We start from the raw sequence: 230,686 nt of genomic DNA on the forward strand, positions 1-230,686 counted from the left end.
TGCCACCCTGCTCCCAGGCCGGCATCAGGTGCATCAGTGCCAGCAGCACACCGGCCATCACCACCACCGCCACGCACAGCTTGCCCAGGAACAGCGGCCAGCCAGGCTGCGGCTGAAACAGTCGCTGCCGGCGCAGTTGCCAGAACAGCAGCAGCGCATTGAGCGTCGCCCCGACGCTGATGGCCAGGGCCAGCCCGGCGTGCTGCAGCGGTACGATGAAAGCCAGGTTGAGCAGTTGCGTGACCACCAGAGTGAACACGGCGATCTTCACCGGGGTTCGGATGTTCTGCTGGGCATAGAAACCGGGCGCGAGCACCTTGATGAGGATGATGCCCAACAGCCCTACCGAATAGGCAATCAGCGCGTGCTGGGTCATCAGCGCATCATGGGCATCGAACTTGCCGTACTGGAACAGCGCGACGGTCAGCGGCTCGGCGATCAGACCCAACGCCAGGGTGCAGGGCAGCACCAGTACGAAACACAGGCGCAGCCCCCAGTCGAGAATCCGCGAATACTCATGGCGGTCACGGTCGGCGTAGGTCTTCGACAGGATCGGCAGCAGGATGGTACCCAGCGCCACGCCCAGCACGCCGGACGGCAGCTCCATCAGGCGGTCGGCGTAGTACATCCACGACACCGAGCCGGCCACCAGGAACGACGCGAAGATGGTGTTGATGATCAGCGAGATCTGGCTCACCGACACCCCGAGAATCGCCGGCAGCATCTGCTTCATCACCCGCCACACACCGGTGTCGCGCAGGTTGAGGCGCGGCAGCACCAGCATGCCGATCTTCTTCAGGTGCGGCAGCTGGTAAAGCAGCTGCGCCAGGCCACCGGCGAGCACCGCCCAGCCCAGCGCCATGATCGGCGGATCGAAGTACGGAATCAGGAACAGCGAGAACAGGATCATGCTGACGTTGAGCAGCGTCGGCACGAAGGCCGGCACACTGAAGCGGTTCCAAGTGTTGAGAATGGCACCGGCCAGCGATGACAGCGAGATCAGCAATATATAAGGAAAGGTCACCCGCAGCAGATCGGAGGTGAGGGCGAATTTCTCCGGCGTATCGGCGAACCCCGGCGCGGTGACCCAGATGATCCAGGGCGCGAACAGCACACCCAGCAGGGTCACCAGGGCCAGCACCAGAGTCAGCAGGCCGCAGACATAGGCCACGAAGGTGCGGGTCGCCTCCTCCCCCTGCTGGTTCTTGTACTCGGCCAGGATAGGCACGAACGCCTGGGAGAACGCCCCTTCGGCGAAGATCCGTCGCAACAGGTTGGGCAGCTTGAAAGCAATGAAGAAGGCATCGGTGGCCATGCCCGCGCCAAAGGCCCGGGCGATGATGGTGTCGCGCACGAAACCCAGCACCCGGGATAGCAGGGTGATGGAGCTGACGGCAGCCAGAGACTTGAGCAGGTTCATGCGAAAGGGTACGCCTCGACTGGTGGACGCGCATTGCGCGCCATTTCATGCCATACTCCGCGCCCTTTCGAGCCCGAAGCCAAAAGCCGCGAGTTTACAGCGCCAGCGCCGGAAATGAATCACCGGCCACGCGCCAAGACCACTCGGCGTAAACTTGCATCCGCCCTTGACATTCGTCTGGCGCATCGGCATGATTCGCGGCCTTGTTTGTTAGCTATTTCATAAAGAAGTCTTTCGAGGAGCTTGACGGTGGCCAACTCACCTTCCGCCAAAAAACGTGCAAAACAGGCTGAGAAGCGTCGCAGCCACAACGCCAGCCTGCGTTCCATGGTTCGTACCTACATCAAGAATGTGGTCAAAGCCATCGACGCAAAAGACGCAGAAAAAGCGCAAGCCGCTTACACCCTGGCTGTGCCTGTCATCGACCGTATGGCCGACAAAGGCATCATCCACAAGAACAAGGCTGCTCGCCACAAGAGCCGCCTGAATGGCCACATCAAGGCACTGAAAGAAGCTGCCTGATTGACCTGTTCTTGAAAAACCGGCCCCTGGGCCGGTTTTTTATTGCCTGTATTTTTCTGCAGGAGAAGCTTCAGCCACGAAGGCTGCAGCACACCCACAACGCTCAGACCTTGCCACCCCGCAAGCCCAGGCAGCGAAAGCAGCGCTCAAGGCGCGGCAGGCGAACTCGGCCAGGGCAGGATAGGAATGGCAGTCACCGCATTCTGCGGACTGCCCTCGATCAGCCGGTCGCTGTAGACGAGATAAACCAGCGTATTGCGCTTCTTGTCCAGGAAACGCACCACCTGCATGGTCTTGAACACCAGCGAGGTGCGCTCCTTGAACACCTCCTCACCTTCCTTCAGCTCACCCACGAAGCGGATCGGCCCCACCTGGCGACAGGCGATAGAAGCCTCGGCACGATCCTCCGCCAGCCCCAAGCCACCCTTCACCCCGCCGGTCTTGGCCCGTGACAGGTAGCAGGTCACTCCCGCCACCTTGGGATCATCGAAAGCCTCGACCACGATCCGATCGTTAGGGCCGAGGAACTTGAACACCGTAGAGACCTGCCCGACTTCTTCAGCCGCCGCCAGCACCGGCCAGGCCAGCAACAGCGCCAATCCCGCCTTGAGCATGCGCATCGACACCCTCACACCAGAATCAGGTTGTCGCGATGCACCAGCTCGGGCTCGGCCATGTAGCCCAGCACACGCACGATGGCCTCGGAGGACTGACCAATGATCTTCTGCGCCTCGATCGCACTGTAGTTGCTCAAGCCCCGCGCGACCTCACGACCATCCGGCCCCACACAGACCACCATCTCGCCGCGACGAAAGCTGCCCTGGATCATTTTCACGCCCACTGGCAGCAGGCTCTTGTGATCTGCCACCAAGGCATTCACCGCCCCCGCATCCAGCACCAGCGTGCCACGCGTCTGCAGGTGCCCCGCCAGCCACTGCTTACGCGCGGCGAGCATTTCGCGCTCGGGCGACAGCAGCGTACCCAGCTGCTCGCCCGCCTTGAGGCGCGACAGAACCTGCTCGATACGACCACCGACGATCACCGTGTGCGCACCGGAACGCGCCGCCAGGCGCGCAGCACGCAGCTTGGTCTGCATGCCGCCACGCCCCAGCGCCCCCCCGGTACCACCCGCCACGGCGTCCAGCGCCGGATCATCGGCGCGCGCCTCGAAGATCAGTTGCGCATCAGGGTTATTACGCGGGTCGGCATCGAACATGCCATCGCGGTCGGTAAGGATAACCAGCAGGTCCGCCTCAACGAGGTTGGCCACCAGCGCCGCGAGCGTGTCGTTGTCACCAAAACGAATTTCATCGGTGACCACGGTGTCGTTCTCGTTGATCACCGGCACCACGCCCAACTCCACCAAGGTACGCAAGGTGCTGCGGGCATTCAGGTAACGCTTGCGGTCGGACAAGTCGTCATGAGTCAGCAGAATCTGCGCCGTGTGCCGGTCGTGCTCGGCAAAGCTGGACTCCCAGGCCTGCACCAGACCCATCTGGCCAATGGCAGCCGCCGCCTGCAGCTCGTGCATCGCGCTCGGTCGGGTCACCCAGCCCAGACGGCTCATGCCGGCTGCCACCGCCCCGGAGGACACCAGCACCAACTCGACGCCTGCTTCATGCAACGCCACCATCTGCTCGACCCACACACTCATCGCCGAGCGGTCCAGGCCCTTGCCATCAGCGGTCAGCAAGGCACTGCCGATTTTCACGACCCAGCGCCGGGCACCCGTCACTTTGCTGCGCATCATCTTTCCAACCTTAGCCAGAGAGCTTTTTTCAATTCGAATTCAGGACACAAAACGCAAAAACGCCGCTCGAAAGCGGCGTTAGTTTACTGCAAGCCATCACTCACGGACGTAAATGATTTCCGGACCATCTTCGTCGTCCAGGTCATCGCCCCAGTCGTCATCATCACTGATGTCATCGACGCTCTTCACGCCGCTGCGGCGCAGGGCACGCTTGTCATCCAGGGCCTGCAGCTGGGCACGCGCCTCATCCTCGATACGCTGATCCAGTTCAGCCAGCTCCTGGGCATACTCAGGGTCATGCGCCAGACGATCGGCACGATCTTCCAGGTAGCGCATGATGTCACGCGACAGGCGCTCGGTGCCTTCACGGGCAATGGCCGAAATCACGTACACCGGACCGGTCCAACCCAGGCGCTCGACGATTTCGCGCTTGCGCTCCTCTTGCTCATCTTCCAGCAACTGGTCGCACTTGTTCAGCACCAGCCAGCGATCACGCTCAGCCAACGCCGGACTGAAGCGGATCAGCTCATTGATGATCACCTCGGCCGAGTCGGCCGGGTCGGACTCATCCATCGGCGCCATGTCGACCAAGTGCAGCAGCAGGCGAGTACGCGCCAGGTGCTTGAGGAAGCGAATGCCCAGGCCGGCACCGTCGGAAGCACCCTCGATCAGCCCCGGAATGTCGGCGATCACGAAGCTCTTCCAGCGGTCGACACTGACCACGCCCAGGTTCGGCACCAGCGTGGTGAACGGATAATCCGCCACCTTCGGCTTGGCCGCAGACACCGAGCGAATGAAGGTACTCTTGCCGGCATTCGGCAGGCCCAGCAGGCCGATGTCAGCCAGCACTTTCAGCTCCAGCTTCAGGTCACGCTGGTCGCCCGGCTTGCCCGGCGTGGTCTGGCGCGGCGCACGGTTGGTACTGGACTTGAAACGGGTGTTGCCCAGGCCGTGCCAGCCGCCCTGAGCAACCATCAGGCGCTGGCCGTCCTTGGTCAGGTCACCGATGACTTCCTGGGTGCCGGCATCGATCACCGTGGTGCCGACCGGCACGCGCAGGAACAGATCATCACCCTTGCGCCCGGTGCAGTCGGTGCTGCCGCCATTGGCGCCACGCTGGGCTTCGAAATGCCGCGTATAGCGGTAGTCGACCAGGGTGTTGAGGTTTTCGTCGGCGACCATGAACACCGAACCACCATCACCACCATCACCGCCGTTGGGACCACCGTTCTCGATGAACTTCTCGCGACGGAAGCTCATGCATCCGTTGCCACCATCACCGGCCTTGACCCGAATCGATACTTCATCAACAAATTTCATAACGCCTGCTCCCGTCACGAGGACGAGCCGAACCACATGAATTCATAAGCCCCTTGCAAAAATGAGCGTTGCGATACCGATCAACAACCGAAGGCACAGGCCCGCATCACAATCGCTCGCACAAACAGCTTTGCAAGAGACTCACCACCACCGAAACGAAAAAGCCCCGTCGCAGGACAGGGCTTTTCATGCAACTGCGTGATTACGCTGCCGAGGCTTCAGCCTTCGGAACGATGCTCACGTAACGACGACCGAAGGCGCCTTTGACTTCGAACTTCACGACACCTTCCACTTTCGCGAACAGGGTGTGGTCCTTGCCAATGCCAACGCCGTAGCCAGGGTGGAACTCGGTGCCACGCTGACGAACGATGATGTTGCCTGGAACGATGGCCTGGCCGCCGTAGATTTTCACGCCAAGGCGTTTACTTTCTGAGTCGCGACCGTTGCGGGTACTACCGCCGGCTTTTTTGTGTGCCATGAGTCAATTCTCCAAATGAGGATTAGGCTGGATTACGCCTGAATACCGGTGATTTTGATCTCGGTGTACCACTGACGGTGGCCCTGGCGCTTCATGTGGTGCTTACGACGACGGAACTTGATGATGCGAACCTTGTCGTGACGACCTTGCGAAACCACTTCGGCTACGACGGTAGCGCCAGCAACGACTGGAGCACCGATGGTGACGTCGTCACCGTTGCCGACCAGCAGAACGCGGTCAAAGGTAACGGATTCGCCAGTGGCGACTTCCAGTTTTTCGACTTTCAGGTATTCACCTGGGGCGACTTTGTATTGCTTGCCACCGGTAACGATTACTGCGTAAGACATGTTGTATCTCCGAAATTCCTGCTCACCCAGCTCTTTATAGGAATAGTGGCGGCTGGCATGGCTGCATCGGGCAGGAGACCCGATTGCAATTGCGTAAGGCAGGTGATGCCCAAGAAAGTAAGGGTGCGCGATTGTACGCAAGGCCGGGAAGCCTTGCAAGTGCCGGGCGGACACGCCTTGACACACCCTGACCCGCGACCTAGCATGCGGCGCAACCTATCTGGAGCACCTGTCGCTGATGCAACCCCAAGCCTTCTACCGCGCGGTGGCGGACGACTTTAGTGCCGTTGACCTGATCATCAAGAAGCAACTGACGTCGCGCGTACCGCTGGTCTCGAAGATCGGCGACTATATCACCTCGGCGGGCGGTAAGCGTCTGCGCCCCCTGCTCGTCCTGCTCAGCGGCAAGGCTCTCGGTCACCAGGGCGACGATCTGCGCCTGCTGGCGGCCACCATCGAATTCCTGCACACCGCGACCCTGCTCCACGACGACGTGGTCGACATGTCGGGCATGCGCCGCGGCCGCTCCACCGCCAACGCCCTGTGGGGCAATGCGCCCAGCGTGCTGGTCGGCGACTTCCTCTATTCACGCTCGTTCGAGATGATGGTCGAGCTGGGCTCCATGTCGGTCATGCAGATCCTTTCCAAGGCCACGCGGGTCATCGCCGAAGGCGAAGTCCTGCAGCTGTCCAAGGTGCGTGACGCCAGCACCACCGAAGAGACCTACATGGAAGTGATCCGCGGCAAGACCGCCATGCTCTTCGAGGCCTCGACCCATAGCGCCGCCGCCCTGTGCGGTGCCAGCGCCGAGCAGAGCGAAGCCCTGCGCACCTTCGGTGACCATCTGGGTGTGGCCTTCCAACTGGTGGACGACCTGCTCGACTACCATGGCGACGCCGAGACCCTGGGCAAGAACGTCGGCGATGACCTGGCCGAGGGCAAGCCCACCCTGCCGCTGATCTACACCATGCGTGAGGGCACCGCAGAACAGGCTGCACTGGTTCGCCAGGCGATCCAGAAAGGCGGCCTGGAAGACCTCGAAAGCATCCGCCAGGCCGTGGAAAGCTCCGGCGCGCTGGACTACACCGCGCGCCTGGCACGCGAATTCGCCGCCAAGGCGATCGCCTGCCTGGAAGTGCTGCCGGCCAGCGAATACCGTGACGCCCTGGTGGAGCTGAGCGAGTTCGCCGTCGCCCGCACCCACTGATCCACGGCGGCCGCCCAAGCCCGTCCCAGGACGGGCTTTTTTGTGCGCGCGATTCGACCATCGAGCAGAAAATGCGAATTAATCTCAATAGCGGCTTGCTATTATCTCGATAGGAATTATTCTCATCTCACTGACACAGGAGATGGAACATGACTTATCTGATCGATGCCTGGCTGGACCGTCCTCACCCCTACCTGCGGATTCTGCATCGCGAAACCGGCGAAGTGTGTGCGGTGCTTGGGCAGGACGCCCTGGATGAACTGCGCGAACAGGGCGACCTGGACGTCAGCAGCCTCAACTCGAGCGAGCCCGGGGTATTGAAGGAACTGGTGCGCAATCTGTTTCTGTTCTGCTACGCGCGGGCCTTGCGCCCGACAGCAGAACTGGCAACGGCATGAGGGAAGAAGCAGTCACCGCCGGGCGAGCCACCAGGACTCGTCCGGCAGGACAGCGGCAGGTTTACAGAACGGCCAGCAGCTCGACGTCGAACACCAGTACGCTGTGCGGCGGGATGCTGCCCACGCCCTGGGCGCCATAGGCCAGTTCGCTCGGCACATACAGGCGCCATTTGCTGCCGGTATTCATCAGTTGCAGGGCTTCGGTCCAGCCAGCGATCACGCCGCCGACCGGAAATTCGGCAGGCTCGCCACGATCATAGGAGCTGTCGAACACCGTGCCGTCGATCAGGCTGCCGTGGTAGTGCGTGCGCACCTGGTCTTCACGGGTCGGCTTGGCACCGTCACCGGCGGTCAGCACTTCGAACTGCAGGCCCGATGCCAGGGTGGTCACGCCTTCGCGCTTGGCGTTGTCGGCCAGGAAAGCCACACCAGCGGCAGCAGCCTTCTCGGCCTTGGCGGCAGCTTCGACCTGCATCACCTGGCGGATGGCCTTGAAGGCCGCCGACAGCTCTTCCTGGCCGACACGGCTAGGCTGGCCGTTGAACGCGTCGGTCAGACCAGCGACGATCGCCTGCAGGTCAACACCGGGCGGCGGGTTGTCGCGCAGTTGGTCACCCAACTGGCGGCCGATGCCGTAGCTGACGCGGGTTTCGTCGGTGGACAGATTGACTTCGGACATTAACACTGCTCCGCTGCATGGAGCGCCCGCCCGGCGCACAGGCCGCAACGAACACCCCGAGGTAAAAGGTCAGGCAGCCTAGCACACTTGCGCTACACGCCCCTATCGCAAAGCAGCCACGGCACCCACCTGCCCTGCCCAGCACTCAGTGCTTGGTCAGCTTGTCCAGGTAACCCATGACGAACGCCGAGATGACGAAGGTCATGTGGATGATCACGTACCACTTCAGGTAGTCGGGCTGGATGTTGCTGGCATCCATGAACACCCGCAGCAGGTGGATGGAGGAAATCGCCACGATGGACGCCGCCACTTTCATTTTCAGCGACGAAGAGTCCATGGTGCCCAGCCAGTTGAGCTTTTCCTTGTCCTCGTCGATGTCCAGCTGCGAAACGAAGTTCTCGTAGCCGGAGATCATCACCATCACCAACAGGCCACCCACCAGCGCCATGTCGATCAGTGACAGCAGCACCAGGATCAGGTCGGCCTCGGCCAGACTGAACACGTTGGGCAGCACATGGAAGATTTCCTGGAAGAATTTCAGGCCCAGCGCCAGCAGGCCGAGCGACAGACCGAAGTAGATGGGCGCCAGCAGCCAGCGCGACGCATACATGGCATTTTCTAAGAAGCGTTCCATTGAAACTCACAGGGGTAATGATGGAGCGCGCGAGTATATCAGCGAGATGTTACCCCCCTGAAGACGCGACAGAATGTCGCCGAGATCAACCCTGGTGCTGGCAGGGCCCGGATGAGGATCAATACTGTTCGGTTAGTGTTATGTGGCTCGGTGGGAGCGGCTTCAGCCGCGAAAGCGCCAGAAAATTCACTGCATCTGTTTTGAACAGCGGCCGCTTCGCGGCTGACGCCGCTTCTACTCGGTCTAACTGCCCAGTATTGGGAGAGGAATGACAAAACTGTCACGCGCCGCTCAGCCTGCGGTAAGGACACGCGATCCATGATAGAGGCCGTCTTCACCCCTCCTTTGGTCAAGACCCTCTCTGGCGCCCTGCGGGGCGCCTTTTTCTGCCTGCCTCAGAACGGAGAAGACTGCTGGCAGTGCGCAACGCCACCGCCGAGACGGCGCAGTTCGCTTTGCAGGTGCAGGCTCCAGATCGGCACGTCATCCGTGCAACGGTAGCCGTTCAGCGCCAGGCTCTCGGCAATCGCCTGAAGCACTGACTCGGCCGCGCTGGCGCCCTGGAAGGGCCCTTGGGCCTTGATGGCTGAAGGCTGTTCACCCGACATCCCCGCAGCGAACAGCAGGGTCCACATGCCACCATCGCCCAGTGGCCGGATCACGCATTCGATGCGCGTCACCAGGCCCAGGCACTGGCGGGTCAGACAGAGACGTCGCGGCATGGCGAGCTCCTCCTCTTCGACGGTATGGTCACCGACGCAAAGCTGCGACGGCACCCCCACTCTCTGGCGACTGCTTGACCCAAGAGCATAGAAGAAAAACCCTACAAAATGCGAGGAATGGATGAGCGGATGCCGGAGAACGTGAAGTCGGTCCGGCATCCTCAGCACATCAGACCTTGAGTTCCGCAGGCAGTTGCACAGGCTCCTTTTCCAGTTCTTCGCGAATTTCCTCGTCGCTGAGCATTTCGGCGATGTCGCGCAGGCGCTGCACCACCCGCGCATTCACGCTGCCTTCAGGGAACTGGCCGTGCTCGTCCGGATCCCCGGCCGGCTCACCGACCAGCAGGCTCAGCGCCTCATCGGCCTGGCTGACCGCGTAGATGTGGAACTGCCCGGCCTTGACCGCCTGCAGGACCTTTTCGTCGAGCATCAGGGTCGCCACGTTGGAACGCGGGATGATCGCGCCCTGCTCGCCGGTCAGGCCACGGGCCTCGCACAGACGGAAGAAGCCCTCGATCTTCTCGTTGACGCCCCCGACCGCTTGTACTTCGCCGAACTGGTTGATCGAGCCGGTGATGGCGAAACACTGCTTCAGTGGCGTGCGAGAGAGCGCCGAGATCAGCGTACAGACTTCACCCAGCGAGGCGCTGTCGCCGTCGACGTAGCCGTAGGACTGCTCCAGGGCGATGCTCGCCGAGATCGCCAGGGGGAACTCCTGGGCATAGCGGCTGCCCAGGTAACCGGTGAGGATCATTACCCCCTTGGAGTGGATCGGCTGGCCGAGGTTGACCTCGCGCTCGATGTCGACGATGCCGCTGCCGCCCGGGTAGACCGTCGCCGAGATCCGCGCTGGCACACCGAACGCCGAGTCGCCGACTTCCAGCACGGTCAGGCCGTTGCACTTGCCCACTGCCGCGCCATCGGTATCGATGAGGATGATGCCGGCCAGCATGTCGTCGAGGATTCTTGCCGAAACACGCCCGGTGCGGGTGGCCTTGGCCTTGAGGGCGCGGTCGATGTGCCCGGCATCGGTGAACTCGTCACCGGCCAGCTGGCGGATGAAGTCCGCTTCGCTGACCAGCTGGAACAGATCGCCGATCTTCGCCGACAGCCGTCCCTGGTGCTCGGCGAGGCGTGCACTGTAGGTGGCCAGGCGTGCCACGGCATCGGCGGTCAGCGCCGCCATGCCCTCCTCCGAGGTACGGGTCTTGAGCAGCTGGGCGAACTGCTCCAGGGTTTCGTCGGCCATGGGGATTTCTTCGTCGAAGTCCACCAGCACGCGGAACATCTCCTGGAAGTCGGCGTCCAGGTCCTGCAGCGTGTAGTACAGCGAACGCGAGCCGATGATCACCACCTTGACGTTCCACGGGATCACCTGGGGGGTCAGGCTTACGGTCGCCAGGCGGCCCATCTCGCCCAGCGGCGACTCCATCTTCAGCTTGTGCGATTGCAGGGTGCGCTTGAGCGCGTCCCACACGAAAGGCTCGCTGAGCATCTTCTCGGCTTCGAGAATCAGGAAGCCGCCGTTGGCGCGGTGCAGCGCACCAGGGCGCAACTGACGGTAATTGGTGTACAGCGCGCCCTGATCGGTGCTGTATTCGATACGCCCGAACAGGTTGTCGTAGGTCGGGTGCGGTTCGAAGACCACCGGTGCACCGCTGTCATGCATATGCCCGACCACCAGGCTGGGGCTGTACTGCTCTTCGAGCAGCTTGCGCGCCTGAGCGTCGCTCTTGGCATCGTCGACCAGCTGTTCGACCAGGGTCTTGAGCAGGTTGACCTGCACGGCCTGCAGGTAGGCGCACACCGCGGCGGTTTCCGCGTATTTCTCCGACAGCGGCGCGAGCAGCGGCTGCAGGGCCAGGGTGATGGTCTCGTCGTTGAGCTGGCGCAGCTGATTGTTCGACTCACGCTTCCACTGCGGCAGGCTCGACAGCTCTTCGTTCAGACGCTCTTCCAGCGCAGCGATGTCGTCGTGGAAACGCTCGCGCTCGGATTCCGGCAACTGGGCGAATTCCGCTTCATCCAGCGCCTTGCCATCGGCCATGGGCGTAAAGGCGATGTTGGAGCTGTCGCGGTACAGGGCCACGTCCTTTTCCAGCGCCAGACGCTCGATCACGTCCAGGGCGCGGTCGTAGCGCTGGTTGAAGGCGCGGTCGATGGCGCTCTTCTTCTGCTGGTAGGTCGGGTGCTCGAAGACGGCCGGAAAGGTCGCCAGCAGGTTGTCGATCAGGCCGTTGATATCGGCCATGAAGGCCTGCGCGGTGCCAGGCGCCAGTTCCAGGGCGCGGGGTTCGCGGGGCTCGTCGAAGTTGTTCACATAGACCCAGTCCGAGGGGGTCTGCATGCGCTTGGCCTCGGCCTTGAGGTAGCGCTTGACGAACGAGAAGCGCCCGGTGCCGGGCTCGCCCATCACGTAGACGTTGTAACCGGGACGCGGCATCGCCACACCGAACTGCAACGCCTCCACGGCACGCTCCTGGCCGAGTACCCCGCGGAAGGGGTCGAGGTCGTTGGTGGTCGCGAAAGCGAACTGCTCGGCAGAGAATGGTCGGGTCAGCGCTTGTGGCGCCAGACGCAGGCTGGCGGCAACGGAATCGGGCATCAGTGTTCCTTACATCAGGCGGGCAGATAGCGGCATTCTGGCGCTCGCCGGACACCACTTGCAAGGCGGTTGCGCAGCCGTGCAGGTACACCGACGCGCTGTGGCGAGGGGCTTGGGGCAAACTGTAAGGTTACAAAACGCAATAAATCACGGAACCTGCCCGGACGGCCTAGACTCCAACCTGCGCACATTGGCCAGCATGGCCTTTTGCAGTAATGCATTGACGCATGACACCTGGCCCCAAGGGTCGATCACAAAGAGAATAAAGCTATGAAACGGATTCTTCTCGGAACGCTCTTCGCCGCAGCATCTTTCAACGCCATGGCCCAGGCCCCAGGCGGCCCGGATTGCGGCTGGGGCAACATGCTGTTCGAAGGCCAGCGCGGCACCCCTGCGCACTTCCTCGCCTCCACCACCAACGGCACCTCCGGTAACGCCACCTTCGGCATGACCAGTGGTACCAACGGCTGCTCCACTGCCGGCGCGCTGACCTACGGCGGCAAGTCGTGGATCGCCATGAACGGCATGATGGATGAGCTGAGCAAGGACATGGCCATGGGCCAGGGCGAAGCACTGACCACCTATGCCGTGGTATTGGGCGTCGCACCGCAAGACCGCGCGCACTTCGCCGCCGTCACCCACGACAACTTCGGGAAGATCTTCGACAAGGCTGATGTCACTGCCGAGGATGTCCATACCAACACCCTCAATGTGCTGAAAAACGACCCAACCCTGGCCAAGTACGCTACCCAGGCCTGAGTCAGTCCCCGCCTCCGCACAGGAGGCGGGTTCCCATCCCGCGAAAGTTGCCTCCCGAATGCTCAAACGTCTCGCCTGCCTGACGCTGTTCGTCTGTGCGCCACTGTGCGCAGCCCCCTCTGTGGACGCCCGGCGTGTGCAGCAACTGGCCGACGACCCGTTCTGGATTTCCCTGGGGCACTATGAAAAGACCCGTCTCGGCGGCTGGCGCAGCTATGTCGACGACCCGAAATTCTTCCTGGCCGCCGATGGCGCCCAGGACCCGCGCGCAGAACTGAGTGCGACCCTGGCGGCCATCCAGGCTCCGGTGCGCGACGCCGAAACCCATGCGCAGTGCGTCTATCCGGCGCGCACCCGCTGGCTACGCCAGCAACTGCAACTTACCGACCTGCCCAAGGTGTCGTGCAAGACCTTCGACGAGTGGTTCAAGGACGTGGCGCCCAACAGTGCCGTGCTGGTGTTCCCGGCCGCCTACCTGAACAGCCCGTCATCGATGTTCGGCCACACCCTGCTGCGCATCGACCCGGCCGGCGCCGAGGCCGACAACACCACCCTGCTCAGCTATGCGATCAACTTCGGCGCCTACATCGAGGGCTCCGACAACAGCATCCTGTACGCCTGGAAAGGCCTGGCGGGCGGCTACCCAGGGCTGTTCGCCATGGTGCCCTACCAGGAAAAGCTCGCCGAATACCGCAGCCTGGAAAACCGCGACCTGTGGGAATACCAGCTGAACCTGAGCCCCGAAGAAACCCAGCGCATGGTTGAGCATGTCTGGGAACTCAAGCAGGTGCGCTTCCGCTACTTCTTCTTCGACGAGAACTGCTCCTACCGCCTGCTGGAACTGCTGGAAATCGCCCGGCCCGGCCTGAAACTGACCGAACAGTTCGGCCTGACTGCCATCCCCACCGATACGGTCAAGGCGGTCAAGGCTGCCGGGCTGGTGAAACGCATCGATTACCGCCCCTCGCGGGAGCGCGAACTGCTCGGCCGTGCCGAGCCGCTCGACCATGCAGAACAACACTGGGTGCTGGCCGTCAGCGCCGACCCGACGCAACTGCAGAGTGCCGAATACCTGCGCCTGCCGGCCGAGCGTCGTGCGCTGATCCAGGACGCCGCCTACCGCCTGGAGCGCTACCGGGCCAACGGCCAGGAGCGCGACAGGCAAGCCGCGCAGCGCAGCTTCGAGCTGCTGCGGGCGATCAACCGCAATCCGCCACCGGCACTGGACATCGAGCGTCCCGGCCTGCCCGAGGAAGGCCACCAGTCGCGCACCTGGCAGCTCGGCCTGGGCAGCCGCGATGACCGTGCGTTCGCCGAGTACGGCCTGCGCATGGCCTATCACGACCTCAATGACAACGCCTACGGCTTCCCGCTGGGCGCCCAGATCGAGATCCTGCAACTGAAGCTGCGCCAGTACGAAGGCAACGACTGGCACCTGCAGCGCCTGGATCTGGCGACCATCCGCTCGCTGACACCGCGCAACGAGCTGCTCAAGCCCTGGTCCTGGCAGGTCTCCGGCGGCCTGGAACGCGTGCCAGGCAAACATGGCGACCAGACCCTGGTCAGCCACGTCAATGGCGGTGGCGGCGGCACCTGGCAGCTGGCCGATGGCCTGCTGGGCTTTGCCCTGGGCACCGCGCGCGTCGAACACAACAATGATTTCAGCGAGTTCGTCGCCCCGGCCGCCGGCTTCAATACCGGCGTACTGTGGCGCAACCCGCTGGGCAACCTGAGCCTGGAGGCCAAGGGCGATTACTTCACCAATGGCGAAGTGCGCCGCAGCATCAGCCTGAACCAGCAATGGGAACTGACGCGCAACCTGGGCCTGCGCCTGAGCGCACAACGCGACTTCAGTCATCTGGGCGAAACCCAGAACGAGGTCATGCTGCAAGTCCGCTGGTATCACTACTGAACAAATTTCCGACAAGCCGTTCACTGGGTCCGGACAGGGTATTGACTAGACTCTGTTCAGACACCAAGGAAATCGATCATGAACATGCGTATCGCGTTGTTGGGCTTGATCGTGGCGCTTGCAGGATGCCAGTCCACCCATGACCAGTTGCTGGCCGAGGGCTACCCTCCGCCGTTCGCCGATGGCTTCCAGGATGGCTGCGGCAGCGGTCGGCAGGCAGCAGGATCGATCGGTGGCATCTACCGCAAGGATGTACCGCGGTTCATGAAGGACCGGCTCTATGCCCAGGGTTGGAACGACGGATTCCGCCAGTGCCAGGCCATGCAGGACAGCCGGGACCGTGAGAACAACGGCTGGATGAACGACCGCGACCGGCAATGGGAGCAACAGAAGACCCGCGACAAGGCCAGGGCCTTCCGCCCGGACTGAAGCACCGGACGGTGAGCGCCCTACACGCGGCGGTCGGGCGCTGGCGGCGGTCGGGCAAACTTATCGGGCACGCTCATGCCCAATACTGCCTACCGGGAGGACCATCATGAGCCGCGCTTTCGTCAACGAAGACAACAACGCCCAGCAGACCAGCCAGCCCGTGGAGCGGCGGGTCAGCGAACAACCCAATTACGTCACTGCACACGGCCTGGTGCTGCTGCAGGGCCAGGTTCGCGAGCTGCAGGCCCGGCACCGTGAGCAATCGGGGCTGGGCGACAAGGCCGACAAGCAAAGCCTGGTGGATATCGAACGCGATCTGCGCTACTACACCCAGCGCCTGCAGAGTGCCCAGGTCGTGACGCCCGCGCTGTCCACCGACAAAGTGCAGATCGGCAGCTGGGTCACCTATGCCGATGAAGACGACGTCCATCATCGGGTGCAACTGGTCGGCGAAGACCAGGCCGATGCCGCCCATGGCCTGATCAACTGGGGCTCGCCGCTGGGACGCGCGTTGCTGGGCGCCCGCCCGGGCGACGAAGTGTTGTGGAAGCGACCGGCGGGCGAGCGGCTGATCGAGGTGCTGGACATCGAGGCTGACCCTGGCACCTGATCGACCCGCGCTTTCAGCCAGGCAAGAAAATGGGGCCATGAAGGCCCCATTGGTGTGCAGCGAAACGGCTTACTGGGCCAGTTTCTTGTGCCGTACACGGTGCGGCTGGGTCGCCGCATCGCCCAGGCGCTTCTTGCGGTCGGCTTCGTACTCGGTGTAGTTGCCTTCGAAGAACACGATGTTGGAATCGTCTTCATAAGCCAGGATGTGCGTCGCCACGCGGTCAAGGAACCAGCGATCGTGGGAAATCACGATGGCGGCGCCCGGGAAGTCCAGCAGGGCCTCCTCCAGCGAACGCAGGGTTTCCACGTCTAGGTCGTTGGACGGTTCGTCGAGCAGCAGGACGTTGCCGCCCTCCTTGAGGGTCAGCGCCAGGTGCAGACGACCCCGCTCACCACCCGACAGGTCCTTGACGAACTTCTGCTGGTCACCGCCCTTGAAGTTGAAGCGGCCGACGTAGGTACGCGACGGAATCTCGTAGGTCCCGATGCGAATCTGGTCGGAACCGTCGGAGATCTGCTGGAACACGGTCTTGCTGCCATCCAGGTCATCACGGGCCTGGTCGACGCAGGCCAGTTGCACGGTATCGCCGATCTCGATGGTGCCCGAATCCGGCTGCTCCTTGCCCATGATCATGCGGAACAGGGTCGACTTACCGGCACCGTTACCGCCGATGACACCGACGATGGCGCCCTTCGGCATGGCGAACGACAGGTTGTCGATCAGCACGCGGTCGCCGTAGCCCTTGGTGACGTTCTTGAACTCGATGACCTTGTCACCCAGGCGCGGACCGGCCGGAATGTAGATCTCGTTGGTCTCGCTGCGCTTCTGGAATTCCTGCGACTGCATTTCCTCGAAGCGCGCCAGACGGGCCTTGGACTTCGACTGGCGGGCCTTGGCGCCTTTGCGCACCCACTCCAGCTCTTCCTTCATGGCCTTCTCGTGAGCGCTCTGCTGCTTGGATTCCTGCTCCAGACGCGCCGACTTGGCCTCCAGCCAGCCCGAGTAGTTGCCTTCGTACGGAATACCGGCGCCGCGGTCGAGTTCGAGGATCCAGCCGGCAACGTTGTCGAGGAAGTACCGGTCGTGGGTGATGGCAACCACGGTGCCCGGGAAGTCGTGGAGGAAACGCTCCAGCCAGGCCACCGAGTCGGCGTCCAGGTGGTTGGTCGGTTCGTCGAGCAGCAACATGTCCGGGGCGGACAGCAGCAGGCGGCACAGCGCTACGCGGCGCTTCTCGCCGCCGGACAGGTGCTCGACCTTGGCATCCCATGCCGGCAGACGCAACGCATCGGCGGCGACTTCCAGCTGGCGCTCCAGGTTATGCCCATCGGCCGCCTGCAGAATGGCTTCCAGCTTGGCCTGCTCGGCAGCCAGCTTGTCGAAGTCGGCATCCGGCTCGGCATAGGCGGCGTAGACCTCGTCAAGACGTGCCTGGGCATCCTTGATGACGCTGACCGCTTCCTCGACCACTTCACGCACGGTCTTGTTCGGGTCCAGCTGCGGCTCCTGTGGCAGGTAACCGACATTCAGTTCGGGCATCGGGCGGGCTTCACCGTCGAACTCCTTGTCGACACCGGCCATGATCTTCAGCAGGGTGGACTTGCCCGAGCCGTTCAGGCCGAGGACGCCGATCTTGGCGCCAGGGAAGAACGACAGGGAAATGTTCTTCAGGATTTCCCGCTTCGGCGGCACTACTTTGCTCAGCCGATGCATGGTGTAGACGTATTGAGCCAAAACGTGGACCTCGCTCGAAAACGTAGTGAAAAGCCCCGCCTGGCAGGCAGGGCCGTAAAGACTGCATGGGTCAGATTGAGAGCAGCGGACGGGCGCGGGCCGCGCGATCACGGTCGGGGGCACCGGGCTGGCTGCATTGAAAACGACACACGAGCACAGGCCAGCTGCGCTCCGGGTGGGCAAGCTTAACCCAACTCGAAGAAGGCTGGCAGGGGGGCGGCGCACCACCCGGCCAACCGGCAAGGCCGAATGCCAGGCGCTGCCCGCCACAATCCCGTCACCGCGATTGTCGGATGAGCCCTGTGTTTTCACCTATAAGGGAAGTAATGAGTGTGCCAGACTTGCCGGAACCTGCTGTGCAGCCTTGAATAAAACAGAAATCTGGCGAGCACAGGCAGAACCCTGGACCGCCATGATGGTCGGTAGCAGAACAGGCTCAATAATTGCTGGCTCTTCGCCACAACTCAGGGCATGCTAACCGCCCCCTGGGCGGCGGGCATACAGTTCGCACCGCATTCGTTGCTTCAGTCCAGTAGTCAGGAACATCGACTTGCCCACTCCGACCCCCACCTCATCGCTGCGTATTTCCAAGGGCTCTGCCCATGCGCCATGGCGAGGTTCGCTCAAGGGGGCGCTGGCCGGGCTGGTGCTGCTGATGCTGACGCTGCTGATCTGGCAGTCCTTCGAGCAATTCCAGCAGACCCAGGAGCGCCAGCGCCAGCGCAGCCTGGACTACAGCACCCAATTGAGCGACCGGCTGAGCCTGAACCTGGCGCTGACCGCGCAGGTCAGCGTCAATCTGCTCGAAGAAGCAACCAGCATGGGCCAGTCGCTGGCCGAGCCCGCGACCCTCGACAGCCTGCGTCAGGCCCTGCCGGCCCTGCACAGCGTCGTCTGGCTCAGCCCGAGCGGCCAGGTCATCAAGGACAGCGCCCCGAGCACCGACGATGCGGCGCTGCTGAAAACCCTGCCCGAGAAAGCCCAGAGCAAACCTTTCTACTACACCAACTCTGAAGACGGCACACGCCTCTACCTGCTGGTGCGCCAGGCCGGCGGCTTTACCGGCGATTACTGGGTGCTGCGCCTGCACCCGGACGCCCTGAAGGCGCTGAGCCAGCAGCCCGAGCATGACTTCCTGTTCCTGTGGCGCCTGGAAAACCGCGAGCAGCCGCAGGTCATCGCGCGCGACGCACATCGTAACGGCGGCACGCCGGAAACCGTGATGCTACAGCCGATCGGCAACACCGACTGGCAACTGCGCGGGCTGTTCGATGCCGAGCGCGAGCGCAAGGCACTGCTGGTGCCGCTGATCGTCAAATGCGTGTTCGCCCTGATGTTCGCCATCCTGCCGCTGACCGCGCTGATCAGCCTGCGTCGGCGACAGATCCAGCTGGTGGAAAGCCGGCGTCGCTACCAGGACATTTTCGAAGGGGCCGGGGTTGCGATCTGCGTGCTGGACATGTCGACCCTGCCGACCATGCTCGCCAGCCTGCGCATCGACAGTGTCGAAGAGTTCGACAGGCTGGCACGCACCCAGCCCGGCCGCCTCAAGCTGCTGCTGCAGCAGGTGCGGATCACCGAAGTCAATCAGGTGGCACGCGACCTGCTGGGCATCGAAGGCAATGAACAAGCCTGGCAACAGTTGATCGAGGGCTGCTCACGCAGCCAGAACGGCACCGGTTCGCGCATCATCCAGGCAGTCCTGAGCGGCCAGCCGCGCCTGGAGCTGGAAATCCGCCTGACCCGCGATGGCGGGGAAGATCAGCACCTGTGGCTGGTCGTCCGCCTGCCCGAAGAAGACAACGACTACGATGCGGTGATCCTCAGCATCGGCGACATCACCAGCCGCAAGCAGATCGAGCTGTCGCTGCTGGACCGTGAGAGCTTCTGGTCGGACGTGGTGCGTACCGTCCCCGACCACCTGTACGTACAGGACGTGCCCAGCCAGCGCATGATCTACAGCAACCACCATCTGGGGCGGACCCTGGGCTACAGCAAGGCCGAGCTGCATGCCATGGGCGAGTTCTTCTGGGAGCTGCTGCTGCATCCGGACGATGCCCACAGTTATCGCGACATGCGCCTGCGCCAGCGGCATCACGGGCATACCGAACTGCTGCAATGCGTGCTGCGCTTTCGTGACCGCGAGCAGAACTGGCGGCACTTCGACATCCGCGAACAGGCCATGGCCTGGGACAGGAACGAGCAGCCCACGCGGATCATCGGTGTAGCCAAGGACATCACCGAGCAGATGAGCGCCAGCCAGTCGCTGCGCGACAGCGAAAAACGCTACCGGATGCTCGCCGAAAGCATCAGCGACGTGATCTTCTCCACCGACGCCCGCCTGGGGCTCAACTACGTCAGTCCCTCGGTGGAGACGGTGCTGGGCTACAGCAGCGAATGGGTCCTGCGCCACGGCTGGAGCGCGGCCCTGGCCAACCCGCAGCAACTGGCCGGCATCTACAGCCTGATCTCGCAGATTCGCAAGGCGCTGAAAAAACCCGAAGAACTCGAGCGCTTGCGCAATGAAGTGGCGACCCGGCAATTCGTCTTCGACTGCCTGCGCGCCGACGGCCGCAAGATTCCCATCGAACTGCGCCTGGCGCTGGTCTGGGACCAGCAGGGCAGTTTCGAGGGTGTTCTCGGCGTGGCCCGCGATGTCAGCCAGCAGCGGCGCGCGGAAAAGGACCTGCGCATGGCCGCGACGGTGTTCGAGCACTCGACCTCGGCGATCCTGATCACCGACCCGGCCGGCTATATCGTGCAGGTCAACGACGCCTTCACCCGGGTGAGCGGCTATGCGGTCGGTCAGGTCCTCGACCAGTTGCCGACCCTGATGACCGTCGAACACGAGGAAGCGCACCTGCAACTGGTGCTCAAGCAGCTCAACCAGCGCGGCAACTGGGAAGGCGAAGTGCAGTTGCGGCGGCGCAACGGCGAGGAATACCCCGCCTGGGTCGGCATCACCGCCGTCTTCGACGAAGAAGGCGACCTGGCCAGCTACGTGTGCTTCTTCAGCGACATCAGCGAGCGCAAGGCCAGTGAACAACGCATCCACCGCCTGGCCTATTACGATGCGCTGACCCACCTGCCCAACCGCACCCTGTTCCAAGACCGCCTGCACTCGGCGCTGCTGCAGGCCGAGCGCCAGGGTGCCTGGGTGGTGCTGATGTTCCTCGACCTGGACCGTTTCAAGCCGATCAACGACTCCCTCGGGCATGCCGCCGGTGACCGGATGCTCAAGGAAATGGCCAACCGCCTGCAGGCCTGCGTGACCGACGACGACACCGTAGCGCGCATGGGCGGCGACGAATTCACCCTGCTGCTGCATCCCGGTGCGACCCGTGAGCTGGCGCTGAACCGCGCCATCCATGTCGCCGAACAGATCCTCAACAGCCTGGTGCGACCGTTCGTGCTCGAAGGCCGGGAGTTCTTCGTCACCGCCAGTATCGGCATCGCGCTGAGCCCGCAGGATGGCCGTGAACTCAGCCAGCTGATGAAGAACGCCGACACCGCGATGTACCACGCCAAGGAGCGCGGCAAGAACAACTTCCAGTTCTACCAGGCCGACATGAACGCCAGCGCACTGGAACGCCTGGAACTGGAAAGCGACCTGCGCCATGCCCTGGAGCAGCACGAGTTCCAGATCTACTACCAGCCGCAGTTCAGCGGCGACGGCAAGCGCCTGACCGGCGCCGAGGCGCTGCTGCGCTGGCGCCACCCGCGGCGCGGCCTGGTCCCGCCCAGCGAATTCATCCCGGTGCTGGAAGAGCTTGGCCTGGTGGTGGAAGTCGGCGACTGGGTGATGGCCGAGGCCTGCCGCCAGCTCAGGGCCTGGCACCAGGCCCGGGTACGCGTGCCCAAGGTGTCGGTGAACATCTCGGCACGGCAGTTCTCCGACGGCCAGCTGGGCGAGCGCATCGCGGCCGCCCTGCAGGACACCGGCGTGCCGCCAGCGTGCCTGGAGCTGGAACTGACCGAAAGCATCCTGATGCGCGAAGTGGGCGAAGCCATGCAGACCCTCGCCGGGCTGAAGAATCTCGGCCTGAGCATCGCCGTCGACGACTTCGGCACCGGCTATTCGTCGCTGAACTACCTCAAGCAGTTCCCCATCGACGTACTGAAGATCGACCGCACCTTCGTCGACGGCCTGCCGTCGGGCGAACAGGACGCGCAGATCGCCCGGGCGATCATCGCCATGGCCCACAGCCTGAACCTGGCGGTGATCGCCGAGGGGGTGGAAACCCACGAACAGCTGGAATTCCTGCGTGAGCACGGCTGCGACGAAGTGCAGGGCTACCTGTTCGGCCGCCCGATGACGGCCAGCCAGTTCGAAGCGCAGTTCAGCAACGACGCGCTGTTCATGCTCGATTGAGCCTGGCGGCCCCGCTCACCCAGCCTACGCAACACATGCAGCCGCCTCACCCGTCGGATGAGGGCCTTTCATATGCCACAGTTCGCCCGATGGGGTAGAATGCCCCCCTTTTCGCTCCAAGCCCTCGAGGACTGCCATGTTCAGCCGTGATTTGACTATCGCCAAGTTCGACCCCGATCTGTTCGCCGCCATGGAGCAGGAAGCCGTGCGCCAGGAAGAGCACATCGAGCTGATCGCTTCGGAAAACTACACCAGCCCGGCCGTCATGGAAGCTCAGGGCTCGGCCCTGACCAACAAGTACGCCGAAGGCTATCCGGGCAAGCGCTACTACGGTGGCTGCGAATACGTCGACGTGGTTGAGCAACTGGCCATCGACCGCGCCAAGGAACTGTTCGGTGCCGACTACGCCAACGTCCAGCCGCACGCCGGCTCCCAGGCCAACGCCGCCGTCTACCTGGCCCTGCTGCAGGCCGGTGACACCATTCTGGGCATGAGCCTGGCTCACGGCGGTCACCTGACCCACGGCGCCGCCGTCAGCTCCTCGGGCAAGCTGTACAACGCCATCCAGTACGGTATCGACGCCAATGGCCTGATCGACTACGACGAAGTCGAGCGCCTGGCCGTCGAGCACAAGCCGAAGATGATCGTCGCCGGTTTCTCGGCCTACTCGCAGGTGCTGGACTTCCCGCGCTTCCGCGCCATCGCCGACAAGGTCGGTGCCTACCTGTTCGTCGACATGGCCCACGTGGCCGGTCTGGTCGCCGCTGGCGTCTACCCGAACCCGGTGCCGTTCGCCGACGTGGTCACCACCACCACCCACAAGACCCTGCGCGGTCCACGTGGCGGCCTGATCCTGGCACGCGCCAACGCCGACATCGAGAAAAAGCTCAACTCCGCCGTGTTCCCAGGCGCCCAGGGCGGCCCTCTGGAGCACGTCATCGCCGCCAAGGCCGTGTGCTTCAAGGAAGCGCTGCAGCCTGAGTTCAAGGCCTACCAGCAGCAGGTGGTGAAGAACGCCCAGGCCATGGCCCAGGTGTTCATCGAGCGCGGTTTCGACGTGGTTTCCGGCGGTACCCAGAACCACCTGTTCCTGCTGTCGCTGATCAAGCAGGACATTTCCGGTAAAGATGCTGACGCCGCCCTGGGCCGCGCCTACATCACCGTGAACAAGAACTCGGTACCCAACGACCCACGCTCGCCGTTCGTCACCTCCGGCCTGCGCTTCGGCACCCCGGCCGTTACCACTCGCGGCTTCAAGGAAGCCGAGTGCAAGGAACTGGCTGGCTGGATCTGCGACATCCTCGCCGACCTGAACAACGAAGCGGTGATCGACGCCGTTCGTGAGAAGGTCAAGGCCATCTGTGCCCGCCTGCCGGTGTACGGCGCCTGATAGCACCGTTACCCGCAGCATGAGAACGCCCGGCCACAGTGCCGGGCGTTTTCGTTTGTGCGGTTTGCCCAAGGCCTGCCCTACAGCCACAGAGGCCATACTGCATATGCGATGAAGAATCGCCCTACATAACGCCCCGGTCAGCTCCGGCAGGATGCCCTTCCCTACGCATCCCGAGGCTGATCATGATCCGCATCTCCCGCCTTACCGACCTGCACGCCTGTCCCCTTCCCCTGCACGGCATCACGCCGCTGGTCAGTGGGGCAGCCGATGTTCAGGTCAACGGCCTGCCCGTGGCCCGAGTCGGTGACCGCAGCGGCTGCGGCGCGGTGCTGGTCAGCGGGTTCCCGCATATCCTGGTCAACGGCCGCCCCATGGCGCACCTGGGCAGCCTGAGCAGCCACGGCGGCGCCGTACTGGCTGGCAGCGGCGACACTTTTGGTGGCAGCCAGAACGGTACACAGCGGCCTCCCCTGGTGGTGGACTTCGCACGCCTGGGCGTTATGGATGAACAGGGCCGGCTGGACGACCAACGCCTGCAGGCCTTGCTGGCCGATCCCCAGCTGGAACAGCACGCGCGCCAGGCCGGCGCGCTGATCGACCCCGACAAGGCACCCACCACCCCGCAAAGCTATGCCTGCTCATTTCAGGCCATCGATAGCGAGACGCGCCGGCCTCTGGCCCACCGGCCCTTCATCGCGATGGTGGGCAATGAGGAAATCACCGGGCTTACCGACGCCGCCGGGCTCGCACACGTACAGGCGCCATCACCCGACTCATCGATATCGCTCCATGTGATGTTCAGGGCGCCAGCCCGCTTGCTGGACGAACTCGCACGGCCCGACCGACGTTTCAAGATCACGGCACAGGCTCAGGAAGTGCGTGAAGGGCAAGCACGGGTACCCGTGACGGTTACCGTCAATGACCGTGCGGCGGCGCGAGAAGCGCTGATCGGAATGATCCGGGAGTCGGGTCGCGACTTCATCGAGCGATCGGCATGGCAGGCGTTGGCCCCCAAGGCCCCGCTAGAGCCTGATTGGGACTACAGCATGATTGCCCTGCACCATGCGGGTAGGAGTTACTCATGCAGTGCAAGTTCGGAGCAGGTTCTGAACACTCAGAAGACTCATCACGCCAAAGGGTTCGATGACATTAGTTACCACTACGCCGTTGATTGTTTCGGCACCATTTATGAAGGCAGGGACCTGCGCTTCAAGGGTGCCAGCGTGCTCGGCCATAACACGGGCATCATTGGGATTGTTCTGCTCAATAACTTGACGTTTCCCGAGGAAGGCGGTGACTGGGTCGCCTTTGCAAGATCAAAGCTGAACGCCCTGGGTATCGATACGACGCAGCAGATTCCCTCCCAGCAGGTCGACGCCACGATAAACCTCATCGAAGCACTTAAAAGCCTGTTCGTAATCACCCATTTTGGAGGTCACCGGGAATATCCGGACCAAGGTACCGCAGGAAAAATCTGCCCAGGCAATGTGGGCATGGAACTCGTACGGGCCATTCGCTCAATCACACAACTTCAACAACCTGCCGGAACATGAAAAAAACACTTTGCATCATTGCGCTGGCCGCGGTCGCTCATCTCTATGTGGGCTATTACATATCGCAGGATATGGAGGATCCACGCCTCATGATTTTCATCAAGAAATACCCCACATTAAAAATGAGGTTTGAAAATATCTACACGAGTGACCGATACAGAAGACCTCGGAGCGAGTTGAGCGATACCGAATGGCAGGCCCTCAAGGACTACTGCAAATATCGACTGGGTATAAACACACCGCCTTTCACTCAAGAGGAGGTCGGCGCCTGTAGCGTACGTTAGGTTTCGCAAGGACGCTCGGCAAGCGAAGCCCAAGGCTTCTCTTGCGTTGCGAAACCTGAACTACGCGCTAATTCGTAGCCAACGCCGCAAACCCCGCGCGAATCTTCTCTTCCGGCAGCTCATCGGCAATGAACACGATCACGCTTTCACGCTGTTCGTCTTCGGCCCATTCGCTGTCCCAGTCGAAGCCGTAGAGCTTGAGCACGCCCTGGAATACCAGGCGTCGTGCTTCGCCCGCAATGTTCAGCACGCCCTTGTAGCGCAGCAGCTGCTTGCCGTGGTCTTCCAGCAACTCGTTCATGAAGTCGCTGAGGCGGTCGATGTCCAGCGGCTGCTCGGTGCGCAGCACCAGGCTGGAGATCCGGTCGCCATTGCTGCCGGTAGGCGCCACCGGGCGCAGGGTCAGGCTGCCGCCGAGGTCGGCGTTGAGGTTGAAGCCACGCACGTCCAGCAGCTCGGCCAGATCGATACGACCGTGGTCCACGGTACGGATCGGCGCGCGGCGGTTGATGCGCCCCAGGCGCGTGCTGAGCGCCTCGAAGTGGGCCTCGTCGACCAGGTCACGCTTACTCACCAGCAGGCGGTCGGCGAAACCGATCTGCGCCTGGGCGATGGTCTGGGTCAGGTGCACGTCGGCATGCGCGGCGTCGACCAGGGTGATGATGCCGTCGAGGATATAACGCTCGCGCAATTCTTCGTCGATAAAGAAGGTCTGCGCCACCGGTGCCGGGTCGGCCAGGCCAGTGCATTCGATTACCAGGCGGTCGAAGGCGATCTCGCCGCTGTCCAGGCGTTCGAGCAGCAGGAACAGGGCCTTGGTCAGGTCGGTGTGGATGCTGCAGCACACGCAGCCGTTGGACAGGGTCATGACCTGCACCGGCTCGTCGCCGAGCAACTGGCTGTCGATGCCCGCATCACTGAATTCGTTCTCGATCACCGCGATTTTCAGGCCGTGCTCGGCCTTGAGGATGTGGCGCAGCAGCGTGGTCTTGCCGGCACCGAGAAAGCCGGTCAGCACGGTGACGGGAATGGGTTGCAACTCGCTCATGAAGGCTCCTTGGCAGGATGCGTGAAGCAGAAAACAAAAACGCGCCACAGGCTCTCACCTGTGGCGCGCGGGGTCCAGCATGGATCAGGGGGTCAACAGCACTTCGGCCCACCCTTGCCACCGTAACGGGCTTCCTGGCGCTCGCGGAAGAACGCCTCGTAGCTCATCACCGGCTGGTCCGGGTGCTTGTTCTGCATATGCTCGACGTAGGTGTCGTAGTCCGGCATGCCCACCATCAGGCGGGCAGCCTGGCCCAGGTATTTGCCGAGCCGGCCAAGGTCATTGAACATCTGCAGTTACTCCCATCACACGACTCACACCTGCGACCCGGACGGCATGGCCTGGTACGGCGCCTCCTTGTCGGAACGCTCGGCCTTGCTCCAGGCCTTGCTGCCGACCTTCAGCGAGTAGAACAGAATGCTGCCGACCACGAACAGGAACAGCACACTCAGGCCCGCGTTGGTGTAGGCATTGAGGATGACGTGCTGCATCTGGTCCATGTTCTTGGCCGGCGCCAGGATCTGCCCCGCGTCGGCGGCGGCGGAGTATTTCTTGGCCAGGGCCAGGAAGCCGACCGCCGGGTTGGCGTCGAACAGCTTGATCAGGCTGGCGGTCACGGTGCAGATCAGCAGCCAGGCGGCCGGGAACGCGGTGACCCACACGTAGCGCTGGCGCTTCATCTTCACCAGCACCACGCTGGCCAGCATCAGTGCGATACCGGCGAGCATCTGGTTGGAGATGCCGAACAGCGGCCACAGCGTGTTGATACCACCCAGCGGGTCGATCACGCCCTGGTACAGCAGGTAGCCCCACAGTGCCACGCAGCCGCCGGTGCCGATCACGTTGGCACCCCACGACTCGGTGCGCTTGAGGGCCGGAATGAAGCTGCCCAGCAGGTCCTGCAGCATGAAGCGACCGGCACGGGTACCGGCGTCCACTGCCGTGAGGATGAACAGCGCCTCGAAGAGAATCGCGAAGTGGTACCAGAAGGCCATGGTGTTTTCACCCGGCAGGACCTGGTGAAGGATCTGCGCGATACCCACGGCCAGGGTCGGCGCACCACCGGCACGGGCCAGGATGGTGTGCTCGCCGATGTCGGCCGCCGTAGCGGTCAACTGCTCGGGGGTAATGGCGAAGCCCCATTCGGAGACCTTGGCGGCGACCGTCATCACGTCGCTGCCGACGATGGCCGCCGGGCTGTTCATGGCGAAGTACACGCCCGGCTCGATCACCGAAGCGGCGACCATGGCCATGATGGCCACGAAGGACTCCATCAGCATGCCGCCGTAGCCGATGTAACGGGCGTTGACCTCGTTATCCAACAGCTTGGGCGTGGTGCCCGACGAGATCAGCGCATGGAAGCCCGACACCGCGCCGCAGGCGATGGTGATGAACAGGAACGGGAACAGGGCGCCTTTCCACACCGGGCCGGTGCCGTCGGTGAACTGGGTCAGGGCCGGCATTTTCAGCTCTGGCGCGAGAATCAGGATACCGATGGCCAGACCGAGAATGGTGCCGATCTTCAGGAAGGTCGACAGGTAGTCGCGCGGTGCCAGCAGCAGCCACACCGGCAGCATGGCGGCGACGAAACCATAGCCGACCAGCATCCAGGTGATCTGCACGCCGGTGAAGGTGAAGCGCGGGCCCCATACCGGGTCGGCCGCGACCGCGCCACCCAGCCAGATGGAGCCCAGCAGCAGCACCACGCCGATCAGCGAGATTTCACCGATACGACCCGGGCGTATGTAGCGCATGTATACGCCCATGAAGATCGCCGTCGGGATGGTGGCGATCACCGTGAACATGCCCCACGGGCTCTCGGCCAGGGCCTTGACCACGATCAGCGCCAGCACCGCGAGGATGATGATCATGATCAGGAAGCAGCCGAACAGCGCGATGGTGCCGGGGATACGGCCCATTTCTTCGCGGACCATGTCACCGAGCGAACGGCCGTTACGGCGCGTGGAGAGGAACAGGATCATGAAGTCCTGCACGGCGCCAGCCAGGACCACGCCGGCAATCAGCCAGAGCGTACCGGGCAGGTAGCCCATCTGCGCCGCAAGTACCGGGCCTACCAGCGGGCCTGCACCGGCGATGGCCGCGAAGTGGTGGCCGAACAGGATGTGTTTGTTGGTCGGAACGTAGTCCAGGCCATCGTTGTTGACCACCGCCGGCGTCGCGCGGCTCGGGTCGAGTTGCATGACGTGGTTGGCGATGAACAGACTGTAGTAACGGAAGGCAACCAGATAGATGGCGACCGCAGCCACCACGATCCACAAGGCATTGATCGCTTCGCCGCGGCGCAGCGCGACGACCCCCAGGGCACAGGCCCCAATGAACGCAAGCAGCACCCAGGGCACATGGCGCAACAAGCTATTATTATTTTTCATTTTTTTATTCCAGCAGTAATGACCAGAAGATCTGGGTGACACGCCCGAGCGGCCAGAGACGCTGCGCGACGATGCTACCCGACGATGCGAGTGTAGCTGTGCCACAGCGAAAGGCCACCCCCCACGATGGTCTATCGGGAATTAATCCGGCAGGAACGAAAACCTTGACCCAGAGCGGCTGCTGGCACAGCGGCGGACGACGAATGCCAGGTGGCGATGCACGCGGAACTGTTCGTCAGAGCGGTTCGGGTTTATCTTCACTAACATTCGCTCCCGCAAGCCGACTGAGCGGTATTGGCTTTCGCTGGAGCTGGCCACCAGCCCGTAGGCCGGCAGCCCTGCCATCAGCAACCCCAGGAGTGCGCGTGATGACCGATTCCCCCGCCGATCGCCGGCGCTTCAAGCGCATCGCCTTCGATGCCCGGACCGAACTGCAACAGGGCCATGCGACCTGGGAGGTCCAGCTGCTCGACCTGTCCCTCAAGGGCCTGCTCATCGAGCGCCCCGAGCCCTGGGAAGGTGACCCGACGCAACCGTTCGTGGTCGACATCCACCTGAGCACCGACGCCTGCGTGAGGATGGATGTGCGCCAGACCCACGACAACCAGCACCACCTGGGCTTCGAATGCCTGCACATCGGCCTGGAGTCGATCAGTCACCTCAAGCGCCTGGTCGAACTGAACCTGGCCGACTCCAAGGAGCTGGACCGCGAACTGGCGGCGCTGATCGATATCTGAGGACGCTGGTTACTCGAACAGCGCATCCAGCGCCTGCTCCAGGCGCGTGACCGCGATCACCTGCAAACCGGCAAAGCCTTCCTTGGGGGCGTTGCCCTTGGGCACGATGGCACGCTTGAAGCCGTGCTTGGCCGCCTCCTTGAGACGCTCCTGACCACTGGGCACCGGGCGCACTTCGCCGGACAGGCCGACTTCGCCGAACACCAGCAGGTCATGGGACAGCGGGCGGTTGCGCAGGCTGGAAATCACCGCCGCCATCAGCGCCAGGTCCGAGGCGGTCTCCAGCACCTTGACCCCGCCCACCACGTTGAGGAACACATCCTGGTCATGGGTCGGGATACCGCCGTGACGATGCAGCACGGCCAGCAGCATGGCCAGGCGGTTCTGATCCAACCCCAGGGTGACGCGCCGAGGGTTGGCCATGTGGCTGTCGTCGACCAGCGCCTGCACCTCGACCAGCATCGGCCGCGTGCCCTCCCAGGTGGCCATCACCACGCTGCCGGACACTTCTTCCTGGGCACGGCTGAGAAAGATCGCCGAAGGATTGGAGACTTCCTTCAGGCCCCGGTCGGTCATGCCGAACACGCCCAGCTCGTTGACCGCGCCAAAGCGGTTCTTCACCGCGCGCAGCAGGCGCAGGCGCCCATCGGCCTCACCCTCGAAATACAGCACGGTGTCGACCATGTGCTCCAGCACCCGCGGGCCGGCCAGCGCGCCTTCCTTGGTGACATGGCCGACCAGGAAGATCGCCGTGCCGCTCTGCTTGGCATAACGCACCAGCAACGCCGTGCTCTCGCGCACCTGGGCGACGCCGCCAGGGGCCGACTGCAACTGCTCGGTGAAGATGGTCTGGATCGAGTCGATGACCATGACCTTGGGTTGCTCGACCCGCGCCGTGGCGATGATCGATTCGATGCAGGTCTCGGTCATCACCCGCAGCTTGTCCTGGGGCAGGCCCAGGCGCCGGGCGCGCATGGCCACCTGCTGCTGCGACTCCTCACCGGTGACGTACAGCACCGACATGCTCTCGGCCAAGTGGCAGAGGGTCTGCAGCAGGATGGTCGACTTGCCGATGCCCGGGTCGCCGCCGATGAGGATCACCGAGCCGTCGACCATGCCGCCGCCCAACACCCGGTCCAGCTCGGTGGAGCGGGTGGTGAAGCGTGGAATCTCCTCGACGCTGACTTCGGCCAGGGTCTTGATCTGCGCCTGCGCACCGGCCCAGCCGGTGCGCCCGCTGGGCGCCGCCGCCGCGCCGCTCTCCACGACAGTCTCGACCAGGGTATTCCAGGCGCCGCATTCGCCACACTGCCCTGCCCATTTGGGAAAGGTCGCACCGCACTCGGTGCAACCATACAAGCGCTTGGCCTTGGCCATGGGAACCCCGCTCGCAAAAGGCGCCATGATAACCCAGCTTGTCCACCACACGGCCAGGCGGGGCGGCCACTCGAGTCCGAGATCGGATAAAACTTGTAGGGGGCGATCCGGTCGATGTTTGAGGGCAGGCTGCCTCGCGCTCCATTAGACTGGAGCGGAACCCTTCATCTGTAACAAGGAATGACCCATGAGCATCATCAACGAATTCAAAGCCTTCGCCGTCAAGGGCAATGTGGTCGACATGGCCGTGGGGATCATCATCGGCGCCGCGTTCGGCAAGATCGTGTCGTCGTTCGTCGGTGATGTGGTGATGCCGCCACTGGGCCTGCTGATCGGTGGCGTGGACTTCACCGACCTGGGCATCACCCTGCGCGCCGCCCAGGGCGATGCACCGGCCGTGGTGTTGGCCTACGGCAAATTCATCCAGACCGTAGTGGACTTCCTGATCGTCGCATTCGCCATTTTCATGGGCGTGAAGGTCATCAACCGTCTGCGTCAGGAACAGGCCAAGGCCCCAGCGGTGAACAAGCAGGAAGTCCTGCTCACCGAAATCCGCGACCTGCTCAAGGAGCAGAACAAGCCTGCCGAACCGGTGGTCGTCGACCCCAACAAGCCGCTGTAAGGCTGGCCCGGGTTACCAGTAGGTTTCCACCGCCACCTGCCCGGGCCGTCGGCTCAGGCTCAGTTGCAACCCGCGCTGCTTGAGCAGGGCGCGGGTCTCGTCGACCATCTCCGGGTTGCCGCAGAGCATCACCCGCGAGTGCTCGGGACTCAGCGCCACACCGGCAGCCGCCTCCAGGCCACCATTGGCGATCAGCGCAGTGATGCGCTCACCCAGCGCCCCGGCATGCGCCTCACGGGTCACCACCGGAATGTAGTGGAATTTGTGCGCATACTCGGCCAGGTACTCGCGTTGGGTCAGCTCGGCAATCAGTGGCTGGTAGGCCAGCTCCCGGGCCTCGCGCACGCTGTACACGAGGATGATCCGCTCGAATTTCTCCCAGGCTTCGAAGTCCTGCAGAATCGACAGGAATGGCGCAACCCCCGTGCCGGTGGACAGCAGCCAGAGGTCACGGCCGTCGACGAAGCGGTCCAGCGTGAGGTAGCCGAACGACTGCTTTTCCACCAGCAATTCGTCGCCCTCGCGCAGGCGGCTCAGCTCGCTGGTGAATTCGCCGCCCGGCACCACGATGGAGAAGAATTCGAGAAATTCGTCATAGGGCGAAGACACCATCGAATAGGCACGCCACACGGTGCTGCCGTCGGCCTTGGTCACGCCCAGGCGCGCGAACTGCCCGGCACGGAAACGGAAACCGGCATCGCGACTGGCCCGCAGGGTGAACAGGTTGCTGGTCAAGGGGCTCACACGCTGCAGTGTCTGCCGGGTGAACTTGTCTTCGCTGACGGTCATGGTGTGCTCGCGACTCCTGAAGATAATTGCAGGCGCCCAGTTTCCCGCAAATACGGGTCGAGAAACACCACCTGTTTGTAGGGGCAGGCACCGGCGCCCTACCTTAGACCGTTTCGCTCTTGATGGGGGGGCGGACAGGCATGACCGAAACGAGCACTTCAGCGCAGGCCAGGCAGAGCGGCGCCTCAACCATTAACACCCTTTTGAATACATAGAACGCCAGCATTCCACCCGTCTGGATTGGATCCGCTCTGCTCATGTCGGCGCCGCTTTTTCCCTAGAATCAACTTACCCCACCCGGGGTTTCGCCAGTACGAATCTGGAGGCGACCATGCAGCCAACCGAGTCCCTAGCAACCCGGCAGCCACCAGCCCAGACCTTGACGCAGAGAGAGATTGAAATCCTCAAGTGGTCCGCCAAGGGCAAGACAGCCGCCGACATCGCAATCATCCTGCGTCTGAAGGAGCGAACCATTCATTTTCATATTGCCAGTGCCATTCAAAAAATGGGGGTCTGCAACAAGACCGCCGCAGCCGTGCAAGCTGCATTGAGCGGGATGTTCTGATCCGTTGTCCCTCGCACCACGATGGCAGGTGCCAAAGGCAAAAAGCACGTAGAATCACGCCCTTCAAGCCTGACCGGGTGTACCGGCCTCGCGTGATACTCGTCGTCTGCCCAGAGTTCCTGCCATGCCCCTGCTCACCAGCCCTTTCGCCGAACTGGACCTGATTCGCCAGCCGGAACAGCCCAATGAACCACTGCAGGCCTTCGATGCTGCGGATGAATACCTGCTCGCCCATCTGGCCGAACACGGCCTGAGCCTGACCACCCGGGTGCTGGTGCTCAACGACAGCTTCGGCGGCCTGGCGGCCAGCCTGGCGCCGCATGCGACAGTGACGAGCAGCACGGACTCGTACCTCGCCGCCCAGGCGCTGGGCATCAACCTGCAGCGTAATGGCCTGGCCGCCGATGCCGTGACCCTGGTACCGGCCAGCGAAACCCCGCAAGGCCCGTTCGACTGGGTGCTGATCCGCATTCCCAAGACCCTGGCGTTACTCGAAGAGCAGTTGATCCGCCTGCAGGGCCAGCTCGCGCCGGATGCGAAAGTGGTGGCGGCGGCGATGGTCAAGCACCTGCCGCGCTCGGCCGGTGAGCTGCTCGAAGATTACGTCGGTCCGGTGCAAGCCTCGCTGGCGGTGAAAAAGGCCCGCCTGCTGTTCGCCGCCCCCGAGCCGAAGGAGTTCCAGCCCTCCCCCTTCCCGACCCGCTACCGCATCGAGCAGCCGGCGCTGGAACTGATCAACCATGCCAACGTGTTCTGCCGCGACGGCCTGGACATCGGCACGCGTGCCATGCTGCCCTTCCTGCCACGCGATCTGGGCAAGGCGCGGGTCGCCGACCTGGGCTGCGGCAACGGGGTGCTGGCCATTGCCAGTGCGCTGGACAACCCGGAGGCGCAGTACACCCTGGTGGACGAGTCGTACATGGCGGTGCAGTCGGCGGCCGAGAACTGGCAGGCCACCTTCGGCGAACGCCCGGTCACCCTGCGCGCCGCCGATGGCCTCGCCACCCAGGCCCCCGATTCGCTGGATGTAGTGCTGTGCAACCCGCCGTTCCACCAGCAGCAGGTGGTCGGCGATTTCCTGGCCTGGCGCATGTTCCTCCAGGCCCGCAGCGCATTGGTACCGGGCGGCGCACTGTACATCGTCGGCAACCGCCACCTGGGCTACCACACCAAGCTGGCACGGCTGTTCCGCGATGTGCAACAGGTAGCAGCCACGCCCAAGTTTGTCATCCTCAAGGCGCGCAAGTAGGCGCCGGGCGCACGGGCCGGGCGCAAGCGCGCATTACCGCGAACAGCTTCCCGGCTGAAGCCGGTCCCACCGGTAATCCCTGACACCGTGAGTCGAAGCGGCTCCCCAGTCGCGCCAACGCGTCTCCCAGGCAAAAAAAACCCTCCATCACAGCCCGATCAGGAGGGTACGAAAGCCGTGTCCACGAAACACGGAGGGATATCAGGTGTCAGTCCGCTCAGTGGGTGGTCAGCCCGGCGGCGCTCATGAACAGGCGCATCAGACTGGCGACGATGAACAGCGCCAGCACGCTGCCGGCCCAGATGCCGGCCAGCCAGGCCAGACGCTGCCATAACGGCTTGCTGCGCGCCGGATCGTCCTCATGCAGGGAAGGCTTGTCGGGCATGGCCAGGCTCCTCTAGTGATAACCGTCTTCGGCAGTCACCTTGCCGCGGAACACGTAGTAGCTCCAGAAGGTGTAACCGAGAATCAGCGGGATGATGAACAGCGTGCCCACCAGCATGAAGCCCTGGCTTTGCGGCGGTGCGGCGGCTTCCCAGAGGGTCACCGAAGGCGGCACGATGTGTGGCCACAGGCTGATGCCCAGGCCGCTGTAGCCGAGGAAGATCAACAGCAGGGTGAGCAGGAACGGCGTGTAGTGCGCGTTGCGCGCCACCGCCTTGAACAGGCCGAACAGGGTCAGCAGCACCAGGATCGGTACCGGCAGGAACCAGAACAGGTTCGGCAGGGTGAACCAGCGCTCGGCGATCTGCTGATGCGCCAGCGGTGTCCACAGACTGACGATGCCGATCATCACCAGCAGCGCCAGGGCCAAGGGACGTGCCAGATCGTGCATGGCTTTCTGCAGCGCACCTTCGGTCTTCATGATCAGCCAGGTGCAGCCCAGCAGCGCGTAGGCGACGATCAGCGCCAGGCCACAGAACAGCGGAAACGGTGCCAGCCAGTCCAGCGAGCCCCCCGCATATTGCCGGTCGACCACCGGCAGTCCTTCGATGAAGGCGCCCAGCGCCACGCCCTGGAAGAAGGTCGCAGCCAGCGAGCCGCAGATGAAGGCCTTGTCCCACAGATGGCGCTTGTGCTCGGTGGCCTTGAAGCGGAACTCGAAGGCCACGCCGCGGAAGATCAGCCCCACCAGCATCAGCATCAACGGCAGGTACAGCGCCGACAACACCACCGAGTAGGCCAGCGGGAAGGCGCCGAACAGCCCGGCGCCGCCGAGCACCAGCCAGGTCTCGTTGCCGTCCCACACCGGGGCCACGGTGTTCATCATCACGTCGCGGTCACGGCTGTCCTTCATGAAGGGAAAGAGAATGCCGATGCCCAGGTCGAAGCCGTCCATCACCACGTACATCATGATGCCGAAGATGATGATGATGGCCCACAGCAGTGCCAGATCGAAGCCCATGACTCAGTTCCCCCTGCTCAGGTTGTCCAGTGCGTCGCCCGGTTCCGCGCCTTCGGTGGCGGCGGACAGCGGACGGGCCGGTGTACGGGTCTTGCCGGGGCCACCGCTCGGCACGTGCTCCACATGCGGCTGCGGTCCCTTGCGCACCAGGCGCAGCATGTAGCCCAGACCGGCACCGAACAGCAGGAAGTAGACGACCACGAACATCACCAGGGTGAAGCTCATCTGCGCGACGCTGTGGTTCGACACGCCCTCGGCGGTGCGCATCAGGCCGTAGACCACCCAGGGCTGGCGACCGATCTCGGTGGTGAACCAGCCTGCGAGGATCGCGACCAGCCCCGAAGGCCCCATCCACAGCGCCAGATGCAGGAACGGCCGGGTCTGGTAGAGCGTGCCGCGCTTGCGCAGCCACAGGCTCCACAGGCCGGTGAGGATCATCAGCATGCCCAGGCCGACCATGACCCGGAACGACCAGAACACCACGGTGGAGTTAGGCCGGTCTTCAGGCTTGAACTCCTTGAGCGCCGGCACCTGCTTGTCGAGGCTGTGGGTCAGGATCAGGCTGCCCAGGTAAGGGATCTCCACCGCGAAGCGGGTTTTCTCCTGCTGCATGTCCGGCCAGCCGAAGAGGATCAGTGGCGTGGGTTCGTCACCGACGTTCTCCCAGTGCCCTTCGATGGCGGCGATCTTCGCCGGTTGGTGCTTGAGGGTATTCAGGCCATGGAAGTCACCGACCACCGCCTGGATGGGAGCGACCAGCAGGGCCATCCACATCGCCATCGAAAGCATCTTGCGCACCGCCGGGTTGTCACGACCGCGCAGCAGGTGCCAGGCCGCCGACGCGCCGACGAAGAACGCCGTGGCGACGAACGCGGCAATCGCCATGTGCGCCAGCCGGTACGGGAACGACGGGTTGAACACCACGGCGAACCAGTCCACCGGAATGACCCGGCCATCGACGATCTCGAAGCCCTGGGGCGTCTGCATCCAGCTGTTGGACGAAAGGATCCAAAAGGTCGAGATCAGGGTGCCGATCGCCACCATCACCGTCGCGAAGAAATGCAGGCCACGGCCCACGCGGTTCCAGCCGAACAGCATGACACCGAGGAAGCCGGCTTCCAGGAAGAACGCGGTGAGCACCTCGTAGGTGAGCAGCGGGCCGGTGACGGCGCCTGCGAAATCGGAAAAGCGGCTCCAGTTGGTGCCGAACTGATAGGCCATGACCAGGCCCGAGACCACGCCCATGCCGAAGTTGACCGCGAAGATCTTCAGCCAGTAGTGGTACAGGTCACGGTAGACATCGTTGCGCGTCTTCAGCCACAACCCTTCGAGCACCGCCAGGTAACTGGCCAGGCCGATGGTGATGGCGGGAAACAAAATGTGGAACGAGATCGTGAACGCGAACTGGATCCGCGCGAGGTCGAGCGACTCCAAACCGAACATAGGACTACCCCTTTCAGATGCTGCGGCGCAGGTCACCGGCAGCGATACCCCACGGCAGGGCGGTTTTCGCGTGCCGGGCGGCTTCTGTTGAGAGTCTCGGCACTAAACGTCTGACGGTCGAGGCACAGGCAGAGTTCGAGTGCCATGATGCAGGTCAACCGACGGCTAAAGATTAGCTCCTGCCGCGCTGGAAAGCGGCGTGGCGCGTTGTCGCGTGACCGCTTGCCTCACCCTGCCGGGCAGCAGCGGCGTTTTGGCGACGAACGGCGGTTTTTCTAACGCCGTCGCGGAGACTTTTTGTAAAGCTCGCGTTCCAACTCTTCACGCCATGATGGCTACATGATATTGAACAACCACCGCTGCCCAACTTGAAGCTTCAAGGGACGAGCATGCCTCTGATCAATAGCCTTTCCGATCTGTTCGTCCAATCCGTCGAAATGGCCGGCAGCGCCACGTTGGTCTGCGACGCCGAGAATCAGGTGCTGCTGTTCAACGCGGCAGCGGAGAAACTCTGGGGCAAGAGTCACCATGAGGTCATCGGCCAGGATGCCCGTCTGCTCCTGCCCTTGCCGGTTCAGGCCTACTACCAGCGCCTGCAGGGCGGTGACGGGGAGCTGACGCTCATCGACATTCCCCACGGCGATGGCAGCCGACATTGGGGGGCTTTGACGGTGTCGCGGCTGGCTGAGGAAGAACAGGTGTACTTCGTGACGTCCGTCAAGGACATCACCCAGCAGCATGAAGAGCATGAACGGCTGCGCCTGCTCTCACTGGTGAGTGACCATTCCGATAACGCCATCGTGATCACCGACCACCAGTGGCGCATCACCTACGTCAACGCCGGCTTCGAGCGACTGTTCGGCTACCGCTTCGACCAGGCCTGCGGTCATCATCCGTCCGAATTGCTGGCGCCGCATCTGGACCGGCACTCGGTCGGCGAAGCCCGGCGCAAGCTCGCCGAGGGCCAGTCGATCAAGACCGACGAAGTGGTCTATGCCCAGAATGGCGACCGACTCTGGTGCAGCATGGTCATCAACCCTATTTTCTCGGTCCAGGGTGACCTGCTGCATTCGGTCACCATCCTCACCGACATCACCAACACCAAGATGCACGAGGTGTTGCAGCACAGCATGCTCAACGCCATGGTCCGCGAAGAGCCGCTGGAAAACCTGATGCAGCTGGCCTGCGAGGAAATCGAGCGCATCGCCCCGGAAGTGACCACCTCCATGCTGCTGGTGGACGACGACGGCCTGCTGCATCCGCTGGCTACCACCCGTCTGCGCCACAGTTATTTCCAGTTGGCCGAGGGGCTGCAGATCGGTGAGGGCGTCGGCACCTGCGGCACCGCCGCCTTTCGCCGCCAGCCGGTGATTACCCGGGACATTGCCAGCGACCCACTGTGGGAGGCCTTCCGCGACGTCGAGCTGCCCGATGGGATCAAGAGCTGCTGGTCCACGCCGGTGCTGGACGCCGAACAACGGGTCATCGCCACCCTGGCCTTCTACTTCAAGGAAGTGCGCGGTCCGTCGGCCTTCCACCAGCGCCTGGTGGACGTGGTCGTGCCGCTGTGCGCACTGGCCATCGAGCGTGAAAAGGCCCGCGCCCACATCAGCCAGCTGGCGTTCTACGACAGCCTGACCGAACTGCCCAACCGTAGCCTGCTGATGGCCAACTCCGAGCAGGCGGTGCAGGCCGCCTTGCGCAACAAGAGCCGCCTGGCGGTGCTGTTCATCGATGTCGACCGGTTCAAGCAGGTCAACGACTCCTATGGTCATCCGGCCGGTGATGAGCTGCTGCAGATCATCGCCGGGCGCCTGCTGGAAAACCGCAGCCAGAAGGATGTGGTCGGGCGCCTGTCGGGTGACGAGTTCGTCGTGGTGCTGCCCGACTGCGATGCCCAACGCGCCACCGAACTGGTCGAGCAACTCAAGCTGACCATCAGCCAGCCCTGTCAGGTCGGCACCAACCGGGTCACGCCGTCGGTCAGCATCGGCGTCAGCCTGCTTCCCGAAGACGGTCACGACATGGGGACCCTGATCCACCGCGCCGACATGGCCATGTACCAAGCCAAGCATGCCGGGCGTGGCCGCTTCAGTTTCTTCTGCCATGAGCTGAACCAGCAGGCGCAACAGCGCCAGGCCATGGAAACCGCCCTGCAGCAGGCGCTACAGGACAATGCCCTGGAACTGCACTACCAGCCGCAGATCAGCATGGCCGACGGGCACCTTTATGGTGCCGAGGCGCTGGCGCGCTGGAACCATCCAGACTGGGGCCAGGTGTCACCGGCGCGCTTCATTCCACTGGCCGAGGAGTGCGGCCTGATTGTCGAACTGGGCCTGTGGGCGATCCGCGAAGCCTGCCGCCAACTGGCCGAGTGGCGTCGCGCCGGGGCCGAACTGTCGGCCATCTCGGTGAACCTGTCGCCGACCAACTTCCACGACCTGGAACTGCCGGCCATCCTCACCGACCTGCTGCAGCATTACCGGCTCAGCCCCGGCGACCTGACCCTGGAACTCACCGAAAACATCCTGATGGACACCAACCCCAGCACCCTGAAGGTGCTCAACGATGTCCACGCCCTGGGCATCCGCCTGGCCATGGACGACTTCGGCACCGGGTATTCCAGCCTGAGCTACCTGCGCCAGCTGCCGATCCAGGAACTCAAGCTCGACCGCAGCTTCGTCATGGACCTCGAAAACGACGCCACCGCACGCACCCTCAGCGACGCGGTGATTCATATCGGCAACAGCCTCAACCTGACCGTGGTGGCCGAAGGCATCGAGACGGTCGGCCAGCACGAGATCCTGCGCCGCCAGGGTTATCACGTCGCCCAGGGCTACCTGTTCTCCCGGCCGCTGAGCGCCAAGCACATGCAGCGCTGGCTGCTGGACCGCGAAGGCTGAGCCGCAATACTGGTCAGTTAGACCGGGTAGGAGCGGCTTGAGCCGCGAAGCGACCGCATGTTCACGGCAGATACACGGAATTTCCTGACGCTTTCGCGGCTAAAGCCGCTCCCACCGGGGCACATGCCGCTTAAGCGCACAGTATTGGGCTCAGGCGCGCTGGGCCAGGGACGGGCCATAGCGCCGCCTCCCCTACCGAGCCTGAATCTGGCCTGGCACCGCTATTGCTTATCAAGCGCTCTCACAGGTTCGCCATCGATCATCCGTGTGCAGCACGTTTTGCAGTCGGCTGGTATGATGCGCGGCTTTTTCCAGGCCACAACCGCACCGGGGCAATGCCGCCGGGTGCAGCTGTGCCGCTGGAGTCGAATCATTCACGGCGCAGGCCAGTTCCATCGGAGCCCGAAATGCTGGAAAGGCTGTTTCAACTCAAGGCACACAACACCAACGTGCGCACCGAGCTTCTCGCGGGCGTCACCACCTTCCTGGCCATGGCCTACATCCTCTTCGTCAACCCGAGCATCCTCGGCGAGACCGGCATGGACAAAGGTGCGCTGTTCGTCGCGACCTGCCTGGCAGCGGCCATCGGCTCGGCAGTGATGGGCCTGATCGCCAACTACCCGATCGCCCTGGCGCCGGGCATGGGCCTGAACGCCTTCTTCACCTACACCGTGGTCCTGCACATGGGCCACACCTGGCAAGTGGCGCTGGGCGCGGTGTTCCTCTCGGCGGTGATGTTCTTCGTGCTGTCGATCTTCCGTATCCGCGAGTGGATCATCAACAGCATCCCGCTGGCCCTGCGCTCGGCCATCGCCGCCGGCATCGGCCTGTTCCTGGCACTGATCGCCCTGCAGAACGCCAAGATCGTCGCCGCCAACCCGGCCACCATGCTCGGCCTCGGTGACCTGAAGCAACCAGCGCCGGTACTGGCGACCCTGGGCTTCTTCCTGATCGTCGCCCTGGACCGCCTGAAAGTGCGTGCCGCCGTGCTGATCGGCATCCTGGCGGTGACCCTGGTGTCCATCGTCATGGGCTTCTCGACCTTCCAGGGCGTGGTATCGGCACCGCCGTCGCTGGCCCCGACCTTCCTGCAACTGGACATCAAGGGCGCTCTGGACGTGGGCCTGGTGAGCATCATCTTCGCCTTCCTGTTCGTCGACATTTTCGACAACTCCGGCACCCTGATCGGCGTCGCCAAGCGCGCCGGGCTGATGGGCAAGGACGGCCACATGCCGAAGATGGGCCGCGCGCTGATCGCCGACAGCACCGCCGCCATGGCCGGTTCGCTGCTGGGCACCTCGACCACCACCAGCTACATCGAATCGGCAGCCGGCGTGAGTGCCGGCGGCCGCACTGGCCTGACCGCCATCGTGGTCAGCGTGCTGTTCCTGCTGGCGCTGTTCTTCTCACCGCTGGCCAGCAGCGTACCGGCCTACGCCACGGCGCCAGCGCTGCTGTTCGTCGCGGTGCTGATGACCTCGGGCCTGGCCGAGATCGACTGGGAAGACATCACCGTCTCCGCGCCGGTGGTGGTCACCGCCCTGGCCATGCCATTCACCTACTCCATCGCCAACGGCATCGCCTTTGGCTTCGTCTCCTGGACGGCGATCAAACTGCTCTCGGGGCGCGGGCGCGAGCTGAACGCCGCCCTGGTGGTCCTGTCGGTGCTGTTCGTCATCAAGCTGGGCTGGTTCAACGCATGAGTGTTCCCTTCGACCCGGCGGGCTACGATCAGCAGCTCGCCGAGAAAACCACCCGCCTGCAGACCCTGCTGGCGCCCTTCGACGCACCGGCACCGCAGGTCTTCGACTCACCCCGCGAGCACTACCGGCTGCGCGCCGAGTTCCGCCTGTGGTTCGAGGGCCAGCAGCGCCATTACGCGATGTTCGCCCCCGGTGACAAGCACACGCCGATCCTGCTCGACGGCCTGCCCATCGCCAGCCGCCGTATCAATGAGCTGATGCCGCGCCTGCGCGACGGCTGGCAGGCCAGCCAGGCACTGAGCTACAAGCTGTTCCAGGTGGATTTCCTCACCACCCTGGCCGGCGACGCGATGATCACCCTGTGCTACCACCGGCCGCTGGACGACGCCTGGCAGGCTGCCGCCGAGCAACTGGCCGCCGAGCTGCAGGTCAGCCTGATCGGCCGCTCGCGTGGTCAGCGCCTGGTGATCGGCCGCGACTACGTGACCGAAGAGCTGCTGGTCGGCGGGCGCACCTGGCGCTATCGCCAGCCGGAAGGCGCCTTCACCCAGCCCAACGGCACGGTGAACCAGAAGATGCTGGGCTGGGCCCTCGAAGCCATGGGCCAGCGCGATGATGACCTGCTGGAGCTGTATTGCGGCAACGGCAACTTCACCCTGCCCCTGGCCACTCGCGCCCGTCAGGTGCTGGCCACCGAGATCAGCAAGACCTCGGTGAACGCAGCGCTGGCCAACCTGGCCGACAACGCGGTGAACAATGTCACCTTGGTGCGCCTGTCCGCCGAAGAGCTGACCCAGGCCCTCAATGAAGTGCGTCCGTTCCGCCGTCTGCAGGGCGTGGACCTGAAGAGCTACGACTTCGGTACCGTATTCGTCGACCCGCCGCGCGCCGGCATGGACCCGGACACCTGCGAGCTGACCCGACGCTTCGAGCGCATCCTGTACATCTCTTGCAACCCGGAGACCCTGGCGGCCAACATCGCCCAGTTGCACGACACCCACCGCATCGAGCGCTGCGCGCTGTTCGACCAGTTCCCCTACACCCATCACATGGAATCCGGGGTCCTGCTGGTGCGTCGCTGAACCGGGGCCAGCCGGGAATGCCCATTCCCGGCGGATGCCCCGGCATGGATTAATAGGCAGCTACCTATCATCTGCGGTATAACGGCCATCTGCCTTTATCCTGCGTTTGTGGGTACCTGCCTTGAGTCTTGAATCCTCCTCACCCTCCACCGCCGAAGGGATCTTTCGTCAACCCGGTTTCCTGCCCTTCCTCAGTGCCCGCCTGCTGGCGATGTTCGCCATGCAGATCCAGGCCGTGGTGGTGGCCTGGCAGGTCTACGACCTGACCCGCGATCCGATGGCCCTGGCCTACGCCGGCCTGGCGCAGTTCATCCCCATGCTGTTGTTGCTGATGCCGGCGGGCGACCTGATCGACCGCTTCGACCGCAAGCTGATCCTGATGCTCAGTTGGGCGGCGCAAGCGCTGTGTGGCGTCATCCTGCTGCTGTTTTCCTTCTTCGATCTGCACGACGTGCGCCTGGTGTACGCCGCCCTGGTGTTCTACGGCGCGGCGCGGGCCTTCACCGGCCCGACCATGCAAAGCCTGTTGCCACAGGTCGTGCCGCGCGATCGACTGGCCTCGGCAATCGCGACCAACAGCGTGATCATGCGCTGCTCCACCGTGGCCGGCCCGCTGGTCGGTGGCGGCCTGTATGCCTTCGGCGGCGCCGAGCTGACCTACGCTACCTGCGTAACGGCGTTCATCGCTGGCATCCTGCTGCTGCCCCTGGTGCCCACCCCCTATGCCGAAGCCCGGGTCAAGCTCGACGGCAGCGCCTGGCAGCGCTTCACCGCCGGCATTGCGTTCATCCGTTCACGGCCGATCATCCTCGGCACCATTTCGCTGGACCTGTTCGCCGTGCTGCTGGGCGGCGTGGTGGCCCTGCTGCCGATCTATGCCCATGAAGTGCTGATGCTCGGCCCGCAGGGCCTGGGTGCACTGCGCAGCGCCATGAGCCTGGGCGAGCTGGTCACCGGCATCTACCTGAGCATGCGTCCGCTGGACCGTCATGTGGGCCTGACCATGTTCAGCGCCGTCGCCCTGTTCGGCCTGGCCAACCTGGTGTTCGCCTTGTCCACGCTGTTCTGGGTGTCCTTCGCCGCCCTGCTGGTGGCGGGTGCAGCCGACATGGTCAGCGTCTACATCCGCACCACGCTCGTGCAGTTCTCCACCCCGGACACCATGCGTGGCCGGGTCAGTGCGGTGAACATGCTGTTCATCGGCTCTTCCAACGAGCTGGGCGAGTTCCGGGCCGGCACCAGTGCCTCGCTGATCGGCGCCATCCCGGCGGCGATCACCGGCAGCCTGTGCACGCTCGGGGTGGTTGGCCTGTGGATGACCGGCTTCAAGAGCCTGCGCAAGGTCGACCGCTTCGCCGATGCCGCTCCGGCGGGAACTCCCACGGCAGCCAAGTGACCGATGGAGTGGCACGCCGCCAATACAGCGGCGAAACTCATTCGGGAATGTGTCGAGGAAAAGTCCGATGCTGTGGAGAAAGGGACGACGTAGCGACAACGTAGTGGATGCACGCGGTGACGGGGGCGGCCGGCGTTTCGGCGGCAAGGGCCTGACCCTGGGCGGGGTGGCGCTGATCGTGGTGTTCGGCCTGCTGACCGGCCAGGACCCGCTGCAGATCCTCGGCCAGATCACCGGGCAACTGCAACAGCCCGCCGCGCCCACGGCGCAACGCCCGGCCGGTAACGATCAGCAGGTGGATTTCGTGCGCGCCGTGCTTGGCGACACCGAAGACAGCTGGCAGGCGGCATTCAACCAGGCCGGGCGACAATACCAGGACCCGCAACTGGTGCTGTTCAACGGCCAGGTCAACTCGGCCTGCGGTTTCGCCACCGCTGCCACCGGCCCCTTCTACTGCCCTGCCGACCGCAGGATCTACCTCGACCTGGACTTCTTCCGCGAGATGTCGCAGCGCTTCTCGGCGGCGGGCGACTTCGCCCAGGCCTACGTGATCGCCCATGAAGTCGGCCACCATGTGCAGACCCTGCTGGGCATTTCAGCCAAGGTCCAGGCCGCGCGGCAACGCGGCCAGCGCATGGAAGGCGCCGACGGCCTGCTGGTGCGCCAGGAACTGCAGGCCGACTGCCTGGCCGGGGTCTGGGCGCACAATGCACAAAAGCGTTTGAACTGGCTTGAGCCGGGTGATATTGAAGAAGCCTTGAACGCGGCCAACGCCATTGGCGATGATCGCTTGCAACGTCAGAGCCGCGGCCATGTGGTGCCCGACTCCTTCACCCATGGGACGTCCGCGCAGCGGGTCCGCTGGTTCAAGACCGGCTTCGCCCAGGGCAATATCAACCAATGCGATACCTTCGCCGCCAAGAGCCTGTGAATTCATGATCAAACCGTTGTTGGCCCTGATGTTGAGCAGCACCTTCCTGAGCCTGAGCGCACAGGCCGAGACGCCGCCCGCGAAGTCCCTGGCACCCGACCGGCTGGCCATCAACGGCGGCCAGGCAACCCTGGCGCTGAGCCAGGACTGGGTCCGTCCCAAGCCTCAGATCCAGCGAGCCGTGATCATGGTCCATGGTCGCCAGCGCAATGCGCCCACCTACCTGCGCACCATCGAGCGCGCGGCGAACATCTCCAAGGAGCGCAACCGCACGCTGCTGATCGCCCCGCAGTTCCTCGACGACAAGGACGTGGCGGCGCACCACCTGGGCGACAACATCCTGCGCTGGCATGAAGATGACTGGATGGCCGGCAACCGCTCGCTGGAGGGCAAGGGGGTCAGTTCCTTCACGGTGCTGGACCACATCATCCGCCGTCTGAGCGATCCGAAGCTGTTCCCCAACCTCAAGGAAATCGTGGTCGCCGGTCACTCCGGTGGCGCGCAGATGGTGCAGCGCTATGCCGTGCTCGGCGGTCGCGAGGAAGCGCGCCTGAAGCAGGAAAACATCCGCCTGCGCTACGTAGTGGCCACCCCATCGACCTACGCCTGGTTCGACGCACAACGCCCGGTTGCCTCACCCGAGAAGAACTGCCCCGGCTTCAACGACTGGAAATACGGCCTGAACAAACTGCCACCCTACGCCGAGAAGTTCGACAAGGCCGGGCTGGAGAAGGCCTACGTGCAGCGTGATGTGACCTATCTGCTGGCGCTGCAGGACAACGACCCCAACCACCCGGCGCTGGACAAGAGCTGCGCCGCCGAGGCCCAGGGCGCAGACCGCCTGAGCCGTGGGCAGAACTACTTCGACTACCTGACCAAACGCCACCCTGAGGGCCTGAACCAGCGCGTGGTACAGGTGCCCAAGGTCGCTCATAACGGCGATGCGCTGTTCAGCTCGCCCGAAGGCCAGGCGGTACTCTTCAAGCCGTTGTAAAACGCATCGCGGCTCAAGCCGCTCCTACCCCAGGAGCGGCTTCAGCCGCGAATGACTCACCACTGCAACAGCGCGCGCAACGCAAAACAGTCGGGCAGGTGCCAGTCGCTGTAGTCCGGCCACGGGTTGTCCGGCAGGTTGACCAGCACCGTGCGAGCGCCGGCGGCGCGACCGCAGCTCAGGTCGTGCAGGTGGTCGCCGATCATCACCATGCGCTGTGGCGCGACGTCCCAGGCATTGGCCAGTTTCAGCAGGCCCGCCGGGTCGGGCTTGGGGGTCGCTTCGTCGCGGCCCAGCACGTCTTGCACGGCAAAGCAGTCGGCCACCCCGATGGCGGCCAGGGTGATGTGCGCCAGCTCACGGGCGTTGCGGGTCAGGATGCCCAGGCGATAACCCCGTCCGGCCAGCTCACGAACCAGTTCCACGGCCCCGGCGGCCGGTCGCGAGCCGAGCGCCAGCTCGCGCTCGTGTTCGAGCAGCCAGGCGTGCTTGGCTGCGGCCTCGGCGGCCGGCAGGCTGGCCAGGTGGCCGAGGATGTCGGCCTGCGGCGGAATCTCCAGGGCGCGCTTGATGGCCGGGAAATCATGCACCGGCACGGTCAGCGTGCCGTCCATGTCGAACACCCAGTGACGGATCTCGTGCAGGTTCATGCCCAGTCCTTGCGATGGCGGATCAGACCTTCCTGGCTCACCGAGGCCACCAGCTGCCCGGCGCGGTTATACACGCTGCCGCGCGAGAAGCCGCGCGAGTTGCCGGCCCAGGGGCTGTCCATGGCGTACAGCAGCCAGTCGTCGGCGCGCAGGTCATTGTGGAACCACAGCGAGTGGTCGAGGCTGGCGACCTGCATGTCACGCTGCCAGACGGTCTTGCCATGTGGCAGCAGCGAGGTGGTCAGCAGGTTGAAGTCCGAGGCGTAGGCCAGCAGGTACTTGTGCAGCGCAGGAATGTCCTTGAGCGTGCCGTCGGCGCGGAACCACACATACTTGACCGGCTCGCCGGGCTTGGGATCGTAGGGGTCCTCGGCGGTGACCGGACGGAACTCGATGGGCTTGGGGCACAGGAACTTGTCGCGCAGCGGCTCGGGAATCAGATGCGCACGGCGGGTCAGCAACTCCAGCTCGCAGGGCAGGTTGTCCGGCCCGACCACCTGGGGCATCGAGGCCTGGTGCTCGAAGCCTGCTTCGTCGTACTGGAACGAGGCGCTGCAGGTGAAGATCGGCTTGCCCTTCTGGATCGCCGTGACCCGTCGGGTGCTGAAGCTGCCGCCGTCACGCACCCGGTCGACGTGATAGACCACCGGCAACTGGGCATCGCCGGGGCGCAAAAAGTAGCCGTGCAGCGAATGCACATGGCGGGCATCCTCGACGGTCTGGCTGGCCGCCGACAGCGACTGGCCCAGCACCTGGCCGCCGAACAGCTGGCGGAAACCCAGGTCCTGGCTGCGGCCGCGAAACAGGTTTTCTTCAATGGCTTCCAACGTCAGCAGATCGACCAGGTCTTCCAGCACTCGGCTCATTCACGACTCCTTGCAGCAAAGGGTTTCGCCCGCTCGGTGCGGCGCGCTACGCATGGGACGCACACAGGCAGACAACTGGCACGAATGATACAAAATCCTTCAGCCTTGCAGGGTCGACAACCATTGCTCGCGGTTGATGCGATACAGCACGTGTGGTTTGAGCGGGTGCCCGTCGGCCACGGCAGGATGCTCGAAATCCCCGGCCGGGTCGGGTTGCATGCCGATGGCCTGCATGACTTTCTGGGAGGGCTGGTTGCTGCGCGCGGTGAAGGAGACGATCTCGTCCAGCCCCAGGCGCTCGAAACCGCAACCCAGCGCCGTCCACGCCGCTTCGCTGGCAAAGCCCAGGCCCCAGTGCTCGCGGGCCAGACGCCAGCCAATCTCCACCGCCGGCGTGAACGGCGCGTCGAACTCCACCACCAGCAGGCCGGTGAAGCCGATGAAGGCACCGGTGTCCTTGCGTTCCAGGGCCCACAGGCCAAAGCCCAGCTCGGCGAAATGGCCGCGCAGGCGACCGATCATCGCCGCGCTCTGCAGACGGGTCATGGGCTCGGGAAAGTAACGCATCACCTGCGGATCGGCGCACATGGCGGCGAACGCGGGCAAATCGTCATCGCGCCACTGGCGCATCAGCAGCCGTGCGCTATCGAGGGTCAGTATCGGCTCCATCCGTCATCTCTCCGGGCCATCTCAAAGGATCGCGCCAGTGTAGCCTGCGATGAATACTGTGCGATGGCAGGCTGAACTGGCACTATCGCGCTTGGACCTCCAAGCTTGCCGAAAATGTCCCTGCCACTGATCTTTCACGACGATTACAGCCCGCCCTTCCCCGCCGACCACCGTTTCCCGATGGACAAGTTCCGCCTGCTGCGCGATCACCTGGTCGACAGCGGCGTGGTGCGTGACGAGCAGCTGCTACGCCCGGCGCTGTGCCCGCCGGATATCCTGGCCCTGGCCCACGACCCGGCGTACATCGCCCGCTTCATGAGTGGCGAGCTGTCGCGCGAAGACCAGCGGCGCCTCGGCCTGCCGTGGAGCGAGCCACTGGCGCGGCGCACCGTGCGTGCCGTCGGCGGCTCGCTGTTGACCGCCGAGCAGGCTCTGCGCCATGGCCTGGCCTGCCATCTGGCCGGTGGCACCCATCACGCCCACTACGACTACCCGGCCGGCTTCTGCATCTTCAACGACCTGGCGATCATCAGCCGCTACCTGCTGGCCAGCGGCCGGGTCGGCCGGGTGTTGATCTTCGACTGCGACGTGCACCAGGGCGACGGCACCGCACGTCTGCTGGCCGACACCGAAGAGGCCATTACCGTCTCGCTGCACTGCGAGAGGAACTTCCCGGCGCGCAAGGCGCAAAGCGATTGGGACATCCCGCTGCCGATGGGCATGGGCGACGCCGACTACCTGCAGGTGGTGGACGAAACGCTCAATTACCTGCTGCCCTTCTACAAGCCGGACCTGGTCTTGTACGACGCCGGGGTGGACGTCCATCAGGACGATGCCCTGGGCTACCTGAAGCTGACCGACCAGGGCCTGGCAGCCCGCGACTGCGCCGTGCTGCATCACTGTCTGGGTCGCGACATTCCGGTCATGGGCGTGATCGGGGGCGGCTACAGCAAGGACCGCCTGGCCCTGGCCAGGCGCCATGGCATCCTGCACCACAGCGCCCGCCAGGTGTGGCTGGAGCGCGGCCTGGGCCCGGCCTGACGGCTCAGGACTTGCTCAGATAGCTTTCGACGATCGCCGAGAAGTCCCGCTTGCCTTCGCCACGCTGGCTCATGGCCTGGAACAGCTGCTGCGCCAGCGCCCCGAGGATCACCGGCTGGTGCGCCTGGCGGGCTGCCTCGGTGGCCAGCCCCAGGTCCTTGAGCATCAGGTCGGCGGCGAAACCACCGGTATAGCCCCGCGCAGCCGGCGCTGTCTCGACGATGCCAGGCCAGGGGTTGTAGCTCTGCGAACTCCAGCAACAGCCGGTAGAACTGTTGATGACACCGGCCAGCACCTGGGTATCGATACCGAGGGCGTTGCCCAGCGCCATGGCCTCGGACACGCCGATCATCGAGATCGCCAGCAGCAGGTTGTTGCACAGTTTGGCGACCTGCCCGGTGCCGACCTCACCGCAGTGCACGATATTGCGGCCCATCTGCGCCAGCACCGGCCTGACCTGCTGAAAATGCGCCGCCGAGCCACCGACCATGAAGGTCAGCGTGCCAGCGCTGGCCCCTGCGGTGCCGCCGGACACCGGCGCATCGCCCACCACCACGCCCTGGGCGGCGGCACATGCGGCGATGTCGCGGATGCTCTGGGGGTCGATGGTGCTGCAGTCCAGGGCCGGGGTGCCGGCGGCGATACCGGCCAGCACCCCGTTGGTGTCGAGGAACACGCTGCGCACATGGGCAGCCGCCGGCAGCATGGTGATCACCAGTTCACTGCCCTGGGCGGCATGGGCCGGAGAGTCGCTGGCTTGCCCGCCCAGCGCCGCCAGCTCGGCCACCGCGTCGCGGTCCAGATCGTACAGATGCAGGTAATGCCCGGCCTTGAGCAGGTTGCGGGCCATGGGCGCACCCATGTTGCCCAGGCCGATGAATGCAATCTTCATTGTCGTTCTCCTTGGCAGGCGGCAGCAGGAGGTCTGGCACTGCGCCCTCATGCATTGATTGAAGCTCAGGTAGCGGCATTTCTCGCCTGCCGATGCCGTCGGCATGAACGACATTTTCCGCACAAGCTGTGGATAACTCTGTGCACAGCTTGGTGAAAGCCTGTGACCACGCCCCTGCAGGGCGCTGCGCAGCATTTGCGCAGGCCCACGCGGACTATTGCGCGCTTTCGCGGGAAAAACTCACCCACAGCACGCCGTGAATTGATCCAAGCCATTGATTCTCAACGATTTAGCTGTGAAGGCACGGTTCTTGAGTTGTACGCCGCGCACCGCACGCATCAGGCGGCCGTTACGGTCCGCCAGCGTCGGCTTCATTTTTCAGGAGTTAAGCATGGCGACACCCGCATACATGTCGGTCACCGGCACCAAACAAGGCCTGATCACTCAGGGCGCCTTCACTGCCGCCTCGGTGGGCAACATCTATCAGGAAGGTCACGAGGACGAGGTGATGGTCCAGGCCTTCGCCCACAAGGTGCTGATTCCCCGCGACACGCAATCCGGCCAGCCCAGCGGCCAGCGCATCCACGAACCGGCCTGCGTCACCAAAGTGTTCGACAAGGCCTCGCCGCTGCTGCTGGCGGCACTGACCAGCGGTGAAGTACTCACCGAGGTGGTCATCAAGTGGTACCGCACCTCTGCCGAGGGCAAGCAGGAGCACTACTACACCACCCGCCTGGAGGACGCGATCATCGTCGACATCCGCGATTACATGCACAACTGCCAGGACCCGAAGAACGCGCAGTTCACTCACCTGCAGGACGTGTACATGAGCTACCGCAAGATCACCTGGACCCACGAGGCCAGCGGCACCTCGGGCAGCGACGACTGGCGCGTACCGGTCGCCGGCTGATCCATTCCCCGGCCACGCCGGCTCGCCTGGGTCAATCCTGGAGCGTCGCCAGGCGCTCCTCTCTGCGCGCAGGCAGCATCCCGGCCGGATACAGCGCCGGCTCGCCGAGGTCCCAGAACAGCCCGGCGGCGGCGCGCAACCCCTGCTCTACGATGCTCTCCAGCAGGTGCTCATCCGGCGCGTGCTGCTTGCAGGAAGGGTACGAGTGCGGCAGCCACACGGTGGGCAGGCCCAGCACGTCGGCGAAGCAGTGGTTGGGGATGGTGCCGCCCAGGTTGGGCAGGATGCTGACCGGCTGGCCCAGGCTGGCGCCCACCGAGCGGCTGACGAAGCCGACCCAGGGATGCGAGGGGTCGAGCCGCGTCGCCGCGTAACCGCCTTCGACCTGCACCTGCACGTCCTGCAGACCCAGGCGGTCGAAATGAGCACGCAGGTGGCCGGCCAGATTCTGCCAGTCGGTGCCTGGCACGAAACGCAGCTGGCAGACCATCTCGGCGCGGCCCGGAATCGCGCCGATGACCTTCACCGTGCTACCCGCCGACAGCCCCACCACTTCCAGGGTATTGCAGCCGAACAGTTTTTCACCGGTGCTCAAGCCGGGCTCGCCCCAGTTCGGGTCGAGCTGCGGGTCGAAACTTTCGCCGCCCACCGGCAACTCACGCACCAGCTTCGCCACGGCTTCGCTCATCGGTGCCGGCTTGAGGAAGTCCAGCAATAGTTGCCCATTGGCCGACACCAGGCTGGACAGCGCATGGCTGAGCACGATGGCCGGGTTGGTGATGATGCCACCCCAGTTGCCCGAATGCCGGCTGCCGTTACCGGTGTCCAGCACCAAACGGAACTGGCAGACACCGCGCGAACCGAGGAACAGCGTGGGCAGGTCATGACGCACCCGCGGGCCGTCCGAGGCCAGGAACAGATCGGCAGCCAGCGCTTGGGCATGCTCGCGGCACGCCTCTTCCAGGCCAGGAGAGCCGACCTCTTCGCTCATCTCGAAGAGCATCTTCAGGTTGAAACCGAGCTTGCCGGCACGCGCCTGCAGCACCGCCTCCAACGCCGCCAGGTTGATGCTGTGCTGGCCTTTGTTATCGGCGGTGCCGCGACCATAGATACGCCCGTCCTTGACGCTGACCTGCCAGGGAGCAGTGCCGTCCTGCCACAGATCGTCCTGGCCGCTGGTGACATCCCCATGGCCATAGCTCAGCAGGGTCGGCAGGGACGCCCCCTCGATGCGCTCGGCCAGCAGCAGCGGCGGCTTGCCGGCCAGAGGGTTGTCGAGCAGCCGGCAGGTGAATCCCAAAGCCTGCAGCACCGGCTGCAGTTCATCGCGCAGATAATCGTGCAGCGCGGCGGCGCATTCAGGGTTCTGGCTTTCGGTGCGCTGTGCCACGCGACGCCCGAGGATGTCCAGGAACGCACCACTGCGGTAGTGCTGGGCGGCCAGTTCGATGGCGTGCTCACGGGTGTGGGCCGAAGAGGTCATAACAGGTTCCTTGCAAGGGGGCGCCGTCGGGTAAGGCACTCGACCAATGATGCGAGGCAGGTTAACGTGGCGCCCTGGCTTGCAACAATTATCAAGTTTTCAATACATCCTTGCCTTATACGCAAACCAGGTTTGCACATTCCTGAAGCAGCACGGGAGCCGGTTCATGCACGATTTGCCTCTGCGTTATTTCCACAGCGTGGCGCGTACCGGTTCGCTGTCGGCGGCGGCCGAAGAACTTCACGTCGCGGTCTCGGCAGTGAGCCGGCAGATCGCCAACCTGGAAGACAGCCTCGGCTTGCAGCTGTTCGAACGCAAACCGCGCGGCATGCAGCTCACCGAGCCCGGCGAATTGCTGCTGGCCTACGCCAACCGCAACCAGTTGGAAGTGAAGAACGTCATCGCCGAAATGCGCGGCCTCAATACCCTGCAGCAGCAGAAGATCACCCTGGCCTGCCCGGAAGGCATGGCCTGGGAGTTCCTGCCCAGGGTCTGCGCGCAGTTTCGCGGCTTTCATCCAGGCGCCAGCTTCGACCTACAGGTGGTGGATGCGGCCCGGGCTTCGCATCTGGTCAAGGAGGGCATGGTGGACATCGCCCTGACCTTCAGCCTGACCCCGACCCTGGGCGTGGAAATCTCGCTGAGCTGCAACTCGCCGGTTACTGCGCTGATGCCCGCCAGCCACCCGCTGGCGCGCCAGCCGTCGCTGACGGTACGGCAACTGAGCGCCTACCCGCTGGCCCTGCCCCATGCCGGCTCGACCATCCGTTACCTGTTCGATATCGCCTGCAACCTGCACGGCCTGACCATTCTTCCGGCCTACGCCAGCCATTCGCTGGGCGCCATCTACCATGCGGTGCGCCACTCCAGCGACGTGATCGCCCTGTGCGGCGCGGCCACGGTCAGCGGCACCGCACACCGCGACGACCTGGTACTGGTACCGATGAGCGACCCGCAACTGCGGCAACGCAGCCTGCAGGTGCAGATCATGGCCGGGCGCAAGCTGCCGGTGCTGGTGCGCTACTTCCTGAGCTACCTCGAAGAACAGCTGCTGACGGTGAGCAAACCGGGCAACTGACCCCTGAGCCGCTTCCCGCCGCCTCGCCCGGAAAACGGCTTCGACCGCGAACGGCGCTCAGCTCGTCCTTACCAGAAGTTCACCGTGTAGGTCAGCGCCAGGCGGTTTTCCTCGTAGCGGCTGGACTCGCGGGTACTCACCCCGATGTTCATCCAGTTGGCCCCGAAGCCCTTCAGCGCACCGCTCTGCACGACATAGCTGAGAATCGAGGTGCGCTCGGTCTCGTGGCTCTGCCGGCCCAGGTTGATGTCGTTGCCTTCCATCCAGCGCGCCATCCATTTCAAGCCAGGCACGCCCAGCGCCGCAAAGTCGTAGTCGTAGCGCACCTGCCAGGAACGCTCGCCCGGCTTGACGAAGCCCAGTGCCGACCAGTTGATCAGGTACGGCGCTGGCGCGTAGTCGTTGAAGGTCGGGAAGGTGTCCAGCCCGAGCATGCGCTGGTAGCCCGCGCCAAAGGTGTGGCCGCCCTTGTTGAGGCTGAACATCACCCCATAGGTACGGTTGTCGACCCGACCGGACAGCGCCTTGCCCTCTTCCTCGGTGTTGTAGTAACGCACGTCTGTCTTGAGTGTGAAGCCGCCACCCAGTGGCATCTTGTGCGCCAGGCCGAGGTAGTGCTGGCGGTAGATGTCTTCCAGTTGCGCGTAGAAGTAGCTGCCCGATAGCTGCGGCGTGAAGGCGTAGGTGGCGCCCGCGAAGTTCAGGCCATCGCTGGATTGCGCCGGGGTGTCGCCCCACAGGTACAGCTCTTCACTGTTGGACGACTCGCGGCCGGTGATACCCCAGAGGCGCCCGGCGGTCAGGGTCAGGTCCTTGACCTCGCGCGACTCCAGCACCGCGCCCTGGTAGCGGGTGATCAACTGCCGGGTGGGGTCATAGGAAACCACCGGCAGGTTCGGTTGTTGGTCACCGATGCGCAGCTCGGTCTTGGAGTAACGCAGCTTGGCCGCCACGTTGGCGCGCCCGTAGTCCCGCACCGGACTGCCGTCGGTTTCAACCGGCAGCACGCCATCAGGCGAGCGTCCCTTGCCGCCATCGAGCCGGTAGGCGAAATCGGTACCCAGGTCGAGGCCGAACTGGATCGGGGTGTCGGTGTAGCCCGACTTGAACTGCAGGTCGAAGCCCTGCGACCAACTGCCGGTGCGCGATTTGGGCGCGTCGGCCTGCTTGAAGTCGCGATCCACATAGAAGTTGCGCAGCCCCAGGGTCAGGTGGCTGTCATCGAAGAATTGCGCCTGGGCGGTGCCGGACGCGCAAAAGCCCACGGTGGCCGCCACGGCACATTTGAATCGCGAATCGAACATATCCCACTCCAGAATCTCAAGTGATTACAGGCCATCGAAGAACCAGGCACGCAGCGGCGCACGGCCGGCCCGGTATGGGCGGCGAGGCACTGCGGTATTGCGGGTGGAACGTTGGATCAGCGCTGGCGAAGCTGTCGCTGAATGGCCAGGAGGGTGATCAGGCTGAGCAGGCCGGTAGCCAGCAGATAGAAACTTGGTGCCAGCTTGTTGCCGCTGGTGCCGATCAGCCAGGCCACGAAGAACGGCGTGAAGCTGCCGAAGACCGTGGTGCCGATGTTGTAGCTCAAGGCCATGCCCGTGGCGCGGACCTGGGTGGGGAAGAGTTCGGACATCAGCGCTGGCAGGCCGCCGAAATACACGGCCTTGAGCACGCTCATCCAGAACAGCACGGCCAGCAAGGCACCGAGGGTCGGGTGCGCAGCGAGCCAGGAGAACGCCGGATAGATGCTGGCGATGAAGATCAGCGCCGCCCAGAACATGATGCGGGTGCGGCCGAACACATCGGACAGGTGACCGATGAAGGGCGTGAGCAGGGTCAGCACCAGGCCACTGAGCAGCGTGCCGGCAAAACCGATGGAGGCGGTCAGGCCGAGCTGTTTCACCGCGTAAGTGGGCATGTAGATGATCACGTAGCTCACCGAGGTCGACAGCACCAGGGCACCGATGGCCAGCAGCATGCGGTACTTGTGATCGCGCAACAGCGCACCGGCCGGCGCGTGTTCGGGCTCGCTCTTCTGGAACTCGCTGGCTTCGTCGATATGGCGGCGGATATACAGGCCGATCGGGCCGATCAGCAGGCCAAACAGAAAGGGAATGCGCCAGCCCCAGGACTCCAGCTGCTCGACCGTCAGGTAACTGCTGAGCAGCAGGCCGAAGCCCGACGCCAGCAGGCCACTGATGCCCTGGCTGGCGAACATGAAGCTGGAGATCAGCCCCTTGCGCTCAGGGGCGTGCTCCACCAGCAGGGCCGTGGCGCTGCCGAACTCGCCACCGGCGGAAAAACCCTGGATCAGGCGGGCGGCGAAGATGCCGATCGGCGCCAGCAGACCAATGCTGGCGTAGGTGGGCATGATCGCGATCAGGAAAGTGCCCAGCATCATCAGCCAGATGGATACCAGCATGGCCGCCTTGCGTCCTACGCGGTCGGCGTAGGAACCAAGGACGATGGCGCCCAGCGGACGGATCAGATAGGAAACGGCGAAGGTACCGAGCGCCAGCAGCAGCGATACGGTTTCGTCACTGGTAGGAAAGAACAGCTTGGAGATGGTCATGGCGAAAAAGCCATAGACGATCAGGTCGAACCACTCCAGGGCATTGCCAATGGATGAGGCGATGACCAGCTTGTACAGCTTGCTCCTGGGCATACGTCCGGCCACAGGCGATGTCGTCATCTGCGCAGTTGTCATTCAAGGTTCTCCGGCTTCTTGTAAGGGCAGGGTCTTCAGCCCCGCCTCGGGCTGGCGGTGTGTCAACCTTGAAGCGATGGTAGGGAGGTCCTACCTTTCCCACAATTATGCATTTCAGAAGCAAACCTTGCCGTGGCAGCAAAGCCGGAGCGCAACATTTTGCATCGTTGAGCGGATTTGGTGCCTGGCCGTGCAGGCGGAAAAACGGCCAAGCTGCGGGCTAGAGCGCCAGCATCAATCCCGACAGGCGCTTGACCTTGCGCTGTACCGCCTGCTCGAACACACCCGGGCGGGGTTCGATAAGGCTGAACCAGCGCCGCGCCCGGGTGATGCCGGTGTAGATCAGCTCTTTGGTCAGCACCGGATTCAAGGCTTCGGGCAAGATCAACGCGGTGTGCGCGAACTCCGAGCCTTGGGATTTGTGCACCGTCATGGCGTAGACGGTTTCGACATCATTGAGCCGGCTGGGCAGAATCAGCCGCACCCCACCGCTGCCATCGTTACGCGCGAAGGCCACGCGCAGCACCTGGCGGCTGTCGCCTTCTCGTTCCGGAACGCGCAGGGCGATGCCGATGTCGCCGTTCATCAGACCCAGGCCGTAATCGTTGCGGGTCATCAGTACAGGCCGCCCCTCATACCACTGTTCGCCATCGATCAGCCCGGCATTGAACAACGCCGCCGTGATGCGCTGGTTGAGCCCCTCGACACCCCAAGGCCCTTTGCGCACCGCGCAGAGCAGCTGGAATTCGTCGAATGCCTGCAGCACCTCACGGGCCCAGACCGTCCAGCAGGGGTCAGAGAGATCGGTGCCCGCTGCCGGTCGCTGCACCGCCAGCAAGTCCAGGTAGTGGCGGTAGCCCTGGGGGCGCTCGCCTTCCAGGCCGTGCCCGTCAAGCACCAGGCGCTCCAGGCTGCCATCGGGCTGGTTGTCCAGGCGGCACAGGTAGAGGTCGGAATGACTGTTGGCCGCCAGCAGCTCGCGGGCCTTGCCGGCCTGCTGCTGGTTGACCAACCTGGCCAGTTGGCCGATGCCACTGCCCTGGCCGAAGCGTCGTGAGTGCCGCAGCATCACCACCTGCTGGGCCAGCGCATGCCGGGTGGCATCACCTTCCTGCAGGCCGCTGGCAGCGAGGTTTTCGCCGCTCACCGACTCCAGCCAGGCGCGGGTCTGCGGGCTGTACAGGCCAACCTCGGCGTCGCGGCACAGGTCACCCAGCACGGCGCCGGCCTCCACCGAAGCCAGCTGGTCCTTGTCGCCCAGCAGCACCATGCGGGCATGGGGCGGCAAGGCATCGAGCAGGTTGGCCATCATTTCCAGGTCGATCATCGAGGCTTCGTCGACCACCAGCACATCCAGTTGCAACGGGTTGCCCGCGTGATGGCGGAAGTGCCGGGTGCCGGGACGGCTGCCCAGCAGGCGATGCACGGTGGTGACCTCACTGGGGATCTTGTCGCGCACGGATTCATCGACGCTCAGCTGGCGTACTTGCTGGCTGATGGACTCGGTCAGCCGCGCTGCCGCCTTGCCGGTGGGTGCCGCGAGGCGAATACGCAGCGGCTGGCCGCTTTCCACGGCCGGTGCCTGCAACAACGCCAGCAGGCGCACCACCGTGGTGGTCTTGCCAGTGCCTGGCCCGCCGGTGATGATGCTGAACGCGCGGCGGGTGGCCAGGGCGCAGGCCAGCTTCTGCCAGTCGATCTGTTCGGCGGGCTGGCCGAACAGCGTATCCAGGCGCTGGCGCAGATCGGCTGGCGGCTCTTGCGCTTGCCCCAGGCGCCGGTGCAGCACCGCGTCGATGCGCCGCTCGTAATTCCAGTAGCGGCGCAGGTACAGGCGCCGCTCGGCGAGGACCAACGGCCGACGCTGCTGCTCGGGGTCAGGGGTCTGCGCCGCCGCCACCAGCGGGCTGTCGGCCAGCACCTGGCACCAGGCCGCGCCATCGAGCCCGCCCAGCAACTGCGAGGGCAACAGCATCGGGCTACTCTGCAGATCACCTTCCGGCGGCAGTGACAGGGCGAAGTCCGGCTTATCAAGCGTCTCGAACAGGTCCAGGCATACATGCCCGTGCCCCAGCTGGTGGCTGGTCAGTGCGGCGGCCAGCAGCACGCGCGGATCGGCCGACGGGTCAAGGCTGGCCAGAAAGGCCACGAAAGCCCGGTCCAGGGCACGCAGCCAGCCCCGCTCGGTCCAGCGGTCGAGCAGGCTCAGCAAGTCGTCGACGCGGGCCAGCGGTGCCAGGTGACTCAAGCCATCGGCCTGCAAGGGCGTCGGCAACAGGTGGGCAAGGGTACGGCTCATGCGGGTTCTCCTGCGCGCTGCGGCATCGGCAAGCGGCCCTGGAACAACAGGTCAAGGTCTTCGATCAGTTCACGCGGCGGCCGGGCATGGAACACGCCCTGCCCCGGCGCACGGCTGCCACGCAGGAACAGGTACAGCGCGCCGCCCATGTGGCGGTCGTAGTCGTAGTCGGCCAGGCGCGCCTTGAGCTGGCGATGCAAGGCCAGCAGGTAAAGCACGTACTGCAGGTCGTAGCGGTGTTCGAGGATCGCCGTTTCCATGGCCTGCGGCGCATAGGCGCTGTCGTCCGCACCCAGCCAGTTGGATTTGTAGTCGGCCACGTAATAGCGGCCGTCATGCTCGAAGGTCAGGTCGATGAAGCCCTTGAACATGCCGTTGAGGGCGGCCGTCTGCACAGCCGGGCGTGGTGCATTGGCGTGGGTGTGCTGGCGCACCAGGCTATCCAGGCGCTGTACGTCGACGCGGTGGCTGGCGAACCAGAACTCCATTTCCACCCGGTACTGGTTGGGCTGGTCGAGGTTGCACAAGGCCACCGGTGGTGTCTGCGGCCCCAGCGGCAGGGGCATGCCCAGCAGGTCCACCAGCCAGTCGCCCAGCGGCGTGATCCAGGCGCTCCAGCCGCGTCGCTCACAGCGCTTGGCCACGGTCTGGAGCAGGCCGTTAGGGGTTCGCTGCGGGTCCGCCGCCACCTCGGCGAAGCCTTCTCTGCCCGCCCACTCCAACAGGCCGTGCAGGAAGGTGCCGGGGTTGGGACCGCGAGGAAAGCGGTGGATGTCGCTGACGCCGGGCACCGGCTCGCGGGCGGCCTGAGGGTCGGGGCGGTCGTCATCGAAGAGCTTTTGCGCCAGCGGCGTGTCCGGTGCGCTGTCACTGCCGGCGACCATGCCATCGCCCAGGCGCAAGGCACTGTAGGAAGCGATCCACCAGTGCTCCGCCGCCTTGCGCCGCGCACTGAGCGCCTTGATCGGCCCGCTCTGCACGCGCACGGGCGTGAAGGGCTCGTCGTTGGCCTGGGGCAGTGCCTGCACTGAAATCGCACGGCTGGGCGCGGCCAGGGCCAGCAGCCACTCGTCGAGTTCCTGGCTGTCACGCAGCGGCGCTCCGCCGCCGAGCAGGTAGCCCAGCGCCGAGCGGTGCAACTGCGAGAGCTTGCTCGCGCCGCGCTTGAGGTCAGCCACCCCCAGCCAGCAGGCATGCACCGAACGGGTCAGGGCCACGTAGAGCAGCCGCAGGTCTTCGGCCAGACGCTCGTCGTCGGCACGCTCGACCAGTTCTGCGGTGGCTTGCAGGCTGAAGTGCAGCCGGCCTTCATCGTCGTGGAATTGCAACGGCAAGCGGCTGCCGTCCACCGGTTTGCTGGAACAGATGAACGGCAGGAACACCAAGGGGTATTCCAGGCCCTTGGATTTGTGGATGGTGACCACCTTGACCAGTTGCTCGTCGCTTTCCAGGCGCAAAATCTGCTCTTCGCCGGTCTGCCCGCCCAAGGCCAGTTGCTCGGTCAGGTAACGCACCAGTGCCTGCTCGCCATCCAGCTCGCCAGAGGCCTGCTGCAACAGCTCGGACAGGTGCAGCAGGTTGGTCAGTACGCGTTCGCCGTCGCTGCGGGCCATGAGCGTCTGCGGCAGGCCGAAGTCGTGCAGCAGGCGGCGCAGCATCGGCAGCACGCCCTGCTGGCGCCACAGCATCCGCAGGCCACGGAACTGCATGACACGCCGTTCCCAGGCCAGTTCGTCGTGGTTGAGGCGTTCCAGCTCGGCCAGCGGCAAGGCCAGGGTGATGCTCGCCAGCGCAGCGCGCAGCACTCGCTCGGCGTCCGGCTCGACACAGGCCTTGAGCCAGGCCAGCAGGTCGTGGGCCTCTTGGGCGGCGAACACCGAGTCTTTGTCCGACAGGTATACGCTGCGGACGTTGCGCGCTGCCAGCGCAGCCCTGATGGCCTGGGCCTCCTGGCCGTCGCGCACGAGGATGGCGATGTCGGCCGGCAGCACACCGCGCAGTGCTTCGCCGGGGCGGACAAAACCTACGGTGCCCTGCTGGCCGCCGCTGAGCAACGCGACGATGGCACTGGCACAGGCCGCCGCCAGTTGCTGGCGATAGGCGGCGCCGGACACCGGTTCGTCACCCGCCCAGTGCCAGACCGTCAAGGCGTCGAGTGGCTGGCCCTGCACCTCCAGACGCTCCTTGCGCCCCTGAGCCAAAACCGGGCTGAACGGCACCGGGTTGTCGCCCTGCTCGCGAAACAGAAAGGCACCACGGCCCTGTTCTCGGGTTTCGGCGTGCAGGAACACTTGGTTGGCGGCTTCGACCATCGCCGTACTGGAGCGGAAGTTGGTATCCAGCGTGTGCCAGCGGCCAGCAGTGGCGCGGCGGGCGCGCAGGTAGGTATGAATGTCGGCGCCACGGAAGGCGTAGATCGCCTGCTTGGGGTCGCCGATGAGGAACAGGCCGGTTTGCGGGTCGTTGTCCTCCAGGCGATAGATGCTGTCGAAGATACGGTACTGGACCGGGTCGGTGTCCTGGAATTCGTCGATCAGCGCGACCGGAAACTGCTCGCGAATCAGACTGGCCAGGCGCTCGCCAGCGGCACCGGTCAGGGCGCTGTCCAGGCGCAACAGCATGTCGTCGAAGCCCATCTCGGCGCGGCGACGCTTTTCGCTTTCGAAGCGTGCGCCCACCCAACGCGCCGCATGCTGCAGCAACTCGACATCGGGGCTGGGCAGGTTGTCCAGCGCGTCCTTGAGGCTTCGCATGGCCTCGAAGGCCGGGTGTACCGGAGGCTCGGCCTTCCAGGCATCAGCGATGCCGTCCGGAGTCAGGCGGGTGAAGCCGCTCCCCAGTTCCAGCTGCTCCTGGGCGGGGTCGGCCGCCCAGGTCGCGAGTTTTTCCAACCAGGACCGGTAGTAGTTCTCGCGAATCTTGTTGCCATTGACCTGCTTGGCCGCCACCGCCGCCTGGAACAGCTCGAACAGCTGCGGCACCCAGTCGACCCAGGGCGCCTTGAGCGCCTGCAAGGCGGCCTGCCGGCGCTCCAGTGCCTCGTCGATCAACTGCGCCGGATCCTGTTCCAGCGGTTTGAGTTCGCGGCCGAACAGGCCACGTACGCGTCGCAGCAGTGCATCCGGCCCACCCCAGTTTTCCCGTACCCACGCCAGGGATGCCCCGCTCATGGGGTAGCAGAAGCGTCGCCAGTAATCGCGCAGCACTTCTCCCAGCAGTTCGCTGTGGTCGGTTTCCAGGCTCTGGGTGAACAGGCTGCCGCTGTCGAAGGCGTGTTCGCGCAGCATGCGCTGGCACCAGCTGTGGATGGTCGACACCGCCGCTTCGTCCATCCATTGCGCGGCGATGTCCAGGCGACTGGCGCACGCGGCCCATTGCTCGGGCGCGAAGTCATCGCGCAGTTCGGCGATCAGCGCATCGGGAGCGGCGATTTCGTCGCGGAAGAAGCGCGCCGCTTCCGCCAGGCGCGTACGAATACGGTCGCGCAGCTCCTTGGTGGCGGCGTCGGTGAAGGTCACCACGAGGATCTGTGGCGGCAGCAGTTCACGACCGAAGCCGCTGGACTCATCGCCATGTCCCAGCACCAGGCGCAGGTAGAGCGCGGAAATGGTGAAGGTCTTGCCAGTGCCGGCGCTGGCTTCGATGAGCTGGCTGCCGCGCAGCGGAAAGCGCAGTGCCAAGGGACGAGAGGCCGCTGAGGTATTCATTGTCCCGCCTCCTCGCCCTGCCAGGGCGCGTCGAACATCGGCTTATAGAGAGCTTCGCACCAGCCGGCAAAGCTTTCGCTGTCTTGCAGGGCGTCGAAGTCCGGGTACTGACGCAGCAGGGCAATGCTTTCGGCCCGTTCTCCCTGGGTGTTCTGGCCATCGCCGTCATAGGCCTTGCGTGCCGCGGCCTCGGCTTTGAGCGGATCGCCGGCCTGCGACAGCCAGGCAAAGGCGGTCTTGGGGGCGACCGGCAATGGATGCTGCATACCGTTAAGCCAGCCGCTGAGCAGGTACTGCAGATCGCGGCGCGCGTCTGCCTCGGGCAGCGGCGGCAACAGCAGGGTTTCATCGCTGGCCACCAGCGCGGTGGTCAGTGGCAGGCCGCAGGCCGAGGCCACCAGGTGGTTCACCCAGGGGCGAATCAAGCGATGCCACTTGCGGGTCTTCTTCGCGCCGATGCCATTGGGCACGGCGCTGACTGCGAGCATCTGCCCTTCGGCATTGCGGTGCAGACCACCCAGCCAGCCTTCGAGCTGCATGTCACGGTACTGGAAGCTCACCGGCAAGGCGCTATGCAACGGCTCTGGCCAGCGCGTCAACAGCGCCTGGTAACGCTGCAGCACACTCGGCAACGGCTCAATCAGCTCCGCTTGCAGAGCGGTACCGAACCCGGCCATCGGCAACAGCCCGCTGCCTTGCAGACGCCGGGCCTGGACCTGCATGGCGGCCTCGCTGGCCTGCGGGTCGAGCATCGCCGCCATCAGCAGGCTTTCACTCACGCCGTAGCGCTGCAGGGCGTCGAGCACGAAAGGCTCTTCGTCGGCCAATGGCGCTTCGGCCTGCTCGAAGAAAATTTTCAGGCGCTGGGTATAGAAATGCCTGACCGGGTTGCGCAGAAAGTCCTGCAACAGGTTCAGGCCCAAGGGCTCCAGCGGCTGGTGGGGCGGCAGAGGGTGCGCATCGATAGCCGGCGGCACCGCTTCATGCAGCGCTTCCCACTCATGAGCGAAGCTGAAGTAGCCCGAGCCTTGGGTGAAATAACGGGCGCTGAAGGGTTGCAGCGGGTGCGCCAGGGTCAGGGCATCGAGCAGCGCCTGGCCCGATTCGGACTCGGCTCCGGCCAGCCGCCAACCGCTGGCCAGGTGATCACGCAACTGGCCAATCAGTACCGAAGCCGGACGCTCGCTGTTGTCGCGAATGCTGTGGCCGACCCAGCTGACATACAACTGGTCACGGGCCGACAGCAGCGCTTCGAGCAGCAGGTAACGGTCATCCTCGCGCCGCGAACGGTCGCCGGGGCGGTAGTCGCTGCCCATCAGGTCGAAGTCCAGTGGCGCTTGCGCACGCGGGTAGTCACCATCGTTCATGCCCAGCAGACACACCACCTTGAAGGGAATGGCGCGCATCGGCATCAGCGTGCAGAAGTTCACCGCACCGGCCAGAAAGCGCTGCGACAGGCGGCCCTGGTCGAGCCCGGCCAGCCAGGCTTCACGCACCACGGTCAACGGCAGGGCATCGACCAGACCGACGACTTCGCAGGTCTGCAACCATTGCTCGCGCAGGTTCTCCAACTGCACCAGCAGGTAGTCGTCGTGCTCGCTTTCAGCCTGAAAGAATACCCGCAGCAGATTCTGCAGGCGCAGGCCCCACTCCTGTGGGGTGGCGGCGGTTTTAAGTTCCGCGTGGGCGATGTCGAGTGCGTCGATCAGCGCAACCAGCGGGCCGATCAGCGCAGCGTCCAGCCCGCCAATCTCGTCATAGGGTTCGATGCCGTCATAGGCCTCGGCACTGCCCACCGCATAGCCCAGCAACATGCGCCGCAGGCCGAACTTCCAGCTGTTCTGTTCCAGGGCCTCCGGCAAACCGAGCCCGGCACGCTGCCGGGCGTCCAGTCCCCAGCGGATGCCGGCGCCTTCGATCCAGCGATGCAGGGTCGGCAGGTCGCTTTCCTGAATGCCGAAGCGCGCACGCAAGGCCGGAACATCCAGCAGGTCGAGGATCTCACTGACCGGAAAGCGGCTGTCCGGGAGCTTGAGCAGGTGCTCCACGGCAATCAGCAGCGGCTCGCGACCGCGCTGGCCCTGGTCGGCCAGGGTGAAGGGAATGAAGCGTTTGTCATCGCGGTCGATCTGCCCGAACACCGCGCGAATGTGCGGGGCGTAGCTGTCGATGTCAGGGACCATGACGATGATGTCACGGGGACGCAGTTCGGGGTCGCGACTGAACCGCGCGAGCAACTGGTCATGAAGGATTTCCACCTCTCGCTGGGCACTGTGCGCCACATGGAAGCGGATCGAACGATCCTGCAAAGGATCCACGGCAGGCCATAGCTCGCGGGTCTCGTCGAGCGGACGCAATTCGAGGATGTCGTCCTGCAACTGGCCGAGCAAATTCCGGGGTTCGCTGTCGCTGAACAGGTCGATGCGTTCATCCTTGAAGCAGAAGCGGTAGCTGAGCGGGTTGTCGTGGCTGTCGAGCAGATTGATGTAGTCACGCCCCTGCTTGCCCCAGGCAGCCAGCAGAGGGTGGGCATGCTGATGCAGCGCTTCGGGATCGAGCACCTGGGGCATGCCTTGCTTGCGGGCCTGGCGTTTGTACTGGTGCCGCAGCAGGTCCTTGTCGGCCACGATGTCGGCCCAGTAGTGGCGACACGGGTTGTGTACACACAGCAGCACCTGGCTGAAGCGCGCCAGACCGGCCAATGCCTCCAGCGTCTGGGCCGGCAGCGAGGAAATGCCGAAGACGATGACCCGCGATGGCAGGCCCGCCGGTGCCTGGCCCAGGCCCTGAATGCATTCCATGAAGCGTTGATGCACGCCGGCGCGGCTCTGCGCCATGCCTTCGGCACCGACATCGTGCAACAGCGCACGCCACAACTCCGCCTGCCAGATGTTGGCCGGGTTCAATGGACGGACTTCACCGCGTACGGAGCGTAATTGGTGACGCCCCGCCGCCCAGTCTTCCAGCCAGTCAGCACGGTACACCTGGTACTGGTCGAACAGGTCGGCCAGGCGTTCGGACAGCTGGTAGCGCTTGCGCAGATCGGTGTCGTCGGTGAGGAATCGTTGCAGGGGTTCGAAATGCGGGCGTTCGAGCAGCGCCGGCAACAGACGCATCAGACGCCAGGTCAGCGGCGCCTTGTCCAGCAACGAGGTGGCGGGAATCTCTTCACGTCCCAGGACAGTACGGTACAACTGCCACATGAAACTGCCGGGCAATTGCACGTCGATGGCGGCGGCAATGCCACAACCGCCCAGATCATCGTCTTCGGTGTCTTCGGCCAGTGCCAGCTTGAGCCATTGGGCAATACCGTTACTCTGCACCAGGGCGATTTCATTCTCCAACGGCGCCAAGGGGTAGCGACGCATCCAGGAAACGACCAGGCTGCGCAACTCATCCGGCCTGTTGCCATGAACCACCATGAAACCGGCGTTCAATGAGGTCGTATACGGCATTAGGGCTTCCTTGGCTCGTGGGAAATACTCAAGGGCGCACCATAAGGGCTGCGCAGGCGGGCGTCCAGATGGAGCCAATGCGGGTCTGATGTTTTCCCGGCGCAAAAGCAAAACCCCTGACCGCAGTGCGATCAGGGGTTTTGGTGTTTAATCTTGACGATGACCTACTCTCACATGGGGAAGCCCCACACTACCATCGGCGATGTGTCGTTTCACTGCTGAGTTCGGGATGGGATCAGGTGGTTCCAACACTCTATGGTCGTCAAGAAATTCGGTGGCCGGCGCGCCTTGCGGCGTTCCAGCAAATTCGGTTGTGAAACAAGCGGCAGTTTGTTTTCCAGCTTTCGGCTGTTGCGTCTTCACACACCGCCACTGCGGTGCAGATGGCTTGGGTGTTATATGGTCAAGCCTCACGGGCAATTAGTATGGGTTAGCTCAACGCCTCACAGCGCTTACACACCCCACCTATCAACGTCGTAGTCTTCGACGGCCCTTTAGGGGATTCAAGATCCCAGTGAGATCTCATCTTGAGGCGAGTTTCCCGCTTAGATGCTTTCAGCGGTTATCTCTTCCGAACATAGCTACCCGGCAGTGCCACTGGCGTGACAACCGGAACACCAGAGGTTCGTCCACTCCGGTCCTCTCGTACTAGGAGCAGCCCCTCTCAAATCTCAAACGTCCACGGCAGATAGGGACCGAACTGTCTCACGACGTTCTAAACCCAGCTCGCGTACCACTTTAAATGGCGAACAGCCATACCCTTGGGACCGGCTTCAGCCCCAGGATGTGATGAGCCGACATCGAGGTGCCAAACACCGCCGTCGATATGAACTCTTGGGCGGTATCAGCCTGTTATCCCCGGAGTACCTTTTATCCGTTGAGCGATGGCCCTTCCATACAGAACCACCGGATCACTAAGACCTACTTTCGTACCTGCTCGACGTGTGGGTCTCGCAGTCAAGCGCGCTTTTGCCTTTATACTCTGCGACCGATTTCCGACCGGTCTGAGCGCACCTTCGTACTCCTCCGTTACTCTTTGGGAGGAGACCGCCCCAGTCAAACTACCCACCATACACTGTCCTCGATCCGGATAACGGACCTGAGTTAGAACCTCAAAGTTGCCAGGGTGGTATTTCAAGGATGGCTCCACGCAGACTGGCGTCCACGCTTCACAGCCTCCCACCTATCCTACACAAGCAAGTTCAAAGTCCAGTGCAAAGCTATAGTAAAGGTTCACGGGGTCTTTCCGTCTAGCCGCGGATACACTGCATCTTCACAGCGATTTCAATTTCACTGAGTCTCGGGTGGAGACAGCGCCGCCATCGTTACGCCATTCGTGCAGGTCGGAACTTACCCGACAAGGAATTTCGCTACCTTAGGACCGTTATAGTTACGGCCGCCGTTTACCGGGGCTTCGATCAAGAGCTTCGCTTGCGCTAACCCCATCAATTAACCTTCCGGCACCGGGCAGGCGTCACACCCTATACGTCCACTTTCGTGTTTGCAGAGTGCTGTGTTTTTAATAAACAGTCGCAGCGGCCTGGTATCTTCGACCGGCATGGGCTTACGGAGCAAGTCCTTCACCCTCACCGGCGCACCTTCTCCCGAAGTTACGGTGCCATTTTGCCTAGTTCCTTCACCCGAGTTCTCTCAAGCGCCTTGGTATTCTCTACCTAACCACCTGTGTCGGTTTGGGGTACGGTTCCCGATTATCTGAAGCTTAGGAGCTTTTCCTGGAAGCATGGCATCAACCACTTCGCGTTCTAAGAACGCTCGTCATCAGCTCTCGGCCTTGGGATCCCGGATTTGCCTAAGATCCCAGCCTACCACCTTAAACCTGGACAACCAACGCCAGGCTGGCCTAGCCTTCTCCGTCCCTCCATCGCAATAACCGGAAGTACAGGAATATTAACCTGTTTTCCATCGACTACGCTTTTCAGCCTCGCCTTAGGGACCGACTAACCCTGCGTCGATTAACGTTGCGCAGGAAACCTTGGTCTTTCGGCGTGGGAGTTTTTCACTCCCATTGTCGTTACTCATGTCAGCATTCGCACTTCTGATACCTCCAGCAAGCTTCTCAACTCACCTTCACAGGCTTACAGAACGCTCCTCTACCGCGTCATCAAAGATGACACCCGTAGCTTCGGTGCATGGTTTGAGCCCCGTTACATCTTCCGCGCAGGCCGACTCGACTAGTGAGCTATTACGCTTTCTTTAAAGGGTGGCTGCTTCTAAGCCAACCTCCTAGCTGTCTAAGCCTTCCCACATCGTTTCCCACTTAACCATGACTTTGGGACCTTAGCTGACGGTCTGGGTTGTTTCCCTTTTCACGACGGACGTTAGCACCCGCCGTGTGTCTCCCACGCTCGGCACTTCCAGGTATTCGGAGTTTGCATCGGTTTGGTAAGTCGGGATGACCCCCTAGCCGAAACAGTGCTCTACCCCCTGGAGTGATACGTGAGGCGCTACCTAAATAGCTTTCGAGGAGAACCAGCTATCTCCGAGCTTGATTAGCCTTTCACTCCGATCCACAGGTCATCCGCTAACTTTTCAACGGTAGTCGGTTCGGTCCTCCAGTCAGTGTTACCTAACCTTCAACCTGCCCATGGATAGATCGCCCGGTTTCGGGTCTATACCCAGCGACTGATCGCCCTATTAAGACTCGCTTTCGCTACGCCTCCCCTATACGGTTAAGCTTGCCACTGAATATAAGTCGCTGACCCATTATACAAAAGGTACGCAGTCACCTAACAAAGTAGGCTCCCACTGCTTGTACGCATACGGTTTCAGGTTCTATTTCACTCCGCTCTCCGCGGTTCTTTTCGCCTTTCCCTCACGGTACTGGTTCACTATCGGTCAGTCAGTAGTATTTAGCCTTGGAGGATGGTCCCCCCATGTTCAGACAAGGTTTCTCGTGCCCCGTCCTACTCGATTTCATGGCCAAGAGATTTTCGCGTACGGGGCTATCACCCACTATGGCCGCACTTTCCAGAGCGTTCCGCTAATCTCAAAGCCACTTAAGGGCTGGTCCCCGTTCGCTCGCCACTACTAAGGGAATCTCGGTTGATTTCTATTCCTCAGGGTACTTAGATGTTTCAGTTCCCCTGGTTCGCCTCCTGCACCTATGTATTCAGTGCAGGATACTCAGCTTGTGCTGAGTGGGTTCCCCCATTCAGAGATCTCCGGATCACAGTCTGTTTGCCGACTCCCCGAAGCTTATCGCAGGCTACCACGTCTTTCATCGCCTCTGACTGCCAAGGCATCCACCGTATGCGCTTCTTCACTTGACCATATAACCCCAAGCTATCTGGTTATACTGTGAAGACGACATTCGCCGAAAGCTTGAGAAAACAAACTTTCTTTGCCTTAGCCTGTGGTCCACCAGTGAAAGTGGTCCACAGTCTAAATCTTGTTTCACATCCGAATTTTTAAAGAACGATCTGACAAAGGTCAGAAATCAGCATTTCCACCTGGCACTTCAGGCAAATGCTCATTTCTAAGCTCTGACAACAACAAGCAGACCAGAATATGGTGGAGCCAAGCGGGATCGAACCGCTGACCTCCTGCGTGCAAGGCAGGCGCTCTCCCAGCTGAGCTATGGCCCCAGGGAACTGGTAGGTCTGGGCAGATTTGAACTGCCGACCTCACCCTTATCAGGGGTGCGCTCTAACCAACTGAGCTACAGACCTATATGCAGGCTGCTATCGTCTTCGACAAGGAATCAAGCAATTCGTGTGGGAACTTACGACGCAGCTGGGTCGTCGATTAAGGAGGTGATCCAGCCGCAGGTTCCCCTACGGCTACCTTGTTACGACTTCACCCCAGTCATGAATCACACCGTGGTAACCGTCCTCCCGAAGGTTAGACTAGCTACTTCTGGTGCAACCCACTCCCATGGTGTGACGGGCGGTGTGTACAAGGCCCGGGAACGTATTCACCGCGACATTCTGATTCGCGATTACTAGCGATTCCGACTTCACGCAGTCGAGTTGCAGACTGCGATCCGGACTACGATCGGTTTTGTGAGATTAGCTCCACCTCGCGGCTTGGCAACCCTCTGTACCGACCATTGTAGCACGTGTGTAGCCCAGGCCGTAAGGGCCATGATGACTTGACGTCATCCCCACCTTCCTCCGGTTTGTCACCGGCAGTCTCCTTAGAGTGCCCACCATAACGTGCTGGTAACTAAGGACAAGGGTTGCGCTCGTTACGGGACTTAACCCAACATCTCACGACACGAGCTGACGACAGCCATGCAGCACCTGTCTCAGTGTTCCCGAAGGCACCAATCTATCTCTAGAAAGTTCACTGGATGTCAAGGCCTGGTAAGGTTCTTCGCGTTGCTTCGAATTAAACCACATGCTCCACCGCTTGTGCGGGCCCCCGTCAATTCATTTGAGTTTTAACCTTGCGGCCGTACTCCCCAGGCGGTCAACTTAATGCGTTAGCTGCGCCACTAAAATCTCAAGGATTCCAACGGCTAGTTGACATCGTTTACGGCGTGGACTACCAGGGTATCTAATCCTGTTTGCTCCCCACGCTTTCGCACCTCAGTGTCAGTATGAGCCCAGGTGGTCGCCTTCGCCACTGGTGTTCCTTCCTATATCTACGCATTTCACCGCTACACAGGAAATTCCACCACCCTCTGCCCTACTCTAGCTTGCCAGTTTTGGATGCAGTTCCCAGGTTGAGCCCGGGGATTTCACATCCAACTTAACAAACCACCTACGCGCGCTTTACGCCCAGTAATTCCGATTAACGCTTGCACCCTCTGTATTACCGCGGCTGCTGGCACAGAGTTAGCCGGTGCTTATTCTGTCGGTAACGTCAAAATCGCCACGTATTAGGTAACGACCCTTCCTCCCAACTTAAAGTGCTTTACAATCCGAAGACCTTCTTCACACACGCGGCATGGCTGGATCAGGCTTTCGCCCATTGTCCAATATTCCCCACTGCTGCCTCCCGTAGGAGTCTGGACCGTGTCTCAGTTCCAGTGTGACTGATCATCCTCTCAGACCAGTTACGGATCGTCGCCTTGGTGAGCCATTACCTCACCAACTAGCTAATCCGACCTAGGCTCATCTGATAGCGTGAGGTCCGAAGAGCCCCCACTTTCTCCCGTAGGACGTATGCGGTATTAGCGTCCGTTTCCGGACGTTATCCCCCACTATCAGGCAGATTCCCAGGCATTACTCACCCGTCCGCCGCTCTCAAGAGAAGCAAGCTTCTCTCTACCGCTCGACTTGCATGTGTTAGGCCTGCCGCCAGCGTTCAATCTGAGCCATGATCAAACTCTTCAGTTCAATACTGCTTGGGTTTTTAAGAAACCCTAAACTTGGCTCAGCAATCTCAAATGACTATGTGATTTCTCGCATGGTCACTTACGTTGCTGATAATCTGGTGACTCTCAGTCTGACAGCGCAAGCACCCACACGAATTGCTTGATTCAGTTGTTAAAGAGCGGTTGGTTGAGCCTTTCGCTTCAACCGAGGCGCGCATTCTACGCTAACCTCTTAATCTGTCAAGCGTTTATTTTCAGAAGTTTCAATCTCGATTCAAACTTCGAAACGCTTGCGTGCCGAGCGATCATTCGATCATCTCGTCAGCGGGAGGCGAATCTTACAGCATCCTAAGTTGCTGTCAACTGCCTTTTTCACCGCCGGAATCCGAAGATTCGCACCACTTCTTTCGCTTCACCTTAACTCGTTGATTCTCAAGGAGTTTTCGGTGCATTCCGCGTTGGAAGTGGTGCGCATTATAAGGACATCTGAAAGGCCGTCAACCATTAATTTCAAAAAACTGAAATTAATGGCCTCGCCATGGAATACACCGTGCTTTCTATATAGAAGAGGCGCGTTAGTACGCACTACCGCGCTTCATAAGCCGAAACAGGGAAGCCACAGGCGCACCTCAGGATTGTCCGACAATAATCCCTTTTTTCCTTGTGGGAAAAGCCCAGTTGAGTTATCTGTGCAGTGCACACCTTCATATAAGTAGAACAGAACCGCGGAGTCGCCCACATGCCCCCTGACGCCGTCGTGTACCGCAGTGCCCCAGTCAAACCCGCCAGCCGGATTCGCCGGAAGAACCAGCAGATCATCCTGAAAGCCGCAGAAGACGAATTTGCCCGACACGGCTACAAGGGCACCAGCATGAACGCCATTGCGCAGCGGGCCGGCCTGCCCAAGGCCAACCTGCACTACTACTTCAGTAACAAGCAGAGCCTGTATATCGCCCTGCTGGGCAGCATCATCGACCAGTGGGAAGACGCCTTCAGCCAATTGCAGGTCGACGACGACCCTGCCAGCGCACTGGCCGCCTACATACGCACCAAGATGGCCTTCTCGCGCAGCCACCCCCAAGCCTCGCGGATATTCGCCATGGAGATCATCAGCGGTGGGGAATACATGAGCCAGCATTTCAACCAGGACTACCGCCAATGGTTCCAGGGCCGTAAGGCGGTGTTCCAGGCCTGGGTCGATGCCGGCAAGATAGACCCGATCGACCCGGCTCACCTGATCTTCATGCTGTGGAGCAGCACCCAGCATTACGCCGACTTCGCCAGCCACATCTGCCAGCTCACCGGACGCAGCCAGTTGAGCCGCCAGGACATGGAGCTGGCCGGCGACAATCTGGTCAGCATCATCCTCAAGGGTTGCGGGTTGAGGCCGCCGGGTCTGTAATAGGCGCCTTACGTTATCCGCCGGACACCGTGCATGCCTTCTACCCTCACCGGCTTCTGTGAATTTCGCGAAGAAATTCGCAAAAGCCGCTTCATCACCCTGGCAGGTCCCATCGCCAGCCCGGCCGATGCGCAAGCCTTCATCGAACAGCACAGCGACCTGAACGCCACACATAACTGCTGGGCATGGAAGCTGGGCAGCCAGTATCGCAGCAACGACGACGGCGAACCCGGCGGCACCGCAGGTCGGCCGATCCTCGCGGCCATCGAAGCCCAGGATTTCGATCAGGTGGTGGTGCTGGTAATCCGCTGGTACGGCGGCATCCAGCTGGGCACCGGCGGGCTGGCCCGCGCCTATGGCGGTGGTGCCAATAAATGCCTGCAGCAGGCCCCGCGCCTGCCACTGGTGAACCGCCAGCCCTTCAGGCTGGAGTGCAGCTTCAGTGAACTGGCTCTGGTCAAGCTGCGAATCTCAGAAGCACAGGGCCTGGTCGAGCATGAAGACTTCACCGCCAATGGCGTGCAGATGTCCATTGCCGTGGTGCCTGAGCACGTCGAGGCACTGCAGCGTCAGCTGGCCGACCTCAGTCGCGGGCGCATCATTCTGGAAGAGGCGACGCAGCAGGCGTGACCCTGCAGTTGCTCACATCTATTGTGGGCCGGGTTGTGGATAAGCTGAGCACACCGGGCTGCAAGCCTTGCCTGCCGGGCTCTGCACGCCAGTGATCATGTTTTGACCAACCGCCTGGCAAAGACAGAAAAACAGGCTGAAAACAATCGCTTGGGCAATCACGACGAGGCACTGGAGAGAGAGCCAGTGCCGTTCGCCCTGCCCCAGCGGTTGCTCACAATATTTGTGGAGCAGCCTGTGGATAACAGGTGAACGCCTTGCGCCACCCCGCATAACTGCCGCCTTCCCCGACGATTGATCATTTACTGACCAGCTCAATCGGACTGCACTCCTGGGACGCCCCGTGTTCAGAACAAAGTATCCACAGACCCAAGCCTGGAGTAGGCTGCGGGCCCTGATGTCATCGCCACCCAAGAAAAGGAGTTTTCCATGTCTGCCGAAAAAACCGCGCTGATCATCGGCGCTTCTCGCGGGCTCGGCCTGGGATTGGTCCAGCGCCTGACTGAACAGCAATGGAAAGTCACCGCCACGGTTCGCGATCCGCTCAAGGCCGACGCTTTGAAGGCGATCGAAGGCGTGCGTATCGAAACACTCGATATCGACGACAATGCCTCGCTGCAGGTGTTGGTCCAGAAGCTCAAAGGCGAAACCTTCGACGTGCTGTTCGTCAATGCCGGCGTCATCGGCCCGCAGCACCAGAGCGCCGCCCAGTCCACCGCCGCCGAGCTGGGCCAGTTGTTCCTCACCAATGCCGTCGCGCCGATCCGCCTGGCTGAACACCTGGTGCACCAGGTTCGCCCCGGCACCGGTGTGATCGCCTTCATGAGTTCCGTATTGGGCAGCGTGGCCTGCCCCGACGGCGACACGCTGCCCCTGTACAAGGCCAGCAAGGCCGCCCTGAACTCGATGACCAACACCTTCGTCGGCCAGCTGCCCGAGCCGCGCCCGACCGTTCTGTCGCTGCACCCGGGCTGGGTGAAGACCGACATGGGTGGCGAAAATGCCGAGATCGACGTACTGACCAGCACCACCGGGTTGTTCGAGCAGTTGCAAGCCTACGCCGGCAAGGGCGGCCACCACTTCATCGACTACAAGGGCGCGTCCATTCCCTGGTAACCCTCACGTAGCGGCGCGCTCTCCAGGCCGCCGCTACAGCCCCATGCACGACAGCATGATGAAGGTGGCAAACAGCACGAAATGGGTCATGCCCTCGATGGCGTTGGTCTGTCCGTCGTTGAGGTTGATCGCACACACCAGCAGGGTGATGAACACCATCACCGTCTGCACCGGAGTCATGGCCATCTGGAACGGCTGACCGCTGTACAGCGCCATGGCTTCCATCACCGGTACCGTGAGAATCACCGTAGACAGCGACGCCCCCAGAGCGATGTTGACTACCGCCTGCATGCGATTGGCCAGCGCCGCGCGCAAGGCGGTGAGGATCTCCGGCGAAGCCGAGATGGCCGCCACCAGAATCGCGGTCATCACCGGCGGCGCACCACTGCCCTCCAGCCCCAGGTCCAGGCTCTTGGACATCACCTCGGCCAATGCCCCGATAACCACCACGCCCAGCACCAGAATGCCGATGGACATCCCCAGGCTGCCGGGCTCATGACTGGCCTCCGGGCCGTGCCGTTGCTTCTTCTTTTCCGGGTAGTTGTAACTGAAGAAGTAGCTGTGCGGCCCCACCTGCATGCGCAGGAACAGGGTGTAGAGCACCACCATCGCGCCGATGGTGAACGCCGAATAGAGTTTCCAGTCACCCTCGGGGATGAACTCCGGTACAACCATCGACACGCCCATGGCGGTGAGGATCATCACGCTGTAGGTGCGTGCGGAACTGTCGTTGTAGACCTGCTCGCCATGCTTGAGTCCGCCCATCAGCGCGGCCAGGCCGAGAATGCCGTTGATGTCGAGCATCACCGCGGCATAGATGGTGTCGCGTACCAGGGTCGGCGATGGCTCGTTGCTCATCATGATCGCCAGGATGACCACCTCCACCAGCACTGCCGACAGGGTAAGGATCATCGTCCCGTAAGGGTCGCCGACCTTCTCGGCCAGCACCTCGGCATGATGCGCCACGCGCAGCGACGCGCAGACGATGAATGCCACCAGGGCCAGGCCGGCGATCAGCGCCACCGTGCGGCCATGGCCGAGCAACTGATGCTCTAGCGGATAAGCGGCAAGCGCCGCGAGAATCGCCAGAAGCAGAAATTTTTCCTGTTTGATGACCGAGCCCATGTGCCTGTCCATTGCCGTGATGCGGAAAGATTGCAGTGTTGAGAGCCCGGCATGTGTCAAAAGGTTTCAAGATGTCGACATATGCGGACCGTCCGTACTGCGGCGGTCCCGCGCAGCGGGCCGGCCCTGTAGAATGCCCGGCCATTGCACCTGATGAGAGATGACCATGTACGACTGGCTGAACGCCCTGCCCAAGGCAGAATTGCACCTGCACCTGGAGGGCTCGCTGGAGCCAGAACTGCTCTTCGCCCTCGCCGACCGCAACGGCATCGCCCTGCCCTGGCAGGACGTCGAGGCCCTGCGCCAGGCCTACGCCTTCAACAACCTGCAGGAATTCCTCGACCTCTACTACCAGGGCGCCGACGTGCTGCGCACCGAGCAGGACTTCTACGACCTTACCTGGGCCTACCTGCAACGCTGCAAGGCGCAGAACGTGATCCACACCGAACCCTTCTTCGATCCGCAGACCCATACCGACCGCGGCATCCCCTTCGAAGTGGTGCTGGCCGGTATTACCCAGGCCCTCAAGGATGGTCGTCAGCAACTGGGCGTCAGCAGCGGCCTGATCCTCAGCTTCCTGCGCCACCTGAGTGAAGAGCAGGCGCAGCAGACCCTCGACCAGGCGCTGCCGTTCCGTGATGCCTTCGTCGCCGTGGGCCTGGACAGCTCGGAAATGGGCCACCCGCCGAGCAAGTTCCAGCGCGTCTTCGACCGTGCCCGTGCCGAAGGCTTCCTGACCGTGGCACACGCCGGTGAGGAAGGCCCGCCCGAGTACATCTGGGAAGCCCTCGACCTGCTGAAGATCGAACGCATCGACCATGGCGTGCGGGCCATCGAGGACGAGCGCCTGATGCAACGGATCATCGACGAGCAGATCCCGCTCACCGTCTGCCCGCTGTCCAACACCAAGCTCTGTGTGTTCGACCACATGAGCCAGCACAACATCCTCGACATGCTCGAGCGCGGCGTGAAGGTCACGGTCAACTCCGACGACCCGGCCTACTTCGGTGGCTACGTGACCGAGAACTTCCATGCCCTGCATACCCACCTGGGCATGACCCAGGACCAGGCTCGCCGTCTGGCGCAGAACAGCCTCGACGCACGCCTGGTCAAGCCCTGACCCGCAACGCCTCGGCTGCCATCACGCGGCCGAGGCGATCTTGCTGATCTCCCGTTGCCCGCTGGATGACACCTGCAAGGTGTTGGACTCTTCGGTGGTGCACAGCCAGCCCATCTGAATGAATAACTGCAACAGCCCGGCACCCAGCGCACCGCCCAGGTGCGGGGTGTCCTCGTGGCGGTCGGGGCAGGCACATACCGTATCGCGCTCGCGCTGCGCCAGGGCCGGCACATAGATGCCCTGCTCGGCGAACTTGGCCAGCCCCTTGCTGGTGACCTCGACGCGCTGCTCCAGCTGTTCGATCCAGCCGTCGATCAGCAGGCGCTGATAGAGTTCGGCGGCCAGCTCGCCGCCCAGATGGTCGCAACACACCCGCGCCCGACGCAGCGGCAAGGACGGCAGCAGCGGCGCCTGGTGCTGGCTGACCCGCTCGGCACTGATCTGCGAAGCGCTGGCCAGGGCCTGCACAGCGGTGCCGATCTCGGGCGCGGCGAGGCGGAAAAAGCGCTTGCGGCCGCGGGTCTCCTGCTTCAGCAAGCCACCTGCGGCCAGGCGTGCCAGGTGCGCGCCCGCCGAAGCGGTGGACAATCCCGCCTGCAGAGCCAGTTCATCGGCTGGCCGGGCAGCACCATCCAGCAAGGCCCAGAGCATCGCACTGCGCTTGGGGTCGGCCAGCAAGGCCGCCATCTGGCTGATGCAAGGTGTGTATTCCATGTAAAAACTCCCTGTCGAAACATTCATCCATCACACCTGCGGCCAGCCTCGCCAAGACGGCCAGGCCACGGTGCGAACCCTCCCAGGGGCCGGGATTATAGGCGCGGCCCGCCCCTCCCAGGCACCGGGAAAACGGCCATCGTCGACGAGGTGCCTGCCAGCACCGAGGGCCACCATATCCATGTTGGCACCTCTGCACAGCCAGCAGTATTTGACGATGCTATTTTCCGAAATCTCTGTAGGTCGTTTCCCCAAACAAGCGCTGCAAGCTCTCACATCGCTCACGCAGCATGGCCAGCAGCAAATGGATGGGCCGGTTCAATTGCGCGCGGTGGGTGCACAACAGGTTCAAGGGCGTCGGCTCGCCCTGCAGGCTAGGCAGCAGCACCTTGAGCCGGCCAGCCCGAACATCGTGCGCCACATCCAGCCATGACTTGTATGCCACGCCCTGTCCGGCCACGGCCCATCGGCGCACCACATCAGCGTCGTCACTGAAACGGTCGCCACGCACCGTCAGGGTGATCTCGCGCTTGCCGTCATGAAACCGCCAGCGGTCATGCACCCGCTCCCCAAGCATGTAGAGCAGGCAGTTATGCTGGCTCAACTGCTCGATCTGCTGTGGCTCACCGTGCCGAGCCAGGTAGTCCGGTGCAGCGCACAGGACCCGGCGGTTATGCGGCGCCACCGGCAGGGCGACCAAGCTGGAGTCTTCCGGCTCGCCATAGCGCAGTGCGACATCCACCGGCTGGCGGAACAGGTCGGCGATACGGTCGCCCAGCAACAGGCGCACGCTCAGGCGCGGGTGCAGATGCTGGAACTCGTCCAGCCACGGCAGTAGCAGGTTGCGGCCCAGGTCCGAAGGCGCAGAAAGCTGCAACACGCCGCTGCACTCATCATCACGCCCGGCCAGCAGACGCTGCCCTTCTTCCAGGCTGGCCAGCGCCGTACGGGCGTAGTCGAGAAAACCCTCGCCTTCCGCGGTCAAACGCAGGCTGCGGGTGGAGCGGGCCAGCAGCCGTGCACCGAGCTGCTGTTCCAGACGCTTGAGCGCCGCACTGGCCACGGCGGCCGACAAGTCCATCGCCCGTGCCGCGGCCGAGAGGCTGCCCAGCTCGGCAGCACGAACGAACAGTTGCAGGTCATCGAAACGCACTATGAAGGCCCTTTTTCAAATAAATATTGAAAGAGACTGCCGTTTTAGCCGGTTTTATCGTCCCGGCAAATAGTCAATGATCCGCTCCAGTCCCATTCATTCCGGAGAGCGCTACATGAAAGCCGTCGCCTATTACCAGTCACAGCCCGTCGAAAACCCGCAATCGCTTCAGGACATCGAGCTGCCGGAGCCGGTTGCCGGCCCACGCGACCTGCTGGTCGAAGTCAAGGCCATCTCGGTCAACCCGGTGGACACCAAGATCCGCCGCAACGTGCAGCCTGCCGAAGGTGCCGCCAAGGTACTGGGCTGGGACGTGGCCGGTGTGGTCAAGGCCGTGGGCCGTGACGTGACCCTGTTCAAGCCGGGCGACAAGGTGTTCTACGCGGGCGACCTGACCCGCCCCGGCGGCAATGCCGAACTGCACGTGGTCGATGAGCGCATCGTCGGCCCCATGCCGAAATCGCTGAGCTTCGCCCACGCTGCCGCGCTGCCGCTGACCGCAATCACCGCCTGGGAATTGCTCTTCGAACGTCTGCAGGTCACCGAAGGCCAGGGTGAAGGCCAGAGCCTGCTGATCGTGGGCGCCGCAGGGGGTGTGGGTTCGATCCTCACCCAACTGGCTCGCCAACTGACCTCGATGACCGTCATCGGCAGCGCTTCGCGGCCCCAGACCGCCGAGTGGGTACGCGACCTGGGCGCCCATGAGGTCATCGATCACAGCAAGCCGCTGGCCGAAGAACTGCGCCGCATCGGCCTGCCGGAGGTGACCCACGTGGCAAGCCTGACCAACACCGACGACCACCTGGCGCAACTGGTCGAAGCATTGCGCCCCCAGGGCAAGCTGGCGCTGATCGACGACCCGGCCGAACTGGACGTTAAACAGCTCAAGCGCAAGAGCCTGTCGCTGCACTGGGAGTTCATGTACACCCGCTCGATGTTCCAGACCGACGACATGGTCGAACAGCACCGGCTCCTGGCACGAGTGGCGCAACTGATCGACGACGGCACGCTGAAAACCACGTTCGGCGAGCACTTCGGCACCATCAACGCCGAAAACCTGCGCCGTGCCCACGCCCTGCTGGAAAGCGGCAAGGCCAAGGGCAAAATCGTCCTGGAAGGTTTCTAAACCCAATACTGGTCAGTTAGGGACGATCTGACTTTTGTTGGAGCGAGCTTGCTCGCGAAGAGGCCGGTAAACCTCATGCATCTGCTGTGAGCGTGACGCAGCCATCGCGAGCAAGCTCGCTCCAACGGTCTAACTGACCCGTATTGCGGCTGAAGCTCTTACGCGTCCCATGCCAAACGCAAGTCAGGCCTGGGCGCGCCTGGCCACCAGGCGGCGGGTCATGATCGACATGCCCACGGCCAGCGCACCACACAGGCTGATGACCAGCGCCATGGGCGTGGCCGTGCCGTCGTGCAGCACACCAACCAGGCTGGCGGCACCGGCGGCGACGCTGAACTGCATGCAGCCGAGCAAGGCCGAGGCGCTGCCGGCGCGCTGCCCCTGGCCATTCATGGCGCAGGCCGAGGCATTGGGAATGATGCAGCCCAGACTGGCCAGGCAGACGAACAATGGCACCAGCAGCGGCCACAGCTGCTCGGTGCGCAACAGGCTGACACCCAGCACGGTCAGCCCCGCGCCCAGGTACACCCAGATCATCCGCGACAGCAGCCAAGCCGGGCCGAAGCGCCGCAGCAGCCGGGCGTTGAGCTGCGCCACCAGAATGAAACCGGCGGCATTGGTACCGAACAGCCAGCCGTAATGCTCGGCTGGCACACCGTACAACTTGATGAACACGAAGGGCGAGCCGGCGATGTAGGAGAACATGCCGGCGATGGCGATGCCGCCGGTGAGGGCGTAGCCGATGAAGATACGGTCGGTGAGCAGGCTCAGGTAACGGCCCAGTGCGCCGCGCAAGGGCGCGCGCGGGTGGTCGGGGCGCATGCTTTCCGGCAGCGAGGTGGCCACGGCGGCCAGGCAGGCAGCACTGAACAGGGTCAGGGCCAGGAAGATCGACTGCCAGCCGAAGCCATTGACCAGCACCCCGCCCAGCAAAGGCGCGAGGATGGGTGCCAGGCCCATGACCAGCATCAGTTGCGAAAAGACTTTGGCAGCGCCCACCGCATCGCATTTGTCACTGACGATGGCACGGGAGATCACCATGCCTGCACACCCGCCCAGCGCCTGCAGGAAGCGCGCGGCAATCAGCCATTCGAGGGTAGGCGCCATGGCGCAGAGCAGCGAGGCCAGGCTGAACAAGGCTACGCCCACCAGCAGTGGCTTGCGCCGACCAAAGCGGTCCGCCACCGGGCCATAGGCCAACTGGCCGATCGACAGGCCCAGAAAGTAGGCCGCCAGGGTCAATTGCACGTGTTGCTCGTCGGTGCCGAACGCCTTCGCCATGGCCGGGAAGCCTGGCAGATAGAAGTCGATGGCCAACGGTCCGAAGGCGCTCAAGGCGCCCAGAATGAGGATGATTCGAAGGTTCATGAGTAACCGTAAGCAAGCTAAGCAGTTCGTTAGTCTACCCGGCTTGTCAGAAGATAACCCGTGAACTCGGAAATTATTCCAAGGCCCGGGCCTGATAGCCTTCTTCGCCGATCAGCTCGACGATGCGCTGCGCCACCAGCGAACTGTCGACTTTCGCCTGCCGCGCCGGCAGGTCGATTTCGACCCTAGCCTGCGGGTCAGCGTCCTGGATGGCACGGGTCACCGCTCGCACGCAGTGGCCGCAGGTCATGCCTTGTACGTCGAATACTTGCATCTCGCTTACCTCCATGGGATGGGTTGCCGGCATTCTCGACCTTGCCCTCATGGCAAGGTCAAGTTTCTCGTTCTCCTGCCGGGCTGGCATTCCCGCCGGGCCTGAGCCAAGCTTGCTCATCATCGTTTTGCACAGGAGTATCAGCGATGCGCTGGCCCGCACTGCGCCTCATCGGCTTTCTCGGCATCCTGGCCGCGGCTCCCGCCGTTCAGGCAGAGGACTACGGCATCCTGATCATCTCCCGCGAACGCCTGGAAGTCGGCAGTGCCTGCGAGATCGGCGTGTACATCCAGGATCAACTCGCCGGCCGGGTCTTCCAGGAAGAGTCGGTGTCGTTCAACCTGCCGCCCGGCGAGGTGAACGTGCGCCTCACCCGCCTGCCAGGCAACGTGGTGGGCTGCGCGCCCGGCATGGAGGCCCAGCAGGTCAACCGCATCACCGTGCGTGCCGGTGACATTCTCAAGTACCGCATCGCCGCCAACATGAACGGCCTGTATTTGAAGAAAGCCGACCTGAATTATTGAATTGCCTTGACCTTGCCCTTGGGTCAAGGTTGATCCTTGCAGGTACCCAACCTTCAGGGAGCGAACATAATGCAAGAGTCCGTCGCCTTCGACCTGCCGATCAGCGGCATGACCTGCGCCAATTGCGCGGGCCGGGTCGAACGGGCCTTGGCCAAGGTGCCCGGAGTCGCCAGCGTCACCGTCAACCTGGCCAACGAACATGCCTATGTGCAGGCCAACCCGGATACCGAACCGCAAAACCTCATCGACGCGGTCAGCCGCGCCGGCTACACCGCCAGCCTGACGCCACGCGCGACCGGACAAAGCCAGCGGCAGGAACAGCTGCAGCGCTGGTCCGTACTGGCCGCCCTGGCCCTTGCCCTGCCGCTGGTGCTGCCCATGCTTCTGGCGCCCCTGGGCATCCACGCCATGCTGCCGCCCTGGGTGCAATTCGCGCTCGCTACCCCCGTGCAGTTCATCCTCGGTGCGCGCTTCTACGTCGCTGCCTGGAAAGCCGTGCGCGTCGGCAGCGGCAACATGGACCTGCTGGTCGCCCTGGGCACCAGTGCCGGCTATGGCCTGAGCGTCTACGGCTGGGCCAGCGCCGCAACCGGCAGCACACCGCACCTGTATTTCGAAGCCTCGGCGATGGTCGTTGCCCTGGTATTGCTGGGCAAGCACCTGGAAAGCCGTGCCAAACGCCAGACCGCCAGTGCCTTGCGCGCCCTGGAAGCCCTGCGCCCCGAACGCGCCTGGCAGTGGGTCAACGGCCAGGAACAGGAAGTGGCCATCGCCGCGTTGCGCATCGACGACCTAGTGGTGGTGCGCCCCGGGGAACGCTTCCCGGTAGATGGACAGATCATGGAAGGCCAGAGCCATGCCGACGAAGCGCTGATCAGCGGCGAAAGCCTGCCAGTGGCCAAGCACCCTGGCGACCCGGTGGTCGGCGGAGCGATCAACGGTGAAGGCCGCCTGCTGGTGCGTACCACCGCTCTGGGCGCGGAAACCGTGCTGGCGCGCATCATCCGCCTGGTCGAGGATGCCCAGGCCGGCAAGGCCCCGATCCAGCGCCTGGTCGACAAGGTCAGCCAGGTGTTCGTACCCAGCGTACTGTTCATCGCCCTGCTGACCCTGGCCGGCTGGATGCTCAACGGCGCCTCGCTGGAGGTCGCGCTGCTCAACGCCGTGGCTGTGCTGGTCATCGCCTGCCCTTGTGCCCTGGGGCTGGCGACGCCGACCGCAATCATGGCCGGTACCGGCGTAGCGGCCCGCCACGGCATCCTGATCAAGGACGCCGAAGCCCTGGAACGCGCCCATGCGGTCGACACGGTGGTCTTCGACAAGACCGGCACGCTGACCTCGGGCACGCCGCGCATCACCAACATGGGCGCGGTGCAGGCCAATGAAGAACACCTGCTGCAACTGGCCGGCACCCTGCAGCGCGGCAGCGAACACCCGTTGGCCAAGGCCGTACTGGAGGTCTGCCAGCAGTGGCAACTGCAACTGGCGCTGCCGGAACACAGCCGCGTGCTGCCTGGCCGCGGCATCGCGGCGACCGTACAGGGCCGCGAACTGGCGCTGGGCAACCGTCGTCTGCTGGAGGAAAACGGCCTGCCGATGGGCGAGCTGGCCGACTCCGCAAATGCCTGGGAGGCCGAAGGCCGCACCGTGTCCTGGCTGATCGAGCTGGCGCCGCAACCTAAGGTCATCGGCCTGTTCGCCTTTGGCGACACCCTCAAACCCGGCGCCGAAGCCGGCATCCGCCAGTTGAATGAACGCGGCATCACCTCGCACCTGCTGACCGGAGACAACCAGGGCAGTGCCCAGGCCGTGGCCAAGGCGCTGGGCATCGTCGAAGTGCACGCCCAGGTGCTACCGGCCGACAAGGCCGCCATCGTCAATGGCCTGAAGAGCACCAAGGTGGTAGCGATGGTCGGCGACGGCCTCAACGACGCCCCGGCACTGGCCGCCGCCGACGTGGGCATCGCCATGGGTGGCGGCACAGACGTGGCCATGCATGCCGCCGGTATCACCCTGATGCGCGACGACCCGCGCCTGGTGCCGGCCGCCCTGGAGATCTGCCGCAAGACCTACGCGAAAATCCGTCAGAATCTGTTCTGGGCCTTCGTCTATAACCTGATCGGCCTGCCCCTGGCCGCGCTGGGCTACCTCAACCCGGTGCTGGCCGGTGCGGCCATGGCGCTGTCCAGCGTCAGCGTGGTCAGCAATGCCTTGCTGTTGAAGACCTGGAAACCCAGTCAGCCGAAGGAAACGCCATGAACATCGGGCAAGCGGCCAAACGCAGCGGGCTGAGCGCGAAGATGATCCGCTACTACGAATCCATCAGCCTGCTCGCCCCCGCGCAACGCAGCGACAGCGGTTACCGCCGCTACAGCGAGCAAGACCTGCACACCCTGGCGTTCATCAAGCGCTCGCGGGACCTGGGCTTTTCACTGGAAGAAGTCGGCCGACTGCTGACCCTCTGGCAGGACCGCCAGCGCGCCAGCGCCGACGTCAAGGCACTCGCCCAGCGGCACGTGGATGAATTGCAGCGGCGCATCGAGGAAATGGCCAGCCTGCGCGACACCCTGGTGGAGCTGATCGACCATTGCCAGGGCGATCATCGCCCCGATTGCCCGATCCTCAAGGACCTGGCCTGCGGCTGCCAGCCCTGAGGCAAACGAGCTGCAGGCAGTCCTATAGGCTGGGTGAAAAGCTCAGCGCATCCACGGCGGGGTCGGCTCTTCATCGCGCTGGCCTGGCGGTGCCTCGGCAGCGGCCAGGGCGGCCTGGCGACGGGCTTCATCGCGCTTGGCCGCTTCGATCTCGCGCATCACCCCGTACACATCGGCCTGCTGGGTCGAGTCTTCGAACTGGCCGGTGAGTTCGGTTTCAGGGGTCAGGGTACCGGCCTGGTAGTGCGCCCACATTTCCTTGGCATAGCGGGTCTGCTTCAGTTCCGGGGCGAAGCGCCCGAAGTACGCCGCCATGTTGCCCACGTCACGCTCCAGCATGCTGAACGCATGGTTGTTGCCGGCAGCATCCACGGCCTGCGGCAGGTCGATGATCACCGGCCCCTGCGGGTCGAGCAGCACGTTGAACTCGGAAAGGTCGCCATGCACCAGACCGGCGCACAGCATGAGCACGATCTGGCGAATCAGGTAGGCGTGGTATTCGCGGGCCTGGTCAGGCTCCAGCTCGACATCGTTGAGGCGTGGCGCGGCATCACCATACTCGTCGGCGATCATCTCCATCAGCAGTACGCCTTCGAGGAAGTCATAGGGCTTGGGTACCCGCACCCCGGCACCGGCCAGCTTGAACAGCGCCGCCACTTCGGCGCTCTGCCAGGCGTCCTCGGCCTCCTTGCGCCCGAACTTGGAACCCTTGGCCATCGCCCGCGCCTGGCGGCTGTTGCGCACCTTGCGACCTTCCTGGTATTCCGCCGCCTGACGAAAACTACGCTTGTTAGCCTCCTTATAAACCTTGGCACAGCGCAGTTCCCTGCCACAGCGCACTACATACACCGCTGCTTCCTTGCCGCTCATCAGCGGACGCAGCACCTCGTCGACCAGACCGTCTTCGATCAGGGGTTCAATGCGTTTGGGAGTTTTCATCGGCTTTCAGCAGGGGTCCTTTGCCAGATACGCTTCAGTCGTCGTTATACGGCAATCCGCAACCAGCGAGTAGTGGCATGCCGTTCTCAGGCATGGACAGCAAACCGGTGCCGATTACGCCTGAGCGCTCAGGACCTTGCACCATTCGCGCCAGCAGCGCCTACATCAGCGTCTCGTCATCCAGCGCGACCCGCGCGTAGAAAACGATCGCCACCGCCGGAATCAGTGCCGAATAGCCGGGCTTGAGCGCCAGGCTTACATCGTTGAACAGGCGTTGCACCGGCACCCGGCGAATCGCCCCGAGCAGCGACTTCAAGGTGCTGCGCGGCGGGCTGACCACCAGGCTGGTGGTGGCCGATGCTTCCACCGTCGGGGCAGCGGCCGTTCTGAACGAGCGGGCCAGGGTCAGGCGCTCGGCCAACTGATCGACGTACCCGGCATAGACCGCCCACGGCATGCTGCGGACGCTGGCTGGCGAGGCCAGGGCCAATGGATGCCCCTCGATGAACGCTTGACGAAAGAAGGTGCGCAGCAGCAGCGCCTCGACCTCCACCACCGTGGCGCAGTGGTGCAGCGCTTGCCCCAGGCCGTACTGGCGAGCCAGCATGCCCAGCACGCGGGTATAGGGCACCCCGCGTCGCCGCGCGGCATTGAGCAGGAAATGCCCGCCCACCCGTTGGAACTCGCGGGCGAAGGCATACACACGGTCGGTTTCTTCATCGCTGATCCGTGTCCAGCGGCTGCTGCACAGGTGCTTGATGGCTTCGTCGAGCCAGGGGCCGGGTGAACGCTGCAGCACGGCATGCAGGTAAGTGTCCTGCAGCACCGGGTCGTCGTTTACCACCAGCAGGGTCTGCGGGTCAGCCTGTTGGCCGGCGAAGCCGCTGAACCCGCTGGCCACCAGCACCTCGCGCAGGCGCTTCCAGTAATGATGGTGGCGATAACCGACCATGCGCACGTTGTCGAAGTGCTCCACCGCCATGCGCCCCAGGCTGCGCTCGCCCAGGTTGAGCAACAGCACCGGGTCTTCGCTGGACCAGGCATTGATCAGCCGACCGGAGATGGATGCACGCAGTTGCTCGGCTTCCTGAGCCTCGACACGCACTGCCGCCGCCATCAGCAGCACGTCGCCGATGGCCAGGCCTGGCGCGCTGTCCGGCGTCAGGTGGCGCAACATGCTGACCAGCACGCGCCCGCCGAGGGAATGACCGATGAAATTGACCTGCGTAACCTGCGGATGGTGCAGCGCCAGGTACTGCGCCAGCTGCTCCAGCAGCACCCGGCCCATGCCCTCGGCACGGCTGCGGATCTGCGCGAAGTGCCAGGCGCGGTCACCGGCCAGCGCCGCAGCGCCGGCCAGCGGATGCAGGCGTACCGCTGCCACCAGCAGGCCCCGGGAGCGGTTGTCCATCTGCATGAAATGACTCGACGGCCAGAAGGCCAACACGTTGACGCTCTGGCGCAACTCTTCGGGAATGCTGCCGGCCAGCAGGCGGCGGTCGTCCAGGTCGTGGCCAGCCGAGTAGCCGTGGATGAAGATGTTGGCGACGCTGCCCGTGGCCTTGGGCAGGGTCAGAAACTTGAAACGCGTATCCACTGTGTCGTGTCTCGCCTGCCGGGCAACAGCCTTTGGCGACAGGCCTTGTTCAATTGCGGAAGATGAAGCGCTTGGCGACGCGCTTGATCAGGCGCAGGCCTAGCAGGATACCGGCCACGGCGATCACCAGCTTGGCCGCCAGCATCAGCCAGCTTTCGGCCTCGACCGAGATCAGCCCGGCCAGCCAGGCCATGCCGGCGAGCAACAGGCCAATCAGCAGCAGGCCGATGTGCGGCTGCAGCCAGCGGGTTCTGGCGCCTTTGTCGAACAGATAAAGGGCAAGCCCCACCAGGGTGAGAAACACCAGCACCGCCAAGATCAGTCCCATGCCTACCTGCCCACCCAATGCACCGCGTCGATTATGCCCACGGCCCGTGGCGAATGCCACGCGTCACTGATCAGCGCTCCAGAATCGCCGTCACGCCCTGGCCGCCGGCGGCACAGATGGAAATCAGCCCGCGCCCCTGCCCGGCCACTTCCAGCAACTTGGCCAGGTTGGCGACGATACGTCCACCGGTGGCGGCGAACGGGTGCCCGGCGGCCAGGGAACTGCCCTTCACGTTCAGGCGCGTCATGTCGATGCTGCCCAGCGACGCATCCAGGCCCAGGCGAGTGCGGCAGTAGTCCGGGTCTTCCCAGGCCTTGAGGGTACACAGCACCTGGGCGGCGAACGCCTCGTGCAATTCGTAGTAGTCGAAATCCTGCAGCGTCAGGCCATTGCGCGCCAGCAGGCGCGGCACGGCATACACCGGCGCCATCAGCAGCCCCTCTTCGCCACGCACGAAATCCACGGCGGCGGTTTCACCGTCGCGCCACCAGGCGAGAATCGGCAGGTCGTGCTCGCGGGCCCAGTCTTCGCTGGCCAGCAACACCACCGATGCCCCATCGGTGAGCGGTGTGGAGTTCCCGGCGGTCAGCGTGCCCTTGGCGCCGCGTTCGAACGACGGCTTGAGGCTGGCGAGCTTGTCCAGGCTCAGTTCCGGGCGCAGGTTGTTGTCACGGTTCAGCCCACGATACGGGGTCAGCAGATCGTCCTGCCAGCCTTCGGCATAGGCGGCGGCCAGTTTCAGATGGCTGTCCAGCGCCAGCCGGTCCTGGTCTTCCCGGGCGATGCCCCAGCGCTGCGCCATCAGCTCACAGTGCTGCCCCATCGACAGACCGGTGCGCGGCTCACCATTGCGCGGCAGCTCCGGCTTGAGATGCCCAGGGCGCAGTTGCAGCAGGGCCTTGAGCTTGTCGGCGGGCGACTTGCCACGGTTGGCCTTGAGCAGCACCTGGCGCAAGCCCTCGTTGACGCCGATGGGCGCATCGGAGGTGGTGTCCACGCCACCGGCGATGCCGCATTCGATCTGTCCCAGGGCGATCTTGTTGGCCACCAGCAGCGCCGCCTCCAGGCCCGTGCCACAGGCCTGCTGCAGGTCATAGGCCGGGGTCTGCGCCGAAAGCCGCGAGCCGAGCACGCACTCACGGGCCAGGTTGAAATCACGGGAGTGCTTGAGCACCGCGCCGGCGACCACTTCGCCCAGGCGCAGGCCGTGCAGGTTGAAGCGTTCGATCAGGCCTTCCAGCGCCGCCGTGAGCATTTCCTGATTGCTGGCCGTCGCATAGGCACCGTTGGAACGGGCGAAGGGAATACGGTTGCCGCCGACGATGGCGACACGGCGTGGCTGGTTCATGGAAAAACTCCGTTTTTTCAAGGGCAAGGATCATTCAGGCGCGCAGCGCGCTGGATCAACAGTACAGCGCAAGGAAGAACAAATGTCGCACGACTGTGGTCCACTGCTTTGAACCCCGCCTCAAGGAGAGTGTTCCATGTCGTCTGATCGCTACGTCAATTTCGCCAATTCCGACATGGGCAGGCGTTTGGTGAAAGCCGTGGGCCTGCCCACGCCGACACGTCTGGAACGTTGGCAGGCAGGACGCCTGCGCCCCATCGAGGGCACCCTGCTGATCAGCGCCGGGCCACTGGCCGACCAGGTGCGGCTGTTCGCCCAGCGCCTGACCGATGCCCTGTACAGCTTCGGCAGTGAAATACCCGGCGCCAGCCAGTGGGTGGCCGAACAAGGCCCACGCCTCAAGGCCGTGGTGTTCGATGCCAGCCCCCTGCAAGACACCGCGCACCTGGTGCAATTGCGCGACTTTTTCAAACCGCTGCTGCGCAACCTGGAGCGCAGCGCCCGCGTGGTGATCCTGGCCCGCGCCCCGGAGACCCTGGACGACCCCATCGCCGCCAGCGCCCAGCAGGCCGTGGAAGGCTTCAGCCGCTCGTTGGCCAAGGAGCTGCGCGACGGTAGCACCCTGCAGCTGCTGCAGGTCGAGGCCGGCGCCGAAGACCAGCTCGAAGGCGCGTTGCGCTTCTTTCTTTCGCCCAAGAGCGCGTTCATTTCCGGGCAGGTGCTGCGCCTGTCCGCCGGCGGCGCCCCGGTGCAGGACTGGAGCCGCCCACTGGCCGGGCGCCGTGCCCTGGTGACCGGCAGCGCCCGCGGCATCGGTGCGGCCATCGCCGAGACCCTGGCCCGCGATGGCGCCCAGGTGGTGCTGCTCGATGTGCCGCAGGCACGCGCCGACCTCGAAGCCCTGGCCTCACGCCTGGGCGGCCAGGCCCTGACCCTGGACATCAGCGCCACAGACGCCGCCGACCAATTGCGCGAGCACCTGCCCGATGGCCTGGACATTCTGGTGCACAACGCCGGCATCACCCGCGACAAGACCCTGGCCAACATGACTCCGGACCTCTGGGACGCCGTGCTGGACATCAATCTCGATGCGCCGCAGCGTCTGACCCAGGCGCTGCTGGACAGCGGCACCCTGCATGACCAGGCGCGCATCGTGCTGATGGCGTCGATCAGCGGTCTGGCCGGCAACCGTGGGCAGACCAACTACACCACCAGCAAGGCCGGGCTGATCGGCTATGCACGGGCCATGGCCCCGCGCCTGCAGTCGCGGGGCATAAGCATCAACGCCGTGGCGCCGGGCTTCATCGAGACGCGCATGACCGAACAGATGCCCTTCGCCCTGCGTGAAGCCGGGCGACGCATGAGTTCGCTGGGCCAGGGTGGCCTGCCACAGGACGTCGCCGAGGCCGTCGCCTGGCTCAGCCAGCCAGGTAGCGGCGCGGTCAGCGGGCAGGTGCTGCGGGTTTGCGGGCAAAGCGTGATCGGGGCCTGAGGCCCCACTGAGCACATTAAGGAGGATCAGCAAGATGACTGCACACTGGCGCTATCTGGACAGCCTGCCCCCCTTGCCCAGCCTGTTCTTGCAGGCAGCGCTGCGGCGCAAGCCCAGCGGCACGCAATTGCCGGACCTGGGGCTGCGCAGCTGGATGACCGTGGACGCCGACAAACTGGCCGCCTACCGCGCAGTCTGCGGCTTCCCAGACAGCAGCCTGTTGCCGCCGACCTATCCCCACGTGCTGGCCTTCGCGCTGCAGATGCAGCTGATGACCTCAGAGGAGTTCCCCTTCCCCTTGCTGGGCATGGTGCACCTGGCCAACCGTGTGCGTCTGCATCGCCCGCTGGGCGGGGTCAGCAAGCTGTACGTGAGCGTGCACGCGCAGAACCTGCAACCCCATGAGAAAGGCGCCACTTTCAGCCTGGTCACCCAGATCGACGACCAGCTGGGCCTGCTCTGGGAAGAGGAAAGCACCCTGCTGTGCAAGGGTGTGAAGGTCGATGGCCTGGTCAAGGCGCAGGACACTCCGGCACCGCTGCCGGTCAGCGAAGTGGCGCGCTGGGACACCCCCGCCGCCATCGGCCGCCAGTACGCCAAGGTCTCCGGCGACTACAACCCCATCCACCTGAGCGCCCCCAGTGCGCGACTGTTCGGTTTTCCCAAGGCCATCGCCCACGGCATGTGGCTCAAGGCGCGCACCCTGGCGTCGCTGGACGACCACCTGCCAGACGCCAACGTGGAGATCGCCGTGCAGTTCCGCAAACCGGTGCGCCTGCCCGGCAGCGTGGTCCTGGCGGCCAGCGCCGCCGGCTCCCACGGCCAATTCCGGGTCACCGGCCAGGACGCGGCCCTCGAGCACCTGAACGGCAGCTGGCGCCCCTTGTAGCGGAACTTGCCTGGCGTGACATTCAGCCTGATGCTATGCCACATCAGGAGACCACGATGAACCTCGAAGAACTCACGCAACGCCTGCACCGCATCCGCGACACCAACGACTGGAAGCGTTTTCACAGCCCCAAGAACCTGGCCATGGCCGCTAGCGTGGAAATGGCCGAGCTGGTGGAAATCTTCCAGTGGCTGAGCGAAGACCAGTCGCGCCAGCTGCCGGCCGACCAGTTGGCCCATGCCGGCCAGGAAGTCGGTGACATCGTGCTGTACCTGTTGTTGCTGTGCAGCGAACTGGGCCTGGACATGGAACAGGTCGTACGTAGCAAGCTGGCCGACAGCGAGCGCAGGTTCGCCCGATGAACGCGCCAGTGAAAGCGGCCGATCGGCACTTCGACGAACTGGCCACGCGCTTCGCCGAGAAGATCTACGGCGGAGCCAAAGGCGCTATCCGCCTGGCGGTCCTCCAGGCCGACCTGACTGAAACGCTGCCCGAGCGCCCCTTGCGGGTCTTGGATATCGGCGGTGGCCTGGGCCACATGTCGCTGTGGCTGGCCAGCCAGGGCCATGCGGTAACCTTCAGCGAACCGGCCGCGCCCATGCTCGACGGCGCGCGCCAGCGTTTCGACGAGGCCGGTCTGTCGGCACGTTTCATCCACGCCCCCTGGCAGGCGCTGCCCGAGCATCTGCACGAGCCCTTCGACCTGGTGATCTGCCACGCGGTGCTGGAATGGCTGGCCGAGCCGCATGCCATCCTGCCGTTGCTGCACCGCCTGACCGCGCCAGGCGGCTGGCTGTCACTGGCGTTCTACAACCGCGATGCGCTGGTCTATCGCAACCTGCTCAAGGGCCATTTCCGCAAGCTGCGCAGCAACGAACTGGCTGGCGAGAAACAGAGCCTCACGCCCCAGGAACCGCTCGACCCGCGGGAGCTGGCGGCGCAACTTGCCGGCCAGTGGCGAATCGAAACCCAGAGCGGCGTGCGCGTCTTCCACGACTACATGCCCACCGACTTCCAGAAACGCGCCAGCCTGGAAGAGCTACTGGAAATGGAGCTGGCGCACCGCCGTCACCCGGCCTTCGCCGGCCTGGGCCGTTATCTGCACTGGATCTGCCGGCCGGTGTGACGCACAACGGAGACCGCCATGAACGCTCGTGTTGCCTTGATCGCCATCACGCTTGGGCTCAGCGCCTGCCAGAGCGACAACCCCTATCGAGCCCAGACCCTGCCGCTGCCGGCTGCACCACCGCAGGCCGCGCAGGTGCTGGACATGAGCGCCTACCCGGCCGCCCCTCGCGATTACGCCCGCTACCGCAGCTGGGCCTGGCAGTACGACCGGAGCCCGGCCGGCTCGGCCTGGGTGGATGGCGCACAGGTCGCCGAAACGGTCAGCGAAGGCCTTGACCAACGCGGCCTGCGTCCGGCGCGCAACGCCCCGCCAGACCTGCGGGTCAGCGCCGACAGCCGCCTGGAAACCCGACTGCGCCAAGTGCGCGAAGACTACGCCTACCCTTACTACGGTGGCTGGGGCTATGACGGCTACCGTCACGGCTACGGCGGCTACGCCCGGGTGCCAGTGGTGCGCACCTATCAGGAACAGGTGCTGGTGGTGAGCATCCGCCTGTTCGATGCACGTACCGGCCAGCCGGTGTGGAGCGCCAGCGCCGAAACCCACAGCGGCGGGGATGAGTCTTCACGCAATCAGGCCCTGCGCCAGGCTGTGCAAAAGGCCTTGGCGGCGTATCCTCCCGCCTGATACCGACCCCTTTCGGAATCGACCTTAGCGAGCCACTGCCATGTCCCTACGTCTAGCCCTGCTGTCTTGCTGCCTGTTGCTCGCTGCCTGCCAGAGCAACACCATCAACCGCGACTTCGATGCCCAGCGCGACTTCGGCGCCTATCGCAGCTGGAGCTGGAAAGAGCCGGCGGTGCAGTACCAGCCGGCAGACCCACGGGTGCAGAGCGACCTGACCGACCGGCGCATCCGCGATGCCATCGGCGAGCAGCTCGACCAGCGCGGCCTGCGCCCGGCCGCTGGCGCGGCAGCGGACCTCAAGGTCCAGGCCTGGCTGATCGTCGAAGACCGCCAGCAACTGGTCAGCACCCAATACGGCGGTGGCTGGGGCCCGTGGGGCGGCTATGGTTACTGGGGCGCGCCAATGGCCACCGAGACCCGTAGCGTCGACTACAAGGTCTCGACCCTGCAGATCGACCTGTTCGACGGCAAGGACGGCAAGCTGGTCTGGCGCGGCAGTACCGAGCGCATCCAGGACAACCCGGCGGACCCGGCGGCCAGGGATGCGGCGATACGCAAGACAGTGGCGAAGATCCTTGAGCAATACCCGCCGCGCTGAGCGCCTGTCGCTCCGATACAGCGTGCTGGCGCGGGCTTCGCGAAAGGCTGCATGACCTTCGCGACAAGGCATTTTCGCGAGCAGGCTCGCGCCCAGCAAAGCTAGAAACAGCCCGCGATAGTGGCGATCAGCCAGCGCCGCTATCCAACCTTTACTACACTCAATGCCCAACGGGTGGTTGAGCCAAAGGAGGGCTGGATGTCGCCCCTGCGCAGAACTTTTTCGCCGCCTGGCCGGCAGCGTGGCGCCATTGCGGCACTCGCCGCGCTGACGCTGGGCATCGCTCTGTTGCTCTGCGTGACCCTGCTCGACAGCCTGCGCCTGTATCTGGAAATGCGCGCCCTGCAGCGCATCGCCGACATCGCTGCCCTGGAAGCGGCCAGCCGCCAGGGGCGTTGCGGCAGCACGGCCAGCGCCGCGCGGTATGCGACGCAAAGCGCCACCCGCAACGGTTTCATTCCCGACACCGATGAGCGCCGCCTGGAGACGCGCTGCGGCACGCTGGTCGTCAACCCCGACGACGGCAGCAGCACCTTCGTGGTCAACGCCGCCAGCACCGAAGCCATTCAGGTGGTCGCCAGCCATACGGTGCCACGCAGCATCGCGTCCGGCATTGCCTCGCTGTTCGACAGTTCTTCGCAGCCGACCACCGTACAGCTACGGGCTACCGGAGTGGCTGTGGTGCCGGTACCCGCGGCACGCCTGAACCGCCCCAGCACCATCAACGCATTGGAAGGTGTCGAACGATCAGGGAGCTAATCCAGCACATTGAACTGCACTTGAGCGGTCTGCCCGCTCTCGTCCAGTACGCTCAACTGGTAGTGCCCGGAGCGTTTCAGGGTGGTGTTGAACTCTTCCTGGTTGGCCGTATCGGCAGCCGGGCTGCCGTCGATGAACCACCAGCGCCGGCCATTGCCGCCCAGGGCCGAGAGTTTCAAATGCAGGGCCTGGCGGCTGCCGGCCGGCAGGCGCAGGTTGTCGCCTTCGCGCACGCCGACGATGCTCAACGGCGTGGCCAGGCTCAAGGCCTGCGGCGGGCATGCCGGGTCGATGGCGGGAAGCCGCGCCTCACGGCGTTCGCTGCGGGGCAGCCAGGGTTCCAGCGGGGCCGGCCACAAGGCGATGTCGCGGGCGACCGCACCGGGGCAACCGGCGTCGACACGCAACCCCTCGGCATTGACCCAGACCTTCTCCAGCAGCCCCAGACCCAGCGGCTGATCACCCGCCTGCAGGGTCGGCGGCGTGGTGCCGTCCAGAGTCCAGGCGAACCGCTGGCGTCGACAGTTCGGGTCGTTCTTGCCGAGCGGCTGGCCCAGCGGCCAGCAGATCGCGGCCACCCCCACGTTGAAGGGCACCGGCGGCACCGGTGTGCTGATACCGCGCTGGCTGTCACGGTTGGCCAGCACGTCATGCACCTGCAGCATCAGCGGCGCCGCCGAGGCCAGGCCGAACTGGCCCGGCACCGGCGTACCGTCCGGCCGGCCTATCCACACCCCGACGAGAAAGCGCGGCCCGACACCAATGGCCCAGGCATCGCGGAAGCCGTAGCTGGTGCCGGTCTTCCAGGCCAGTTGCGGACGCTGCACCAGCTCGGCATGCGGGTCCAGGTCGGGCCGCGACTGGCCGCTGAGAATGCGCCGGATGATCCACGCTGCGCCCGGCGACAGCATGCGCCGTTCACGCAGCGGGTCCTGGGGTTGCAGGCGCACGTCGGCACTGACCCCGCCACGGGCGAAGGCGCTGTAGCCAGTGACCAGGTCCTGCAGGCGAGTGCCGGCGCCACCGAGGATCAGCGCCAGATTCGGCTCGGCCAGCGGCGGCAGGATCAGCGGGATACCGCCGTTGCGCAGCTCGGCCGCAAAGCGCTTCGGTCCGTAGGCCTCCAGCAATTGCACGGCGGGCAGGTTGAGCGACATGGACAACGCCGAGCTGGCCGCGACCGGCCCGCCGAAGCCGGCAGAGAAATTGCCCGGCCGGTAGTCGCCATAGCGACGCGGCACGTCCTGCAGCAGCGATTCGGAATGAATCAGCCCGTCGTCCATGGCCATGCCGTAGAGAAACGGCTTGAGCGTCGAGCCGGGCGAGCGGATCGCACTGATCATGTCCACATGGCCAAAGCGCTTGGCGTCGTTGATGTCCACCGAGCCGACATAGGCCCGCACCGCCATGCTCTCGGCCTCGACGATGAGGATGGCAGCCGAGGTGCGCTCGGGCAGGCGTGCGCGCCAGCCCATGATCAAGTCTTCCATGCGCCGTTGCAGGCCGGCATCCAGGGTGGTGCGGATCAGCGGCGGGCTGCCGGGACGGTTCAGGCGCCGGGCCAGCAACGGTGCCAGGCTCGGTTCCTGGCGCGGCGCGAGCAACAGCGGCTCCTGCAAGGCTTCCTCGACACTGGCCTGGGGCCAGACGCCGAACTCGGCCAGGCGTCGCAGGACCTTATCACGCGCCTGCTGGGCACGCTCGGGGTGACGATCGGGGCGCAAGCGGCTGGGCGCCTGGGGCAGTACCGCCAGCATCGCGGCCTCGGAGCGGGTCATCTGCTGCGGCGACTTGCCCAGGTACGCCCAACTGGCCGCCGCCACGCCTTGCAGGGTGCCGCCAAACGGCGCGCGGTTGAGGTACAGCTCGAGGATTTGCGGCTTCGACAGGTGCCACTCCAGCTGCACGGTACGCCACAGCTGGCGCAGCTTGCCGGGCAAGGTCCGTGAATGCGGATCGAGCAAGCGCGCTACCTGCATCGACAGGGTGCTGCCACCGGACACCACCCGCGCGCCCGTGAGGTTCTGCCAGGTCGCCCGCGCCAGGGCCAGCGGGTTGACCCCGGGGTGGCTGTAGAACCAGCGGTCCTCGTAGGTCAGCAGCGCCTCCAGGTAATAGGGTGACACCTGCTCACGGGTGATCGGGTAACGCCATACCCCGTCGGCGTCGGCGAAGCGCCACAGTGGCGTACCGTCCTCGGCCAGAACCACTCGCGCCAGGTCGTCTTGCGGCAACGGCAGCGGCCAGATACGGTCGGCCAGCCACAGCAGTAGCGGCGGCACCAACAGCACCAGCAGGCCACGGCGCAACCAGCGGCGCCGGCCTTCGGAGTTCCAGACTTTCATGCCGATACGCCCCCCGCAGGGAACCAGCCGTACTGGCTGATAGCCAAAGCCCTTAGACACTTCCTTTCACTCAGGACATTTTCCATGCAAGTAGAAGGCTTCTTCGAATGGCTGGGCCAGGCGATCGGCGCGGTGATCCGCTTCGTGGTCGATGGGTTGGCGTGGTTCTTCAATCTGTTCGCTCATGCCGGCGGCAATTTCGTCGACGGGTTGTCCCGTGCCTTGGGCATGGACACTTCACTGGTCAGCATCCTGGCGCTGATCGTCGGCCTGCTGTTTCTCTACTCGGCCATCCGCGCCTTCATGCGCGCGTCGATCATCCTCGGCTTCATCTGGCTGGCCTTGGGGTTGTGGCTGCTGAGCTGGATCATTCGCTGATCCACACGGCCCGGCAAGATCCCGGGCCAGCGGGGATGACGGTGGGAGCGGCCCTGCTCCCACCGTCAGGGGCCATCACTTGCCCCGCACCACCATCTGCGCGGGGGTCTCGCCCAGGGCCTGCCAGTTAGGCCGGTACATCGACTCGACCTGCGGTGGCGGAACCCGGTAGATGCCGGGTGTTACCGCACGGGCCAGGTACAGCAGGTGGACCGGCTGGCTGGCACTGATATCCAGGGCCGCGACGTAGCGGTCGCCACGATATTCCTGGTGCTTGAGACCGGCATTTTCCATCGACTCACGGAAATCCTTGATCGACTCGCTGGCGTCTTCCAGGCTGGCCGCACTCTGCGCCAGGTTCTGGTTCTCCAGCTCCAGGCCGGCGGGCAGCAGGTCGACGACCAGGGCATCCGGCACACGCTGGCGTGCCGAGACCTGCAGGTGCACCAGCACCAGTTGGCCAGTCTTCAGGGCTTCAACGTTGAGCGGCTGGCCCTTGAGGCTCAGGTACTCACGGCTGATGCTCAGGTTCTCGCCACCGGCCACCGGCGCCTGGGTCGGGTAACCCGAGACGGTCAGTTGCTGGTAGAGGGTCGCGGCACTGGCGTTATGCACGGTCATCGGCGCGGCCAGCACGGGGCCTGCGAGTTTCTGGCCAGGCTGACGGTTGCTCAGCTCCAGACTCTGGCCACCGGACGACAACGCCGCGCTCCAGTCTTTCTCCGGTTTGCTCAGCAGGTGGCGGCCGGCGAGGAACAGCGAGTTGCTCTCCTGGGTCGACAAGTAGCGGCTGGCGGCCAGCTGGTCGGCGAGATCGAAGAGCTTCTGGTTGCGCGCTTCGCCGCCCAGATCGTTCTCTTCCAGCAGGGCCAGGATCAGCGCCTGGTCACGCAGCGGGCTGCCGTAGTCGGCCAGCCATTCGTTGGACTTGCGGGTCACGGCCAGGCCGGCCTGCAAGGCCTGCTCGGCGCGCGGCTTGTCGCCCATCTTGTCCAGGGCGATGGCCAGCTGCACCAGCGGCAGGCCGGAACGCGCATCGCTGCGGCGTTCGAACAAGGTCCGCAGTGCGCCCAACGGTGCCTGCTGGCTGCGCGCCAGCACCAGGCCGGCGTAGGCCTGGACGGCGAAGCGAGTGTGCTCGGCGTTCTGGCTGTAGTTGACCTGCACCTGGCCACGGTCCTGCAGGTAGCGCATCAGGCGCTCGCTGGCTTTCTTGAGGGCCTCGGCGGGCACCGCGTAACCCTGGTCACGGGCGCGCAGCAGGAAGTCGGTGACGTAGGCGGTCAGCCAGTACTCCTCCTCGCCATCGGAACCCCACAGGCCGAAGCTGCCGTTGTAACGCTGCATGCCCAGCAGGCGCTCGATACCGATTTCCACCTTGCGCTTGCGCTCGGCATCCGGCTCGCCGGTCAGGCCCAGGCGCTTGAGGGTCGCGGCATCGGCGTACAGCGAGGGGTACAGGCCGCTGGCGGTCTGCTCCAGGCAACCATAGGGGTAGGCCTTGAGGGCACGGATCTGCTCGCCGAGGTTCAGCGGGGGACGGCTCGACAGCGACAGCAGCGCCTCGCGACCGGCCGGTTCGAAGGCTTGCAGCGCGCCTTCCGGCAGGTTCCAGTCCTGGCCCTGCTCCAGCACCGCACGGTAGTGACGCAGCATCGCCGGGTAGGCCGGGCGCACGCCGACGGTCCATTCGCGGGACATCGGCGGCAGTTGCTCACCCGGCAGGTCCAGGCCGTCGACCTGCACACGCAGCTTGCCCTGGCCAAGGCCACCTTGGGCCTGCACCGGGAACTTCAGCGTGGTGCGCTGGCCTTCCTTGAGCTGCACGGTCTTGAGCTGGTCACCACCCGGGATGCTCAGCTGGCCGTCGGCGAACAGATGCACATCGAGCTTCTGCGCCTTGCCGGAGAGGTTGGCCAGGTCCAGCGCCACGCTGGTCTGGTCACCACCGGCGAGGAAGCGCGGCGTCGAGAGTTCGGCAATCAGTGGCGCAGCGATCACCGTCTTGGCTTCGGCCATGCCGTAGCGCTCGTCGGTCCAGGCCTGGGCCATGATGCGCAGTTCGCCGTTGAAGTCGGGGATGTCGACGCTGACTTCACCCTCGCCCTTCTCGTTGAGGGTCACCGGCGCGCTTTGCAGGGCGACGATGGTCACGCTGGTGTCGGGGCGCTTGCCGCCCTTGGCCAGGGCGTCACCGCCGAAGGCCATGCTGGCCAGGCGGCCCTGACCGGCTTCGATCAGTTGCCCGTACACGTCGAGCTGGTCGGCGCCGTACTCCTTGCGGCCGAACAGACTGGCGAACGGGTCGGGCGTGGCGTAGCGGGTGATGTTGAGGATGCCGACATCCACCGCCGACACCAGTACCTGCACCTGCTTGGGCACGCTGCCGTCGGCGTTCTTCGCCGCGACCTTGAGCTTGAGCGGCTGTTTGGGGCGCATCTTCTCAGGCGCGCTGATGGTCAGGCCCAGCTTGCGCTGCGAACGATCCAGCGGCAGGTGCAGCACACCCACGGCGCGCTTGGGCGTGACATTGGCCTTGCGCTCGCCCGGCCGCACTACCAGGGCACTGACGTACAGGTCATGACGCGCCCACTGTTTGTCCAGCGGCACCTCGAAGGTCTTGCCTTCGGCCGGCACGTCGATCTCCTGCCACCACAGCGGGCCCTCGCTGGACTCCACCAGCAGGTAGCCCTTGCCAGCGGCCGGCGGGGTCACGGTGACTTTCGCGGTGTCGCCATCGCCATAGGCCGGCTTGTCCAGCGCCAGCTTGACCTGATCGGGACGTACCGCACCGCCTTCGGCGTTGTCCTGCCAGCGGTAGCCCGCCCAGAAACGCAGGCTGCTGACCAGGCCAGTGGCCGGGTCTTCGACTTCCACACGGTACGGGCCCCACTCCACCGGGAAGGTGACCTTGGCGGTGCCGTCTTTCTTGATGTTGACGGTTTCCTCGTTGAGGTTGAGGAATTTCTCGTTGTAGTTGTAGCTCCAGCCGTCGCTGTTGGAGTAGGTCCAGTAATAGTCGCGACGCTCGCGCACCAGGCGCACCTTGACGTCGTTGGCGGCCAGCTTGTGGCCGGCGGCGTCGGCCACCAGGATCTCGAACTCGGCCGGGCCGTCGCCGTCGGTCTGCGCTTCGCCACGGGCGGCGCCGTAACCGTAGTCGTCGTCATCGCCGGTGCTGGTGCCGAACAGCGGGCGCAGGCCCGGCAGACGTTCGGCCGGCCATACCGGCTGCACCACGCGGCGGGTGATCGGCCGGCCACCGGACTCCTGCAGGCTGGCCTGGAGGATGACATTGAGCGGCGAACGCGCCTTGGCCCATTCGGTCTGCACGTCCAGCAGCGCTTCACCGTTGGCATCCAGGGTGATGGCGTCCAGCTCGCGGTCCTGCTTGAGGTCTTCTTCGGTGATGGAACCGAACTGGTAACCCGGCAGTTTTTCCACCGCCTCACGCAGCGGCCGCACGTAGAGCTGGCCAGTGAGGCTGTTGCCCGAAGCCGGGGCGCCGTAGAGGTAGCGACCGGTCACTTCGAACTGCGGGTTGTCCTCTGGGGAAATCGGCTGCTCGCTGCCCTTGAGGTCCAGCGCCAGGCGCTCGGGCAGGAAGTCTTCGACATTGAATTCATAGAGCTGCGGCTTGCCGTCGCCCAGGTCATAGACCAGTTGCCAGCGACCGGTGGGCGCCTCGTCGGCCAGTTGCAGCTGGTACTGGTACAGGCCGTTGGCGTCCGGCTCCCAGACGAACTTGCGGCTGACCTGTTCGTCGGGGCGGCGCACTTCGACGTTGATCGGCTGGGCCTTCACGCCCTTGCCGTCCTGGTCACGCAGCAGGCCGTTGAGCAGTACGGTTTCGCCAGGGCGATAGAGGTCGCGCGGGCCGAAGATGAAGAACTGCAGCGGATGGGCCTGCGGGCCGGTAATGTCGAATTCGGCGAGGTCCAGCGCCGGGCTGTTGAGGCGCAGCAGGCTGCTCTGCTCGTCCTTGTGGGCAAGGATCAGCGCGGCCTTGTTGGGCAGCGGCAACTGGGCGTGGCCCTTGCCGTCGGTCTTGGCCTGGCCGACCACCTTGCCGTCCTGGTCGTAGACATCGACATTCACATCGCTCAGTGCCTTGCCGCCCTCCAGCGCCTGGGTGAAGACGTCCATGCGCTGGCTGTAGCGATGCACCGACAGGCCGATGTCGCTCAGGGTGAACAGGGTCGCCGGCAGGCTGTAGCTGTAGGTGCCCGAGGCGCGCATCACCGCCAGGTAAACGCCCGGCTGCTGCAGGGGCTTGATGCCGGAGATCGGCAGCAGCAGGGTCTCCCGGGTGTTGCGCGCCGGCTTCAGGTCGAAGCGCCCGCCATACACCAGGTCGGCCATGGGCAGCAGCTCTTCGGAGCGATACGACGACATCGAAGAAGAGCCTTCCCACTCAGCGAGAAAGGCGGGCAGTTGGTCGGGCTTGATGCGGAAGAACTCCACATCGACCTTGTCGACGTTCAGGGCGATCACCGGCAGGCCTTCGGCCAGGCGGGTCGGCAGCAGACTGCCACGGCTGGCGAAGCCCACCGTGGCCTGCAGGTCACGGGTCTCCAGGCGCGCGCTGAATTCGCTGGCCAACCTGGCCTTGTTCACGCCTTCCAGGCCGGCATCGACGGTGAGCACCAGCTTGCGCTGCGGCTCCAGGTGACGCAGGCGCAACTCCATGAGGTTGTCCGACAGCTCCCAGGCACCGTCGACCTTGCCGCTCTTGCTGTCGACCAGGTGCAGTTTCTCGGCGAATTTCTGCTGCGGATCCAGCGGCACCGAGAAGCTGACCGACAGGGTGCTGGCGCCGTCCACCTGAATCTCGGAGACGTCCACCACGCTCAGCTCGCGCCCTTCGTAACGCTTGGCCAGGGCCGGCAGGTCGAGTGCCGGTCGGGGCTTGGCGGGCGTGCTCGCCGACGCCTGGGCCTGCGCCGGGGGCGCCGCGGGTTTGTCGGAAGAAGAGGAATCGCAGGCACTGAGCAGCGCAAGCGCGCAAGCCAGGAACAATCCTTTGTTGAGCATGGGGCACTCGTCGGGGGGGCAGGTTGAAAAAGCGTGACTATAAAGCAGCCACTGTCGGGTGCGGAGCTGGTTGCGCGAATAGACAGCGGCTTTGTGACTTCGTTCTCGGTACATGGCCACTGCGTATCATCGGCCCTACCGGTACAATGGCCGCCTGCTCAGGAGTCCACATGTCCAGCCTTGTCAGCGACTGGCGTCACCGCCCTACCCACCGACGGGTCTGGGGCCTGGCGACGCCGATGATCTTGTCCAATATTTCCGTTCCCCTGGTGGCGCTGGTCGACAGCACGGTCATCGGCCACCTGCCGCATGCCCACCAACTGGGCGCCGTGGCCGTGGGCTCGACCCTGTATGGTTTCCTCGCCTCCGGGTTGGTGTGCCTGCGCATGGGCGCCACCGGCTTCGCCGCCCAGGCCGCCGGGCGCGACGATGGTGCAGCGCTGCGGCGCATACTGCTGCAGGGCTTGCTGCTGGCGTTTTTCATGGCCCTCGGCCTGGCCGTCCTGGCATTGCCCTTCAGCCAGGTGGCCATGCATGTGATGCAGCCTTCCGAACAGCTGCATCAGCTGACCCTGGATTTCTTCCAGGCGCGCTTGTATGGCCTGCCGGCGACCCTGGCCAGCTTTGCGCTGGTCGGCTGGTTCCTTGGCGCACAGAACGCCCGCGCGCCGCTGGCGATCCTGCTGACCACCAACCTGGCCAACATCGTCTTCAACCTGTGGTTCGTCCTGGGCCTGGACTGGGGCGTGCTGGGCTCGGCGCGTGCCTCGGTGCTCGCCGAGTGGCTCGGCGTACTGCTGGGCCTGGCGCTGACCCGTGGCACGCTGCGCACCTGGCCTGGGCAGATCGTCTGGCGCGCCTTGGCGCACTGGCACAACTGGAGCCCGTTGCTGGGGGTCAACCGGGACATTTTCCTGCGCACCCTGGCGCTGCAGTCGGTGATGTTCCTCATCACCGCCCAGGGCGCCCGCCTGGGCGATGCCACGGTGGCCGCCAACGCCCTGCTGCTCAACGGCCTGCTGCTGGCGGCCCAGGCCCTGGATGGCCTGGCCCATGCCGTGGAAGCGCTGTGCGGCCACGCCATCGGCGCCCGCGACCGGCTCACCCTGCGCCGCAGCCTGGTGGTGGCCGGCGGCTGGTCATTGATCGCCAGCCTGCTGTTCGCCGCTGGCTTTCTGCTCTTCGGCCACTGGTTCGTGTTCCTGCAGACCGACATCCCGGAGATCCGCGAGACCGCCGTCATCTACCTGCCCTACCTGGCCGTCACGCCGTTGCTGGGGGTGTGGAGCTACCTGCTCGACGGACTGTTCATCGGCGCCACCCGAGCCAGAGAAATGCGCAACGCCATGCTGCTCAGCGTCGCCGTACTGGCACCATTTGCCGCGCTGGCGTCCACCCAAGGCAATCACGCGCTATGGCTGACCTTCCTGCTCTTCATGTTGCTGCGCGCCCTGACCCTGGGTTGCATCGCCTGGCGCCTGCAGCGCAGCGATGGCTGGTTCGCCCACTGAGTGAGTGAAGTTCAGCGCCGCGGCACTCAGTGCCAGGCCCTGGGCGTCGAGCCGCACGCGGCTGGCGCCCACTTCCAGGGTCAGCTCGGCGCCCTCGTGCAGCTCGATGAGCGGCCCATCGCGCAGCTGCAAGGTGCGCCGCTCACCCATCAGCCACGCTGCGGACACGCATGCCTGCAAAGGCTCCTGCCCCTCTTGCGGCGGCTCTGCCGACAAGCTTGCCTTGCTCAGGCAGGCAATGATCTGCGGCGGCTGGTCGGCTTGTCGCGAAGGACTGGCGAGCACCGGCATGCCGCCCAGCAACGGGCTGCGCACCTGGCGCTGTACCGGCAGCCAGCAATCGGCAAAACGCGCCCCGGCGCCCTGCATGACCCAATCGAACTGCACCCGCACCCGTCCGTTCGCGTCACGGTCGGCGGGCTCGCCGGCCGCTCCCATGACCCACGCCCGCATCACCACGGGCAACGCCTGGGCAGGCGGCGCGGCGATGGGCACGCGGGCATCCCAAGGCTGCACCACGAAGCGGTTGCCATACCGTTGCTGCCCCGCGTGCTCGACGTGCAACACGCGCCAAAGGCCGTTCCATGCCTCGCACGCGTGACCACTCATGGCGAACAGTCGACCACTGTTGATAAAGCTCAGGGTACTGTCGCCCTCGGCACGCCGCCCGGCCTGCGAGTCTTCATTGGGCACCATCGCAAAGCGCGTCACTGCCGGACCCTCGGTGGTTGCATGCCAGGGGGCGGGCGGGCTGCGTCTGGCACCGTACAGGCCACTGGCGAAGATCAGCCGATGCCCCTGGCGCGAATGGGCGAAGTGGTAATGAATGCCTTCCTCGGCACACAGGCGCTGGACGAACTGCAGGTCGTTCTCCTGGTACTGGGCACAGAAAGCCCGTGGCCTGCACGGCACCTTGAGGTGAAAGGCGTGCGCCTCGCCACGCAGGCCATGCTCGCTCAGCACCTGGGCGATGATCTGCCTGGCGCTCAGGCCCTGGAACACCCGGACATTGCAGCGTTGCGCCAGGCAGGCCAGTCGCGGGCCGAGGACCAGCCGGTAGCGCGTCTCGCTGCCTGGATGCGGCTGACGCTCCACGCCCTGGATCTGGCCATGGAAGCCCGTGTCCTGTTCATCAACGGCCAGGAACGCCGAGCGATACATCAACTGCGCCGGCGCTACCTGCGCAGGCTCGCACACCACCTGCAGGGTAAAAACGTAGGGCTGGCTGATGGCTTCGGTGCCGTGAAAGCCGGTCACGGCCAGTGGCTGCTTCAAGCCACTGACTTCCAGGCGAAACGGGGAGTCGGACATGACGGGTTCTCCAGGTCGCAAGGTGAGCCGCGATTCTGGGCGAGAAGCCCGGCGCGGTAGAGGGCCTGAAGCAGAACAAGACACTACCTACACAGCGAGAGGTCTTTTCTTACGCACACCCTCAGCAGGCATCCGCTGCTGTACCATGCCCGCTTCCCCTTGCAGTCCTCCGGAGCCGGCCATGTTTTCAGCCAACGACCTTCAAGCCCGAACCACGCTGACCCAGTCCGGTCGCACGGCGGACAGCGGCCCGGGGCTGTCGGTCAATCCACCGGTGGTGCGCATGAGCACCGTGCTGTTCGACAGCCTGGCCGACTTGCGCGAAGCCGAAGCCCGCCGCGCGCAGAGCGAACGCTCGCTGACCTATGCGGCCAACGGCAACCCCACCGCCTTCGCCCTGGAAGACCTGATCAACGACCTGGAAGGTGCCCATGGCACTTGCCTGTTCCCCACCGGCCTGAATGCCGTGGGGCTGATGTTCCAGGCCTTCCTGCGCCCCGGCCAGCACGTCCTGATCACCGACGCGGTGTACCCACCGGTGCGGCGCCTGGCGCGCACCCTGCTGGCGGCCTTCGATATCGAGGTCGACTACTATCCCGCCGACGCCAGCGGCATCGAGGCACTCATCAAGCCCAACACGCGGATGATCTACGCCGAGGTGCCCGGCTCGCAGACCTTCGCGATGTGCGACCTGCCGGCCTTGTCGCAGTTGTGCAAGGCGCGCGGCCTGCTGCTGGCGGTGGATAACTCCTGGGGTTCGGGTGTGCTCTATCGCCCGCTGGAGCTGGGCGCGGACATTTCCCTGATGGCCCTGACCAAGTACGTCGGCGGCCATTCGGACGTGATGATGGGCAGCGTCAGTACCACCGAGGCGCATTTCGCCACGCTCAAGACCATGCAGATCGCCATGGGCTCGACGGTCAGCCCGGACGACGCCTACCTGGCTCTGCGCGGCGCCCGCTCGCTGGCCGCGCGCCTGGCCATGCACGAACGCAACGCCCTGCAGGTCGCGCAGTGGCTGCAGGCCCAGCCGCAGGTCATCCGGGTGATGTACCCGGCGCTGCCGGAGCATCCCGGCCATGCCATCTGGAAGCGCGACTTCCACGGTTGCAACGGCCTGCTCAGCTTCGAGTTCGACAGCCCGCAGCCAGACGCCTGCGACCGCTTCGTCGACGCCCTGCGCCTGTTCGGCATCGGTTACTCCTGGGGCGGCTTCGAGAGCCTGGTGACTCAGATCCAGGCTCAGGGTGACAGCGGCCCACGACAGATCCTGCGCTTGCAGATCGGTCTGGAGAACCCGGACGACCTGATCGCCGACCTGCAGGCCGGCTTCACCGCCCTCGCCCAGTCGGCCTGAGCCCGGCCATTTGCCCCGATGGCGCGGCTCTGCTAGTGTCGCGCCGGTTCAACCGCTAACCGGAATAGCCCCATGGCCCGCAAGAAAGCTGCACTGGATTTCGAACAGTCCCTCGCCGAGCTGCAGACGCTGGTCGAGCGCCTGGAGAATGGCGAGCTGTCGCTGGAAGACTCGCTGACCGCCTTCGAACAGGGTGTGCGCCTGACCCGTGAATGCCAGGGCGCCCTGGCCCAGGCCGAGCAGAAAGTGCAGATGCTGCTCGAACGTGACGGCGAACTGGCCGAGATGCCCTTCGACGCGGAACAGCCCGAATGATCGCGACCTATCAGGCCCAGTGCCAGACCCGCGTGAACGCCGCCCTGGAACCGCTGTTCAAGGCGCCGGCCGCCGAACTCGACCGGGTCTACGCCGCGATGCGCTACAGCGTCATGAACGGCGGCAAGCGCGTGCGTCCGCTGCTGGTCTACGCGGCCTGCCAGGCTCTGGGCGGTGCGCCCGAAGACGCCAATGGCGCGGCCTGTGCCGTGGAACTGATCCACGCCTACTCGCTGGTCCACGACGACCTGCCGGCGATGGACGACGATGACCTGCGCCGGGGCCAACCGACCACCCACAAGGCTTTCGACGAAGCCTGCGCGATCCTTGCCGGGGACGGCCTGCAGAGCCTGGCCTTCAGCGCCCTCGCCGACCCGCGCCTGAACAACCGTGACGCCGAGACCCGCCTGCAGATGGTCGACGCCCTGGCCCGCGCCGCCGGCCCCGCCGGCATGGTCGGCGGCCAGGCCATCGACCTCGGCTCGGTGGGCCTGAAGCTCGACCAGGCGGCGCTGGAAAACATGCACCGGCACAAGACCGGCGCGCTGATCGAAGCCAGCGTGCGCCTCGGCGCCCTGGCCAGCGGCCACGCCGATGCCGCACGCCTGGATGCGTTGCAGCTGTATGCCCGTGCGATCGGCCTGGCCTTCCAGGTTCAGGACGACATTCTCGACGTGGAAAGCGATACCGCCACGCTGGGCAAACGCCAGGGCGCCGACATCGCCCGTGACAAACCGACCTATCCCGCCCTGCTGGGCCTGGAGGCGGCCAAGGCCTATGCCTTGGAACTGCGCGATCAGGCCCTGGAGGCACTGCGCGGCTTCGACGACGCTGCCGAACCGCTGCGCGAGCTGGCCCGCTACATCGTCGAGCGACGCAGCTGAGCCGCACCGCACGTCGCCCGTGGCGAATCAATACGGATTCGCCACGTCAAAGCTTGCAGCGGTATCCATCCACGACGCACTTCATGGGCAGCCTGCGACTCATAGGGTAAACTGCCGCGTCCTCTACTTATAACGATTCGCCTGATGCCCAAGACGTTCAAAGAGATCCCCCGCGAGCGCCCCGCCACTCCGTTGCTCGACCAGGTCGAGAAACCGGACGACCTGCGCCGCCTCGGTGAAGCCGAGCTGGAAACCCTCGCCGATGAACTGCGCCAGGAACTGTTGTATAGCGTAGGCCAGACCGGCGGCCACTTCGGTGCCGGGCTGGGTGTCATCGAGCTGACCATCGCCCTGCACTACGTGTTCGACACCCCGGACGACCGCCTGGTGTGGGACGTCGGCCATCAGGCCTATCCGCACAAGATCCTTACCGGCCGCCGCCAGCGCATGACCACCCTGCGCCAGAAAGACGGCCTGGCCGCCTTTCCGCGCCGCTGCGAGAGCGAGTACGACACCTTCGGCGTCGGCCACTCCAGCACCTCGATCAGCGCCGCCCTGGGCATGGCCGTGGCCGCTCGCCTGCAGGGCTCGCCACGCAAGTCCATCGCGGTGATCGGCGACGGCGCGCTGACCGCCGGCATGGCCTTCGAGGCGCTGAACCACGCGCCGGAAGTGGGCGCCGACATGCTGGTGATCCTCAACGACAACGACATGTCGATCTCGCGCAACGTCGGCGGGCTGTCGAACTACCTGGCCAAGATTCTCTCCAGCCGCACCTACACCAGCATGCGCGAAGGCAGCAAGAAAGTGCTGTCGCGCCTGCCCGGAGCCTGGGAAATCGCCCGCCGCACCGAAGAGTACGCCAAGGGCATGCTGGTGCCCGGCACGCTGTTCGAGGAGCTGGGCTGGAACTACATCGGCCCCATCGACGGCCACGACCTGCCGACCCTGGTCGCCACCCTGCGCAACATGCGCGACCTCAAGGGCCCGCAATTCCTGCACGTGGTGACCAAGAAAGGCAAAGGCTTCGCCCCCGCCGAGGTCGACCCCATCGGCTATCACGCCATCACCAAGCTCGACCCGCTGGACGCCCCGGCCAAGGCGCCGAAGCCGGCCAGCGGGCCGAAATATTCCGGCGTGTTCGGGCAATGGCTATGCGACATGGCAGCCCACGACCCACGCCTGGTCGGCATCACCCCGGCCATGAAAGAAGGCTCAGACCTGGTGGCGTTCAGCGAGCGCTTCCCACAGCGCTACTTCGACGTGGCCATCGCCGAGCAGCACGCCGTGACCCTGGCCGCCGGCATGGCCTGCGAAGGCAGCAAGCCGGTGGTGGCGATCTATTCCACCTTCCTGCAACGCGGCTATGACCAGCTGGTGCACGACGTCGCGGTGCAGAACCTCGACGTACTGTTCGCCATCGACCGCGCGGGGCTGGTGGGCGAAGACGGCCCCACCCACGCGGGCAGCTTCGACCTCTCTTACCTGCGCTGCATCCCGGGCATGCTGATCATGACCCCCAGCGACGAGAACGAACTGCGCAAGATGCTCACCACCGGCTACCTGCACCAGGGCCCGGCAGCGGTGCGCTACCCACGTGGTAGCGGCCCGAACGCGGTCATCGAGCCAGAGCTGACGCCCATCGAGATCGGCAAGGGCGTGGTACGCCGCCAGGGCCGGCGCGTTGCCATCCTGGCGTTCGGCGTGCAATTGAACGACGCCCTGCAGGTTGCCGAGCACATCGACGCCAGCGTGGCCGACATGCGCTTCGTCAAGCCGCTGGATGAAGCACTGGTGCAGCAACTGGCCGCCAGCCATGACCTGCTGGTGACCGTTGAAGAAAACGCGGTGATGGGCGGTGCCGGCTCGGCGGTCAGCGAATACCTGGCGCGGGCCGGCATCCTCAAGCCTGTGCTGCACCTGGGCCTGCCGGACAGCTATGTGGAACATGCCAAGCCGGCGCAGATGCTCGCCGAATGCGGCCTGGATGCCAAAGGTATCGCGGCGGCCATCGAAGCGCGGTTGACGCAGCTGGGCTGAATCCTCAACGACCCTTCGCGGTTGAAGCCGCTCCGACCGGATAAGCAAGCCCGGCGGGAGCGGCTTCAGCCGCGAAGCGACCGCATGTTCACAACAGATGCAGTGAATTTCCTCGCACTTTCGCGGCTAAAGCCAATACTGTTCGGTTAGGCCGGGTAGGAGCGGCTTTAGCCGCGAAGCGACCGCCTGTTCACAGCAGATGCAGTGAATTTCCTGGCGCTTTCGCGGCTGAAGCCGCTACCTACCAAGCCACATAACGACTCACTGAACAGTATTGGATTCAGGCCTGCTGCTGCACCGGCACCAGCCGCGGAATGCGGTACAGGCACAGCAGGCCCAGGCTGGCCAAGCCCAGCAGGAACACCAGCATGGCATGCAGGCTGAACAGCACGCCGATGGCGGCGAACCAGGCTGGCAGGCTGGCGGCCAGGAAGGCCGTACGGCGGATGGCCGCCAGGCGCAGCCAGGCGGCAGGTTCCTCGGGCGTGTCGAGGCTGTTGCGGGTCATTTCCAGCGCCGCCTTGTAAGTGGCGTAGGTCTTGAGGCTGATGAACAGCGAGGCAGCGCCAGCCACGAACAGCAGCAGCGCCATGACCCCAGGCTCCGAAGCCTTGAAGAACACCAACGCCACCACCAGCGGTGCCAGGGCCAGGCCCAGTTGCCGCCACCAGGCCAGTTCAAGGCGCTGATACACCTCGCCCCGGGTCACGCCGGATCGACCTCGCCTTGATGCTCGTTGCCCATCATGTGGCCCAGCTTGCCGGCCTTGGTGGCCAGGTACAGCTTGTTGTGCGGGTTCTGCCCGGTATGCAGCGGCACCCGCTCGGCCACCTTGATGCCCATGTCGGTCAGCGCCTTGACCTTGCGCGGATTATTGGTCATCAGGCGTAGCGAACCGACCCCCAGGTGTTCGAGCATCGGCAGGCAGATGCCGTACTCGCGCATGTCGGCGGCGAAGCCAAGGCGCTCGTTGGCCTCGACGGTGTCGGCTCCGCCATCTTGCAGCTCATAGGCACGGATCTTGTTCATCAGGCCAATGCCACGGCCTTCCTGGCGCAGGTACAGCAGCACACCGCGGCCTTCGGTGGCAATCGCGCGCAGGGCGGCTTCCAGTTGCGAACCGCAATCGCAGCGCTGGCTGAACAGCGCATCACCGGTCAGGCACTCCGAATGCACCCGGCCCAGCACCGGTTCGCCATCGGCGATGTCACCCAGGCTCAGGACGACGTGCTCGCGCCCGGTGGCCGACTCGAGAAAGCCATGCATGGTGAATTGCGCGAAAGGCGTGGGCAATTTGGAAGCGGCGACAAAAACGACGGGCACCGTTTGCTCCTAACTATGAAAGCTGAAAAGGCAACGCCGGTGCGGCACTGCCTTGGATCGGGAAAGCCGCATTGTAACAGCAGGTTCCAGCCGACGCTTATGCCGAATATTCGCTGGTTGCTATCGGAAAGCTAGATGAAATTCACGACCCATACCAGGCCCTGCAGCGACAACCACGCCATGGCACCGGCCAGCACATCGTCGAGCATGATCCCGGTACCGCCCTGTACATGGCGGTCGCACCAGCCGATGGGCCAGGGTTTGAGGATGTCGAATAAGCGGAACAACACGAATCCGGCCAGCAGCCATGCCCAGCCCGGCGGCACCAGCCACAGGGTGATCCACATGCCGACGATCTCGTCCCAGACGATGCCTTCGTGGTCATGTACGCCCAGGTCGTCGGCGACCTTGCCGCACAGCCAGCAGCCGAACAGCGCACTGGCCACCAGCATCGCGGCGTACCCCCAGAATGGCAGCAGTTGCAACAGAGGGATGAACGGGATGGCGATCAACGAGCCCCAGGTGCCCGGTGCCTTTGGCAGGGTGCCGGTACCAAAACCGAACGCCATGAAATGCCAGGGGTTGGTCCATACCGAAGGCGGGACGAACTCGGCGGAAATCTTCTCGGGGTTGTTGTTCACGATTCCACTCGGAAATGTTGGTAGCCCCGCACAGTCGGGGTGATGTCCTGGCCACGAGCGTCGAGCAGGGTGACGCCCTCGCCGGCCACGGCACGGCCAATGACCGTCACCGGCCAACCGGCCGCCTGCAGCCCGGACAGATGCTCGGCCGGCAGGGTGAAGGCCAGCAGATAGTCGTCGCCACCGCTCAGGGCGGCCTGCAGCGCCGCGTCCTCCCCCAGCAGGGCACGCAGCGCGGTACCGATCGGCAGGCGCTCACGCTCGACCAGCAGACGCAGTCCGGAAGCCTTGGCAATATGCCCGCAATCGGCCAACAGGCCATCGGAGATGTCCAGCGCCGCCGTCGCCTTGCCCCGCAGTGCCTGGCCCAGCGCCAGTTGTGGCTGCGGCGCCCAGTAGCGGGCCAGCAAGGCTTCGGCCAGCGCCGGTTCGGCCGAGCGCTGTCCGAGCACCAACGGCAAGGCGCCGGCACCCTCACCCAGTTCGCCGCCCACGCACAGCAGATCGCCCGGCCGGGCACCCCGGCGCGTCAGCGCCTGGCCTGCGGGTACGGCGCCAAAAACGGTCAGGGTCAGGGACAGCGGGCCACGGGTGGTGTCGCCGCCGATCAGCCGCAGTGCGCAGCCTTCGGCCATGCGATTGAGGCCTTCGGCGAAGGCTTGCAGCCAGCCAGCCTCGAAACTCGGCAGGGTCAGGGCCAGGGTGAAACCGAGGGGCCGCGCGCCCATGGCGGCCAGGTCACTGGCCGAGACACCCAAGGCGCGCTGGCCGAGCAGCAGCGGGTCGCAGCCCTCGGGAAAATGCACACCGGCCACCAGGGTGTCGGTGGATACTGCCAGTTGCTCGCCAGACGCCAGGTCCAGCAGCGCACAGTCGTCGCCGATACCCAGAGCAACGCCATCGCCGCCCTGCGCACAGGGCGCGGCGGCGAAGTAATGACGGATAAGCTCGAACTCACCCATGCAGCCCCCTGAAAACGACCGGCGCTGCCATCGCGGCCTGTTCGTGCCCCGCGCTGGCGGCCCCGGCGACGTTTTCAGAGGCGCCCGTCATCAGCGTTTATGGGCTTTGACTTCAGCGGCGCGCAGGGTCGGGGCCAGTTTGTCGAGCACACCGTTGACGAACTTGTGGCCATCGGTAGAACCGTAGACCTTGGCCAGTTCGATGGCTTCGTTGATGACCACGCGGTACGGCACGTCGATGCGGCGCAGCAGCTCGAAGGTGGACAGGCGCAGCACGGCCAGTTCGACCGGGTCCAGTTCGTCGATGCTCAGGTCCAGGCACGGCTTGAGGGCGCCGTCGATTTCACCCTTGTGGGTGGCCACGCCATGCAGCAGTTCGCGGAAGTAGCCGCCATCGACGGTGCTGAAGTCGTTGTCGACGCGGAACTGCGCCTCGATTTCGTTCAACGAATGGCCAGCCATCTGCCACTGGTACAGCGCCTGGGTCGCCAGTTGGCGGGCTTCGCGGCGCTTGGCAGTCTTGCTCTTGGCGGCTTCCGGCGATTTGGGCTCGCGCGGGTTGAACTTGTCGCTGTCGTCGGAAATCACTTGGCCTCCAACTGCGCAAGCAGACTGACCATTTCCAGGGCCGACAGGGCGGCTTCAGCGCCCTTGTTGCCCGCCTTGGTGCCGGAACGCTCGATGGCCTGCTCGATGGTGTCGACGGTCAGCACGCCGAACGCGACCGGTACGCCGAACTCCATGGAGACCTGGGACAGGCCCTTCACGCATTCACCAGCCACGTATTCGAAGTGCGGGGTGCCGCCACGGATCACCGCGCCGAGGGCGACGATGGCCGCGAACTCGCCACGCTGGGCGACCTTCTGCACCACCAGCGGAATTTCGAAGGCGCCAGGCGCGCGGATGATGGTGATGTCGCTTTCCTTGATGCCGTGGCGTACCAGGGCATCGACCGCGCCGCTCACCAGGCTTTCCACGACGAAGCTGTTGAAACGGCCAACCACCAGGGCGTAGCGGCCTTGCGGGGCGATGAAGGTACCTTCGATGGTCTTCAGGGTCATTCGCTTGGGTCTCGTATTAAAGAGCAAGTCCGCCCAGCGGCGGACTTTGAGAATGTTAGGTCATGAATCACGATGCACATGAGACAGCCGGCAAAAAGCAGTTTTTTGCCGGCTGCGGGGGGTGTCGTCATTCCGATGGCACGTATTCTACAACTTCCAGGTCGAAACCGGATATCGCGTTGAACTTCATCGGCGAACTCATCAGGCGCATCTTGCGCACGCCAAGGTCGCGCAGGATCTGCGAACCGGCGCCTACGGTGCTGTAGGTGCTCGGCAGCTTGATCGGCTGCTGACCAGCGGTCTCACGGATGTGCGCGAGCAGCACATCGCCGTCGAGCGGATGACCGAGCAGCAGCACCACACCGCTGCCGGCCTCGGCCACGGCGGCCATGGCCGCACGCAGGCTCCAGCGACCAGGCTGTTTGATCAGCAGCAGGTCGCGCAGCGGGTCCATGTTGTGGACTCGCACCAGGGTGGGCTCGTCGGCGCTGATGGTGCCCAGGGTCAGGGCCAGGTGCACTTCGCCTTCCACCGAGTCGCGGTAGGTCACCAGGTTGAAGTGCCCCACTTCGCTGTCCACCGGCTGCTCGGCGACGCGCTGGATGGTGCGTTCGTGGGTCATCCGGTAGTGGATCAGGTCGGCGATTGTGCCGATCTTGATGTCGTGCTCCAGGGCGAAGGCTTCCAGCTCGGCGCGACGCGACATGGTGCCGTCGTCGTTCATGATCTCGCAGATCACCCCGGAAGGTTCGAAACCGGCCATGCGCGCCAGGTCGCAGGCCGCCTCGGTGTGCCCGGCGCGCACCAGGGTGCCGCCCGGCTGGGCCATCAGCGGGAAGATGTGCCCAGGGCTGACGATGTCTTCAGCCTTGGCGTCGCGGGCCGCGGCGGCCTGCACGGTACGCGCACGGTCGGCGGCGGAGATGCCGGTGGTCACGCCCTCGGCGGCCTCGATGGACACCGTGAACTTGGTGCCGAAGCCCGAACCGTTGCGCGGCGCCATCAGCGGCAGCTTGAGCGTTTCGCAGCGCTCGCGGGTCATCGGCATGCAGATCAGGCCGCGCGCATAACGGGCCATGAAGTTGATGTGTTCAGCCTTGACGCATTCGGCGGCCATGATCAGGTCGCCTTCGTTTTCTCGGTCTTCGTCATCCATGAGGATGACCATCTTGCCCTGACGAATGTCTTCGATCAGGTCTTCAATCGTGTTGAGCGCCACTCGGCACCCCCTTGGGTCAGGATTTCAGGTAGCCGTTGGCGGCCAGGAAGCTTTCGGTGATGCCGCCCTGGGCCGGCTCGGCGGCCTTGTCACCGAGCAGCAGGCGCTCGAGGTAACGGGCCAGCAGGTCGACCTCCAGGTTGACCTTACGACCCGGCCGGTAGTCGGCCATGATGGTCTCGGCCAGGGTGTGCGGCACGATGGTCAGCTCGAACTCCGCGCCATGCACGGCGTTGACGGTCAGGCTGGTGCCGTCGACGGTGATCGAACCCTTGTGGGCGATGTATTTGGCCAGCTCGCGCGGGGCGCGTACGCGGAACTGGATGGCGCGGGCATTTTCCTCGCGCGAGACGATTTCGCCCACGCCGTCGACATGGCCGCTGACCAGGTGGCCGCCGAGGCGCGAGCTGGGGGTCAGGGCCTTTTCCAGGTTGACCCGGCTACCGACCTTGAGGTCGACGAACGCCGTGACGTCGAGGGTCTCGCGGCTGACGTCGGCCCAGAAACCGTCGCCAGGCAGCTCGACGGCGGTCAGGCACACGCCGTTTACCGCGATGCTGTCGCCAAGCTTGACGTCGCCCAGGTCGAGCTTGCCGGTTTCCACGTAGACGCGGACGTCGCCGCCTTTGGGGGTCAGGGCCCGGATGCTGCCGATGGATTCGATGATGCCGGTAAACATGAGGTCCTCCGCTGGGACTGGCTGCCCGGAAGGTTCGGGCAAAGCCGGGAATTATACGCCTGGCGTGGGCACAGGCAGAGCGATGACGTGCCAGTCGTTGCCGATGGCGCGCATTTTCACGATTTTCAGCGCCAGCGCTTCGCTCATTCGCGACAGCGGCAGGTCCAGCAGCGGCCGCGCTTCGGAGCCGAGGAACTTGGCGGCGATGAAAATCTGGAATTCGTCGACCAGGCCCAATCGAGTGAAGGCGCCAGCCAGGCGCGGGCCGGCCTCGACCAGCACGTCGTTGACGCCAATGGCCCCCAGCGCATCGAGCAGCGCAGGCAGGTCGACGTGGCCGTCGCTGCCGGGCAGGTTCACCAGCTCATGCCCCTGCGCCTGGTAGCGGGCGTCGGCGTCTTCGCCTGCGCAGGTCACCACCATGGCCGGGCCGGCCTGGAAGAATGGCTGGTCCAGCGGCACCCGCAGGCGCCCGTCGATCAGTACCCGCAGCGGCGGCCGGGCGGCGGCCAAGGCGGTGAGTTCGGCGTCCAGGCCCAGCTCGGCGGGGCGCACGGTGAGACGCGCCGCGTCAGCGAGTACCGTATCGGCGCCACTGAGCACCACGCTGGACTGCGCGCGCAGGCGCTGCACTTCGGCGCGCGCCTGGGGACCGGTGATCCACTGGCTTTCGCCGCTGGCCATGGCGGTGCGGCCGTCCAGGCTCATGGCCAGCTTGACCCGCACATAGGGCCGGCCGCTTTCCATGCGCTTGAGGAAACCGCTGTTCAGCGCCCGGGCCTCGTCCTCTAGCACGCCGCTGTCGACCGCGATACCGGCCTCGCGCAGGCGCTGCAGGCCACGCCCGCCAACCTGCGGGTTGGGGTCCTGCATCGCCGCGACCACGCGCCCCAGGCCGGCGGCGACCAGCGCTTCGGCGCAGGGCGGGGTACGCCCGTGGTGACTGCAGGGCTCCAGGGTGACGTAGGCGGTGGCGCCACGAGCCCGCTCACCGGCCTGACGCAGAGCATGAACTTCAGCATGCGGCTCACCGGCACGCACGTGCCAGCCCTCGCCTACCACCTGGCCGTCGCGCACGATCACGCAGCCGACCCGTGGGTTGGGATGCGTGGAATACAGCCCCTGGCGCGCCAGCTCCAGGGCGCGCGCCATGTAGTGGGCGTCGAGGACGCGTTGCTCGCTGCTCATTCCTTCCCCGGCTCGCGCGCCAGGCGCTCAATCTCTTCGCGGAATTCGTTGAGGTCCTGGAAGCGCCGGTACACCGAGGCGAAACGGATGTAGGCAACTTCATCGAGCTTCTGCAGCTCGCCCATGACCAGTTCGCCGACCACCAGCGACTTGACCTCACGCTCGCCGGTGGCGCGCAGTTTGTGCTTGATGTGCGCCAGCGCCGCTTCCAGGCGCTCGACACTGACCGGGCGCTTTTCCAGGGCACGCTGCATGCCGGCACGCAGCTTGTCTTCGTCGAATGGCTGGCGTCGGCCGTCCTGCTTGATCAGCCGTGGCATGACCAGTTCGGCGGTTTCGAAGGTGGTGAAGCGTTCGCCGCAGGCCAGGCATTCGCGACGGCGACGTACCTGCTCGCCTTCGGCAACCAGGCGCGAATCGATGACCTTGGTGTCGTTGGCAGCGCAGAAGGGACAGTGCATGGGTGGCAAGCCACTGGAAAAAGGGGAGCGCCATGGTAGCGCATCTCATCGGCATGACAAGACTCAGGCGGCGCTGGACAGGCGGGCACGGCGATATGAAACTGCCGCTATTGATTCACACCGATGCGGGAGCCCCTCAGGTGCTCCTGCTGCCTCGCCGGAGTCCGCATGTCACCGAAACACATCGTCGCCCTCGCCCTGGCCGCCTTGCTGGCCGCCTGCAGCAGCACCGAACCGCCGCCCGCGCCGCGACCGGCCGCACCGGTCGCCAAGGTTCCCGAAGGCCCCGGCCCACTGCTGCCTTATCAACGCGAAGTGAGCGGCCAGTTGCTGGGAGCGCCCGCCGGTGCCGAGGTCGAGATGGCCATGCTGGTGGTCGACGAACGGGGCCGGCCGCAGAAGCTGCTGACCAGCAGCAAGCTGCAGAGCACCGGCCAGTCACTGCCCTTCCAGCTGCGTTTCAACCCCGAGGCGTTCCCGGCCGGGGCGCGGGTCGAGCTGCGTGCCCGGGCCATCCAGTCCGGGCAATTGGTCATGCACCTGCCGTCGATGCGCATCGAGCAACCCGTGACCCAGGCCCTTGGCCCCCTGCAGCTCGTCAAGGCGCCGTGAAAGCACTGCAGGAGGCGCTGGGCGAGCTGCTGGGTGATGCCCGGCTGGTCGTGACGCCGCTGCCGGACACCGACCTGAGCCTGTGGCTGATCGACCCGGCCAACATGGACCGCGCCTTCTGTGCCGAGGAAACCCGGCGCATTCTCGAAGAACCGCCGTACTGGAGCTTCTGCTGGGCCAGCGGCCTGGCCATGGCGCGCTTTCTTGCCGAGCAACCGCACTGGGTGGCCGGCAAGCGGGTGCTGGATTTCGGCGCAGGCTCGGGCGTAGTGGCCATCGCGGCGGCGCGGGCGGGCGCGCTGGAAGTGGTGGCCTGCGACCTCGACCTGCTGGCCTTGGCCGCCTGTCGCGCCAACGCCGAACTCAACCGGGTCACGCTGGGCTATTCGGCGGATTTCTTCAACGAGGCTGACCGCTACGACCTGGTCCTGGTCGCCGATGTGCTCTACGACCGCGCCAACCTGCCGTTGCTCGACCAGTTTCTCAGCCGTGGCCGCGAAGTGCTGGTGGCCGACTCGCGGGTACGCGACTTCCAGCACCCCGCCTATCGCCCGCTGGCCAAGCTTCAGGCGCTGACACTGCCCGACCTGGCCGAGCCCTGGGAGTTTCGCCAGGTCAGCCTGTACCACGCGCAGCGCGAAGGCTGAACCACACTCATTGCACCTTGGCGCCAGCCGGCGGTCCTACGCGCAGCACGGCTTTCGGCAATGTGCCGTGGGCTTTATAGTTGGCAACATTCTGATATGCCGAGACGCGCAATGAGCCAGGACACGCCTTACATCTACGATGTCACCGTCAACACCTTCGATCAGCAGGTCATCGAGAAGTCGTTCCAGCAGCCGGTGCTGGTGGACTTCTGGGCCGAGTGGTGCGCGCCCTGCAAGGTTCTGATGCCGCTGCTGGCGCAGATTACCGAGAGCTACCAGGGCAACCTGGCGCTGGCCAAGGTCAACTGCGACATCGAACAGGAAATCGTCGGCCGCTTCGGCATCCGCAGCCTGCCCACGGTGGTGCTGTTCAAGGATGGCCAGCCGGTGGATGGCTTTGCCGGTGCCCAGCCGGAGTCGGAAATCCGCAAGCTGCTCGAAGCCCACGTACAGATGCCCGCGCCCCGCGCCGCCGACCCGCTGCAACTGGCCCAGGAACTGTTCGCCGAGAGCCGCTTCGCGGAAGCCGAGGCGCAGTTGAAGGTGCTGCTCAGCGAAGACAACGGCAACGCGCGCGGGCTGATCCTCTATGCCCGCTGCCTGGCCGAGCGCGGCGAACTGGGTGAAGCCCGCACCGTTCTCGACGCGGTGAAGAGCGACGATGCGCACAAGGCCGAACTGGCCGGTGCCAAGGCGCAGCTGACCTTCCTCGCCCAGGCCGCGCAACTGCCGGACGGCGCCGAACTGAAAAGCCGCCTGGCGCAGAATCCGCAGGACGATCAGGCGGCCTATCAGTTGGCGATCCAGCAGCTGGCGCGCCAGCAATACGAAGCAGCGCTGGACGGCCTGCTCAAGCTGTTCATCCGCAATCGCAGCTATGACGAGGGTCTGCCGCACAAGACCCTGCTGCAGGTGTTCGACCTGCTGGGCAACGACCACCCGCTGGTCACCACCTATCGCCGCAAGCTGTTCGCTGCTCTCTATTGAGCCGCTCTTGCGGCCACGCTTGCCCTCTTTGCAGCCACGCGCTTGCTCGCGATAACCCGTAGGCCGCACCTGGGCCTGCGGCCTTCGCGAGCAAGCTCGCTCCTACAACCGGATAGGGTGGCTAGTCGACCCAGCTGTACAGCGGTGCATCCGCGCCGCTTTGCACCTTCACACTGGCGTTGTGACGCAAGCGCACCAGCAGGCGCTTGGCGGCGGACTCACTGCCGGTCAGGCTTTCAAGGCGCCCGGCCAGCTCCGGGCCGCTGAGCTGCCCGGCCTCGCGCAGCAGTTCGCAGGCCGCCTGCCAGAGCCGGTCATCCTGGTTCGCCGGCCGAGCGGCGGCAGGTGCGGCGGGCCTGGCCGGAGCCTCGACGGGCGATGCTTTGCCCAACAGCCCAGCCAGGCTGGCCCAATCACTTTCATCCAGTTCGATGTTCAGGTCCACCGGCCACTGGCCGATGCTTCCGCGAATCCGCATAGTCTGTTTCCCCAACGATCAGGCCGCCATGCTCCCACAGCCGTCCTGCCCTGCCCACCCACCACAAGCCGGGCGCAGCAGCGAAGTCGACGCGAAGGAAAAAAACCGGCATCATTCGGCGCGATCGTTATAAGATTACATTACATTTTGTAACCCTCTCCCTGGAGCCCCACCCATGCGCCGCCTGTTGCTCGCCCTGCCCTTCGCCCTGCTGCCTCTGGCCGCCCCTCAGGCCTTCGCTGCCGCCGAACATGACCACGATCACGAGCATGAAAGCCTGGGCGCCCACGAACACGGCGTCGGCCGCCTCAACGCCGTGCTGGAAGGCAAGACCCTGGAGCTGGAATTCGACAGCCCTGCCATGAACATCGTCGGCTTCGAACATGCCCCTGGCAGCGACGACGACAAGGCCAAGCTGGCCAAGGCCCGCGAACTGCTGCTCAAGCCCAATGCGCTGTTCAGTATTTCCGAAGCCGCTCAGTGCTCGGCGCGCTCGGTGAAACTGGAAAGCCCGCTGTTCGGTGACAAGGACGACGACGATCACGACGAAGATGAACACGCCAAGCCCGACGAGCATCATCACGAGCACAGCGAAATCCACGCCAAATACATCTTCACTTGCGATGCACCGGCGATTCTGAAGAAACTCGACCTCAGCCAGGTGTTCAAGACCTTCCCGGACACCAAGAAGCTGCAGGTCCAGCTGATCTCCCCCGGCGGGCAGTCGGGTGCCGAAGTGATCGCCGCCAACCCCAGCGTCAAGTTCTGACCCCTGGTGCCACACAGCGACCGGGCCTGCCCGGTCGTTTCGTTTTCCCCATCGAGAGTCAGGGCATGAGCCAGGCACTTATCGAACTGACGGACCTGGGTTTCAACTGGCCCGGCCACCCGTTGTTGCTGGACATTCCGGCCTTCCGCCTGGAAGCCGGTGAAACTCTGTTCCTGAAAGGCCCGAGCGGCAGCGGCAAGACCACCCTGCTCGGCCTGCTGGGCGGCGTGCAGTTGCCGGTGCGGGGCAGCATCCGCCTGCTGGGCGAGGAGCTGAACCGGCTCTCGGCCGGCGCCCGCGATCGCTTCCGGGTCGACCACACCGGTTACATCTTCCAGCAGTTCAACCTGCTGCCGTTTCTTTCCGTGCGTGAAAACGTCGAACTGCCCTGTCACTTCTCCCGGCTGCGCGCCGACCGCGCCTGCCAGCGGCATGGTTCGGTGGCTGAGGCCGCGGTTGCCCTGCTCGCTCATCTCGGTTTGAAAGACACCACGCTCCTGGACCGCCGCGCAGATGCCCTGTCCATCGGCCAGCAGCAGCGTGTGGCCGCTGCACGAGCACTGATCGGCCAGCCCGAGCTGGTGATCGCCGACGAACCGACCTCGGCCCTGGATGCCGACGCCCGCGAGGCGTTCCTGCAGTTGCTGTTCGCCGAATGCCGCGAGGCCGGCTCCAGCCTGCTGTTCGTCAGCCATGACCAGAGCCTGGCCGCTTTGTTTGATCGCAACCTGTCACTGGCCGAGCTCAATCGCGCCGCCGTTGCCGTGGAGATTTGAGATGTATCTGCTTCGCCTGGCCATGGCCAGCCTGGCCAACCGCCGCTTCACCGCGTTCCTTACGGCGTTCGCCATTGCCCTGTCGGTCTGCCTGCTGTTGGCCGTGGAACGCGTACGCACCGAGGCGCGGACCAGCTTCGCCAGCACCGTCAGCGGCACCGACCTGATCGTCGGCGCCCGCTCCGGCTCGATCAATCTGCTGTTGTACTCGGTGTTTCGCATCGGCAATGCGACCAATAACATCCGCTGGGACAGCTTCGAACACTTCGCCAACCACCGGCAGGTGAAATGGGCGATTCCGATTTCCCTGGGAGACTCGCACCGCGGCTACCGGGTGATGGGCACCAGCGAGGCGTACTTCGAGCATTACCGCTACGGGCGCCAGCAAGCCCTGGAGCTGGCCCAGGGGCGGCCATTCCAGAGTGACCCGTTCGAGGTGGTGCTCGGCGCCGAGGTGGCCGAGGCACTGCACTACAAGCTGGGCGACAAACTGGTGCTGGCCCACGGCGTGGCGACCATCAGCCTGGTCAAGCATGACGACAAGCCGTTCACCGTGGTCGGCATCCTCAAGCGCACCGGCACGCCGGTGGACCGCACCCTGCACATCAGCCTGGGTGGCATGGAGGCGATCCACATCGATTGGCACAACGGTGCGCCGGCCCGTGGCAACGAGCGCATCTCTGCCGACCAGGCGCGCAACATGGACCTCACGCCCAAGGCCATCACCGCCTTCCTGCTCGGGCTCAACAGCAAGATCTCGACCTTCAGCCTGCAACGCGAAATCAACGAATTCCGTGGCGAACCCCTGCTCGCCATCCTGCCCGGCGTAGCCCTGCAGGAGCTGTGGAGCCTGATGGGCACGGCAGAGAAGGCGCTGTTCGTGATCTCGCTGTTCGTGGTGCTCACCGGGCTGATCGGCATGCTCACCGCGATCCTCACCAGCCTCAACGAGCGGCGCCGGGAAATGGCCATTCTGCGTTCGGTGGGCGCTCGCCCTTGGCACATCGCCAGCCTGCTGATTCTCGAAGCCTTCGCCTTGGCCCTGGCTGGCGCGGTGGCCGGGCTGGCACTGTTGTACCTGGGTATCGCTGTGGCGCAGGGCTACGTGCAGTCGGAATACGGCCTGTACCTGCCGCTGGCCTGGCCCAGTGAATATGAATGGACACTGCTCGCTGGCATTCTGGGTGCGGCCCTGTTGATGGGCGTGGTGCCCGCCTGGCGCGCCTACCGCCAATCCCTGGCCGACGGCCTGTCGATCCGCCTATGAGGACCTCTATTGTGCGACGCCTGCTGCTTGCCCTGCTGCTTTGCGCCCCGCTCGCCGGTTGGGCGGCCGACCCTCAGGTGCTGACCTGGGAAGAGCTGATTCCACCGGATGCGCCCCCGGTGAAGCCGGTAACCCAGCCGCTCCACGACCTGTCGAAGATGGGCGATGCCCTGGCCATGGAAGCGGCCCCGGCGGCCCATCAACTGGCGCCGGACGCGCCGGTGGTCAAGGCACTGGATGGCAAGCAGGTGCGCTTGCCGGGCTACATCGTGCCGCTGGAGGTCAGCGAGGAAGGACGGGTCACCGAGTTTCTGCTGGTGCCCTATTTCGGCGCCTGCATCCATGTGCCGCCGCCGCCGGCCAACCAGATCGTGCATGTCACCAGCGAGCTGGGCGTGAAGGTCGACGAGCTGTACCAGCCCTACTGGATCGAAGGACCGATGCAGGCCAAGCACAGCAGCAGCGAGCTGGCCGAGGCGGGTTACCAGATGGAAGCCGACAAGATCTATGTCTACGAGTTGTCCGATTCCTGAGCGTTTCGGACCTGAGGCGCCACTCATCGACCTTTCATTGAGCTGAGTCAAGGCCGCGGCGCAGACGCCCTCCTACCATGGCTCCAGACCTTTTTAACCGCTCTGGAGCTTCCATGAACAAGTCCCTGCTGCGCGCCTCGGTGTGCGCACTCGCCCTTGCCGCCCCGCTCGCCGCCCAGGCCCACCAGCCCGGCGATTTCATCGTGCGTGCCGGTGTAGCCCACGTCGACCCGCATGAAGACAGCGGTGAACTGCGCCTGGACGGTACCAAGGTTTCCGGCACCAAGGCCTCGGTGGACGGCGAAAACCAGCTGGGCCTGACCTTCGCCTACATGCTCAACGAGCACTTCGGCATCGAGCTGCTGGCCGCCACGCCGTTCAGCCACACCGTTTCGGTCCATGGTCTGGGCCCGGGTCTGGACGGCAAACTGGCCGACATCAAGCAACTGCCGCCAACCCTGTCGCTGCAGTACTACCCGATGGCCGCGTCCTCGGCCTTCCAGCCGTACGTTGGCGTGGGCCTGAACTACACCAAGTTCTTCGACACCGATCTGACTGGCAACCGCAAGGACCAGGGCTTCAGCAACCTCAAACTGAAGGATTCCGTAGGCCTGGCCGGGCAGATCGGCATGGACTACCAACTGACCGAGCACTTCCTGCTCAACGCCGCCGTGTGGTACGTGGACATCGACACCAAGGCCAGCGTCGACGGTCCTTCGGCGCTGAGCGTCGGCAAGACCAAAGTGGATGTGGACATCGACCCGTGGGTCTACATGGTGGGTGTGGGCTACAAGTTCTAAGCGCCTGACCAGGGCCGGGAAAAACCTCGCGGGGCGCATTGGCCCCGCGAGGTTTTTTCATTCAGGCGACGCTATGCGGTACGGTTTCGGTCATGATTACGATAGCGAAGCGGTCATCCTCCAGCCAGGCGATTCTTAGCCGCTCATCGCACTGCGTGCCGTCGGGCAAGAGCAGGAACCAGGATTTCTTCAGGTAGGCCTCGGCTGACAGAGGCGCATCACCATTGGCCCGTTTAAGCAATATCGCCAATGCTACGGGGATAAACCCCAACGGGTACATGCCCGTGAACAGCACGAGCCCGATGCCCAGACACGCCAGCACGATAGCGGCGACGTGCGAAAACTGTACTTGAGAATCCCGCTCCTCCAGATACCCCGCGTAATGCAAGGCAAACCCCGTGGCTTCGTATTCGCCATTCTCTGCTGTCAGTTGAAGCTGTTTCACCCTGGTACCCGCTCCTTCATCCGTGATGATTGGTCTGGAAAAGAGGCGAGAATATTCTCCAGGGCCGCGTCTGGCTCAAGAACGCAAAGGGCCACTTCTGCAGAAACAGAAAAAACCCACAGCGCAGAAGCGGTACGCCTACAGCAGCGATGGCGATGGATGATTGGAGGGGGTGAAAGCAGGGAAGCCAGCCCCGCGCAAGCCACGGGGCCGACAGCGGCTCAGCGGCCGAGCAGGCGAGCCAGACCGTCGATCAGCGGGGTGGGCTGTTGCAGGCTGAAACGCTCGCGCAAGCGCTGGTTGTTGGCCCGCGAATGGCGGATGTCACCCGCACGCGCGGCCTGGTAGCTCACCATCGGCAGACTGCCGACCACCTCCTTGAAAGCGCCGAGCAACTGGTTCAAAGACGTGGTGGCATTCAAGCCGATGTTGATCGCGCCGGGCTCGACCACAGGCTGCTCAAGCGCCTGCACCAATACACCGACCAGATCACCGACATAGAAGAAATCGCGGGTCTGCTCACCGTCGCCGAATACTGTGATCGGCAGGCCCTTGACCGCGCGCTCGGCGAAGATGCTGATCACCCCGGAATACGGCGAGGACGGGTCCTGGCGTGGGCCGAATATATTGAAGAAACGGAACACCACCGGTTCCAGCCCATGCTGGCGACGATAGAAGTCCAGGTAGTGCTCGCTGGCCAGCTTGTCGGCCGCATAAGGGGTCAGGGGCGCCTTGGGCGTGTCTTCGCCAATGGCCTCGCCTTCACCGTTGTTGCCGTACACCGCCGCGCTGGAGGCGAACAGCACCCGCTGGATGCCGGCGGTGCGCATGGCCTCGCAGACATTCAGGGTGCCGATGAAGTTGCTCTGGTGAGTGCTCACCGGGTCGTCCACCGAGGCCTGCACCGAGGCCACCGCCGCGAGGTGCACCACCGCCTGGCAACCTTGCACGGCACGCGCCACCAAGGCGGCATCGGCCACATTGCCTTCGATCAACTCGACACGCGCATCGTCCAGCGGCAGGTTGCTGCGTTTGCCGGTGGACAGGTCGTCGAGCACCCTGACGCTGCGCCCGTTGGCGAGCAATGCGTCGACCAGGTGCGAACCGATGAAACCGGCGCCGCCAGTGATGAGGACGGGGGCGTCAGACATGTCGATAGTACCGGTCGAGCAGGATGGGCAGACCGGCGCGCCAGGCGCGGGGCTTGATCCCGAAGGTGTGAAGGATTTTCTTGCAGGCCAGCACCGCATGCTGCGGCTCTTCTGCGGCATCCGGGCGGGCGGCATGCGCCTGCGGCGTGGGCGCCTCGATGGCCAGCGGGTGCAGCAACCGCGCTTCGGTGAGAATGGCCTGGCCGAGCGCCACCGGGGTGGTCGCCTCATGGCCGGCGTAGTGATAGGTGCCCCACAGCGGCGCTTCGCAGTCCAGCTGCTTAAGCACCGACAGCAGCACCCGTGCGGCATCGTCAACCGGTGTCGGGTTGCCACGCCGATCATCGGCCAGCAACAGCGGCTCGGGTTGTTCGGCACGGCTCAGGAAACGCCCGAGCACACCGTCGCGGCTGTCGTCGAGCAACCAGCCGAAGCGCACCAGCACATGTTGCGGGCAGGCGGCCCGCACACTCTGCTCGATGCGCCACAGCGCCTGGCCGCGAATACCGAGCGGTAGCGGGTCGTCCTTCTCGCTGTAGGCGGTGGCCCGCGAGCCATCGAAGACCCGGTAGCTGGAAGGCTGCAAGAGGATGATGTTGTGGTGCTGGCAGAGTTCGGCCAAGCGCTCCACCGAGCGCTCTTGCGTCGCCAGGCGCGATTCGCTCACGGACTCGGCCTGGAACCAGTCGTAGTAGTAAGCCAGGTTGATCAGGGCATCGGGACGGGTGTCGTCGAGCAGTTGCGTGAGGCTGGCTGCGTCCCAGCCATCTTGCGGCGGACGCGGTGCGAGGAACGCGATGTCTTCCTCGGCACCCAGACGTATCAGCGCCTGCCCGAGGGCATTCCCGCCGCCCAACAGCATAAGGCGCATTCGCATATAGTCAGCAGGCTCGGTATCGGATTGATCAGGTCATCAGGTTTGAAAACGCCTGCAAACATATCACGTTGACCGGCCAGGCCCAACACCCGCCCCGGCGCGTCACGCCGCCCCGGAGCCCGGCGCTGGCGCTGGCGGCCCCTCGGCCTCGGCGGCCTGGCTGCGATGCGCGGCGCCTGGGTTCATCACCACTTGTGGATAAGTCTGCGCGAAATGCACCTTGGGGTGCTGGTCGACAAGCTTCTTGAGGCGCTCGTTGAAGGCTCGCCCGACGCTGTACTGGCCACCCGACGAAGTCCGGAACTGCGCGGTCAGCACCACACCGTTGAGGTCCATGCGGTCAACGCCGAACACCTCCAGCGGCCCTTGCAGGTTGTTCTTGAGCAGAATGTCCTCGGTGATCGACTGGCCGGTCTCGCGGATCAGCGCCAGCGCCTCGTCGATGTCGGTGTCGTAGGTGAACTGCACCGAGAAGAACGCGTAGGCGAACTGCCGCGACTGGTTGGTCACGGCCTTGATCTGGCCGAACGGCACCGAGTGCACGAAGCCCTTGCCGTCGCGCAGGCGTACGGTGCGGATCGTCAGGCTTTCCACGGTGCCGGAATGGCCGGTGCTGAGCACCACCCAGTCGCCGATGGAAAAGGTGTCTTCGATGATGATGAACAGCCCGGTGATGACGTCCTGGACCAGCTGCTGCGAACCGAAACCGATGGCCAGGCCCACCACACCGGCACCGGCCAGCAGTGGTGCGACGTTGATGCCCAGGTTGGCCATGGTGGTAATGGCGCAGATCACCACCAGGATGATTTTGATCGCATTGCGCAACAGCGGCAGGATGGTCTTGACCCGGGTGCTGGGCTGGCGACCGTGGCGCTGGTTGACCGGTGGCTTGAGCGCCTCCTGGATGGCGGTGTCGAGCACCACCCAGAGCAGCCAGGTCACCAGGAAGATCAGGCCGATGCCGCTCAACGAATCGCTGATCGCCCGCCCCAGGGTATTGCGCTGGGCGAACTCGAACAGCGAAAAGCCCCAGATGCGCCCCAGCACTTCGATGAAGGTCACCGCCAGGGCAATGCGCAGGCAGGCATACACCAGGCTGATCAGACGCGCCTTGTAGGCGTGCCCACTGCGCGCCACCTGATCACTGGGGCGCTTGAACAGATGCTGGAACACGGTGCTGATGAAGACCGTGGCAATCAGCAGCAAGGTGGTGAACAGCGCGCAGCGCAGCGTCTGCTGGCTGTCTTCGCCAGCACCGATGAGGTTTACCGCCGAAACCAGGATCATCAGCAGGATCGGCAGATTCCACAGGTTGGAGAAGATCTTCAGCGACTGCTGCAACGCCGGCTGGCGGGTACGACTGCTCAAGGCGCGGTTACGAATCAGGTGTGCGACCGGCCGGCGCATGCGGATCACCAGCACGCAGAACACCGCCGAAGCGACCAGGCCAGTGAATACGGCGATGCTGGTGGTGACGTTGCTGCCGATCTGCCGGGCGATCTGCGGGCTGGTCAGTGCATCGCTCAGCGCCGCCAGGAAGCCGATGACGAACAACGGCCGTGGGCAGTAGCGCCGCAGGATGCGCACCGCGGTCCGCTTGTGCCCGGCATTGAACATGACAATGACGCACAGCAGCACCGAGGTGGAAAAGATGCCACTGCTGGTGGCGTAGGCAAAGCACAGCGCCAGCGCCCGACCGAGGGAGCTGGGCACGAACTGGCTGATGTACACCGTCAGCGGCAGGCAGATCAGCGCCGGCAGGGTGAACGGCAGCAGGTACTTGAGCAACCCCCGGGTGCGCTCCCAGCTGCGCATGAACGAACGCCGGTTCACCCGCCGCGCCACGAAGCTGCCGGCCCCGCACAGCAGCGCGAAGGTGCCGATCCACACCACCGAGAGCAGCAGGAAATCACCGGTCATCTGCCAGGCAGTGCGCGGCGAGGGCTTGTTGACCAGACGGTCGATCTCGCTGGCCGCACGGTCGGCCCGTACGCGCCAGGTGTCGAGCAGGTCAGCATTGAGGTTCAGTGCTCGCTGAACATCATCGATGCTACCGCTCAGCGCGCCCAGCAGGCCGCCTTCGACGAGGATTTCCGGTGCAGCGCCCTGCTCATCCGCCGGCTTGTCGGCCTCGGGCGGCGGATCTTTCTTGTCAGCCTCGGCGGCCGGCTTCTTATCCACAGGGCCGGGAGCGGCCTTGTCATCGGGCTTGGCGTCGGCCTTGTCGGCCGCCGCCCCCATCGGCAGCGCGGGCACTTCCGCCGCCTGCAATGACAGGTTGCCGGCAAACGCCAGCACCACCAGCAAGACCAGGTTTCTCAGCTGACACACCACGCCGCACGCTCCTCCACCGGTGTCCTAAGGGATCATCGTTCACCAGAAACTGATCCCCCCAGGGCGCGCAAGTTCGCCAGGATAGGCAAGAAATCGCTCGTCGCCTTACCTGTCCATGGGAATAACTCGGCGCACTCGGGCTGTGGCGACGAAAGTTCAGGCTACCGAGCTGGCGCGGTCAGCCTTGCAGTACCAGTGCTCGAAGGCGGCCAGGGTCATGGGCATGCCCAGGTAGAAACCCTGCGCTTCGGAACAGCCCCAGGTCTTGACCTGTTCGAGCAGCTCGGCGGTTTCGATACCCTCGGCGGTCACCCGATAGCCCAGCCGGGTGGCCAGCGAAACCAGTGATTGCACCAGCAGGCGGTCGCGGGGGGTAACGGCCGACTTCTGCACCAGTGAACGGTCCAGCTTGACCACCGACGCCGGAATGCGGCTCAGGTAGGCCCAGTTGCTGTAGCCGGTGCCGAAATCATCGATGGCGATATCGATACCGGCCTGACGCGCCCGCTGCAGTTGCTGCTGGACCACTTCCAGGCGCTCGATCAACACGCTTTCGGTGAACTCCAGTTGCAGGCGCGAGGGATGGATATCCAGGCGCTGCAGTTCCTCCAGCAGGCTGTCCATGAACAGCGGGCTTTCCAGGTCGCGGGCGGTGACGTTCATGCTGATGCTGAAGTCCATGCCACGGGTGTGCACCAGAATGCGCAGCGCTTCATGCATGACCCAGGCGCTGATCTCGGTGATCAGCGCAGTCTTTTCCGCCAGGGGAATGAATTCCGCCGGGGAAATATCGCCCAGCACCGGATGCTTCCAGCGCAGCAGGGCTTCTGCAGAGCAACAGCTCCCGGAGTCCAGATCGATGCGTGGCTGCAAGTACAGGCTGAACTGGTTTTCACTTTGCAGTGCCTCTACCAGTGCGGTAAGCAGAATGAATGCACGGCGCTGCGCCGCATCCACGTCGGACTGATACCAGGCGCAACGGCCGGGTTCATGGCGGGCCGCCTCGGCCGCGCTGATCGCACGGCGCAGCCACTCCAGATCACGACCATCGCCTTCGAGCCCGGAGATTTCCAGGATACCGATGCCGGCATCCAGGGGGACCGGAATCTGGTGACAATAAATCGGGCGCTGCAGCGCCTCGACCAGCCTGGCGCTCAGGCACGGGACATCATGGCCATCAGGCAGGATCACGCTGAAACGGGTGGGGCTGATCTTGTACAACTGCAGCTCGCAGCCCAACTGGTCGGTGACACGCTGCTTGACCTCCATCACCAGATCCTGGGCGAAGTTGTAGCCCAGGGCCTTGACCACATCGTTGAGCGCTGACGCCTGCATGATATCCAGGGCCAGGAGCGTGAAACGCTCGTCCCGGGCCAGGCGCTCCAGCACATCGCATTCCAGCCTGAAGCGGTTCAATAAGCCGGTGGGGTGATCGAAGAAATTACGCTGGCGAATGCCAACGAGGATCTTCATTGCCATGTCGGCAAACCCGGTAAGCATGTCTCGCTCGGCCTCGGACATCGGCGGGCGCGGCACGGTATCGATCACACACAGGCTGCCGATCGCGATGCCGCTTTCCGTGAGCAAGGGTGCACCGCAGTAGTAACGGATACCCGGCGCCCCCGTGACCAGCGGGTTATCGAAGAATCGCGGGTCGAGCAGCGCATCCGGCACTTCCAGGGGCCTGGGCTGGTGGATCGCATGCGCGCAGAACGACACATCACGTGAGGTGGAGTGCGCATCCAGGCCGGTCCTGGCCATGAACCACTGCTGATGCTCACTGACGATGGACACCAGACAGATGGGCACCGAGAAATGGTTGCCAGCCAGGGCCACGAGGGCCTGTAGCTCTTCAGGCTCGTCCAGGTGCTCGACGCACAGCTCGAAGACCTTGGCTTGGCGTTCCCGCTCATTGTCGGGCAAGGGTGCGATTTGCATGTCAGTACGCCCTTCAAGAGAACCTGGTTAAGGATGAGACACTCGCCGCCTCATATAAATGCCCTATTGCCATCATCAATATTTTCAATGAGGCATAACGGCCACAAGCCTGCCAGGCGTTCTCGGCAAGGGAAGGCGCCACGACGTTGAACGCGGCGCCAGAGCGGCTGGAGCGCAACAGTAAGCGGCGAGCAAATCTAGCAATAGGCCATCATCCAGACCGGCAGCCCGCTCAAAACGTTCCCCGTATCGATCCACTTTTTTTCCAAAAGCCGGGACATGGACGCATGACTGCTCTTCTACAAGAAAAATGCATGCAAAAATTTAGCGCGCCCAAGGAACGATATTAAAGCGACATCATCGAAGTCGGATCCCATATACCCCCTCCCACCTCGGCCAAGGAGCCTACCCATGCAGTTTCGAGAAATGAAAATCGGCGCCCGGGCCGCCCTCATGTTCACCATGCTGGGTCTGCTGGTCATCGCCCTCGGCCTGATTGCCCTCTACGAAACGCGCCGGATGGACAGCGCCACCGCCGAAATCCGCAACATGTGGATGCCGTCGGTGGTCAACCTCAGCGATGTCGGCAGCAATATCGGCCGCGCCAGGGCCCTGACCATGCGCAGCCTGCTCGAGGACGAGCCCGCCCAGCGCCGCGCCACACTGGCCAAGGTCGACGAGATCAGCCGGCAGATAGAAGCAGGCCTGGGCGATTATGAAAGCACCGTTTACGACGCCACCGACAGGCGGCTGTATACCGAACTGCTGAACGCCAAGGCCCGCTACCTGGAACAGCAGGGCAAGATTCGTGACCTGGTGCTGGCGGGCCAGCTGGAACAGGCCCGCCAGCAGGTCAATGGCCCGCTGGGTGAAATCACCGACGCACTCAGCAAAGCGCTCAACGCCCTGATCCGCTTCAACTCCGACGGCGCCGACAACGCCTCGCAGCTCAGCACCGATCTATCCCATGAAGCCGTCTGGGTCATTGCCTTGAGCCTGACGATCATCGTGCTGGCGCTGATCGTCATCGCCACCCTGCTCACCCGCAGCATCGTGGTGCCGCTGGCCGAAGCCGTGGCCGTCGCCGAGCGGGTCGCTACCGGCGACCTGACCCGCGAGGTGCAGGTCAAGGGCCGTGACGAGCCAGCCCTGCTGCTCAACGCGCTACGCCATATGCAAGAGAATCTGCGCCAGACGCTGCGCCAGATCGCCGCCTCCTCCGATCAACTGGCCTCGGCTTCCGAAGAACTGCACAGCGTGACCGAAGACACCAGTCGAGGCCTGCATCAGCAGAACGCCGAGATTGACCAGGCCGCCACGGCGGTGAACCAGATGACCGCCGCCGTGGAAGAAGTCGCCAGCAATGCGGTCAGCACCGCCGAAGCCTCCAAGGGCGCCGACCAGACCACCCGCAGCGGCCGGGATCAGGTCGATGAAGCGCTGATGTCCATCCGCCTGCTGGTGCAGGACGTGAGCGGCACCGCGCAGGAAATCGAGCAACTGGCCAGCAGCGCCAACGAAATCAGCCGGGTGCTCGACGTGATCGGCACCGTGGCGGGGCAGACCAACCTGCTGGCCCTTAACGCAGCCATCGAAGCCGCGCGTGCCGGTGAAGCCGGGCGCGGCTTCGCCGTGGTCGCCGACGAGGTACGGGCCCTGGCCCATCGGACTCAGGAGTCCACCGAGGAAATCGAGCAGATGATCGGCTCGATCCAGACCGGTACCGGGCGCGCCGTGGAAGCCATGCAGACCAGCCAGAACCGTGCGGGCACCACTCTGGACGTGGCCCAGGCCGCCGGCGAGGCGCTGCAACTGATCGCCGAAGCCATCGCCTCGATCAACCAGCGCAACCTGGTGATCGCCAGCGCCTCCGAAGAACAGGCCCAGGTTGCCCGCGAGGTGGACCGCAACCTGATGAACATCCGCGACCTGGCCATGCAGACCTCGGCAGGCGCCAACCAGACCAGCGCCTCGGCCCAAGAGCTGTCGCGCCTGGCCGTGGAACTCAACGCGATGGTGGCCAAGTTCCGACTCTGACCGGCCCTGTCGCCCAAGAAAAAGCCCCGCCGGCGTTGGCCGTGCGGGGCTTTTTCATGCATCCCGAAGGGGGATGGCGACAGCCTGTAGGAGCCGCTTCAGTCGAGAAGCACTGCCCGACCTAAGCCGTTCCCAAGGTGTATGCTTAGGGATTCTCTGAAGAAGCCGTGCAAATTTGGCAAAATGCCTGACCTCCACCGCTGAGCCGCCTGATGAAGCAGATGGCCTTCGCCCGATGCCTACTTCAGAGCCTCCCTAACTCATCCCCCCTTCTTAATAACGTTTTCAGCCATTCCGATAACGGTTTTTATCCGCTTCAGCTTTTACAAAAGCTGATGAATCTACAGCAAACAGCACATCATTGCCTGTCGCCATTCGAAACAACCCCAACGGATGCAAAGATTGTTTTTTTCAAAAAATCAACTAAAAAAATTAACCTTAGTAACAAATGCCCACAAAGCCAAAGCCACCACCAAACTCACAACTCTAACAATATAATAGAGCTTTCCTAATGGACGCTTTTCAACTTCACACCTATTTGTGTGCGCATCCATCCAAAGCGCTGCTGAAGAAAGCACTGTCAATATAAACGCGATCAACATCAACCTCCCGCAGTTTCTTAGACATCAAGATGAATACATGCTTCTTCTAACGCCGCGCAATTTGACGCGTGCAAGCCGTCATATCAAAGCTATCGGAATGTGCTCACGCTACCACACATTCAGAGGCCGCTTGTAGTCATTGGCCACCTCCTACCAGTGTCGTTTCAGTGCAATCGGTTGCCCGGTTTGGAAACACCTGCTGGGCGGAAATCACATCGAATTTTCAAGTTGGAACAGTCGGCCATATAACGCGTCTGGAGCGGCGGATCGGACAGCCCTGAGCGACAGTTGCGTTGCAAGTCGCTCCGAGGATACTGTGGTATGAAGGTGCACCTTAATGCACGGTGTAGAAAAGGAGCTATCGCCCTAATAAAGGCGGGCTTTGGCACGAGAGGTCACTACACCGATACACACCTTGAGCCGGGAATGTCCAATAAGGGTTCAAGGCTTTCTCCTGAACCGCAGCGGGGGCCAATACTTTAGTGACCTGACCGCGTTCACGAAGCACGTGCCGAGTAGTAAAGAGGCATACCTTAACCATCGCACAGCACCACAAACCGCTCGCCGTCAGCAGGTACAAAATCTGCGCATCGATACGTCCATGACGCCTCCACAATTTATTTTTTTACATGGTGTGCACCAAAGTAAAATCTAGAAGCGATTTTTTACATACTCAAAACGAAGAAAACCCCGCAAGTGCGGGGCTCTCCAAGAACAGTTTCACCGTTTTCGCTAAGGTGCTCTCTAGAACGGAATATCGTCGTCGAAGCTGTCGAAGTCGGCGGCTGGCTGTGGAGCCTGCTGTGGTGCCGGGCGCGATTCGCGCTGTGGCTGCTGGCCGTAGGACTGCTGTTGCGGGGCGGGTGCCGGGCGCGACTGCTGTGGGCGTGGCGCGGACTGGGCATAGTTGCCGCCGCCCTGGTTGTCGCCCTGCTGCGGACGGCCGCCGAGCAGCTGCATGGTTCCTTGCATGTCGACGATGATCTCGGTGGTGTAGCGCTTGATACCGTCCTTTTCCCATTCGCGGGTCTGCAGCTTGCCTTCGATATACACCTGCGAACCCTTGCGCAGGTATTCGCCGGCGATTTCCGCGACCTTGCCGAACAGCGAGACACGGTGCCATTCGGTGCGCTCGACACGCTGGCCGCTCTGCTTGTCGGTCCACTGTTCGCTGGTGGCCAGACTCAGGTTGGTCACGGCGTTGCCGTTAGGCAGGTAACGGACTTCGGGATCCTGGCCGCATGTACCGACCAATATGACTTTGTTAACCCCACGGGCCATAACGTTCTCCTAGGCTTCGCACGTTTGGTTGGCTGGATGATTGACCAGCCTTTCGAGCGACGCGCGATCCAATAGTTTTGTATCGAGTTTGATATAGATGGCTGCCTCCTCGGCAACCACCACAGCGTCCGTCACGCCTGGTACGGACATCAGGCGTTGAGCCAGCCCTGCTTCGCGTTGCGCCTCGGGCGACAGCGGCATGCGCAGGCTGGTCACGTAGGGCGGTTCGCGCATGGTTACCGCGAACACCAGCCAGAGGGCCGCCATCATGGCACCGCCCAGGAATACCAGGTCCAGGCCTCCGTGCTGGAACAGCCAACCGCCCAATATGCCGCCGGTGGCCGAGCCCAGGAACTGGCTGGTGGAGTAAACCCCCATGGCCGTGCCCTTGCCGCCTGCCGGCGAAACCTTGCTGATCAGCGACGGCAACGACGCCTCCAGCAGGTTGAACGCGGTGAAGAATACCACGGTGCCGGTCACCAGGGCCCGCAGCGTGTCGCCGAATGCCCAGAAGAATATTTCAGAGAGCATCAGCACGGTAACAGCGCCTGTCAGGACGCGCTTCATGCGTCGTTTCTTCTCGCCGTAGATGATGAACGGCACCATGGCGAAGAAGGAAATCAGCAGCGCGGTGAGGTACACCCACCAGTGTTGCTCCTTGGGCAGCCCGGCCTTGTCTACCAGCGCCAGCGGCAAGGCCACGAAGCTGGACATGAGCATGGCATGCAGCACGAAGATACCCAGGTCCAGGCGCAGCAGATCGGGGTTGCGCAGAATCGAGCCCAAGGCGGCCTTGTCGACACCCGACTCGCGGTGCATCAACGGTCCAGCGGCCTTGGGCACGATGAAGGCGACGATCAGGATGCCCAGCAGGGCCATGATGCCGGTGGCCAGAAACAGCCCGGAGAGACCGAAGGCGCTGGTCAGTACCGGGCCGATGACCATGGCGATGGCGAAGGACAGGCCGATGGTCATGCCGATCATGGCCATGGCCTTGGTACGGTGCTGCTCGCGGGTGAGGTCGGACAGCAACGCCATGACCGCTGCGGAAATGGCCCCGGCGCCCTGCAGAACCCGACCAACGATGACGCCCTCGATGGAGTGCGCCCCCGCCGCCACCACACTGCCCACGGCAAATATCAGCAAGCCGAGGTAGATCACCGGGCGTCGGCCTATGCGGTCGGAAATGAAGCCTAATGGAATCTGCAGGATCGCCTGGGTCAGGCCGTAGGCACCGATGGCCAGGCCGATCAGCGCTGGCGTGGCACCGGCGAGGTCCATGCCGTAGGTGGACAACACCGGCAGGACCATGAACATGCCAAGCATGCGGAAGGCGAACACCAGCGCCAGGCCTCCCGCCGCGCGGGTCTCGACACCACTCATGCGTTCGCTATGGGGATCGTGCATGGAAAAACCTCGTATGAACCGGCGGCGATTCTACCAGTCCCAACGAGGTACGGCACATACGCGGCGCTTTGCCGCGTAATGGCGTGGAGCCGTATACTTCGTCGTTTATGCCCGCCAGCGAGGCCGCAGTGGACAAAATCCTGATTCGTGGGGCACGTACCCACAACCTGAAGAACATCGACCTGACCCTTCCTCGCGACAAGCTGATCGTCATCACCGGCCTGTCCGGCTCCGGCAAGTCGTCGCTGGCGTTCGACACCCTGTACGCAGAGGGCCAGCGTCGCTACGTCGAGTCGCTGTCGGCCTATGCCCGGCAATTCCTGTCGATGATGGAAAAGCCCGATGTCGACACCATCGAAGGCCTGTCGCCGGCGATTTCCATCGAGCAGAAATCCACTTCGCACAACCCGCGCTCGACCGTCGGCACCATCACCGAGATCTACGACTACCTGCGCCTGCTGTATGCACGGGTCGGTCAGCCACGCTGCCCGGACCACGACATTCCTCTGGAGGCGCAGACCGTCAGCCAGATGGTCGACCTGGTTCTCGCCGAACCCGAGGGCCGCAAGCTGATGCTGCTGGCCCCGGTGGTGCGCGAGCGCAAGGGCGAGCACCTGTCGGTGTTCGAAGAGCTGCGCGCCCAGGGCTTCGTTCGCGCCAGGGTCGACGGCAAGCTCTACGAACTCGATGAAGTGCCCAAGCTGGATAAACAGAAGAAGCACTCCATCGACGTGGTGGTCGACCGCTTCAAGGTGCGTGCCGACCTGCAGCAGCGCCTGGCCGAGTCCTTCGAGACCGCCCTGCAGCTGGCCGACGGTATCGCCTGGGTGGCGCCCATGGACGACGAGGAAGGCGAAGAGATGATCTTCTCGGCGCGCTTCGCCTGCCCGGTGTGTGGCCACGCGATCAGCGAGCTGGAGCCCAAGCTGTTCTCCTTCAACAATCCGGCCGGCGCCTGCCCGAGCTGCGACGGCCTGGGCGTGAAGCAATACTTCGACGTCAAGCGCCTGGTCAATGCCGAGCTGACCCTGGCCGAGGGGGCGATACGCGGCTGGGACCGGCGCAACGTCTATTACTTCCAGATGCTCGGCTCGCTGGCGCAGCACTACGGCTTCAGCCTCGACATTCCATTCAAAGAACTCAAGGCCGATATCCAGAAGGTCCTGCTCAACGGCAGCGGCACCCACAGCGTGGAATTCCGCTACCTCAACGACCGCGGCGACATCGTCAAGCGTGCGCACCCGTTCGAAGGTATCGTGCCGAACTTGGAGCGGCGCTATCGGGAAACCGAGTCGGCCACCGTACGTGAAGAGCTGGCCAAGCTGCTCAGCACCCAGGCCTGCCCGGACTGCCGCGGCACGCGCCTGCGTCGTGAAGCGCGCCATGTCTGGGTGGGCGACCGCACCCTGCCTGCGGTGACCAGCCTGCCGATCGGCGACGCCGCCGAGTATTTCTCCGGCCTGACCATGACCGGTCGACGCGGCGAGATTGCCGCCAAGATCCTCAAGGAGATCTGCGAGCGCCTGCAGTTCCTGGTCAACGTGGGCCTGGATTACCTGACCCTGGACCGCAGTGCCGACACCCTGTCGGGCGGCGAGGCGCAGCGTATCCGCCTGGCCAGCCAGATCGGTGCCGGCCTGGTGGGGGTGATGTACATTCTCGACGAGCCGTCCATCGGCCTGCACCAGCGCGATAACGACCGCCTGCTGGCGACCCTCAAGCACCTGCGCGACATCGGCAATACGGTGATCGTGGTCGAGCACGACGAGGATGCGATTCGCCTGGCCGACTACGTGGTCGACATCGGTCCGGGTGCCGGTGTGCATGGTGGGCAGATCGTTGCCGAGGGCTCACCGGCCGAGGTGATGGCGCATGCCGACTCGCTGACCGGCAAGTACCTGTCTGGCCGGGTGAAGATCGAAGTGCCAGCCAAGCGCACGCCGCGCAACAAGAAGCTGTCGCTGACCGTCAAGGGCGCGCGCGGCAACAACCTGCGCAACGTCAACCTGGAAATCCCCATCGGCCTGCTGACCTGCGTCACCGGTGTGTCCGGCTCGGGCAAGTCGACGTTGATCAACAACACCCTGTTCCCCCTGGCGGCCACCGCACTCAACGGCGTGACCACTCTGGAGGCGGCGGCGCACGACAGCATCAACGGCCTGCAACACCTGGACAAAGTGGTCGACATCGACCAGAGCCCGATTGGCCGCACGCCACGCTCCAACCCGGCGACCTACACCGGGCTGTTCACGCCGATCCGCGAACTCTTCGCCGGCGTACCGGAATCCCGCTCGCGGGGCTATGGACCGGGACGCTTCTCGTTCAACGTCAAGGGCGGCCGCTGCGAGGCTTGCCAGGGTGACGGTCTGATCAAGGTAGAGATGCACTTCCTGCCGGACATCTACGTGCCTTGTGACGTGTGCAAGAGCAAGCGCTACAACCGCGAAACCCTGGAGATCAAGTACAAGGGCAAGAACATCCACGAGGTGCTGGAAATGACCATCGAGGATGCCCGTGAGTTCTTCGATGCGGTGCCGGCGCTGGCGCGCAAGCTACAGACCCTGATGGACGTGGGCCTGTCCTATATCAAGCTGGGCCAGTCGGCGACCACACTGTCGGGCGGTGAGGCGCAGCGCGTCAAGCTGTCCCGCGAGCTGTCCAAGCGTGACACCGGCAAGACCCTGTACATCCTCGACGAGCCGACCACCGGCCTGCACTTCGCGGATATCCAGCAGTTGCTGGACGTGCTGCACCGGCTGCGCGACCACGGCAACACCGTGGTGGTGATCGAGCACAACCTCGACGTGATCAAGACCGCCGACTGGCTGGTCGACCTGGGCCCCGAGGGCGGCTCGAAAGGTGGCCAGATCATCGCCACCGGTACTCCGGAAGAAGTGGCCGAGTTGCCGCAGTCGCACACCGGTCACTACCTCAAGCCGTTGCTGGAACGCGACAGGGCCTGACCGCCAAGCGGGCATCAGGCAAAAAAAGGCCGGGCCAGACACTTCGTCTGGCCCGGCCTTTTTGCAAGCCCACCTGCGGTGAATCAGAGTTGCGATTGCAGGTAGTTCTGCAGCCCGATGGACTTGATCAGACCCTGCTGCTTTTCCAGCCAGTAGGTGTGGTCTTCCTCGGTGTCGGCCAGCTGGGCGCGCAGGATGTCACGGCTGATGTAGTCGCCATGCTGTTCGCACAGCTCGATGCCTTTGCACAGCGCGGCGCGCACCTTGTATTCCAGGCGCAGGTCGCTGGCGAGCATCTCCGGCACAGTGGTGCCGACGTCGAGGTCGTCAGGGCGCATGCGCGGGGTGCCTTCGAGCATCAGGATACGGCGCATCAGCGCATCGGCGTGCTGCGCCTCTTCTTCCATCTCGTGATTGATGCGCTCGTAGAGCTTGGTGAAGCCCCAGTCCTCATACATGCGCGAATGGATGAAGTACTGGTCACGGGCAGCCAACTCGCCGGTGAGCAATGTGTTGAGATAATCGATTACGTCCGGGTGGCCTTGCATCGCCAGAATACTCCCTACAGAAAGGCTGTATTTTGAACCAAGCCCCGCCGAAGGTCACGGACAACCGAAGAATAATTCACTAAAAAGCAGTGAAAATCGGTTATCCAGAAGCGAAAACCGCCCAAATGAGGGCGGTTTCGTTTCTCACTACGACTTAGCTCAAGGTTACACCCAGCGCCTTGGCGATACCTTCGCCGTAGGCAGGGTCAGCCTTGTAGAAATGCTGCAACTGACGCTGTACGACGTCATTGCTGACGCCACTCATGGCGCCGGCGATGTTGCTGATCAGCAGGGCTTTCTGCTCGTCGTTCATCAGGTTGAACAGCTTGCCGGCGTGGCTGTAGTAGTCGGTGTCTTCACGATGGTCGTGACGATCCGCAGCACCGCTCAGGGCCAGGGCCGGCTCGGCATAGCGTGGCGCCTGTTTCGGCGCATCGGCGTAGCTGTTGGGCTCGTAGTTCGGCGCAGCGCCGCCGTTGTCACCGTAAGCCATGGCCCCGTCACGCTGGTAGGTATGCACCGGACTCTTGGCGGCGTTGATCGGCAGATGCTGGTGGTTGGTGCCTACGCGGTAGCGGTGCGCATCGGCATAGGCGAACACGCGGCCCTGCAGCATGCGGTCGGGCGAAAGACCGACACCCGGCACCATGTTGCTCGGCCCGAACGCGGCTTGCTCGACTTCGGCGAAGTAGTTGAGCGGGTTGCGGTTGAGCTCCAGCTCGCCCACTTCGATCAGCGGGAACTCCTTCTGCGACCAGGTCTTGGTCACGTCGAAGGGGTTCTCGTAATGACTGTTGGCCTGCGCCTCGGTCATGATCTGGATGCACACCTGCCATTTCGGGTAATCACCGCGCTCGATGGCGTCGAACAGGTCGCGCTGGGCGTAGTCCGGGTCAGTACCGGCGATACGCGCGGCATCGGCCGGCGACAGGTTCTTGATGCCTTGGCGAGTCTTGTAGTGCCACTTCACCCAATGGCGCTCGCCAGCGGCATTGATGAGGCTGTAGGTGTGGCTACCGAAGCCGTGCATGTGGCGGTAGCCGTCCGGAATGCCTCGGTCGGAGAACAGGATGGTGACCTGATGCAGCGCTTCGGGCGAATGCGACCAGAAGTCCCACATCATTTGCGGGCTTTTCAGGTTGCTCTGCGGCAGGCGCTTCTGGGTATGGATGAAATCGGGGAATTTCATCGGGTCACGAATGAAGAAGACCGGCGTATTGTTGCCCACGATGTCCCAGTTACCTTCCTCGGTATAGAACTTCACCGCGAAGCCACGCGGATCGCGCTCGGTATCTGCCGAACCACGCTCACCACCCACAGTGGAGAAACGCAGGAAGATCGGCGTCTGTTTACCGACCGACTCGAACAGCTTGGCGCTGGTGTACTGGGTGATGTCGCGGGTAACGGTGAAGGTCCCGTGAGCACCCGAGCCCTTGGCATGCACACGACGCTCAGGGATGTTCTCGCGGTTGAAGTGGGCGAGCTTCTCGACCAGGTGGAAATCATCCAGCAACAAGGGTCCACGAGGGCCTGCCGAGCGAGAGTTCTGATTGTCAGCAACCGGTGCACCGCTGGCGGTCGTAAGCGTTTTGTTCTGGCTCATGGGTTATCTTCCTCAGGCTTTTTTAGGTCCGGGTAACCGGCATGAGCAAGAGTATTGTCCATATTCGTGACAGGGGTAAATTGATTGAGTGTTAAACGTTGATAGGCGTCTTCAATGCCTATGACGTGCTCGATGGATACCTTGGAACGAGGCAAGCGGAAAACAAAAAACCGGGCACTAGGCCCGGTTTCTTGTGATCAGACTGACGTCTTACTCAGCGGCTTCTACAGCACCACCGACTGGACGATCAACCAGCTCGACGTACGCCATAGGGGCGTTGTCGCCAGCGCGGAAACCGCACTTCAGGATGCGCAGGTAGCCGCCCTGACGGGTTGCATAGCGCTTGCCCAGATCGTTGAACAGCTTGCCTACGGCAGCTTTCGAACGAGTACGGTCGAAAGCCAGACGACGGTTGGCAACGCTGTCTTCCTTGGCCAGGGTGATCAGCGGCTCGGCAACGCGGCGCAGTTCCTTGGCTTTAGGCAGGGTAGTTTTGATCAGCTCGTGCTCGAACAGCGACACAGCCATGTTTTGAAACATGGCCTTGCGGTGCGCGCTGGTGCGGCTCAGGTGACGACCACTTTTACGATGACGCATGGTTCATTCCTTACCAAACTCGCGTTCGGTGATTACGACGATCAGGCCGTGGCCTTGTCGTCTTTCTTAAGACTTGCCGGCGGCCAGTTGTCGAGGCGCATGCCGAGTGACAGACCACGGGAGGCCAATACGTCCTTGATTTCGGTCAGGGACTTCTTGCCCAGGTTCGGAGTTTTCAACAGCTCTACTTCGGTGCGCTGAATCAGGTCGCCGATGTAGTAGATGTTCTCCGCCTTCAGGCAGTTGGCCGAACGTACAGTCAGTTCCAAATCGTCAACCGGACGGAGCAGGATCGGATCGATCTCGTCTTCCTGTTCGACTACAACGGGCTCGCTGTCACCTTTGAGGTCGACGAATGCAGCCAGCTGCTGTTGCAGGATGGTTGCAGCACGACGGATGGCCTCTTCAGGATCCAGGGTACCGTTGGTTTCCAGATCAATAACCAGCTTGTCCAGGTTGGTACGCTGCTCGACACGGGCGTTTTCCACCACGTAGGCGATGCGACGTACCGGGCTGAACGAAGCGTCCAGCTGAAGACGACCGATGCTACGGCTTTCGTCTTCATCGCTTTGACGCGAGTCGGCCGGCTCATAACCACGACCACGAGCTACGGTGAGCTTCATGTTCAGGACGCCGTTGGACGCCAGGTTAGCGATTACGTGATCGGGATTGACGATCTCGACATCATGATCCAGCTGAATATCGGCAGCGGTAACCACCCCCGAACCCTTTTTCGACAAGGTCAGCGTAACTTCGTCTCGACCGTGCAGCTTGATAGCCAGGCCCTTGAGGTTCAACAGGATTTCGATCACGTCTTCCTGTACACCTTCGATCGCGCTGTACTCGTGGAGTACACCGTCGATCTCGGCCTCGACTACTGCACAGCCGGGCATGGAGGACAACAGGATGCGGCGCAACGCGTTGCCCAGGGTGTGGCCAAAGCCACGCTCGAGAGGCTCGAGCGTGATCTTGGCGCGGGTTGGACTGACAACCTGAACGTCGATGTGACGGGGTGTCAGAAACTCATTTACCGAAATCTGCATGGATGCACCTATTTTCTAGCCCTTACTTGGAGTAGAGCTCGACAATCAGGCTTTCGTTGATGTCGGCGGATAGATCACTGCGAGCCGGAACGCTCTTGAAAACGCCCGATTTCTTCTCAGTGTCTACGTCTACCCATTCTACGCGGCCACGTTGAGCACACAGTTCCAGAGCCTGGACGATACGCAGCTGGTTCTTCGCCTTTTCACGAACAGCGACGACATCGCCGGCACGAACCTGGTACGAAGGAATGTTTACAGTCTTGCCATTGACGCTGATCGACTTGTGCGAAACCAGCTGACGGGATTCGGCACGAGTCGAGCCAAAGCCCATGCGGTATACGACGTTGTCCAGACGGCATTCGAGCAGTTGCAGCAGGTTCTCACCGGTTGCACCTTTCTTGCTCGCGGCTTGCTTGTAGTAGCCGCTGAACTGACGCTCGAGAACACCGTAGATACGACGTACTTTTTGCTTTTCACGCAGCTGGGTGCCGTAGTCGGACTGACGGCCACGGCGCTGGCCGTGGATGCCTGGAGCTGCTTCGATGTTGCACTTGGATTCGAGTGCGCGCACACCGCTCTTCAGGAAAAGGTCAGTACCTTCACGACGAGCCAGTTTGCATTTTGGACCAATGTAACGAGCCATTTCTTACAGTCTCCTGGATTACACGCGGCGCTTCTTCGGCGGACGGCACCCGTTGTGCGGGATTGGCGTCACGTCGGTGATGCTGGCGATCTTATAGCCACAGCTGTTCAGAGCACGAACAGCGGACTCACGACCTGGGCCTGGACCCTTGACGTTCACGTCGAGGTTCTTCAGACCGTATTCCAGCGCGGCCTGACCAGCACGCTCTGCAGCTACCTGAGCAGCGAACGGGGTGGACTTGCGGGAACCACGGAAACCCGAACCGCCGGAGGTAGCCCAGGACAGAGCGTTACCTTGACGATCGGTAATGGTGACGATGGTGTTGTTAAAAGACGCATGGATGTGGGCGATGCCATCAACCACTGTCTTTTTAACTTTTTTACGAGGACGAGCAGCAGGTTTTGCCATGACTAAATTCCTGTCGAAACGCTGGAGCGATTACTTGCGGATCGGCTTACGCGGACCTTTGCGAGTACGCGCGTTGGTCTTGGTACGCTGACCGCGTACTGGCAGACCACGACGATGACGCAGACCGCGGTAGCAGCCCAGGTCCATCAAGCGCTTGATTTTCATGTTGATTTCGCGACGCAGGTCACCTTCAGTGGTGAGCTTCGCGACTTCGCCACGCAGCTGTTCGATCTGCTCGTCGCTCAGATCCTTGATCTTCGCGGCCGGGTTTACACCGGCATCCGCACAGATTTTCTGTGCAGTGGTGCGACCAACACCGTAGATGTAGGTCAGCGAGATAACAGTATGCTTGTTATCTGGAATGTTAACGCCTGCAATACGGGCCATTCAGTGGGACTCCAATTGACAGCTACCTACGCCCCGGAAGCCAAGAAATAGGGCGCGAGATAATATCGCTGTAGTAACAAATAATCAACCCAGCAGCACACTAGCTGCTGGGCTTAAGCACAGCTCACAATCAGCCTTGGCGCTGCTTATGACGTGGTTCCGCGCTGCAAATTACTCGAACCACACCTTCGCGGCGAATAATCTTGCAGTTACGGCACAGCTTTTTCACCGATGCACGAACTTTCATCACCAACTCCTCGAACCTTATGGGTCTCTCAGCGCAGCATGCCGCTGCCGCCGTAGCCCTTCAGGTTGGCTTTCTTCATCAGGGATTCATACTGGTGCGAAACGAGGTGCGATTGTACTTGCGACATGAAGTCCATCACAACCACGACCACGATCAGCAACGAGGTCCCGCCAAGGTAGAACGGAACGTTGGCCGCCACCACCAGGAACTGGGGAAGCAGGCACACGGCCGTCATATAAAGAGCACCGAACATGGTCAAACGGGTCAGAACGCCATCAATGTAGCGTGCCGACTGCTCGCCCGGACGGATACCCGGAATAAAGGCACCGGACTTCTTCAGGTTTTCCGCTACGTCTTTCGGATTGAACATCAACGCCGTGTAGAAGAAGCAGAAGAAAACGATCCCTGCACTAAACAGCAGAATGTTCAACGGCTGACCAGGAGCGATCGACTGCGAGATGTCCTGCAACCAGCCCAAACCTTCGGACTGACCGAACCAGGAACCCAACGAAGCCGGAAACAGCAGAATGCTGCTCGCAAAAATGGCTGGAATGACGCCAGCCATGTTCACTTTCAGCGGCAGGTGGCTGGTCTGCGCAGCGAAGACCTTGCGGCCCTGCTGACGCTTGGCGTAATGCACAGCGATACGACGCTGGCCACGCTCGATGAACACCACGAAACCGATGATCGCTACCGCCAGCAAACCGATGGCAACCAACGCGAAAATGTTGATATCGCCTTGGCGTGCAGACTCGAAAGACTGCCCGATAGCCCTCGGAAGACCAGCAACGATACCTGCGAAGATCAACATCGAGATACCGTTACCGACACCGCGCTCGGTGATCTGCTCACCCAGCCACATCATGAACATCGCCCCCGCCACGAAGGTGGTGACGGCCACGAAGTAGAAGCCGAAGTCTGCAGAAAACGCGACGCCCTGACCGGCCAGGCCAACGGACATGCCGATAGCTTGAACCAGGGCCAGGACTACGGTGCCATAGCGGGTGTATTGGCTGATCTTGCGACGACCAGCCTCACCTTCCTTCTTCAACTGCTCCAGTTGCGGACTGACGGCGGTCATCAGCTGCATGATGATCGAAGCCGAGATGTACGGCATGATCCCCAGTGCAAAGATGCTCATCCGCTCCAGTGCGCCACCGGAGAACATGTTGAACAAGCTAAGAATGGTCCCCTCATTCTGTCGAAACAGTTCCGCCAGCCGGTCTGGATTGATACCAGGCACTGGGATATGCGCACCGATCCGATAGACGATAATCGCCAGGAACAGAAAACGCAGTCGAGCCCAGAGCTCGGACAGTCCGCCTTTGCTGAGCGCTGAGAGAGCACCTTGCTTAGCCATTTATTCCTCGAACTTGCCGCCAGCTGCTTCGATAGCCGCACGCGCACCCTTGGTGGCGGCGATACCCTTGATGGTGACAGCGCGAGTCACTTCACCGGACAGCATGATTTTCACACGCTGAACGTTTTGGTTGATCACGTTGGCATCTTTCAGGGACTGCACGGTTACGACGTCGCCTTCCACCTTGGCCAGCTCGGACAGACGCACTTCGGCGCGGTCCATGGCTTTCAGGGATACGAAACCGAACTTAGGCAGACGACGGTGCAGAGGCTGTTGACCACCCTCGAAACCAGGGGCGATGGAGCCACCGGAACGGGAAGTCTGACCTTTGTGACCACGGCCACCGGTCTTGCCCAGACCGCTACCGATACCACGGCCCGGACGGTGCTTCTCGGGACGGGAACCCGGAGCTGGACTCAGATCATTGAGTTTCATCGATTAACCCTCGACGCGCAGCAGGTAGTAAGCCTTGTTGATCATCCCGCGGTTCTCGGGAGTATCTTGGACTTCTACGGTGTGACCGATGCGACGCAGACCCAGGCCCTTAACGCACAGTTTGTGGTTAGGCAGACGGCCGGCAACGCTCTTGATCAGCGTAACTTTTAAGGTAGCCATGATCAGACGATCTCCTCAACGCGCTTGCCACGCTTGGCAGCGATGGACTCAGGAGATTGCATGGCCTTCAGACCCTTGAAAGTGGCGTGAACCACGTTTACCGGGTTGGTCGAGCCATAGCACTTGGCCAGAACGTTCTGGACACCAGCGACTTCCAGGACGGCACGCATTGCGCCGCCGGCGATGATGCCGGTACCTTCGGAAGCAGGCTGCATGTACACCTTCGAAGCGCCGTGAGCGGACTTGGTAGCGTACTGCAGGGTGGTGCCGTCCAGATCGACCTGGATCATGTTGCGGCGAGCAGCTTCCATCGCTTTCTGGATGGCAGCAGGCACTTCGCGGGATTTGCCACGGCCGAAGCCGACACGGCCCTTACCATCACCTACCACGGTCAGCGCGGTGAAAGTGAAGATACGACCACCTTTTACGGTCTTGGCAACGCGGTTAACCTGAACCAGCTTCTCGATGTAGCCTTCGTCGCGTTTTTGCTCGTTGTTTGCCATAACTTAGAACTCCAGCCCGCCTTCACGAGCAGCATCAGCCAGCGCTTTGACACGGCCGTGGTACTTGAAGCCAGAACGGTCGAAAGCGACTTGCGATACGCCAGCGGCTTTAGCGCGCTCGGCAACCAGCTTGCCAACCTTAGTGGCAGCGTCGATGTTGCCGGTGGCACCATCACGCAGTTCTTTGTCCAAAGTCGAGGCGCTTGCCAGGACCTTGCTGCCGTCGGCCGAAATGACCTGGGCGTAGATGTGCTGCGAAGAGCGGTGCACGCAGAGACGAACGACTTCGAGTTCGTGCATTTTCAGGCGTGCTTTGCGAGCGCGACGCAGTCGGGTAACTTTTTTGACGGTCATTTGCTATGCCCTACTTCTTCTTGGCTTCTTTACGACGGACGACTTCGTCCGCGTAACGCACACCTTTGCCTTTGTACGGCTCAGGACGGCGGAAGTCGCGGATCTCAGCGGCCACCTGACCAACCAGCTGCTTGTCGATACCACGAATCAGGATATCGGTCTGGCTAGGGGTCTCAGCGGTGATGCCTTTCGGCAGTTCGTAATCCACTGGGTGCGAGAAGCCAAGCGCCAGGTTCAGGACGGTGCCTTTGACCTGAGCCTTGTAACCAACACCGACCAGCTGCAGCTTACGCTCGAAGCCTTGGCTGACGCCCTGGACCATGTTGTTGACCAGTGCGCGGGTGGTACCGGCCATTGCGCGAGTCTGTTGATCGCCATTGCGAGCAGCGAAACGCAGCTCACCAGCTTCTTCAACGACCTCAACGGACGAGTGGACATTCAGTTCCAGGGTGCCCTTGGCGCCCTTGACGGAAAGCAGCTGACCAGCGAGTTTGACTTCGACGCCGGATGGCAGCTTAACGGGGTTCTTAGCTACGCGAGACATTGCTTATCCCCCCTTAGAACACAGTGCAGAGCACTTCGCCGCCAACACCGGCAGCGCGTGCAGCACGATCAGTCATCACACCTTTGTTGGTGGAGACGATAGACACACCGAGGCCGCCACGTACTTTTGGCAGATCATCGGAGGACTTGTACTGACGCAGGCCTGGACGGCTGACGCGTTTGACTTCTTCGATGACCGGACGGCCTTCGAAATATTTCAGCTCAATGGACAGCGAAGGTTTGACTTCACTGCTGACCTGATAACCCGCAATGTAGCCTTCGTCTTTCAGAACTTTGGCTACAGCCACCTTCAGCTTGGAGGATGGCATGCTCACAACGGGCTTTTCAGCCATCTGGGCATTACGGATACGAGTTAGCATGTCCGCTAACGGGTCCTGCATACTCATGGGCTAGACGCTCCTGATACAAAAAAAATTAGCCTTTCGGCTACAGCATGTCGCCGAGCAACTCCGGGCACAAAAACCACGGGCTCAGGCGAGCCGGCAATTCTAGACGTACGCCAGAAACGAATCAAGCCCCAAAAGGGGCTTGATCGTGTCTCGGGCTTCGCAGCGACCGGTGGTGTTCACCGCCGACGCTGCGAGACGAGAGGGATTACCAGCTGGCCTTGACCAGACCTGGTACGTCACCGCGCATGGCAGCTTCACGCAGCTTGTTACGGCCGAGGCCGAACTTGCGGTAAACGCCGTGCGGACGGCCAGTCAGGCGGCAACGGTTACGCAGGCGCGAGGCGCTGGCGTCACGTGGTTGCTTCTGCAGGGCTACGCTTGCTTCCCAACGGGCTTCTGGACTTGCGTTCAGATCCACGATGATCGCTTTCAGCTCTGCACGCTTCTTGGCGTACTTGGCAACGGTGAGCTGACGCTTCAGCTCACGGTTCTTCATGCTCTTCTTGGCCATAATCCTGACTCCAATCAGTTACGGAACGGGAACTTGAAAGCACGCAGCAGTGCGCGGCCTTGCTCGTCGTTCTTGGCAGTGGTGGTCAGGGTGATGTCCAGACCGCGCAGAGCATCGATCTTGTCGTAATCGATTTCCGGGAAGATGATCTGCTCTTTCACGCCCATGCTGTAGTTGCCACGACCATCGAAGGACTTGGCATTCAGGCCGCGGAAGTCGCGAACCCGAGGCAGGGAGATCGACAGCAGACGATCCAGGAATTCGTACATACGATCGCGGCGCAGGGTTACCTTGACGCCGATCGGCCAACCTTCACGAACCTTGAAACCCGCGATGGACTTGCGAGCGAAAGTCACAACTGGCTTTTGACCAGTGATCTTTTCCAGGTCGGCAACAGCGTGCTCGATGACCTTCTTGTCACCGATCGCTTCGCCCAGACCCATGTTCAGGGTGATTTTGGTAACGCGCGGAACTTCCATCACGTTCGCCAGCTTAAGTTCTTCCTTAAGCTTCGGAGCGATTTCCTTCCGGTAAATCTCTTTCAGTCGTGCCATGGTCTTCTACCTAGCAGTGTTCAAGCATCAACCGCTTTTTGGGTCGACTTGAAGACACGAATTTTTTTGCCGTCTTCTACTTTGAAGCCAACGCGATCAGCCTTGTTGGTTTCGCTGTTGAAAATGGCGACGTTGGAAGCGTGCAGAGGCGCTTCTTTCTCGACGATACCGCCCTGAACGCCCGACATCGGGTTCGGCTTGGTATGACGCTTCACCAGGTTCACGCCACCGACAACCACACGGTTGTCAGCGAGAACCTTCAGCACCTTACCGCGCTTGCCTTTGTCTTTGCCGGCGATCACGATGATCTCGTCGTCACGACGAATCTTTTGCATGTCGGATCTCCTTACAGCACTTCAGGGGCGAGCGAGACGATCTTCATGAACTTCTCACCGCGAAGTTCACGAGTCACTGGCCCGAAGATACGGGTGCCGATCGGCTCTTGCTTGTTGTTCAGCAGAACAGCAGCGTTACCATCGAAGCGAATGATCGAACCGTCTGCACGGCGAACGCCGTGACGGGTGCGGACTACCACAGCAGTCATCACCTGGCCTTTCTTCACTTTGCCGCGAGGAATGGCTTCTTTAACGGTTACTTTGATGATGTCACCGATACCAGCGTAACGACGATGGGAGCCACCCAGCACCTTGATGCACATAACGCGGCGAGCGCCGCTGTTATCGGCCACATCGAGCATGGATTGAGTCTGAATCATAAAATTTCTCCGACCCCTAGCCCTTAGACTTCCACAGCGCGTTCGACGATTTCAACCAGCGCCCAGGACTTGGTCTTGGCTACCGGACGGGTCTCACGAATGGTGACCTTGTCGCCGATATGGCACTGGTTGGTTTCGTCATGCGCGTGCAGCTTAGTCGAACGCTTAACGTATTTACCGTAGATCGGGTGCTTTACGCGACGCTCGATCAGTACGGTGATGGTCTTGTCCATTTTGTCGCTGACGACACGGCCAGTCAGCGTGCGGACGGTTTTTTCAGCTTCAGCCATGATCACTTACCTGCCTGCTGGTTGAGCACAGTTTTCACGCGAGCGATGTCACGCTTAACTTGCGAGAGCAGGTGCGACTGCCCCAACTGGCCAGTTGCTTTCTGCATGCGCAGATTGAACTGGTCGCGCAGCAGGCCGAGCAGTTGCTCGTTCAGCTGCTGTGCTGATTTTTCACGAAGTTCATTCGCTTTCATCACATCACCGTCCGCTTAACAAAGGAGGTGGCGAGTGGCAGCTTCGCAGCAGCCAGGGCAAAAGCCTCACGCGCCAGCTCTTCAGAAACACCCTCGATCTCGTACAGGACTTTGCCTGGCTGGATCTGAGCAACCCAGTATTCAACCGAACCCTTACCTTTACCCATCCGCACTTCGAGAGGCTTCTTGGTGACCGGCTTGTCCGGGAACACACGGATCCAGATCTTGCCGCCACGTTTTACGTGACGGGTCAGGGCACGACGTGCCGACTCGATCTGACGAGCGGTGAGACGACCGCGGGAAACAGCTTTCAGCGCGAACTCGCCGAAGCTGACCTTGCTACCGCGCAGAGCCAGACCACGGTTGTGGCCGGTCATTTGCTTGCGGAACTTCGTACGCTTTGGTTGCAACATTTGGCGTACCCCTTACTTGGCAGCTTTTTTACGAGGCGCTGGCGCTTGAGGCTTCAGCTCTTCCTGGCGACCACCAATCACTTCGCCTTTGAAGATCCAAACCTTGACACCGATCACACCGTAGGTGGTGTGCGCTTCGTAAGTGGCATAGTCAATGTCGGCACGCAGGGTGTGCAGAGGCACACGACCTTCGCGATACCATTCAGTACGTGCGATTTCAGCACCGCCGAGACGACCGCTCACCTGAATCTTGATGCCTTTGGCACCGATGCGGATGGCGTTCTGTACGGCGCGCTTCATGGCGCGACGGAACATGACACGACGCTCCAGCTGCTGAGCTACGCTCTGGGCAACCAGCATACCGTCGAGCTCCGGCTTGCGGATCTCTTCGATATTGATGTGCACAGGCACACCCATTTGCTTGGTCAGGTCCTGACGCAGTTTTTCAACATCTTCACCTTTCTTGCCGATCACGATGCCGGGACGAGCGGTGTGGATGGTGATGCGTGCTGTCTGAGCCGGACGATGGATATCGATACGGCTAACGGACGCGCTTTTTAGTTTGTCCTGGAGGTACTCACGCACTTGCAGATCTGCCAGCAGGTAGTCTGCGTAAGTGCTGCCGTCTGCGTACCAGACGGAGGTGTGCTCCTTGACGATTCCCAGGCGAATGCCAATGGGATGTACTTTCTGACCCATCTCTTCGACTCCGTTACTTGTCAGCAACCTTGACAGTGATATGGCAAGACCGCTTGACGATGCGATCAGCACGGCCTTTGGCACGTGGCATGATGCGCTTCAGCGAACGCCCTTCGTTGACGAAAACGGTGGAGACCTTCAGGTCATCAACGTCTGCGCCTTCGTTATGCTCGGCGTTGGCTACGGCCGACTCCAGCACTTTTTTCAGGATCTCGGCGGCTTTCTTACTGCTGAAAGCCAGCAGGTTGAGCGCTTCGCCCACCTTCTTCCCGCGGATCTGGTCGGCGACCAAGCGGGCTTTCTGGGCGGAGATTCGAGCGCCCGACAACTTAGCGGCTACTTCCATCGTTCCTTACCCCTTAACGCTTGGCTTTCTTGTCTGCCACGTGCCCGCGATAAGTACGGGTACCGGCAAACTCGCCCAGTTTATGGCCGACCATGTCTTCACTTACCAGAACCGGTACGTGTTGACGGCCGTTGTGTACAGCGATGGTCAGACCGACCATTTGTGGCAGGATCATCGAACGACGAGACCAGGTCTTAACTGGTTTGCGATCGTTCTTTTCCGCCGCCACTTCGATCTTCTTCAGTAGGTGAAGATCAATAAAAGGACCTTTTTTCAGAGAACGTGGCACTGTCGTATCCCTCTATTTACTTGCGACGACGGACGATCATTTTGTCGGTACGCTTATTACCACGGGTTTTGGCACCCTTGGTTGGGAAGCCCCATGGCGATACCGGATGACGACCACCGGAGGTACGACCTTCACCACCACCGTGTGGGTGGTCAACCGGGTTCATGGCAACACCACGAACGGTTGGGCGAACGCCACGCCAGCGCTTGGCACCAGCTTTACCCAGCGAACGCAGGCTGTGCTCGGAGTTCGAGACTTCACCCAGGGTCGCGCGGCACTCGGCCAGGACTTTGCGCATTTCGCCGGAGCGCAGACGCAGAGTCACGTAGACGCCTTCACGAGCGACCAGCTGGGCGGAAGCGCCAGCGGAGCGAGCGATCTGGGCACCTTTGCCAGGCTTCAGTTCGATAGCGTGTACGGTGCTACCAACAGGGATGTTGCGCAGCTGCAGGGTGTTACCGGCCTTGATAGGGGCCAGAGCACCGGAGATCAGCTGGTCGCCAGCGCTCACGCCTTTAGGGGCGATGATGTAGCGACGCTCGCCATCTGCATAACGCAGCAGGGCGATGTGAGCAGTACGGTTCGGGTCGTATTCGATACGCTCGACGATGGCAGCGATGCCATCCTTGTCGTTGCGACGGAAGTCGACCAGACGGTAATGCTGCTTATGACCACCACCAACGTGACGAGTAGTGATGCGGCCATTGTTGTTACGACCACCAGACTTCGATTTCTTCTCGAGCAGCGGTGCGTGAGGAGCGCCTTTGTGCAGCCCCTGGTTGACCACCTTGACCACAAAACGGCGGCCAGGGGAAGTCGGTTTGCATTTAACGATTGCCATGATGCACCCCTTCCTTACTCAGCACTGCTGCTGAAATCGAGATCTTGGCCTGGCTGAAGGGAGATAACTGCCTTCTTCCAGTCATTGCGCTTGCCCAGACCGCGAGCAGTACGCTTAGTCTTACCCAGAACGTTCAGGGTAGTGACGCGTTCTACTTTCACGCTGAACAGAGCCTCAACGGCCTTCTTGATTTCCAGCTTGGTTGCGTCGGTGGCAACTTTGAAAACGAACTGACCTTTCTTGTCAGCCAGAACTGTGGCCTTCTCGGATACGTGCGGGCCAAGCAGAACTTTAAATACGCGTTCCTGGTTCATCCCAGCAGCTCCTCGAATTTCTTCACGGCCGACACGGTGATAAGAACCTTGTCGTAGGCGATCAGACTGACCGGATCGGAACCCTGGACGTCACGTACGTCGACGTGCGGCAGGTTGCGAGCAGCCAGGTACAGATTCTGGTCAACGGCGTCGGAAACGATCAGCACGTCGGTCAGGCCCAGACCATTCAGTTTACCCAGCAGGTCTTTGGTTTTCGGCGCTTCGACAGCGAAGTCCTGAACCACGACCAGACGGTCGGTACGAACCAGCTCAGCGAGGATGGAGCGCAGTGCAGCGCGGTACATCTTCTTGTTGAGCTTCTGGGAGTGATCCTGAGGACGAGCAGCGAAGGTGGTACCACCGCCGCGCCACAGTGGGCTACGGATAGTACCGGCACGAGCGCGGCCAGTACCTTTCTGACGCCATGGGCGCTTACCGCCACCAGCAACGTCGGAACGGCTCTTCTGCTGCTTGCTGCCCTGACGGCCGCCAGCCATGTAGGCCACGACTGCCTGGTGCACCAGGGTCTCGTTGAATTCGCCGCCAAATGTCAGTTCGGAAACTTCGATGGCTTGAGCGTCATTTACGTTTAATTGCATGTCAGCTTCCCCTTAACCGCGAGCCTTGGCTGCTGGACGTACAACCAGGTTGCCGCCAGTAGCGCCAGGAACAGCGCCCTTGACCAACAACAGATTGCGTTCAGCGTCCACGCGCACTACTTCAAGGGATTGCACGGTCACGCGCTCAGCGCCCATATGACCGGACATTTTCTTGCCCTTGAATACACGACCAGGAGTCTGGCACTGGCCGATAGAGCCTGGGACGCGGTGGGAGACGGAGTTGCCGTGGGTGTTATCTTGGCCGCGGAAGTTCCAGCGCTTGATAGTACCCGCGAAACCCTTACCTTTGGACTGACCGGTCACATCGACCAGTTGACCAGCAGCGAAGATTTCGGCATTGATCAGATCGCCAGCCTTGTATTCGCCTTCTTCAAGACGGAATTCCAGGACGGTACGACCTGCAGCAACGTTCGCCTTGGCGAAGTGACCCGCTTGAGCAGCGGTCACGCGCGAAGCACGACGCTCACCGACAGTGACTTGCACTGCACGATAGCCATCGGTTTCTTCGGTTTTGAACTGAGTGACGCGATTCGGCTCGATCTCGATGACCGTGACCGGAATGGAGACACCTTCTTCGGTGAAAATGCGGGTCATGCCGCACTTACGACCGACTACACCAATAGTCATGTTGTAAACCTCATGAGTGTACGGGGCTTTCACCCGCTATGGCCGCCCATTTCAGAGCGTTACACGACCAAGACCCGAGTCTTAGCCGAGGCTGATCTGTACTTCCACGCCGGCCGCAAGGTCGAGCTTCATCAGCGCGTCAACGGTTTTATCCGTTGGCTGGACGATGTCCAAAACACGCTTATGAGTACGGATCTCGTACTGGTCACGCGCGTCTTTGTTGACGTGCGGGGAAACCAGAACGGTGAACCGCTCTTTGCGGGTAGGCAGTGGAATAGGACCACGCACCTGTGCCCCAGTACGTTTCGCGGTTTCCACGATTTCCTGGGTTGATTGGTCGATCAGGCGATGGTCAAAAGCCTTCAACCTGATACGGATTTGCTGATTTTGCATTGGATTCCAGACTCCGATTGCTATCCCACCGAGCGCAATACGCCCGTTAAAAGGAGGCGCAATTCTATAGATGCCCCAAGGTAGTGTCAACCCAATAAAAAAGCCCCCGCAGGGCGGGGGCTTTTCAAATCGATCGCGGATTAGGCGATGATTTTGGCTACAACGCCAGCACCAACGGTACGGCCGCCTTCACGGATGGCGAAACGCAGACCGTCTTCCATCGCGATTGGCTTGATCAGGGTGACTTCCATCTGGATGTTGTCACCTGGCATTACCATTTCAACGCCTTCTGGCAGTTCGCAGGAACCAGTCACGTCAGTAGTACGGAAGTAGAACTGAGGACGGTAGCCTTTGAAGAAAGGAGTGTGACGACCACCCTCTTCCTTGCTCAGAACGTAGACTTCAGCCACGAACTTGGTGTGAGGCTTGATGGTGCCTGGCTTGGCCAGAACCTGACCACGCTCAACGTCGTCACGCTTGGTGCCACGCAGCAGAACGCCGCAGTTCTCGCCAGCACGACCTTCGTCCAGCAGCTTGCGGAACATTTCAACGCCGGTGCAGGTGGTCTTGGTGGTGTCACGCAGACCAACGATCTCGACTTCTTCCTGGATCTTGATGATGCCACGCTCAACACGACCGGTAACAACGGTACCGCGGCCGGAGATCGAGAACACGTCTTCGATTGGCATCAGGAAGGTCTTGTCGATAGCACGCTCAGGCTCTGGGATGTAGGTGTCCAGAGTCTCAACCAGCTTCTTGACAGCCGAAGTACCCATTTCGTTGGTGTCTTCGCCGTTCAGAGCCATCAGAGCCGAACCGATGATGATCGGAGTGTCGTCACCTGGGAAGTCGTAGGTGCTCAGCAGGTCGCGAACTTCCATCTCGACCAGTTCCAGCAGCTCAGCGTCGTCAACCATGTCAGCCTTGTTCAGGAAGACAACGATGTACGGAACGCCAACCTGACGGGACAGCAGGATGTGCTCACGAGTTTGTGGCATCGGACCATCGGCAGCCGAGCAGACCAGGATAGCGCCGTCCATCTGGGCAGCACCGGTGATCATGTTCTTGACGTAGTCGGCGTGGCCTGGGCAGTCAACGTGCGCGTAGTGACGAATGTTGGAGTCGTACTCTACGTGAGCAGTGTTGATGGTGATACCACGAGCTTTTTCTTCTGGGGCGCTGTCGATCTTGTCGAAGTCAACGCGAGCCGAACCGAAAACTTCGGAGCAAACGCGAGTCAGAGCAGCGGTCAGAGTGGTTTTACCGTGGTCAACGTGACCGATGGTGCCAACGTTGACGTGCGGTTTGTTACGTTCAAATTTTTCTTTAGCCACGACAGTGAACTCCTAGCCTAAAGGGGGTTGAATCAACCTTGTTTTTTGACGAGCGCTTCGACGATGTTCGACGGAGCTTCAGCGTATTTGGAGAATTCCATGGAGTAGCTCGCGCGACCCTGAGACATGGAACGAACGTCGGTCGCATAACCGAACATTTCTCCGAGCGGCACTTCAGCACGGATAACCTTGCCGGAGACCGAGTCTTCCATACCCTGGATCAGACCACGACGACGGTTCAGGTCACCCATCACGTCACCCATGTAGTCCTCAGGGGTCACCACCTCGACCTTCATGATCGGCTCAAGCACCTTACCACCGCCCTTCTGGGCCAGTTGCTTGGTCGCCATGGAAGCAGCGATCTTGAACGCCATCTCGTTGGAGTCGACGTCGTGGTAGGAACCATCGAACACGGTAGCCTTCAGGCCGATCAGCGGATAGCCGGCAACGACGCCGTTCTTCATCTGCTCTTCGATACCCTTCTGGATCGCAGGGATGTATTCCTTCGGAACCACACCGCCAACGACTTCGTTGGTGAAGACCAGACCTTCGGTGATGTTGCCCTTGTCGTCCACGTCCGGAGTCGAGAAGCGAATCCAGCAGTGACCGAACTGACCGCGACCACCGGACTGACGAACGAACTTGCCTTCGATCTCGACAGCGTCCTTGGTGATGGTTTCACGGTAGGAAACCTGCGGCTTACCGATGTTGGCTTCTACGTTGAACTCGCGCTTCATGCGGTCAACGAGAATGTCCAGGTGCAGCTCACCCATACCGGAGATGATGGTCTGACCGGTCTCTTCGTCGGTCTTGACGCGGAACGAAGGGTCTTCCTGGGCCAGTTTGCCCAGAGCGATACCCATCTTCTCCTGGTCAGCCTTGGTCTTCGGCTCTACAGCAACCGAAATCACAGGCTCTGGGAAGTCCATACGCTCGAGGATGATTGGCTTCTCGATGTCGCACAGGGTGTCACCAGTGGTCACATCCTTCATACCGATCAGGGCCGCGATGTCACCAGCGCGTACTTCCTTGATCTCTTCACGTTGGTTCGCGTGCATCTGCACCATACGACCAACGCGCTCTTTCTTGCCCTTGACCGAGTTGATCACGGAGTCACCGGAGCTCAGGAAGCCCGAGTAGACGCGCACGAAAGTCAGAGTACCCACGAATGGGTCGGTAGCGATCTTGAACGCCAGAGCCGAGAACGGCTCGTTGTCATCTGCATGACGCTCGTCGTGGATCTCGTTGTCATCAGTGCTGTCCGGATGGACACCCTGAATCGCAGCGATCTCGGTTGGAGCAGGCAAGAAGTCGATGACCGCGTCGAGAACCAGAGGAACGCCCTTGTTCTTGAAGGAAGAACCGCAAACCGCAGGAACGATTTCACCAGCCAGGGTGCGCGCACGCAGACCAGCCTTGATCTCTTCCGCAGTCAGTTCACCTTCTTCAAGGTACTTGTTCATCAGCTCTTCGCTGGACTCGGCAGCCGCTTCAACCATGTTGGAGCGCCACTCTTCGGCAGCAGCAACCAGCTCGGCAGGAATTTCTTCCTCGCGATAGGTGGTGCCTTTGTCGTCTTCGTTCCAGTAGATGGCCTTCATCTTGATCAGGTCGACCTGACCAGCGAAGTTTTCTTCCGAACCGATGGCGATCTGGATCGGAACCGGGGTGTGACCCAGACGGTTCTTGATCTGACCGACAACGCGCATGAAGTCAGCGCCAGCACGGTCCATCTTGTTCACGTAGACGATACGTGGAACGTTGTACTTGTTCGCCTGACGCCATACGGTTTCAGACTGAGGCTCGACACCGGAGGTGCCGCAGAACACAACGACCGCGCCGTCGAGTACGCGCAGCGAACGCTCAACTTCAATGGTGAAGTCAACGTGGCCGGGGGTATCGATGACGTTTACGCGGTAGTTGTCGTACTGACCACGAGAACCTTTCCAGAAGGTGGTGATGGCAGCGGAGGTAATGGTGATACCCCGCTCCTGCTCTTGCACCATCCAGTCGGTGGTCGCGGCGCCGTCGTGAACTTCGCCGATCTTGTGGCTCAGGCCTGTGTAGTACAGGATCCGCTCGGTAGTGGTGGTCTTGCCCGCGTCAACGTGAGCACAGATACCAATGTTACGGTAGCGGTTGATTGCAGTAGTACGAGCCATAAAGCCCTCGCAAAAAGATTGAAGCCGAAATTAGAAGCGGTAGTGCGAGAAAGCCTTGTTGGCTTCGGCCATACGGTGAACGTCTTCACGCTTCTTCACAGCAGCACCTTTGCCTTCGGCAGCATCCAGCAGCTCGCCAGCCAGGCGCAGCGCCATGGACTTCTCGCCGCGCTTGCGGGCGAAGTCTACCAGCCAGCGCATTGCCAGCGCGTTACGGCGGGACGGACGAACTTCGACAGGAACCTGGTAGGTCGCACCACCAACACGGCGCGACTTCACTTCGACCAGCGGAGCGATGGCGTCGAGAGCTTTCTCGAAGATTTCCAGGGGGTCGCTGTTCTTGCGTTCTTTAACCTTGTCCAGCGCGCCATAAACGATACGCTCGGCAACGGCTTTCTTGCCGCTTTCCATCACGTGGTTCATGAACTTCGCCAGGATTTGGCTTCCGTATTTCGGATCGTCAAGGATCTCGCGTTTTGCTGCTACGCGTCTTCTTGGCATGGATAAGCCCTCAAACGGTCTTCAGGTTAGCCCGGGACAAGCATTCCGGAGGAATTTGCCCGACCTTACTCTTATCGACTCAAAAAAATAGAAAAAAGCAAATTCAGTCAGAAGCGAAAGCCAATCAGGCCTTCTTAGGCTTCTTGGTACCGTATTTCGAACGGCCCTGGTTACGACCCTTGACGCCGGAAGTATCCAGAGAACCGCGAACGGTGTGGTAACGAACACCTGGCAAGTCTTTTACACGACCGCCACGGATCAGAACCACGCTGTGCTCTTGCAGGTTGTGGCCTTCACCACCGATGTACGAGGAAACCTCGAAACCGTTGGTCAGACGCACACGGCATACTTTACGCAGTGCCGAGTTAGGTTTTTTCGGCGTAGTGGTGTACACGCGAGTGCACACGCCACGACGTTGCGGGCAGTTCTGCAGCGCAGGAACGTCGGATTTCTCGACGATACGCTTGCGCGGCTGACGTACCAGCTGGTTGATAGTTGCCATCTACTAGCTCCACTGTTGACTTGCAGACGCTATTGCCTGCAAGAAAGCAAATGACAGGGCGTTAGGCCCTGCCAAATTTAGGGGTACAAGAGTCTAAAGAGGATCCCGCCCCCAGTCAAGGCAGGCACCCGCCCTCTTCGCTAGACGACCGACGCCTGACGGCATCGATCATCGAGCAAGAGCGGGGCCAGCCCTTAGTTACCGCTGGAGTTCAACGCCTCGGTCAGAGCGGCCTCGACTTCGCTTGCGCTGACGCGCAGTGGCTTGTCGATGTCACGGCGACGCTTACGCTCGCTGTGATAGGCCAGACCGGTACCTGCCGGGATCAGGCGACCCACGACAACGTTCTCCTTCAGGCCGCGCAGGTAATCGCGCTTGCCGGTGACGGCCGCTTCGGTCAGAACGCGGGTGGTCTCCTGGAAGGAGGCCGCGGAAATGAACGACTCGGTCGACAGCGAGGCCTTGGTGATACCCAGCAGCACGCGAGTGAACTTGGCAATGAACTTGTCATCGGCCGCCAGACGCTCGTTCTCACCCAGTACCTGGGTCAGCTCGACCTGGTCACCTTTGATGAAGCTCGAGTCGCCGGCTTCGCTCACTTCGACTTTACGCAGCATCTGACGCAGGATGGTCTCGATGTGCTTGTCGTTGATCTTCACGCCCTGCAGACGGTAAACGTCCTGGATCTCGTTGACGATGTACTTGGCCAGCGCGCTGACGCCCAGCAGCCGCAGGATGTCGTGCGGATCGCTAGGACCGTCGGAGATCACTTCGCCGCGGTTGACCTGTTCACCCTCGAACACGTTGAGGTGACGCCATTTCGGAATCAGCTCTTCGTATGGCTCGCTGCCATCGACCGGGGTGATGACCAGGCGACGCTTGCCTTTGGTTTCCTTGCCGAACGCGATGGTGCCGCTGACTTCCGCCAGGATCGACGCTTCTTTCGGACGACGCGCTTCGAACAGGTCGGCAACGCGAGGCAGACCACCGGTGATGTCACGGGTCTTCGACGTTTCTTGCGGAATACGCGCGATAACGTCACCGATCGCGATCTGTGCACCGTCAGCCACGTTGACCAGAGCGTTGGCCGGCAGGAAGTACTGGGCAGGTACGTCGGTACCCGGCAGCATCAGGTCCTTGCCGTCGAGGCCAACCATCTTCACGGCAGGACGGATGTCCTTGCCAGCCGCCGGACGGTCTTTCACGTCCAGGACTTCGATGATGGTCATACCGGTCAGTTCGTCGGTCTGACGCTTGATGGTAATGCCTTCTTCCATGCCCACGTAGGTCACGGTACCTTTCATTTCGGTAACGATCGGGTGGGTGTGCGGGTCCCACTTGGCCACGATGGAGCCAGCGTCGACCTTGTCGCCTTCCTTCACCGAGATCACCGCACCGTAAGGCAGCTTGTAGCGCTCGCGCTCACGACCGAACTCGTCGGCGATGGCCAGCTCACCGGAACGGGAAACCGCTACCAGGTGACCATCCACACGCTCTACGTGCTTCAGGTTATGCAGACGCACGGTACCGCCGTTCTTCACTTGTACGCTGTCGGCCGCCGAGGTCCGGCTGGCCGCACCACCGATGTGGAAGGTACGCATGGTCAGCTGGGTACCCGGCTCACCGATGGACTGGGCAGCGATAACGCCGACCGCTTCACCGATGTTCACCAGGTGGCCGCGCGCCAGGTCACGACCGTAGCACTTGGCGCAGATGCCGAAACGGGTTTCGCAGCTGATCGGCGAGCGCACGACCACTTCGTCGATACTGTTCAGCTCGATGAACTCGACCCACTTCTCGTCGACCAGGGTGCCGGCCGGAACGATGACGTCCTCGGTGCCAGGCTTGAACACGTCGCGAGCGATCACACGACCCAGTACGCGCTCACCCAGCGGCTCGACCACGTCGCCGCCTTCAATGTGCGGCGTCATGACCAGGCCCTGCTCGGTACCACAGTCGACTTCGGTCACGACCAGGTCCTGCGCCACGTCGACCAGACGACGGGTCAGGTAACCGGAGTTCGCGGTCTTCAGTGCGGTATCCGCCAGACCTTTACGAGCACCGTGAGTCGAGATGAAGTACTGGAGTACGCTCAGACCTTCACGGAAGTTCGCAGTGATCGGCGTCTCGATGATGGAGCCGTCCGGCTTGGCCATCAGACCACGCATACCGGCCAGCTGACGGATCTGGGCTGCGGAACCCCGCGCACCGGAGTCGGCCATCATGTACATCGAGTTGAACGATTCCTGCTCGACCTCGGCGCCGGTGCGATCGATCACCTTCTCTTTCGAGAGGTTGGACATCATCGCCTTGGACACTTCGTCGTTGGCCTTCGACCACAGATCGATGACCTTGTTGTACTTCTCGCCCTGAGTTACCAGGCCGGAGGCGTACTGGCTTTCGATTTCCTTCACTTCGGTGGTGGCGGCATCGATGATGCGCGCTTTCTCATCCGGAATGACGAAGTCGTTCACGCCGATGGACACGCCGGAAATCGTCGAGTAGGCGAAACCGGTGTACATCAGCTGGTCAGCGAAGATAACGGTGTCCTTCAGACCCACCACGCGATAGCACTGGTTGATCAGCTTGGAGATCGCCTTCTTCTTCATCGGCTGGTTGACCACGTCGAACGACAGGCCGGCCGGTACAACCTGGAACAGCAGCGCACGGCCGACGGTGGTGTCGACGATACGAGTGTTCTTCACGCTGTTGCCGTCACGATCGTTCACGGTCTCGTTGATACGGACCTTGATCTTGGCGTGCAGGGCAGCCTCGCCGGCGCGGAATACGCGGTCGACTTCCTGCAGGTCGGCGAACACGCGACCTTCGCCCTTGGCGTTGATGGCCTCGCGGGTCATGTAGTACAGACCCAGTACCACGTCCTGGGAAGGAACGATGATCGGATCACCGCTCGCTGGCGACAGGATGTTGTTGGTCGACATCATCAGCGCACGGGCTTCGAGCTGGGCTTCCAGGGTCAGCGGTACGTGCACCGCCATCTGGTCACCGTCGAAGTCGGCGTTATAGGCCGCACACACCAATGGGTGCAGCTGGATGGCCTTACCTTCGATCAGCACGGGCTCGAACGCCTGGATACCCAGACGGTGCAGAGTAGGTGCACGGTTGAGCAGCACGGGGTGTTCGCGGATCACTTCGGCGAGAACGTCCCAGACCTCTGGCAGTTCGCGCTCGACCATTTTCTTGGCCGCCTTGATGGTGGTGGCCAGGCCGCGCATTTCCAGCTTGCCGAAGATGAACGGCTTGAACAGCTCCAGAGCCATCTTCTTGGGCAGACCGCACTGATGCAGGCGCAGGGTCGGACCTACGGTAATAACCGAACGGCCGGAGTAGTCAACACGCTTACCGAGCAGGTTCTGACGGAAACGACCCTGCTTACCCTTGATCATGTCAGCCAGGGATTTCAGAGGACGCTTGTTGGAACCGGTGATGGCACGACCGCGACGACCGTTGTCGAGCAGGGCGTCGACCGCTTCCTGCAGCATGCGCTTTTCGTTGCGCACGATGATGTCAGGAGCCGACAGGTCCAGCAGACGCTTCAGACGGTTGTTACGGTTGATGACGCGACGATACAGATCGTTGAGATCGGAAGTCGCGAAGCGGCCGCCGTCCAGAGGAACCAGTGGACGCAGATCTGGCGGCAGAACCGGCAGAACGGTCAACACCATCCACTCAGGCAGGTTGCCGGAGCCCTGGAAGGCTTCCATCAGCTTCAGACGCTTGGACAGCTTCTTGATCTTGGTTTCCGAGTTGGTCTGCGGAATCTCTTCGCGCAGGCGACCGATCTCGTGCTCCAGGTCAATGGCGTGCAGCAGCTCGCGGACAGCCTCGGCACCCATGCGGGCGTCGAAGTCGTCACCGAACTCTTCGAGGGCTTCGAAGTACTGCTCGTCGTTCAGCAGTTGGCCTTTTTCCAGGGTGGTCATGCCCGGGTCGATCACTACGTAGCTCTCGAAGTAGAGCACGCGCTCGATGTCACGCAGGGTCATGTCCATCAGCAGGCCGATACGGGACGGCAGCGACTTCAGGAACCAGATGTGGGCAACTGGAGAGGCCAGTTCGATGTGCGCCATGCGCTCACGACGGACCTTGGCCAGGGCAACTTCAACGCCGCACTTCTCGCAGATCACGCCGCGATGCTTGAGGCGCTTGTACTTGCCGCACAGGCACTCGTAATCCTTGACCGGGCCAAAGATCTTGGCGCAGAACAGGCCGTCACGCTCAGGCTTGAACGTACGGTAGTTGATGGTCTCCGGCTTCTTAACTTCACCGAACGACCACGAACGGATCATCTCAGGCGACGCCAGTCCGATGCGGATAGCGTCGAACTCTTCGACTTGACCCTGGTTTTTCAACAGATTCAGTAGGTCTTTCAAGGCCTTTCCTCCTGGCGGAGCAAGGAGCAGGCAGTACCGCCCTGCTCCCATTCACGTCACGTGTTATTCGGTTTCCAGATCGATATCGATACCGAGAGAACGGATCTCTTTGATCAACACGTTGAAGGACTCGGGCATGCCCGGCTCCATACGGTGATCGCCATCCACGATGTTCTTGTACATCTTGGTACGGCCGTTCACGTCGTCCGACTTCACTGTGAGCATTTCCTGCAGAGTGTAAGCCGCGCCGTATGCTTCCAGCGCCCAGACTTCCATCTCCCCGAAACGCTGACCACCGAACTGCGCCTTACCACCCAGCGGCTGCTGGGTAACCAGGCTGTAGGAACCCGTGGAACGCGCGTGCATCTTGTCGTCCACCAGGTGGTTCAGTTTCAGCATGTACATGTAGCCAACGGTGACAGCGCGCTCGAACTTGTTGCCGGTACGGCCATCGAACAGCTGCATCTGACCGCTGTCAGGCATGTCTGCCAGACGCAGCATCGCCTTGATCTCACGCTCTTTGGCACCGTCGAATACCGGGGTGGCCATAGGAACGCCGTTGCGCAGGTTCTTCGCCAGATCCAGGATCTCCTGATCGGAGAAGCTGTCGAGGTTTTCCTGGCGACCACCGATCTCGTTGTAGATCTCGGCCAGGAACTTGCGCAGCTCGATGACCTTGCGCTGCTCTTCGAGCATGCGGTTGATCTTCTCGCCCAGGCCCTTGGCCGCGAGGCCCAGGTGGGTTTCGAGGATCTGACCGACGTTCATACGCGAAGGTACGCCCAACGGGTTCAGTACGATGTCCACCGGAGTACCGTTGGCGTCGTGCGGCATGTCTTCGACCGGCATGATCACCGAGACCACACCCTTGTTACCGTGACGACCGGCCATCTTGTCGCCCGGCTGGATGCGACGGCGGATAGCCAGGTAGACCTTGACGATCTTCAGTACGCCTGGAGCCAGGTCATCGCCTTGCTGCAGCTTGCGCTTCTTGTCTTCGAACTTGTCGTCCAGCAGACGACGACGGTCGACGATGTAGGCCTGGGCTTTTTCCAGCTGTTCGTTCAGCGCGTCTTCGGTCATGCGCAGTTTGAACCACTGACCATGCTCCAGACCGTTGAGGATCTCGTCGGTGATTTCCTGGCCTTTCTTCAGGCCGGCACCACCTTCCACGGTACGACCCACCAGGGCGGAACGCAGACGCTCGAAGGTCGCGCCTTCGACAATGCGGAACTCTTCGTTGAGGTCCTTGCGGATCTCGTCCAGCTGCGCCTTCTCGATGGACAGCGCGCGGGAGTCACGCTCTACGCCGTCACGGGTGAACACCTGGACGTCGATGACTGTGCCCTTGGTACCGGTTGGTACGCGCAGCGAGGTGTCTTTGACGTCGCTGGCCTTCTCACCGAAGATCGCGCGCAGCAGTTTCTCTTCCGGAGTCAGCTGGGTTTCGCCTTTTGGCGTGACCTTGCCGACCAGGATGTCGCCAGCGGCCACTTCGGCACCGACGTAGACGATACCGGCTTCGTCCAGCTTGTTCAGCGCAGCCTCACCCACGTTCGGGATGTCCGCGGTGATTTCTTCTGGGCCAAGCTTGGTGTCACGCGCCACACAGGTCAGTTCCTGAATGTGGATGGTGGTGAAGCGGTCTTCCTGAACCACACGCTCGGACAGGCAGATGGAGTCTTCGAAGTTGAAGCCGTTCCACGCCATGAACGCGATGCGCATGTTCTGACCCAGAGCCAGTTCACCCATGTCGGTGGACGGGCCGTCGGCCATGATGTCGCCACGCTGAACCACATCACCGCGGTTCACCAGCGGACGCTGGTTGATGCAGGTGTTCTGGTTCGAACGGGTGTACTTGGTCAGGTTGTAGATATCCACACCGGCTTCGCCGGTCTCGACTTCGTCGTCGGCCACGCGGACCACGATACGGCTGGCATCCACGGAATCGATCACGCCGCCACGACGCGCCACGACGCAAACGCCGGAGTCGCGGGCCACGTTACGCTCCATACCGGTACCCACCAGCGGCTTGTCGGCACGCAGGGTTGGAACGGCTTGACGCTGCATGTTCGAACCCATCAACGCACGGTTGGCGTCGTCGTGCTCGAGGAACGGAATCAGCGAGGCTGCAACCGAGACAACCTGCTTGGGCGAGACGTCCATCAGGGTGACGTCGGCAGGTGCCTTGACGGTGAATTCGTTCAGGTGACGAACGGCAACCAGCTCGTCGATCAGCTCCTGCTTCTCGTTCATCGTGGCCGAAGCCTGGGCGATGACGTGGTCGGCTTCTTCGATCGCCGACAGGAACACGATCTCGTCGGTGACCAGGCCATCTTTCACCACGCGGTACGGGCTTTCCAGGAAGCCGTACTGGTTGGTGCGGGCATAAGCCGCCAGGGAGTTGATCAGACCGATGTTCGGACCTTCAGGGGTCTCGATCGGGCACACACGGCCGTAGTGGGTCGGGTGTACGTCACGGACTTCGAAGCCGGCGCGTTCACGAGTCAGACCACCTGGGCCGAGAGCGGAGACACGGCGCTTGTGGGTGATCTCGGACAGCGGGTTGTTCTGGTCCATGAACTGCGACAGCTGGCTGGAACCGAAGAACTCCTTCACCGCCGCCGCGACCGGCTTGGCGTTGATCAGGTCCTGAGGCATCAGGCCTTCGCTTTCGGCCATCGACAGACGTTCCTTGACCGCACGCTCGACGCGCACCAGGCCAACACGGAACTGGTTCTCGGCCATCTCGCCAACGCAACGCACGCGACGGTTACCCAGGTGGTCGATGTCATCGACGATACCTTTGCCGTTACGGATGTCGACCAGGGTCTTGAGAACCTCGACGATGTCTTCCTTGCACAGCACACCCGAACCTTCGATTTCGGTGCGACCGATACGACGGTTGAACTTCATGCGGCCGACGGCAGACAGGTCGTAGCGCTCGGCACTGAAGAAGAGGTTGTTGAACAGGGTCTCGGCGGCATCCTTGGTTGGCGGCTCGCCAGGACGCATCATGCGGTAGATCTCGACCAGAGCTTCCAGTTGGTTGCTGGTGGAGTCGATCTTCAGCGTGTCGGAGATGAACGGACCGCAGTCGATGTCGTTGGTGTACAGGGTCTCGATGCGAACCACCTGGGCCTTGGCGATCTTGGCCAGCAGGTCGGTGGTCAGCTCGGTGTTGCACTCGGCGATGATCTCGCCGGTAGCCGGATGCACGATGACCTTGGCGGTGGTGCGACCCAGAACGTATTCCAGGGGCACTTCCAGCTCTTTGATACCGGCTTTTTCCAGCTGGTTGATGTGACGGGCAGTGATACGGCGACCCTGCTCGACAATAACCTTGCCGCTCTCGTCCTTGATGTCCAGGACGGCGACTTCACCACGCAGACGCTGAGGCACCAGCTCCAGGCTCAGGCCTTGCTCGCGCACATGGAATACGTTGGTGGTGTAGAAGGCATCCAGCACCTGTTCGGTGGTGTAGCCGAGCGCGCGCAGCAGTACGGACGCCGGCAATTTGCGGCGACGGTCGATACGCACGAATACGCAGTCCTTCGGGTCGAACTCGAAGTCCAGCCAGGAACCGCGGTATGGAATGATGCGAGCGGAGTACAGCAGCTTGCCGGAGCTGTGAGTCTTGCCACGGTCGTGGTCGAAGAACACACCAGGCGAACGGTGCAGCTGGGACACGATTACACGCTCGGTACCGTTGATGACGAAGGTACCGTTTTCAGTCATCAGGGGAATTTCACCCATGTAGACTTCTTGCTCTTTGATGTCCTTGATCGCTTTGTTCGACGATTCTTTGTCGAAAATGATCAGACGAACCTTGACCCGCAGCGGTACGGCGTAAGTCACGCCACGCAGCACGCACTCCTTGACATCAAATGCCGGTTCGCCCAAGCGATAACCTACGTACTCCAGGGCAGCATTGCCGGAGTAGCTGATGATCGGGAAAACGGATTTGAAGGCTGCATGCAGACCGACGTCGCGGAACTGATCTTTGGTCGCTCCCGCCTGCAGGAATTCACGATACGAATCCAGCTGGATGGCCAGGAGATACGGCACATCCATTACGTCCGGCAACTTGCTAAAGTCCTTGCGGATACGTTTTTTCTCAGTGTATGAGTAAGCCATCAGCGTTCCCCAGCTTGGTCACCTGCCTGTTTGGCTCCTCCCGACGGAAGCAGCCAGAAAATCTGCAAACCTTCTTGGTTTGCGCCACCGTGTCGGTGGTACCTGCACGTTATAGAGGGCGGCCTTGCCACACGTCTATAACGGAAAAAGGCCGGTGGCAAAAGCCACCAGCCATCAGCCTTCTGCTCAACGCTTGGGCTGGACGCTCAAGGTCGATGCTTATTTCAGCTCGACTTTAGCGCCTGCTTCTTCCAGAGCAGCCTTGGCCTTGTCGGCGGTGGCTTTGTCAACGCCTTCCAGAACGGTAGCTGGAGCGCCGTCAACGGCAGCCTTGGCTTCTTTCAGGCCCAGACCGGTCAGTTCACGAACGGCCTTGATCACGTTCACTTTCTTGTCGCCGGCTTCAGCCAGAACAACGTTGAACTCGGTCTGCTCTTCAACAGCAGCAGCAGCGCCAGCAGCTGGACCAGCAGCAACGGCGGCAGCAGCGGTAACACCGAACTTCTCTTCGAAGGCCTTGATCAGTTCTACGACTTGCAGAACGGACATCTCGGCAACGGCGTTAAGGATATCTTCTTGAGAGATGGACATGACTCAAATTTCCTGAATTGGGGGACGGCCTACGCGACCATCGAAATAAACAAAAACGCGTGAGAAGAGCTTTCAGCCTCAGGCTGCAGCCGCTTCCTTCTGGTCGCGAATGGCCGCCAGAGTACGAGCCAGCTTGCTGGTAGCGCCTTGAATAACGCTCATCAGCTGTGCAATGGCTTCGTCGCGGGTCGGCAGGCTTGCCAGTACGTCGATCTGATTAGCTGCGAGGAACTTGCCCTCGAACGCAGCTGCCTTGATCTCGAACTTGTCCTGACCTTTGGCGAATTCCTTGAACAGACGGGCAGCAGCGCCCGGGTGCTCGTTGGAGAACGCGATCAAGGTCGGGCCGGTGAACGCATCGTTGAGGACACTGTATTCAGTGTCAGCAACAGCGCGCTTGAGCAGGGTGTTACGTACGACACGTACGTAAACGCCAGCTTCACGAGCCTCTTTACGGAGTCCGGTCATAGCGCCTACTGTCACACCACGGGCATCAGCCACGACAGCGGACAGAGCAGCTTTGGCAGCCTCGTTGACTTCAGCGACGATGGCCTTCTTGTCTTCGAGTTTAATTGCCACGGGTTTAACTCCTGCTTGTTACCGTTTCATCCAGCCGAAGCCGGATGTCGTTTTGGTGTCTGATTCGGTAAGGAACCGGGAGCACCATCTGCGTAGGCTTGTGGTTTAAGACTTGCGTCGCCTACGGTCTTGGACAGCCCCCGCCAGGCAGGGACCCCAATCATGTGGATGGCGCGGCGTACCGCGCCATCGCGTGTTACGCGTCCAGCGAGCTCTGATCGATGACCAGACCTGGGCCCATGGTGGTGCTCAGGGTTACGCGCTTGACGTAGATACCTTTCGAAGAAGCTGGCTTGATACGCTTCAGATCAGCGATCAGGGCTTCAACGTTTTCCTTCAGCTTGACGGCGTCGAAGCCGACCTTGCCAACGGAGGTGTGGATGATGCCGTTCTTGTCGGTACGGTAGCGAACCTGACCGGCCTTGGCGTTCTTGACGGCGCCAGCCACGTCTGGAGTTACGGTACCTACTTTCGGGTTAGGCATCAGGCCGCGAGGACCCAGAACCTGACCCAGCTGACCCACAACACGCATGGCGTCAGGGGAAGCGATGACTACGTCGTAGTTCAGGTCGCCGGCTTTCATTTCTGCAGCCAGATCGTCCATACCTACGCGGTCGGCACCGGCAGCCAGAGCAGCTTCAGCAGCCGGGCCCTGGGTGAACACGGCTACGCGAACGGTCTTACCGGTGCCGTGAGGCAGAACGGTAGCGCTACGTACGACCTGGTCGGATTTACGAGGATCGACGCCCAGGTTAACGGCAACGTCGAAAGACTCGTTGAACTTGACGGTCGACAGTTCGGCCAGCAGGGAAGCGGCGTCAACGAAGTTGTAGACCTTGCCAGCTTCGAGCTTGCTGGCGATTGCCTTTTGACGCTTGGTCAACTTAGCCATTACACACCCTCCACGTTAAGGCCCATGCTGCGAGCGGAACCGGCGATGGTACGCACGGCCGCATCGAGGTCAGCAGCAGTCAGATCAGCGCTCTTGGTCTTGGCGATCTCTTCCAGCTGTGCACGGGTAACGGTGCCAACCTTAACGGTGTTAGGACGAGCCGAACCGCTGGTCAGGCCTGCTGCTTTTTTCAGCAGAACCGAAGCAGGGGTGCTCTTGGTTTCGAAGGTGAAGCTACGGTCGCTGTAGACGGTGATGATCACTGGAGTCGGCAGACCTGGCTCAAGACCCTGAGTACGGGCGTTGAACGCTTTGCAGAATTCCATGATGTTTACACCGTGCTGACCCAGAGCAGGACCAACGGGTGGGCTAGGGTTAGCCTGACCGGCTTTCACTTGCAGCTTGATGTACGCAGAGATTTTCTTGGCCATGAGGCACTCCAGTTACGGGTTCGAACGCCAATGAAGGCTCCCCGGTTGTTACGCATATATCCCAGTGACGAAAAAACCCCACAGCCTTCGGCTGCGGGGTGGGGGATTCCAGTTCGATCAGACCTTCTCGACCTGACTGAACTCCAGCTCTACCGGGGTAGAGCGACCGAAAATGAGCACGGCAACCTGAATGCGGCTCTTTTCGTAGTTAACCTCTTCGACCGAACCGTTGAAGTCGGCGAACGGACCGTCGGTAACGCGGACCACTTCGCCCGGCTCGAACAAGGTCTTCGGCTTGGGCTTGTCGCTGCCATCGGCAACGCGACGCAGGATGGCCTCAGCCTCCTTGTCAGTGATGGGTGCCGGCTTGTCGGCAGTACCACCAATGAAACCCATGACGCGCGGGGTATCCTTGACCAAGTGCCAGGTCCCCTCGTTCATTTCCATCTGGACAAGCACATAGCCAGGGAAGAACTTACGCTCGCTCTTGCGCTTCTGGCCGTTGCGCATCTCTACCACTTCTTCAGTGGGGACCAGAATTTCGCCGAAGCCATCTTCCATGCCTGCCAGCTTTACGCGCTCGATCAGCGAGCGCATGACATGCTTCTCGTAACCCGAGTAAGCATGAACGACGTACCAACGCTTAGCCACGAGACACCCTTAGCCAACTATCAAGGAAACAAGCCAACCGAGCAGGGAATCGAGCCCCCACAACAGCAGCGCCATAACCAGAACCACAACCACGACGATCAGCGTAGTCTGGCCAGTCTCCTGGCGCGTAGGCCATACGACTTTACGGATCTCTGCACGCGCTTCCTTTGCGAGAGTAAAGAAAGCCTTGCCCTTGCCGGTCTGGAGCGCAATGAAGGCTGCAGCAGCACCGATCACGAGGAGAGCAAGAACGCGGTACAGGATCGGCTGGGCCGAGTAATACTGATTACCGACAACACCCACGACCACCAGAACGACTACCAGGAGCCACTTCAGCAGGTCAAAGCGAGAGTCTGATGCTTCAGCCTTGGGATTCATCTACGGAGATCCTGTGAAAAGAAAGCCAGATATCGAGAGAATCTGGCAGGTCAGGAGGGAATCGAACCCCCAACCTACGGTTTTGGAGACCGTCGCTCTGCCAATTGAGCTACTGACCTAAAAGCAAAATCAGGTCGACCATTATGCTGACCCGACTAGATTTTTTCAACACCCTTTTTGAGAACCGACCAACATGGCTGCTGGCACACCCAAAAGAAGGCTCAAGCGAAACGCACAAGGCGCACTTCACCGCTTAAAACAAAGGCAGATATTTGCATATCTGCCTCTGATAATGGAGCTCTTGAGCGGATTTGAACCGCTGACCTCACCCTTACCAAGGGTGTGCTCTACCAACTGAGCTACAAGAGCGAAACTTTTAGCATGAACCAGAAACCTGGAGCGGGTAGCGGGAATCGAACCCGCATCATCAGCTTGGAAGGCTGAGGTTCTACCACTAAACTATACCCGCGCAATCAAGCAGTTCGCGCTGAATCTGGTGGAGGGGGAAGGATTCGAACCTTCGAAGTCGTAGACGTCAGATTTACAGTCTGATCCCTTTGGCCGCTCGGGAACCCCTCCTGAGCTGTGGCGGCATTATCAATCTCTGCCACCCTCTTGTCAACCATTTTCTCAATTAAATCTTGAGGTTACATGCGTTGACTCATTTTGCTTCTCAACTTTGTTTACACATCGCTGCGAAGCGGGCGCCATTCTATGCAAACTAATCCAGGTCTGCAACCCCTTCGCAAGAAATAACGCGATTTTTTAACTGGGCGAAATCATGCGTCAATTGCCCTAGTAACTCCTCCCCCACCAACCGCCGACTTTCAGGATTGATCTGTACCCAATAGACATTTCCCCCTGCAGACTGCTGCACGTGATATTGCGCACGGATATCCAGGCTTGTCAGGCGCTGCTCCAGCGCCTTTATGTCGTCAGCCTTCGTAAAGCCTCCGAGATACTGACACTCCGGCTTGGGTTCCCGGGCACCACCCACACCCGACTCACTGAGCAGGCGAATGTCCTGCTGCCCCGAACGGGCCATGGACAGCGGAATGACCTCCTTGGCACGCAGCGGCGCCTCCTGCTGGTGCCACAGGTAATAGAAGATGTTCAGCATCAACAGCAGAAGAAATAGCCAGCGCATGAAAACCTCAGCGTAACGGGCAGGCCAGGGCGAGACCGACAAAGACCAGGTCTGGAATCACTCTGGCCCCTGGAATGACATCATCCACCAAAACAGCATCACCACCGGTGACGAATACATCGAAATCATCCCCCCAGTACTGGCGGGCAATCTCAAGCTGAGACAGCACGAAACCCCGCAGCATCAGCGAGCAACCGCGCTCCACCGCTTCAGCAGTGGAGTGACCAGGCGCCAGGCTCTCCAGCGCTTGCATGGCCGCCTCGTCGTCGTAACGAATACGCCGGGTGTGGGTACGCAGCTGATTGCGCATCAGGGGCATGCCTGGGCAGATGAACCCCCCCAGATGCAGCCCTTGATGGTCAACGAAGTCAGAGGTCACGGCTGTGCCCAGATCGATCACCAGGCAAGCCCGCGAAGAGAGCTGGTACCCCGCAACCAGTGCCAGCCAGCGATCCAGCCCCAGCCGCCGGTAATCCTCGTAGCCATTCTTCACACCAGCCAGCTCCTCGGCAGGCTCTGCACGCACAGGAGCAAGCGAAAACCTCTGGGCCAGCAGATTTACCAGCCTGTCAGTCTCCTCGACAGTACGCACGCTCACCAGACGGCAGTGAGCCAGCTCAAGCCCGACAAGCGACTGGAGGCGCTCCACGAGCGCGTCATCGGAGTCAACCACGCCTCCCGCACGGATTGCGTCATTATCCTTTTCCGTGACACGCCACTTGATGAAGCTATTGCCACAATCGAGTTCAAGAATCATCACGCAACCTCAGGCTGAGCTCACCACCGCTGAAACTTTTTTCCACACCATTTACCTCCAGCCGCAAGGCCCCCAGAGCGTCGATGCCCAGCACAACCCCCTCTATGCGTTCTACACCAGACAATAGCGAGACCTCCCGGCCCTGCCAGAGGTGATTGCGCTCCCATTCATCCTGAAAAGCTGAGAAGCCATCCCGCTGGTGACGCGCCAAATGCATCTGCAGGCGCTCAGCCAAGCGTCCGGCCAGCACGTTCCGATCAGACAGGCGCCCCGTCTCCAGGCGTACAGAAGTCCAGGCCTGGTCAACCTCGGCAGCCTGCTGCATGTTGACATTGATGCCCACGCCGATGACGACGTGACAGACATCGGCAGGATCCCCCATCAGCTCCAGCAGGATACCAGCCAGCTTGCGTCGCCCAACAAGAATGTCGTTAGGCCACTTGAGGCCAGCGGCCGCTACGCCGGTCTCGCGAAGCACTTCCACGACCGCCAGGCCAACCAACAGGCTCAGCCCTTCGAGCTGGCGCATACCACCCTCTATGCGCAGCAGCACACTGAAATAGAGGTTCTCTGCGAAAGGACTTATCCACTGCCGCCCTCGACGCCCCCTTCCGGCAGTCTGCCGTTCGGCAACAACCAGGGCCGGAAGGGCGATATCGGAAGCAATCAGCCTAGCCGCCTCGGCATTCGTGGAGTCGACACTCTCAAGGGCAACTACAGACCATCCAGGAGGCGTGCCGGCTGCCTGGATCACAGCCACATCATGAAGGGAGAGCGCGTTGGCAAGCCGGTAACCGCGGCCCCGGACCTTGTGCACTTCGACACCCAGCTCCGCAACCATCTGCTGCAACTGCTTCCACACAGCGCTTCGACTGATCCCCAACTCCTCACCCAAAACCTCACCGGAGTGAAACTCGCCGTCGGCAAGGAGTTTTAGCAATGTGAGCATGAAGTTATCGCCTGGCAAAGAGGCACGCATGATAGCCACGCAGGCCAGCGATGCATAGAAACCCGGCCGCCTTTTTCCCGGCGCAAAAGCAAAACCCCTGACCGCAATGCGATCAGGGGTTTTGGTGTTTAATCTTGACGATGACCTACTCTCACATGGGGAAGCCCCACACTACCATCGGCGATGTGTCGTTTCACTGCTGAGTTCGGGATGGGATCAGGTGGTTCCAACACTCTATGGTCGTCAAGAAATTCGGTGGCCGGCGCGCCTTGCGGCGTTCCAGCAAATTCGGTTGTGAAACAAGCGGCAGTTTGTTTTCCAGCTTTCGGCTGTTGCGTCTTCACACACCGCCACTGCGGTGCAGATGGCTTGGGTGTTATATGGTCAAGCCTCACGGGCAATTAGTATGGGTTAGCTCAACGCCTCACAGCGCTTACACACCCCACCTATCAACGTCGTAGTCTTCGACGGCCCTTTAGGGGATTCAAGATCCCAGTGAGATCTCATCTTGAGGCGAGTTTCCCGCTTAGATGCTTTCAGCGGTTATCTCTTCCGAACATAGCTACCCGGCAGTGCCACTGGCGTGACAACCGGAACACCAGAGGTTCGTCCACTCCGGTCCTCTCGTACTAGGAGCAGCCCCTCTCAAATCTCAAACGTCCACGGCAGATAGGGACCGAACTGTCTCACGACGTTCTAAACCCAGCTCGCGTACCACTTTAAATGGCGAACAGCCATACCCTTGGGACCGGCTTCAGCCCCAGGATGTGATGAGCCGACATCGAGGTGCCAAACACCGCCGTCGATATGAACTCTTGGGCGGTATCAGCCTGTTATCCCCGGAGTACCTTTTATCCGTTGAGCGATGGCCCTTCCATACAGAACCACCGGATCACTAAGACCTACTTTCGTACCTGCTCGACGTGTGGGTCTCGCAGTCAAGCGCGCTTTTGCCTTTATACTCTGCGACCGATTTCCGACCGGTCTGAGCGCACCTTCGTACTCCTCCGTTACTCTTTGGGAGGAGACCGCCCCAGTCAAACTACCCACCATACACTGTCCTCGATCCGGATAACGGACCTGAGTTAGAACCTCAAAGTTGCCAGGGTGGTATTTCAAGGATGGCTCCACGCAGACTGGCGTCCACGCTTCACAGCCTCCCACCTATCCTACACAAGCAAGTTCAAAGTCCAGTGCAAAGCTATAGTAAAGGTTCACGGGGTCTTTCCGTCTAGCCGCGGATACACTGCATCTTCACAGCGATTTCAATTTCACTGAGTCTCGGGTGGAGACAGCGCCGCCATCGTTACGCCATTCGTGCAGGTCGGAACTTACCCGACAAGGAATTTCGCTACCTTAGGACCGTTATAGTTACGGCCGCCGTTTACCGGGGCTTCGATCAAGAGCTTCGCTTGCGCTAACCCCATCAATTAACCTTCCGGCACCGGGCAGGCGTCACACCCTATACGTCCACTTTCGTGTTTGCAGAGTGCTGTGTTTTTAATAAACAGTCGCAGCGGCCTGGTATCTTCGACCGGCATGGGCTTACGGAGCAAGTCCTTCACCCTCACCGGCGCACCTTCTCCCGAAGTTACGGTGCCATTTTGCCTAGTTCCTTCACCCGAGTTCTCTCAAGCGCCTTGGTATTCTCTACCTAACCACCTGTGTCGGTTTGGGGTACGGTTCCCGATTATCTGAAGCTTAGGAGCTTTTCCTGGAAGCATGGCATCAACCACTTCGCGTTCTAAGAACGCTCGTCATCAGCTCTCGGCCTTGGGATCCCGGATTTGCCTAAGATCCCAGCCTACCACCTTAAACCTGGACAACCAACGCCAGGCTGGCCTAGCCTTCTCCGTCCCTCCATCGCAATAACCGGAAGTACAGGAATATTAACCTGTTTTCCATCGACTACGCTTTTCAGCCTCGCCTTAGGGACCGACTAACCCTGCGTCGATTAACGTTGCGCAGGAAACCTTGGTCTTTCGGCGTGGGAGTTTTTCACTCCCATTGTCGTTACTCATGTCAGCATTCGCACTTCTGATACCTCCAGCAAGCTTCTCAACTCACCTTCACAGGCTTACAGAACGCTCCTCTACCGCGTCATCAAAGATGACACCCGTAGCTTCGGTGCATGGTTTGAGCCCCGTTACATCTTCCGCGCAGGCCGACTCGACTAGTGAGCTATTACGCTTTCTTTAAAGGGTGGCTGCTTCTAAGCCAACCTCCTAGCTGTCTAAGCCTTCCCACATCGTTTCCCACTTAACCATGACTTTGGGACCTTAGCTGACGGTCTGGGTTGTTTCCCTTTTCACGACGGACGTTAGCACCCGCCGTGTGTCTCCCACGCTCGGCACTTCCAGGTATTCGGAGTTTGCATCGGTTTGGTAAGTCGGGATGACCCCCTAGCCGAAACAGTGCTCTACCCCCTGGAGTGATACGTGAGGCGCTACCTAAATAGCTTTCGAGGAGAACCAGCTATCTCCGAGCTTGATTAGCCTTTCACTCCGATCCACAGGTCATCCGCTAACTTTTCAACGGTAGTCGGTTCGGTCCTCCAGTCAGTGTTACCTAACCTTCAACCTGCCCATGGATAGATCGCCCGGTTTCGGGTCTATACCCAGCGACTGATCGCCCTATTAAGACTCGCTTTCGCTACGCCTCCCCTATACGGTTAAGCTTGCCACTGAATATAAGTCGCTGACCCATTATACAAAAGGTACGCAGTCACCTAACAAAGTAGGCTCCCACTGCTTGTACGCATACGGTTTCAGGTTCTATTTCACTCCGCTCTCCGCGGTTCTTTTCGCCTTTCCCTCACGGTACTGGTTCACTATCGGTCAGTCAGTAGTATTTAGCCTTGGAGGATGGTCCCCCCATGTTCAGACAAGGTTTCTCGTGCCCCGTCCTACTCGATTTCATGGCCAAGAGATTTTCGCGTACGGGGCTATCACCCACTATGGCCGCACTTTCCAGAGCGTTCCGCTAATCTCAAAGCCACTTAAGGGCTGGTCCCCGTTCGCTCGCCACTACTAAGGGAATCTCGGTTGATTTCTATTCCTCAGGGTACTTAGATGTTTCAGTTCCCCTGGTTCGCCTCCTGCACCTATGTATTCAGTGCAGGATACTCAGCTTATGCTGAGTGGGTTCCCCCATTCAGAGATCTCCGGATCACAGTCTGTTTGCCGACTCCCCGAAGCTTATCGCAGGCTACCACGTCTTTCATCGCCTCTGACTGCCAAGGCATCCACCGTATGCGCTTCTTCACTTGACCATATAACCCCAAGCTATCTGGTTATACTGTGAAGACGACATTCGCCGAAAGCTTGAAAAAACAAACTTTCTTTGCCTTAGCCTATGGTCCACCAGTGAAAGTGGTCCACAGTCTAAATCTTGTTTCACATCCGAATTTTTAAAGAACGATCTGGTAAAAACCAGAAATCAAGGTTCGTCTCGCGAACATTCATTTCTGCTTTCTAAGCAGTAAACGACAACCAGAATATGGTGGAGCCAAGCGGGATCGAACCGCTGACCTCCTGCGTGCAAGGCAGGCGCTCTCCCAGCTGAGCTATGGCCCCAGGGAACTGGTAGGTCTGGGCAGATTTGAACTGCCGACCTCACCCTTATCAGGGGTGCGCTCTAACCAACTGAGCTACAGACCTATATGCAGGCTGCTATCGTCTTCGACAAGGAATCAAGCAATTCGTGTGGGAACTTACGACGCAGCTGGGTCGTCGATTAAGGAGGTGATCCAGCCGCAGGTTCCCCTACGGCTACCTTGTTACGACTTCACCCCAGTCATGAATCACACCGTGGTAACCGTCCTCCCGAAGGTTAGACTAGCTACTTCTGGTGCAACCCACTCCCATGGTGTGACGGGCGGTGTGTACAAGGCCCGGGAACGTATTCACCGCGACATTCTGATTCGCGATTACTAGCGATTCCGACTTCACGCAGTCGAGTTGCAGACTGCGATCCGGACTACGATCGGTTTTGTGAGATTAGCTCCACCTCGCGGCTTGGCAACCCTCTGTACCGACCATTGTAGCACGTGTGTAGCCCAGGCCGTAAGGGCCATGATGACTTGACGTCATCCCCACCTTCCTCCGGTTTGTCACCGGCAGTCTCCTTAGAGTGCCCACCATAACGTGCTGGTAACTAAGGACAAGGGTTGCGCTCGTTACGGGACTTAACCCAACATCTCACGACACGAGCTGACGACAGCCATGCAGCACCTGTCTCAGTGTTCCCGAAGGCACCAATCTATCTCTAGAAAGTTCACTGGATGTCAAGGCCTGGTAAGGTTCTTCGCGTTGCTTCGAATTAAACCACATGCTCCACCGCTTGTGCGGGCCCCCGTCAATTCATTTGAGTTTTAACCTTGCGGCCGTACTCCCCAGGCGGTCAACTTAATGCGTTAGCTGCGCCACTAAAATCTCAAGGATTCCAACGGCTAGTTGACATCGTTTACGGCGTGGACTACCAGGGTATCTAATCCTGTTTGCTCCCCACGCTTTCGCACCTCAGTGTCAGTATGAGCCCAGGTGGTCGCCTTCGCCACTGGTGTTCCTTCCTATATCTACGCATTTCACCGCTACACAGGAAATTCCACCACCCTCTGCCCTACTCTAGCTTGCCAGTTTTGGATGCAGTTCCCAGGTTGAGCCCGGGGATTTCACATCCAACTTAACAAACCACCTACGCGCGCTTTACGCCCAGTAATTCCGATTAACGCTTGCACCCTCTGTATTACCGCGGCTGCTGGCACAGAGTTAGCCGGTGCTTATTCTGTCGGTAACGTCAAAATCGCCACGTATTAGGTAACGACCCTTCCTCCCAACTTAAAGTGCTTTACAATCCGAAGACCTTCTTCACACACGCGGCATGGCTGGATCAGGCTTTCGCCCATTGTCCAATATTCCCCACTGCTGCCTCCCGTAGGAGTCTGGACCGTGTCTCAGTTCCAGTGTGACTGATCATCCTCTCAGACCAGTTACGGATCGTCGCCTTGGTGAGCCATTACCTCACCAACTAGCTAATCCGACCTAGGCTCATCTGATAGCGTGAGGTCCGAAGAGCCCCCACTTTCTCCCGTAGGACGTATGCGGTATTAGCGTCCGTTTCCGGACGTTATCCCCCACTACCAGGCAGATTCCTAGGCATTACTCACCCGTCCGCCGCTCTCAAGAGAAGCAAGCTTCTCTCTACCGCTCGACTTGCATGTGTTAGGCCTGCCGCCAGCGTTCAATCTGAGCCATGATCAAACTCTTCAGTTCAATACTGCTTGGGTTTTTAAGAAACCCTAAACTTGGCTCAGCAATCTCAAATGACTATGTGATTTCTCGCATGGTCACTTACGTTGCTGATAATCTGGTGACTCTCAGTCTGACAGCGCAAGCACCCACACGAATTGCTTGATTCAGTTGTTAAAGAGCGGTTGGTTGAGCCTTTCGCTTCAACCGAGGCGCGCATTCTACGCTAACCTCTTAATCTGTCAAGCGTTTATTTTCAGAAGTTTCAATCTCGATTCAAACTTCGAAACGCTTGCGTGCCGAGCGATCATTCGATCATCTCGTCAGCGGGAGGCGAATCTTACAGCATCCTAAGTTGCTGTCAACTGCCTTTTTCACCGCCGGAATCCGAAGATTCGCACCACTTCTTTCGCTTCACCTTAACTCGTTGATTCTCAAGGAGTTTTCGGTGCATTCCGCGTTGGAAGTGGTGCGCATTATAAGGACATCTGAAAGGTCGTCAACACTTATTTCAGATTTATTCGCGATTCAGCGTAATACGGGCAAAAGCCTTCTTGCCGGCCTGGCAAACGTGCGTCACGCCCAGCTTGAATACGAAGCCGCGATCGACCACCTCACCATCGACGCGAACACTGCCCGCCGCCAACAGGTCACGAGCACCCGCCGCGTTCTTCACCAGGCCCGCCTTATTAAGGACGGCCGAGATCGGCAGATCTTCAGCGGAAGCGATAGCCACTTCCGGCAGGTCTTCCGGTAGCTCACCATCTTTCATGCGATTGCCCGCAGAGCGATGAGCATTGGCCGCTGCTTCTTCGCCATGGAAACGCGCGACGATCTCTTCGGCCAGCTGGATCTTGATGTCACGCGGATTGGCACCCGCCTCTACATCGGCACGCAGCGCATTGATCTCGTCCATGGAGCGGAAACTCAGCAGCTCGAAGTAACGCCACATCAGAGAATCAGGGATCGAGACCAGCTTGTTATAGATGACGCCTGGTGCCTCCTGGATACCCACGTAGTTGCCCAGGGACTTGGACATCTTCTTCACGCCATCCAGACCTTCGAGCAACGGCATGGTCAGAATGCATTGAGCTTCCTGGCCATAGGCACGCTGCAGCTCACGCCCCATCAGCAGGTTGAACTTCTGATCGGTACCACCCAGCTCGACATCGGCACGCAGTGCAACAGAGTCATAGCCCTGCACCAACGGGTAGAGGAATTCGTGAATGGCGATCGGCTGGCTGCCGGTGTAGCGCTTGTGGAAGTCGTCACGCTCGAGCATGCGCGCCACGGTGTAGTTCGATGCCAAGCGAATGAAGTCGGCAGGACCCAGCTTGTCCATCCAGGTGGAGTTGAAGGCCACCTCGGTCTTTTCCGGGTCGAGAATCTTGAACACCTGAGCCTTGTAGGTCTCGGCATACGCCAGCACCTGCTCGCGGGTCAGGGGCGGACGAGTCGCGCTCTTGCCACTCGGGTCACCGATCATGCCGGTGAAGTCGCCGATCAGGAAGATCACCTGATGCCCCAGGTCCTGGAACTGGCGCAGCTTATTAATAAGGACAGTGTGCCCCAGGTGCAGATCGGGCGCAGTCGGGTCGAAACCAGCCTTGATTCGCAGTGGCTGACCACGCTTTAGCTTCTCGACCAGCTCCGCCTCGACAAGAAGCTCATCCGCGCCGCGCTTGATCAGCGCCAACTGCTCTTCAACCGACTTCATATCACCCCCGATTCAAAAGGACACCAACCTTACAAGATCAGCGCCCAAATACAAGTTTTTGCCCGGCACACGCCTGCGACACCTGACCGGTGCTCGGTCAGGGTTGCTTCATAGCGATTTTGATTATATTTTATACAGTTATTTCATCTTCATCATGTCATTCATCTTTTCCATTTCACCTTTTTCAAAGTCAAATTACTCATGAACGACACTCCGCCTAAGGCGCCCCCGCTGTACCCAAAGAGCCATCTATTGGCCGCCAGCGGGATCGCGGCCCTGCTGAGCCTGGCACTGCTGGTATTTCCCTCCAGCGAAGTCGAAGCGAAACGCACCAATCTCAGCCTTGACCTGGAAATGCCGGTCGATCAACAGGCTCAGAATCAAGACGCAACTAAAGGCAGCGAAGCCACATCCCAGGACAGCGCCTCTCCTTTCGCGCAGATCGACCAACCCGAAGACGCTACCGAAGACACCGCCGCTACCGAAGGCGAGCAGTCTCAGGCAGCCGTTGCAGCAGTCCCCGCCGAGAAGAAAGACCCCAACCATCGTGAAGTGCTGGTCGCACGGGGTGATACCTTGTCGACCCTGTTCGAAAAGGTCGGTCTGCCCGCCTCCTCGGTTCACGAAGTACTGGCCAGCGACAAACAGGCCAAGCAATTCAGCAAGCTGCAGGACGGCCAGATCCTGCAGTTCGAGCTTTCCCAGGACGGCCAGCTGAAGAAGCTGCACACCAAGCTCAACGAGCTGGAATCCATCAGCCTGTCGAAAAGCTCGAGTGGCTACACCTTCGATCGCGAAGTCAGCAAGCCCGACACCCGCAATACCTACGCCCACGGCGTGATCAACAGCTCGCTGTCGCTGTCGGCGCAACGCGCTGGCCTCTCGCACTCGATGACCATGGCCATGGCCGAGATCTTCGGCTATGACGTCGACTTCGCCCAGGATCTGCGCAAGGGCGACGAGTTCGACGTGGTCTACGAGCAGAAATTCGTCAACGGCAAGACCATCGGCACCGGCAACATCCTCGCGGCCCGCTTCACCAACCGCGGCAAGACCTACACAGCCGTGCGCTACGTGAACAAGCAGGGTGTTGCCAACTACTACACCGCCGAAGGCAACAGCATGCGCAAGGCGTTCATCCGCACACCGGTGGATTTCGCGCGCATCAGCTCGGTCTTCTCCCTGGGCCGCAAGCACCCGATCCTGAACAAGATCCGTGCCCACAAAGGTGTCGACTATGCCGCACCGCGCGGCACGCCGATCAAGGCCACCGGTGACGGCAAGGTTCTGCTGGCCGGGCGTCGTGGCGGCTACGGCAATACCGTGATCATCCAGCACGGCGACACCTACCGTACTCTCTACGGCCACATGCAGGGCTTCGCCAAAGGCGTCCAGACAGGCTCGAGCGTCAAGCAGGGTCAGGTCATCGGCTATATTGGCACCACCGGCCTGTCGACCGGCCCGCACCTGCACTACGAGTTCCAGGTCAACGGCGTTCACGTCGACCCGCTGGGCCAGAAACTGCCAATGGCCGACCCGATCGCCAAGGCGGAAAAGCAGCGGTTCATGCAGGTCAGCCAACCGCTGATGGCGCGCATGGATCAGGAAAAGGCCACCAAGCTGGCCATGAACAAAAGGTAAGCCATGGCCCACTTCTACATTGGTGTAATGTCCGGTACCAGCCTCGACGGGATGGATATCGCCCTGCTGGAACAGGATGACCGGCCCAGGCTGCTGGCCACGCATTACATTCCCATGCCGGCAGATCTGCGTGCCGAGCTGCTCGATCTGTGCGCCACGGGCAGCGACGAACTGGCCCGTGCCGCCCTTGCTGAACAGAAGTGGGTACGCCTGGTCGCCCAGGGCGTATTGGCCCTGCTGCAAGAGCAGAACATGGTCGCCGGCCAGATCCGCGCCATCGGCAGCCATGGCCAGACCATCCGCCATGAACCCGCCCGCGGTTTCACCATCCAGATCGGCAACCCGGCACTGCTGGCCGAGCTGACCGAGATCACCGTGGTCACCGACTTCCGCCGCCGCGACATCGCCGCCGGTGGTCAGGGCGCACCGCTGGTACCGGCCTTCCATGAAGCCCTGTTCGATGACAATCGTGATCGCCGCGCCGTGCTGAATGTCGGGGGCTTCACCAACCTGACGCTGATCGAATCGGATCGGCCGGTGTCCGGCTTCGACTGCGGTCCTGGCAACGTGCTGCTGGATGCCTGGATACAGGCGCAGCGCAATCTGCCCTTCGATCGTAATGGCGACTGGTCAGCCAGCGGCCAGGTCAACGACTTGCTGCTCAACAGACTGCTCGCCGACCCGTTCTTCCAGACCCAGGGGCCGAAAAGCACCGGACGCGAAGTCTTCAACCTCGCCTGGCTGAACCGCCACCTGCAACAGTTTCCTGGCCTGGCAGCAGAAGATGTCCAGGCTACCCTGCTGGAACTGACCGCGCAGAGCATCACCCAGTCGCTGCAGAGCGCCCAGACCGGGACCATCGAACTGCTGGTCTGCGGTGGCGGCGCCCACAACCAGGCGTTGATGAATCGGCTGGCCGCCCTGCTGCCGAATACCCGGGTCAGCAGCACGGCAAGTTTCGGTGTCGACCCCGATTGGGTCGAAGCCATGGCCTTTGCCTGGTTGGCACATTGCTGCCTGGAAAGCGTACCGGCCAACCGCCCAACGGTGACCGGCGCACGTGGCCTGCGTGTGCTCGGCGCAATCTACCCGGCCTGAAGCCAACGCTCGCAAACGAAAAAGCCGCGCAGATGCGCGGCTTTTTGCTAATCGGCGTGACGAATCAGATCGAGAACGACGAACCACACCCGCAGGTGGTGGTGGCGTTCGGATTCTTGATCACGAAACGCGAACCTTCCAGACCTTCCTGATAATCCACCTCGGCACCCGCCAGGTACTGGAAGCTCATCGGGTCGACCACCAGGCTCACGCCCTCGCGCTCGACGATGGTGTCATCTTCGGCCACGTCTTCATCGAAAGTGAAGCCGTACTGGAAGCCCGAGCAGCCACCGCCCGTTACGAAAACCCGCAGCTTCAGGCGATCGTTGCCCTCTTCCTCGACCAGGGTTTTCACCTTGTGCGCGGCACCGGGGGTGAATTCCAGGGCCACTGGAGTGAAGGATTCCACACTCATGTCAGATATCTCCCGGCGTTAAGCCGTCGTGATGCGTAATGACGGGCATTATCCGCTTGTCCGAGAAAACAGGTCAACTATTGCGACGAGATCGGCCGGGCAAGACGTGCTCGGCCGTACAGCATCAAGGCATCATGCCAGCGTGGGACAGCCCCATGCGCTCATCCAGGCCGAACATGATGTTGAGGTTCTGCACCGCCTGGCCCGAAGCCCCCTTGACCAGGTTGTCGATCACCGACAGCACCACGACCAGGTCGCCGCCCTGCGGACGGTGTACCGCGATGCGGCAGACGTTGGCACCACGCACGCTGCGGGTTTCCGGATGGCTGCCGGCCGGCATGACATCGACGAACGGCTCGTCGGCATAACGCTTCTCGAACAGCGCCTGCAGGTCTACGGCCTTGTCCGCCACGGTCGCATAAAGGGTGGCGTGGATGCCGCGGATCATCGGTGTCAGGTGCGGTACGAAGGTCAGGCCGATGTCACCACCGGCGGCGCGACGCAGGCCCTGGCTGATCTCCGGCAGGTGACGGTGGCCCTTGACCCCATAAGCCTTGAAGCTTTCGTTGGCCTCGGAATACAGCGAGCCGACGCTCAGACCGCGCCCGGCACCGCTGACCCCGGACTTGCAGTCGGCGATCAGGCGGCTGTTGTCGGCCAGGCCGGCCTCCAGCAGCGGCAGGAAACCCAGCTGCGTGGCGGTAGGGTAGCAACCCGGCACGGCGATCAGGCGTGCGCCCTTGATCTGCTCACGGTTGACCTCGGGCAGACCATAGACGGCATCCTTGAGCAGGTCCGGTGCGCCATGCGGCTGGCCGTACCACTTGGACCACTCCACCGGGTCTTGCAGACGGAAGTCCGCCGAGAGGTCGATGACCCGGGTGCCGGCCGCCAGCAGTTCGCCGGCCAGGGCATGGGCGACGCCATGCGGGGTGGCGAAGAACACCACGTCACAGGCCCCCAGGGTCTTCACGTCTGGCACGCTGAAGGCCAGGCCATCGTAGTGGCCACGCAGGTTCGGGTACATGTCGGCCACTGCCATGCCGGCTTCGGATCGCGAGGTGATGACCTCCACCTGTGCCTGTGGATGCTGTGCCAACAGACGCAGCAGCTCGACTCCGGTGTAACCCGTGCCGCCGACGATACCGACCTTGACCATGACCTGCCCTCAACAAAACGACTGGAAAGCCGGTGATGATAGGGGCCTGACGCCTGCGCGACAACCGACAGCGTGACGTACGGGCCATCGTCGCCCTACTATTCGGCCACCGTGAACCTGGAGGACCCTCCTGATGCTCTACCTATGGATCAAAGCGCTGCACATCGTCGCCATCGTCTGCTGGTTCGCTGGCCTGTTCTACCTGCCTCGTCTGTTCGTCTACCACGCCATGAGCGAAGACACCCCCAGCCGCGAACGCTTCAGCATCATGGAGCGCAAGCTCTACCGTGGCATCATGGGCCCTTCGATGATCGCCACTTTGTTGCTCGGTGCCTGGCTGGTGTGGCTGAACCCCGGCTGGCTCAGTCAGGGCTGGCTGCACGCCAAGCTGACCCTGGTGGTCCTGCTGGTCGGCTACCACCATATGTGCGGCGCGCAGATCAAACGCTTCGCGCGTGGCGAGCCAGGCCGCAGCCACGTGTTCTATCGCTGGTTCAATGAAATTCCCGTACTCATCCTGCTGGCCGTGGTGATTCTCGTGGTGGTCAAACCCTTTTGATTACCTGGCCCTCGCGGCTGGTGATGAACCGCCAGACCGCCGGGCTGCCCAAGCATCGACACCCTCTCTTTGGGACAAGGAAGCCTTGCATGACCGAAACCCATTTCAGAATCGTTTTCGAAGGCCAGCTGTTCGGCGACGTGGCGCCCGAGACGGCCAGGGCCAACCTTGCACAACTGTTCAAGAGCGAACTGGAGGCCGTCGAGCCCCTGTTCAACGGCCAGCCTCACGTGCTCAAGCGCGGCCTGGATCAACCCCAGGCCCAACGCTACCTTCAGGCCTTGCAGGAGGCCGGCGTGCAGGCGCACATCGAGCCGGAAGTGAGCCTGAACCTGGACAAGGTCGAGCCTCTTGCGCCTACGCCGCCTGCGCACCCCGCACCGCCCGCCGAGCCCTTTTCGCCCTACGCCCCGCCCAAGGCCGAGGTGGAGGTAGAAAGCCCGCAAGGCTATGGACAACTGAAGGTCTTCAGCCTGAGCGGGCGCATCGGCCGCCTGCGCTACCTGGCTTGGTCACTGGCGCTGATCAGCATCTTGCTGGGTGCGATGATCGTGGGCAGCGTATTCATGCCGCTTTCAGAAGGCCTCGCCAGCATGGGCATGATCGCCATTTCCCTGGTGGTGGTCGCCGCAACGCTGCCCATCGGCGTACAGCGGCTGCATGACATGGGCTGGTCGGGCTGGCTGTTACTGCTCAATCTAGTGCCGTTCGTCGGCAGCCTGTTCCCCTTGGTGATGATGTTCATGCCGGGCACCCGCGGCCCTAACCGCTACGGCCCGCCGCCGCCCCCCAACAGCCGGGCCGTGAAGATCCTCGCCGGTGTCTGGCTGGTCCTGGTGGTGATCATGACCCTGCTGGTCATCATCGGCGGCCTGGTGTCGGAGTAAACCAGGCCAAAGGCGTGACTCGCTGCGCGCTTTGGCAGTCGATATGCCGCAACGATGCAATTGCCACACGATGGAGACCCGCATGACCCGTTACGCCCTGATTACCGGCGCCTCCAGTGGCATAGGCCTGGCCATGGCCGAAGCCCTGGCACGCCGCGGGCACAACCTGATCCTGGTGGCCCGTCAGCGCGACCTGCTGGAGAGCATCGCCCTGGAGCTGACCCAGCGCTTCGGGGTCGAAGTGCTGTTGCGGGCCTGCGACCTGGGCGAGCCGCTACGCCTGTCGGGCTTCCTGCTGGAGCTGGAAGACAGCCCGCACCAGATCGACCTGCTGGTCAACAGCGCCGGCATCGGCACCTGCGGTCCGTTCCTGGGTCAGGAATGGGCTGCCGAACAGGACCTCATCGACCTCAACATCCTCGCCCTGTCGCGCCTGTGCCACACGGTGGGCAACCTGATGGCCCTGCATGGCGGCGGGCAGATTCTCAACATCGCCTCCATGGCTGCCTTCCAGCCCGGCCCGTGGATGAGCACTTATGCCGCCAGCAAGGCCTACGTGCTGCACTTCTCCGAGGCGCTGCGCGAAGAAGGCCGCAAGAACGGCGTGAAAGTCTCGGTGCTCTGCCCGCCCCCGACCCGTACGGCGTTCTGGCGCACGGCCCAGGTACGCGCCGACGAAGCAGCGCTGATGAGCCCGGAAGAACTGGCGCTGTATACCGTCAGGGCGCTCGAGCGCGATCAGGCGGTCATCGTACCGGGCTGGGGCAACCGCCTGCGGACACTGGCGCCACGGCTGGTTTCTCGCTGGCTGGTACGACGCATCAGCGGCCTGCTCAACCGCAAGCGCTGCCTGAATTACTGACGAAGCGCCGCTTGCTCAGTACACTGCGGACAGACCCATCCACCCTAAAAGGAGCCCATGGCAGTGGATACCATCTTCACCAAGATCATCAACCGGGAAATCCCGGCAAACATCATCTACGAGGACGATCAGGTCCTGGCCTTCCACGACATCGCCCCGCAAGCGCCGGTGCATTTCCTGGTCATTCCGAAAAAGCCCATCCGCACCCTCAACGACCTGACCGAAGAAGACAAGGGTCTGGCTGGCCACATCCTGTTCACCGCCCAGCGTCTGGCCCGCGAGCTGGGCTGCGAAGAAGGCTTCCGGGTGGTGATGAATTGCAATGAACTGGGTGGCCAGACCGTGTATCACATCCACATGCATGTGCTCGGTCAGCGCCAGATGAACTGGCCACCGGGCTGAGTCCCGACCAGCGGTCGCAGCCTGCCGCGAATCGGCAATATCGTGGCAGGATGATCCGCCTCAAGCCTCAGGCCAGGGATTGCAGTAGACTGGGGCCAATGGATATCACCGGAGGTGCCCATGGCAACCGAACGTCATTACTCCGTCCTGGACAAGCTTTTGTTGCAGGCCGATAGCGCGATGCGCACTTTGCTGCCTTCGAGCGGCCAGTCTCCCCGCCCGTCGCCGGCCATTCCACTGCCCGAACACAAGATGAGCGAGGACGAGACCCGGCATATTGCCGGCCTCATGCGCATCAACCACACCGGCGAAGTCTGCGCCCAGGCGTTGTACCAGGGCCAGGCCCTGACCGCCAAGCTGCCACAGGTGCGCAAGGCCATGGAGCATGCCGCCGAGGAAGAAATCGACCACCTGGTATGGTGCGAACAGCGCATTCACCAGTTGGGCAGCCACACCAGCGTGCTCAACCCGCTGTTCTACAGCCTGTCGTTCGGCATCGGCGCCGCCGCCGGGCTGATCAGCGACCGCATGAGCCTGGGCTTCGTGGCAGCCACCGAAGATCAGGTCTGCAAGCACCTCGACGAGCACCTGACCCAACTGCCGGCCGAAGACGCCAAGTCCCGCGCCATCCTCGAACAGATGCGCACCGATGAAGCCCAGCATGCCGAAACCGCACTGGATGCCGGCGGCTTCCGCTTTCCGGCACCGGTCAAGTTCGGCATGAGCATACTGGCCAAGGTCATGACCAAGAGCACCTATCGGATCTGACCGCACACATGAAAAAGGCGCCCGCAAGGCGCCTTTTTCATTTAGGACAGGGCAGTCAGCCCAGCTCGACGATCTCGTAGTCGTGGGTGATCTTCACCCCGGCGTTGCCGAGCATGATCGAGGCCGAGCAGTACTTCTCTGCCGACAGCTCGATGGCACGTTTGACCTGCGCCTCCTTAAGGCCGCGGCCCTTGACCACGAAATGCAGGTGAATGCGGGTAAACACCTTCGGGTCTTCGCTGGCGCGTTCGGCGTCGAGGAAGGCCTCGCAGCTTTCCACCGGCTGGCGCGCTTTCTTGAGAATGCTCACCACATCGAAGTTGCTGCAACCGCCCAGACCGATGAGCACCATTTCCATCGGCCGCACACCCAGGTTACGACCACCGCTCTCCGGCGGGCCATCCATGACCACCACGTGACCACTGCCAGACTCGCCGAGGAACATGGCTTCGCCAGCCCATTGGATGCGTGCTTTCATCGCCAGACTCCACTGCTGAAAAAAAGGCCGCCAGATTAGGGGGTGTTGCGCATCCAGCGCAAGGTGCGCGTACAGGGCGGCACGCCAGATGGATAAGCCATGACTTGCGCAGTACTTGTGTAGGAAACTTCGCAAACAATGCCAAAGTTAAAGCAAAGTGCTGGGGATAAAAGCGCTTTGGCCGATACGCATAACAAGCAATCAGGCGCAGAACTACCTCGGGACATACGCATGGCAGCCCTACCCGTCACTTCGAAGATAAAGAGCATCGATAAACTGTTGGTTCACGCGCAACGCCGTCGCTGCGCCGCCAGAAGCAATATCATCTGTGCTGGCGAGCCGGCGGATTCGCTGTTTCTGATCCTCAAGGGCTCGGTAACGATCCAGATCGACGACAGCGAAGGCCGCGAAATGATCGTCGCCTACCTCAACAGCGGCGACTTCTTTGGCGAACTGGGCCTGTTCCAGCCGCCCGGCCTGGCCACCGTGCGCAGCGCCTGGGTGCGCGCCAAGACCGAATGCGAAGTCGCGGAAATCAGCTACGCCAAATTCCGTGAACTGGTGCTGCAGGAGCCGGAAATCCTCTATGCCCTTGGCGGGCAGATGGCCGACCGACTGCGCAACACCACTCGCAAGGTCGGCGACCTGGCGTTTCTCGACGTCACCGGCCGGGTAGCGCGCACGCTGTTGGACCTGTGCAAGCAGCCCGACGCCATGACCCACCCCGACGGCATGCAGATCAAGATCACTCGCCAGGAAATCGGCCGCATCGTCGGCTGCTCACGGGAAATGGTCGGTCGCGTACTCAAGTCGCTGGAAGAACAAAGCCTGGTCCACGTGCGTGGCAAGACCATGGTGGTCTACGGCACCCGCTGAGCAGCGCTCTACAACGCCGCCAGCAGGTGTCGATAGCGCTCGGCCAGGCGGTCGAGCAGCGCATCCCCGGCGAAGACCTCATGCAAGGCAATGTGGCTGGCCGACCTTACACGTGCCGGCAGCCCGCACCCCAGGTAGAAGCGGTTCACCGCGGCCACCATCTCGTCACGCTGGTTGTCCAGCAGCAAGGCGCCATGCACCAGCACCACCGGGCGCGCCCCGCCTCGGGCCTGGCGCCAGCGCTGGGCGGTACCGACCAGCTTGCGACCGTCGAGGTTGACGTTGTAGCGCCCGTCACAGAATGCGCCGTCCACCTCGCCCAACGATGCTCGCTCACCGAGTACATCGAGCAGTGGCTGGCACAGGCGCAGGTAGGCGGTCTCGATCCGCTCGCGGTCCAGGTCGTCAGAGGGCTGGGCGTAGACCAGGGCAATGTTCACCGTCGCCGGCGACTGCGGCACCGGCTCACCACCGGTTTCACGCAGCAGCACCGGCCAGCCGCTGTCGGCCAGTGGCTCGCAGGCGGCCTCGAAACCCGGCAGGCGACTCATGCGCCTCGGCATCACCAAGGCCTGGTCGAGGGGCCGCCAGAACAGCAACCCGTGTTCGGCCTCGCCGGCACACACCGATGCCAGCAGGTCCTGCTCGAACTGCAGGCCCTGCTCCACGGTCGTGTCGAGCACCTGAGCGCTCATGCCCGGCTCAGTCGATGGCCGGGCCGACAGCGCTCACTGCCGGAGCACGCTCGGGGAAGAACAAGCGCTGCAGCTCGATACCCGGCTGCGCTGCCCGCATGAAGGCCTCGCCGACCAGGAACGAGTAAACGTCGTTGATTTCCATCAGCTCGACGTCGGCACGGTTGAGAATGCCGCTCTCGGTAATCACCAGGCGGTCACGCGGAATGCGCGGCAGCAGGTCGAGGGTGGTTTCCAGGCTGACGTCGAAGGTGTGCAGGTTGCGGTTGTTGACCCCCACCAGCGGCGTGTCGAGGGTCTTCAGGGCACGCTCCAGCTCATCGCCGTCATGCACCTCGACCAGCACGTCCAGGCCCACGCCCTTGGCGGTGGCGGCCAGTTCGGCCATGCGCGCGTCGTCCAGCGCAGCGACGATCAGCAGAATGCAGTCGGCACCCAGCGCCCGCGCTTCGACCACCTGGTAGGGGTCGATCATGAAGTCCTTGCGGATCACAGGCAGTTGGCAGGCGGCGCGCGCCTGCTGCAGGTAGGCATCGGCACCCTGGAAGAAGTCGATATCGGTCAGCACCGACAGGCAGGTCGCCCCGCCCTGCTCGTAGCTGCGGGCAATGTCTGCAGGATGGAAGTCTTCGCGGATCACGCCCTTGCTTGGCGAAGCCTTCTTGATCTCGGCAATCACCGCCGGCTGCTTGCGCTTGACCTGCTCGATCAGTGCATTGGCGAAGCCGCGCGGCGCGTCGGCCTGCGCGGCCTGGCGTTCGAGGTCGGCCAGGCTCACCTGGGCACGCCGGGCGGCGACCTCCTCGGCCTTGCGGGCGAGGATTTTTTCCAGAACCGTTGGCACGCTCATCCTTCGTTCTCCTGCTTGAATACGGCGGTAAAGGCGCCCAGCTCTTCGAGTTTCTCGCGGGCCAGACCAGTATGCAGCGCATCATGGGCCAGCTCCACGCCTTCCTTGAGGCTGGTGGCATGGTCGGCGGCATACAACGCAGCACCGGCGTTGAGCACGATCATCTCGGCGGCCTTCTGCCCGCTTTCGGTTTTGCGCCGGCCCAATGCATCACGAATCAGCGCCAGCGATGCCTCTGGGCTGTCGACCACCAGGCCGTACAGGCTCTGGCTCTTCATGCCCAGGTCTTCAGGCTGTACCCAATACTCGCTGATCTCACCCTTGTTCAGCTCGGCCACATAGGTCGGCGCAGCGAGGCTGAATTCGTCGAGGCCGTCCTGGGAATGCACCACCAGCACATGCTGGCTGCCCAGACGTTGCAAGACTTCGGCCAGCGGTCGGCACAGCGCCTGGTTGAACACGCCGACCACCTGATGACGCACGCCAGCCGGGTTGGTCAGCGGGCCAAGCATGTTGAACAAGGTACGCAGCCCCATGTCGCGGCGTGGGCCGGCGGCGTGCTTCATCGCCCCATGATGGGCCTGGGCGAACATGAAGCCGATGCCCACGCTGTCGATGCAGCGCGCCACCTGCACAGGGGTCAGGTTCAGGTACACGCCGGCGGCTTCCAGCAGGTCGGCGCTGCCGCTCTTGCCGGACACCGCACGGTTACCGTGCTTGGCCACGGTGCAGCCGGCGGCGGAAATCACCAGCGCCGCTGCCGTCGACACGTTGAAGATGTTCGCGCCATCGCCACCGGTGCCGACGATGTCCACCACCCGCTCCAGCGACTGCAGCTCGACCTTGCCGGCCAGCTCGCGCATCACCGAGACCGCGCCGACGATCTCGTCGATGCTCTCGCTCTTCATGCGCATGCCCATCATGAAGGCGCCGATCTGCGCGTCGGTGCATTGGCCAGTCATGATGTCACGCATCACCTGGCTCATTTCCTCGGTGCTCAGGTCCAGGTGATTGACCACTCGGTCCAGGGCGAGCTTGATATTCATTGGGGTGCTCATGGGAAATCCTTATGCCTGACGCGTGCCGCCGGTCTGTTTGAGGAAGTTGGCGAACAGTTCGTGGCCTTGTTCGGTCAGGATCGACTCGGGGTGGAACTGCACCCCCTCGATATTCAGGGTCTTGTGGCGCAGGCCCATGATCTCGTCGACCGCGCCATCTTCATGGGCGGTCCAGGCGGTCACTTCCAGGCACTCGGGCAAGGTGTCGAGCTTGACCACCAGCGAGTGGTAACGGGTCACCACCAGCGGCTGGTTGAGGCCAGCGAACACGCCCTTGCTCTCATGCACCACCGGGCTGGTCTTGCCATGCATCACCTGGCGGGCACGCACCACATCGCCGCCAAAGGCCTGGCCGATCGACTGGTGTCCCAGGCACACGCCGAGGATCGGCAGCTTGCCGCCGAAATGGCGGATTACCTCCAGCGAGACGCCGGCTTCATTGGGGGTGCAGGGGCCTGGAGAAACGACGATGCGCTCGGGATTAAGGGCCTCGATCTCGGCAATGCTCAGCTCGTCGTTGCGGATCACCTTCACGTCGGCGCCCAGTTCGCCCAGGTACTGCACGACGTTATAGGTAAAGGAGTCATAGTTATCGATCATCAGCAACATGGGCACACCTCTTGAAATCGCTGACTGTTGAAACGGCCTCACGCCGGGATGTCGCTCACAGGCTTGCACGACCGGTCCGTTCGGGTAACCGAGTCGAAGTGGCAGACATTCACGGGGGGCATAGCATTACGAGTCCGGCCAGGCCGGAAGAAGAAGCAGTCAGGCGCGCCAACGCCAACGGGCGTGGGCCTTGATAACGCGCATCAAGAGTTTGCTGACAGTCGTCACGGAAGGAGTCTCATCTAAACGTTTCGGGACATTAGCGTACCGAGTCACACGGCGCAATGATTGTACGCAAGAAAACCGCCGGGATATCCCATCAGAAACGCCTGGATAAAGCACACCAGCCTGCCAGCGGCCTTTGCACGACCGCCTGGCGGGTGGCGGGCGCGTCACTGGCGAGCTGGCAGGAGCTTGCTAGGGTCAGTGAAAACAAAAACAAGGGATGTTCGCGATGCACCACTCACTCTTGCCGTTTCGCGCCTGGCGCAAGCCTCTGCTGGCCAGTCTGCTCACCCTGGCCTGCCTGCCGGCTACGGGCCATGCCGCGCCCTACTCCACGATGATCGTGTTTGGCGACAGCCTGGTGGATGCCGGGCAGTTTCCCGATGTCGACGGCCCGCCCGGTGCCACCCTGCGTTTCACCAATCGCGTCGGCCCGACCTATGGCGCGACCGAACCCATCGGGTTCAGCTCCTCCACGCTGCTGGGGCGCATGCTGGAGGTGCCGGCCGGTGACCTGGCGGCTTCGACCTCTCCGGTGAATGCCGCACTCGGCGTGCCCGACGGGCAGAACTGGGCAGTGGGTGGCGACCGTACCGACCAGATCTACGACGCCATCACGTCCGAGTCGCAGGTAGCGGACCCCGATTCCGGCACCGTACTGCGCACCCGCCCTGGCTACCTGCCCAGCAATGGCCTGCGCGCCGACCCGAACGCCCTCTATTACCTGACCGGTGGCGGCAATGACTTCCTGCAACTGCGCGTACTCAGCGCCGGCGATGCCCGCGACGCCGGCGGCCGTCTGGCCGACAGCGTGCAGGTGCTGCAGCAGGCCGGCGCGCGCTACATCATGGTCTGGCTGCTGCCAGACATCGGCCAGACGCCGGCTTTCGAAGACACGCCCCTGCAGTCGACCCTCTCGTCACTCAGCGAAGCCTTCAACGAGCGGCTGGTCGAACGCCTGGAAGGCATCGACGCCCAAGTGATGCCGCTGAACATTCCACTGCTGATCAGCGAGGTCGTCGCCGACCCGGCACGCTTCGGCTTCGCCGCCGACACCAATCTGGTCGGCACCTGCTTCAGCGGCGACAGCTGCCGCGAGAACCCCGTGTACGGCATCAGCAGCGCCACGGCCGATCCGAACCGGCTGTTCTTCAACGACCGCGTGCACCCCACCACCGCCGCCCAGCAACTGCTCGCCGACTACGCCTTCTCGGTGCTGGCCGCGCCCTGGGAACTGACGCTACTGCCGGAGATGGGCCACAACGCCCTGCGCACCCAGCAGGACGAACTGCGCACCCAGTGGCTGGCCGACTACGCAGCCTGGCAACCCGTAGGGCAATGGCGCAGCATCCTCTCGGCCAACGGCCAGCACCTGGATCTGGATGCTCAGGACGGCAGTGCCCAGGCCGATGGCCGGGGCTATAGCCTGACCCTGGGCGGCAGCTATCGCTTCGCCGAGCACTGGCGCACCGGGCTGGTGGGCGGAGCCTATCGCCAGCGCCTGGAGGCCGGTGCGCAGGATTCGCGCTATCGCCTCAACGGCTACATCGCCAGCGCCTTCCTGCAGTACCAGGCCAACCACCTGTGGGGCGACCTGGCCGCCTCGGGCGGTTACCTGGATTACGACCAGGCCAAGCGCACCTTCGCCCTCGGTGCCGGCGAGCGCCAGGAAAAAGGCGACACCCGTGGCGAACTGTGGGCCGTCAGCGCCCGGCTTGGCTACGACCTGGCCGGCAGCCAGCGCACCTGGCATCTGTCGCCTTTCGTGAGTGCCGACTATGCGCGGGTGGACGTGGACGGTTATCGGGAGAACGGTGCAGACTCGACAGCCCTGAGCTTCGCCGACCAGCAGCGCACCTCGAAACGCGCCGGGGTCGGCGTGCAGGGCAAATGGCAGTTCACTGCGGCCACGCAGCTATGGGGAGAATTTGCCCATGAGCGCGAATTCGAGACCGATGCGCAGCAGGTGCGCATGGCCTTCAACAGTTTGCCGTCGGTCGATTTCGAACTGCCCGGCTACACCCCGGCGCGCAGCCTGAACCGCGCGACCCTGGGCGTCGCCCACAAACTGACCGAAGACCTCAACCTGCGCGCCGGCTACAACTGGCGCAAGAACGACACCCTGACCCAACAGGGCGTCAGCCTGGGCCTGACGTTGGACTTCTGACTGATGGAAGCGGCTTGACTGCCTGTAGGAACGACTTCAGCCGCGAAGACTACAGGTTAGTCGGCGCGCTCTGGCTTTTGTTGGAGCGAGCTTGCTCGCGAAGAGGCCGGCATGTTCACTGCATCTGCTGTGAAAATGACGCAGCCTTCGCGAGCAAGCTCTAAAGTCCTGGCTGACCAGTACTGCGGTCAAAGCCGCCCCTAGGTTTTGTACGAAAAGTGCCTGCGCTCGGCCATGCTGCGTTAAAAACAGGCTCGGAATGCTCATTTACTCCAGTAAACTCCGCTTCCTCGCCTGTTTTTGCCTTGCCTGACCTTCGCTCGCCGACTTTTCGTACAAAACCTAGCAGGCCTGCGCCTCAATCCTGGGCGGTCTGCTCGGCCAAAGCCACGGCGCGGAACATGGCGCGGCGCTTGTTGATGGTTTCTTCCCATTCCAGCGCCGGCACCGAGTCGGCAACGATGCCGCCACCGGCCTGCACATGCAGTTCACCGTTCTTGATCACCGCCGTGCGGATGGCAATCGCGGTGTCCATGTTGCCGTTCCACGCCATGTAGCCCACCGCACCGCCGTACACGCCGCGCTTGACCGGCTCCAGCTCGTCGATGATTTCCATGGCACGGATCTTCGGCGCACCCGACAGCGTGCCGGCCGGCAGAATGGCGCGCAGGGCATCCATGGCGGTCAGGCCGCTCTTCAACTGGCCGGTGACGTTGGAAACGATGTGCATCACATTGGAATAACGCTCGATGACCATCTTCTCGGTCAAGCGCACGCTGCCGATCTCCGAAACCCGCCCGGTGTCATTGCGACCCAGGTCAATGAGCATCAGGTGCTCGGCGATTTCCTTGTCGTCTGACAGCAGGTCTTCTTCCAGGGCGCGGTCGGCTTCCTCGGTGGCGCCACGCGGGCGGGTACCGGCGATAGGCCTTACGGTGACCAGGTTGTCTTCGACGCGCACCAGCACTTCCGGCGAGCTGCCCACCACATGGAAGTCACCGAAGTTGAAGAAGTACATGTACGGCGTGGGGTTGAAGCAGCGCAGCGCACGGTACAGATCGATGGGCGCGGCCTTGAAGTCGATGGACATGCGCTGCGACGGCACCACCTGCATCACGTCGCCGGCGAGGATGTACTGCTTGATGCTGTCTACGGCGCGCTCGTAATCGCCCTGGGTGTAGCTGGAGCGGAACGCCGGCTCGGCGGCTGGCGGACGCGACAGGTCCAGGCCACGGCGCGGGGTAATCGGCTGGCGCAGTTTTTCCAGCAGGCCATCGAGCTGCGCCAGACCGTTTTCATAGGCCTGGGGCTGAGCGGGGTCGGCCAGAACGATGGCGTGCATCTTGCCGGCCAGATTGTCGAACACCACCACGGCGTCGGACACCATCAGCAGGATGTCCGGCACGCCCAACGGGTCCGGGTTTGGGCAATGCGCCAGGCGCTTCTCGACGTAGCGCACGCAGTCGTAGCCGAAGTAGCCCACCAGGCCGCCGTTGAAGCGCGGCAGACCCGGCAAGGTCGGGACGTTGTAGCGAGCCTTGAAGGTCTCGACGAAGGCCAGCGGGTCTTCGACTTCCAGGCTCTCGGTCTCCACCCCATCGACAGTGACGCTGACCTTGTAGCCATGTACCCGCAGCACCGTGCGGCACGGCAGGCCGATGATCGAGTAACGGCCCCATTTCTCGCCGCCCTGCACCGACTCCAGCAGATAGGAGTTCGGCTGGTCGGCCAGCTTCAGGTAGATGGACAGGGGGGTGTCGAAGTCGGCCAGGGTGTCGAAGGCCAGGGGAATGCGGTTATAGCCTTCAGCGGCCAGACGCAGGAATTCTTCGCGGTTCATGAGTCACCTCGTGGTTCGGGACAAAGGGTCAAGCAGGCAAACGTGCCGCGCGAGCGGCCGCGAACGAATCAGGCGCGCCAGCGCCAACGCGCCAGAGCCTTGATGACCTTCATCCAGAGTTTGCGGGTGACCACCACGATGGAACCTCGTTGCGAGGGCTGTTCGATGTCGGGCAACAGTATCTCAGCGCCCTGGTCCAGGCAACCGGGAATCAGCTTGCGCAGGTCGTCGATGACCAGCGAGGGCTGCTCTTCGGCAATCGGTCGGCCATGGTTGTAGCCATAGGTCAGGCCCACGCTGGCCACGCCGGCCGCCTTGGCGGCCTGCACGTCGCTGCGCGAGTCACCGACGAACAGGGCCTGGCCGGCCGATACGCCGGCCAGCGACATGACCTGGAACAAGGCCGCCGGGTCGGGTTTCTTCTGTGGCAGGGTGTCGCCACCGATGATCCAGCGGAAGAACCGCCCCAGCTTCATTTCATCCAGCAAGGGGGCGACGAAGCGCTCCGGCTTGTTGGTGATCAGCGCCATCTCGACGCCTTTCTTCTGCAGCCACTTGAGGGTTTCCCGTACACCGGGGTAGACCACGGTGTGTTCGTGCGCCTCGGCATAGGCCTGCATGAACAGCTCCAGCCCCTGCTCGGCCAGAGCGTCATCGACGCTGTCGTGCTCGATACTGCCAGCCAGGGCACGGCGCACCAGCACCGGCGCACCATTGCCGACCCAGGCGCGCACCGCCTCCAGGCCGGCTGGCGGCCGCCCCAGGGCGACCAGCATCTTGTCCACCGCCACGGCGAGGTCTGGCACCGAGTCCACCAGGGTGCCGTCCAGGTCGAACATGATCAGCTTCGGCAGCTGACCTGGAAAAAGCTGCTCGAAGCCACTCATGAGCGGGCGGACGCCAGTTCGCTGCGCATCTGCTCGATGACCGCCTTGTAGTCCGGGGCGTTGAAGATCGCCGAACCGGCAACGAAGGTATCGGCACCAGCGGCGGCGATTTCACCGATGTTCTTCACGTTCACGCCGCCGTCGATTTCCAGGCGGATGTCACGCCCCGAGGCGTCGATCAGCGCACGCGCCTGGCGCAGCTTGTCGAGGGTGCCGGGGATGAACTTCTGTCCGCCGAAGCCGGGGTTGACGCTCATCAGCAGGATCATGTCGACCTTGTCCATCACGTATTCCAGCACGCTCAGCGGCGTGGCCGGGTTGAATACCAGGCCGGCCTTGCAACCGCCGTCGCGAATCAGCTGCAGCGAGCGGTCGATGTGCTGGGAGGCTTCAGGGTGGAAGGTGATGTAGGTGGCGCCGGCCTCGATGAAGTCACCGATGATGCGGTCCACGGGGCTGACCATCAGGTGCACGTCGATGGGCGCAGTCACGCCATATTTGCGCAGCGCGCTGCAGACCATCGGGCCGATGGTCAGGTTCGGCACGTAATGGTTGTCCATCACGTCGAAGTGAACGAAGTCGGCTCCAGCGGCGAGTACGTTCTCGACCTCCTGCCCCAGGCGGGCAAAGTCGGCGGAAAGAATCGATGGAGCAATGACGAAGGGCTGCATGGCGCACCTGTTGGCAGAATCACGGTGGCGCGCATTGTACTCCATCATTTCCGGATATGTCGTAGGAGCGGCTTCAGCCGCGAAGCAGCCGAGTCCCATCGCGGGTGAAGCCGCCCCTACTGGTGGCTGCCTTACTCCGCCTGGGTACGCAGCTTCTCGCTGCGCCCGCGCAGCCATTCCAGCACCAGCAGCAGCGCCACGGAGAAGGCGATCAGCAGGGTCGCGGCGGCGGCGATGGTCGGGCTGAGGTTCTCGCGGATACCGCTGAACATCTGCCGTGGCAGGGTCGCCTGCTCCGGGCCGGCGAGGAACAGGGTCACCACCACTTCGTCGAACGAGGTGGCAAAGGCAAACAGCGCGCCGGAAATCACCCCAGGGGCGATCAGTGGCAAGGTCACCCGGCGGAAGGTGGTCAGCGGCGAGGCGCCCAGGCTGGCGGCAGCGCGCACCAGGTTGTGGTTGAAGCCCTGCAGGGTCGCCGACACGGTGATGATCACGAACGGCACACCCAGCACCGCGTGCACCAGAATCAGCGAGGTGTAGCTGTTGCCCAGGCCCAGCGGCGCGAAGAACAGGTAGCTGGCGACGCCAACGATCACCACCGGCACCACCATAGGCGAGATCACCAGGGCCATCACCAGCGACTTGCCAGGGAAGTCGCCACGGGTCAGGCCGATCGACGCGAGGGTGCCGAACACCATGGCCAGCAGGGTCGCCGCCGGGGCGACGATCATGCTGTTCTTCAGGGCTCGCATCCATTCGGCCGAGTCGAAGAAGTTCTCGTACCACTGCAGCGAGAAGCCCTGCAGCGGGTAGACCAGAAAGCTGCCGGAGTTGAACGACAGCGGCACGATCACCAGCACCGGCAAGACCAGGAACAGCAGCACCAGCGCGCAGAGGGTGCGCAGGGCGTAGTACCAGATGCGCTCGATGGGCGAAGTGTAGGGGCTCAGCATGGCGATTCTCCTCAGCTCAAGCGCAGGCGGCTGGCGCCGACCAACCAGCTATAGATCAGGTACAGCAGGATGGTGGCCAGCAGCAGCAGGCCGCCCAGGGCCGTAGCCATGCCCCAGTTGATGCTGGTGTTGGTGTAGAAGGCCACGAAGTAGCTGACCATCTGGTCGTTGGGGCTGCCCAGCAGCGCCGGGGTGATGTAGTAGCCGATGGACAGGATGAACACCAGCAGGCAACCGGCACCGATACCGGCGTAGGTCTGCGGGAAGTACACCCGCCAGAAGCTGGCGAACGGGTGGCAGCCCAGCGAGATGGCCGCACGCATGTAGCTCGGCGAGATGTTCTTCATCACGCTGTAGATCGGCAGAATCATGAACGGCAGCATGATGTGCACCATGGCGATGTACACACCCACTCGGTTGAACACCAGCTCCAGCGGCTTATCGATGATGCCCATGGCCATCAGCGCACTGTTGATCAGTCCGCTGGACTGCAGCAGCACAATCCACGCCGCGACGCGCACCAGGATCGAGGTCCAGAACGGCAGCAGCACCAGAATCATCAGCAGGTTGCTCTGCCGGGCCGGCAGGCTGGCCAGCAGGTAGGCCAGCGGGTAGGCCAGCACCAGGCAGAACGCGGTGATCACCAGACCCATCCAGAAGGTACGGGCGAAGATGTCCAGGTAAATGGCCTGGTCCGGTGCCGCCGGGGCGATTTCGCCGACGTCATCGATGCGATGGTCCAGCGCGGCCAGCAGGTAGTAAGGGGTGACGCTGCTGGTGTTGCGGCGAATGGCTTGCCAGTAGGCCGGGTCGCCCCAACGCTCGTCCAGCGCTTCCAGGGCATCCTTGTAGGACGCCGGTTCGCTGGCGAATGGCAAGGCCCGTGCGGTCTTGCTCAGCAGGCTGCGGTAACCGGCCAGCTCCTGGTTCAGGCGCTTGGACAGGTCACCCACGGTGGAATTCTTGCGCGCTTCGGCCAGGTCCAGGCTCAGCGCCTTGTAGGCCGACTCGGGCGGCAGGCCCTTGCCGTCCCACTTGTCGACTTCGACGATGGTGGTGGGCAGGGCTTCGACGACTTCCGGGTTGCCGACACTCTTGTACAGCAGCGCAGCGATGGGCACCAGGAAGACCAGAAGCAGGAAGATAACCAGCGGCGCGATCAATGCCTGAGCCTTGAAGCGGTTGACCCGCTCGGCACGAGCCAGACGTTGCTTGAGGGTGGGGCTGGCGCCTTCAGACAGGGGCACGGCGGTGGCCATAACGAACTCCGAAAAATCCTTGAACGAGAGGAGTGCCCCCCTGGTGGGGAGCACTCCAGGGTCTGACCGGGGTCAGGGGTATTACTTGGCGGCCCAAGCGGTGAAGCGCTGCTCCAGGGATTCGCCGTTGTCGGTCCAGAACGCCACGTTCATCTGCACCTGGTCCTTGATGTTTTCCGGGGTGGTCGGCATGTCGCCCAGGATGTTCTTGTCCAGCAGTGGCACTGCCTGGGTGTTGGCCGGGCCGTAGGCGATGTTTTCCGAGTAGGTCTTCTGCTGTTGCGGCTGCAGGCTGAAGGCGATGAATTTCTTCGCCGCTTCGGCGTTCTTCGAGCCCTTCGGAATGGCCCAAGCGTCGAAGTCATACACGCCGCCGTTCCAGACCACCTTCAGGTTGCTCTCTTTCTGCACCGCGGCGATCCGGCCGTTGTATGCCGAACTCATGACCACGTCGCCGGAGGCCAGATACTGTGGCGGCTGGGCGCCCGCTTCCCACCACTGGATGTAAGGCTTGAGTTCGTCGAGTTTCTTGAACGCGCGATCCTGGCCGTCTTTGCTGGCCAGTACCTTGTAGACGTCAGCCGGCTTGACGCCGTCGGCCATCAGGGCGAATTCCAGGGTGTACTTGGCGCCCTTGCGCAGGCCACGCTTGCCCGGGTACTTCTTCACGTCCCAGAAGTCGGCCCAACTGGTCGGTGCGGAGGACACCTTGTCGGCGTTGTAGGCCAGCACGGTGGACCACACGAAGAAGCCGGCACCGCAGGTGGTGATGGCGCCGGACACGTAGTCCTCAGCCTTGCCGAACATCTTCGGGTCCAGCTCTTCGAACATGTCTTCGTCACAGCCGCGCGCCAGCTCCGGGGACTCGACCTCGACCAGGTCCCACGACACGCTCTTGGTGTCGACCATGGTTTTTACCTTGGCCATCTCACCGTTGTATTCGCCGGCGATGATCTTGCCATTACCCGCTTTTTCCCACGGCGCGTAGAAGGCCTTTTCCTGGGCAGCCTTGTTGGCGCCACCGAAGGAAATGACCGTCAGGTCGGTTGCCATGGCGTGCGCTGCACACATCATTCCCAGCGTGATAGCGGTGAACTTCAATGGTTTGAGCATTTATTCTTCTCTCCACGGGCAGTGTTGGTTATGCAAAGGGGGACGATGCTTCGTCTCTATAAGGTTTAGTGCACTTGCTCCAGCGGATCGAGCGCGCGGGCGTGCTCGGTCTGCCAGCCGATCGGTACGACATCGCCTACGCGCATGGCGGGGTCGAGTTCGGCAATCGGTTGTTTCACGAAGAAATCGTTCTTGTCGGCCACTTCCATGCGGACACGCACGTGGTCACCCAGGTAGATGAACTCGGCGACGCGTCCCGAGAAGCGGTTCGCGCAGCTTTCGCTGCGGCCGTTGAGGCTGATGCGCTCGGGGCGAATCGACAGGGTCACCGGGTCGCCTGGCTGGCCGACGTTCACCGCCAGCGCCTGGACCTTCTCGCCACGGCTGAGCTCGACCACGCAGCGCTCGCCGTCCTGGCTGACCAGGCGGCCATTGAGGCGGTTGTTCTCGCCGATGAAGTTGGCCACGAAGGTGTTCTTCGGTGCCTCGTAGAGCGTGCGCGGGTCGTCGATCTGCTGGATCTCGCCCTGATGGAACACCGCCACGCGGTCCGACATGGTCAGCGCCTCGCCCTGGTCGTGGGTCACGTAGACCACGGTCACGCCCAGGCGCTGATGCAGGTGCTTGATCTCCATCTGCATGTGTTCGCGCAGCTGTTTGTCCAACGCCCCCAGCGGCTCGTCCATCAGCACCAGCTGTGGCTCGAACACCAGGGCGCGGGCCAGGGCCACACGCTGCTGCTGGCCGCCGGACATCTGGGTCGGGTAACGGTGGGCGAAGGCGTCGAGCTGGACCATGCCCAGGGCACGCTTGACCTTCTCGCCGATGTCGGTCTTGCTCAGACCGCGCACCGACAACGGAAAGGCCAGGTTCTCGGCCACGGTCATGTGCGGGAACAGCGCGTAGTTCTGGAACACCATGCCAATGTCGCGCTTGTGCGGCGGCACGTTGTTGATGGCCCGGCCAGCGAGAAGAATCTGCCCGGCGGTCGGCGTTTCGAAGCCGGCCAGCATCATCAGGCTGGTGGTCTTGCCCGAGCCCGAGGGGCCGAGCAGGGTCAGGAATTCGCCCTTGCGGATGTCCAGGTTCAGGTCTTTGACGATCAGTGATTCGCCGTCGTAGCTCTTCTGCACACCACGAAAGCTGACCAGAACGTCTTTGGCCCCAGCGCTTGAATCGACGTCGCTCATTACCCACACCTTTGTTATGACTATGACTGCATGCGTTCAAGACTAGTGCAGGCCATAGGCCAGGCAAATCGGGGGCCGGGAGAGAATGAGCTAGGCGGGCTGGAAGGCGTCTTGTAGGGAACGCCCTACACGCATGGCGCGCATGGATATGCCCCTGACTGCAGGAACTGCCTGGACCACGAAGAGCCCTGCTCCCTCTTGATCCTGGCGCTTTCCACAGGCGTGTCGCTTATGGATATGCACCGCTCAGAGCAGCTTGTGCTCCATGGCGTACTTGACCAGTTCGGCCACGGAATTGACGTTGAGTTTCTGCATCAGCCGCGCTTTGTGGGTGCTGATGGTCTTGCTGCTCAACGCCAGTTGCTGGGCGATGTCGTTGACGTTGGCGCCCTGGGCAAGACGCTCGAACACCGAGAACTCACGTTCGGACAACAGTGAGTGCAGCGGACGGCTGTCGGTCAGCCCCACCTCGAACACCATGCGGTCGGCCAGTGCCGGATCGATGTAGCGGCCCCCGCCCGCCACCCGGCGAATGGCGGTGAGCAGCAGCGCCGGGTCGCTGTCCTTGGTGGCGTAACCGGCGGCCCCGACCTTCAGGGCACGGGCGGCCATCTGCGCCTCGTCGTGCATCGACAGCATCAGGATCGCGGGCGGGTTGGCCAGGGCGCGAATGCGTGGGATCGCCTCCAGGCCGTTGACGCCGGGCATGGAGATGTCCAGCAACACCACTTCGCAGGCCACATGACGCAAGGTATCGAGCAACTGCTCGCCATTGCTCGCCTCGCCAGCCACCAGCATGTCTTTGGCCAGGCCGATGAGCTGCTTGATGCCTTCGCGCACGATGGTGTGGTCTTCGGCCACGAGTACACGGATCACGGGGCTCACTCCTGCCTGGGGTTCAAGGGAATATGAATATGCAAGGTTGTGCCCTCGCCCGGCTCGCTGTCCAGCTCCAGTCGCCCGCCGAGCATCAGCACGCGTTCGCGCATGCCGACCAGGCCGAAGGATGCCGGGCGCTCGGCATCCGGGTCAAAGCCTTTGCCATCATCGGCGATGCTCAGACACAGCAGGTCATCGACCAGGGTCAGGCTTATCTGCACCGAATGCGCCGCCGCATGGCGCATGACGTTGGTCAGCGCCTCCTGAAGGATACGGAACAGCCCGACGGCACGCGCATCGCTCAGGGCCGGCAGATTGTCCGGCACGTCCACCAGGCAGGGGATCTGCGTACGCTCTTCGAAACGCCGCGCCTGCCACTCGATGGCCGAGGCGATACCGGCATCCAGGATCGGCGGGCGCAGCGCCGTGGCCACGTCACGTACCAGCTGGAACAGCTGGGCGATCAGGCGCTTCATGCTGGTCAGCCGCTCGCCCAGGCCCGGGTCCAGATCCGCATAGGCCAGCTCGCACATGGAGGTTTCCAGCTTCAGCACGGTCAGCATCTGCCCCAGTTCATCGTGCACCTCACGGGCGATACGCGCCTTTTCTTCTTCACGCACGCTTTCCAGGTGCGCCGACAGCTCGCGCAGCTGTTCATGGGCACGCCGCCGCTCGCTCACGTCGTTGAGGAACACCACCAGGTATTCGGCCTCGCGAAAGCGCAGGAAGCTCAACGACACATCGGTCGGCAGCACGCTGCCATCGGCGCGCACGCAGTTGGTCTCGAACACCAGCGGGCTGTCTTCGCTGGAGCGGGCGGCGCGCCACAGGTTCAGCCAGCGGTCCATGTGCAGCCCGGGGTCGAAGTCGATCAGCGGCCGATCCACCACCTGCCCGGCGAGGTAGCCGAGCATTGTCTCGGCCGCCCGGTTGGCATAGCGCACCCGGCTGTCCCAGTTGACCCAGAGAATGCCCACCGTGCTCTGGTCGATGGAGAACTGCGCCAGGCGCAGGGCTTCTTCGTTGGCCAGGCGTCGGGCGATGTCGTCGCGGGCGTCGAGCAGCTCCTGCTCCAGCTTGTGTTGCGCACGACGCTGCCAGATCACCAGGGCCGCGCAGCCCAGGCACAGCACCAGCAACAACAGGCAGAGGTTCTTCCACAACCCGGTGGATTCGGTGAAGCGCGACGACGTCAGGGGCATCCAGCGGCTGTGCAACTGGTCCAGCTCCTTGGCCGGAATGGCCAGCAGCGCTTCGCTGAGGATCGCTGCCAGTTCCGGCGAGTCGCGCCGCGAGGCGATGCGCAGCAGCTGTGGCAGGCCGATGTCGCCGACGATGGCCAGGCCGGCGAACTCCGGCTCGCGGAACAGCCGGCTCAGCTGCGCCTCGTCCACCACGGCATATCGGGCCTGCTGGCTGAGCAGCAATTGCAAGGCCTGGCGCTCCAGCGGCACGCCTTGCAGGTTCAGGTTCGGGAAGTTGCTGCGCAAGTATTCGGCCGTGGCACTGGGCATGCGCACCACCACGCGCGAGCGCGGGTCGAGGGTTTCCAGGTCGACAGTGCCGCTGCCATCGCGCTCGCCCACCAGCAGTTGCGAAACCCGCAGGTAGGGATCAGAGAACAGCCAGTGGCGCAGGCTGGCCGGGGTCTGCATCAGCCCCGGCGCCAGGTCCAGCTCACCCGCGCCAAGAGCGTGCTCCATCGCCGCCTGGTCCGGGTAGGTGCGCCACGACAGCTCTACGCGCAGGGCGGCGGCGACCGCATTCATCAGGTCGACGTTGGCGCCGGAAAGCTGCTGCAGGCGCTGGTCGAATTGCGCATAGGGCGCGCGCAGCACCAGGCCCACGCGTAGCGGCCCGTGCTGGTTCAGCCAGTCGCGCTGGGCCTGGGTCAGCGGTGCGAGCGCGGTCGGCTCGGGCTCATCGGCCCGCGCCAGGCTGCTGGCCAGCATCAAGAGCAGCGTCAGACTGCCGATAAAAAATCCACGCACAACCGCTATCATCAACGCTTCATTCCCGTCTGTTCCCCTGTCGGGCAGGCTTACCCTTGTTCACGCTGACGGCCGTGTCCGGCAGCCGGTATCGATTTTGGCCCTGGAATATCCAATGTCCTACACCATTCGCGCAATGTTTCCCGCGCTGTTGTTGTCACTGAGCCTGACGCACACCCTGCCCGCGATGGCTGCCGATCCCGCCCCTGCCAGCGATGCCGCCGCCCAGACGCCTGCCGAGCGCCCGGCGCTGCTGCCTCGCGAAGAGGAGGAAGCCCAGGCACTGGCGCGTCGGCTGCCGGCCGAAGAGCTGCAACGCCTGCAAGCCGGCAGTACAGAGTTCCTCGCGCTGTGGCGCCCGGCCAATACCGAGGACCCGCAAGGCGCGGTAATCATCGTGCCGGGTGCCGACCAGTCGCCAGACTGGCCCGACGTGGTCGGCCCGCTGCGCCGCAAGTTTCCCGATGTTGGCTGGGCGACCCTGAGCCTGGCCATGCCCGACATCCAGGACCCGGCCCTGCAACCCCGCGAAGCAGACGCCAGCCCCGCCAGCGCTGAAGGCAAGCCCGCCGAGAGTAAGAGCGACGCTCCGGCCGATGACCAGAGCCGCCAACAGGCCGATGCCGATCAGGCTGCCGCCGCCCAGGTGCTGGCCCAGGCGCAGGCCGAACAGATCTTCAGCCGCCTCGACAGCGCCATCGCCTTCGCCCGGCAGAACAAGGCACGCAGCATCGTGCTGGCCGGCCACGGCAGCGGCGCCTACTGGGCTGCGCGCTACGTCAGCGAACGACCCGGCGTACAAGTGCAGAAACTGGTGATGATCGCCGCCAGTGAGCCGGCCGCCGCTTCGCCGTCGCTGACCAGCGTCATTCCAGCGCTGAAGATCCAGACCGCCGACTTCGTCTACAAGAACCCGCTGTCCCGCGCCGCCGAAGAACGCCTGCAGGTCAGCCGGCGCAGCAAGGGCGCAGGCTATACACAGGTCGGCCTGGTGAACATGGCCGGCACCAGCGACGCCGAACAGGAACAGCTGTTCCGCCGCGTGCGTGGCTGGGTGCAGCCGGAAGCAGGCGACAATTAACCACAACGACCGTCGAGCACGCGCTCTTCAACTTGTTGGAGCGAGCTTGCTCGCGAAAAGCTGGCAAAGCCGCTCCTACTGTGGGGAACATGACGACTTGATCGCGAGCAAGCTCGCTCCAACGGTCTGATCGATCAGTATTGCGTTTAACGGAAGCCGCGCCGCGCCTTGATCAGCACGTAGGCGGCATGCAACTCGCCGGTCTTTTCCGTCGCCTCGCGAACCTGCCAGGCGTTGGCGCCGGAACCTTCCAGTTTGTCCGGGTGATGACGGCTGAGCAGGCGCCGATAGGCCTGCTTGATGGCCTGCGGCTCGCTATCATCGGCCACCCCGAGCAGCGCCAGGGCCTGCTGGTAGGCATCCCCCGGGCTGACCCGTTTGCGCTTCATGGGGTCATGCTCGTCAGCCAGGGCCTGCAGGCGCAACGCCGACCAGCCCAGCCATTGCCCCCAGGCATTGATCATTTCCTGCTCGACACGCCCGACCTTGCCGTCCGCCCAGGCCATGCGCCAGCAGGCGCGCAGCAGGGCTTCGGCGCTTTGTGGCTCGCCACGCAGGCGGCGCAGGTAACTGCGCAGCCCCTCGTCACCGTCGCGCCCACGATTGAAGGCCTGGATGGCCTGGCGCTGGGCACTGTCGTCCAGGCGCAGGCTGCTCATCTCTGCCCGCGCCTGATGGATATGGCTGGGCTCCACACGCCCACCACTCTTGGCCAGGCGCCCCAGCAGCACGAACAGCAGATCCTCGTCACGAATCGCCGGGCGTCCACCCAGCTTCTCGCGGATATGCGCCCAGCTGTAGAGCTTCAGGCGACGGTCCAGCACCTGGCCCAGCATGCCGCCGAGCAAAGCCCCGGGAATGCTCGCGATGGCATAGCCGGCACCGGCACCGATCAGGGTTCCCGGCCAGAGCATCAGCGCTGCTCCGCCAGCAGCCGCTCGACTTCGGCCAGACGCTCGTGGGTGCCGACATCCACCCATTGCCCACGGAAGTGCTCACCGCTCACCTGCCCGGCCTGCATGGCCTGGCGCAGCAAGGGTGCCAGTTTGAAGGCGCCCGGCTGGCAACCGGCGAACAACGCCGGGTCGAGCACCGAGATGCCGCTGAAAGTCAGCCGCGAGGCGACCGGGCCATCGTCACGCAACTGGCCGTCGAGCAGACAGAAGTCGCCCTCGGGGTGGTGCGCCGGGTTGTCGATCATCACCAGGTGCGCCAGGCCGCTCTGCTGCCCGCGCAGGCGCGCAAAGTCGTAGTCGGTCCAGACATCGCCGTTGATCACCACGAACGGCTCACTGCCGAGCAAGGGCAAGGCGCGGTGAATACCGCCGCCGGTTTCCAGCGGCTCGCCTTCCGGGGAATAACGGATGCTCAGGCCCAGGCGCTGGCCATCACCCAGGTAGTCTTCGATCTGCTGGCCGAGCCAGGCGTGGTTGATCACCACGTCCAGGACGCCAGCGACACGCAGCGCCCGTAGGTGGTACTCGATCAGCGGTACGCCGGCGACACGCACCAGCGGCTTGGGGGTGGTCAGCGTCAGGGGACGCATTCGCTCGCCTTTGCCGGCGGCGAGAATCATCGCTTTCATGCAGCTCTCTTCAGGTTCGGGCCAGGGTCCAATACGGGTCAGTCAGGCCTGGTAGGAGCGGCTTCAGCCGCGACGCGAAGTCATGTTCACAGCCGATGCGGTGAACGCTCTCGCCATTTCGCGGCTGAAGCCGCTCCCACCCTGTCACATACAGCCCAATTGGCGAGTATTGGGACAGGGCCGGCACTCAGGCCGGCGTTGCAGCGTGATGGCGCAGTTCGGCCAGCAATTGTGCCAGTTCCGCCAGCTCCGGACGGCGGGCCAGCACGGTGTCTATATAAGAGAAGAAACGTGGCACGTCGCCAAGGTAACGCGGCTTGCCGTCACGGTGGCAGATCCGCGCGAAGATACCGATGACTTTCAGGTGGCGCTGCACGCCCATCAGGTCACTGGCACGGCGGAACTCGTCGAACTCGGCCTGCACGGGAATGCCGGCCTCGCCCGCGCGCTCCCAGTACTGGCGCAGCCAGCCGACGACGCGCTCTTCGGGCCAGCTCAGGAAGGCATCCTTGAACAGGCAGGTCACGTCATAAGTCACCGGGCCGTACACCGCATCCTGGAAGTCCAGCACGCCTGGGTTGGGCTCGCTGTGCATCAGGTTGCGCGGCATGTAGTCGCGGTGCACCAGCACCTTGGGCTGCGCCAGCGCGCTGTCGATCAACAGGCTGCTGACCCGCTGCCAGGCCGCCTGCTGCTCGGCGCTCAGGGTCAGGCCCAGATGCCGTTGCACGTACCACTCGGGGAACAGCTCCAGCTCGCGGCGCAGCAGGGCCACGTCGTAGCTGGGCAACGGTGCATCCATGGGCAGGCGCTGGAAGGCCAGCAGCGCGTCCAGGGCATCGCTGAACAGGGCGTCGGCATTCTCGGCGTCGATCACCTCCAGGTAGGTCTGGCGCCCCAGATCGCTGAGCAGCAGAAAGCCCTGCTGCAGATCCTGGGCGTGAATCACCGGCACATTGACACCGGCGCTGGCCAGCAGGTGATCGATGTCCACGAACGGCCGGCAGTTCTCCTGCGGCGGCGGCGCATCCATCACGATCAACGTGCGGCCACCACCGTCCCAACGGAAATAGCGGCGGAAACTGGCGTCGCTGCTGGCGGCGGTCAGGCTGGCCGCGGGGACTTCACCCCAGCCGTTACGCAGGAACAGTGCAGGCAACTCCCCGGCGAGCCAGTCTTCGAGCTTTTGCAGGCGTATATCTTGATCGGGCATTACAAGGGTCTCCGACGGCGCTAGCCGTCAAGCGGGTCATGCTTTATCATCCGGGATCTTTTTCAGCCCATCGAGAAGGCGTGCGGCCCCCCGCGGGCAGATGGCGCGCAGGAAGCCCGGACTAATAAGATGGCATTGAAATCCCCCGCGTTTCGTAAAAAATTTCCGTTGCTGGTAACCGGCAGTCTGCTGGCCATGCAACCTCTGGCTACCTCGTATGTGGTTGCCGCCGAACAGTATGACTGTTCGGTGTCGGCTTCGGGAGCCTGGAACTGCGCTCCGAAAGCCAGCGCCAGTGCCGCGCCATTGCCGCCTCGCCCTGCACACAGCACCACGGCGGTCAGCTCCAGCGGCGCTGAAGCATCGAGCGCAGCGTCGGCCAGCGAGCCGAAGCCCGTGCTGGTCACCGAAGCCAAGGGCAAGGCCCTGAAGTCGCGCAGCGCCGACTACAGCCATCTCGACTGGGTCCCGCGTGAAAAGCTCACTCCGGCGCAGCTCGCCGAAACCGCCCCGTATTGCGCCGGCGCCTACATCGAGCCCATCCGCCCAGGCATGGACGACACCACGCCCAAGAGCGAAGCCCCGACCTTCATCGGCGCCAAGGCCTCGCGCTACGAGCAGGAACAGCAGGTCGCGACCCTTGCCGGTGACGTCGTCATGCGCCAGGGCAGCATGCAGGTCGAGGCGCAGGAAGCCTCGCTGCACCAGGCCGAGAACCGCGGTGAACTGAACGGCGACGTGCGTCTGCGCGACAAGGGCGCGCTGATCGTCGGCGACCACGCCGAGCTGCAGCTGGACACCGGCGAAGCACAGATCGACAACGCCGAATACGTGCTGCACAAGTCGAACGTGCGCGGCAACGCGCTGTACGCCAAGCGCTCCGAGAACGCGATCATCCGCCTCAAGGACGGCACCTACACCTCCTGCGAACCGGGCAGCAACGCCTGGACGCTCAAGGGCAACAACGTCACGCTGAACCCGGCCACCGGTTTCGGTACCGCGACCAACGTCACCCTGCGGGTGAAGGACATTCCGGTCCTATACACCCCGTACATCTACTTCCCGATCGACGATCGTCGCCAGTCCGGCTTCCTGCCACCGACCATCGCCAGCACCAGCAAGACCGGCTTCATGCTGGTCACGCCGTACTACTTCAACCTGGCGCCGAACTACGACGCCACGCTCTACCCGCGCTACATGACCAAGCGCGGCCTGTTGATGGAAGGCGAATTCCGTTACCTGACCAAGAGCAGCGAAGGCCAGGTCGGCGGTGCGTACCTCAACGACGAGGACGACGATCGCAAACTGCAGACGGACTACGACAAGACCCGCTGGATGGTCAACTGGCAGCACAAGGGTGGCCTGGATTCGCGCCTGTCGACCAAGGTCGACTACACCGACATCAGCGACCCGTACTACTTCCAGGACCTGCAGACCGACCAGATCGGTGTCAGCCGCACCGACTTCGTCAACCAGCAGGGCGTGCTGACCTACCGTGGCGACAGCTACACCGCGCAGCTCAACGCCCAGGCGTACAAGCTGGCCACCGTTGCCAACATCACCCCGTACAACCGTCTGCCGCAGCTGACCCTCAACGGCACCCTGCCCTACAACCCGGGCGGGCTGCAGTTCGACTACCAGACAGAACTGGTGCGCTTCGAGCGTGACCTGCGCAGCGGTGCTTTCATCGACGAAAACGGCAACGCCAGCCCGCGCCTGGACAACAACGTCACCGGCCTGGCCCGTGCCAACGGCGACCGCCTGAACCTGGCGCCATCGGTCAGCCTGCCGATGAACTGGACCTGGGGTTTCCTGACACCCAAGCTCAAGTACGTCTACACCCAGTACGACCTGGACCTCGACGGTCGCGGCCAGGCCACCCTGCTGCCCGACGAGCAGTACAAGAGCACCGAGAGCCGCAGCGTGCCGGTGTTCAGCGTCGACAGCGGCCTGTACTTCGACCGCGACACCCAGCTGTTCGGCAAGAACTATCGCCAGACCCTGGAACCGCGCCTGTTCTATCTCTACGTACCCGAGAAAGACCAGACCGACATCCCGGTCTTCGACACCGCCGAAACCACGTTCAACTACTCGTCGCTGTTCCGTGACAACCGCTTCGTCGGCTCCGACCGCATCGGTGACGAGAACAAACTGTCGCTGGGCGTGACCAACCGCTGGATTGAAGACAACGGCTTCGAACGTCAGCGCTTCAGCATCGGCCAGGCCGTGTACTTCGCCGACCGCAAGGTGCAGCTGCCCGGCGTCGTCTTCGCCGACCGCAAGGACGCCCAGGCCGACGTGTCGCCTTACGCCCTGGAATACGAATACCGCTTCAACCGCGACTGGCGCTTCTCGTCCGACTTCAACTGGGACCCGGACAGCCACAGCACCCGCTCCGGCAGCGCGATGTTCCATTACCAGCCTGAAGAGAACCCCGGCAAGATCGTCAACGTCGGCTACCGCTACCGCAACGACCTGGTCCGCTACGACCAGACCACCGGCAAGTGGAGCGTGGGCGGCGGCGACTACGGCAGCCCGGGCGATCCGAACTACGTGAAGGACTACTACAAGATCGAGCAGCACGACTTCTCGGTCATCTGGCCGATCGTCGAGCAGTGGAGCCTGATCAGCCGCTGGCAGTACGACTACAACCGTGCCCGCACCATCGAGGCATTCGGTGGCTTCGAATACGACAACTGCTGCTGGAAGCTGCGTCTGATCAACCGCTACTGGGTCGACTACGACGAATTCAGCCAGGAAGCGCCTCAGAACGAAAAAGGCGACCGCGGCATATTCCTCCAAATTGTGCTGAAAGGTCTCGGCGGCGTCACCGGCGCCAAGGTAGAGAGCTTCCTCGACAAAGGCATCCAAGGTTATCGTGAACGTGAAGACAAAGCTTTCTGACTGCCTGCGCCCGCTGATGCTGGGCGCCCTCCTGCTGAGCGGCGCGGCCCACGCTGCCGTGCAGCCGCTCGACAGCGTCGTGGCCATCGTCGACAACGATGTGATCATGAAGAGCCAGCTTGACCAGCGCGTACGCGAAGTCCAGCAGACCATCGCCAAGCGTGGCGGTGGTACGCCACCCGCCGAGGCCCTGCAACAGCAGGCCCTCGACCGCCTGATCCTGGAAAACCTGCAACTGCAGATGGGCGACCGTGCCGGCATCCGAATCAGCGACGAAGAACTCAACTCCGCGGTCGAAACCATCGCCCAGCGCAATGGCATGACCCTGCAGCAGTTCCGCGCCGCCCTGGCCCACGACGGCCTGTCGTACAACGATGCCCGCGAGCAGATCCGTCGCGAGATCATCATCAGCCGCGTGCGCCAGCGCCGCGTGGCCGAGCGCATCCAGGTTTCCGAGCAGGAAGTGAAAAACTTCCTCGCTTCCGACCTGGGCAAGGCGCAGATGTCCGAAGACCTGCACTTGGCCAACATCCTGATCGCCACTCCGGACAGCGCTTCCTCCAGCGACATCCAGAAGGCTGCCAGCAAGGCCCAGGACATCTACGCGCAACTGCAGCGCGGTGCCGACTTCGGCCAGCTGGCCATTGCCAACTCGGCCACCGAGAACGCCCTGGACGGCGGCGACATGGGCTGGCGTAAAGCCGGCCAACTGCCCCCACCGTTCGGTGACATGCTCAGCTCCATGCGTCCTGGCGAAGTCACGCCGCCCGCCCGCACTCCAGGCGGCTTCATCATCCTCAAGCTGCTGGAAAAGCGCGGCGGTGAAGGTCAGGTGCAGCTGCGTGACGAAGTCCACGTACGCCACATCCTGATCAAACCGAGCGAGATCCGCAGTGAGGCCGAGACCCAGCGTCTGGCGCAGAAACTCTACGACCGCATCCAGGCCGGCGAAGACTTCGGCGAACTGGCGAAGAGCTTCTCGGAAGACCCGGGCTCGGCGCTCAACGGCGGCGACCTGAACTGGGTCGACCCCAACTCGCTGGTTCCCGAGTTCCGCCAGGTCATGAACGAAACGCCGCAAGGCGTGCTGTCCAAGCCGTTCAAGACCCAGTACGGCTGGCACGTCCTGGAAGTCCTGGGCCGTCGCTCCACCGACGCCACCAATCAGGCTCGCGAGCAACAGGCACTGAACATCCTGCGTAACCGCAAGTACGACGAAGAGCTGCAGACCTGGCTGCGCCAGATCCGCGATGAAGCGTACGTCGAAATCAAGCTGCCTGGCGCCGCCCAGGCCCAGAAGTGAAGCCACGGCGCTTCGCGCTGACGCCCGGCGAGCCGGCCGGCATAGGCCCTGACCTTTGCCTGCTGCTCGCCGCGCAACCCCAGCCACACCCCCTGATCGCCATCACCAGCCACGCCCTGCTCACCGAGCGGGCCGTGCAGTTGGGGCTGGCCGTCAATCTGATCAGCGTCAGCCCTGAAGCCCTGCCAAGCACCCCGGCGCCGGCCGGCAGCCTGTACGTCTGGGATACGCCGCTGGGCGCGCCGGTTGTCGCCGGGCACCTGAACACCGCCAACGCCGGCTTCGTCCTGGAAACCCTGACCCGCGCCGGCAACGGCTGCCTGAACGGGCTGTTCGCCGGGATGATCACCGCCCCGGTGCACAAGGGCGTGATCAACGACGCCGGCATGGCCTTTTCAGGGCATACCGAGTTTCTTGCCGACCTCACCGCCACCGAACAGGTGGTGATGATGCTGGCCACCGGCGACCTGCGCGTGGCGCTGGTCACCACCCACCTGCCGCTGCGCGAAGTGGCCGATGCCATCACCGCCGAGCGCCTGGAGCGCGTCACGCGCATCCTGCACGCCGACCTGGTCGGCAAGTTCGGCATCGCCCGACCGCGCATCCTGGTCTGCGGGCTCAACCCGCACGCTGGCGAAGGCGGGCACCTGGGCCGCGAGGAACTCGACATCATCGAGCCCACCCTGCAGCGCCTGCGCCTGGAGGGCATGGACCTCCAGGGCCCGCTGCCGGCCGACACCCTCTTCACCCCCAAGTATCTGGCGCATTGCGACGCCGTGCTGGCGATGTACCACGACCAGGGCCTGCCGGTCCTCAAGTACAAGGGCTTCGGCGCTGCGGTCAACGTGACCCTGGGCCTGCCCATCGTCCGCACTTCGGTCGACCATGGCACCGCCCTCGACCTGGCCGGCAGCGGCCAGGTCGACACCGGCAGCCTGCAGGTCGCCTTGCAAACCGCCTACCAGATGGCCGAGACCCATTCATGACCGAGCAATACCAACACCGGGCGCGCAAGCGTTTCGGGCAGAACTTCCTGCACGACGCGGGCATCATCGACCGTATCCTGCGCGCCATCCGTGCGCGCCCTGAAGACCGCATGCTGGAAATCGGCCCGGGCCAGGGCGCCCTCACCGAAGGCCTGCTGGGCAGCGGCGCACGCCTGGACGTGATCGAGCTGGACAAAGACCTGGTGCCGATCCTCAACAGCCAGTTCGCCGGCAAGCCGAACTTCAACCTGCACCAGGGCGACGCGCTGAAGTTCGACTTCAACAGCCTGGGCGCAGAGCCGCACAGCCTGCGGGTGGTCGGCAACCTGCCGTACAACATCTCCACGCCGCTGATCTTCCACCTGCTGGACAACGCCGCGCTGATCCGCGACATGCACTTCATGCTGCAGAAGGAAGTGGTCGAGCGTCTGGCGGCCGGTCCCGGCGGCGGCGACTGGGGTCGCCTGTCGATCATGGTGCAGTACCACTGCCGTGTGGAACACCTGTTCAACGTCGGCCCCGGTGCGTTCAACCCGCCGCCGAAGGTCGACTCGGCCATCGTGCGCCTGGTGCCACACGAGACCCTGCCACACCCAGCCAAGGACCACCGGCTGCTCGAACGCATCGTCCGCGAGGCCTTCAACCAGCGCCGCAAGACCCTGCGCAATACCCTCAAGCTGCTGCTCAGCGGCGAAGAGATCGAGGCCGCCGGCGTGGACGGCAGCCTGCGCCCGGAGCAACTCGACCTTTCAGCATTCGTCCGCCTGGCCGATAAGCTCAGCGAGAAAAGCAGCGCGCAATAAGGTCCGGAGCATTACGGGGCATTTCACCTGCGGTGATTTTCCCCGTACATGACCTAGACTGAGCCCTTGCTTGAGTCATTCGCCCTAGGTTTTCTACGAAACCCAAGTATTCAAGGCACACCGCATGTCCGATCCTCGTTACCAGGTTGATGTCAGCGTCGTGACGCGCTACCTCGCCGAGCAATCGAATCCCGAGCAGAACCGCTTCGCCTTCGCCTACACCATCACCGTGCACAACAACGGCCTGCTGCCGGCCAAGCTGCTGTCACGGCACTGGGTCATCACCGATGGCAACGGCAATGTCGAAGAAGTGCGTGGCGAGGGCGTGGTCGGCCAGCAGCCGCTGATCAAGGCCGGGCAAAGCCACACCTACAGCAGCGGCACGGTGATGCCCACCCAGGTCGGCGCCATGCAGGGCAGCTACCAGATGCTCGCCGAAGACGGCAAACGCTTCGACGCGGTGATTGCGCCCTTCCGCCTCGCCGTACCGGGCGCCCTGCACTGATGGCGGTGTATGCAGTCGGTGACCTGCAGGGTTGCCTGGAACCGCTCAAGTGCCTGCTCGACCATGTGCGCTTCACCCCTGGCCAGGACCAGCTGTGGCTGGTCGGCGACCTGGTCAATCGCGGCCCGCAATCGCTGGAGACCCTGCGTTACCTGTATGGCATCCGTGACGCGGTGACCTGCGTGCTGGGCAACCACGACCTGCACCTGCTGGCCGTGTCACGCCAGGCCGGGCGCCTGAAGAAGGGCGACACCCTCAACGAGATCCTTGAGGCCCCCGACGGCGCGCAACTGCTCGACTGGCTGCGCCGGCAAAAGCTGCTGCACTACGATGCCGAGCGCAACGTGGCCATGGCGCATGCCGGCATCCCGCCGCAGTGGACCCTCAAGAAAGCCCTCAAACTGGCGGCCGAGGTCGAAGCCGTGCTGCGCGACGACGCCCGCTACGACGACTACCTGGCCAACATGTACGGCAACGAGCCAGCCAAGTGGGACGGTGATCTGCAAGGCGTCGCGCGCCTGCGGGTCATCACCAACTATTTCACGCGCATGCGTTTCTGCACCGCCGATGGCAAGCTCGACCTCAAGGGCAAGGAAGGCATCGACACCGCCCCGCCCGGCTATGCCCCCTGGTTCAGCCACAAAGAGCGCAAGACCCGTGACCTGAAGATCATCTTCGGCCATTGGGCGGCCCTGGAGGGGCGCTGCGACGAGCCCGGCGTGTTCGCCCTCGACAGCGGCTGCGTATGGGGCGGTGGCATGACCCTACTCAATGTCGATACCCTGCAGCGCCACTACTGCGATTGCGACCCTGACGGGCGGGCCGTGGCCCAGCGCCCGATCACGACCACCCCGAACTGACCCCAGCCTGGAGCCCAGACATGACCGACTTCAAACGCATTTCCGCCGAGCAGGCCCACACCCTGCGTGAACAAGGCGCCGTGCTGGTCGATATCCGCGACCCACAGACCTTCGCCGGCAGCCATATCAGCGGTGCCCGCCACCTCGACAACCACTCGCTGGCCGGCTTCATCGCCGACACCGAGCCGAGCCAGCCGGTGATCGTGGTCTGCTACCACGGCAACTCCAGCCAGAACGCCGCCGCCTACCTGGCCAGCCAGGGTTTCACCGACGTCTACAGCCTCGACGGCGGCTTCGAGGCATGGCGTGGCCACTACCCGAACGAAACCGAGCAAGGCTGAACGAAAAAAAAATTTAATCCGGCTCACCCCGCGTAGCGCGTGGGCTGGCGCCCTGAACCGACGAACGGCTCGGGGCTCCTTTCGCACATCCCTTCTTTACCTTCCAGAAACCGAACTATTCTTACCCACAGGCCATCCGTAATCCGGGGAGAGCCGGTACACCGGCGCGTGGGTCATCGGTAGTTACTTTTATGGTGTTCTGGGGGGTAACGGCATCTGGATACTCAGCTGCTGCCAGCATCGACTGACGATCCGCCGCCGGCTCAACGTATCGAGCGAGGTGACGTCATGAGTATTTTTAGCCACTTCCAACAACGCTTCGAAACCACACGGCAGGAAGAGCTCTCACTACAGGAGTACCTTGAGCTCTGCAAACGGGATCGCAGCGCCTACGCTTCGGCAGCAGAGCGACTGCTCATGGCCATCGGGGAGCCCGAACTGGTAGACACCTCTACCAACTCGCGCCTGTCGAGGATCTTCTCCAACAAGGTGATCAGACGTTACCCGGCCTTCGCCGATTTCCACGGCATGGAAGAGTGCATCGAGCAGATCGTCTCCTACTTCCGCCATGCCGCGCAGGGCCTGGAAGAGAAGAAACAGATCCTCTACCTGCTCGGCCCGGTCGGCGGCGGCAAGTCGTCCCTGGCCGAAAAGCTCAAGCAACTGATGCAGAAGGTGCCCTTCTACGCGATCAAGGGCTCGCCGGTATTCGAGTCGCCGCTGGGGCTGTTCAACGCTGCCGAAGATGGCGACATCCTCGAAGAGGACTTCGGCATCCCGCGCCGCTACCTCAACACCATCATGTCGCCCTGGGCCACCAAGCGCCTGGCCGAGTTCGGCGGTGACATCAGCCAGTTCAAGGTGGTCAAGCTCTACCCTTCCATCCTCAACCAGATCGGTATCGCCAAGACCGAGCCGGGCGACGAGAACAACCAGGACATCTCTGCGCTGGTGGGCAAGGTCGATATCCGCAAGCTGGAAGAATTCCCGCAGAACGATGCCGACGCCTACAGCTATTCGGGCGCGCTGTGCCGGGCCAACCAGGGCCTGATGGAATTCGTCGAGATGTTCAAGGCGCCGATCAAGGTCCTGCACCCCTTGCTCACCGCCACCCAGGAAGGCAACTACAACAGCACCGAAGGCCTGGGCGCGATTCCCTTCAACGGCACGCTGCTGGCCCACTCCAACGAGTCCGAGTGGCACAGCTTCCGCAACAACAAGAACAACGAGGCTTTCATCGACCGGATCTACATCGTCAAGGTGCCGTATTGCCTGCGTGTCAGCGACGAGATCAAGATCTACGAGAAGCTGCTGATCAACAGTTCGCTGGCCAGCGCCCATTGCGCGCCTGACACGCTGAAGATGCTCGCCCAGTTCACCACCCTGTCGCGCCTCAAGGAGCCGGAGAACTCCAACATCTACTCCAAGATGCGCGTCTACGACGGGGAAAACCTCAAGGACACCGATCCCAAGGCCAAGTCGATCCAGGAGTACCGCGACAGCGCAGGCGTCGACGAGGGCATGACCGGGCTTTCCACCCGCTTCGCCTTCAAGATCCTCTCCAAGGTGTTCAACTTCGACCCGCACGAGGTCGCCGCCAACCCGGTGCACCTGCTCTACGTGCTGGAGCAGCAGATCGAACAGGAGCAATACCCGGCCGAAACCCGTGAGCGCTACCTGCGCTTCATCAAGGAGTACCTGGCACCGCGCTACATCGAGTTCATCGGCAAGGAAATCCAGACCGCCTACCTGGAGTCGTACAGCGAGTACGGGCAGAACATCTTCGACCGCTACGTGCTGTACGCAGACTTCTGGATTCAGGACCAGGAATATCGCGACCCGGAAACCGGTGAAATCCTCAACCGCGTGGCCCTCAACGAAGAACTGGAGAAAATCGAGAAGCCGGCCGGCATCAGCAACCCGAAAGACTTCCGCAACGAGATCGTCAACTTCGTCCTGCGGGCACGTGCCAACAACAATGGCAAGAACCCAACCTGGCTGAGCTATGAAAAGCTGCGGGTGGTGATCGAGAAGAAAATGTTCTCCAACACCGAAGACCTGCTGCCGGTCATCAGCTTCAACGCCAAGGCCAGCAAGGAAGACCAACAGAAACACAACGACTTCGTCACTCGAATGGTCGAGCGGGGCTACACCGACAAGCAGGTGCGTCTACTCTCCGAGTGGTACCTGCGCGTACGCAAATCGCAGTAAGGCAGCGACAAGCGGCAAGCTTCAGGTCAGCAACGACGTACCTGTCGCCCCACAGGGGGCAGCAGGTGCGCCGTTGACTGCGTGAAGCCGGCGTTTGGATAGGCAAACTTGCAGCTTGTAGCCTGGAGCTTGCAGCTCCCCTAAGGGGCCCCTATGAGTTACGTGATCGACCGACGCCTGAACGGCAAGAACAAGAGCACGGTGAATCGCCAGCGTTTCCTGCGGCGTTACCGCGACCACATCAAGAAGGCGGTTGAAGAAGCCGTCAGCCGCCGCTCCATCACCGACATGGAGCACGGCGAACAGATCAGCATCCCCGGCCGCGACATCGACGAGCCGGTCCTGCACCATGGCCGCGGCGGCAAGCAGACCGTCGTGCACCCCGGCAACAAGGAGTTCACTGCGGGCGAGCGCATCGCCCGTCCCCAGGGCGGCGGTGGCGGCAAGGGCGCCGGCAAGGCCAGCAATTCCGGCGAAGGCATGGACGAGTTCGTCTTCCAGATCACCCAGGAAGAATTCCTCGAATTCATGTTCGAAGACCTCGAACTGCCCAACCTGGTCAAACGCCACCTCACCGGCACCGACACCTTCAAGACCGTGCGCGCCGGCATCAGCAACGAGGGCAACCCCTCGCGCATCAACATCGTCCGCACCCTGCGCTCGGCCCACGCCCGGCGCATCGCCCTGTCGGGCAGCAGCCGCGCGCGGCTCAAGCAGGTGCAGGTCGAGCTGGAGCGCCTGAAGGTCGAAGAACCGGACAACTTCGGCGATATCCAGGAACTCGAAGGCGAAGTCGAACGCCTCAAGGCGCGCATTCGCCGTGTGCCTTACCTCGACACCTTCGACCTCAAGTACAACCTGCTGGTCAAGCAGCCCAACCCCAGCTCCAAGGCGGTGATGTTCTGCCTGATGGACGTGTCCGGCTCGATGACCCAGGCCACCAAGGACATCGCCAAGCGCTTCTTCATCCTGCTGTACCTGTTCCTCAAGCGTAACTACGACAAGATCGACGTGGTGTTCATCCGCCACCACACCAGCGCCCGCGAGGTGGACGAAGAAGAGTTCTTCTACTCCCGGGAAACCGGCGGCACCATCGTTTCCAGTGCCCTGAAGCTGATGCAGGAGATCATGGCCGAGCGCTACCCGGCCAACGAGTGGAACATCTACGCCGCCCAGGCCTCCGACGGCGACAACTGGAACGACGACTCGCCGATCTGCCGGGAAATCCTCACCAAGCAGATCATGCCGTTCGTGCAGTACTACACCTACGTGGAAATCACCCCCCGCGAGCACCAGGCGCTGTGGTACGAATACGAGCGCATCAGCGAGGAATTCGCCGATACCTTCGCCCAGCAGCAACTGGTGTCCGCCGGTGATATCTACCCGGTATTCCGTGAACTCTTCCAGCGCAGGTTAGTGACATGACCGCTAGAGATCAGAAACGCCAGCCCCTCTCCACGGGGTCAGAGTGGACCTTCGAACTGATCCAGGCATACGACCGGGAAATCGCGCGTATCGCCGAACGCTATGCCCTGGACACCTACCCTAACCAGATCGAGGTGATCACCGCCGAGCAGATGATGGACGCCTACGCCTCGGTGGGCATGCCGCTGGGCTACCATCACTGGTCCTATGGCAAGCAGTTTCTCAGCACGGAAAAGTCCTACTCGCGTGGACAGATGGGACTGGCCTACGAGATCGTCATCAACTCCGACCCGTGCATCGCCTACCTGATGGAAGAAAACACCATGTGCATGCAGGCACTGGTGGTGGCGCATGCCTGCTACGGGCACAACAGCTTCTTCAAGGGCAACTACCTGTTCCGCACCTGGACCGATGCCAGTTCGATCATCGACTACCTGGTGTTCGCCAAGCAGTACATCACCCAGTGCGAAGAGCGCCACGGCATCGACGCCGTGGAAGACCTCATCGACTCCTGCCATGCGCTGATGAACTACGGCGTCGACCGCTACAAGCGGCCCTACCCCATCTCCGCCGAAGAGGAGCGCCGTCGCCAGAAGGACCGCGAGGAGCACCTGCAGCGGCAGATCAACGACCTGTGGCGCACCATCCCGAAAAGCGCCGAGAAGAACAGCCAGGCCGACAACGCGCGGTTTCCAGCCGAGCCGCAGGAGAACATCCTCTACTTCATCGAGAAACACGCCCCGCTGCTGGAGCCCTGGCAGCGTGAAGTGGTGCGCATCGTGCGCAAGATCGCGCAGTACTTCTACCCGCAACGCCAGACCCAGGTGATGAACGAAGGCTGGGCGACCTTCTGGCACTACACCCTGATCAACGACCTGTACGACGAAGGGCTGGTCACCGACGGCTTCATGTTCGAGTTCCTGCAGTCGCACACCAGCGTGATCTACCAGCCTGGCTTCGACAGCCCCTACTACAGCGGCATCAACCCCTACACCCTGGGCTTCTCGATCTTCCAGGACATCCGCCGCATGTGCGAGAACCCCACCGACGAAGACCGCCGCTGGTTCCCGGACCTTGCCGGTGGCGACTGGCTGAGCACCATCAAGTTCGCCATGAGCAGCTTCAAGGACGAGAGCTTCATCCTGCAGTACCTGTCGCCCAAGGTGATGCGCGACCTCAAGCTGTTCAGCATCATGGACGACGACCAGAAGGAAGAGCTGCTGGTGCCGGCGATCCACGACGAAGCGGGCTACCACATCATTCGTGAAACCCTGGCCGCGCAGTACAACCTGGGCAATCGCGAACCCAACGTGCAGATCTACAGCATCGACCGGCGCGGCGACCGCTCGCTGACCCTGCGCCACCAGCAGCACAACCGCAAACCGCTGGGCGAGTCCACGGACGAAGTGCTCAAGCACCTGCACCGCCTGTGGGGCTTCGACGTGCACCTGGAAACCCTGCAGGGTGATCAGATCGTCAAGACCCACCACGTACCGCCCCGTGGCGAAGGCGCCGACAACGAATACCCGCGCCTGGACCTGGCGGTGGTCCATCACCTCTGACTCCCCTGCAACGCCTCATCACGCAGTTTTAACCTCCTGCGGCCCGTACAAGGTTTATCCTGTCGGGCCTACGGAGGTTCTTATGCAGATTTACAAAGTCGGCGGCGCGGTTCGCGATCGCCTGTTGGGGCAACCCGTCACCGATACCGACTGGGTGGTGGTTGGGGCCACCAGTGAAGAGATGCTGGTCAAGGGCTACCGCCCGGTGGGCACTGACTTTCCGGTGTTCCTGCATCCGCTGACCGGCGAGGAATACGCCCTGGCGCGCACCGAGCGCAAGAGCGGCGTGGGCTATGGCGGCTTTGTGTTCCATGCCAGCCCGGAGGTCACCCTGGAACAGGACCTGATCCGCCGCGACCTGACCATCAACGCCATGGCCGAAGACAAGGACGGTCAGCTGACCGACCCCTATGGCGGCCAGCAAGACCTCGAAGCCCGCATCTTGCGTCACGTTTCCCCGGCATTCGCCGAAGATCCCCTGCGTGTGCTGCGTGTGGCGCGCTTCGCTGCACGCTATGCCCCGCTGGGTTTCAGCATCGCCCCCGAAACGCTGGCCCTGATGCGCCAGCTCAGTGAGTCCGGCGAACTCAAGGCGCTGACCCCGGAACGCAGCTGGAAGGAAATCTCCCGCGCCCTGATGGAAGAACGCCCCGACGTGTTCATTCGGGTATTGCACGACTGTGGCGCCCTGCAGGAACTGATGCCAGAGGTCGAAGCCCTGTTCGGTGTACCGCAGCCAGAGGCGCATCATCCGGAAATCGATACCGGCGAACACATTCTGCGCGTCCTGCTGCAGGCCGCCCGCCACCAGCAGCCGCTGAGCGTGCGCTGGGCCTGCCTGCTGCACGACCTCGGCAAAGGCGCCACCCCGCCGGACGAATGGCCGCGCCACATTGCCCACGAACACACCGGCCTGCCGCTGATCAAGGCGGTCAACGAGCGGGTCAAGGCGCCAAAGGAGTGCCAGGAACTGGCCCTGCTGGTCGGCCAGTACCATACCCACGGGCATCGCGCCCTGGAACTCAAGCCTTCGACCCTGCTGGACCTGCTGCAGAGCTTCGACGTCTACCGTCGGCCGCAGCGCTTCGAAGAATTCATCGCCGCCTGCGAAATGGACGCCCGTGGCCGACAGGGTTTCGAAGAGCGAGATTATCCCCAGGCCATCTACCTGCGCGGCGCCGCCGACGCGGCCCGCGCGGTGTCCGTGCAACCGCTGCTGGAAAAGGGACTCAAGGGCCAGGAACTGGGCAATGCCCTGCGCGAAGCCAGGCTGGACAGACTGAAAGTCTACAAGGCCAGCCAGCAAGCCTGATGCCGACCGCCAGGCGCGGCTTCAGCCACGAAAAGCATCCCGGCTGAAGCCGGTCCTACAGCCCGACCGCGACAGCCGATACCTACCGGTGGGAGCGGCTTCAGCCGCGAAAGGCAATCCCGGCTGAAGCCAGCCCTAAAGCCGACCGCGACAGCCGGTCCCTGCCGGTGGGAGCGGCTTCAGCCGCGAAAGGCAATCCCGGCTGAAGCCGGTCCTACAGCCGACCGCGACAGCCGGTCCCTGCCGGTGGGAGCGGCTTCAGCCGCGAAAAGCAATCCCGGCTGAAGCCGGCCCTAAAGCCGACCGCGACAGCCGGTCCCTGCCGGTGGGAGCGGCTTCAGCCGCGAAAAGCCTGGCCCCGGTCAGGCGCGGGTCAGCATTTGCGCCGGGGTCAGCGCTTGCCCTCGCCATTCGAAGGCCACCGGCCACAGCTGCTGGTCGATCTGCGCGGCAGCCCACAGGCTGGCGAACGACTGCCCCGCACCGGGATGAACCTGCTCAGGCGCGATCAACGACAATGGCCACAATACGAAGGCATTTTTCAGGATTTCCGCACGCGGCAGCACCAGACCATCGAAGTTGCCGACCTGCTCGCCATACAGCAGCACATCGATATCCAGCGGCAGGCCGACGCGGTCGGGCGCATAACGGCCATTGTCGGCCTCGATGAATTTCAGCCGGCGGTCCAGCTCCATCAACGGCAGGTCGGTCAGCGCGCTGACCACCAGGTTGAAGAACGGCCCGCTCTTGATACCCACGGCATGGCTCTCGAACACCGGCGAGCACTGCAGGTCGCCGAGAAAGCCCGCCAGCGCATCGAGGCCGGCAGTCAGGTGCCGTTCGCGCTCGATGTTGCTGCCCAGGCCCAGGAAAATCCGCGTCAGCGACATCCGCGCTCGATCTCCACACCCACGCCACGGGCGGCCGCTACGGCGCCCGGCTTGGTCAATTTGATATGCAGCCAGGGAATGCCGAACTCGCTCATCAGCACTTCGGCCAGGCGCTCGGCAAAGGTTTCCACCAACTGGTACTGGGTCTGCGCGGCGAAGGCCTGGATGCGCTCGGACACACTGGCGTAATCCAGCGCCTTGCTCAGGTCGTCGCCCGCCGCTGCCGGGCGGTTATCCCAGGCGAAGCTGAGGTCCAGACACAGGCACTGACGAATGCCGCGCTCCCAGTCATAGGCGCCGATCACCGTCTCGACTTCCAGCCCCTCGATGAACACTCTGTCCAAGCACTACTCTCCACAGCACGACAAGGGCGCAATGCGCCGTTAGAATCAGGGCCATCCTTGCCCGGAATGGTTAGCATGTTTTGGTTACTGGCGATACTCGCCTACCTGCTTGGCTCACTGTCCTTCGCCATCCTGCTCAGCCGCCTCAGCGGCAGCCCGGACCCGCGCGCCAGCGGCTCGGGCAATGCCGGCGCCACCAACATGCTGCGCCTGGCGGGCAAGAAGCTCGCCATCCTGACCCTGGCCGGCGATCTTTGCAAAGGCCTGTTGCCCGTACTAATCGCCCAGCACTACGGCTTGGGCCACGGCCAACAGGCCTGGGTCGGCCTATGCGCAGTGCTCGGCCATCTGTTTCCGCTGTATTTCCGCTTCAAGGGCGGCAAGGGCGTGGCCACTGCCGCCGGCATGCTGCTGGGCCTCTACCCGCCCGCCGCCGCACTGGCCGTGGCCGTGTGGCTGCTGACCTTCTACCTGACCCGCACCAGCTCGCTGGCGGCGTTGATCGCCACCCCCCTGACCCTGCCGCTGCTGGCCTGGCAGGAACCCCGCGCCTTGTTGCCGGTGAGCCTGTTGACGCTGCTCATCGTGTGGCGCCACCGGGGCAATCTACGCGACCTGCTGGCCGGGCGCGAACGACATTTCTGACGCAGCCCGGGCTTAAAGGCTGGGCAACTGCTCCATTGGCCAACGTGCCTGCACATGAATGCCCAGGCCTTCCTTCTGCCCGGCCAGCAAACGCTGGCAACCGGCGTAGGCGATCATCGCGCCGTTGTCGGTGCAGAATTGCGGGCGGGCGTAGAACACCTGGCCCTTGAGGCCCGCCAGCATGCTTTCCAGCGAAGCCCGTAGCGCCTTGTTGGCACTCACCCCACCGGCGATCACCAGGCTGTTCAGCCCGGCCTGCTTGAGGGCGCGCTTGCACTTGATGGTCAGAGTCTCCACGACCGCCTCCTGGAAGGCCAGGGCGATGTCGCAACGGGTTTGTTCGCTGTCGTCGCCAGACGCCTGGCACTGCTGCCAGGTGTTCAGGGCGAAGGTCTTCAGGCCGCTGAAGCTGAACGCCAGGCCAGGGCGGTCGGTCATCGGCCGCGGAAAGGTGAAACGCCCTGGCACGCCACTGGCGGCCAGCTTGGCGATTTCCGGGCCACCGGGGTAGCGCAGGCCCATCATCTTGGCGGTCTTGTCGAAGGCTTCACCGGCGGCGTCGTCCAGCGACTCGCCCATCAGCTCGTACTGGCCGATGCCATCGACCCGCACCAGCTGGGTATGGCCGCCCGACACCAGCAAGGCGACGAACGGAAACTGCGGCGGCTGCGCCTCCAGCATCGGCGCCAGCAGGTGACCTTCCATGTGATGCACGCCCAGCGCCGGGATGTCCCAGGCGAAGGCCAGGGCCTGGGCGCAGGAGGCGCCGACCAGCAGCGCACCGACCAGGCCGGGGCCGGCGGTGTAGGCGATGGCGTCGATATCAGTGGCCACGCGGTCGGCTTCAGCCAGCACCTGGCGGATCAGCGGCAGCATGCGCTTGACGTGATCACGCGAGGCCAGCTCGGGCACCACGCCACCGTAGACCCGGTGCAGGTCGATCTGGCTGAACAGCGCATCGGCCAGCAGGCCGCGCTCGCTGTCGTAGAGGGCGACGCCGGTTTCGTCGCAGGAGGTTTCTAATCCCAGTACTAGCATGGGTGCGCCTTTTCAGGGGGGCAGACGTGACGCGGCGGGGCGATTACACTGCCGCCCGGCCTTCGAAGGCGCGCATGATAGTCGTCGGCCCGGGTGCCGACCAGCGGTTTTCGATCAGAGGCTTTGCAATCCCTCGCCCGAAGGGGTAACATCCGCAACCCTTAAAAACCGACGTATTCAGTGCAACGTTTGCACGAAGCGTTGCCCCCGGTAATGAATGAAGGTAGCTCTGGATGCCAGCCGTCAAAGTAAAAGAGAACGAACCCTTCGACGTAGCTCTGCGTCGTTTCAAGCGCTCCTGCGAAAAAGCCGGTGTTCTGGCTGAAGTTCGTAGCCGCGAATTCTACGAGAAGCCAACTGCCGAGCGTAAGCGCAAAGCAGCGGCTGCCGTTAAGCGTCACGCCAAGAAAGTTCAGCGCGAACAGCGCCGCGCCGTTCGTCTGTACTAATACAGACTGACGCCGCAAGCTTTCTGCCATGCCCGGCCCTGAGCCGGGCTGTCCGCAGTTCAGCTTCACTGACAGCAGGTCCCGCTTGACGGGCTTCGCGGTCAGCGCACATCTCGCCTGATTCCAGGCCGTGCGGCTCGCTTCCCTGGCGAAGCGATTCACGCACAGAACGTAATGCCCTGCAGGCTTTCCAAGCAAAGTCGACAGGGCAGCGTTTTATATAAGGCAGCCGCGCAGATGGCTGACCCCGTCACATCATTCAAGAAAGCACCCTGTCGTTTCAGGGCTCGAGTGCATCCCCGTCAGCCATGCTTCACAATGACGCGCACCGATAATTTGCATTTCGCCTGATGAGAACACCATGGCCGGGCTGATACCCCAGAGTTTCATTGACGACCTGCTCAACCGCACCGACATCGTCGACGTGGTGAGCTCGCGCGTGCAACTCAAGAAGGCCGGCAAGAACCACGTCGCCTGCTGCCCGTTCCACAAGGAAAAGACCCCTTCGTTCAGCGTCAGCCCCGACAAGCAGTTCTATTACTGCTTCGGTTGCGGTGCCGGCGGTAACGCCCTGGGGTTCATCATGGACCACGACAACCTGGACTTCCCCCAGGCCGTGGAAGAACTGGCCAAGGCCGCCGGCATGGAAGTGCCGAGGGAACAGGGCAACCGGGGCAACAAGCCGCGCCAGCCCACCGACTCACCGCTGTACCCGCTGCTCGAAGCCGCCGCGCAGTACTACCGCCAGGCGCTCAAGAGCCACCCGGCGCGCAAGGCGGCGGTGGAATACCTCAAAGGGCGTGGGCTGTCGGGCGAGATTGCCCGCGACTTCGGCCTGGGCTTCGCGCCACCGGGCTGGGACAACCTGTACAAACACCTGAGCAGCGACAGCCTGCAGCAGAAGGTGATGATCGACGCCGGGCTGCTGATCGAGAACACCGAGACCGGCAAGCGCTACGACCGCTTCCGCGACCGGGTGATGTTCCCGATCCGCGACACCCGTGGCCGGGTCATCGCCTTCGGTGGCCGGGTACTGGGCGACGACAAGCCCAAGTACCTGAACTCGCCGGAAACCCCGGTGTTCCACAAGGGCCAGGAGCTGTACGGCCTGTTCGAGGCGCGCAAGCACAACCGCAACCTCGACGAGATCATCGTCGTCGAAGGCTACATGGACGTCATCGCCCTGGCCCAGCAAGGCCTGCGCAATGCGGTGGCGACCCTGGGCACGGCGACCAGCGAAGAGCACCTCAAGCGGCTGTTCCGCGTGGTGCCCAGCGTGCTGTTCTGCTTCGACGGCGACCAGGCCGGCCGCAACGCCGCCTGGCGCGCCCTGGAGGCGACCCTGTCGAGCCTGCAAGACGGCCGCCGGGCGCGCTTTCTGTTCCTGCCCGAGGGCGAGGACCCGGATACGCTGGTACGCGCCGAAGGCACCGACGCCTTCAAGGCACGCATCAACCAGCATGCCCAGCCGCTCGCCGACTACTTCTTCGAGCAGTTGACCCAAGAGGCCGACCCGCGCTCGCTGGAAGGCAAGGCGCACCTGGTAACCCTGGCGGCACCGCTGATCGAAAAGGTCCCCGGCGCCAACCTGCGCACCCTGATGCGCCAGCGGCTGAGCGAGATCACCGGGCTGAGCGGCGACGCCATGAGCCAGATGGCACAAAGCGCCCCCGCGCCGAGCCAGCCCAGCCACGACCCGTTCGCCGACTATGGCGGCATGCCGGACTACGGCGACTATCAGCCCGCCGGCGGCTACGAAGGCCTGCACGACGAAGCGCCGCAATGGACCCCGCAAAAGCAGGGTGGCGCCGGTCGTCAGGGCCAGAAGAAGTGGGACAACAACAAGCAGTGGGGCAACAAGGGCGGGCGCAAGGACTTCGAGCCGCGCCAGCCGCGCACACCGGTCACGGTGGAGCAGCCCATGCAAACGGCGCTGCGCACCCTGCTGCACCACCCGGAACTGGCCGAAAAAGTCGACAATGCCAGCCAGTTCGCGGATGAAGACAATTTTCAGGCACAGCTGCTGGTCGCCTTGATCGAAGCCCGGCAAAAGAATCCGGGTTTGCGGTCGTTACAGTTGATAGCGCGCTGGCATGGCACCGAACAGGGCCGCCTGCTGCGCGCGCTGGCCGAGAAGGAATGGTTGATCGAGGCCGGCAACCTTGAACAACAGTTTTTCGACACTATAACTAGGTTATCCGCCCGCCAGCGCGAGCGACTCCTGGATCGATTGATCAGCAAAGAGAAACAAAGCGGGCTGACTGCGGAAGAGAAATCGCAACTGCTCGGCTTGCTCTGTCGTAAAGAGCAGACACAAAACCCGACCTCAACTGGCGTGTGAGGTCATAGCTCGGGTATAATCCCCGGCTTGTTTTTTGCCCGCCAAGACCTTCAGTGGATAGGGTGTTATGTCCGGAAAAGCGCAACAGCAGTCTCGTATCAAAGAGTTGATCACCCTGGGCCGTGAGCAGAAGTATCTGACTTACGCAGAGGTCAACGACCACCTGCCGGAGGATATTTCAGATCCGGAGCAGGTGGAAGACATCATCCGCATGATCAACGACATGGGGATCCCGGTCCACGAGAGTGCTCCGGATGCAGACGCCCTGATGCTGGCCGATGCCGACACCGACGAAGCCGCCGCTGAAGAAGCGGCCGCAGCGTTGGCCGCGGTAGAGAGCGACATCGGCCGCACCACCGACCCGGTGCGCATGTACATGCGCGAAATGGGTACGGTCGAGCTTCTGACCCGCGAAGGCGAGATCGAAATCGCCAAGCGTATCGAGGAAGGCATCCGTGAAGTGATGGGCGCCATCGCGCACTTCCCTGGCACGGTCGAGTACATCCTCTCCGAATACGATCGCGTCACCAGCGAAGGCGGTCGCCTGTCCGACGTTCTCAGCGGCTACATCGACCCGGACGACG

Annotated in this window: 206 protein-coding genes, 8 tRNA genes and 6 rRNA genes (2 of these 220 running past the window's edge); 79 read left to right on the forward strand and 141 right to left on the reverse strand. The window is 62.8% G+C overall.

Annotated elements, in window-relative coordinates:
* On the reverse strand, positions 1–1,420 hold the 5' portion of the coding sequence (gene murJ / locus RRX38_RS12650) for a murein biosynthesis integral membrane protein MurJ (RefSeq protein ID WP_295473171.1). 122 nt of this gene lie to the left of the window's left edge; 1,420 of the gene's 1,542 nt are visible here — the first part of the coding sequence; its start codon is at positions 1,418–1,420; its stop codon lies beyond the left edge, outside the window.
* 249 nt (positions 1,421–1,669) lie between these two features.
* Between murJ and rpsT the strand changes: the two genes are divergently transcribed.
* Positions 1,670–1,942: a 30S ribosomal protein S20 gene (rpsT, locus tag RRX38_RS12655; RefSeq protein WP_295473173.1), complete on the forward strand. Its 273-nt coding sequence runs from the start codon at positions 1,670–1,672 to the stop codon at positions 1,940–1,942.
* A 146-nt stretch (positions 1,943–2,088) separates the two neighbouring features.
* Here rpsT and RRX38_RS12660 read toward each other — a convergent pair whose 3' ends face one another.
* From RRX38_RS12660 to rplU, 5 genes are all read right to left on the reverse strand, one after another.
* Positions 2,089–2,562 (reverse strand): CreA family protein, encoded by a 474-nt coding sequence (locus tag RRX38_RS12660; protein WP_315959492.1) that lies wholly within the window; start codon positions 2,560–2,562, stop codon positions 2,089–2,091.
* Between the two features lie 8 nt (positions 2,563–2,570).
* Positions 2,571–3,689, reverse strand: a complete 1,119-nt coding sequence (gene proB, locus RRX38_RS12665; protein WP_295473238.1) for a glutamate 5-kinase — start codon at positions 3,687–3,689, stop codon at positions 2,571–2,573.
* A 99-nt stretch (positions 3,690–3,788) separates the two neighbouring features.
* Complete coding sequence (cgtA, locus tag RRX38_RS12670) at positions 3,789–5,012, reverse strand: Obg family GTPase CgtA (RefSeq protein ID WP_315959493.1); 1,224 nt, start codon at positions 5,010–5,012, stop codon at positions 3,789–3,791.
* Between the two features lie 202 nt (positions 5,013–5,214).
* Complete coding sequence (gene rpmA / locus RRX38_RS12675) at positions 5,215–5,490, reverse strand: 50S ribosomal protein L27 (RefSeq protein ID WP_295473179.1); 276 nt, start codon at positions 5,488–5,490, stop codon at positions 5,215–5,217.
* A 32-nt stretch (positions 5,491–5,522) separates the two neighbouring features.
* Positions 5,523–5,837 carry a 50S ribosomal protein L21 gene (gene rplU / locus RRX38_RS12680; protein WP_295473181.1) on the reverse strand — a complete coding sequence of 105 codons (315 nt, stop codon included), beginning with the start codon at positions 5,835–5,837 and terminating at the stop codon, positions 5,523–5,525.
* 238 nt (positions 5,838–6,075) lie between these two features.
* Here rplU and RRX38_RS12685 point away from each other — a divergent pair, with 238 nt between their 5' ends.
* Both RRX38_RS12685 and RRX38_RS12690 read left to right on the forward strand, forming a co-directional pair.
* A complete protein-coding gene (locus tag RRX38_RS12685) occupies positions 6,076–7,044 on the forward strand; it encodes a polyprenyl synthetase family protein (protein ID WP_315959494.1) in 969 nt (322 codons plus the stop codon).
* A 149-nt stretch (positions 7,045–7,193) separates the two neighbouring features.
* On the forward strand, positions 7,194–7,442 hold the full coding sequence (locus tag RRX38_RS12690) for a hypothetical protein (RefSeq protein WP_315959495.1): 249 nt from the start codon (positions 7,194–7,196) through the stop codon (positions 7,440–7,442).
* Between the two features lie 61 nt (positions 7,443–7,503).
* On the opposite strand, the gene RRX38_RS12695 is transcribed toward RRX38_RS12690, so the two are convergent.
* From RRX38_RS12695 to RRX38_RS12710, 4 genes are all read right to left on the reverse strand, one after another.
* The gene (locus tag RRX38_RS12695) at positions 7,504–8,121 is read right to left on the reverse strand and encodes an FKBP-type peptidyl-prolyl cis-trans isomerase (protein ID WP_315959496.1); all 618 of its coding nucleotides are present in this window, start codon (positions 8,119–8,121) and stop codon (positions 7,504–7,506) included.
* 145 nt (positions 8,122–8,266) lie between these two features.
* Positions 8,267–8,755: a TIGR00645 family protein gene (locus RRX38_RS12700; protein WP_295473189.1), complete on the reverse strand. Its 489-nt coding sequence runs from the start codon at positions 8,753–8,755 to the stop codon at positions 8,267–8,269.
* 395 nt (positions 8,756–9,150) lie between these two features.
* The gene (locus RRX38_RS12705) at positions 9,151–9,477 is read right to left on the reverse strand and encodes a hypothetical protein (RefSeq protein ID WP_295473190.1); all 327 of its coding nucleotides are present in this window, start codon (positions 9,475–9,477) and stop codon (positions 9,151–9,153) included.
* A 169-nt stretch (positions 9,478–9,646) separates the two neighbouring features.
* Positions 9,647–12,082, reverse strand: a complete 2,436-nt coding sequence (locus tag RRX38_RS12710) for a Lon protease family protein (protein WP_295473192.1) — start codon at positions 12,080–12,082, stop codon at positions 9,647–9,649.
* 270 nt (positions 12,083–12,352) lie between these two features.
* Here RRX38_RS12710 and RRX38_RS12715 point away from each other — a divergent pair, with 270 nt between their 5' ends.
* The 4 genes from RRX38_RS12715 to RRX38_RS12730 all read left to right on the forward strand — a co-directional run bounded on the left by RRX38_RS12715 (position 12,353) and on the right by RRX38_RS12730 (position 15,792).
* Positions 12,353–12,841 (forward strand): DUF3015 domain-containing protein, encoded by a 489-nt coding sequence (locus tag RRX38_RS12715; RefSeq protein ID WP_295473194.1) that lies wholly within the window; start codon positions 12,353–12,355, stop codon positions 12,839–12,841.
* 58 nt (positions 12,842–12,899) lie between these two features.
* Positions 12,900–14,753 carry a DUF4105 domain-containing protein gene (locus tag RRX38_RS12720; RefSeq protein WP_315959497.1) on the forward strand — a complete coding sequence of 618 codons (1,854 nt, stop codon included), beginning with the start codon at positions 12,900–12,902 and terminating at the stop codon, positions 14,751–14,753.
* A 78-nt stretch (positions 14,754–14,831) separates the two neighbouring features.
* Positions 14,832–15,182, forward strand: coding sequence for a hypothetical protein (locus RRX38_RS12725; RefSeq protein WP_295473198.1), 351 nt, complete (start codon positions 14,832–14,834; stop codon positions 15,180–15,182).
* A gap of 106 nt (positions 15,183–15,288) precedes the next feature.
* Positions 15,289–15,792, forward strand: a complete 504-nt coding sequence (locus tag RRX38_RS12730; protein ID WP_295473199.1) for a GreA/GreB family elongation factor — start codon at positions 15,289–15,291, stop codon at positions 15,790–15,792.
* Positions 15,793–15,861: 69 nt separating this feature from the next.
* On the opposite strand, the gene ettA is transcribed toward RRX38_RS12730, so the two are convergent.
* The gene (gene ettA, locus RRX38_RS12735; protein WP_295473201.1) at positions 15,862–17,529 is read right to left on the reverse strand and encodes an energy-dependent translational throttle protein EttA; all 1,668 of its coding nucleotides are present in this window, start codon (positions 17,527–17,529) and stop codon (positions 15,862–15,864) included.
* 550 nt (positions 17,530–18,079) lie between these two features.
* Here ettA and RRX38_RS12740 point away from each other — a divergent pair.
* The 3 genes from RRX38_RS12740 (at position 18,080) to RRX38_RS12750 (ending at position 24,847) form a co-directional block, all read left to right on the forward strand.
* The gene (locus tag RRX38_RS12740; RefSeq protein ID WP_410524826.1) at positions 18,080–21,901 is read left to right on the forward strand and encodes an EAL domain-containing protein; all 3,822 of its coding nucleotides are present in this window, start codon (positions 18,080–18,082) and stop codon (positions 21,899–21,901) included.
* A gap of 136 nt (positions 21,902–22,037) precedes the next feature.
* Positions 22,038–23,291, forward strand: a complete 1,254-nt coding sequence (gene glyA / locus RRX38_RS12745) for a serine hydroxymethyltransferase (protein WP_295473203.1) — start codon at positions 22,038–22,040, stop codon at positions 23,289–23,291.
* Positions 23,292–23,476: 185 nt separating this feature from the next.
* Positions 23,477–24,847 carry a PAAR domain-containing protein gene (locus tag RRX38_RS12750; protein ID WP_315959498.1) on the forward strand — a complete coding sequence of 457 codons (1,371 nt, stop codon included), beginning with the start codon at positions 23,477–23,479 and terminating at the stop codon, positions 24,845–24,847.
* A 351-nt stretch (positions 24,848–25,198) separates the two neighbouring features.
* Here RRX38_RS12750 and yjiA read toward each other — a convergent pair whose 3' ends face one another.
* The 3 genes from yjiA to RRX38_RS12765 form a co-directional block, all read right to left on the reverse strand.
* Entirely contained in the window at positions 25,199–26,179 is a 981-nt protein-coding gene (gene yjiA, locus RRX38_RS12755; RefSeq protein WP_315959499.1) for a GTPase, read from the reverse strand.
* 92 nt (positions 26,180–26,271) lie between these two features.
* Positions 26,272–26,469 (reverse strand): YbdD/YjiX family protein, encoded by a 198-nt coding sequence (locus RRX38_RS12760; protein WP_295473208.1) that lies wholly within the window; start codon positions 26,467–26,469, stop codon positions 26,272–26,274.
* A gap of 24 nt (positions 26,470–26,493) precedes the next feature.
* On the reverse strand, positions 26,494–28,569 hold the full coding sequence (locus tag RRX38_RS12765) for a carbon starvation CstA family protein (RefSeq protein ID WP_295473210.1): 2,076 nt from the start codon (positions 28,567–28,569) through the stop codon (positions 26,494–26,496).
* 368 nt (positions 28,570–28,937) lie between these two features.
* Between RRX38_RS12765 and RRX38_RS12770 the strand changes: the two genes are divergently transcribed.
* Complete coding sequence (locus RRX38_RS12770) at positions 28,938–29,306, forward strand: PilZ domain-containing protein (protein WP_315959500.1); 369 nt, start codon at positions 28,938–28,940, stop codon at positions 29,304–29,306.
* A gap of 9 nt (positions 29,307–29,315) precedes the next feature.
* Here RRX38_RS12770 and radA read toward each other — a convergent pair whose 3' ends face one another.
* Positions 29,316–30,683: a DNA repair protein RadA gene (gene radA, locus RRX38_RS12775; protein ID WP_315962678.1), complete on the reverse strand. Its 1,368-nt coding sequence runs from the start codon at positions 30,681–30,683 to the stop codon at positions 29,316–29,318.
* 187 nt (positions 30,684–30,870) lie between these two features.
* Here radA and mscL point away from each other — a divergent pair, with 187 nt between their 5' ends.
* Complete coding sequence (mscL, locus tag RRX38_RS12780) at positions 30,871–31,305, forward strand: large-conductance mechanosensitive channel protein MscL (RefSeq protein ID WP_295473214.1); 435 nt, start codon at positions 30,871–30,873, stop codon at positions 31,303–31,305.
* A gap of 12 nt (positions 31,306–31,317) precedes the next feature.
* On the opposite strand, the gene RRX38_RS12785 is transcribed toward mscL, so the two are convergent.
* On the reverse strand, positions 31,318–32,094 hold the full coding sequence (locus RRX38_RS12785) for a ferredoxin--NADP reductase (protein ID WP_295473216.1): 777 nt from the start codon (positions 32,092–32,094) through the stop codon (positions 31,318–31,320).
* Between the two features lie 331 nt (positions 32,095–32,425).
* Here RRX38_RS12785 and RRX38_RS12790 point away from each other — a divergent pair, with 331 nt between their 5' ends.
* Complete coding sequence (locus RRX38_RS12790) at positions 32,426–32,659, forward strand: LuxR C-terminal-related transcriptional regulator (RefSeq protein WP_315959501.1); 234 nt, start codon at positions 32,426–32,428, stop codon at positions 32,657–32,659.
* A gap of 124 nt (positions 32,660–32,783) precedes the next feature.
* Positions 32,784–33,908, forward strand: coding sequence for a class I SAM-dependent methyltransferase (locus RRX38_RS12795; protein ID WP_315959502.1), 1,125 nt, complete (start codon positions 32,784–32,786; stop codon positions 33,906–33,908).
* A 217-nt stretch (positions 33,909–34,125) separates the two neighbouring features.
* On the opposite strand, the gene RRX38_RS12800 is transcribed toward RRX38_RS12795, so the two are convergent.
* The 3 genes from RRX38_RS12800 to RRX38_RS12810 are packed head-to-tail and all read right to left on the reverse strand — an operon-like array spanning position 34,126 to position 36,756.
* Positions 34,126–34,293, reverse strand: a complete 168-nt coding sequence (locus RRX38_RS12800; protein WP_295473221.1) for a DUF2474 domain-containing protein — start codon at positions 34,291–34,293, stop codon at positions 34,126–34,128.
* Positions 34,294–34,305: 12 nt separating this feature from the next.
* On the reverse strand, positions 34,306–35,313 hold the full coding sequence (gene cydB, locus RRX38_RS12805; protein ID WP_315959503.1) for a cytochrome d ubiquinol oxidase subunit II: 1,008 nt from the start codon (positions 35,311–35,313) through the stop codon (positions 34,306–34,308).
* 3 nt (positions 35,314–35,316) lie between these two features.
* Entirely contained in the window at positions 35,317–36,756 is a 1,440-nt protein-coding gene (locus RRX38_RS12810; RefSeq protein WP_295473225.1) for a cytochrome ubiquinol oxidase subunit I, read from the reverse strand.
* 389 nt (positions 36,757–37,145) lie between these two features.
* Here RRX38_RS12810 and RRX38_RS12815 point away from each other — a divergent pair, with 389 nt between their 5' ends.
* The 6 genes from RRX38_RS12815 (at position 37,146) to RRX38_RS12840 (ending at position 45,765) form a co-directional block, all read left to right on the forward strand.
* Positions 37,146–39,659, forward strand: a complete 2,514-nt coding sequence (locus tag RRX38_RS12815) for an EAL domain-containing protein (RefSeq protein WP_315959504.1) — start codon at positions 37,146–37,148, stop codon at positions 39,657–39,659.
* Between the two features lie 407 nt (positions 39,660–40,066).
* On the forward strand, positions 40,067–41,362 hold the full coding sequence (locus RRX38_RS12820) for an NCS2 family permease (protein ID WP_295476676.1): 1,296 nt from the start codon (positions 40,067–40,069) through the stop codon (positions 41,360–41,362).
* On the forward strand, positions 41,359–42,444 hold the full coding sequence (trmA, locus tag RRX38_RS12825; protein WP_295476675.1) for a tRNA (uridine(54)-C5)-methyltransferase TrmA: 1,086 nt from the start codon (positions 41,359–41,361) through the stop codon (positions 42,442–42,444). The genes RRX38_RS12820 and trmA overlap by 4 nt, the downstream gene beginning before the upstream one ends.
* Before the next feature lie 121 nt (positions 42,445–42,565).
* On the forward strand, positions 42,566–43,840 hold the full coding sequence (locus RRX38_RS12830) for an MFS transporter (RefSeq protein WP_315959505.1): 1,275 nt from the start codon (positions 42,566–42,568) through the stop codon (positions 43,838–43,840).
* Between the two features lie 67 nt (positions 43,841–43,907).
* A complete protein-coding gene (locus tag RRX38_RS12835; RefSeq protein ID WP_295476673.1) occupies positions 43,908–44,771 on the forward strand; it encodes a neutral zinc metallopeptidase in 864 nt (287 codons plus the stop codon).
* A gap of 4 nt (positions 44,772–44,775) precedes the next feature.
* Complete coding sequence (locus RRX38_RS12840; protein WP_315959506.1) at positions 44,776–45,765, forward strand: alpha/beta hydrolase; 990 nt, start codon at positions 44,776–44,778, stop codon at positions 45,763–45,765.
* 56 nt (positions 45,766–45,821) lie between these two features.
* Here the strand turns inward: RRX38_RS12840 and RRX38_RS12845 are convergent, their stop codons facing one another.
* From RRX38_RS12845 to RRX38_RS12855, 3 genes are all read right to left on the reverse strand, one after another.
* Positions 45,822–46,415 carry an HAD family hydrolase gene (locus tag RRX38_RS12845; RefSeq protein WP_295476671.1) on the reverse strand — a complete coding sequence of 198 codons (594 nt, stop codon included), beginning with the start codon at positions 46,413–46,415 and terminating at the stop codon, positions 45,822–45,824.
* Complete coding sequence (gene tesB / locus RRX38_RS12850) at positions 46,412–47,281, reverse strand: acyl-CoA thioesterase II (protein WP_295476670.1); 870 nt, start codon at positions 47,279–47,281, stop codon at positions 46,412–46,414. The genes RRX38_RS12845 and tesB overlap by 4 nt, the downstream gene beginning before the upstream one ends.
* Before the next feature lie 99 nt (positions 47,282–47,380).
* A complete protein-coding gene (locus tag RRX38_RS12855) occupies positions 47,381–47,950 on the reverse strand; it encodes a GNAT family N-acetyltransferase (RefSeq protein ID WP_295476669.1) in 570 nt (189 codons plus the stop codon).
* Positions 47,951–48,064: 114 nt separating this feature from the next.
* Between RRX38_RS12855 and RRX38_RS12860 the strand changes: the two genes are divergently transcribed.
* Positions 48,065–48,991, forward strand: a complete 927-nt coding sequence (locus tag RRX38_RS12860; RefSeq protein ID WP_315959507.1) for a histone deacetylase — start codon at positions 48,065–48,067, stop codon at positions 48,989–48,991.
* A 4-nt stretch (positions 48,992–48,995) separates the two neighbouring features.
* Here RRX38_RS12860 and mmsB read toward each other — a convergent pair whose 3' ends face one another.
* On the reverse strand, positions 48,996–49,883 hold the full coding sequence (gene mmsB / locus RRX38_RS12865) for a 3-hydroxyisobutyrate dehydrogenase (protein ID WP_315959508.1): 888 nt from the start codon (positions 49,881–49,883) through the stop codon (positions 48,996–48,998).
* A gap of 391 nt (positions 49,884–50,274) precedes the next feature.
* On the opposite strand from mmsB, the gene RRX38_RS12870 reads away from it, so the two are divergent.
* A complete protein-coding gene (locus RRX38_RS12870; protein ID WP_295476666.1) occupies positions 50,275–50,793 on the forward strand; it encodes an Hcp family type VI secretion system effector in 519 nt (172 codons plus the stop codon).
* A gap of 31 nt (positions 50,794–50,824) precedes the next feature.
* On the opposite strand, the gene RRX38_RS12875 is transcribed toward RRX38_RS12870, so the two are convergent.
* A complete protein-coding gene (locus tag RRX38_RS12875; RefSeq protein WP_315959509.1) occupies positions 50,825–52,276 on the reverse strand; it encodes a M20 family metallopeptidase in 1,452 nt (483 codons plus the stop codon).
* Between the two features lie 166 nt (positions 52,277–52,442).
* Between RRX38_RS12875 and RRX38_RS12880 the strand changes: the two genes are divergently transcribed.
* Positions 52,443–53,354 (forward strand): LysR family transcriptional regulator, encoded by a 912-nt coding sequence (locus tag RRX38_RS12880; RefSeq protein WP_295476664.1) that lies wholly within the window; start codon positions 52,443–52,445, stop codon positions 53,352–53,354.
* Between the two features lie 68 nt (positions 53,355–53,422).
* Here the strand turns inward: RRX38_RS12880 and RRX38_RS12885 are convergent, their stop codons facing one another.
* From RRX38_RS12885 to RRX38_RS12930, 10 genes are all read right to left on the reverse strand, one after another.
* The gene (locus tag RRX38_RS12885) at positions 53,423–54,658 is read right to left on the reverse strand and encodes an OprD family porin (protein ID WP_315959510.1); all 1,236 of its coding nucleotides are present in this window, start codon (positions 54,656–54,658) and stop codon (positions 53,423–53,425) included.
* 116 nt (positions 54,659–54,774) lie between these two features.
* Positions 54,775–56,049: an MFS transporter gene (locus RRX38_RS12890; RefSeq protein ID WP_315959511.1), complete on the reverse strand. Its 1,275-nt coding sequence runs from the start codon at positions 56,047–56,049 to the stop codon at positions 54,775–54,777.
* Between the two features lie 235 nt (positions 56,050–56,284).
* Positions 56,285–58,363 carry an exodeoxyribonuclease V subunit alpha gene (recD, locus tag RRX38_RS12895; protein ID WP_315959512.1) on the reverse strand — a complete coding sequence of 693 codons (2,079 nt, stop codon included), beginning with the start codon at positions 58,361–58,363 and terminating at the stop codon, positions 56,285–56,287.
* Positions 58,360–62,070, reverse strand: coding sequence for an exodeoxyribonuclease V subunit beta (gene recB, locus RRX38_RS12900; RefSeq protein WP_315959513.1), 3,711 nt, complete (start codon positions 62,068–62,070; stop codon positions 58,360–58,362). Before recB ends, recD begins: the two co-directional genes overlap by 4 nt.
* On the reverse strand, positions 62,067–65,525 hold the full coding sequence (recC, locus tag RRX38_RS12905) for an exodeoxyribonuclease V subunit gamma (RefSeq protein ID WP_315959514.1): 3,459 nt from the start codon (positions 65,523–65,525) through the stop codon (positions 62,067–62,069). Before recC ends, recB begins: the two co-directional genes overlap by 4 nt.
* A 151-nt stretch (positions 65,526–65,676) precedes the next feature.
* A 5S ribosomal RNA gene (rrf, locus tag RRX38_RS12910) occupies positions 65,677–65,792 on the reverse strand.
* A 132-nt stretch (positions 65,793–65,924) separates the two neighbouring features.
* Positions 65,925–68,815, reverse strand: a 23S ribosomal RNA gene (locus tag RRX38_RS12915).
* 239 nt (positions 68,816–69,054) lie between these two features.
* Positions 69,055–69,130 (reverse strand) — tRNA-Ala (locus tag RRX38_RS12920).
* 7 nt (positions 69,131–69,137) lie between these two features.
* Positions 69,138–69,214, reverse strand: a tRNA-Ile gene (locus RRX38_RS12925).
* Positions 69,215–69,291: 77 nt separating this feature from the next.
* A 16S ribosomal RNA gene (locus RRX38_RS12930) occupies positions 69,292–70,828 on the reverse strand.
* Together the 16S, 23S and 5S rRNA genes with 2 tRNA genes alongside form the textbook arrangement of a ribosomal RNA operon.
* 717 nt (positions 70,829–71,545) lie before the next feature.
* Between RRX38_RS12930 and RRX38_RS12935 the strand changes: the two genes are divergently transcribed.
* The 3 genes from RRX38_RS12935 (at position 71,546) to RRX38_RS12945 (ending at position 73,954) form a co-directional block, all read left to right on the forward strand.
* Complete coding sequence (locus RRX38_RS12935) at positions 71,546–72,208, forward strand: TetR/AcrR family transcriptional regulator (protein WP_315959515.1); 663 nt, start codon at positions 71,546–71,548, stop codon at positions 72,206–72,208.
* Between the two features lie 33 nt (positions 72,209–72,241).
* Positions 72,242–72,838: a YigZ family protein gene (locus RRX38_RS12940; RefSeq protein WP_315959516.1), complete on the forward strand. Its 597-nt coding sequence runs from the start codon at positions 72,242–72,244 to the stop codon at positions 72,836–72,838.
* A 429-nt stretch (positions 72,839–73,267) separates the two neighbouring features.
* A complete protein-coding gene (locus tag RRX38_RS12945) occupies positions 73,268–73,954 on the forward strand; it encodes an SDR family oxidoreductase (RefSeq protein ID WP_315959517.1) in 687 nt (228 codons plus the stop codon).
* A gap of 33 nt (positions 73,955–73,987) precedes the next feature.
* Here the strand turns inward: RRX38_RS12945 and RRX38_RS12950 are convergent, their stop codons facing one another.
* Complete coding sequence (locus RRX38_RS12950; RefSeq protein ID WP_315959518.1) at positions 73,988–75,079, reverse strand: calcium:proton antiporter; 1,092 nt, start codon at positions 75,077–75,079, stop codon at positions 73,988–73,990.
* Positions 75,080–75,245: 166 nt separating this feature from the next.
* Between RRX38_RS12950 and RRX38_RS12955 the strand changes: the two genes are divergently transcribed.
* Positions 75,246–76,199 (forward strand): adenosine deaminase, encoded by a 954-nt coding sequence (locus RRX38_RS12955; protein WP_315959519.1) that lies wholly within the window; start codon positions 75,246–75,248, stop codon positions 76,197–76,199.
* Positions 76,200–76,220: 21 nt separating this feature from the next.
* Here RRX38_RS12955 and RRX38_RS12960 read toward each other — a convergent pair whose 3' ends face one another.
* The gene (locus RRX38_RS12960) at positions 76,221–76,913 is read right to left on the reverse strand and encodes a winged helix-turn-helix domain-containing protein (protein ID WP_315959520.1); all 693 of its coding nucleotides are present in this window, start codon (positions 76,911–76,913) and stop codon (positions 76,221–76,223) included.
* A 220-nt stretch (positions 76,914–77,133) separates the two neighbouring features.
* The gene (locus tag RRX38_RS12965) at positions 77,134–78,069 is read right to left on the reverse strand and encodes a LysR family transcriptional regulator (RefSeq protein WP_315962679.1); all 936 of its coding nucleotides are present in this window, start codon (positions 78,067–78,069) and stop codon (positions 77,134–77,136) included.
* Between the two features lie 112 nt (positions 78,070–78,181).
* Between RRX38_RS12965 and RRX38_RS12970 the strand changes: the two genes are divergently transcribed.
* Positions 78,182–79,192 (forward strand): zinc-binding alcohol dehydrogenase family protein, encoded by a 1,011-nt coding sequence (locus RRX38_RS12970; protein WP_315959521.1) that lies wholly within the window; start codon positions 78,182–78,184, stop codon positions 79,190–79,192.
* Positions 79,193–79,375: 183 nt separating this feature from the next.
* Here RRX38_RS12970 and RRX38_RS12975 read toward each other — a convergent pair whose 3' ends face one another.
* The gene (locus tag RRX38_RS12975) at positions 79,376–80,560 is read right to left on the reverse strand and encodes a multidrug effflux MFS transporter (protein ID WP_295470705.1); all 1,185 of its coding nucleotides are present in this window, start codon (positions 80,558–80,560) and stop codon (positions 79,376–79,378) included.
* Positions 80,561–80,633: 73 nt separating this feature from the next.
* Complete coding sequence (locus tag RRX38_RS12980) at positions 80,634–80,834, reverse strand: heavy-metal-associated domain-containing protein (RefSeq protein WP_295470703.1); 201 nt, start codon at positions 80,832–80,834, stop codon at positions 80,634–80,636.
* 146 nt (positions 80,835–80,980) lie between these two features.
* Between RRX38_RS12980 and RRX38_RS12985 the strand changes: the two genes are divergently transcribed.
* From RRX38_RS12985 to cueR, 3 genes are all read left to right on the forward strand, one after another.
* The gene (locus RRX38_RS12985; RefSeq protein ID WP_295470702.1) at positions 80,981–81,358 is read left to right on the forward strand and encodes a hypothetical protein; all 378 of its coding nucleotides are present in this window, start codon (positions 80,981–80,983) and stop codon (positions 81,356–81,358) included.
* 69 nt (positions 81,359–81,427) lie between these two features.
* Positions 81,428–83,617 (forward strand): heavy metal translocating P-type ATPase, encoded by a 2,190-nt coding sequence (locus tag RRX38_RS12990; protein ID WP_315959522.1) that lies wholly within the window; start codon positions 81,428–81,430, stop codon positions 83,615–83,617.
* The gene (gene cueR, locus RRX38_RS12995) at positions 83,614–84,012 is read left to right on the forward strand and encodes a Cu(I)-responsive transcriptional regulator (RefSeq protein WP_295470699.1); all 399 of its coding nucleotides are present in this window, start codon (positions 83,614–83,616) and stop codon (positions 84,010–84,012) included. The genes RRX38_RS12990 and cueR overlap by 4 nt, the downstream gene beginning before the upstream one ends.
* A gap of 42 nt (positions 84,013–84,054) precedes the next feature.
* Here the strand turns inward: cueR and RRX38_RS13000 are convergent, their stop codons facing one another.
* From RRX38_RS13000 to RRX38_RS13015, 4 genes are all read right to left on the reverse strand, one after another.
* Entirely contained in the window at positions 84,055–84,951 is an 897-nt protein-coding gene (locus RRX38_RS13000) for a PA4780 family RIO1-like protein kinase (protein ID WP_295470698.1), read from the reverse strand.
* Positions 84,952–85,111: 160 nt separating this feature from the next.
* The gene (locus RRX38_RS13005) at positions 85,112–86,548 is read right to left on the reverse strand and encodes a DUF726 domain-containing protein (protein WP_315959523.1); all 1,437 of its coding nucleotides are present in this window, start codon (positions 86,546–86,548) and stop codon (positions 85,112–85,114) included.
* Between the two features lie 49 nt (positions 86,549–86,597).
* Positions 86,598–86,876, reverse strand: coding sequence for a hypothetical protein (locus tag RRX38_RS13010; protein WP_295470695.1), 279 nt, complete (start codon positions 86,874–86,876; stop codon positions 86,598–86,600).
* A gap of 70 nt (positions 86,877–86,946) precedes the next feature.
* Complete coding sequence (locus RRX38_RS13015) at positions 86,947–88,224, reverse strand: acetyl-CoA C-acetyltransferase (protein WP_315959524.1); 1,278 nt, start codon at positions 88,222–88,224, stop codon at positions 86,947–86,949.
* A 136-nt stretch (positions 88,225–88,360) separates the two neighbouring features.
* Here RRX38_RS13015 and RRX38_RS13020 point away from each other — a divergent pair, with 136 nt between their 5' ends.
* From RRX38_RS13020 to RRX38_RS13050, 7 genes are all read left to right on the forward strand, one after another.
* Positions 88,361–89,716, forward strand: coding sequence for a 3-oxoacyl-ACP reductase (locus RRX38_RS13020; protein ID WP_315959525.1), 1,356 nt, complete (start codon positions 88,361–88,363; stop codon positions 89,714–89,716).
* A gap of 34 nt (positions 89,717–89,750) precedes the next feature.
* Positions 89,751–90,605, forward strand: coding sequence for a MaoC family dehydratase (locus RRX38_RS13025; protein WP_315959526.1), 855 nt, complete (start codon positions 89,751–89,753; stop codon positions 90,603–90,605).
* 56 nt (positions 90,606–90,661) lie between these two features.
* The gene (locus RRX38_RS13030) at positions 90,662–90,967 is read left to right on the forward strand and encodes a MazG-like family protein (protein ID WP_295470688.1); all 306 of its coding nucleotides are present in this window, start codon (positions 90,662–90,664) and stop codon (positions 90,965–90,967) included.
* Positions 90,964–91,731: a methyltransferase domain-containing protein gene (locus RRX38_RS13035; protein WP_315959527.1), complete on the forward strand. Its 768-nt coding sequence runs from the start codon at positions 90,964–90,966 to the stop codon at positions 91,729–91,731. The genes RRX38_RS13030 and RRX38_RS13035 overlap by 4 nt, the downstream gene beginning before the upstream one ends.
* Positions 91,732–91,749: 18 nt before the next feature.
* Entirely contained in the window at positions 91,750–92,361 is a 612-nt protein-coding gene (locus tag RRX38_RS13040) for a DUF4136 domain-containing protein (protein WP_315959528.1), read from the forward strand.
* A 40-nt stretch (positions 92,362–92,401) separates the two neighbouring features.
* The gene (locus tag RRX38_RS13045) at positions 92,402–92,959 is read left to right on the forward strand and encodes a DUF4136 domain-containing protein (RefSeq protein WP_315959529.1); all 558 of its coding nucleotides are present in this window, start codon (positions 92,402–92,404) and stop codon (positions 92,957–92,959) included.
* A gap of 198 nt (positions 92,960–93,157) precedes the next feature.
* Positions 93,158–93,718 (forward strand): TadG family pilus assembly protein, encoded by a 561-nt coding sequence (locus RRX38_RS13050; RefSeq protein WP_315959530.1) that lies wholly within the window; start codon positions 93,158–93,160, stop codon positions 93,716–93,718.
* Here the strand turns inward: RRX38_RS13050 and pbpC are convergent.
* Positions 93,715–96,063: a peptidoglycan glycosyltransferase PbpC gene (gene pbpC, locus RRX38_RS13055; protein WP_315959531.1), complete on the reverse strand. Its 2,349-nt coding sequence runs from the start codon at positions 96,061–96,063 to the stop codon at positions 93,715–93,717. The genes RRX38_RS13050 and pbpC overlap by 4 nt on opposite strands.
* An 84-nt stretch (positions 96,064–96,147) precedes the next feature.
* Between pbpC and RRX38_RS13060 the strand changes: the two genes are divergently transcribed.
* Positions 96,148–96,441 (forward strand): hypothetical protein, encoded by a 294-nt coding sequence (locus RRX38_RS13060; RefSeq protein WP_295470681.1) that lies wholly within the window; start codon positions 96,148–96,150, stop codon positions 96,439–96,441.
* A gap of 75 nt (positions 96,442–96,516) precedes the next feature.
* On the opposite strand, the gene RRX38_RS13065 is transcribed toward RRX38_RS13060, so the two are convergent.
* Complete coding sequence (locus RRX38_RS13065; RefSeq protein WP_315959532.1) at positions 96,517–101,475, reverse strand: alpha-2-macroglobulin; 4,959 nt, start codon at positions 101,473–101,475, stop codon at positions 96,517–96,519.
* Between the two features lie 170 nt (positions 101,476–101,645).
* Between RRX38_RS13065 and RRX38_RS13070 the strand changes: the two genes are divergently transcribed.
* A complete protein-coding gene (locus RRX38_RS13070; protein WP_315959533.1) occupies positions 101,646–102,986 on the forward strand; it encodes an MATE family efflux transporter in 1,341 nt (446 codons plus the stop codon).
* Here RRX38_RS13070 and RRX38_RS13075 read toward each other — a convergent pair.
* Positions 102,888–104,297: a type VI secretion system Vgr family protein gene (locus RRX38_RS13075; protein WP_315959534.1), complete on the reverse strand. Its 1,410-nt coding sequence runs from the start codon at positions 104,295–104,297 to the stop codon at positions 102,888–102,890. The two genes, RRX38_RS13070 and RRX38_RS13075, sit on opposite strands and share 99 nt — an antisense overlap.
* 181 nt (positions 104,298–104,478) lie before the next feature.
* Here RRX38_RS13075 and metC point away from each other — a divergent pair, with 181 nt between their 5' ends.
* The 4 genes from metC (at position 104,479) to dxs (ending at position 108,893) form a co-directional block, all read left to right on the forward strand.
* Entirely contained in the window at positions 104,479–105,654 is a 1,176-nt protein-coding gene (gene metC / locus RRX38_RS13080) for a cystathionine beta-lyase (protein ID WP_315959535.1), read from the forward strand.
* A 72-nt stretch (positions 105,655–105,726) separates the two neighbouring features.
* The gene (locus tag RRX38_RS13085) at positions 105,727–105,969 is read left to right on the forward strand and encodes an exodeoxyribonuclease VII small subunit (RefSeq protein ID WP_295470673.1); all 243 of its coding nucleotides are present in this window, start codon (positions 105,727–105,729) and stop codon (positions 105,967–105,969) included.
* Entirely contained in the window at positions 105,966–106,853 is an 888-nt protein-coding gene (gene ispA, locus RRX38_RS13090; RefSeq protein WP_295470672.1) for a (2E,6E)-farnesyl diphosphate synthase, read from the forward strand. The genes RRX38_RS13085 and ispA overlap by 4 nt, the downstream gene beginning before the upstream one ends.
* A gap of 144 nt (positions 106,854–106,997) precedes the next feature.
* A complete protein-coding gene (gene dxs, locus RRX38_RS13095; RefSeq protein WP_315959536.1) occupies positions 106,998–108,893 on the forward strand; it encodes a 1-deoxy-D-xylulose-5-phosphate synthase in 1,896 nt (631 codons plus the stop codon).
* A gap of 280 nt (positions 108,894–109,173) precedes the next feature.
* Here the strand turns inward: dxs and RRX38_RS13100 are convergent, their stop codons facing one another.
* From RRX38_RS13100 to nrdR, 10 genes are all read right to left on the reverse strand, one after another.
* Positions 109,174–109,602, reverse strand: a complete 429-nt coding sequence (locus RRX38_RS13100; RefSeq protein WP_315959537.1) for an MFS transporter — start codon at positions 109,600–109,602, stop codon at positions 109,174–109,176.
* The gene (gene ribA / locus RRX38_RS13105; RefSeq protein ID WP_295470666.1) at positions 109,599–110,216 is read right to left on the reverse strand and encodes a GTP cyclohydrolase II; all 618 of its coding nucleotides are present in this window, start codon (positions 110,214–110,216) and stop codon (positions 109,599–109,601) included. The genes RRX38_RS13100 and ribA overlap by 4 nt, the downstream gene beginning before the upstream one ends.
* 131 nt (positions 110,217–110,347) lie before the next feature.
* On the reverse strand, positions 110,348–110,857 hold the full coding sequence (locus tag RRX38_RS13110; RefSeq protein ID WP_315959538.1) for a phosphatidylglycerophosphatase A: 510 nt from the start codon (positions 110,855–110,857) through the stop codon (positions 110,348–110,350).
* Positions 110,854–111,819 (reverse strand): thiamine-phosphate kinase, encoded by a 966-nt coding sequence (gene thiL / locus RRX38_RS13115; protein WP_315959539.1) that lies wholly within the window; start codon positions 111,817–111,819, stop codon positions 110,854–110,856. The genes RRX38_RS13110 and thiL overlap by 4 nt, the downstream gene beginning before the upstream one ends.
* A gap of 90 nt (positions 111,820–111,909) precedes the next feature.
* Positions 111,910–112,407, reverse strand: coding sequence for a transcription antitermination factor NusB (nusB, locus tag RRX38_RS13120; protein ID WP_315959540.1), 498 nt, complete (start codon positions 112,405–112,407; stop codon positions 111,910–111,912).
* On the reverse strand, positions 112,404–112,880 hold the full coding sequence (gene ribE / locus RRX38_RS13125; RefSeq protein ID WP_295470662.1) for a 6,7-dimethyl-8-ribityllumazine synthase: 477 nt from the start codon (positions 112,878–112,880) through the stop codon (positions 112,404–112,406). Before ribE ends, nusB begins: the two co-directional genes overlap by 4 nt.
* Positions 112,881–113,007: 127 nt before the next feature.
* Positions 113,008–114,099 (reverse strand): bifunctional 3,4-dihydroxy-2-butanone-4-phosphate synthase/GTP cyclohydrolase II, encoded by a 1,092-nt coding sequence (gene ribBA, locus RRX38_RS13130; RefSeq protein WP_295470661.1) that lies wholly within the window; start codon positions 114,097–114,099, stop codon positions 113,008–113,010.
* Between the two features lie 16 nt (positions 114,100–114,115).
* On the reverse strand, positions 114,116–114,778 hold the full coding sequence (locus RRX38_RS13135) for a riboflavin synthase (RefSeq protein WP_295470660.1): 663 nt from the start codon (positions 114,776–114,778) through the stop codon (positions 114,116–114,118).
* A gap of 51 nt (positions 114,779–114,829) precedes the next feature.
* On the reverse strand, positions 114,830–115,966 hold the full coding sequence (ribD, locus tag RRX38_RS13140) for a bifunctional diaminohydroxyphosphoribosylaminopyrimidine deaminase/5-amino-6-(5-phosphoribosylamino)uracil reductase RibD (protein ID WP_315959541.1): 1,137 nt from the start codon (positions 115,964–115,966) through the stop codon (positions 114,830–114,832).
* A complete protein-coding gene (nrdR, locus tag RRX38_RS13145; protein WP_295470658.1) occupies positions 115,963–116,427 on the reverse strand; it encodes a transcriptional regulator NrdR in 465 nt (154 codons plus the stop codon). Before nrdR ends, ribD begins: the two co-directional genes overlap by 4 nt.
* A gap of 168 nt (positions 116,428–116,595) precedes the next feature.
* On the opposite strand from nrdR, the gene RRX38_RS13150 reads away from it, so the two are divergent.
* The 3 genes from RRX38_RS13150 to trxA all read left to right on the forward strand — a co-directional run bounded on the left by RRX38_RS13150 (position 116,596) and on the right by trxA (position 118,673).
* Entirely contained in the window at positions 116,596–117,039 is a 444-nt protein-coding gene (locus RRX38_RS13150; protein ID WP_295470657.1) for a YbaY family lipoprotein, read from the forward strand.
* Positions 117,036–117,686 (forward strand): class I SAM-dependent methyltransferase, encoded by a 651-nt coding sequence (locus tag RRX38_RS13155; protein ID WP_315959542.1) that lies wholly within the window; start codon positions 117,036–117,038, stop codon positions 117,684–117,686. Before RRX38_RS13150 ends, RRX38_RS13155 begins: the two co-directional genes overlap by 4 nt.
* 111 nt (positions 117,687–117,797) lie before the next feature.
* Complete coding sequence (gene trxA, locus RRX38_RS13160) at positions 117,798–118,673, forward strand: thioredoxin (protein ID WP_315959543.1); 876 nt, start codon at positions 117,798–117,800, stop codon at positions 118,671–118,673.
* A gap of 121 nt (positions 118,674–118,794) precedes the next feature.
* On the opposite strand, the gene RRX38_RS13165 is transcribed toward trxA, so the two are convergent.
* Positions 118,795–119,151 carry a hypothetical protein gene (locus RRX38_RS13165; RefSeq protein WP_315959544.1) on the reverse strand — a complete coding sequence of 119 codons (357 nt, stop codon included), beginning with the start codon at positions 119,149–119,151 and terminating at the stop codon, positions 118,795–118,797.
* A gap of 175 nt (positions 119,152–119,326) precedes the next feature.
* Here RRX38_RS13165 and RRX38_RS13170 point away from each other — a divergent pair, with 175 nt between their 5' ends.
* The 5 genes from RRX38_RS13170 to RRX38_RS13190 all read left to right on the forward strand — a co-directional run bounded on the left by RRX38_RS13170 (position 119,327) and on the right by RRX38_RS13190 (position 123,296).
* On the forward strand, positions 119,327–119,920 hold the full coding sequence (locus RRX38_RS13170; RefSeq protein WP_295470653.1) for a DUF2796 domain-containing protein: 594 nt from the start codon (positions 119,327–119,329) through the stop codon (positions 119,918–119,920).
* A gap of 65 nt (positions 119,921–119,985) precedes the next feature.
* Positions 119,986–120,696, forward strand: a complete 711-nt coding sequence (locus RRX38_RS13175) for an ATP-binding cassette domain-containing protein (protein WP_295470652.1) — start codon at positions 119,986–119,988, stop codon at positions 120,694–120,696.
* Position 120,697: 1 nt separating this feature from the next.
* Positions 120,698–121,963 (forward strand): ABC transporter permease, encoded by a 1,266-nt coding sequence (locus tag RRX38_RS13180; RefSeq protein WP_315959545.1) that lies wholly within the window; start codon positions 120,698–120,700, stop codon positions 121,961–121,963.
* Positions 121,960–122,496, forward strand: a complete 537-nt coding sequence (locus RRX38_RS13185; protein ID WP_295470650.1) for a DUF3299 domain-containing protein — start codon at positions 121,960–121,962, stop codon at positions 122,494–122,496. The genes RRX38_RS13180 and RRX38_RS13185 overlap by 4 nt, the downstream gene beginning before the upstream one ends.
* 113 nt (positions 122,497–122,609) lie before the next feature.
* Positions 122,610–123,296, forward strand: a complete 687-nt coding sequence (locus RRX38_RS13190) for an OmpW/AlkL family protein (protein WP_315959546.1) — start codon at positions 122,610–122,612, stop codon at positions 123,294–123,296.
* Between the two features lie 61 nt (positions 123,297–123,357).
* Here the strand turns inward: RRX38_RS13190 and RRX38_RS13195 are convergent, their stop codons facing one another.
* The 5 genes from RRX38_RS13195 to RRX38_RS13215 form a co-directional block, all read right to left on the reverse strand.
* Complete coding sequence (locus RRX38_RS13195; protein ID WP_315959547.1) at positions 123,358–123,741, reverse strand: hypothetical protein; 384 nt, start codon at positions 123,739–123,741, stop codon at positions 123,358–123,360.
* Positions 123,742–123,962: 221 nt separating this feature from the next.
* Positions 123,963–124,892, reverse strand: a complete 930-nt coding sequence (locus RRX38_RS13200; protein WP_315959548.1) for an NAD-dependent epimerase/dehydratase family protein — start codon at positions 124,890–124,892, stop codon at positions 123,963–123,965.
* Positions 124,885–125,769: a sugar nucleotide-binding protein gene (locus RRX38_RS13205; RefSeq protein ID WP_295470646.1), complete on the reverse strand. Its 885-nt coding sequence runs from the start codon at positions 125,767–125,769 to the stop codon at positions 124,885–124,887. The genes RRX38_RS13200 and RRX38_RS13205 overlap by 8 nt, the downstream gene beginning before the upstream one ends.
* Before the next feature lie 102 nt (positions 125,770–125,871).
* Positions 125,872–128,103: a mechanosensitive ion channel family protein gene (locus RRX38_RS13210; protein ID WP_315959549.1), complete on the reverse strand. Its 2,232-nt coding sequence runs from the start codon at positions 128,101–128,103 to the stop codon at positions 125,872–125,874.
* 156 nt (positions 128,104–128,259) lie between these two features.
* Positions 128,260–130,041: a GGDEF and EAL domain-containing protein gene (locus tag RRX38_RS13215; protein WP_315959550.1), complete on the reverse strand. Its 1,782-nt coding sequence runs from the start codon at positions 130,039–130,041 to the stop codon at positions 128,260–128,262.
* Positions 130,042–130,452: 411 nt separating this feature from the next.
* Here RRX38_RS13215 and RRX38_RS13220 point away from each other — a divergent pair, with 411 nt between their 5' ends.
* Positions 130,453–132,078, forward strand: coding sequence for a methyl-accepting chemotaxis protein (locus tag RRX38_RS13220; protein WP_315959551.1), 1,626 nt, complete (start codon positions 130,453–130,455; stop codon positions 132,076–132,078).
* A gap of 1,346 nt (positions 132,079–133,424) precedes the next feature.
* On the opposite strand, the gene RRX38_RS13225 is transcribed toward RRX38_RS13220, so the two are convergent.
* Entirely contained in the window at positions 133,425–133,961 is a 537-nt protein-coding gene (locus RRX38_RS13225) for a single-stranded DNA-binding protein (RefSeq protein ID WP_295470642.1), read from the reverse strand.
* A 9-nt stretch (positions 133,962–133,970) separates the two neighbouring features.
* Positions 133,971–135,368, reverse strand: coding sequence for an MFS transporter (locus RRX38_RS13230; RefSeq protein ID WP_295470641.1), 1,398 nt, complete (start codon positions 135,366–135,368; stop codon positions 133,971–133,973).
* A gap of 128 nt (positions 135,369–135,496) precedes the next feature.
* Between RRX38_RS13230 and uvrA the strand changes: the two genes are divergently transcribed.
* On the forward strand, positions 135,497–138,331 hold the full coding sequence (uvrA, locus tag RRX38_RS13235; protein ID WP_295470640.1) for an excinuclease ABC subunit UvrA: 2,835 nt from the start codon (positions 135,497–135,499) through the stop codon (positions 138,329–138,331).
* 83 nt (positions 138,332–138,414) lie between these two features.
* On the opposite strand, the gene bfr is transcribed toward uvrA, so the two are convergent.
* The 55 genes from bfr to tyrS form a co-directional block, all read right to left on the reverse strand.
* Positions 138,415–138,879, reverse strand: coding sequence for a bacterioferritin (gene bfr / locus RRX38_RS13240; protein ID WP_295470639.1), 465 nt, complete (start codon positions 138,877–138,879; stop codon positions 138,415–138,417).
* Positions 138,880–139,033: 154 nt separating this feature from the next.
* Complete coding sequence (locus tag RRX38_RS13245; protein ID WP_295470638.1) at positions 139,034–140,482, reverse strand: catalase; 1,449 nt, start codon at positions 140,480–140,482, stop codon at positions 139,034–139,036.
* Between the two features lie 210 nt (positions 140,483–140,692).
* On the reverse strand, positions 140,693–141,079 hold the full coding sequence (rplQ, locus tag RRX38_RS13250) for a 50S ribosomal protein L17 (protein ID WP_295470636.1): 387 nt from the start codon (positions 141,077–141,079) through the stop codon (positions 140,693–140,695).
* A 41-nt stretch (positions 141,080–141,120) separates the two neighbouring features.
* A complete protein-coding gene (locus RRX38_RS13255) occupies positions 141,121–142,122 on the reverse strand; it encodes a DNA-directed RNA polymerase subunit alpha (protein ID WP_295470635.1) in 1,002 nt (333 codons plus the stop codon).
* Positions 142,123–142,144: 22 nt separating this feature from the next.
* Positions 142,145–142,765 carry a 30S ribosomal protein S4 gene (rpsD, locus tag RRX38_RS13260; RefSeq protein ID WP_295470634.1) on the reverse strand — a complete coding sequence of 207 codons (621 nt, stop codon included), beginning with the start codon at positions 142,763–142,765 and terminating at the stop codon, positions 142,145–142,147.
* Positions 142,766–142,783: 18 nt separating this feature from the next.
* The gene (gene rpsK / locus RRX38_RS13265) at positions 142,784–143,173 is read right to left on the reverse strand and encodes a 30S ribosomal protein S11 (RefSeq protein ID WP_065759197.1); all 390 of its coding nucleotides are present in this window, start codon (positions 143,171–143,173) and stop codon (positions 142,784–142,786) included.
* 30 nt (positions 143,174–143,203) lie between these two features.
* Positions 143,204–143,560, reverse strand: a complete 357-nt coding sequence (gene rpsM / locus RRX38_RS13270; RefSeq protein WP_295470626.1) for a 30S ribosomal protein S13 — start codon at positions 143,558–143,560, stop codon at positions 143,204–143,206.
* A 130-nt stretch (positions 143,561–143,690) separates the two neighbouring features.
* The gene (gene rpmJ, locus RRX38_RS13275) at positions 143,691–143,807 is read right to left on the reverse strand and encodes a 50S ribosomal protein L36 (protein ID WP_002555468.1); all 117 of its coding nucleotides are present in this window, start codon (positions 143,805–143,807) and stop codon (positions 143,691–143,693) included.
* A 28-nt stretch (positions 143,808–143,835) separates the two neighbouring features.
* Positions 143,836–145,167: a preprotein translocase subunit SecY gene (secY, locus tag RRX38_RS13280; protein ID WP_295470624.1), complete on the reverse strand. Its 1,332-nt coding sequence runs from the start codon at positions 145,165–145,167 to the stop codon at positions 143,836–143,838.
* Positions 145,168–145,602: a 50S ribosomal protein L15 gene (gene rplO, locus RRX38_RS13285; RefSeq protein WP_315959552.1), complete on the reverse strand. Its 435-nt coding sequence runs from the start codon at positions 145,600–145,602 to the stop codon at positions 145,168–145,170.
* 3 nt (positions 145,603–145,605) lie between these two features.
* A complete protein-coding gene (rpmD, locus tag RRX38_RS13290) occupies positions 145,606–145,782 on the reverse strand; it encodes a 50S ribosomal protein L30 (protein WP_295470621.1) in 177 nt (58 codons plus the stop codon).
* Between the two features lie 2 nt (positions 145,783–145,784).
* Positions 145,785–146,285, reverse strand: a complete 501-nt coding sequence (rpsE, locus tag RRX38_RS13295) for a 30S ribosomal protein S5 (protein WP_295470619.1) — start codon at positions 146,283–146,285, stop codon at positions 145,785–145,787.
* Positions 146,286–146,288: 3 nt separating this feature from the next.
* Positions 146,289–146,639 (reverse strand): 50S ribosomal protein L18, encoded by a 351-nt coding sequence (gene rplR / locus RRX38_RS13300; protein ID WP_002555473.1) that lies wholly within the window; start codon positions 146,637–146,639, stop codon positions 146,289–146,291.
* A 10-nt stretch (positions 146,640–146,649) separates the two neighbouring features.
* Entirely contained in the window at positions 146,650–147,183 is a 534-nt protein-coding gene (gene rplF, locus RRX38_RS13305; protein ID WP_295470616.1) for a 50S ribosomal protein L6, read from the reverse strand.
* A gap of 13 nt (positions 147,184–147,196) precedes the next feature.
* Positions 147,197–147,589 (reverse strand): 30S ribosomal protein S8, encoded by a 393-nt coding sequence (gene rpsH / locus RRX38_RS13310; protein ID WP_045484105.1) that lies wholly within the window; start codon positions 147,587–147,589, stop codon positions 147,197–147,199.
* A gap of 208 nt (positions 147,590–147,797) precedes the next feature.
* Positions 147,798–148,103 (reverse strand): 30S ribosomal protein S14, encoded by a 306-nt coding sequence (gene rpsN / locus RRX38_RS13315; protein ID WP_295470614.1) that lies wholly within the window; start codon positions 148,101–148,103, stop codon positions 147,798–147,800.
* A 14-nt stretch (positions 148,104–148,117) separates the two neighbouring features.
* Entirely contained in the window at positions 148,118–148,657 is a 540-nt protein-coding gene (gene rplE, locus RRX38_RS13320; protein WP_295470612.1) for a 50S ribosomal protein L5, read from the reverse strand.
* A gap of 20 nt (positions 148,658–148,677) precedes the next feature.
* A complete protein-coding gene (gene rplX / locus RRX38_RS13325) occupies positions 148,678–148,992 on the reverse strand; it encodes a 50S ribosomal protein L24 (protein ID WP_295470610.1) in 315 nt (104 codons plus the stop codon).
* An 11-nt stretch (positions 148,993–149,003) separates the two neighbouring features.
* On the reverse strand, positions 149,004–149,372 hold the full coding sequence (gene rplN, locus RRX38_RS13330) for a 50S ribosomal protein L14 (RefSeq protein WP_045484118.1): 369 nt from the start codon (positions 149,370–149,372) through the stop codon (positions 149,004–149,006).
* Positions 149,373–149,395: 23 nt separating this feature from the next.
* Positions 149,396–149,662: a 30S ribosomal protein S17 gene (gene rpsQ, locus RRX38_RS13335; protein WP_045484121.1), complete on the reverse strand. Its 267-nt coding sequence runs from the start codon at positions 149,660–149,662 to the stop codon at positions 149,396–149,398.
* Positions 149,663–149,664: 2 nt separating this feature from the next.
* Positions 149,665–149,856 carry a 50S ribosomal protein L29 gene (rpmC, locus tag RRX38_RS13340; RefSeq protein ID WP_002555481.1) on the reverse strand — a complete coding sequence of 64 codons (192 nt, stop codon included), beginning with the start codon at positions 149,854–149,856 and terminating at the stop codon, positions 149,665–149,667.
* Positions 149,856–150,269, reverse strand: a complete 414-nt coding sequence (rplP, locus tag RRX38_RS13345) for a 50S ribosomal protein L16 (protein ID WP_225788816.1) — start codon at positions 150,267–150,269, stop codon at positions 149,856–149,858. The genes rpmC and rplP overlap by 1 nt, the downstream gene beginning before the upstream one ends.
* Positions 150,270–150,281: 12 nt before the next feature.
* Entirely contained in the window at positions 150,282–150,968 is a 687-nt protein-coding gene (rpsC, locus tag RRX38_RS13350) for a 30S ribosomal protein S3 (RefSeq protein ID WP_315959553.1), read from the reverse strand.
* A 13-nt stretch (positions 150,969–150,981) separates the two neighbouring features.
* The gene (rplV, locus tag RRX38_RS13355; RefSeq protein ID WP_002555485.1) at positions 150,982–151,314 is read right to left on the reverse strand and encodes a 50S ribosomal protein L22; all 333 of its coding nucleotides are present in this window, start codon (positions 151,312–151,314) and stop codon (positions 150,982–150,984) included.
* Positions 151,315–151,327: 13 nt separating this feature from the next.
* On the reverse strand, positions 151,328–151,603 hold the full coding sequence (gene rpsS / locus RRX38_RS13360; protein ID WP_004883670.1) for a 30S ribosomal protein S19: 276 nt from the start codon (positions 151,601–151,603) through the stop codon (positions 151,328–151,330).
* A 16-nt stretch (positions 151,604–151,619) separates the two neighbouring features.
* Positions 151,620–152,444 (reverse strand): 50S ribosomal protein L2, encoded by an 825-nt coding sequence (gene rplB, locus RRX38_RS13365; RefSeq protein ID WP_295470598.1) that lies wholly within the window; start codon positions 152,442–152,444, stop codon positions 151,620–151,622.
* A gap of 14 nt (positions 152,445–152,458) precedes the next feature.
* On the reverse strand, positions 152,459–152,758 hold the full coding sequence (gene rplW, locus RRX38_RS13370) for a 50S ribosomal protein L23 (protein WP_056836280.1): 300 nt from the start codon (positions 152,756–152,758) through the stop codon (positions 152,459–152,461).
* Complete coding sequence (gene rplD, locus RRX38_RS13375; protein ID WP_295470596.1) at positions 152,755–153,357, reverse strand: 50S ribosomal protein L4; 603 nt, start codon at positions 153,355–153,357, stop codon at positions 152,755–152,757. Before rplD ends, rplW begins: the two co-directional genes overlap by 4 nt.
* A 12-nt stretch (positions 153,358–153,369) precedes the next feature.
* Positions 153,370–154,005, reverse strand: coding sequence for a 50S ribosomal protein L3 (gene rplC / locus RRX38_RS13380; RefSeq protein ID WP_045484141.1), 636 nt, complete (start codon positions 154,003–154,005; stop codon positions 153,370–153,372).
* A gap of 81 nt (positions 154,006–154,086) precedes the next feature.
* On the reverse strand, positions 154,087–154,398 hold the full coding sequence (gene rpsJ / locus RRX38_RS13385) for a 30S ribosomal protein S10 (protein WP_003186070.1): 312 nt from the start codon (positions 154,396–154,398) through the stop codon (positions 154,087–154,089).
* A gap of 140 nt (positions 154,399–154,538) precedes the next feature.
* Positions 154,539–155,732 carry an elongation factor Tu gene (gene tuf, locus RRX38_RS13390; RefSeq protein ID WP_295470585.1) on the reverse strand — a complete coding sequence of 398 codons (1,194 nt, stop codon included), beginning with the start codon at positions 155,730–155,732 and terminating at the stop codon, positions 154,539–154,541.
* A 32-nt stretch (positions 155,733–155,764) separates the two neighbouring features.
* Complete coding sequence (gene fusA, locus RRX38_RS13395; RefSeq protein ID WP_295470583.1) at positions 155,765–157,894, reverse strand: elongation factor G; 2,130 nt, start codon at positions 157,892–157,894, stop codon at positions 155,765–155,767.
* Between the two features lie 30 nt (positions 157,895–157,924).
* The gene (rpsG, locus tag RRX38_RS13400; protein ID WP_003186074.1) at positions 157,925–158,395 is read right to left on the reverse strand and encodes a 30S ribosomal protein S7; all 471 of its coding nucleotides are present in this window, start codon (positions 158,393–158,395) and stop codon (positions 157,925–157,927) included.
* A 124-nt stretch (positions 158,396–158,519) separates the two neighbouring features.
* Positions 158,520–158,897 carry a 30S ribosomal protein S12 gene (rpsL, locus tag RRX38_RS13405; protein WP_045484153.1) on the reverse strand — a complete coding sequence of 126 codons (378 nt, stop codon included), beginning with the start codon at positions 158,895–158,897 and terminating at the stop codon, positions 158,520–158,522.
* Positions 158,898–159,091: 194 nt separating this feature from the next.
* Entirely contained in the window at positions 159,092–163,291 is a 4,200-nt protein-coding gene (gene rpoC / locus RRX38_RS13410; RefSeq protein ID WP_295470579.1) for a DNA-directed RNA polymerase subunit beta', read from the reverse strand.
* A gap of 63 nt (positions 163,292–163,354) precedes the next feature.
* Entirely contained in the window at positions 163,355–167,428 is a 4,074-nt protein-coding gene (gene rpoB, locus RRX38_RS13415; RefSeq protein ID WP_295470577.1) for a DNA-directed RNA polymerase subunit beta, read from the reverse strand.
* 219 nt (positions 167,429–167,647) lie between these two features.
* Positions 167,648–168,019, reverse strand: a complete 372-nt coding sequence (gene rplL / locus RRX38_RS13420; RefSeq protein WP_295470575.1) for a 50S ribosomal protein L7/L12 — start codon at positions 168,017–168,019, stop codon at positions 167,648–167,650.
* 78 nt (positions 168,020–168,097) lie between these two features.
* Positions 168,098–168,598, reverse strand: coding sequence for a 50S ribosomal protein L10 (gene rplJ, locus RRX38_RS13425; RefSeq protein ID WP_295470573.1), 501 nt, complete (start codon positions 168,596–168,598; stop codon positions 168,098–168,100).
* 196 nt (positions 168,599–168,794) lie between these two features.
* Positions 168,795–169,490 carry a 50S ribosomal protein L1 gene (rplA, locus tag RRX38_RS13430; RefSeq protein WP_295470572.1) on the reverse strand — a complete coding sequence of 232 codons (696 nt, stop codon included), beginning with the start codon at positions 169,488–169,490 and terminating at the stop codon, positions 168,795–168,797.
* Positions 169,490–169,921: a 50S ribosomal protein L11 gene (gene rplK / locus RRX38_RS13435; RefSeq protein WP_295470570.1), complete on the reverse strand. Its 432-nt coding sequence runs from the start codon at positions 169,919–169,921 to the stop codon at positions 169,490–169,492. Before rplK ends, rplA begins: the two co-directional genes overlap by 1 nt.
* A 117-nt stretch (positions 169,922–170,038) precedes the next feature.
* A complete protein-coding gene (nusG, locus tag RRX38_RS13440; protein ID WP_295470569.1) occupies positions 170,039–170,572 on the reverse strand; it encodes a transcription termination/antitermination protein NusG in 534 nt (177 codons plus the stop codon).
* Between the two features lie 9 nt (positions 170,573–170,581).
* A complete protein-coding gene (secE, locus tag RRX38_RS13445) occupies positions 170,582–170,950 on the reverse strand; it encodes a preprotein translocase subunit SecE (RefSeq protein WP_295470567.1) in 369 nt (122 codons plus the stop codon).
* A gap of 43 nt (positions 170,951–170,993) precedes the next feature.
* Positions 170,994–171,069: transfer RNA gene (locus RRX38_RS13450), tRNA-Trp, on the reverse strand.
* Positions 171,070–171,243: 174 nt separating this feature from the next.
* Positions 171,244–171,319 (reverse strand) — tRNA-Thr (locus tag RRX38_RS13455).
* Between the two features lie 26 nt (positions 171,320–171,345).
* Positions 171,346–171,419, reverse strand: a tRNA-Gly gene (locus RRX38_RS13460).
* 25 nt (positions 171,420–171,444) lie between these two features.
* A tRNA-Tyr gene (locus RRX38_RS13465) sits at positions 171,445–171,529 on the reverse strand.
* Positions 171,530–171,671: 142 nt separating this feature from the next.
* On the reverse strand, positions 171,672–172,097 hold the full coding sequence (locus RRX38_RS13470; protein WP_315959555.1) for a hypothetical protein: 426 nt from the start codon (positions 172,095–172,097) through the stop codon (positions 171,672–171,674).
* Between the two features lie 7 nt (positions 172,098–172,104).
* The gene (locus tag RRX38_RS13475) at positions 172,105–172,854 is read right to left on the reverse strand and encodes a pantothenate kinase (protein WP_295470564.1); all 750 of its coding nucleotides are present in this window, start codon (positions 172,852–172,854) and stop codon (positions 172,105–172,107) included.
* The gene (birA, locus tag RRX38_RS13480) at positions 172,844–173,803 is read right to left on the reverse strand and encodes a bifunctional biotin--[acetyl-CoA-carboxylase] ligase/biotin operon repressor BirA (protein WP_315959556.1); all 960 of its coding nucleotides are present in this window, start codon (positions 173,801–173,803) and stop codon (positions 172,844–172,846) included. The genes RRX38_RS13475 and birA overlap by 11 nt, the downstream gene beginning before the upstream one ends.
* A 132-nt stretch (positions 173,804–173,935) precedes the next feature.
* A 5S ribosomal RNA gene (gene rrf, locus RRX38_RS13485) occupies positions 173,936–174,051 on the reverse strand.
* Between the two features lie 132 nt (positions 174,052–174,183).
* Positions 174,184–177,074 (reverse strand): 23S ribosomal RNA (locus RRX38_RS13490).
* A 228-nt stretch (positions 177,075–177,302) separates the two neighbouring features.
* Positions 177,303–177,378 (reverse strand) — tRNA-Ala (locus tag RRX38_RS13495).
* 7 nt (positions 177,379–177,385) lie between these two features.
* Positions 177,386–177,462: transfer RNA gene (locus tag RRX38_RS13500), tRNA-Ile, on the reverse strand.
* Positions 177,463–177,539: 77 nt separating this feature from the next.
* A 16S ribosomal RNA gene (locus tag RRX38_RS13505) occupies positions 177,540–179,076 on the reverse strand.
* A gap of 493 nt (positions 179,077–179,569) precedes the next feature.
* On the reverse strand, positions 179,570–180,769 hold the full coding sequence (gene tyrS, locus RRX38_RS13510) for a tyrosine--tRNA ligase (protein ID WP_295476240.1): 1,200 nt from the start codon (positions 180,767–180,769) through the stop codon (positions 179,570–179,572).
* A gap of 201 nt (positions 180,770–180,970) precedes the next feature.
* Between tyrS and RRX38_RS13515 the strand changes: the two genes are divergently transcribed.
* Complete coding sequence (locus RRX38_RS13515; RefSeq protein WP_315959557.1) at positions 180,971–182,410, forward strand: peptidoglycan DD-metalloendopeptidase family protein; 1,440 nt, start codon at positions 180,971–180,973, stop codon at positions 182,408–182,410.
* A gap of 3 nt (positions 182,411–182,413) precedes the next feature.
* Positions 182,414–183,508: an anhydro-N-acetylmuramic acid kinase gene (locus RRX38_RS13520; protein ID WP_295476236.1), complete on the forward strand. Its 1,095-nt coding sequence runs from the start codon at positions 182,414–182,416 to the stop codon at positions 183,506–183,508.
* A 64-nt stretch (positions 183,509–183,572) separates the two neighbouring features.
* Here RRX38_RS13520 and erpA read toward each other — a convergent pair whose 3' ends face one another.
* Positions 183,573–183,923 carry an iron-sulfur cluster insertion protein ErpA gene (erpA, locus tag RRX38_RS13525; RefSeq protein ID WP_295476235.1) on the reverse strand — a complete coding sequence of 117 codons (351 nt, stop codon included), beginning with the start codon at positions 183,921–183,923 and terminating at the stop codon, positions 183,573–183,575.
* A gap of 124 nt (positions 183,924–184,047) precedes the next feature.
* Positions 184,048–185,082, reverse strand: a complete 1,035-nt coding sequence (argC, locus tag RRX38_RS13530) for an N-acetyl-gamma-glutamyl-phosphate reductase (RefSeq protein WP_315959558.1) — start codon at positions 185,080–185,082, stop codon at positions 184,048–184,050.
* A 133-nt stretch (positions 185,083–185,215) separates the two neighbouring features.
* Here argC and hemJ point away from each other — a divergent pair, with 133 nt between their 5' ends.
* From hemJ to coq7, 5 genes are all read left to right on the forward strand, one after another.
* Positions 185,216–185,641, forward strand: a complete 426-nt coding sequence (gene hemJ / locus RRX38_RS13535) for a protoporphyrinogen oxidase HemJ (RefSeq protein ID WP_315959559.1) — start codon at positions 185,216–185,218, stop codon at positions 185,639–185,641.
* 89 nt (positions 185,642–185,730) lie between these two features.
* Entirely contained in the window at positions 185,731–186,528 is a 798-nt protein-coding gene (locus tag RRX38_RS13540) for a DUF805 domain-containing protein (protein ID WP_315959560.1), read from the forward strand.
* 82 nt (positions 186,529–186,610) lie between these two features.
* Positions 186,611–187,390, forward strand: coding sequence for an SDR family oxidoreductase (locus RRX38_RS13545; protein ID WP_315959561.1), 780 nt, complete (start codon positions 186,611–186,613; stop codon positions 187,388–187,390).
* A gap of 63 nt (positions 187,391–187,453) precedes the next feature.
* Positions 187,454–187,792, forward strand: a complete 339-nt coding sequence (locus RRX38_RS13550; protein WP_295476244.1) for a histidine triad nucleotide-binding protein — start codon at positions 187,454–187,456, stop codon at positions 187,790–187,792.
* Positions 187,793–187,912: 120 nt separating this feature from the next.
* Positions 187,913–188,560 (forward strand): 2-polyprenyl-3-methyl-6-methoxy-1,4-benzoquinone monooxygenase, encoded by a 648-nt coding sequence (gene coq7 / locus RRX38_RS13555; protein WP_295476225.1) that lies wholly within the window; start codon positions 187,913–187,915, stop codon positions 188,558–188,560.
* A 55-nt stretch (positions 188,561–188,615) separates the two neighbouring features.
* Here coq7 and RRX38_RS13560 read toward each other — a convergent pair whose 3' ends face one another.
* The gene (locus tag RRX38_RS13560; RefSeq protein ID WP_295476223.1) at positions 188,616–189,038 is read right to left on the reverse strand and encodes an OsmC family protein; all 423 of its coding nucleotides are present in this window, start codon (positions 189,036–189,038) and stop codon (positions 188,616–188,618) included.
* A gap of 231 nt (positions 189,039–189,269) precedes the next feature.
* On the opposite strand from RRX38_RS13560, the gene crp reads away from it, so the two are divergent.
* Positions 189,270–189,914, forward strand: coding sequence for a cAMP-activated global transcriptional regulator CRP (crp, locus tag RRX38_RS13565; RefSeq protein WP_315959562.1), 645 nt, complete (start codon positions 189,270–189,272; stop codon positions 189,912–189,914).
* An 8-nt stretch (positions 189,915–189,922) separates the two neighbouring features.
* On the opposite strand, the gene RRX38_RS13570 is transcribed toward crp, so the two are convergent.
* From RRX38_RS13570 to RRX38_RS13585, 4 genes are read right to left on the reverse strand one after another with little or no spacing between them, the layout of a single operon-like run.
* Positions 189,923–190,609 (reverse strand): lipoyl protein ligase domain-containing protein, encoded by a 687-nt coding sequence (locus RRX38_RS13570; protein ID WP_315959563.1) that lies wholly within the window; start codon positions 190,607–190,609, stop codon positions 189,923–189,925.
* A gap of 7 nt (positions 190,610–190,616) precedes the next feature.
* Positions 190,617–191,459 (reverse strand): indole-3-glycerol phosphate synthase TrpC, encoded by an 843-nt coding sequence (gene trpC / locus RRX38_RS13575; RefSeq protein WP_295476218.1) that lies wholly within the window; start codon positions 191,457–191,459, stop codon positions 190,617–190,619.
* Positions 191,456–192,505, reverse strand: coding sequence for an anthranilate phosphoribosyltransferase (trpD, locus tag RRX38_RS13580; RefSeq protein ID WP_295476242.1), 1,050 nt, complete (start codon positions 192,503–192,505; stop codon positions 191,456–191,458). The genes trpC and trpD overlap by 4 nt, the downstream gene beginning before the upstream one ends.
* Before the next feature lie 21 nt (positions 192,506–192,526).
* Entirely contained in the window at positions 192,527–193,126 is a 600-nt protein-coding gene (locus RRX38_RS13585; protein ID WP_315959564.1) for an aminodeoxychorismate/anthranilate synthase component II, read from the reverse strand.
* Positions 193,127–193,580: 454 nt separating this feature from the next.
* Here RRX38_RS13585 and estP point away from each other — a divergent pair, with 454 nt between their 5' ends.
* Complete coding sequence (estP, locus tag RRX38_RS13590; RefSeq protein ID WP_315959565.1) at positions 193,581–195,518, forward strand: esterase EstP; 1,938 nt, start codon at positions 193,581–193,583, stop codon at positions 195,516–195,518.
* A 358-nt stretch (positions 195,519–195,876) separates the two neighbouring features.
* Here the strand turns inward: estP and trpE are convergent, their stop codons facing one another.
* The 9 genes from trpE to RRX38_RS13635 form a co-directional block, all read right to left on the reverse strand.
* Positions 195,877–197,358 (reverse strand): anthranilate synthase component I, encoded by a 1,482-nt coding sequence (trpE, locus tag RRX38_RS13595; protein ID WP_315959566.1) that lies wholly within the window; start codon positions 197,356–197,358, stop codon positions 195,877–195,879.
* Between the two features lie 68 nt (positions 197,359–197,426).
* Positions 197,427–198,245 carry a phosphoglycolate phosphatase gene (locus tag RRX38_RS13600; protein WP_295476210.1) on the reverse strand — a complete coding sequence of 273 codons (819 nt, stop codon included), beginning with the start codon at positions 198,243–198,245 and terminating at the stop codon, positions 197,427–197,429.
* Entirely contained in the window at positions 198,242–198,916 is a 675-nt protein-coding gene (gene rpe / locus RRX38_RS13605; RefSeq protein ID WP_315959567.1) for a ribulose-phosphate 3-epimerase, read from the reverse strand. Before rpe ends, RRX38_RS13600 begins: the two co-directional genes overlap by 4 nt.
* Positions 198,917–199,047: 131 nt before the next feature.
* Positions 199,048–199,872, reverse strand: coding sequence for an ABC transporter permease (locus tag RRX38_RS13610; RefSeq protein ID WP_295476206.1), 825 nt, complete (start codon positions 199,870–199,872; stop codon positions 199,048–199,050).
* Between the two features lie 11 nt (positions 199,873–199,883).
* A complete protein-coding gene (locus RRX38_RS13615; RefSeq protein WP_315959568.1) occupies positions 199,884–201,131 on the reverse strand; it encodes an ABC transporter permease in 1,248 nt (415 codons plus the stop codon).
* 81 nt (positions 201,132–201,212) lie between these two features.
* Entirely contained in the window at positions 201,213–202,244 is a 1,032-nt protein-coding gene (locus RRX38_RS13620) for an ABC transporter substrate-binding protein (RefSeq protein ID WP_295476202.1), read from the reverse strand.
* A 65-nt stretch (positions 202,245–202,309) separates the two neighbouring features.
* Positions 202,310–203,434: an ABC transporter ATP-binding protein gene (locus RRX38_RS13625; protein WP_295476200.1), complete on the reverse strand. Its 1,125-nt coding sequence runs from the start codon at positions 203,432–203,434 to the stop codon at positions 202,310–202,312.
* Between the two features lie 246 nt (positions 203,435–203,680).
* Positions 203,681–204,310, reverse strand: a complete 630-nt coding sequence (locus RRX38_RS13630; protein ID WP_295476198.1) for a response regulator transcription factor — start codon at positions 204,308–204,310, stop codon at positions 203,681–203,683.
* Between the two features lie 5 nt (positions 204,311–204,315).
* Positions 204,316–206,316, reverse strand: a complete 2,001-nt coding sequence (locus RRX38_RS13635) for a sensor histidine kinase (protein ID WP_295476196.1) — start codon at positions 206,314–206,316, stop codon at positions 204,316–204,318.
* A gap of 103 nt (positions 206,317–206,419) precedes the next feature.
* On the opposite strand from RRX38_RS13635, the gene RRX38_RS13640 reads away from it, so the two are divergent.
* The gene (locus RRX38_RS13640) at positions 206,420–207,385 is read left to right on the forward strand and encodes an alpha/beta hydrolase family protein (RefSeq protein ID WP_315959569.1); all 966 of its coding nucleotides are present in this window, start codon (positions 206,420–206,422) and stop codon (positions 207,383–207,385) included.
* 146 nt (positions 207,386–207,531) lie between these two features.
* Here RRX38_RS13640 and RRX38_RS13645 read toward each other — a convergent pair whose 3' ends face one another.
* The 3 genes from RRX38_RS13645 to RRX38_RS13655 all read right to left on the reverse strand — a co-directional run bounded on the left by RRX38_RS13645 (position 207,532) and on the right by RRX38_RS13655 (position 210,183).
* The gene (locus tag RRX38_RS13645; protein ID WP_295476192.1) at positions 207,532–208,299 is read right to left on the reverse strand and encodes a TerB family tellurite resistance protein; all 768 of its coding nucleotides are present in this window, start codon (positions 208,297–208,299) and stop codon (positions 207,532–207,534) included.
* Entirely contained in the window at positions 208,299–208,970 is a 672-nt protein-coding gene (murU, locus tag RRX38_RS13650) for an N-acetylmuramate alpha-1-phosphate uridylyltransferase MurU (RefSeq protein WP_315959571.1), read from the reverse strand. The genes RRX38_RS13645 and murU overlap by 1 nt, the downstream gene beginning before the upstream one ends.
* A 187-nt stretch (positions 208,971–209,157) precedes the next feature.
* Positions 209,158–210,183: an aminoglycoside phosphotransferase family protein gene (locus tag RRX38_RS13655; RefSeq protein ID WP_315959572.1), complete on the reverse strand. Its 1,026-nt coding sequence runs from the start codon at positions 210,181–210,183 to the stop codon at positions 209,158–209,160.
* Between the two features lie 129 nt (positions 210,184–210,312).
* Between RRX38_RS13655 and RRX38_RS13660 the strand changes: the two genes are divergently transcribed.
* The 11 genes from RRX38_RS13660 (at position 210,313) to RRX38_RS13710 (ending at position 224,395) form a co-directional block, all read left to right on the forward strand.
* Positions 210,313–213,087 carry an LPS-assembly protein LptD gene (locus RRX38_RS13660; RefSeq protein WP_315959573.1) on the forward strand — a complete coding sequence of 925 codons (2,775 nt, stop codon included), beginning with the start codon at positions 210,313–210,315 and terminating at the stop codon, positions 213,085–213,087.
* Positions 213,068–214,390 (forward strand): peptidylprolyl isomerase, encoded by a 1,323-nt coding sequence (locus RRX38_RS13665; protein ID WP_295476185.1) that lies wholly within the window; start codon positions 213,068–213,070, stop codon positions 214,388–214,390. The genes RRX38_RS13660 and RRX38_RS13665 overlap by 20 nt, the downstream gene beginning before the upstream one ends.
* Positions 214,387–215,376, forward strand: coding sequence for a 4-hydroxythreonine-4-phosphate dehydrogenase PdxA (gene pdxA / locus RRX38_RS13670; protein WP_315959574.1), 990 nt, complete (start codon positions 214,387–214,389; stop codon positions 215,374–215,376). Before RRX38_RS13665 ends, pdxA begins: the two co-directional genes overlap by 4 nt.
* A complete protein-coding gene (rsmA, locus tag RRX38_RS13675; protein ID WP_315959575.1) occupies positions 215,373–216,179 on the forward strand; it encodes a 16S rRNA (adenine(1518)-N(6)/adenine(1519)-N(6))-dimethyltransferase RsmA in 807 nt (268 codons plus the stop codon). The genes pdxA and rsmA overlap by 4 nt, the downstream gene beginning before the upstream one ends.
* A 124-nt stretch (positions 216,180–216,303) precedes the next feature.
* Positions 216,304–216,684, forward strand: coding sequence for a Co2+/Mg2+ efflux protein ApaG (gene apaG / locus RRX38_RS13680; RefSeq protein ID WP_295476179.1), 381 nt, complete (start codon positions 216,304–216,306; stop codon positions 216,682–216,684).
* A complete protein-coding gene (locus RRX38_RS13685; protein WP_315959576.1) occupies positions 216,684–217,544 on the forward strand; it encodes a symmetrical bis(5'-nucleosyl)-tetraphosphatase in 861 nt (286 codons plus the stop codon). The genes apaG and RRX38_RS13685 overlap by 1 nt, the downstream gene beginning before the upstream one ends.
* A 20-nt stretch (positions 217,545–217,564) precedes the next feature.
* Complete coding sequence (gene glpE / locus RRX38_RS13690; protein WP_295476175.1) at positions 217,565–217,885, forward strand: thiosulfate sulfurtransferase GlpE; 321 nt, start codon at positions 217,565–217,567, stop codon at positions 217,883–217,885.
* 288 nt (positions 217,886–218,173) lie between these two features.
* Positions 218,174–220,096 (forward strand): PrkA family serine protein kinase, encoded by a 1,923-nt coding sequence (locus tag RRX38_RS13695; RefSeq protein ID WP_295476173.1) that lies wholly within the window; start codon positions 218,174–218,176, stop codon positions 220,094–220,096.
* Positions 220,097–220,249: 153 nt separating this feature from the next.
* Positions 220,250–221,521, forward strand: a complete 1,272-nt coding sequence (locus RRX38_RS13700) for a YeaH/YhbH family protein (RefSeq protein ID WP_315959577.1) — start codon at positions 220,250–220,252, stop codon at positions 221,519–221,521.
* Positions 221,518–223,083, forward strand: a complete 1,566-nt coding sequence (locus RRX38_RS13705) for a SpoVR family protein (RefSeq protein WP_295476169.1) — start codon at positions 221,518–221,520, stop codon at positions 223,081–223,083. Before RRX38_RS13700 ends, RRX38_RS13705 begins: the two co-directional genes overlap by 4 nt.
* An 82-nt stretch (positions 223,084–223,165) precedes the next feature.
* Complete coding sequence (locus RRX38_RS13710) at positions 223,166–224,395, forward strand: multifunctional CCA addition/repair protein (RefSeq protein WP_295476167.1); 1,230 nt, start codon at positions 223,166–223,168, stop codon at positions 224,393–224,395.
* Positions 224,396–224,757: 362 nt separating this feature from the next.
* Here RRX38_RS13710 and folK read toward each other — a convergent pair whose 3' ends face one another.
* Together folK and folB are read right to left on the reverse strand one after the other, a co-directional pair.
* A complete protein-coding gene (gene folK, locus RRX38_RS13715) occupies positions 224,758–225,285 on the reverse strand; it encodes a 2-amino-4-hydroxy-6-hydroxymethyldihydropteridine diphosphokinase (protein ID WP_315959578.1) in 528 nt (175 codons plus the stop codon).
* Positions 225,276–225,629, reverse strand: coding sequence for a dihydroneopterin aldolase (gene folB, locus RRX38_RS13720; RefSeq protein WP_315959579.1), 354 nt, complete (start codon positions 225,627–225,629; stop codon positions 225,276–225,278). Before folB ends, folK begins: the two co-directional genes overlap by 10 nt.
* A 75-nt stretch (positions 225,630–225,704) precedes the next feature.
* Between folB and plsY the strand changes: the two genes are divergently transcribed.
* On the forward strand, positions 225,705–226,274 hold the full coding sequence (gene plsY, locus RRX38_RS13725) for a glycerol-3-phosphate 1-O-acyltransferase PlsY (RefSeq protein ID WP_295476161.1): 570 nt from the start codon (positions 225,705–225,707) through the stop codon (positions 226,272–226,274).
* A gap of 12 nt (positions 226,275–226,286) precedes the next feature.
* Here the strand turns inward: plsY and tsaD are convergent, their stop codons facing one another.
* On the reverse strand, positions 226,287–227,312 hold the full coding sequence (tsaD, locus tag RRX38_RS13730) for a tRNA (adenosine(37)-N6)-threonylcarbamoyltransferase complex transferase subunit TsaD (protein WP_295476159.1): 1,026 nt from the start codon (positions 227,310–227,312) through the stop codon (positions 226,287–226,289).
* 233 nt (positions 227,313–227,545) lie between these two features.
* Here tsaD and rpsU point away from each other — a divergent pair, with 233 nt between their 5' ends.
* From rpsU to rpoD, 3 genes are all read left to right on the forward strand, one after another.
* Positions 227,546–227,761 (forward strand): 30S ribosomal protein S21, encoded by a 216-nt coding sequence (rpsU, locus tag RRX38_RS13735; RefSeq protein ID WP_003255575.1) that lies wholly within the window; start codon positions 227,546–227,548, stop codon positions 227,759–227,761.
* A gap of 361 nt (positions 227,762–228,122) precedes the next feature.
* A complete protein-coding gene (gene dnaG, locus RRX38_RS13740; RefSeq protein ID WP_295476158.1) occupies positions 228,123–230,102 on the forward strand; it encodes a DNA primase in 1,980 nt (659 codons plus the stop codon).
* 67 nt (positions 230,103–230,169) lie between these two features.
* On the forward strand, positions 230,170–230,686 hold the 5' end (the start) of the coding sequence (gene rpoD / locus RRX38_RS13745; protein WP_315959581.1) for an RNA polymerase sigma factor RpoD. 1,331 nt of this gene lie beyond the right edge of the window; only the first 517 of its 1,848 coding nucleotides appear in the window; the start codon lies at positions 230,170–230,172; its stop codon lies beyond the right edge, outside the window.

The sequence above is a fragment of the Pseudomonas sp. DTU_2021_1001937_2_SI_NGA_ILE_001 genome, from assembly GCF_032463525.1.
Taxonomy (GTDB): Bacteria; Pseudomonadota; Gammaproteobacteria; order Pseudomonadales; family Pseudomonadaceae; genus Aquipseudomonas.

Coding starts and splice junctions, on each gene's coding strand:
- RRX38_RS12815 (WP_315959504.1), top strand. CDS start 37,146: ATGCCTCTGATCAATAGCCTTTCCGATCTGTTCGTCCAATCCGTCGAA.
- recB (WP_315959513.1), bottom strand. CDS start 62,070: ATGAATACCTCAGCGGCCTCTCGTCCCTTGGCACTGCGCTTTCCGCTG.
- cgtA (WP_315959493.1), bottom strand. CDS start 5,012: ATGAAATTTGTTGATGAAGTATCGATTCGGGTCAAGGCCGGTGATGGT.
- RRX38_RS12845 (WP_295476671.1), bottom strand. CDS start 46,415: ATGAACCTGCACGAGATCCGTCACTGGGTGTTCGACATGGACGGCACG.
- RRX38_RS12715 (WP_295473194.1), top strand. CDS start 12,353: ATGAAACGGATTCTTCTCGGAACGCTCTTCGCCGCAGCATCTTTCAAC.
- rplW (WP_056836280.1), bottom strand. CDS start 152,758: ATGAACCAGGAACGCGTATTTAAAGTTCTGCTTGGCCCGCACGTATCC.
- RRX38_RS12690 (WP_315959495.1), top strand. CDS start 7,194: ATGACTTATCTGATCGATGCCTGGCTGGACCGTCCTCACCCCTACCTG.
- RRX38_RS13010 (WP_295470695.1), bottom strand. CDS start 86,876: ATGGGACTGATCTTGGCGGTGCTGGTGTTTCTCACCCTGGTGGGGCTT.
- RRX38_RS12770 (WP_315959500.1), top strand. CDS start 28,938: ATGACCGATTCCCCCGCCGATCGCCGGCGCTTCAAGCGCATCGCCTTC.
- rpsJ (WP_003186070.1), bottom strand. CDS start 154,398: ATGCAAAATCAGCAAATCCGTATCAGGTTGAAGGCTTTTGACCATCGC.
- trpC (WP_295476218.1), bottom strand. CDS start 191,459: ATGAGCGTGCCAACGGTTCTGGAAAAAATCCTCGCCCGCAAGGCCGAG.
- RRX38_RS13710 (WP_295476167.1), top strand. CDS start 223,166: ATGCAGATTTACAAAGTCGGCGGCGCGGTTCGCGATCGCCTGTTGGGG.
- RRX38_RS13075 (WP_315959534.1), bottom strand. CDS start 104,297: ATGTCCGACTCCCCGTTTCGCCTGGAAGTCAGTGGCTTGAAGCAGCCA.
- rpmC (WP_002555481.1), bottom strand. CDS start 149,856: ATGAAAGCGAATGAACTTCGTGAAAAATCAGCACAGCAGCTGAACGAG.
- estP (WP_315959565.1), top strand. CDS start 193,581: ATGCACCACTCACTCTTGCCGTTTCGCGCCTGGCGCAAGCCTCTGCTG.
- rplR (WP_002555473.1), bottom strand. CDS start 146,639: ATGACCGTCAAAAAAGTTACCCGACTGCGTCGCGCTCGCAAAGCACGC.
- RRX38_RS12785 (WP_295473216.1), bottom strand. CDS start 32,094: ATGACCGTCAGCGAAGACAAGTTCACCCGGCAGACACTGCAGCGTGTG.
- RRX38_RS13035 (WP_315959527.1), top strand. CDS start 90,964: ATGAACGCGCCAGTGAAAGCGGCCGATCGGCACTTCGACGAACTGGCC.
- murU (WP_315959571.1), bottom strand. CDS start 208,970: ATGAAAGCGATGATTCTCGCCGCCGGCAAAGGCGAGCGAATGCGTCCC.
- glpE (WP_295476175.1), top strand. CDS start 217,565: ATGACCGACTTCAAACGCATTTCCGCCGAGCAGGCCCACACCCTGCGT.
- rplP (WP_225788816.1), bottom strand. CDS start 150,269: ATGTTGCAACCAAAGCGTACGAAGTTCCGCAAGCAAATGACCGGCCAC.
- pbpC (WP_315959531.1), bottom strand. CDS start 96,063: ATGAAAGTCTGGAACTCCGAAGGCCGGCGCCGCTGGTTGCGCCGTGGC.
- RRX38_RS13545 (WP_315959561.1), top strand. CDS start 186,611: ATGACCCGTTACGCCCTGATTACCGGCGCCTCCAGTGGCATAGGCCTG.
- tyrS (WP_295476240.1), bottom strand. CDS start 180,769: ATGAAGTCGGTTGAAGAGCAGTTGGCGCTGATCAAGCGCGGCGCGGAT.
- cueR (WP_295470699.1), top strand. CDS start 83,614: ATGAACATCGGGCAAGCGGCCAAACGCAGCGGGCTGAGCGCGAAGATG.
- RRX38_RS13030 (WP_295470688.1), top strand. CDS start 90,662: ATGAACCTCGAAGAACTCACGCAACGCCTGCACCGCATCCGCGACACC.
- fusA (WP_295470583.1), bottom strand. CDS start 157,894: ATGGCTCGTACTACTGCAATCAACCGCTACCGTAACATTGGTATCTGT.
- rpsE (WP_295470619.1), bottom strand. CDS start 146,285: ATGGCAAACAACGAGCAAAAACGCGACGAAGGCTACATCGAGAAGCTG.
- rpoB (WP_295470577.1), bottom strand. CDS start 167,428: ATGGCTTACTCATACACTGAGAAAAAACGTATCCGCAAGGACTTTAGC.
- RRX38_RS13065 (WP_315959532.1), bottom strand. CDS start 101,475: ATGCTCAACAAAGGATTGTTCCTGGCTTGCGCGCTTGCGCTGCTCAGT.
- thiL (WP_315959539.1), bottom strand. CDS start 111,819: ATGGGTGAGTTCGAGCTTATCCGTCATTACTTCGCCGCCGCGCCCTGT.
- argC (WP_315959558.1), bottom strand. CDS start 185,082: ATGGTCAAGGTCGGTATCGTCGGCGGCACGGGTTACACCGGAGTCGAG.
- RRX38_RS13705 (WP_295476169.1), top strand. CDS start 221,518: ATGACCGCTAGAGATCAGAAACGCCAGCCCCTCTCCACGGGGTCAGAG.
- nrdR (WP_295470658.1), bottom strand. CDS start 116,427: ATGCACTGTCCCTTCTGCGCTGCCAACGACACCAAGGTCATCGATTCG.
- RRX38_RS12945 (WP_315959517.1), top strand. CDS start 73,268: ATGTCTGCCGAAAAAACCGCGCTGATCATCGGCGCTTCTCGCGGGCTC.
- bfr (WP_295470639.1), bottom strand. CDS start 138,879: ATGCAAGGCCACCCGGACGTAATCGATTATCTCAACACATTGCTCACC.
- RRX38_RS13225 (WP_295470642.1), bottom strand. CDS start 133,961: ATGGCCCGTGGGGTTAACAAAGTCATATTGGTCGGTACATGCGGCCAG.
- RRX38_RS12710 (WP_295473192.1), bottom strand. CDS start 12,082: ATGCCCGATTCCGTTGCCGCCAGCCTGCGTCTGGCGCCACAAGCGCTG.
- rpsC (WP_315959553.1), bottom strand. CDS start 150,968: ATGGGTCAGAAAGTACATCCCATTGGCATTCGCCTGGGAATCGTCAAG.
- RRX38_RS13045 (WP_315959529.1), top strand. CDS start 92,402: ATGTCCCTACGTCTAGCCCTGCTGTCTTGCTGCCTGTTGCTCGCTGCC.
- RRX38_RS12660 (WP_315959492.1), bottom strand. CDS start 2,562: ATGCGCATGCTCAAGGCGGGATTGGCGCTGTTGCTGGCCTGGCCGGTG.
- RRX38_RS13615 (WP_315959568.1), bottom strand. CDS start 201,131: ATGGCCACCGCCGTGCCCCTGTCTGAAGGCGCCAGCCCCACCCTCAAG.
- RRX38_RS13560 (WP_295476223.1), bottom strand. CDS start 189,038: ATGAAAGCACGCATCCAATGGGCTGGCGAAGCCATGTTCCTCGGCGAG.
- RRX38_RS12730 (WP_295473199.1), top strand. CDS start 15,289: ATGAGCCGCGCTTTCGTCAACGAAGACAACAACGCCCAGCAGACCAGC.
- RRX38_RS12760 (WP_295473208.1), bottom strand. CDS start 26,469: ATGTTCAATGACCTTGGCCGGCTCGGCAAATACCTGGGCCAGGCTGCC.
- RRX38_RS12990 (WP_315959522.1), top strand. CDS start 81,428: ATGCAAGAGTCCGTCGCCTTCGACCTGCCGATCAGCGGCATGACCTGC.
- RRX38_RS13040 (WP_315959528.1), top strand. CDS start 91,750: ATGAACGCTCGTGTTGCCTTGATCGCCATCACGCTTGGGCTCAGCGCC.
- RRX38_RS13625 (WP_295476200.1), bottom strand. CDS start 203,434: ATGAGCGACGTCGATTCAAGCGCTGGGGCCAAAGACGTTCTGGTCAGC.
- rplK (WP_295470570.1), bottom strand. CDS start 169,921: ATGGCCAAGAAAATCTCTGCGTACATCAAGCTGCAAGTGAAAGCCGGT.
- trmA (WP_295476675.1), top strand. CDS start 41,359: ATGAGTGTTCCCTTCGACCCGGCGGGCTACGATCAGCAGCTCGCCGAG.
- plsY (WP_295476161.1), top strand. CDS start 225,705: ATGTTTTGGTTACTGGCGATACTCGCCTACCTGCTTGGCTCACTGTCC.
- RRX38_RS13085 (WP_295470673.1), top strand. CDS start 105,727: ATGGCCCGCAAGAAAGCTGCACTGGATTTCGAACAGTCCCTCGCCGAG.
- RRX38_RS13695 (WP_295476173.1), top strand. CDS start 218,174: ATGAGTATTTTTAGCCACTTCCAACAACGCTTCGAAACCACACGGCAG.
- RRX38_RS13685 (WP_315959576.1), top strand. CDS start 216,684: ATGGCGGTGTATGCAGTCGGTGACCTGCAGGGTTGCCTGGAACCGCTC.
- RRX38_RS13070 (WP_315959533.1), top strand. CDS start 101,646: ATGTCCAGCCTTGTCAGCGACTGGCGTCACCGCCCTACCCACCGACGG.
- RRX38_RS13215 (WP_315959550.1), bottom strand. CDS start 130,041: ATGCAAATCGCACCCTTGCCCGACAATGAGCGGGAACGCCAAGCCAAG.
- RRX38_RS13635 (WP_295476196.1), bottom strand. CDS start 206,316: ATGATAGCGGTTGTGCGTGGATTTTTTATCGGCAGTCTGACGCTGCTC.
- RRX38_RS12795 (WP_315959502.1), top strand. CDS start 32,784: ATGCCCCTGCTCACCAGCCCTTTCGCCGAACTGGACCTGATTCGCCAG.
- ispA (WP_295470672.1), top strand. CDS start 105,966: ATGATCGCGACCTATCAGGCCCAGTGCCAGACCCGCGTGAACGCCGCC.
- RRX38_RS12705 (WP_295473190.1), bottom strand. CDS start 9,477: ATGCCGCGACGTCTCTGTCTGACCCGCCAGTGCCTGGGCCTGGTGACG.
- ribD (WP_315959541.1), bottom strand. CDS start 115,966: ATGAGCAGCGAGCAACGCGTCCTCGACGCCCACTACATGGCGCGCGCC.
- rplQ (WP_295470636.1), bottom strand. CDS start 141,079: ATGCGTCATCGTAAAAGTGGTCGTCACCTGAGCCGCACCAGCGCGCAC.
- RRX38_RS12890 (WP_315959511.1), bottom strand. CDS start 56,049: ATGACGACATCGCCTGTGGCCGGACGTATGCCCAGGAGCAAGCTGTAC.
- recC (WP_315959514.1), bottom strand. CDS start 65,525: ATGCCGTATACGACCTCATTGAACGCCGGTTTCATGGTGGTTCATGGC.
- secY (WP_295470624.1), bottom strand. CDS start 145,167: ATGGCTAAGCAAGGTGCTCTCTCAGCGCTCAGCAAAGGCGGACTGTCC.
- rplU (WP_295473181.1), bottom strand. CDS start 5,837: ATGTCTTACGCAGTAATCGTTACCGGTGGCAAGCAATACAAAGTCGCC.
- rpsQ (WP_045484121.1), bottom strand. CDS start 149,662: ATGGCTGAAGCTGAAAAAACCGTCCGCACGCTGACTGGCCGTGTCGTC.
- RRX38_RS13620 (WP_295476202.1), bottom strand. CDS start 202,244: ATGCTCAAACCATTGAAGTTCACCGCTATCACGCTGGGAATGATGTGT.
- trpE (WP_315959566.1), bottom strand. CDS start 197,358: ATGAACCGCGAAGAATTCCTGCGTCTGGCCGCTGAAGGCTATAACCGC.
- yjiA (WP_315959499.1), bottom strand. CDS start 26,179: ATGAGCGAGTTGCAACCCATTCCCGTCACCGTGCTGACCGGCTTTCTC.
- proB (WP_295473238.1), bottom strand. CDS start 3,689: ATGCGCAGCAAAGTGACGGGTGCCCGGCGCTGGGTCGTGAAAATCGGC.
- hemJ (WP_315959559.1), top strand. CDS start 185,216: ATGCTCTACCTATGGATCAAAGCGCTGCACATCGTCGCCATCGTCTGC.
- RRX38_RS13205 (WP_295470646.1), bottom strand. CDS start 125,769: ATGCGAATGCGCCTTATGCTGTTGGGCGGCGGGAATGCCCTCGGGCAG.
- rpsH (WP_045484105.1), bottom strand. CDS start 147,589: ATGAGTATGCAGGACCCGTTAGCGGACATGCTAACTCGTATCCGTAAT.
- rpsM (WP_295470626.1), bottom strand. CDS start 143,560: ATGGCCCGTATTGCAGGCGTTAACATTCCAGATAACAAGCATACTGTT.
- tsaD (WP_295476159.1), bottom strand. CDS start 227,312: ATGCTAGTACTGGGATTAGAAACCTCCTGCGACGAAACCGGCGTCGCC.
- RRX38_RS12720 (WP_315959497.1), top strand. CDS start 12,900: ATGCTCAAACGTCTCGCCTGCCTGACGCTGTTCGTCTGTGCGCCACTG.
- RRX38_RS13230 (WP_295470641.1), bottom strand. CDS start 135,368: ATGCACGATCCCCATAGCGAACGCATGAGTGGTGTCGAGACCCGCGCG.
- RRX38_RS12695 (WP_315959496.1), bottom strand. CDS start 8,121: ATGTCCGAAGTCAATCTGTCCACCGACGAAACCCGCGTCAGCTACGGC.
- RRX38_RS13585 (WP_315959564.1), bottom strand. CDS start 193,126: ATGTTGCTGATGATCGATAACTATGACTCCTTTACCTATAACGTCGTG.
- glyA (WP_295473203.1), top strand. CDS start 22,038: ATGTTCAGCCGTGATTTGACTATCGCCAAGTTCGACCCCGATCTGTTC.
- RRX38_RS12955 (WP_315959519.1), top strand. CDS start 75,246: ATGTACGACTGGCTGAACGCCCTGCCCAAGGCAGAATTGCACCTGCAC.
- RRX38_RS13060 (WP_295470681.1), top strand. CDS start 96,148: ATGCAAGTAGAAGGCTTCTTCGAATGGCTGGGCCAGGCGATCGGCGCG.
- RRX38_RS12790 (WP_315959501.1), top strand. CDS start 32,426: ATGCAGCCAACCGAGTCCCTAGCAACCCGGCAGCCACCAGCCCAGACC.
- RRX38_RS13135 (WP_295470660.1), bottom strand. CDS start 114,778: ATGTTTACCGGCATCATCGAATCCATCGGCAGCATCCGGGCCCTGACC.
- tesB (WP_295476670.1), bottom strand. CDS start 47,281: ATGAGCCGAGTGCTGGAAGACCTGGTCGATCTGCTGACGTTGGAAGCC.
- RRX38_RS13655 (WP_315959572.1), bottom strand. CDS start 210,183: ATGCCCGATCAAGATATACGCCTGCAAAAGCTCGAAGACTGGCTCGCC.
- rplX (WP_295470610.1), bottom strand. CDS start 148,992: ATGCAAAAGATTCGTCGTGACGACGAGATCATCGTGATCGCCGGCAAA.
- RRX38_RS12810 (WP_295473225.1), bottom strand. CDS start 36,756: ATGTTCGGTTTGGAGTCGCTCGACCTCGCGCGGATCCAGTTCGCGTTC.
- RRX38_RS13640 (WP_315959569.1), top strand. CDS start 206,420: ATGTCCTACACCATTCGCGCAATGTTTCCCGCGCTGTTGTTGTCACTG.
- rpmA (WP_295473179.1), bottom strand. CDS start 5,490: ATGGCACACAAAAAAGCCGGCGGTAGTACCCGCAACGGTCGCGACTCA.
- RRX38_RS13050 (WP_315959530.1), top strand. CDS start 93,158: ATGTCGCCCCTGCGCAGAACTTTTTCGCCGCCTGGCCGGCAGCGTGGC.
- RRX38_RS12685 (WP_315959494.1), top strand. CDS start 6,076: ATGCAACCCCAAGCCTTCTACCGCGCGGTGGCGGACGACTTTAGTGCC.
- mscL (WP_295473214.1), top strand. CDS start 30,871: ATGAGCATCATCAACGAATTCAAAGCCTTCGCCGTCAAGGGCAATGTG.
- rpsG (WP_003186074.1), bottom strand. CDS start 158,395: ATGCCAAGAAGACGCGTAGCAGCAAAACGCGAGATCCTTGACGATCCG.
- RRX38_RS13190 (WP_315959546.1), top strand. CDS start 122,610: ATGAACAAGTCCCTGCTGCGCGCCTCGGTGTGCGCACTCGCCCTTGCC.
- rplL (WP_295470575.1), bottom strand. CDS start 168,019: ATGTCCATCTCTCAAGAAGATATCCTTAACGCCGTTGCCGAGATGTCC.
- RRX38_RS12860 (WP_315959507.1), top strand. CDS start 48,065: ATGTCCCTGCCACTGATCTTTCACGACGATTACAGCCCGCCCTTCCCC.
- RRX38_RS12960 (WP_315959520.1), bottom strand. CDS start 76,913: ATGGAATACACACCTTGCATCAGCCAGATGGCGGCCTTGCTGGCCGAC.
- RRX38_RS13255 (WP_295470635.1), bottom strand. CDS start 142,122: ATGCAGATTTCGGTAAATGAGTTTCTGACACCCCGTCACATCGACGTT.
- RRX38_RS12870 (WP_295476666.1), top strand. CDS start 50,275: ATGGCGACACCCGCATACATGTCGGTCACCGGCACCAAACAAGGCCTG.
- mmsB (WP_315959508.1), bottom strand. CDS start 49,883: ATGAAGATTGCATTCATCGGCCTGGGCAACATGGGTGCGCCCATGGCC.
- rplA (WP_295470572.1), bottom strand. CDS start 169,490: ATGGCTAAGTTGACCAAGCGTCAAAAGGCAATCGCCAGCAAGCTCGAA.
- rpsL (WP_045484153.1), bottom strand. CDS start 158,897: ATGGCAACTATCAACCAGCTGGTACGTCAGCCGCGCAAGCGTATCGTC.
- ribE (WP_295470662.1), bottom strand. CDS start 112,880: ATGACCCTGAAGACCATCGAAGGTACCTTCATCGCCCCGCAAGGCCGC.
- RRX38_RS12875 (WP_315959509.1), bottom strand. CDS start 52,276: ATGACCTCTTCGGCCCACACCCGTGAGCACGCCATCGAACTGGCCGCC.
- rplN (WP_045484118.1), bottom strand. CDS start 149,372: ATGATTCAGACTCAATCCATGCTCGATGTGGCCGATAACAGCGGCGCT.
- RRX38_RS12975 (WP_295470705.1), bottom strand. CDS start 80,560: ATGAACCTTCGAATCATCCTCATTCTGGGCGCCTTGAGCGCCTTCGGA.
- rplF (WP_295470616.1), bottom strand. CDS start 147,183: ATGTCTCGCGTAGCTAAGAACCCCGTTAAGCTGCCATCCGGCGTCGAA.
- rpsU (WP_003255575.1), top strand. CDS start 227,546: ATGCCAGCCGTCAAAGTAAAAGAGAACGAACCCTTCGACGTAGCTCTG.
- RRX38_RS13200 (WP_315959548.1), bottom strand. CDS start 124,892: ATGTCTGACGCCCCCGTCCTCATCACTGGCGGCGCCGGTTTCATCGGT.
- trxA (WP_315959543.1), top strand. CDS start 117,798: ATGAGCCAGGACACGCCTTACATCTACGATGTCACCGTCAACACCTTC.
- radA (WP_315962678.1), bottom strand. CDS start 30,683: ATGGCCAAGGCCAAGCGCTTGTATGGTTGCACCGAGTGCGGTGCGACC.
- RRX38_RS13220 (WP_315959551.1), top strand. CDS start 130,453: ATGCAGTTTCGAGAAATGAAAATCGGCGCCCGGGCCGCCCTCATGTTC.
- crp (WP_315959562.1), top strand. CDS start 189,270: ATGGCAGCCCTACCCGTCACTTCGAAGATAAAGAGCATCGATAAACTG.
- rplD (WP_295470596.1), bottom strand. CDS start 153,357: ATGCAATTAAACGTAAATGACGCTCAAGCCATCGAAGTTTCCGAACTG.
- RRX38_RS13020 (WP_315959525.1), top strand. CDS start 88,361: ATGTCGTCTGATCGCTACGTCAATTTCGCCAATTCCGACATGGGCAGG.
- RRX38_RS13165 (WP_315959544.1), bottom strand. CDS start 119,151: ATGCGGATTCGCGGAAGCATCGGCCAGTGGCCGGTGGACCTGAACATC.
- RRX38_RS13515 (WP_315959557.1), top strand. CDS start 180,971: ATGAACGACACTCCGCCTAAGGCGCCCCCGCTGTACCCAAAGAGCCAT.
- trpD (WP_295476242.1), bottom strand. CDS start 192,505: ATGAATATCAAGCTCGCCCTGGACCGAGTGGTCAATCACCTGGACCTG.
- RRX38_RS13175 (WP_295470652.1), top strand. CDS start 119,986: ATGAGCCAGGCACTTATCGAACTGACGGACCTGGGTTTCAACTGGCCC.
- RRX38_RS13185 (WP_295470650.1), top strand. CDS start 121,960: ATGAGGACCTCTATTGTGCGACGCCTGCTGCTTGCCCTGCTGCTTTGC.
- RRX38_RS12700 (WP_295473189.1), bottom strand. CDS start 8,755: ATGGAACGCTTCTTAGAAAATGCCATGTATGCGTCGCGCTGGCTGCTG.
- RRX38_RS12950 (WP_315959518.1), bottom strand. CDS start 75,079: ATGGGCTCGGTCATCAAACAGGAAAAATTTCTGCTTCTGGCGATTCTC.
- rpmJ (WP_002555468.1), bottom strand. CDS start 143,807: ATGAAAGTTCGTGCATCGGTGAAAAAGCTGTGCCGTAACTGCAAGATT.
- RRX38_RS13015 (WP_315959524.1), bottom strand. CDS start 88,224: ATGAACCAGCCACGCCGTGTCGCCATCGTCGGCGGCAACCGTATTCCC.
- rplO (WP_315959552.1), bottom strand. CDS start 145,602: ATGAAACTCAATGATCTGAGTCCAGCTCCGGGTTCCCGTCCCGAGAAG.
- rplE (WP_295470612.1), bottom strand. CDS start 148,657: ATGGCACGACTGAAAGAGATTTACCGGAAGGAAATCGCTCCGAAGCTT.
- folK (WP_315959578.1), bottom strand. CDS start 225,285: ATGTCGCTGACGCGGATTTTCCTGGGCCTGGGCAGCAACATCGAGCGC.
- RRX38_RS13000 (WP_295470698.1), bottom strand. CDS start 84,951: ATGAAAACTCCCAAACGCATTGAACCCCTGATCGAAGACGGTCTGGTC.
- RRX38_RS12980 (WP_295470703.1), bottom strand. CDS start 80,834: ATGCAAGTATTCGACGTACAAGGCATGACCTGCGGCCACTGCGTGCGA.
- RRX38_RS13475 (WP_295470564.1), bottom strand. CDS start 172,854: ATGATTCTTGAACTCGATTGTGGCAATAGCTTCATCAAGTGGCGTGTC.
- rplC (WP_045484141.1), bottom strand. CDS start 154,005: ATGACTATTGGTGTAGTCGGTCGTAAGTGCGGCATGACCCGCATTTTC.
- RRX38_RS12725 (WP_295473198.1), top strand. CDS start 14,832: ATGAACATGCGTATCGCGTTGTTGGGCTTGATCGTGGCGCTTGCAGGA.
- rplB (WP_295470598.1), bottom strand. CDS start 152,444: ATGGCAATCGTTAAATGCAAACCGACTTCCCCTGGCCGCCGTTTTGTG.
- RRX38_RS13570 (WP_315959563.1), bottom strand. CDS start 190,609: ATGAGCGCTCAGGTGCTCGACACGACCGTGGAGCAGGGCCTGCAGTTC.
- RRX38_RS12765 (WP_295473210.1), bottom strand. CDS start 28,569: ATGAAAAATAATAATAGCTTGTTGCGCCATGTGCCCTGGGTGCTGCTT.
- RRX38_RS13520 (WP_295476236.1), top strand. CDS start 182,414: ATGGCCCACTTCTACATTGGTGTAATGTCCGGTACCAGCCTCGACGGG.
- RRX38_RS12940 (WP_315959516.1), top strand. CDS start 72,242: ATGCCTTCTACCCTCACCGGCTTCTGTGAATTTCGCGAAGAAATTCGC.
- dnaG (WP_295476158.1), top strand. CDS start 228,123: ATGGCCGGGCTGATACCCCAGAGTTTCATTGACGACCTGCTCAACCGC.
- metC (WP_315959535.1), top strand. CDS start 104,479: ATGTTTTCAGCCAACGACCTTCAAGCCCGAACCACGCTGACCCAGTCC.
- recD (WP_315959512.1), bottom strand. CDS start 58,363: ATGAGCCGTACCCTTGCCCACCTGTTGCCGACGCCCTTGCAGGCCGAT.
- rpsN (WP_295470614.1), bottom strand. CDS start 148,103: ATGGCCAAGAAGAGCATGAAGAACCGTGAGCTGAAGCGTCAGCTCACC.
- RRX38_RS12970 (WP_315959521.1), top strand. CDS start 78,182: ATGAAAGCCGTCGCCTATTACCAGTCACAGCCCGTCGAAAACCCGCAA.
- dxs (WP_315959536.1), top strand. CDS start 106,998: ATGCCCAAGACGTTCAAAGAGATCCCCCGCGAGCGCCCCGCCACTCCG.
- coq7 (WP_295476225.1), top strand. CDS start 187,913: ATGGCAACCGAACGTCATTACTCCGTCCTGGACAAGCTTTTGTTGCAG.
- RRX38_RS12985 (WP_295470702.1), top strand. CDS start 80,981: ATGCGCTGGCCCGCACTGCGCCTCATCGGCTTTCTCGGCATCCTGGCC.
- RRX38_RS13660 (WP_315959573.1), top strand. CDS start 210,313: ATGGCATTGAAATCCCCCGCGTTTCGTAAAAAATTTCCGTTGCTGGTA.
- RRX38_RS12840 (WP_315959506.1), top strand. CDS start 44,776: ATGATCAAACCGTTGTTGGCCCTGATGTTGAGCAGCACCTTCCTGAGC.
- RRX38_RS13180 (WP_315959545.1), top strand. CDS start 120,698: ATGTATCTGCTTCGCCTGGCCATGGCCAGCCTGGCCAACCGCCGCTTC.
- RRX38_RS13540 (WP_315959560.1), top strand. CDS start 185,731: ATGACCGAAACCCATTTCAGAATCGTTTTCGAAGGCCAGCTGTTCGGC.
- rpsD (WP_295470634.1), bottom strand. CDS start 142,765: ATGGCTCGTTACATTGGTCCAAAATGCAAACTGGCTCGTCGTGAAGGT.
- RRX38_RS12880 (WP_295476664.1), top strand. CDS start 52,443: ATGCACGATTTGCCTCTGCGTTATTTCCACAGCGTGGCGCGTACCGGT.
- RRX38_RS13150 (WP_295470657.1), top strand. CDS start 116,596: ATGTCACCGAAACACATCGTCGCCCTCGCCCTGGCCGCCTTGCTGGCC.
- secE (WP_295470567.1), bottom strand. CDS start 170,950: ATGAATCCCAAGGCTGAAGCATCAGACTCTCGCTTTGACCTGCTGAAG.
- RRX38_RS12800 (WP_295473221.1), bottom strand. CDS start 34,293: ATGCCCGACAAGCCTTCCCTGCATGAGGACGATCCGGCGCGCAGCAAG.
- RRX38_RS13025 (WP_315959526.1), top strand. CDS start 89,751: ATGACTGCACACTGGCGCTATCTGGACAGCCTGCCCCCCTTGCCCAGC.
- rsmA (WP_315959575.1), top strand. CDS start 215,373: ATGACCGAGCAATACCAACACCGGGCGCGCAAGCGTTTCGGGCAGAAC.
- apaG (WP_295476179.1), top strand. CDS start 216,304: ATGTCCGATCCTCGTTACCAGGTTGATGTCAGCGTCGTGACGCGCTAC.
- rpe (WP_315959567.1), bottom strand. CDS start 198,916: ATGCAGCCCTTCGTCATTGCTCCATCGATTCTTTCCGCCGACTTTGCC.
- RRX38_RS13610 (WP_295476206.1), bottom strand. CDS start 199,872: ATGCTGAGCCCCTACACTTCGCCCATCGAGCGCATCTGGTACTACGCC.
- RRX38_RS12935 (WP_315959515.1), top strand. CDS start 71,546: ATGCCCCCTGACGCCGTCGTGTACCGCAGTGCCCCAGTCAAACCCGCC.
- rplV (WP_002555485.1), bottom strand. CDS start 151,314: ATGGAAGTAGCCGCTAAGTTGTCGGGCGCTCGAATCTCCGCCCAGAAA.
- rpmD (WP_295470621.1), bottom strand. CDS start 145,782: ATGGCTACCTTAAAAGTTACGCTGATCAAGAGCGTTGCCGGCCGTCTG.
- birA (WP_315959556.1), bottom strand. CDS start 173,803: ATGCTCACATTGCTAAAACTCCTTGCCGACGGCGAGTTTCACTCCGGT.
- cydB (WP_315959503.1), bottom strand. CDS start 35,313: ATGGGCTTCGATCTGGCACTGCTGTGGGCCATCATCATCATCTTCGGC.
- RRX38_RS12855 (WP_295476669.1), bottom strand. CDS start 47,950: ATGGAGCCGATACTGACCCTCGATAGCGCACGGCTGCTGATGCGCCAG.
- RRX38_RS13645 (WP_295476192.1), bottom strand. CDS start 208,299: ATGCTCTGGCCGGGAACCCTGATCGGTGCCGGTGCCGGCTATGCCATC.
- RRX38_RS12885 (WP_315959510.1), bottom strand. CDS start 54,658: ATGTTCGATTCGCGATTCAAATGTGCCGTGGCGGCCACCGTGGGCTTT.
- erpA (WP_295476235.1), bottom strand. CDS start 183,923: ATGAGTGTGGAATCCTTCACTCCAGTGGCCCTGGAATTCACCCCCGGT.
- RRX38_RS12820 (WP_295476676.1), top strand. CDS start 40,067: ATGCTGGAAAGGCTGTTTCAACTCAAGGCACACAACACCAACGTGCGC.
- RRX38_RS13170 (WP_295470653.1), top strand. CDS start 119,327: ATGCGCCGCCTGTTGCTCGCCCTGCCCTTCGCCCTGCTGCCTCTGGCC.
- RRX38_RS12750 (WP_315959498.1), top strand. CDS start 23,477: ATGATCCGCATCTCCCGCCTTACCGACCTGCACGCCTGTCCCCTTCCC.
- RRX38_RS13700 (WP_315959577.1), top strand. CDS start 220,250: ATGAGTTACGTGATCGACCGACGCCTGAACGGCAAGAACAAGAGCACG.
- rpsK (WP_065759197.1), bottom strand. CDS start 143,173: ATGGCAAAACCTGCTGCTCGTCCTCGTAAAAAAGTTAAAAAGACAGTG.
- RRX38_RS13600 (WP_295476210.1), bottom strand. CDS start 198,245: ATGAGTGGCTTCGAGCAGCTTTTTCCAGGTCAGCTGCCGAAGCTGATC.
- RRX38_RS13470 (WP_315959555.1), bottom strand. CDS start 172,097: ATGCGCTGGCTATTTCTTCTGCTGTTGATGCTGAACATCTTCTATTAC.
- RRX38_RS13245 (WP_295470638.1), bottom strand. CDS start 140,482: ATGAGCCAGAACAAAACGCTTACGACCGCCAGCGGTGCACCGGTTGCT.
- RRX38_RS12835 (WP_295476673.1), top strand. CDS start 43,908: ATGCTGTGGAGAAAGGGACGACGTAGCGACAACGTAGTGGATGCACGC.